Origin of the sequence: Nocardia bhagyanarayanae (assembly GCF_006716565.1) — a bacterium.
In the GTDB taxonomy this organism is placed as follows: Bacteria; Actinomycetota; Actinomycetes; order Mycobacteriales; family Mycobacteriaceae; genus Nocardia; species Nocardia bhagyanarayanae.
The window spans coordinates 1-230,686 of sequence record NZ_VFPG01000001.1 but is presented as its reverse complement, the minus strand read 5'-3'; the positions used below and the strand labels follow the sequence as shown (position 1 = coordinate 230,686).

At 69.0% G+C, this 230,686-nt stretch carries 195 protein-coding genes, 3 tRNA genes and 3 rRNA genes (1 of these 201 cut by a window edge); 122 read left to right on the top strand and 79 right to left on the bottom strand.

Annotated features, from left to right (window positions below; translation table 11 throughout):
• Positions 1 to 415, bottom strand: partial view of a TetR/AcrR family transcriptional regulator gene (locus tag FB390_RS00980; protein WP_185756905.1) — the 5' portion only. 332 nt of this gene lie to the left of the window's left edge; only the first 415 of its 747 coding nucleotides appear in the window; the start codon lies at positions 413 to 415; its stop codon lies beyond the left edge, outside the window.
• Positions 416 to 553: 138 nt separating this feature from the next.
• Here FB390_RS00980 and FB390_RS00975 point away from each other — a divergent pair, with 138 nt between their 5' ends.
• Together FB390_RS00975 and FB390_RS00970 are read left to right on the top strand one after the other, a co-directional pair.
• Positions 554 to 2,047 (top strand): MFS transporter, encoded by a 1,494-nt coding sequence (locus tag FB390_RS00975; RefSeq protein ID WP_246123798.1) that lies wholly within the window; start codon positions 554 to 556, stop codon positions 2,045 to 2,047.
• A 351-nt stretch (positions 2,048 to 2,398) separates the two neighbouring features.
• Entirely contained in the window at positions 2,399 to 3,616 is a 1,218-nt protein-coding gene (locus FB390_RS00970) for an NADP-dependent isocitrate dehydrogenase (protein ID WP_141807251.1), read from the top strand.
• A gap of 135 nt (positions 3,617 to 3,751) precedes the next feature.
• On the opposite strand, the gene FB390_RS00965 is transcribed toward FB390_RS00970, so the two are convergent.
• Positions 3,752 to 4,639, bottom strand: a complete 888-nt coding sequence (locus FB390_RS00965; protein ID WP_141807250.1) for an NAD(P)-dependent oxidoreductase — start codon at positions 4,637 to 4,639, stop codon at positions 3,752 to 3,754.
• A gap of 120 nt (positions 4,640 to 4,759) precedes the next feature.
• Here FB390_RS00965 and FB390_RS00960 point away from each other — a divergent pair, with 120 nt between their 5' ends.
• The 8 genes from FB390_RS00960 (at position 4,760) to FB390_RS00925 (ending at position 13,176) form a co-directional block, all read left to right on the top strand.
• Positions 4,760 to 5,758: a helix-turn-helix domain-containing protein gene (locus FB390_RS00960; protein ID WP_141807249.1), complete on the top strand. Its 999-nt coding sequence runs from the start codon at positions 4,760 to 4,762 to the stop codon at positions 5,756 to 5,758.
• 103 nt (positions 5,759 to 5,861) lie between these two features.
• Positions 5,862 to 7,076, top strand: a complete 1,215-nt coding sequence (locus tag FB390_RS00955) for an MFS transporter (protein ID WP_425465835.1) — start codon at positions 5,862 to 5,864, stop codon at positions 7,074 to 7,076.
• A gap of 77 nt (positions 7,077 to 7,153) precedes the next feature.
• A complete protein-coding gene (locus FB390_RS00950; RefSeq protein WP_141807248.1) occupies positions 7,154 to 7,789 on the top strand; it encodes a TetR/AcrR family transcriptional regulator in 636 nt (211 codons plus the stop codon).
• A 496-nt stretch (positions 7,790 to 8,285) separates the two neighbouring features.
• Positions 8,286 to 9,554 carry a lipid-transfer protein gene (locus FB390_RS00945; RefSeq protein ID WP_141807247.1) on the top strand — a complete coding sequence of 423 codons (1,269 nt, stop codon included), beginning with the start codon at positions 8,286 to 8,288 and terminating at the stop codon, positions 9,552 to 9,554.
• A gap of 28 nt (positions 9,555 to 9,582) precedes the next feature.
• Positions 9,583 to 10,017 (top strand): type II toxin-antitoxin system Rv0910 family toxin, encoded by a 435-nt coding sequence (locus tag FB390_RS00940; protein ID WP_141807246.1) that lies wholly within the window; start codon positions 9,583 to 9,585, stop codon positions 10,015 to 10,017.
• Positions 10,018 to 10,026: 9 nt separating this feature from the next.
• The gene (locus tag FB390_RS00935) at positions 10,027 to 10,905 is read left to right on the top strand and encodes a MaoC/PaaZ C-terminal domain-containing protein (RefSeq protein ID WP_141807245.1); all 879 of its coding nucleotides are present in this window, start codon (positions 10,027 to 10,029) and stop codon (positions 10,903 to 10,905) included.
• A 101-nt stretch (positions 10,906 to 11,006) separates the two neighbouring features.
• Positions 11,007 to 11,888 carry an SDR family oxidoreductase gene (locus FB390_RS00930; RefSeq protein ID WP_185756904.1) on the top strand — a complete coding sequence of 294 codons (882 nt, stop codon included), beginning with the start codon at positions 11,007 to 11,009 and terminating at the stop codon, positions 11,886 to 11,888.
• A 28-nt stretch (positions 11,889 to 11,916) separates the two neighbouring features.
• Positions 11,917 to 13,176 carry an acyl-CoA dehydrogenase family protein gene (locus tag FB390_RS00925; RefSeq protein WP_141807244.1) on the top strand — a complete coding sequence of 420 codons (1,260 nt, stop codon included), beginning with the start codon at positions 11,917 to 11,919 and terminating at the stop codon, positions 13,174 to 13,176.
• A 59-nt stretch (positions 13,177 to 13,235) separates the two neighbouring features.
• On the opposite strand, the gene FB390_RS00920 is transcribed toward FB390_RS00925, so the two are convergent.
• The gene (locus FB390_RS00920; RefSeq protein ID WP_141807243.1) at positions 13,236 to 14,132 is read right to left on the bottom strand and encodes an alpha/beta fold hydrolase; all 897 of its coding nucleotides are present in this window, start codon (positions 14,130 to 14,132) and stop codon (positions 13,236 to 13,238) included.
• Between the two features lie 69 nt (positions 14,133 to 14,201).
• Between FB390_RS00920 and FB390_RS00915 the strand changes: the two genes are divergently transcribed.
• Genes FB390_RS00915 through FB390_RS00905 form a run of 3 tightly spaced genes read left to right on the top strand, consistent with a single transcriptional unit; the run spans position 14,202 to position 15,954 of the window.
• Positions 14,202 to 14,981: an exodeoxyribonuclease III gene (locus FB390_RS00915; protein WP_141807242.1), complete on the top strand. Its 780-nt coding sequence runs from the start codon at positions 14,202 to 14,204 to the stop codon at positions 14,979 to 14,981.
• The gene (locus FB390_RS00910; RefSeq protein WP_141807241.1) at positions 14,978 to 15,463 is read left to right on the top strand and encodes a guanyl-specific ribonuclease; all 486 of its coding nucleotides are present in this window, start codon (positions 14,978 to 14,980) and stop codon (positions 15,461 to 15,463) included. The genes FB390_RS00915 and FB390_RS00910 overlap by 4 nt, the downstream gene beginning before the upstream one ends.
• Positions 15,463 to 15,954, top strand: a complete 492-nt coding sequence (locus FB390_RS00905) for a barstar family protein (protein ID WP_141807240.1) — start codon at positions 15,463 to 15,465, stop codon at positions 15,952 to 15,954. Before FB390_RS00910 ends, FB390_RS00905 begins: the two co-directional genes overlap by 1 nt.
• Before the next feature lie 44 nt (positions 15,955 to 15,998).
• On the opposite strand, the gene FB390_RS00900 is transcribed toward FB390_RS00905, so the two are convergent.
• Positions 15,999 to 16,634, bottom strand: a complete 636-nt coding sequence (locus FB390_RS00900; protein WP_141807239.1) for a TetR/AcrR family transcriptional regulator — start codon at positions 16,632 to 16,634, stop codon at positions 15,999 to 16,001.
• 124 nt (positions 16,635 to 16,758) lie between these two features.
• Here FB390_RS00900 and FB390_RS00895 point away from each other — a divergent pair, with 124 nt between their 5' ends.
• The 4 genes from FB390_RS00895 to FB390_RS34570 all read left to right on the top strand — a co-directional run bounded on the left by FB390_RS00895 (position 16,759) and on the right by FB390_RS34570 (position 20,183).
• Positions 16,759 to 17,763: an oxygenase MpaB family protein gene (locus FB390_RS00895; protein ID WP_141807238.1), complete on the top strand. Its 1,005-nt coding sequence runs from the start codon at positions 16,759 to 16,761 to the stop codon at positions 17,761 to 17,763.
• Positions 17,726 to 18,757 (top strand): tryptophan--tRNA ligase, encoded by a 1,032-nt coding sequence (gene trpS / locus FB390_RS00890; protein WP_141807237.1) that lies wholly within the window; start codon positions 17,726 to 17,728, stop codon positions 18,755 to 18,757. The genes FB390_RS00895 and trpS overlap by 38 nt, the downstream gene beginning before the upstream one ends.
• 113 nt (positions 18,758 to 18,870) lie before the next feature.
• A complete protein-coding gene (gene yhjD / locus FB390_RS00885) occupies positions 18,871 to 19,893 on the top strand; it encodes an inner membrane protein YhjD (RefSeq protein ID WP_185756903.1) in 1,023 nt (340 codons plus the stop codon).
• Positions 19,894 to 20,057: 164 nt separating this feature from the next.
• A complete protein-coding gene (locus FB390_RS34570) occupies positions 20,058 to 20,183 on the top strand; it encodes a hypothetical protein (RefSeq protein WP_281292294.1) in 126 nt (41 codons plus the stop codon).
• Positions 20,184 to 20,420: 237 nt separating this feature from the next.
• On the opposite strand, the gene FB390_RS00880 is transcribed toward FB390_RS34570, so the two are convergent.
• The gene (locus FB390_RS00880) at positions 20,421 to 21,716 is read right to left on the bottom strand and encodes a D-alanyl-D-alanine carboxypeptidase family protein (RefSeq protein ID WP_141807236.1); all 1,296 of its coding nucleotides are present in this window, start codon (positions 21,714 to 21,716) and stop codon (positions 20,421 to 20,423) included.
• Positions 21,717 to 21,917: 201 nt separating this feature from the next.
• Between FB390_RS00880 and FB390_RS00875 the strand changes: the two genes are divergently transcribed.
• A complete protein-coding gene (locus tag FB390_RS00875; protein ID WP_281292293.1) occupies positions 21,918 to 23,447 on the top strand; it encodes an MFS transporter in 1,530 nt (509 codons plus the stop codon).
• Positions 23,437 to 24,048: a TetR family transcriptional regulator gene (locus FB390_RS00870; protein ID WP_141807235.1), complete on the top strand. Its 612-nt coding sequence runs from the start codon at positions 23,437 to 23,439 to the stop codon at positions 24,046 to 24,048. The genes FB390_RS00875 and FB390_RS00870 overlap by 11 nt, the downstream gene beginning before the upstream one ends.
• Positions 24,049 to 24,053: 5 nt before the next feature.
• Here the strand turns inward: FB390_RS00870 and FB390_RS00865 are convergent, their stop codons facing one another.
• On the bottom strand, positions 24,054 to 24,965 hold the full coding sequence (locus FB390_RS00865; protein WP_141807234.1) for a phenylalanine 4-monooxygenase: 912 nt from the start codon (positions 24,963 to 24,965) through the stop codon (positions 24,054 to 24,056).
• Between the two features lie 127 nt (positions 24,966 to 25,092).
• Complete coding sequence (locus tag FB390_RS00860; RefSeq protein WP_141807233.1) at positions 25,093 to 25,710, bottom strand: DUF4396 domain-containing protein; 618 nt, start codon at positions 25,708 to 25,710, stop codon at positions 25,093 to 25,095.
• Positions 25,711 to 25,830: 120 nt separating this feature from the next.
• Here FB390_RS00860 and FB390_RS00855 point away from each other — a divergent pair, with 120 nt between their 5' ends.
• Complete coding sequence (locus FB390_RS00855; RefSeq protein ID WP_141807232.1) at positions 25,831 to 26,037, top strand: type II toxin-antitoxin system VapB family antitoxin; 207 nt, start codon at positions 25,831 to 25,833, stop codon at positions 26,035 to 26,037.
• A gap of 73 nt (positions 26,038 to 26,110) precedes the next feature.
• Here the strand turns inward: FB390_RS00855 and FB390_RS00850 are convergent, their stop codons facing one another.
• Positions 26,111 to 27,634 carry an alpha/beta hydrolase gene (locus FB390_RS00850; protein WP_246123797.1) on the bottom strand — a complete coding sequence of 508 codons (1,524 nt, stop codon included), beginning with the start codon at positions 27,632 to 27,634 and terminating at the stop codon, positions 26,111 to 26,113.
• A gap of 76 nt (positions 27,635 to 27,710) precedes the next feature.
• Complete coding sequence (locus FB390_RS00845) at positions 27,711 to 29,255, bottom strand: alpha/beta hydrolase (RefSeq protein WP_141807231.1); 1,545 nt, start codon at positions 29,253 to 29,255, stop codon at positions 27,711 to 27,713.
• Positions 29,256 to 29,364: 109 nt separating this feature from the next.
• Between FB390_RS00845 and FB390_RS00840 the strand changes: the two genes are divergently transcribed.
• On the top strand, positions 29,365 to 30,048 hold the full coding sequence (locus FB390_RS00840) for a JAB domain-containing protein (protein ID WP_141807230.1): 684 nt from the start codon (positions 29,365 to 29,367) through the stop codon (positions 30,046 to 30,048).
• A gap of 120 nt (positions 30,049 to 30,168) precedes the next feature.
• Here the strand turns inward: FB390_RS00840 and FB390_RS00835 are convergent, their stop codons facing one another.
• Genes FB390_RS00835 through sdhC form a run of 4 tightly spaced genes read right to left on the bottom strand, consistent with a single transcriptional unit; the run spans position 30,169 to position 33,560 of the window.
• Positions 30,169 to 30,942, bottom strand: a complete 774-nt coding sequence (locus FB390_RS00835; RefSeq protein ID WP_067787816.1) for a succinate dehydrogenase iron-sulfur subunit — start codon at positions 30,940 to 30,942, stop codon at positions 30,169 to 30,171.
• Positions 30,942 to 32,711, bottom strand: a complete 1,770-nt coding sequence (gene sdhA / locus FB390_RS00830; protein WP_141807229.1) for a succinate dehydrogenase flavoprotein subunit — start codon at positions 32,709 to 32,711, stop codon at positions 30,942 to 30,944. Before sdhA ends, FB390_RS00835 begins: the two co-directional genes overlap by 1 nt.
• Before the next feature lie 13 nt (positions 32,712 to 32,724).
• Positions 32,725 to 33,156 (bottom strand): succinate dehydrogenase hydrophobic membrane anchor subunit, encoded by a 432-nt coding sequence (locus tag FB390_RS00825; protein ID WP_141807228.1) that lies wholly within the window; start codon positions 33,154 to 33,156, stop codon positions 32,725 to 32,727.
• A gap of 5 nt (positions 33,157 to 33,161) precedes the next feature.
• Positions 33,162 to 33,560 carry a succinate dehydrogenase, cytochrome b556 subunit gene (gene sdhC, locus FB390_RS00820; protein ID WP_141807227.1) on the bottom strand — a complete coding sequence of 133 codons (399 nt, stop codon included), beginning with the start codon at positions 33,558 to 33,560 and terminating at the stop codon, positions 33,162 to 33,164.
• Positions 33,561 to 33,874: 314 nt separating this feature from the next.
• On the opposite strand from sdhC, the gene FB390_RS00815 reads away from it, so the two are divergent.
• The 4 genes from FB390_RS00815 (at position 33,875) to FB390_RS00800 (ending at position 37,611) form a co-directional block, all read left to right on the top strand.
• Entirely contained in the window at positions 33,875 to 34,276 is a 402-nt protein-coding gene (locus FB390_RS00815; protein WP_141807226.1) for a cytidine deaminase, read from the top strand.
• Between the two features lie 99 nt (positions 34,277 to 34,375).
• Entirely contained in the window at positions 34,376 to 35,665 is a 1,290-nt protein-coding gene (locus FB390_RS00810; RefSeq protein ID WP_246123796.1) for a thymidine phosphorylase, read from the top strand.
• 132 nt (positions 35,666 to 35,797) lie between these two features.
• Positions 35,798 to 36,895: an adenosine deaminase gene (locus tag FB390_RS00805; RefSeq protein WP_141807224.1), complete on the top strand. Its 1,098-nt coding sequence runs from the start codon at positions 35,798 to 35,800 to the stop codon at positions 36,893 to 36,895.
• 59 nt (positions 36,896 to 36,954) lie between these two features.
• Complete coding sequence (locus FB390_RS00800; protein ID WP_141807223.1) at positions 36,955 to 37,611, top strand: hypothetical protein; 657 nt, start codon at positions 36,955 to 36,957, stop codon at positions 37,609 to 37,611.
• Positions 37,612 to 37,648: 37 nt separating this feature from the next.
• Here FB390_RS00800 and FB390_RS00795 read toward each other — a convergent pair whose 3' ends face one another.
• Genes FB390_RS00795 through FB390_RS00775 form a run of 5 tightly spaced genes read right to left on the bottom strand, consistent with a single transcriptional unit; the run spans position 37,649 to position 41,074 of the window.
• On the bottom strand, positions 37,649 to 38,893 hold the full coding sequence (locus tag FB390_RS00795) for a primosomal protein (protein WP_141807222.1): 1,245 nt from the start codon (positions 38,891 to 38,893) through the stop codon (positions 37,649 to 37,651).
• 26 nt (positions 38,894 to 38,919) lie between these two features.
• Positions 38,920 to 39,267 carry a YbaB/EbfC family nucleoid-associated protein gene (locus FB390_RS00790; protein ID WP_141807221.1) on the bottom strand — a complete coding sequence of 116 codons (348 nt, stop codon included), beginning with the start codon at positions 39,265 to 39,267 and terminating at the stop codon, positions 38,920 to 38,922.
• A gap of 22 nt (positions 39,268 to 39,289) precedes the next feature.
• Positions 39,290 to 39,640: a hypothetical protein gene (locus FB390_RS00785; protein WP_067787800.1), complete on the bottom strand. Its 351-nt coding sequence runs from the start codon at positions 39,638 to 39,640 to the stop codon at positions 39,290 to 39,292.
• Positions 39,637 to 40,752, bottom strand: a complete 1,116-nt coding sequence (locus FB390_RS00780) for a C40 family peptidase (RefSeq protein ID WP_141807220.1) — start codon at positions 40,750 to 40,752, stop codon at positions 39,637 to 39,639. The genes FB390_RS00785 and FB390_RS00780 overlap by 4 nt, the downstream gene beginning before the upstream one ends.
• Before the next feature lie 4 nt (positions 40,753 to 40,756).
• A complete protein-coding gene (locus FB390_RS00775; protein WP_067787796.1) occupies positions 40,757 to 41,074 on the bottom strand; it encodes a hypothetical protein in 318 nt (105 codons plus the stop codon).
• Between the two features lie 146 nt (positions 41,075 to 41,220).
• Here FB390_RS00775 and upp point away from each other — a divergent pair, with 146 nt between their 5' ends.
• Complete coding sequence (upp, locus tag FB390_RS00770) at positions 41,221 to 41,844, top strand: uracil phosphoribosyltransferase (RefSeq protein WP_141807219.1); 624 nt, start codon at positions 41,221 to 41,223, stop codon at positions 41,842 to 41,844.
• Positions 41,845 to 42,046: 202 nt separating this feature from the next.
• Here upp and FB390_RS00765 read toward each other — a convergent pair whose 3' ends face one another.
• Both FB390_RS00765 and FB390_RS00760 read right to left on the bottom strand, forming a co-directional pair.
• Positions 42,047 to 43,540, bottom strand: coding sequence for a phospho-sugar mutase (locus FB390_RS00765; protein WP_141807218.1), 1,494 nt, complete (start codon positions 43,538 to 43,540; stop codon positions 42,047 to 42,049).
• Positions 43,541 to 44,320 carry a purine-nucleoside phosphorylase gene (locus tag FB390_RS00760; RefSeq protein ID WP_141807217.1) on the bottom strand — a complete coding sequence of 260 codons (780 nt, stop codon included), beginning with the start codon at positions 44,318 to 44,320 and terminating at the stop codon, positions 43,541 to 43,543. It lies immediately after the preceding gene.
• Positions 44,321 to 44,628: 308 nt separating this feature from the next.
• Between FB390_RS00760 and FB390_RS00755 the strand changes: the two genes are divergently transcribed.
• The 3 genes from FB390_RS00755 to FB390_RS00745 all read left to right on the top strand — a co-directional run bounded on the left by FB390_RS00755 (position 44,629) and on the right by FB390_RS00745 (position 47,992).
• On the top strand, positions 44,629 to 45,333 hold the full coding sequence (locus tag FB390_RS00755; protein ID WP_141807216.1) for an enoyl-CoA hydratase-related protein: 705 nt from the start codon (positions 44,629 to 44,631) through the stop codon (positions 45,331 to 45,333).
• A 119-nt stretch (positions 45,334 to 45,452) separates the two neighbouring features.
• Positions 45,453 to 46,655, top strand: coding sequence for a M20 family metallopeptidase (locus tag FB390_RS00750; protein WP_141807215.1), 1,203 nt, complete (start codon positions 45,453 to 45,455; stop codon positions 46,653 to 46,655).
• Between the two features lie 128 nt (positions 46,656 to 46,783).
• Complete coding sequence (locus FB390_RS00745) at positions 46,784 to 47,992, top strand: M20 family metallopeptidase (protein ID WP_141811464.1); 1,209 nt, start codon at positions 46,784 to 46,786, stop codon at positions 47,990 to 47,992.
• Between the two features lie 66 nt (positions 47,993 to 48,058).
• Here the strand turns inward: FB390_RS00745 and FB390_RS00740 are convergent, their stop codons facing one another.
• The gene (locus FB390_RS00740; protein ID WP_067843310.1) at positions 48,059 to 48,538 is read right to left on the bottom strand and encodes a gamma-glutamylcyclotransferase family protein; all 480 of its coding nucleotides are present in this window, start codon (positions 48,536 to 48,538) and stop codon (positions 48,059 to 48,061) included.
• Between the two features lie 162 nt (positions 48,539 to 48,700).
• On the opposite strand from FB390_RS00740, the gene FB390_RS00735 reads away from it, so the two are divergent.
• The 4 genes from FB390_RS00735 (at position 48,701) to FB390_RS00720 (ending at position 53,877) form a co-directional block, all read left to right on the top strand.
• Positions 48,701 to 50,110: an NAD(P)H-quinone dehydrogenase gene (locus FB390_RS00735; protein WP_141807214.1), complete on the top strand. Its 1,410-nt coding sequence runs from the start codon at positions 48,701 to 48,703 to the stop codon at positions 50,108 to 50,110.
• Positions 50,111 to 50,424: 314 nt separating this feature from the next.
• Positions 50,425 to 51,459, top strand: a complete 1,035-nt coding sequence (locus tag FB390_RS00730; RefSeq protein ID WP_246123795.1) for a hypothetical protein — start codon at positions 50,425 to 50,427, stop codon at positions 51,457 to 51,459.
• 72 nt (positions 51,460 to 51,531) lie between these two features.
• Positions 51,532 to 52,599 (top strand): DUF8176 domain-containing protein, encoded by a 1,068-nt coding sequence (locus FB390_RS00725; protein ID WP_246123794.1) that lies wholly within the window; start codon positions 51,532 to 51,534, stop codon positions 52,597 to 52,599.
• Between the two features lie 99 nt (positions 52,600 to 52,698).
• Positions 52,699 to 53,877, top strand: a complete 1,179-nt coding sequence (locus FB390_RS00720) for an aminotransferase-like domain-containing protein (protein ID WP_141807212.1) — start codon at positions 52,699 to 52,701, stop codon at positions 53,875 to 53,877.
• 7 nt (positions 53,878 to 53,884) lie between these two features.
• On the opposite strand, the gene glpK is transcribed toward FB390_RS00720, so the two are convergent.
• Positions 53,885 to 55,384 carry a glycerol kinase GlpK gene (glpK, locus tag FB390_RS00715; RefSeq protein WP_141807211.1) on the bottom strand — a complete coding sequence of 500 codons (1,500 nt, stop codon included), beginning with the start codon at positions 55,382 to 55,384 and terminating at the stop codon, positions 53,885 to 53,887.
• Positions 55,385 to 55,675: 291 nt separating this feature from the next.
• On the opposite strand from glpK, the gene FB390_RS00710 reads away from it, so the two are divergent.
• The gene (locus FB390_RS00710; RefSeq protein ID WP_141807210.1) at positions 55,676 to 57,409 is read left to right on the top strand and encodes a glycerol-3-phosphate dehydrogenase/oxidase; all 1,734 of its coding nucleotides are present in this window, start codon (positions 55,676 to 55,678) and stop codon (positions 57,407 to 57,409) included.
• Between the two features lie 28 nt (positions 57,410 to 57,437).
• Here the strand turns inward: FB390_RS00710 and FB390_RS00705 are convergent, their stop codons facing one another.
• The 6 genes from FB390_RS00705 to FB390_RS00685 all read right to left on the bottom strand — a co-directional run bounded on the left by FB390_RS00705 (position 57,438) and on the right by FB390_RS00685 (position 62,254).
• A complete protein-coding gene (locus tag FB390_RS00705) occupies positions 57,438 to 58,061 on the bottom strand; it encodes a TetR/AcrR family transcriptional regulator (protein ID WP_425465834.1) in 624 nt (207 codons plus the stop codon).
• Positions 58,058 to 59,419: a hydroxysqualene dehydroxylase HpnE gene (hpnE, locus tag FB390_RS00700; RefSeq protein WP_141807209.1), complete on the bottom strand. Its 1,362-nt coding sequence runs from the start codon at positions 59,417 to 59,419 to the stop codon at positions 58,058 to 58,060. The genes FB390_RS00705 and hpnE overlap by 4 nt, the downstream gene beginning before the upstream one ends.
• A gap of 67 nt (positions 59,420 to 59,486) precedes the next feature.
• Positions 59,487 to 60,320 (bottom strand): MBL fold metallo-hydrolase, encoded by an 834-nt coding sequence (locus tag FB390_RS00695; protein ID WP_141807208.1) that lies wholly within the window; start codon positions 60,318 to 60,320, stop codon positions 59,487 to 59,489.
• Positions 60,320 to 60,883, bottom strand: coding sequence for a TetR/AcrR family transcriptional regulator (locus FB390_RS00690; protein ID WP_141807207.1), 564 nt, complete (start codon positions 60,881 to 60,883; stop codon positions 60,320 to 60,322). Before FB390_RS00690 ends, FB390_RS00695 begins: the two co-directional genes overlap by 1 nt.
• 45 nt (positions 60,884 to 60,928) lie before the next feature.
• Positions 60,929 to 61,102 (bottom strand): hypothetical protein, encoded by a 174-nt coding sequence (locus tag FB390_RS33340; protein ID WP_185756902.1) that lies wholly within the window; start codon positions 61,100 to 61,102, stop codon positions 60,929 to 60,931.
• 672 nt (positions 61,103 to 61,774) lie between these two features.
• Entirely contained in the window at positions 61,775 to 62,254 is a 480-nt protein-coding gene (locus FB390_RS00685) for a DUF6194 family protein (protein WP_141807206.1), read from the bottom strand.
• 63 nt (positions 62,255 to 62,317) lie between these two features.
• Here FB390_RS00685 and FB390_RS00680 point away from each other — a divergent pair, with 63 nt between their 5' ends.
• Positions 62,318 to 63,031 carry a MerR family transcriptional regulator gene (locus FB390_RS00680; protein WP_141807205.1) on the top strand — a complete coding sequence of 238 codons (714 nt, stop codon included), beginning with the start codon at positions 62,318 to 62,320 and terminating at the stop codon, positions 63,029 to 63,031.
• 67 nt (positions 63,032 to 63,098) lie between these two features.
• Here FB390_RS00680 and FB390_RS00675 read toward each other — a convergent pair whose 3' ends face one another.
• Together FB390_RS00675 and FB390_RS00670 are read right to left on the bottom strand one after the other, a co-directional pair.
• The gene (locus FB390_RS00675) at positions 63,099 to 63,938 is read right to left on the bottom strand and encodes an SDR family oxidoreductase (RefSeq protein ID WP_141807204.1); all 840 of its coding nucleotides are present in this window, start codon (positions 63,936 to 63,938) and stop codon (positions 63,099 to 63,101) included.
• Positions 63,935 to 64,882 (bottom strand): patatin-like phospholipase family protein, encoded by a 948-nt coding sequence (locus FB390_RS00670; protein ID WP_141807203.1) that lies wholly within the window; start codon positions 64,880 to 64,882, stop codon positions 63,935 to 63,937. The genes FB390_RS00675 and FB390_RS00670 overlap by 4 nt, the downstream gene beginning before the upstream one ends.
• 68 nt (positions 64,883 to 64,950) lie before the next feature.
• On the opposite strand from FB390_RS00670, the gene FB390_RS00665 reads away from it, so the two are divergent.
• Complete coding sequence (locus FB390_RS00665) at positions 64,951 to 65,568, top strand: TetR/AcrR family transcriptional regulator (RefSeq protein WP_141807202.1); 618 nt, start codon at positions 64,951 to 64,953, stop codon at positions 65,566 to 65,568.
• A gap of 9 nt (positions 65,569 to 65,577) precedes the next feature.
• Here the strand turns inward: FB390_RS00665 and FB390_RS00660 are convergent, their stop codons facing one another.
• The gene (locus FB390_RS00660) at positions 65,578 to 66,123 is read right to left on the bottom strand and encodes a histidine phosphatase family protein (RefSeq protein WP_141807201.1); all 546 of its coding nucleotides are present in this window, start codon (positions 66,121 to 66,123) and stop codon (positions 65,578 to 65,580) included.
• Positions 66,124 to 66,340: 217 nt separating this feature from the next.
• Here FB390_RS00660 and FB390_RS00655 point away from each other — a divergent pair, with 217 nt between their 5' ends.
• The 3 genes from FB390_RS00655 (at position 66,341) to FB390_RS00645 (ending at position 74,224) form a co-directional block, all read left to right on the top strand.
• Positions 66,341 to 71,284: an Lhr family ATP-dependent helicase gene (locus FB390_RS00655; protein WP_141807200.1), complete on the top strand. Its 4,944-nt coding sequence runs from the start codon at positions 66,341 to 66,343 to the stop codon at positions 71,282 to 71,284.
• A 15-nt stretch (positions 71,285 to 71,299) separates the two neighbouring features.
• Positions 71,300 to 72,079 (top strand): DNA-formamidopyrimidine glycosylase family protein, encoded by a 780-nt coding sequence (locus FB390_RS00650; protein WP_141807199.1) that lies wholly within the window; start codon positions 71,300 to 71,302, stop codon positions 72,077 to 72,079.
• A gap of 189 nt (positions 72,080 to 72,268) precedes the next feature.
• Positions 72,269 to 74,224, top strand: a complete 1,956-nt coding sequence (locus tag FB390_RS00645; protein WP_141807198.1) for a GMC family oxidoreductase N-terminal domain-containing protein — start codon at positions 72,269 to 72,271, stop codon at positions 74,222 to 74,224.
• Positions 74,225 to 74,241: 17 nt separating this feature from the next.
• On the opposite strand, the gene FB390_RS00640 is transcribed toward FB390_RS00645, so the two are convergent.
• From FB390_RS00640 to FB390_RS00630, 3 genes are read right to left on the bottom strand one after another with little or no spacing between them, the layout of a single operon-like run.
• Positions 74,242 to 74,616, bottom strand: a complete 375-nt coding sequence (locus FB390_RS00640; RefSeq protein ID WP_067787745.1) for a DUF742 domain-containing protein — start codon at positions 74,614 to 74,616, stop codon at positions 74,242 to 74,244.
• Positions 74,613 to 75,038, bottom strand: coding sequence for a roadblock/LC7 domain-containing protein (locus tag FB390_RS00635; RefSeq protein ID WP_141807197.1), 426 nt, complete (start codon positions 75,036 to 75,038; stop codon positions 74,613 to 74,615). The genes FB390_RS00640 and FB390_RS00635 overlap by 4 nt, the downstream gene beginning before the upstream one ends.
• Positions 75,016 to 77,352 carry a sensor histidine kinase gene (locus FB390_RS00630; protein WP_141807196.1) on the bottom strand — a complete coding sequence of 779 codons (2,337 nt, stop codon included), beginning with the start codon at positions 77,350 to 77,352 and terminating at the stop codon, positions 75,016 to 75,018. The genes FB390_RS00635 and FB390_RS00630 overlap by 23 nt, the downstream gene beginning before the upstream one ends.
• Before the next feature lie 750 nt (positions 77,353 to 78,102).
• Here FB390_RS00630 and FB390_RS00625 point away from each other — a divergent pair.
• Positions 78,103 to 81,576, top strand: a complete 3,474-nt coding sequence (locus FB390_RS00625) for an indolepyruvate ferredoxin oxidoreductase family protein (protein ID WP_141807195.1) — start codon at positions 78,103 to 78,105, stop codon at positions 81,574 to 81,576.
• Positions 81,577 to 81,693: 117 nt separating this feature from the next.
• On the opposite strand, the gene FB390_RS00620 is transcribed toward FB390_RS00625, so the two are convergent.
• From FB390_RS00620 to amaB, 4 genes are all read right to left on the bottom strand, one after another.
• A complete protein-coding gene (locus FB390_RS00620) occupies positions 81,694 to 82,185 on the bottom strand; it encodes a hypothetical protein (protein ID WP_141807194.1) in 492 nt (163 codons plus the stop codon).
• Between the two features lie 74 nt (positions 82,186 to 82,259).
• Positions 82,260 to 83,255 carry an AurF N-oxygenase family protein gene (locus FB390_RS00615; RefSeq protein ID WP_141807193.1) on the bottom strand — a complete coding sequence of 332 codons (996 nt, stop codon included), beginning with the start codon at positions 83,253 to 83,255 and terminating at the stop codon, positions 82,260 to 82,262.
• A gap of 118 nt (positions 83,256 to 83,373) precedes the next feature.
• A tRNA-Met gene (locus FB390_RS00610) sits at positions 83,374 to 83,447 on the bottom strand.
• Between the two features lie 63 nt (positions 83,448 to 83,510).
• Complete coding sequence (gene amaB / locus FB390_RS00605) at positions 83,511 to 85,040, bottom strand: L-piperidine-6-carboxylate dehydrogenase (RefSeq protein WP_141807192.1); 1,530 nt, start codon at positions 85,038 to 85,040, stop codon at positions 83,511 to 83,513.
• Positions 85,041 to 85,161: 121 nt separating this feature from the next.
• On the opposite strand from amaB, the gene FB390_RS00600 reads away from it, so the two are divergent.
• The 4 genes from FB390_RS00600 to FB390_RS00585 all read left to right on the top strand — a co-directional run bounded on the left by FB390_RS00600 (position 85,162) and on the right by FB390_RS00585 (position 89,001).
• The gene (locus tag FB390_RS00600) at positions 85,162 to 85,614 is read left to right on the top strand and encodes an Lrp/AsnC family transcriptional regulator (RefSeq protein WP_040686931.1); all 453 of its coding nucleotides are present in this window, start codon (positions 85,162 to 85,164) and stop codon (positions 85,612 to 85,614) included.
• Positions 85,615 to 85,678: 64 nt separating this feature from the next.
• The gene (gene lat, locus FB390_RS00595; protein ID WP_141807191.1) at positions 85,679 to 87,028 is read left to right on the top strand and encodes an L-lysine 6-transaminase; all 1,350 of its coding nucleotides are present in this window, start codon (positions 85,679 to 85,681) and stop codon (positions 87,026 to 87,028) included.
• A 151-nt stretch (positions 87,029 to 87,179) separates the two neighbouring features.
• Positions 87,180 to 88,337, top strand: a complete 1,158-nt coding sequence (locus tag FB390_RS00590) for a YVTN family beta-propeller repeat protein (protein ID WP_141811461.1) — start codon at positions 87,180 to 87,182, stop codon at positions 88,335 to 88,337.
• A gap of 79 nt (positions 88,338 to 88,416) precedes the next feature.
• Entirely contained in the window at positions 88,417 to 89,001 is a 585-nt protein-coding gene (locus FB390_RS00585) for an MFS transporter (RefSeq protein ID WP_185756900.1), read from the top strand.
• A 12-nt stretch (positions 89,002 to 89,013) separates the two neighbouring features.
• Here the strand turns inward: FB390_RS00585 and FB390_RS00580 are convergent, their stop codons facing one another.
• Complete coding sequence (locus FB390_RS00580) at positions 89,014 to 89,361, bottom strand: hypothetical protein (protein WP_141807190.1); 348 nt, start codon at positions 89,359 to 89,361, stop codon at positions 89,014 to 89,016.
• Positions 89,361 to 89,729, bottom strand: a complete 369-nt coding sequence (locus tag FB390_RS00575; RefSeq protein ID WP_141807189.1) for a DUF1707 SHOCT-like domain-containing protein — start codon at positions 89,727 to 89,729, stop codon at positions 89,361 to 89,363. Before FB390_RS00575 ends, FB390_RS00580 begins: the two co-directional genes overlap by 1 nt.
• A 216-nt stretch (positions 89,730 to 89,945) precedes the next feature.
• Between FB390_RS00575 and FB390_RS00570 the strand changes: the two genes are divergently transcribed.
• Positions 89,946 to 91,859, top strand: a complete 1,914-nt coding sequence (locus FB390_RS00570; RefSeq protein ID WP_141807188.1) for a serine/threonine-protein kinase — start codon at positions 89,946 to 89,948, stop codon at positions 91,857 to 91,859.
• Between the two features lie 229 nt (positions 91,860 to 92,088).
• On the opposite strand, the gene FB390_RS00565 is transcribed toward FB390_RS00570, so the two are convergent.
• From FB390_RS00565 to FB390_RS00555, 3 genes are all read right to left on the bottom strand, one after another.
• Positions 92,089 to 93,012 (bottom strand): patatin-like phospholipase family protein, encoded by a 924-nt coding sequence (locus tag FB390_RS00565; RefSeq protein WP_246123793.1) that lies wholly within the window; start codon positions 93,010 to 93,012, stop codon positions 92,089 to 92,091.
• A gap of 94 nt (positions 93,013 to 93,106) precedes the next feature.
• A complete protein-coding gene (locus FB390_RS00560; RefSeq protein WP_141807187.1) occupies positions 93,107 to 94,912 on the bottom strand; it encodes an acetyl/propionyl/methylcrotonyl-CoA carboxylase subunit alpha in 1,806 nt (601 codons plus the stop codon).
• 292 nt (positions 94,913 to 95,204) lie between these two features.
• Positions 95,205 to 96,119, bottom strand: coding sequence for a sulfurtransferase (locus FB390_RS00555; protein ID WP_141807186.1), 915 nt, complete (start codon positions 96,117 to 96,119; stop codon positions 95,205 to 95,207).
• Between the two features lie 166 nt (positions 96,120 to 96,285).
• On the opposite strand from FB390_RS00555, the gene FB390_RS00550 reads away from it, so the two are divergent.
• Positions 96,286 to 97,077: a helix-turn-helix transcriptional regulator gene (locus FB390_RS00550; protein WP_141807185.1), complete on the top strand. Its 792-nt coding sequence runs from the start codon at positions 96,286 to 96,288 to the stop codon at positions 97,075 to 97,077.
• Here FB390_RS00550 and FB390_RS00545 read toward each other — a convergent pair.
• The 3 genes from FB390_RS00545 to FB390_RS00535 form a co-directional block, all read right to left on the bottom strand.
• Positions 97,003 to 97,641 (bottom strand): nucleoside triphosphate pyrophosphatase, encoded by a 639-nt coding sequence (locus FB390_RS00545; protein ID WP_141807184.1) that lies wholly within the window; start codon positions 97,639 to 97,641, stop codon positions 97,003 to 97,005. The genes FB390_RS00550 and FB390_RS00545 overlap by 75 nt on opposite strands.
• Positions 97,638 to 97,967, bottom strand: a complete 330-nt coding sequence (locus tag FB390_RS00540) for an acyl-CoA carboxylase subunit epsilon (protein ID WP_246123792.1) — start codon at positions 97,965 to 97,967, stop codon at positions 97,638 to 97,640. Before FB390_RS00540 ends, FB390_RS00545 begins: the two co-directional genes overlap by 4 nt.
• A gap of 134 nt (positions 97,968 to 98,101) precedes the next feature.
• The gene (locus FB390_RS00535) at positions 98,102 to 99,742 is read right to left on the bottom strand and encodes an acyl-CoA carboxylase subunit beta (protein WP_141807182.1); all 1,641 of its coding nucleotides are present in this window, start codon (positions 99,740 to 99,742) and stop codon (positions 98,102 to 98,104) included.
• Positions 99,743 to 99,922: 180 nt separating this feature from the next.
• Here FB390_RS00535 and FB390_RS34030 point away from each other — a divergent pair, with 180 nt between their 5' ends.
• Positions 99,923 to 100,108 (top strand): hypothetical protein, encoded by a 186-nt coding sequence (locus FB390_RS34030; RefSeq protein WP_246123791.1) that lies wholly within the window; start codon positions 99,923 to 99,925, stop codon positions 100,106 to 100,108.
• Between the two features lie 52 nt (positions 100,109 to 100,160).
• Positions 100,161 to 100,982 carry a biotin--[acetyl-CoA-carboxylase] ligase gene (locus tag FB390_RS00530; protein WP_246123790.1) on the top strand — a complete coding sequence of 274 codons (822 nt, stop codon included), beginning with the start codon at positions 100,161 to 100,163 and terminating at the stop codon, positions 100,980 to 100,982.
• 23 nt (positions 100,983 to 101,005) lie between these two features.
• Here FB390_RS00530 and FB390_RS00525 read toward each other — a convergent pair whose 3' ends face one another.
• Complete coding sequence (locus tag FB390_RS00525; RefSeq protein ID WP_141807180.1) at positions 101,006 to 101,959, bottom strand: acyl-ACP desaturase; 954 nt, start codon at positions 101,957 to 101,959, stop codon at positions 101,006 to 101,008.
• A gap of 27 nt (positions 101,960 to 101,986) precedes the next feature.
• Positions 101,987 to 102,130 (bottom strand): hypothetical protein, encoded by a 144-nt coding sequence (locus FB390_RS33335; RefSeq protein ID WP_185756899.1) that lies wholly within the window; start codon positions 102,128 to 102,130, stop codon positions 101,987 to 101,989.
• A 31-nt stretch (positions 102,131 to 102,161) separates the two neighbouring features.
• Here FB390_RS33335 and FB390_RS00520 point away from each other — a divergent pair, with 31 nt between their 5' ends.
• From FB390_RS00520 to FB390_RS00510, 3 genes are read left to right on the top strand one after another with little or no spacing between them, the layout of a single operon-like run.
• Positions 102,162 to 102,701: a PH domain-containing protein gene (locus FB390_RS00520; protein ID WP_141807179.1), complete on the top strand. Its 540-nt coding sequence runs from the start codon at positions 102,162 to 102,164 to the stop codon at positions 102,699 to 102,701.
• 37 nt (positions 102,702 to 102,738) lie between these two features.
• Positions 102,739 to 103,416 carry a response regulator transcription factor gene (locus tag FB390_RS00515; protein WP_067787709.1) on the top strand — a complete coding sequence of 226 codons (678 nt, stop codon included), beginning with the start codon at positions 102,739 to 102,741 and terminating at the stop codon, positions 103,414 to 103,416.
• Between the two features lies 1 nt (position 103,417).
• The gene (locus FB390_RS00510; protein WP_141807178.1) at positions 103,418 to 104,725 is read left to right on the top strand and encodes an ATP-binding protein; all 1,308 of its coding nucleotides are present in this window, start codon (positions 103,418 to 103,420) and stop codon (positions 104,723 to 104,725) included.
• Positions 104,726 to 104,745: 20 nt separating this feature from the next.
• On the opposite strand, the gene FB390_RS00505 is transcribed toward FB390_RS00510, so the two are convergent.
• Complete coding sequence (locus tag FB390_RS00505) at positions 104,746 to 105,288, bottom strand: GtrA family protein (RefSeq protein ID WP_141807177.1); 543 nt, start codon at positions 105,286 to 105,288, stop codon at positions 104,746 to 104,748.
• Positions 105,289 to 105,327: 39 nt separating this feature from the next.
• On the opposite strand from FB390_RS00505, the gene FB390_RS00500 reads away from it, so the two are divergent.
• From FB390_RS00500 to FB390_RS00475, 6 genes are all read left to right on the top strand, one after another.
• Positions 105,328 to 106,548: a 5-(carboxyamino)imidazole ribonucleotide synthase gene (locus FB390_RS00500; protein ID WP_141807176.1), complete on the top strand. Its 1,221-nt coding sequence runs from the start codon at positions 105,328 to 105,330 to the stop codon at positions 106,546 to 106,548.
• Positions 106,541 to 107,041: a 5-(carboxyamino)imidazole ribonucleotide mutase gene (gene purE, locus FB390_RS00495; protein ID WP_141807175.1), complete on the top strand. Its 501-nt coding sequence runs from the start codon at positions 106,541 to 106,543 to the stop codon at positions 107,039 to 107,041. Before FB390_RS00500 ends, purE begins: the two co-directional genes overlap by 8 nt.
• A 65-nt stretch (positions 107,042 to 107,106) precedes the next feature.
• Positions 107,107 to 107,796: a TetR family transcriptional regulator gene (locus tag FB390_RS00490; protein WP_141807174.1), complete on the top strand. Its 690-nt coding sequence runs from the start codon at positions 107,107 to 107,109 to the stop codon at positions 107,794 to 107,796.
• Positions 107,797 to 107,954: 158 nt separating this feature from the next.
• Positions 107,955 to 109,115, top strand: a complete 1,161-nt coding sequence (locus FB390_RS00485) for an acyl-CoA dehydrogenase (protein ID WP_067787697.1) — start codon at positions 107,955 to 107,957, stop codon at positions 109,113 to 109,115.
• Positions 109,116 to 109,508: 393 nt separating this feature from the next.
• Positions 109,509 to 110,264 (top strand): DUF6875 domain-containing protein, encoded by a 756-nt coding sequence (locus tag FB390_RS00480; RefSeq protein WP_185756898.1) that lies wholly within the window; start codon positions 109,509 to 109,511, stop codon positions 110,262 to 110,264.
• Between the two features lie 22 nt (positions 110,265 to 110,286).
• A complete protein-coding gene (locus FB390_RS00475) occupies positions 110,287 to 124,689 on the top strand; it encodes a non-ribosomal peptide synthetase (RefSeq protein WP_141807173.1) in 14,403 nt (4,800 codons plus the stop codon).
• Positions 124,690 to 125,070: 381 nt separating this feature from the next.
• Here FB390_RS00475 and FB390_RS00470 read toward each other — a convergent pair whose 3' ends face one another.
• Positions 125,071 to 125,355, bottom strand: a complete 285-nt coding sequence (locus tag FB390_RS00470) for a GNAT family N-acetyltransferase (protein WP_141807172.1) — start codon at positions 125,353 to 125,355, stop codon at positions 125,071 to 125,073.
• A gap of 85 nt (positions 125,356 to 125,440) precedes the next feature.
• Complete coding sequence (locus FB390_RS00465) at positions 125,441 to 126,799, bottom strand: FAD-binding oxidoreductase (protein WP_141807171.1); 1,359 nt, start codon at positions 126,797 to 126,799, stop codon at positions 125,441 to 125,443.
• Positions 126,800 to 127,025: 226 nt separating this feature from the next.
• Between FB390_RS00465 and FB390_RS00460 the strand changes: the two genes are divergently transcribed.
• Together FB390_RS00460 and FB390_RS00455 are read left to right on the top strand one after the other, a co-directional pair.
• Positions 127,026 to 127,337: a hypothetical protein gene (locus FB390_RS00460; RefSeq protein ID WP_141807170.1), complete on the top strand. Its 312-nt coding sequence runs from the start codon at positions 127,026 to 127,028 to the stop codon at positions 127,335 to 127,337.
• A 69-nt stretch (positions 127,338 to 127,406) separates the two neighbouring features.
• On the top strand, positions 127,407 to 127,895 hold the full coding sequence (locus FB390_RS00455; RefSeq protein WP_425465833.1) for a GtrA family protein: 489 nt from the start codon (positions 127,407 to 127,409) through the stop codon (positions 127,893 to 127,895).
• A gap of 72 nt (positions 127,896 to 127,967) precedes the next feature.
• Here the strand turns inward: FB390_RS00455 and FB390_RS00450 are convergent, their stop codons facing one another.
• From FB390_RS00450 to FB390_RS00440, 3 genes are read right to left on the bottom strand one after another with little or no spacing between them, the layout of a single operon-like run.
• Positions 127,968 to 128,606 carry a Type 1 glutamine amidotransferase-like domain-containing protein gene (locus FB390_RS00450; RefSeq protein WP_141807168.1) on the bottom strand — a complete coding sequence of 213 codons (639 nt, stop codon included), beginning with the start codon at positions 128,604 to 128,606 and terminating at the stop codon, positions 127,968 to 127,970.
• Positions 128,607 to 128,610: 4 nt separating this feature from the next.
• Positions 128,611 to 129,450: a maleylpyruvate isomerase family mycothiol-dependent enzyme gene (locus tag FB390_RS00445; protein WP_141807167.1), complete on the bottom strand. Its 840-nt coding sequence runs from the start codon at positions 129,448 to 129,450 to the stop codon at positions 128,611 to 128,613.
• Complete coding sequence (locus tag FB390_RS00440; RefSeq protein WP_141807166.1) at positions 129,447 to 129,920, bottom strand: HIT family protein; 474 nt, start codon at positions 129,918 to 129,920, stop codon at positions 129,447 to 129,449. The genes FB390_RS00445 and FB390_RS00440 overlap by 4 nt, the downstream gene beginning before the upstream one ends.
• 406 nt (positions 129,921 to 130,326) lie before the next feature.
• On the opposite strand from FB390_RS00440, the gene FB390_RS00435 reads away from it, so the two are divergent.
• The 5 genes from FB390_RS00435 to FB390_RS00415 all read left to right on the top strand — a co-directional run bounded on the left by FB390_RS00435 (position 130,327) and on the right by FB390_RS00415 (position 135,732).
• The gene (locus FB390_RS00435; protein ID WP_141807165.1) at positions 130,327 to 131,442 is read left to right on the top strand and encodes a Re/Si-specific NAD(P)(+) transhydrogenase subunit alpha; all 1,116 of its coding nucleotides are present in this window, start codon (positions 130,327 to 130,329) and stop codon (positions 131,440 to 131,442) included.
• Complete coding sequence (locus FB390_RS00430) at positions 131,442 to 131,762, top strand: NAD(P) transhydrogenase subunit alpha part 2 (RefSeq protein ID WP_141807164.1); 321 nt, start codon at positions 131,442 to 131,444, stop codon at positions 131,760 to 131,762. The genes FB390_RS00435 and FB390_RS00430 overlap by 1 nt, the downstream gene beginning before the upstream one ends.
• A 4-nt stretch (positions 131,763 to 131,766) precedes the next feature.
• Positions 131,767 to 133,185 carry an NAD(P)(+) transhydrogenase (Re/Si-specific) subunit beta gene (locus FB390_RS00425; RefSeq protein ID WP_141807163.1) on the top strand — a complete coding sequence of 473 codons (1,419 nt, stop codon included), beginning with the start codon at positions 131,767 to 131,769 and terminating at the stop codon, positions 133,183 to 133,185.
• Positions 133,186 to 133,284: 99 nt separating this feature from the next.
• Positions 133,285 to 134,424 carry a DUF5925 domain-containing protein gene (locus FB390_RS00420; RefSeq protein ID WP_141807162.1) on the top strand — a complete coding sequence of 380 codons (1,140 nt, stop codon included), beginning with the start codon at positions 133,285 to 133,287 and terminating at the stop codon, positions 134,422 to 134,424.
• 54 nt (positions 134,425 to 134,478) lie between these two features.
• Positions 134,479 to 135,732, top strand: a complete 1,254-nt coding sequence (locus FB390_RS00415; protein WP_246123789.1) for an MFS transporter — start codon at positions 134,479 to 134,481, stop codon at positions 135,730 to 135,732.
• 155 nt (positions 135,733 to 135,887) lie between these two features.
• Here the strand turns inward: FB390_RS00415 and FB390_RS33330 are convergent, their stop codons facing one another.
• Positions 135,888 to 136,091 (bottom strand): hypothetical protein, encoded by a 204-nt coding sequence (locus FB390_RS33330; protein ID WP_185756897.1) that lies wholly within the window; start codon positions 136,089 to 136,091, stop codon positions 135,888 to 135,890.
• Between the two features lie 361 nt (positions 136,092 to 136,452).
• On the opposite strand from FB390_RS33330, the gene FB390_RS00405 reads away from it, so the two are divergent.
• Complete coding sequence (locus tag FB390_RS00405) at positions 136,453 to 137,445, top strand: AraC family transcriptional regulator (RefSeq protein ID WP_141807160.1); 993 nt, start codon at positions 136,453 to 136,455, stop codon at positions 137,443 to 137,445.
• A 26-nt stretch (positions 137,446 to 137,471) separates the two neighbouring features.
• The gene (locus FB390_RS00400; RefSeq protein ID WP_185757188.1) at positions 137,472 to 137,864 is read left to right on the top strand and encodes an acyl-CoA thioesterase; all 393 of its coding nucleotides are present in this window, start codon (positions 137,472 to 137,474) and stop codon (positions 137,862 to 137,864) included.
• Positions 137,865 to 137,890: 26 nt separating this feature from the next.
• Here the strand turns inward: FB390_RS00400 and FB390_RS00395 are convergent, their stop codons facing one another.
• Both FB390_RS00395 and FB390_RS00390 read right to left on the bottom strand, forming a co-directional pair.
• Positions 137,891 to 138,694 (bottom strand): SDR family oxidoreductase, encoded by an 804-nt coding sequence (locus tag FB390_RS00395; protein ID WP_141807158.1) that lies wholly within the window; start codon positions 138,692 to 138,694, stop codon positions 137,891 to 137,893.
• A gap of 26 nt (positions 138,695 to 138,720) precedes the next feature.
• Positions 138,721 to 139,215: an Lrp/AsnC family transcriptional regulator gene (locus tag FB390_RS00390; RefSeq protein ID WP_068067381.1), complete on the bottom strand. Its 495-nt coding sequence runs from the start codon at positions 139,213 to 139,215 to the stop codon at positions 138,721 to 138,723.
• Positions 139,216 to 139,358: 143 nt separating this feature from the next.
• Here FB390_RS00390 and pdhA point away from each other — a divergent pair, with 143 nt between their 5' ends.
• Genes pdhA through FB390_RS00375 form a run of 3 tightly spaced genes read left to right on the top strand, consistent with a single transcriptional unit; the run spans position 139,359 to position 142,837 of the window.
• Entirely contained in the window at positions 139,359 to 140,471 is a 1,113-nt protein-coding gene (gene pdhA, locus FB390_RS00385) for a pyruvate dehydrogenase (acetyl-transferring) E1 component subunit alpha (RefSeq protein WP_141807157.1), read from the top strand.
• Positions 140,468 to 141,442 (top strand): alpha-ketoacid dehydrogenase subunit beta, encoded by a 975-nt coding sequence (locus FB390_RS00380; protein WP_141807156.1) that lies wholly within the window; start codon positions 140,468 to 140,470, stop codon positions 141,440 to 141,442. Before pdhA ends, FB390_RS00380 begins: the two co-directional genes overlap by 4 nt.
• Positions 141,443 to 141,469: 27 nt before the next feature.
• Complete coding sequence (locus FB390_RS00375; protein WP_141807155.1) at positions 141,470 to 142,837, top strand: dihydrolipoamide acetyltransferase family protein; 1,368 nt, start codon at positions 141,470 to 141,472, stop codon at positions 142,835 to 142,837.
• A gap of 196 nt (positions 142,838 to 143,033) precedes the next feature.
• Here the strand turns inward: FB390_RS00375 and FB390_RS00370 are convergent, their stop codons facing one another.
• Positions 143,034 to 144,404, bottom strand: coding sequence for a benzoate/H(+) symporter BenE family transporter (locus tag FB390_RS00370; RefSeq protein ID WP_246123788.1), 1,371 nt, complete (start codon positions 144,402 to 144,404; stop codon positions 143,034 to 143,036).
• A gap of 163 nt (positions 144,405 to 144,567) precedes the next feature.
• On the opposite strand from FB390_RS00370, the gene FB390_RS00365 reads away from it, so the two are divergent.
• Positions 144,568 to 145,377, top strand: a complete 810-nt coding sequence (locus tag FB390_RS00365) for a sulfurtransferase (protein ID WP_221639378.1) — start codon at positions 144,568 to 144,570, stop codon at positions 145,375 to 145,377.
• 41 nt (positions 145,378 to 145,418) lie between these two features.
• Here the strand turns inward: FB390_RS00365 and FB390_RS00360 are convergent, their stop codons facing one another.
• Entirely contained in the window at positions 145,419 to 146,126 is a 708-nt protein-coding gene (locus tag FB390_RS00360) for an HNH endonuclease family protein (RefSeq protein ID WP_246123787.1), read from the bottom strand.
• A gap of 71 nt (positions 146,127 to 146,197) precedes the next feature.
• Entirely contained in the window at positions 146,198 to 146,560 is a 363-nt protein-coding gene (locus tag FB390_RS00355; RefSeq protein WP_141807152.1) for a hypothetical protein, read from the bottom strand.
• Positions 146,561 to 146,854: 294 nt separating this feature from the next.
• On the opposite strand from FB390_RS00355, the gene FB390_RS00350 reads away from it, so the two are divergent.
• On the top strand, positions 146,855 to 149,653 hold the full coding sequence (locus FB390_RS00350) for a DEAD/DEAH box helicase (RefSeq protein WP_141807151.1): 2,799 nt from the start codon (positions 146,855 to 146,857) through the stop codon (positions 149,651 to 149,653).
• Positions 149,650 to 150,417, top strand: a complete 768-nt coding sequence (locus FB390_RS00345) for an SWIM zinc finger family protein (RefSeq protein WP_141807150.1) — start codon at positions 149,650 to 149,652, stop codon at positions 150,415 to 150,417. The genes FB390_RS00350 and FB390_RS00345 overlap by 4 nt, the downstream gene beginning before the upstream one ends.
• A gap of 498 nt (positions 150,418 to 150,915) precedes the next feature.
• Here FB390_RS00345 and FB390_RS00340 read toward each other — a convergent pair whose 3' ends face one another.
• Complete coding sequence (locus FB390_RS00340; protein WP_141807149.1) at positions 150,916 to 151,398, bottom strand: LIC_13387 family protein; 483 nt, start codon at positions 151,396 to 151,398, stop codon at positions 150,916 to 150,918.
• A gap of 62 nt (positions 151,399 to 151,460) precedes the next feature.
• Between FB390_RS00340 and FB390_RS00335 the strand changes: the two genes are divergently transcribed.
• Together FB390_RS00335 and FB390_RS00330 are read left to right on the top strand one after the other, a co-directional pair.
• Positions 151,461 to 151,988, top strand: a complete 528-nt coding sequence (locus FB390_RS00335) for a TetR/AcrR family transcriptional regulator (RefSeq protein WP_185756896.1) — start codon at positions 151,461 to 151,463, stop codon at positions 151,986 to 151,988.
• Positions 151,985 to 152,782 (top strand): helical backbone metal receptor, encoded by a 798-nt coding sequence (locus tag FB390_RS00330; protein WP_246123786.1) that lies wholly within the window; start codon positions 151,985 to 151,987, stop codon positions 152,780 to 152,782. Before FB390_RS00335 ends, FB390_RS00330 begins: the two co-directional genes overlap by 4 nt.
• A gap of 71 nt (positions 152,783 to 152,853) precedes the next feature.
• On the opposite strand, the gene FB390_RS00325 is transcribed toward FB390_RS00330, so the two are convergent.
• The 3 genes from FB390_RS00325 to icmF all read right to left on the bottom strand — a co-directional run bounded on the left by FB390_RS00325 (position 152,854) and on the right by icmF (position 158,908).
• Positions 152,854 to 154,374 (bottom strand): flavin-containing monooxygenase, encoded by a 1,521-nt coding sequence (locus tag FB390_RS00325; protein ID WP_141807147.1) that lies wholly within the window; start codon positions 154,372 to 154,374, stop codon positions 152,854 to 152,856.
• A gap of 148 nt (positions 154,375 to 154,522) precedes the next feature.
• The gene (locus tag FB390_RS00320; protein WP_141807146.1) at positions 154,523 to 155,602 is read right to left on the bottom strand and encodes an amidohydrolase family protein; all 1,080 of its coding nucleotides are present in this window, start codon (positions 155,600 to 155,602) and stop codon (positions 154,523 to 154,525) included.
• An 87-nt stretch (positions 155,603 to 155,689) separates the two neighbouring features.
• Entirely contained in the window at positions 155,690 to 158,908 is a 3,219-nt protein-coding gene (gene icmF, locus FB390_RS00315) for a fused isobutyryl-CoA mutase/GTPase IcmF (protein ID WP_141807145.1), read from the bottom strand.
• A 373-nt stretch (positions 158,909 to 159,281) separates the two neighbouring features.
• Here icmF and FB390_RS33325 point away from each other — a divergent pair, with 373 nt between their 5' ends.
• The 7 genes from FB390_RS33325 to FB390_RS00285 all read left to right on the top strand — a co-directional run bounded on the left by FB390_RS33325 (position 159,282) and on the right by FB390_RS00285 (position 166,035).
• A complete protein-coding gene (locus FB390_RS33325; RefSeq protein ID WP_185756895.1) occupies positions 159,282 to 159,452 on the top strand; it encodes a hypothetical protein in 171 nt (56 codons plus the stop codon).
• Positions 159,453 to 159,483: 31 nt separating this feature from the next.
• The gene (locus FB390_RS00310) at positions 159,484 to 160,440 is read left to right on the top strand and encodes a DUF2157 domain-containing protein (protein WP_141807144.1); all 957 of its coding nucleotides are present in this window, start codon (positions 159,484 to 159,486) and stop codon (positions 160,438 to 160,440) included.
• 175 nt (positions 160,441 to 160,615) lie between these two features.
• Positions 160,616 to 162,115 carry a CoA-acylating methylmalonate-semialdehyde dehydrogenase gene (locus FB390_RS00305; protein WP_141807143.1) on the top strand — a complete coding sequence of 500 codons (1,500 nt, stop codon included), beginning with the start codon at positions 160,616 to 160,618 and terminating at the stop codon, positions 162,113 to 162,115.
• 5 nt (positions 162,116 to 162,120) lie between these two features.
• Entirely contained in the window at positions 162,121 to 163,260 is a 1,140-nt protein-coding gene (locus FB390_RS00300) for an acyl-CoA dehydrogenase family protein (RefSeq protein ID WP_141807142.1), read from the top strand.
• The gene (locus tag FB390_RS00295) at positions 163,257 to 164,318 is read left to right on the top strand and encodes an enoyl-CoA hydratase/isomerase family protein (protein ID WP_141807141.1); all 1,062 of its coding nucleotides are present in this window, start codon (positions 163,257 to 163,259) and stop codon (positions 164,316 to 164,318) included. The genes FB390_RS00300 and FB390_RS00295 overlap by 4 nt, the downstream gene beginning before the upstream one ends.
• Positions 164,319 to 164,341: 23 nt before the next feature.
• A complete protein-coding gene (gene mmsB, locus FB390_RS00290; protein WP_141811458.1) occupies positions 164,342 to 165,262 on the top strand; it encodes a 3-hydroxyisobutyrate dehydrogenase in 921 nt (306 codons plus the stop codon).
• Positions 165,259 to 166,035, top strand: coding sequence for an enoyl-CoA hydratase (locus tag FB390_RS00285; RefSeq protein ID WP_141807140.1), 777 nt, complete (start codon positions 165,259 to 165,261; stop codon positions 166,033 to 166,035). Before mmsB ends, FB390_RS00285 begins: the two co-directional genes overlap by 4 nt.
• A gap of 180 nt (positions 166,036 to 166,215) precedes the next feature.
• Here FB390_RS00285 and FB390_RS00280 read toward each other — a convergent pair whose 3' ends face one another.
• The 3 genes from FB390_RS00280 to FB390_RS00270 form a co-directional block, all read right to left on the bottom strand.
• On the bottom strand, positions 166,216 to 167,040 hold the full coding sequence (locus FB390_RS00280) for a DUF6159 family protein (protein WP_141807139.1): 825 nt from the start codon (positions 167,038 to 167,040) through the stop codon (positions 166,216 to 166,218).
• Between the two features lie 73 nt (positions 167,041 to 167,113).
• A complete protein-coding gene (locus FB390_RS00275) occupies positions 167,114 to 168,172 on the bottom strand; it encodes an Hsp70 family protein (protein WP_141807138.1) in 1,059 nt (352 codons plus the stop codon).
• Between the two features lie 129 nt (positions 168,173 to 168,301).
• Entirely contained in the window at positions 168,302 to 168,850 is a 549-nt protein-coding gene (locus tag FB390_RS00270; protein WP_141807137.1) for a MarR family winged helix-turn-helix transcriptional regulator, read from the bottom strand.
• 144 nt (positions 168,851 to 168,994) lie between these two features.
• On the opposite strand from FB390_RS00270, the gene FB390_RS00265 reads away from it, so the two are divergent.
• Positions 168,995 to 169,069: transfer RNA gene (locus tag FB390_RS00265), tRNA-Cys, on the top strand.
• 94 nt (positions 169,070 to 169,163) lie between these two features.
• Here FB390_RS00265 and FB390_RS00260 read toward each other — a convergent pair.
• The 6 genes from FB390_RS00260 to FB390_RS00235 form a co-directional block, all read right to left on the bottom strand.
• Complete coding sequence (locus tag FB390_RS00260; protein WP_246123785.1) at positions 169,164 to 170,357, bottom strand: metallophosphoesterase family protein; 1,194 nt, start codon at positions 170,355 to 170,357, stop codon at positions 169,164 to 169,166.
• Positions 170,358 to 170,592: 235 nt separating this feature from the next.
• Positions 170,593 to 171,723: a DUF7373 family lipoprotein gene (locus FB390_RS00255; protein ID WP_141807135.1), complete on the bottom strand. Its 1,131-nt coding sequence runs from the start codon at positions 171,721 to 171,723 to the stop codon at positions 170,593 to 170,595.
• A 74-nt stretch (positions 171,724 to 171,797) separates the two neighbouring features.
• Entirely contained in the window at positions 171,798 to 176,024 is a 4,227-nt protein-coding gene (locus tag FB390_RS00250; protein WP_141807134.1) for an SMI1/KNR4 family protein, read from the bottom strand.
• 534 nt (positions 176,025 to 176,558) lie between these two features.
• Positions 176,559 to 176,631, bottom strand: a tRNA-Arg gene (locus tag FB390_RS00245).
• Positions 176,632 to 176,752: 121 nt separating this feature from the next.
• Entirely contained in the window at positions 176,753 to 177,457 is a 705-nt protein-coding gene (locus FB390_RS00240) for a DUF305 domain-containing protein (protein WP_141807133.1), read from the bottom strand.
• Positions 177,458 to 178,390, bottom strand: a complete 933-nt coding sequence (locus FB390_RS00235) for a thioredoxin-like domain-containing protein (RefSeq protein WP_141807132.1) — start codon at positions 178,388 to 178,390, stop codon at positions 177,458 to 177,460.
• A 111-nt stretch (positions 178,391 to 178,501) separates the two neighbouring features.
• Between FB390_RS00235 and argS the strand changes: the two genes are divergently transcribed.
• The 30 genes from argS to FB390_RS00085 all read left to right on the top strand — a co-directional run bounded on the left by argS (position 178,502) and on the right by FB390_RS00085 (position 211,389).
• On the top strand, positions 178,502 to 180,160 hold the full coding sequence (gene argS, locus FB390_RS00230) for an arginine--tRNA ligase (protein WP_141807131.1): 1,659 nt from the start codon (positions 178,502 to 178,504) through the stop codon (positions 180,158 to 180,160).
• A gap of 67 nt (positions 180,161 to 180,227) precedes the next feature.
• The gene (gene lysA, locus FB390_RS00225) at positions 180,228 to 181,649 is read left to right on the top strand and encodes a diaminopimelate decarboxylase (RefSeq protein WP_141807130.1); all 1,422 of its coding nucleotides are present in this window, start codon (positions 180,228 to 180,230) and stop codon (positions 181,647 to 181,649) included.
• A complete protein-coding gene (locus FB390_RS00220; RefSeq protein WP_097247159.1) occupies positions 181,646 to 183,001 on the top strand; it encodes a homoserine dehydrogenase in 1,356 nt (451 codons plus the stop codon). The genes lysA and FB390_RS00220 overlap by 4 nt, the downstream gene beginning before the upstream one ends.
• Positions 182,998 to 184,092, top strand: coding sequence for a threonine synthase (gene thrC, locus FB390_RS00215; RefSeq protein WP_141807129.1), 1,095 nt, complete (start codon positions 182,998 to 183,000; stop codon positions 184,090 to 184,092). Before FB390_RS00220 ends, thrC begins: the two co-directional genes overlap by 4 nt.
• 25 nt (positions 184,093 to 184,117) lie before the next feature.
• On the top strand, positions 184,118 to 185,074 hold the full coding sequence (gene thrB / locus FB390_RS00210) for a homoserine kinase (RefSeq protein ID WP_141811457.1): 957 nt from the start codon (positions 184,118 to 184,120) through the stop codon (positions 185,072 to 185,074).
• 308 nt (positions 185,075 to 185,382) lie between these two features.
• Entirely contained in the window at positions 185,383 to 187,404 is a 2,022-nt protein-coding gene (gene rho, locus FB390_RS00205) for a transcription termination factor Rho (protein ID WP_425465832.1), read from the top strand.
• Positions 187,405 to 188,077: 673 nt separating this feature from the next.
• Positions 188,078 to 188,308: a 50S ribosomal protein L31 gene (rpmE, locus tag FB390_RS00200; RefSeq protein ID WP_039796334.1), complete on the top strand. Its 231-nt coding sequence runs from the start codon at positions 188,078 to 188,080 to the stop codon at positions 188,306 to 188,308.
• Positions 188,309 to 188,440: 132 nt separating this feature from the next.
• Positions 188,441 to 189,511: a peptide chain release factor 1 gene (gene prfA / locus FB390_RS00195; RefSeq protein WP_141807127.1), complete on the top strand. Its 1,071-nt coding sequence runs from the start codon at positions 188,441 to 188,443 to the stop codon at positions 189,509 to 189,511.
• A 79-nt stretch (positions 189,512 to 189,590) separates the two neighbouring features.
• The gene (gene prmC / locus FB390_RS00190; protein WP_185756894.1) at positions 189,591 to 190,463 is read left to right on the top strand and encodes a peptide chain release factor N(5)-glutamine methyltransferase; all 873 of its coding nucleotides are present in this window, start codon (positions 189,591 to 189,593) and stop codon (positions 190,461 to 190,463) included.
• Between the two features lie 34 nt (positions 190,464 to 190,497).
• Positions 190,498 to 191,163 (top strand): L-threonylcarbamoyladenylate synthase, encoded by a 666-nt coding sequence (locus tag FB390_RS00185; RefSeq protein WP_141807125.1) that lies wholly within the window; start codon positions 190,498 to 190,500, stop codon positions 191,161 to 191,163.
• A 16-nt stretch (positions 191,164 to 191,179) separates the two neighbouring features.
• Positions 191,180 to 192,337: a glycosyltransferase family 4 protein gene (locus FB390_RS00180; protein WP_067787593.1), complete on the top strand. Its 1,158-nt coding sequence runs from the start codon at positions 191,180 to 191,182 to the stop codon at positions 192,335 to 192,337.
• An 11-nt stretch (positions 192,338 to 192,348) separates the two neighbouring features.
• Positions 192,349 to 192,807 (top strand): Cg1360 family ATP-synthase-associated protein, encoded by a 459-nt coding sequence (locus FB390_RS00175; protein WP_141807124.1) that lies wholly within the window; start codon positions 192,349 to 192,351, stop codon positions 192,805 to 192,807.
• A gap of 265 nt (positions 192,808 to 193,072) precedes the next feature.
• Entirely contained in the window at positions 193,073 to 193,903 is an 831-nt protein-coding gene (gene atpB, locus FB390_RS00170; RefSeq protein WP_141811456.1) for a F0F1 ATP synthase subunit A, read from the top strand.
• A gap of 75 nt (positions 193,904 to 193,978) precedes the next feature.
• Positions 193,979 to 194,224, top strand: a complete 246-nt coding sequence (locus tag FB390_RS00165; protein ID WP_011207590.1) for an ATP synthase F0 subunit C — start codon at positions 193,979 to 193,981, stop codon at positions 194,222 to 194,224.
• 5 nt (positions 194,225 to 194,229) lie between these two features.
• Entirely contained in the window at positions 194,230 to 194,790 is a 561-nt protein-coding gene (locus FB390_RS00160) for a F0F1 ATP synthase subunit B (protein WP_141807123.1), read from the top strand.
• A 19-nt stretch (positions 194,791 to 194,809) separates the two neighbouring features.
• Positions 194,810 to 195,619, top strand: coding sequence for a F0F1 ATP synthase subunit delta (locus FB390_RS00155; RefSeq protein WP_141807122.1), 810 nt, complete (start codon positions 194,810 to 194,812; stop codon positions 195,617 to 195,619).
• 73 nt (positions 195,620 to 195,692) lie between these two features.
• Positions 195,693 to 197,330: a F0F1 ATP synthase subunit alpha gene (gene atpA, locus FB390_RS00150; RefSeq protein ID WP_067787584.1), complete on the top strand. Its 1,638-nt coding sequence runs from the start codon at positions 195,693 to 195,695 to the stop codon at positions 197,328 to 197,330.
• A gap of 51 nt (positions 197,331 to 197,381) precedes the next feature.
• A complete protein-coding gene (locus FB390_RS00145; protein ID WP_067787583.1) occupies positions 197,382 to 198,353 on the top strand; it encodes a F0F1 ATP synthase subunit gamma in 972 nt (323 codons plus the stop codon).
• A 25-nt stretch (positions 198,354 to 198,378) separates the two neighbouring features.
• The gene (gene atpD, locus FB390_RS00140; RefSeq protein WP_141807121.1) at positions 198,379 to 199,827 is read left to right on the top strand and encodes a F0F1 ATP synthase subunit beta; all 1,449 of its coding nucleotides are present in this window, start codon (positions 198,379 to 198,381) and stop codon (positions 199,825 to 199,827) included.
• A 6-nt stretch (positions 199,828 to 199,833) separates the two neighbouring features.
• Positions 199,834 to 200,211: a F0F1 ATP synthase subunit epsilon gene (locus tag FB390_RS00135; protein WP_067787579.1), complete on the top strand. Its 378-nt coding sequence runs from the start codon at positions 199,834 to 199,836 to the stop codon at positions 200,209 to 200,211.
• A gap of 186 nt (positions 200,212 to 200,397) precedes the next feature.
• Positions 200,398 to 200,820, top strand: coding sequence for a DUF2550 domain-containing protein (locus FB390_RS00130; RefSeq protein WP_067787578.1), 423 nt, complete (start codon positions 200,398 to 200,400; stop codon positions 200,818 to 200,820).
• Positions 200,821 to 200,915: 95 nt separating this feature from the next.
• Positions 200,916 to 201,497 carry a cob(I)yrinic acid a,c-diamide adenosyltransferase gene (locus FB390_RS00125; RefSeq protein ID WP_141807120.1) on the top strand — a complete coding sequence of 194 codons (582 nt, stop codon included), beginning with the start codon at positions 200,916 to 200,918 and terminating at the stop codon, positions 201,495 to 201,497.
• Positions 201,498 to 201,581: 84 nt separating this feature from the next.
• Complete coding sequence (murA, locus tag FB390_RS00120) at positions 201,582 to 202,862, top strand: UDP-N-acetylglucosamine 1-carboxyvinyltransferase (RefSeq protein WP_141807119.1); 1,281 nt, start codon at positions 201,582 to 201,584, stop codon at positions 202,860 to 202,862.
• Positions 202,863 to 203,362: 500 nt separating this feature from the next.
• Positions 203,363 to 204,881, top strand: a 16S ribosomal RNA gene (locus FB390_RS00115).
• A gap of 325 nt (positions 204,882 to 205,206) precedes the next feature.
• A 23S ribosomal RNA gene (locus tag FB390_RS00110) occupies positions 205,207 to 208,341 on the top strand.
• Between the two features lie 162 nt (positions 208,342 to 208,503).
• Positions 208,504 to 208,620: ribosomal RNA gene (gene rrf / locus FB390_RS00105) — 5S ribosomal RNA — on the top strand.
• The 16S, 23S and 5S rRNA genes sit together here, the layout of an rRNA operon.
• Before the next feature lie 197 nt (positions 208,621 to 208,817).
• Complete coding sequence (locus FB390_RS00100) at positions 208,818 to 209,471, top strand: hypothetical protein (RefSeq protein WP_141807118.1); 654 nt, start codon at positions 208,818 to 208,820, stop codon at positions 209,469 to 209,471.
• Positions 209,472 to 209,525: 54 nt separating this feature from the next.
• Positions 209,526 to 210,218 carry an endonuclease NucS gene (nucS, locus tag FB390_RS00095; protein WP_141807117.1) on the top strand — a complete coding sequence of 231 codons (693 nt, stop codon included), beginning with the start codon at positions 209,526 to 209,528 and terminating at the stop codon, positions 210,216 to 210,218.
• Between the two features lie 17 nt (positions 210,219 to 210,235).
• Entirely contained in the window at positions 210,236 to 210,949 is a 714-nt protein-coding gene (locus FB390_RS00090) for an endonuclease/exonuclease/phosphatase family protein (RefSeq protein WP_141807116.1), read from the top strand.
• Positions 210,950 to 211,092: 143 nt separating this feature from the next.
• Entirely contained in the window at positions 211,093 to 211,389 is a 297-nt protein-coding gene (locus FB390_RS00085) for an ATP/GTP-binding protein (protein WP_141807115.1), read from the top strand.
• Between the two features lie 96 nt (positions 211,390 to 211,485).
• On the opposite strand, the gene FB390_RS00080 is transcribed toward FB390_RS00085, so the two are convergent.
• Both FB390_RS00080 and mce read right to left on the bottom strand, forming a co-directional pair.
• A complete protein-coding gene (locus tag FB390_RS00080; RefSeq protein WP_141807114.1) occupies positions 211,486 to 212,490 on the bottom strand; it encodes a coiled-coil domain-containing protein in 1,005 nt (334 codons plus the stop codon).
• A gap of 86 nt (positions 212,491 to 212,576) precedes the next feature.
• Entirely contained in the window at positions 212,577 to 213,050 is a 474-nt protein-coding gene (gene mce, locus FB390_RS00075) for a methylmalonyl-CoA epimerase (protein WP_185756893.1), read from the bottom strand.
• A gap of 126 nt (positions 213,051 to 213,176) precedes the next feature.
• Between mce and FB390_RS00070 the strand changes: the two genes are divergently transcribed.
• The 3 genes from FB390_RS00070 (at position 213,177) to FB390_RS00060 (ending at position 215,873) form a co-directional block, all read left to right on the top strand.
• Complete coding sequence (locus FB390_RS00070; RefSeq protein WP_141807113.1) at positions 213,177 to 214,355, top strand: acetyl-CoA C-acetyltransferase; 1,179 nt, start codon at positions 213,177 to 213,179, stop codon at positions 214,353 to 214,355.
• A gap of 248 nt (positions 214,356 to 214,603) precedes the next feature.
• A complete protein-coding gene (locus FB390_RS00065) occupies positions 214,604 to 214,972 on the top strand; it encodes a DUF3817 domain-containing protein (RefSeq protein WP_425465831.1) in 369 nt (122 codons plus the stop codon).
• A 61-nt stretch (positions 214,973 to 215,033) separates the two neighbouring features.
• Positions 215,034 to 215,873 carry a tetratricopeptide repeat protein gene (locus tag FB390_RS00060; RefSeq protein WP_141811454.1) on the top strand — a complete coding sequence of 280 codons (840 nt, stop codon included), beginning with the start codon at positions 215,034 to 215,036 and terminating at the stop codon, positions 215,871 to 215,873.
• A gap of 130 nt (positions 215,874 to 216,003) precedes the next feature.
• On the opposite strand, the gene glgB is transcribed toward FB390_RS00060, so the two are convergent.
• Genes glgB through FB390_RS00040 form a run of 4 tightly spaced genes read right to left on the bottom strand, consistent with a single transcriptional unit; the run spans position 216,004 to position 221,510 of the window.
• Positions 216,004 to 218,181 (bottom strand): 1,4-alpha-glucan branching protein GlgB, encoded by a 2,178-nt coding sequence (gene glgB / locus FB390_RS00055; protein WP_141807111.1) that lies wholly within the window; start codon positions 218,179 to 218,181, stop codon positions 216,004 to 216,006.
• Entirely contained in the window at positions 218,178 to 220,181 is a 2,004-nt protein-coding gene (locus FB390_RS00050) for an alpha-1,4-glucan--maltose-1-phosphate maltosyltransferase (RefSeq protein ID WP_141807110.1), read from the bottom strand. The genes glgB and FB390_RS00050 overlap by 4 nt, the downstream gene beginning before the upstream one ends.
• Before the next feature lie 39 nt (positions 220,182 to 220,220).
• Positions 220,221 to 220,862, bottom strand: coding sequence for a LysE family translocator (locus tag FB390_RS00045; protein ID WP_141807109.1), 642 nt, complete (start codon positions 220,860 to 220,862; stop codon positions 220,221 to 220,223).
• Positions 220,863 to 220,910: 48 nt separating this feature from the next.
• Positions 220,911 to 221,510, bottom strand: coding sequence for a TetR/AcrR family transcriptional regulator (locus FB390_RS00040; protein WP_141807108.1), 600 nt, complete (start codon positions 221,508 to 221,510; stop codon positions 220,911 to 220,913).
• Positions 221,511 to 221,589: 79 nt separating this feature from the next.
• On the opposite strand from FB390_RS00040, the gene FB390_RS00035 reads away from it, so the two are divergent.
• The 7 genes from FB390_RS00035 (at position 221,590) to FB390_RS00005 (ending at position 230,408) form a co-directional block, all read left to right on the top strand.
• Complete coding sequence (locus FB390_RS00035) at positions 221,590 to 222,042, top strand: VOC family protein (RefSeq protein WP_141807107.1); 453 nt, start codon at positions 221,590 to 221,592, stop codon at positions 222,040 to 222,042.
• Between the two features lie 560 nt (positions 222,043 to 222,602).
• Positions 222,603 to 225,212 (top strand): alpha-glucan family phosphorylase, encoded by a 2,610-nt coding sequence (glgP, locus tag FB390_RS00030; RefSeq protein ID WP_141807106.1) that lies wholly within the window; start codon positions 222,603 to 222,605, stop codon positions 225,210 to 225,212.
• A gap of 147 nt (positions 225,213 to 225,359) precedes the next feature.
• The gene (locus FB390_RS00025; protein ID WP_141807105.1) at positions 225,360 to 226,721 is read left to right on the top strand and encodes an NCS2 family permease; all 1,362 of its coding nucleotides are present in this window, start codon (positions 225,360 to 225,362) and stop codon (positions 226,719 to 226,721) included.
• Between the two features lie 120 nt (positions 226,722 to 226,841).
• Positions 226,842 to 227,384, top strand: a complete 543-nt coding sequence (locus FB390_RS00020; RefSeq protein WP_141807104.1) for a DoxX family protein — start codon at positions 226,842 to 226,844, stop codon at positions 227,382 to 227,384.
• Positions 227,385 to 227,507: 123 nt separating this feature from the next.
• Positions 227,508 to 227,903 (top strand): RidA family protein, encoded by a 396-nt coding sequence (locus FB390_RS00015; protein WP_141807103.1) that lies wholly within the window; start codon positions 227,508 to 227,510, stop codon positions 227,901 to 227,903.
• 172 nt (positions 227,904 to 228,075) lie between these two features.
• Positions 228,076 to 228,714, top strand: a complete 639-nt coding sequence (locus FB390_RS00010; protein WP_221639376.1) for a formylglycine-generating enzyme family protein — start codon at positions 228,076 to 228,078, stop codon at positions 228,712 to 228,714.
• Between the two features lie 44 nt (positions 228,715 to 228,758).
• Positions 228,759 to 230,408: a serine/threonine-protein kinase gene (locus tag FB390_RS00005; protein WP_141807102.1), complete on the top strand. Its 1,650-nt coding sequence runs from the start codon at positions 228,759 to 228,761 to the stop codon at positions 230,406 to 230,408.
• Positions 230,409 to 230,686 lie beyond the last annotated feature (278 nt).

Here is a 230,686-nt window from a genome sequence, read left to right as displayed (position 1 = left end):
CCGAGTTCTCGGACGCCGCGTCGTCGATCACCTGGAGATAGGCGTTGCACAGCGCGTGCAGCTGGTTGCCGTTCGGCGGCTGTTCTCGCAACTTGTCGGCAACCATCTGACCGAAGTCGAGGATGGGCGCGAGGACGATGTCCTCCTTGGTTTCGAAATACCGGTTGACGGTGCGCGGCGAGACGTCGGCCGCGTTCGCGATCTGCTCGACCGTGGTCGCGTCGAAGCCTTGGGCGTCGCACAGTTCGAGCGCGACGTTCATGATGCGCAATCTCGTCTGCTGCTTCTTGCGCTCGCGCAGCCCGAGGGGCGCGGTGTTCTCGCGGTCCGCGTGCCCGCCGGGCTCGGGCGGGATGTCCTGCCTGGTAGCCGCGGCTTCCTGCGTCGTGTCCGCCGACGTCGATGAGTCGAGCATCTCCCCACTGTAACTCAGACGGTCGGTCATCTGTCATGATCCGGCAAATGTCTGATTGCGACATTTTTCTATTGACGCCAAATGTCTGTCAGTGACAGGATTGGCCGCACGCGCACTTCCGAACGACGAGGAGACAAGGTGAGCGAGATATCGACAGCGGTGCACGCGCCGGGCGACCGGCGCGACTCGGCCCGCTGGCTGGCGCTCGGCGTAATCGGCCTGGCCCAGCTGATGGTGGTCCTCGACGCGACCATCGTGACCATCGCGCTGCCGTTCGCGCAGCGTGACCTCGGCATCAGCGAGGGCGACAAGCAGTGGGCCCTCACGGCGTACACGCTGATCTTCGGCGGCCTGCTGCTGCTCGGCGGCCGCCTTGCCGACTACCTCGGCCGCCGCAGGATCTTCCTGGTCGGCCTCGTCGGCTTCGCGGCCGCTTCGGCGCTCGCGGGTCTGGCGCAGAACGGCGCCCAGCTCTTCGCGGGCCGCGGCTTGCAAGGCGCCTTCGCAGCGCTGCTCGCACCCGCCGCGCTCGCACTGGTCTCGGTGACGTTCACCGAGGCGAAGGAGCGGGCCCGCGCCTTCGCGGTGTTCGCGGGCATCTCCGCGGGCGGCGCCGCCATCGGCCTGATCGCGGGCGGCGCGCTCACCGAATACGCGTCCTGGCGGTGGACCCTGCTGGTCAACACCCCCATCGCGATTCTCGCGTTCGTCGGCGCGCTCGCGTTCGTCATCAAGGACGTGCCCGCGCCGCGTACCGGCGGCTACGACGTGCCCGGCGCCGTCACGGTGACGGCGGGCTTGATCGCCATCGTGTACGGCTTCAGCCGCGCCGCCGATCACGGCTGGACCTCGGGCGGCACCCTCGCGCTGCTCGTCGCCGGGCTCGCGCTGCTCGTCGCGTTCGTCGCCATCGAGCGTCGTTCGGCGAATCCGCTGTTGCCCCTGCGCATCCCGGGGGAGAGCAACCGTGGCGGCGCGCTGCTCGCCGCACTGCTGATCCCCATCGCGATGTTCGCGATGTTCCTGTTCCTGAGCTTCTACTTCCAGGTCACGCTCGGCTACTCGCCGCTGAAGGCGGGCGTCGCGTTCCTGCCGTTCCCCGTGGGCATCGCGGTGTCGGCGGGCATCACCAGCGCGCTGCTGCCCAAGCTCGGACCGCGTCCGCTGATGATCGCGGGCGCCGCGCTCGGCGTGGTCGGGTTGCTCTGGCTCGCGCAGCTGAGCTACGGCGACAGCTATGCCGCCGGTGTGCTGCCCGCCCAGCTGCTGATCGCGCTCGGCATGGGACCGCTGTTCGTCGGCATGCAGGCGGTGGCGCTGCACCGGGTGGACGAGGCCGACGCCGGTGTCGCCAGCGCGTTGCTCAACGCCGCCCAGCAGGTCGGCGGCGCGGTCGGCACCGCGCTGCTCACCACCATCTCGGTGCAGGCGGCCAAGGACTACCTCGCCGACAATCCGACGGTCGACGATCTGGCCGCTCGCGCCGCCATCTACAGCTACGACGTCGCGTTCTACGTCGGCGCGGGCTTCTTCCTCGCCGCGATCCCGGTGATCGCGCTGATGATCAAGGCCAAGCCGACGGACTTCGCCGAGGACGCGGAGGAGAGCCTTCGCGTCCCGCTCGCGGTCTGAGCAACACCGGATACGGCCCGCGCATCGAAGGTGCGCGGGCCGTATCGCGCGTCCGGTCGCCGTTCGGTTCCCGCGCAGGTCGGAGCGCTCGACTTGCCCGGGATGACATGATGGAGAAAGTGGTTGGGATCACTCGTGGGGCTACTCGTGGGTAACCGTCTTGGAGTCCGCACAGTGGGCCCTCCCCGCGCGGTGAGATCGTCGGCAGCAGTACGCTTGTCTTGCTTGCACCACACGTCCCGCAAACAACGCGGTACATATACGTTGTCTGTTGAACAGCTGGGGTCCGCTCACAAGCGTGTTCGCCTGGCCGTGCAATAAGGGCACCATCCTAGGAGGACACGAAGATCCATGTCCAAGATCAAGGTTGAAGGCACCGTCGTCGAACTCGACGGTGATGAGATGACCCGGATCATCTGGCAGTTCATCAAGGACAAGCTGATCCACCCGTACCTCGACGTGAACCTCGAGTACTACGACCTCGGCATCGAGTATCGGGACAAGACGGACGACCAGGTCACCATCGACGCGGCCAACGCCATCAAGCAGCACGGCGTCGGCGTGAAGTGTGCCACGATCACCCCGGACGAGGCCCGCGTCGAGGAGTTCGGCCTCAAGAAGATGTGGCGCTCGCCCAACGGCACCATCCGCAACATCCTCGGCGGCACCATCTTCCGCGCGCCGATCATCATCTCCAACGTTCCGCGACTGGTTCCCGGCTGGACCAAGCCGATCATCATCGGCCGCCACGCCTTCGGCGACCAGTACCGCGCCACCGACTTCAAGGTCTTCCAGTCGGGAACCGTCACCCTGACCTTCACCCCCGAGGACGGCAGCGAGCCGATCGTGCACGAGGTCGTGAAGATGCCGGACGAGGGCGGCGTCATCATGGGCATGTACAACTTCAAGAAGTCCATCGAGGACTTCGCGCGCGCGTCGTTCAACTACGGCCTGCAGCAGAACTACCCCGTCTACATGTCGACGAAGAACACCATCCTGAAGGCCTACGACGGCATGTTCAAGGACACCTTCCAGGAGATCTTCGACACCGAGTTCAAGAGCCAGTTCGACGCGGCGGGCCTGACCTACGAGCACCGCCTCATCGACGACATGGTCGCCTCCTCCATGAAGTGGGAGGGCGGCTACGTCTGGGCCTGCAAGAACTACGACGGCGACGTGCAGTCCGACACCGTGGCCCAGGGCTTCGGTTCGCTCGGCCTGATGACCTCCGTGCTGCTGACCCCGGACGGCAAGACCTGCGAGGCCGAGGCCGCGCACGGCACCGTCACCCGGCACTACCGCCAGCACCAGCAGGGCAAGCCGACCTCGACCAACCCGATCGCGTCGATCTTCGCCTGGACCCGTGGCCTCGAGCACCGCGGCAAGCTGGACAACACCCCCGAGGTGATCGGCTTCGCGCAGACACTCGAGGACGTCGTCATCAAGACCGTCGAGGGCGGCCAGATGACCAAGGACCTCGCGCTGCTCGTCGGCGGCGACCAGGGTTACCTGACCACCGAGGAGTTCCTCGGCGCGCTCGACGCGAACCTGGCTCGCGCCTTGCGCTGAGTCGGCACCGGGGGCCGGACGCGATCCGTCCGACCCCGACCGGCGCTGGGATCTCCCAGCGCCGGGGTTGAGCCGGGCACCCGCCCACCTCGCGGTGGAACGGGTGCCCGACGTGTATTCGCGGTTGCGCGGCCGTCAGCCTGCGGATGGCACCGGTGCGTCGAGCAGTCCGGCGAACGCCCTGGTGAAACTGGCGGTGCCGTGCCCACGTTCGACCTCGGCGTCGAACAGGCGCTGTAGCGGATCGAGCAGATCCGTTGCCACGCCTTGGTTTCGGCTGGTCGTGCGGATGTCGGCGAGACCCGCCGCGTTGACCGCGAGATCGGAGAAGTTCACCGGGAACTCCCGCGAGTCGATCTCGGCGGCCAGCGTGGGCAGCATGTCGAGCAGCGCGCGCAGCCAGGGCACCAGGAACGTGTCGGTGAAATCGACCGCGGAGACCCGCTCGGTGTGCACCATCGCCGTCGCCTGGAAGAAGCCGCCGAACAGCCCGTACATCCCGCCGAGCACCGCCATGTCGTGCAGCGCCGCGAGACCCGCGTCCGCGCCGACGTACTTCGTCGCGCCCAATTCCGCTATCACCTCCGCGAATTCGGCCTGCGCGCCGGACTCGCCGCTGTAGACGAGCAGCGTCTCGGGCGTGCCCACCGTCTGCGGAACGCCGAAGATGCCGCCGTCCAGGAAGCGCGCACCGTGCTCCGCGAATCGTTCGGCCAGCTCGCGGGCGGTGTCGGGGCGGCCGGTGGCCACGTTGAGCACCGTCCGCCCGCGCAGCGCCGCGCCGAGCGGGACGAGCTGGTCCCCGGCGGCCGCCGTGTCGGCGAGCACGGTGACGATCAGCTCGCCAGCCGCGACCGCCTCGGCGACGTCGTCCGTGCGCCGTGCGCCGAGCTCGTCGAGGTGAATCGCCTTGCCCGGCGTGCGATTCCACACGGTGGTCGGGTGACCGTTGCGCACGAAGACCTCGGCGATCGCCGCGCCCATCCGCCCGAGACCCAGCACGGTGACCGATGTCTTGCTCATGATTCCTCCGTCGTGTCGTTCTGTCGGGTGGGCGCCCGTCGACCAGTCTTCGCGACATGACCGCCGAGGTGTGAGTGGCAGGACTGACGCTTAGCGAACTATTACTGCCATACTGGGGGCATGACCGGTCGAACCGTCGCCATGGCCATCGCGCCCGGCGCGCTGCACCCTTGGGATCTCTACGAATTGGGCGTCGTCGCCTCGATTTTCGGCACGCCGCAGCCGGATCTGGCCGACGCCTGGTACGAGCTGAAGGTGTGCGCGGTAGCGCCGGACCAGCAGACCCAGCCGATCGGCTTCGGCGCGTTCCTGCGCGCCGAGCACGGTCTCGACGACCTGCTCACCGCCGACACCGTGATCGTGCCCTCGGTGGCGCACGAATGCGTGACCGCCGAACGCGAACTGCCACCCGAGCTGCTGAACGCACTGGCCGCCGCGCATCGCCGCGGCGCGCGCATGGTCGCCCTCTGCGACGGCACTTTCGCGCTGGCGGCGGCGGGTCTGCTGGACGGCAGGCGGGTCACCGCGCACTGGGCGCACGCCGAGATGCTGGCGAAGCGCTTCCCGAACATCGAGGTCGACGACTCGGTGCTCTACGTCGACGACGGCGACGTGCTCACCAGCGCGGGCATGACCGCGGCGCTGGACCTGTGCCTGCACCTGGTCCGCCGCGACATGGGGGCCGAGGTGGCCAACCAGCTCGCGCGCCGCATGGTGATCCCGCCGCACCGGTCCGGAGGCCAGGCGCAGTACGTCGACCGGAACGTGCCCGCGCGGCCCTCGGACGACCTAGGCGTTGTGCTGCAATGGGCCGTCGAGCACCTCGATGAGCCGCTGACCGTCGACACCCTGGCGGCCAAGGCCAATATGAGCCCGCGCACCTTCCACCGTCGCCTGCACCGCTCCACCGGAGCCACACCGATGCAGTGGTTGCTCAACCAGCGCCTCGCGCATGCCCAGTCGCTGCTGGAGACAACCGACTTCAATATCGAGCGGATCAGCCGCATGTCCGGACTGGGGACCGCGACGAATTTGCGCCGCCATTTCGCGTCCGTGGTCGGGGTCACGCCCGCCGAGTACCGGCGGACCTTCGCGCGCCGAGAGCCGATCGGGTCCTGATTGTCGGAATGCCCTGTGAACTGGACGAATGCCGCGCCAAGTGGTGGTCGAACTCACGTCGGCTCGGGGAGCGATCCGACGTGCGCGCCGGTTACATGAAGGCGTGACGAGTCAGGTAGCCACCCATCTGCCCGCTCCGCCCGACAAGGCGCGGACCGATTGGCATGTCCCCGCGATGCTGGCGCTGGCGCTCGGCGGCTTCGGCATCGGCACGACCGAGTTCGTCACCATGGGCTTGCTGCCGGACATCGCGCAGGCCATGAACGTCTCGGAGCCGACAGCGGGACACGCCGTGTCCGCGTACGCGCTCGGCGTCGTGATCGGCGCGCCGGTGCTCGCCGCGCTCTGCGCGCGGGTTCCGCGCAAGCGCCTGCTCATCGCGTTGATGATCGCGTTCACCGTGGGCAACGCGGCGACTGTCGTGGCGCCGAGCTTCGAGAGCCTGGTCGTGGCGCGCTTCGTCTCCGGTCTGCCGCACGGGGCGTACTTCGGGGTCGCCTCGCTGGTCGCGGCCACGCTCGCGCCCGCCGGGCAGCGAGCCAAAGCGGTTGCCGCCGTTATGCTGGGCCTGAGCGCCGCCAATGTCGTCGGCGTTCCCGCCGCCACCTGGCTCGGCCAGCATCTCGGGTGGCGGGACGCTTTCGTGGTGGTCGCGCTGATCGGCATCGCGACGGTCGCGGCGCTCGCCCGTTTCGTGCCGGAGCTCACCGGCGTGAAGACCACCGATCCGAGGACCGAGCTCGGCGCGCTACGTCGCTCGCAGGTGCTGCTGACCTTGGCGGTCGGGGCCGTCGGCTTCGGCGGCATGTTCGCCGTCTACGCCTACATCACCACCACTCTCACCGACGTGGCAGGCATGTCGCTGGGCTTCGTGCCGCTGGTGCTGATGCTGTTCGGGCTCGGCATGGTGGCGGGCAACATCGTCGGTGGCGTGCTCGCCGATCGCGGCGTGGACCGCGCCGTCTTCGTCGCCATGATCGCCATGGCCGTCGTGCTCGCGGGTTTCGTCGCCGCGGCGCACAATCCGTTCACCGCCGCCGCGGGCGCCTTCCTGGTCGGCGCGACCGGCGCGGCGCTCGCGCCCGGCCTCCAGACCCGGCTGATGGATGTCGCCGCCGACGCCCAGACCCTCGCCGCCGCGCTCAATCACGCGGCGCTGAACATCGCCAATGCCGCGGGCGCGTGGCTCGGCGGTCTGGTCATCGCCGCGGGTCTGGGATACACCGCGCCCGCCGTGGTGGGCGCGGGGCTGGCGGTGGCCGGTGTGCTGCTGTTTACGGTCACCGCCGGGCTTGCCCGGCGGGCCGGACAGCGCTGAGCATCGCCCGGGGCTGCGGGCGCGTGGCTCGACAGCCCAGAACATACAGATCTGTATGTAAGTGTAGAATCGTCGGAATGACCAGGACCGCCGCCGACAAGCCGCAGCGCCGCACCCAGGAGCAGCGCAGTAGCGAGATGCGTGTGCGGCTGCTCGACGCCACCATCGACTGCCTGGTCGAATACGGCTACGCGGGGACGACGACGCCGCGGGTCGCCGAGCGCGCGGGCGTCACGCGCGGGGCGCAGGTGCATCACTTCGGGTCGAAGAACGATCTCGTCGTCGCCGCGATCAGTCACCTGGCCCAGCGCCGGGCGGAGACCGCGATGCGGGAAATGGCCAAGGTCGAGAGCGGTGCCGACCCGGTCGCCGCGGCCTTGGACTTCCTGTGGGACCTGCACCAGGGTCCGCTGTTCATCGCGACCGTAGAGCTGTGGGTCGCCGGCCGGACCGACCCGGTGCTCGCCTCGGCCATGGAGAAGGTCGAGCCGTTCGTCAACAACGCGGTGCTCATGGCGGTGGCCCGTTTCGTCCCGGACGAGATGCGCCGCAAGGACGCTCGCGACTTCGTCTACACCGCCATGGACGCCCTGCGCGGCATCCTCATCTCGAACTTCATCGAGCCCGACACCGACCGCGCCCGCCGACGCTGGGCCCGCGCGTCCGCGAATCTTCGCGCGGCCGCGTCCGCGAGCCTCGTGCCGCGGCGTTGATGACAGCGAAACCCGGGGCCGCTGAACTGGCGGTCGACACCGTCACGGCGGTCGGCCGCGCGAATCCCGCCGCCGTGAGCGGGCCGACGACCGACGCGTCGCAGCCGCGGAGGTGAATCCCGCTGCTCGGGGTCTGATGACGCTGGATCGTGTCCGCGCCGATCGCATTGGCACGACATCGCGCTGAGGCCGAGTAGCTGGCGTCACCGCGCCGATGTCGACCTCCGGCGTGAGCGGCCCCGGGTCGCGGTTCCGATGTCGGCTATCGCGCTGTCGGCACCCGCGTTCTCTCCTCTCCGCGCTGCTGCCGTATGTCTCTCGTGGCCGCCTGTGTATCAGCGGTGGGTGGTTCAAATACACAACTAGTTGTATGTCTGTCAATGCCTGTCTGACCTGCTGATAAAGCTGAACTGATCCGAAGTAGGCACCAACCCTTGCGTCCTTACATACAGCTTTGTATGTTTGTTTCAGCTCGATCCGTTCGGATCGGACGCTGATGTCCGCCGCCCGCACCGCCGGTGCACACCGCGGCGCGGGCAGGCACGAAGTGAGGAGTTCGATGGCGAACAGGGTTTACGTCGTCGGCGTCGGCATGACGAAGTTCGAGAAGCCGGGCCGTCGCAAGAACGAGGACGGCACCGACTGGGACTACCCGGACATGGCGCGGGAATCGGGCACCAAGGCGCTCGCCGACGCGGGCATCGATTACCGCGAGGTGCAGCAGGCCTACGTCGGTTACGTCTACGGCGAATCCACCTCCGGCCAGCGCGCCGTCTACGAGCTGGGCATGACCGGCATTCCGGTGGTCAACGTCAACAACAACTGCTCGACCGGATCCACCGCCCTCTACCTCGCGGCGCAGGCCATCCGCGGCGGCCTCGCAGACTGCACGCTGGCGCTGGGCTTCGAGAAGATGCAGCCGGGCTCGCTGGGTTCCACTTGGGACGATCGCGAGCAGCCGATGGCCAAGCACATCATGGCGCTCGCCGAGATCTCCGAAGTGCTCTTCCCGGTCGCGCCGTGGATGTTCGGCGCAGCGGGCCGTGAGCACATGAAGGAGTACGGCACGACCGCCGAGCACTTCGCCAAGATCGGCTACAAGAACCACAAGCACTCGGTGAACAACCCGTACTCCCAGTTCCAAGACGAGTACACCCTCGACGACATCCTCGGCGCGCGGATGATCTACGACCCGCTCACCAAGTTGCAGTGCTCGCCGACCTCCGACGGTTCCGGCGCGGTCATCCTGGCGAGCGAGGACTTCGTGAACTCGCACGACCTCGCCGGGCAGGCCGTCGAGATCGTCGGCCAGGCGATGACCACCGATTTCGGCTCCACGTTCGACGGCACCGCGAAGAACCTGATCGGCTACGACATGAATGTGCAAGCCGCACAGCAGGTTTACCGGCAGGCGAACCTCGGCCCCGAGGACTTCCAGGTCATCGAGTTGCACGACTGCTTCTCCGCCAACGAGCTGCTGCTCTACGAGGCGCTCGGCCTGTGCGGCCCCGGCGAGGCGGGCAAGCTCATCGACGAGAACCAGACCACCTACGGCGGCAAGTGGGTCGTCAATCCCTCCGGCGGCTTGATCTCCAAGGGTCATCCGCTGGGCGCCACCGGTCTCGCGCAGTGCTCCGAACTCACCTGGCAGCTGCGCGGCGCGGCCGACAAGCGTCAGGTCGAGGGCGTCACCGCCGCACTCCAGCACAACATCGGCCTCGGCGGCGCCGCGGTCGTTACCGCCTATCAGCGCGCCGATCGCTGATCCGGAAACCACCCCGACAGGAGAGATCATGGGACACATCGAAGCGACCAAGGACGTCAACGCCACCCCGGAAGCACTGTGGGCGGTCGTCTCCGACCCGCAGACCTGGGACAAGTGGTTCACCATCCACGAGCGTTTCATGGAGGAGCCGCCCACCGTCTTGGCCGAGGGGTCCAAGCTGGTGGCCAAGATCGTCATGCTCGGCATGGCGAACAAGCTGGAGTGGACCATCAAGGCGGTCGACGCGCCGAACAAGCTGACCCTCGGCGGCACCGGAATGGCCGGTGTCAAAACCGAATTCACCTTCGACATCCAGCCCAAGGGCGCGGGCAGCACCATCGTGGTGTCCGGCGACTTCGAAGGCGCGCTGATCAAGGGCGCGCTCGGCAAGGCGGTGGAGAAGGACGGCATCAAGCAGCTGGACAAGTCGCTCGAGCAGCTCGACGCGCTGGCCTCGGCGTAGGGCGTCGCGATGACAGCGGAAACCACCGCCGCCCGCGTCGTCGAGTTCGACGACGCGGGCCTGGAAACCTGGTGTGACGAGGAACGTTTCGAGGTGACCTCGGAGCGGATCGCCGAATACGCCGCGGCGACCAACGATCCCATCGCGGCGCACCGTGCGGGCGAGGTGGCCTCGCCGGTGTTCGGCATCGTCCCCGTCTTCGAGGCCATGATGATGCCGGTGATCGACGTGGCGCCGATGGACATCTTCGGCCGAGTCGTGCACGGCGAGCAAGACTTTCACTTCCACCGTGCCATCCGGCCCGGCGATAGGCTGGTCACCCGCGCCAAAGCCGTTGGCTACGCGAGCAAGTCCAACGGCAGCACGATCACCATCCTCATCGAATGCCGCGACGAGGACGGGGAACTGGTCAACGAGCAGTACCTGACCGCGTTCTTCCGCAACATCGACGCGGGCAAGACCGTCGGCCAGGCCGCGCCGCCGCACAAGTTCGACGAGTCGCTGCGCGGAACCGAGCCGTTCGCCGTCGTGCCGCAGCACGTCGACGACGACCAAACCTTCCGCTACGCACCGGCTTCCGGCGATCCGGTGCCGCTGCACCTGGACGCGCAGGTCGCCAAGGACGCCGGGCTGCCCGGCATCATCGCGCACGGCCTGTGCACCATGGCCTTCGCGTCGTGGGCGGTGCTCACCGAGGCGGCGGGCTCGGACGTGCATCGGCTGCGCCGCTTCGCGGTGCGCTTCGCCAAGATGGTCTTCCCCGGCGACGACCTGGAGACCCGGATCTGGAAGGTGGGCGCCGCCGACGGCGTGACCACCTACGCCTTCGAGACGGTGCGCGGCACGGACGTCGTGCTCAGCGACGGCCTCGCCGAGATCGCCGACTGACCCGATCGGCCCGCGGCGCGATCAGCCGCGGGCCGTTCCGGCACCCCCATTCATCACACCCTCGTCCGATCGGGCGGGAGCACCACACAGGAGACGCACACATGGGCGCATTGGAAGGAAAGGTCGCCGTCATCACCGGCGCCGGCCGGGGGATCGGCCGCGAGCACGCGCTGTTGTTCGCGAGCGAGGGCGCGCGCGTCGTCGTCAACGACCTCGGCGGCAGCAACGCGGGCGAGGGCACCGATTCCGGCCCGGCCCAGCAGGTGGTCGAGGAGATCGTCGCGGCGGGCGGCAAGGCCGTCGCCAACACGGACAACATCGCCTCCTGGGACGGCGCGCGCAATCTCGTCCAGCAGGCGGTCTCGGAGCTGGGCGGCCTCGACATCGTGGTCAACAACGCGGGCATCCTGCGCGACGCGTTCATCGCGGGCATGGACGAAGCCCAGTGGGACGCCGTGATCGCGGTGCATCTGAAGGGCCACGCCGCGGTGCTGCACCACGCGGCCGCGTACTGGAAAGAGCAGAGCAAGGCGGGCAACCAGCCCAACGCGGCGGTGATCAACACCGCGTCCGCCTCGGGCACCACCATCCCGAACGCCGGTCAGGCCAACTACGGCGCGGCCAAGGCGGGCATCGCCGCGCTGACCCTGGTCGCCGCCGACGAACTCGCCCGCTACGGCGTGCGGGTGAACGCGATCGCACCCATCGCGCGCACGCGGCTCACCCTCGCGACGCCCGGCATGGGCGAGATGATGGCGGCCGAGGCGGAGGCGGCCGAGGAAGCGGGCGGATTCGATGCCTTCAGCCCCGCCAACATCTCCCCGTTGGTCGCATACTTGGCTTCGGACAAGTGCCCGATCACCGGCAAGGTGTTCGCGGTGCAGGGCGGCGCCATCTCCGAGTTGGCCGGCTGGCACGACGTCAAGACGATCGAGACCGAGGGCCCCTGGCTGATCGACGACATCGCCGCCCGGCTGCCCTGAGGTTGGGCCGCCAGAAAGGAGAACGACGATGTTCGAATGGTCCGAGACCGATCTGATGATCCGCGACGCGGTGCGCACCTTCATCGACAAGGAGATCCGTCCGAACCTGGACGCGCTCGACACCGGCGAGATGCTGCCGTATCCGATCATCCGAAAGCTGTTCAGCGAGTTCGGGATCGACGCGATGGGCGGCGACGCGGTCGAGAAGATGCTCGCCAAACAGCGGGCCAAGGAAGCCGCGGTCGCGGCGGGGGAGCCCGCGCCGGAGAAGAAGAAGTCCTCCGGCGGTAGCCCGTTCAGTGGCCAGGAGTCGCTGATGGCGGTGCTGATCGGCGAATTGTCCGGTGTCTGTATGGGTTTGGTGACCGCGATGGGCGTCAGCATCGGGCTCGGCGCGACCACCATCATGTCGCGCGGCACGCTGGCGCAGAAGGAGCGGTGGCTCGCCGACATCGTGACGATGAAGAAGGTCGCGTCCTGGGCGATCACCGAACCCGACTCGGGCTCGGACGCATTCGGCGGGATGAAGACCTACGTCAAGCGCGACGGCGAGGACTACATCCTCAACGGCCAGAAGACTTTCATCACGAACGGTCCCTTCGCCGACGTGATGATCGTCTACGCCAAGCTCGACGAGGGTGATTCCGCGGACAGGCGCGAGCGCAAGGTGCTGACCTTCGTCCTCGACAAGGGCATGGAGGGACTCACCCAGGGCAAGCCGTTCAAGAAGATGGGCCTGCACGCCTCGCCCACCGGCGAGCTGTTCTTCGACAACGTCCGCCTCGGCCGGGACCGGCTGCTCGGCGAGACCGAGGAGCACAAGGGCGGCGACGGCCGTGAGTCCGCGCGCTCCAGCTTCACCGCCGAGCGCATCGGGGTGGCGTTCATGGCGCTGGGCATCATCAACGAATGCCACCGGCTCTGCGTCGAGTACGCCAAGAGCCGCAAACTGTGGGGCCAGGAGATCGGGCGCTTCCAGCTGGTTCAGCTCAAGCTGGCCAAGATGGAGATCGCCAGGATCAACGTGCAGAACATGGTGTTCAACGCGCTCGAACGGGGTCGCGCGGGCAAACCGCCGACCCTCGCCGAAGCCTCCGCGATGAAGCTCTACTGCTCCGAAGCCGCCACCGACGTGGCCATGGAAGCCGTCCAGCTCTTCGGCGGCAACGGCTACATGACCGAATACCGCGTCGAACAACTCGCCCGCGACGCCAAGTCCTTGATGATCTACGCGGGCAGCAACGAAATCCAGGTAACCCACATCGCCAAGGCCCTCCTCGGCCGCTGACCGCCCCACGCCCCACACAGCACTCCTGTGTGGGGCGTGCGTCGCCTACCTCGCCTCGGTCAGACCGCGCGGAGGTGGGTGCGGCTGGCGTAGACGTGTTCGGCGATGAGGGTGGCTATGCGGTCGGGGGCTTCCAGCATGGGGACGTGGCCGACGCCGTTGACGAGGATGCGGTCGGCGGAGTCGGGGAGTTCCTTGAGATAGCGGCGGGCGTAGACGCGGTTCGGGATGATGCGGTCGTACTCGGCGAGCAGCAGGCGGACCGGTGTGGGCAGGTCGGACAGGTCGGCGAGGGCCGGCGCGCGCAGGCCGCCCACGATCATCGGCAGCATCGCCGAGCAGTTCAGCGCGGCACGCAACACGTTGGCGATCTCGCGGCGCGGCACCGCCGAGGCCTGCTTGCTGAGCAGGAACAGCGCGAACCGCTGGGGGATGAAGTTGTCGGTGGCGAAGTCGCCGAGCCGCCTGCCGATGCGGACGAGCGGAACCAGCGAGAGGAACTTCAGGCCCACCCGGAACTGGGTGATCGACGGGACGTTCCAACCACCGGCGGGCGCGATGAGCGTCAGCGTGCGGGCCCGGCCGCGGCGGGCGAGTTCGACGCCCACCCAGGCGCCGAGCGAGTTGCCCGCGATATGGCAGGTCCGCCAACCCAATTCGTCGAGCTGGGCCTCGATCCCGTCGGCAAGCGTGGACACGTCGGTGTGCCAGCCCTCCGAGGCTGGCCCACCCCAGTGCCCGGGAAGCGCGGGCGCGTACACCTCGCAGGCCGAGGACAACCGGTCCGCGGTGCGTTCCCAGCAGTGCGGCGAGAGCATGAACCCGTGCAACAGCAGCAGCGGATCGCCGGAACCCAGGTGCAAGGCCTTGATCGCTCCGGGTTTGTCGGCCGTGCGTGCGGTTCGCGCTCGGGCGGAACGCGGGGCGGCCGTGGACTTGGTGGTGTCGGACGTCATCGTCAGCACCCCTTCCTGGACAGCGGTGTCCGGGGGCGATATCTCTGACCAGCATTGTACGGTCGTCGGGTGCCCTACATCATCTCTACGATCAACGTAAACGGCGTCCGAGCGGCCACGGGTAAGGGCATGCTCGAGTGGCTCGCCGCCACCGAGGCCGACATCGTCTGCCTGCAGGAGACCCGCGCCACCGACGAGCAGACCCGCGCCGCACTCGCCCCCGCGCTGGCCGACGGATGGTGGCTGGCGCACGCCGAGCCGGGTGCCAAGGGCAGGGCCGGTGTCGGCATCCTCTCCAGGCGCGCGCCGAAGGCCGTGCGCATCGGATTCGGCAGCGCCGAGTTCGACGCCTCAGGGCGCTACCTCGAGGCCGACTTCGACGAGGTGACGGTCGCCAGCGTCTACGTGCACTCCGGCGACGCGGGCACCCCGCGCCAGGACGAGAAGTACCGGTTCATGGCCGAGTTCGGCGCCTACCTGAAGACCAGGGCCGGCGAATTCGTGGTCAGCGGCGACTGGAACATCGCGCACACCGAACGCGACCTGAAGAACTGGAAGGGCAATCTGAAGTCGGCCGGGTTCCTGCCCGAGGAACGCGCCTGGATCGATGAGCTGGTCGCCGCGGGCTACGTCGACGTGGTGCGTCAGCTGCATCCGGGCGTGGACGGTCCGTACAGCTGGTGGTCCTACCGTGGCCGCGCCTTCGACAACGATTCCGGCTGGCGGATCGACTACCAGCTGGCTCACGGCGAGTTGCCCGGCCGGGCCAAGCAGGCCGTCGTGGAGCGGGCCGCAACCTACGATCAGCGCTGGTCCGACCACGCGCCGGTGACGGTGCAGTACCGATGAACAGCAAGGTGATTCGGGCGCTCGCGGCGCTGGGCGCGGTGGCGGTGGTGTTGCTGATCGCGATGCTGTCGCTGCGCGGCGGCTCCGACACCGACCGCACCGCGTCGGCCACCGCGACGACCCGTGCGACCACCACCGCCACGAACAGCCCCGCCACCCCGCCCGTCGCGGCGACCAACCCGGCGCCCAGCCGGGCACAGGGCGTCCCGGACCGCGCGTACGTGACGCTGGCCGAGATCGACGCGGGCCGCTGGCCGGATTCGGCGAACGCGCCGGGCACCAAGGGCGGCGAGCGCTGGATGAATCGCGAGGGCACGCTGCCGCGCACCGACGCGGCGGGCAGGTCGATCACGTATCGGGAGTGGGACGTCAACCCCAAGCAGCGCAATCGCTCCCGCGACGCCGAACGCATCGTGACCGGCAGCGACGGCACAGCCTGGTACACCGGCGACCACTACGAGACGTTCACGAGGATGCGCTGATGACCCGCCCGGTTCCGCTCTCGCGATTCCTCGCCCGCACGTCCGACCGCGCGCCCTCCTCCCTCGGCGGACCGTCAGCGCCGGTGCTCGGCGCGCTGCCCGTCGACGCGCCGGAGCTCAGCGAGGTGCGTTACCGCGCCCCCGCGGGCTACCTGGTGCGCGAGCTGCGCGGCCCCAAGATGCGCGGCACGGCGGGTGTGTTCGACGAGTGGGCCGCGGCGTTCCAGTTCCCGTACTACTTCGGCGCGAACAAGGACGCCTTCGACGAATGCCTGCGCGACCTGGACGATTTCATCGGTAAGGCGAGCGGCTACGTGGTGGTCGTGCGGGACGCGGCCGCACTGCTCGCCGATCAACCCGACGAGCTGGACTGGTTCGAAGAGGCGATGCGCGACTGCGCGGACTACTGGGCGCGGCGCGATGTCGCCTTCCGCGTGGTCTACCAGGGCGCTCCACCCTCGGGCGAGTTCGTCCCGCTGTCCTTGGCTTGATCGGAAAGACCTCGTCCTCGCGGACGAGGTGAGTTTCCGGTCGGTCAGCCGAGGCGGCGTGCCAAATCCTCGCCGAGCAGGACGAACACATCCGTGGTGTGCTCGATGAGCTCTTCTTTGCTGAGCGGCAGATCGCCTTGCAGCCACGTGGTCAGCGTCTGCACGAGACCGCCGACCAGGTAGGTCGCGCGGAAGAAGATGGCCGGGTCCGGTTGCGGCTCGGTGATGCCGTAGAAGTCGATGCCCTCCGCCGCGACCATGCGCGCGAATACCCGGATCGTCTCGGTGGTGCGGGCCCGCAGCTCCGGCGTCGCCATGCCCGCGATCAGCGCGACCTTCGCCTTGCGCGGATCGTCGGTGAGCATGTGGATGCCCGCCGCGATGGCCGAATGCGCCTTGGCGCGCGGGTCGTCCGGCGCCTCGCGCAGGCCGCCCAGGATGGCGACGGCCAGTTCCTCGGCGATCCGATCGGTCAACGCGGTCAGCACGGCGTCGCGGCTGTCGAAGTTCTCGTAGTAGTAGCGCTCGTTGAGCCCGGCCTGCGCGCACAGGCCGGAGACGGTCAGCTTGGCGATGCCCTGGGTGCCGACGATCTCGAGCGCCGCGTCCAGCAGGGCCGTGCGGCGCTGTGCCCTGCGCTGGTCGGCGGAGATGCCGCCGTAGGTCCGCTGCGCTGTCACAGCACGATTCTGGCACGACAACGATTCTGGTAGGGGGTATTGCCAGAAGGGGGGATCTGGTGGATTCTATTGCCAGATGCAGTCGGTCCCGGCACAGGCCGGGTCTTTCGCCGAGGAGACAACGATGTCCGCACGCTCGTCCACGCCGGGATACTTCGCCGACAACTCCATGGCGCGGCGCGTCATGAGCAAGCGCGCGGTCGGCCTCACCTACGGTCAGCGCGCGCTGGTGATCGGCGCCGTGCACCCTCGGCTCTACGTCGGGACCGCCGAGAACACCGAGCACCGCAGCACGCCCTACACCCGGCTGGCGCTCACCGGGAAGCTGTTCGAGGCCGTCTTCCTCGGCACCAAGGAGGAGGCGGATCGGGCGCTGGCTTTCACCACGAAGAAACACGCCAAGGTCGTCGGCGAGCTGCCGGAGGACGCCGGGCCGCACCATCCGGCGGGCGCCCCGTACTCGGCCCTCGATCCGCACCTGATGTTCATGACCATGGCGTTCACCTTCGATTCCGCCGAGGTGATGTACGACCTGCTGGTCCGCAAGCTGACCGACGGCGAGCGGGAGGGGCTGTACCAGGACTACGTGCGCTGGGCCGAACTGTTCGGCATGCCGCGCTCGGCCGCGCCCGCCGACTACCCGGCATTCCGCGACTACTTCGACGGCTACCTCGCCTCCGAGGAGCTGTTCCTCACCGAGGAGGCCCGGTTGGTCGGCTCCTACCTGGCCGGTCAGCGCGTGCCGTATCCGCAGCGCGCGCCGTTGCACCAGGTCACATCCGCGTTCTTCCTCCTGGTGCAGGGCAGTCTGCCGCCGCGTGTTCGGGCGATGTACGGCATGCGCTGGGGGATGGCCGACGAACTCGCCTTCCGCGCGCTGGCACGCGGCGTTCGCACGGCGCATTTCGCGCCGCCACTGGCCCCGAGGCTGCTGCGCGGCACGCTCGCCGGTCCGAGCGGACCGGTCTACCGGCTGGTCTCCGAGCGGGAGCGCGCACTGGCGCGGACCGGGCGGCCGAGCATGCCCGGCGTCGACCCGCGCAACTGGGCGGCCCGAAATTCCACTGGACCCGCATGGGAAGATCGGAGGCATGTCGAGTCCCGCATCAGCCCCGGCCGCCGAGCGTAAACAGCGTGTGCTGTCCGGGATCCAGCCGACCAGCTCCTCGTTCCACCTGGGCAACTACCTTGGGGCGCTGCAGTACTGGGTGACCTTGCAGGACGACTACGACGCGCTGTACTTCATCCCGGACATGCACGCCATCACCGTCGCGCACGACCCGAAGCAGTTGCGGGCGCGGACCCGGGCCGCCGCCGCGCAGCTGCTGGCGATCGGTATCGACCCCAAGAGGTCGACGCTGTTCGTGCAGAGCCAGGTGCCCGAGCACGCCGAGCTGGCCTGGGTCCTGAGCTGCATCACCGGTTTCGGTGAGGCGAGCAGGATGACGCAGTTCAAGGACAAGTCGGTCCGCCAGGGCGCGGAGAACGCGACCGTCGGCCTGTTCACCTACCCGGTGCTGATGGCCGCCGACATCCTGCTCTACCGCCCGCACCAGGTGCCGGTCGGCGAGGATCAGCGCCAGCACCTAGAGCTGACCCGAAACCTGGCGCAGCGCTTCAACACCCGCTACAAGAAGACCTTCGTGGTGCCGGAGGCGCACATCGTCAAGGGCACCGCCAAGATCTACGACCTGCAGGACCCGACCGCCAAGATGAGCAAGTCGGCCGCCACCGACGCGGGCCTGATCAACCTGCTCGACGATCCGAAGATCACCGCGAAGAAGGTCCGTTCGGCGGTCACCGACACCGAGCGCGAGATCCGTTACGACACGGAGGCGAAGCCGGGTGTCAGCAATCTCCTGGTGATCCTCAGCTCGCTGACCGGAACGCCGATCGTGACGCTGGAGAAGGATTTCGAGGGCAAGGGCTACGGCGACCTGAAATCCGACGTCGCCGACGCGCTGGTGGAATTTGTCACGCCCTTGCGCGCCAAAGTGGAAGAGTATCTGGCGGATCAAGGCGAACTCGACCGTATCCTCGCCGCCGGCGCGGAGCAGGCGCGTGAGATCGCAGGCAACACTCTCGCACAGGTCTACGACCGGGTGGGTTTCCTGGCCCGCTAGCCCGGGTACGACGCTTGCGAGGGCGTACCTCCGCCTTCGCTCCGGCCGTGCGCGGGGAGTCGATGGGCCGCGCACGGGCCGGGTTCGTCAGGAGGCGTCGAAGGGGCGAGCAGGTGCAGGCGATCGACAACATCAAGGCCGGGATCGAACGCCGCGTGCAGGCGCGGCCCTGGCTGGACCATCTGATCCGGGCCGGTGGCCGCTACCAGCGCCAACGCGGCGACTACTACGCGGCCGGGATCACGTATTTCACTGTGCTGTCGCTGTTTCCGTTGCTGATGGTGGCGTTCGCGGTCGCGGGCTTCGTGCTCGCGGGCAATCAGGAGCTGTTCCAGGAGCTTCAGGACAAGATCGTCGAAACCATTCCCGGCGAGCTGGGCACCCAGCTCAACGCTCTCATCGACCAGGCGGTCCGATCTCGCGGCACGGTCGGCGTCCTCGGGCTGCTCGCCGGCCTCTACGCAGGGCTCGGCTGGATGGCGAACCTGCGCGCCGCGCTCACCGAGCAGTGGGAACAGAAGCACGAGGAAGGCAACTGGATTCGCACCAAGATCTCCGATCTCGGCGCGCTGATCGGCCTCGGCCTGGCTTTCGTGGCGTCGCTCGGTCTTTCGGCGCTGGCCTCGAGCGATCTCGGCGCTCAGCTGCTCGAACGCTACGGCCTCGCCGACCTGCCCGGCGCCCGCGTGCTGTTGACGCTGCTGTCGATCCTGTTCGCGCTGCTGGCGAGCTGGGCGGTGTTCGCATGGATCATCGCCAGGTTGCCTCGCGAGCCCGTCACGGTCGCCAGCGCCGCGAAAGCCGCGCTGATCGCCGCGATCGCCTTCGAGATCTTCAAGATCGTCGCCTCGATCTACCTGCAGATCGTGCTGCGCAGTCCGGCCGGGGCGGCCTTCGGTTCGATCATCGGTCTGATGGTGTTCAGCTACATCACCTACCGCATCATCCTGTTCGCGACCGCGTGGGCCGCGACCGCCTCGGAGAACGAGCCCGAGGCCGAGGTCGCCGCGCCCGCACCGGCCGTCATCCAGCCGCGCGTGATCGACAATGGCCGACCGCTCGGCAGCGGCGCGGCATACTTCGGCGCGGGCGCGCTGGCCGCCCTCGGGCTGGCCACCCTGCGCAGGCGGCGCTGAACTCCGCGCGGGAGCGTTGGCTGCTGGCGGGCTGGTTGCGCTGCGCAGGTGGTGCTGAATTCGGCGCGGGAGCGTTGGCTGCTGGCGGGCTGGTTGCGCTGCGCAGGTGGTGCTGAATTCGGCGCGGGAGCGTTGGCTGCTGGCGGGCTGGCTGCGCTGCGCAGGTGGTGCTGAATTCGGCGTGGGCGCGCTGGCCGCTGGCGGGCTGGCTGCGCTGCGCAGGTGGTGCTGAATTCGGCGTGGGCGCGCTGGCCGCTGGCGGGCTGGCTGCGCTGCGCAGGCGGTGCTGAATTCGGCGTGGGCGCGCTGGCTGCTGGCGGGCTGGCTACCCTGCGCAGGCGGCGCTGAACTCCGCGCGGGCGCCCTGGCTGCTCGCTGGCTGGTTAGCCTGCGCAGGGCGGCAGTGAACTCGGCGCGCTGATACGCGGCGGCTGGGCCGCCCTCGCGCAGGCGGCGCTGAAGCCGGTGCCCTATACCCGGAGCGCAGAACCTCGCTCACCGTACTCGGGCCGGAGAACCGCATCCGCTCAGCGCCGTTGGCGGCTGACGCGCCGCGCCTTGAGCAGCAGGAACAGGATCAGCACGATGCCGCCGACCATCAGCAGCGTGCGGACGCTCGCGTGGTCGCGCTCGTGCGGCGGGCTGGCGAGCACGTCGCCGCCCTCCGGTCCCGGCGGAGCCGCAAGGGCCGCAGTCGATTTCGCGTCCGTCGCGTTGTGGTTCGGCAGCATGCCCACCTGGGTGCCCGCGGGCAGCGCGAAACCGTAGTCGAGCAGCCGGGCCGCCTGCTCCCACGGCCGCAGCGGGCGCACCTCGGCTTGCAACAGAGTCACGGCCAGCCTGCGCCCGTCGCGCTGCGCGGCCGCGACGAAGGTCTGCCGCGCGTCGTCGGTGAAGCCGGTCTTGCCGCCGAGCGCGCCCTCGTAGTTGAACAGCAGGTGATTGTCGTTGCCGACGGCGAACCCCGGGTGGTCAATGTCGTCCGGGATCTTCGGATTCTTGGGGTAACCGGGGAAATCGATCTGCTCGGTGCGGATGAACTCGGCGAACAGCGGGATCGTCATCGCCTCGCGGAACAGCAGCGACAGGTCGTAGGCCGACGTGCTCATGCCGGGACCGTCCAGCCCGGACGGCGTCGCCGCGCGAGTATCGAAGGCGTACAACGACTTCGCCAGCTCGTTCATCTTCGCCACGGCGGCGTCGTCACCGCCGAGCTGGGCCGCGATCGCGTGCGCGGCGTCGTTGCCCGAGGCCATGATCAGCGCCTGCATGAGCTGGCGGTTGGTGTAGCGACCGCCGGGGCCGATGCCGACGCGGGTGCCGTCGACGTCCGCGTCCGCCTGCGTTCCGGTGACCACCGTGTCCAGTTGCAGCGTGCGCAGCGCGACGGTGGCGAGCAGCACCTTGATCGTGCTGGCGGGCCGGTAGCGCCCGTGCGGGTCCTTGGCCGCGAGCACCTCGCCGGTGTCCAGATCCGACACCATCCACGCGGTCGCGGAGATGTCCTTCGGCGGTGGCGGCGCACCCTTCGGCAGCACAACGCCGCACTCGCCCATCCTCGTCCCGCCCACCGGAGGCACGGGAACCGCCAGCGGGCCGGGCGTCGGCTGGCCCGGCGCGGGCACCTCGGACGCGTCGATCGGCGCGGGCGGCTTGGTCTTCTGCGGGCAGTTGTCCGTGTTCGGGGTGGTGAACGGCGCTGTCGTGGTGGTCGTCGGCGCCGCGAAAGCCGGTGCGGCGAAAGCGCCGCCGAGAAGGGTGGCGGCGGCGAGCGCACCGGCGAGACAGCGCGCGGCGCGGTGGCGGGGGTGCGGGATTCTCATCGGGAGCGAGCCTAACGGGCGCCGCCGGACGAAGTCCGTCAATAGACCGCGCATGGCCGGAGCGAATGCGGAGGTACGCCTAACGGGCGCAGTCGGACGAAGTCCGTCAATAGACCGCGCGTGGTCGACCGTCGGTATTGACAGCCTTCATAAAATGATAGCTACTATCAAAAGGTAGTAACTTCCATTTCTGGAGGAATCGTGAACGCGGATACCCGACGGTGGCTCGCGCTCGGCGCGCTGGCCCTCGCCATGCTGACCATCGGCCTCGATATGACCGTCCTGACCGTCGCGCTGCCCACCCTTGCCGTCGACCTGAACGCGAATACCAGTGCGCTGCAATGGTTCAGCTCGGCCTACACGCTGGCGCTCGCGGCGTTCATGCTCCCCGCGGGAGCGCTCGGTGACCGCTACGGGCGCAAGAAGATCCTGCTCGCGGCGCTGGTCTTGTTCGGTCTCGCCTCGCTCGCCTGCGCCTTCGCGGAGACCTCGGGGCAGCTGATCGCGGCGCGGGTGGTGCTCGGCATCGCCGCGGCGGCCATGACGCCGCTGTCCATGGCGGTGCTTCCGGTGCTGTTCCCCGAGCAGCGGGAACGGGCCCGCGCCATGTCGATCTGGGTCACCGCGACCTCGCTCGGTCTGCCGCTGGGTCCGGTGCTCGGCGGCTGGCTGGTCGACAATTTCTGGTGGGGTTCGGTCTTTCTGATCAACGTGCCGATGGTGCTGATCGCCGCGGCGGCGGTGACGGCGCTGGTGCCGGAATCGCGTAATCCGGAACGGCGTCCGATCGATCTTGCCGGGGTCGTGCTGTCGATGCTCGGGATGCTCGGTGTCACCTATGGTTTCATTCGCTTCGGCGAAGAGAGCTGGGGCGACGCGGTGGCCTGGGTCCTGCTCGCCTGCGGCGCGACCGCGACAGCGGCGTTCCTGCTGTGGCAGCGGCGCCACCGGCACGCGCTGATCGACCTGGAATTGTTCCGCGCCAAGGGTTTCCGCTGGGGCTCGGCGTTCGCCGTGCTGATCACCTTCGCGATGTTCGGCATGTTCTTCACCGTGCCGCAGTACTACCAGGAGGTGCTCGGCGCCGACGCGCTCGGCAGCGGACTGCGGCTGCTTCCGATGATCGGCGGCGTGGTGGTCGGCGCGCGGCTGGGGGACCGGTTGCTGCCCAAAGCCGGTGCGCGGACGGCGGTCACGGCGGGACTGGTGCTGCTCGGCATCGGCCTGGGCTGGGGCGCGCTGACCGACGTGGCCAGCGCCTACTGGTTCACCGCGTGTTGGATCACGCTGGTCGGCATCGGCATGGGCATGAGCATGCCGGTCGCGATGTCGGTCGCCATCGACGATCTGGACGTCGCGCGCGGCGGCGTCGGGTCCGCGCTGATGCAGGCGCTGCGGCAGGCGGCGGGCACCATCGGCGTCGCGTTGCTCGGCACCGTGCTCGTCACCCGGTACCGCGCCGAACTCGGTGCGCTGAACGTCGCGCCCTACGACGACGGTGTGAGCGGCGGGGCGGCCGCGGCGAAGGCGAGCGGGAGCGCGGACGCGCTGGCGCAGGTCCAGTCGGCTTTCGTCGGCGGGATGAGCCTGATGCTGTGGGTCTGCGCCGCCCTCTGCGCGGTGTCGGTGCCGCTGGCGCTGTGGGTGCTGCCGCGCCGCGCGCCGGAGCCGGTCGACGCACCTGCCGCCGCGACGGCGCTCGATGAGTCAGAATCGACGCATGTCGGTTGAGTCAACGGGTGAGGGTGTCGCGGCGCCGGGATTGCGTGAGCGGAAGAAGGAGCGGACCCGCCGGACGATTCGCACCGAGGCGTTCCGGCTGTTCCGCGAGCAGGGCTACGGGGAGACCACGATCGAGCAGATCGCCGCGGCGGCCGACGTCTCGCCGAGCACCTTCTTCCGCTACTTCCCGACCAAGGAGCAGTTGGTCATCGCCGACGACCTGGATCCGGTGCTGATCGAGGAGATCCGTCGCCAGCCGCGCGGGCTTTCCCCGATTCTGGCCTTCCGCCAAGCGATGGACACCGCGTTCGCCACCTTGACGCCCGAGGAACTGGCCTTCGAGCAGGAGCGCCAAGCCCTGCTCTACCACGTGCCGGAACTGCGCGCGGCCATCGGTATCGAGCTCGAGCGCGGCATCGATATGATCGCCGAGCTGTTCGCCGAATACCTCGGCCGCCCCGCGGACGACTTCGAGGTCCGCGTGGCGGCCGGTGCGGTCGCCGGAGCGGGCCTCGCCATCTCGCTGCGCGCGCCGGTGAACGCGGACAACCTCGGGCGCGCGATGGACTTCCTCGACGCCGGTCTGCCGCTGAACCCTTCCGTCGGCTGACCGCGTCAGCTCGCCTCGGCCACCGACGGTCGCTTCTGATCGCGCAAGGCGCGCAGGGGAGTGTCGTCGTCCATCTCGGCGAAGAAGCCGCCGATCACGTCCTCGATCTCCGAAACCGACTCGGCGCAGTAGAGAATCGGCTGGTAGTGGGTGATGTCGTAGACGGCGGTTCCCATGGCGACCACGTCGAGCGGCCGCAGCTCGGCCCGCCGGAACTCGTCCAGCTCGCCGTAGGAGGACAGCAGGCCCGCGCCGTAGCAGCGGATTTCGCCGTGCTCGCGGACGACACCGAACTCCATCGAGAACCAGAACACATCGGCGAGGAATTTCAGGGCCGTCTCGGTGGTCAGCCTGGCGACCGCCGCGCCGACGGTTTCGTAGATCGCGGCGAAGCGGGGGCTGGCGATCTGGTTGGCGTGCCCGATGATCTCGTGGATCGCGTCCGGCTCGGGCGTGTAGAGCGGGGCGGAGTGATGCCGGATGTACTGCGTCGAGTGGAACACCCGGTCCGCGAAGGAGCCGAAGAACTCGCGCAGCGGCACCAGTCCGGCGGCGGGGACGTAGCGGAAGCCGGTGAGCGGGGCGAGCGCCGCCGTCACCTCGTCGAGTTGCGGGATGTGGTCGTCGGGTAGATCCAGCCGAGCCGCGGCGGCCAGGACCTCCGCGCACGCGTAGGTGCGGTGTTTGCGGGCCAGTTCGGCGGAGACGATCCGCCAGACCTGTTGTTCTTCCTCGGTGTAGTCGATCTCGGGTACGGGTTCGCCCGGCGTGTAGGCCAGCGCGAGAGCGGCGATGGCATTGCGGCGCGCTCGGTACTCGGGGTCGTGCACGCCCGGGTGCTCATCGCTCAAATGCACCGTCACGTCGCCGTCGCCACTGCGGGTGACCGGCGAGTACAGCTGAGCCTCGGTGAACATACCTCGATGCAAGCACCGCCTGACCGTTCCGACAACGAAAGCCCGGCCAGCTGTACACACTGCCTAGCTGGCCGGGCCGTTTCCGTCGATTACCGGTCTGGTGCATGGAAACGGTGACAGTGGCGATTCAGTGACCGCCGTGATAAGCGTGCACCACCGCGTGGCCCTTGCCGCGGCCGATCAGCCACTTGTTCACCGGTGTGGTGACCACGAAGGCGACGGCGAAGGCGAAGGAGAGCGAACCCCAGAACAGGACGTCGGTGAGTCCGGCGTGCATGGCGCCCGGCACCGCGAGCAGCACCGCGTTGTCGGTGATCTCCATGACGGTGATCGAGAGGGTGTCGGCGGCGAAGGCGACGGACAAGGCGGCGCCGAACGCGACGCCCGCCTTCATCACGCCGCGGATGGTCAGCGCGTAGCCGAAGACGAAGGCGAGCGCGATGGCGAGCACCATCGTCGGCAACGTGCTCCAGCCCAGCGCGGTGCCGATGACCAGGCCGAGCACCTCGCCGATGGCGCAGCCGGTGAGGCAGTGCAGCGTCGCGGTCGCGGCCATTTTCCAGGTGGCCGCCGGATGATGCCCGGCGTGTGCGGAGTGGTCCGGCGCGGCGGTGTGGGCTTGGTGCGCGGCGTGCGGGTTCTCGTGCCGACCGGCCGTGTGGCCTTCGTGCGCGGTCGGTTCGGAATGCCCTGCGTGCCCGGCGTGCGCGTGATGTGCCCCGTGGGTTCCGTGACCGTGTTCCATGGCACGAACTATACCCCCGTACGGTACCTAGTCAAGCCCGGTATCGCGGCGCGTGTACGCGATTTGCCGGACATGAGCGGGGGTGATGGCGCAAGATGGCGAAAGTACGAAGGAGGACGCATGCACACCGTGCGGATCGATCTCGACCAGAAGCTGTTGGCCGCCGCCGCCGCGATCATGGGGACGTCCAACAGCAACGCCACCGTCAACGAGGCGTTGCGCCGAATCGTGGTGCACGAGCGGCAACTCCATCACCTCGAGAAACTGGCCTCGGGCGTGCTCTGCGCGCTACCCGCGCCGGAGGCCGTCACCGTGGTCGAAGGTTAGACGGGCGCGGCCGGAAAAGTCCGGCGACTGTCCCACGCATGGCCGGACAGAAGGCGCAGGCCCCACCCGCCGCCTATCGCTGTTGTGCGCAGCGGGTGTCCGGTGGTGGAACGAGTTCGATCAGGTATTTCATGACCGGCTCGTCCACGCAGGGCACGCCCTTGAACGCGACGCCATGCTGCGTGGCCGCGTAGGTGATCAGTCGTGCGTCGAGGGCCTCGGCCAGCCGCACGCCGCGCTCGTACGGCGTCGCAGGATCGCCGGTGGCCGCCACGACGACCACTGTCGGCAGGCCCGTGATCACCGGCGGATGCGGCTGCCAATTCGGCGGCACCGGCCAGAACGCACAGACGCCCAAGGGCGACTCGGTGATGGGCAGTCCGCTGTCGAAAATGGGCGCGACCTCGCGGATTCGGCGTTCCTGCTGGGTTACTTGTGCCCGGTCGGTCACTCTGACCTCCTCGAGGCACTTCACCGCCAAGTGCACGCCCAGCCCGACCGAATCGGAATGGCCGGTGGTGATCGCCTGGAGCGCGTCGCCACGGCCCCGGCTCAGCTCGGCGAGGGCTGCGGTGAGGTCCGGCCAGAGTTTCGGACTGTACATCGAGGCGACCACCCCGTCGACCGCGTCGAAGAAGTCCACTCCGCGCTGATCCGTGGTGGCCGCGGGGTGGCGGATCAGCGGCAGAGTCAGCTTCCGGTAGACCTCGGTGGCCTGCCGTGGGTCGGTGCCGAGCGGACAGTCGGGTGCCGTCGCGCAGTCCGCCGCGTAGGCCTCGAAGGCCCGCTGGAACGCGGCGGCGTCGGCCACCGGATCACTCATGTCGGCCGCCGGATCGAGGGGACCGTCCAGCACCATCGCCCGGACCCGGTCCGGGAACATCTCGGCGAAGGTGGAACCGAGGCGGGTGCCGTAGGAACCACCGAAGTACGTCAGTTTCTGCTCGCCGAGCACCGTCCTGATCACATCGAGATCCCTTGCCACATCGACGGTCCCGACATGGGAAAGCAGCTTCGGGCCCGAACCCTCCGCGCACGAGACGGCGAAGTCTTCCACCTCCTCTTCCAGTTGGTCGACCTCGCCGCGGGTATGGCCGACCCCGAGGAGCAACTGCTCCGTCCGCGTCTCCTCCGCGGACGGGCAGCGCACCAGCGGCGTCGAGGCGCCGAGGCCGCGCACATCCATGCCGATCACGTCGAAGCGTTCGGCCAGCGGCGTTTTCGCCAGCATCTTCGGCATGTCCAGGCCGGGTCCGCCCGGGCCGCCCGGGTTGGTGAGTATCGCGGCGACGCGTTCGCCGCGCGCCCGCAGCCGGGAGATGGCGATACGGGCGGTCTCGCCCATGGGATCGGCGTAGTCCAGCGGAACCATCACCCGCGCGCATTCGATGCCCTCGGCGGAAAGCCCCGCGCCGCCGGGATAGTTCTCGCAGGACTCCCAGGTGAGGGTCTGGCGGAGGAAAGGTTCCAGGGTCGGAGCCGGTGCGGCGAGCGGTTCGTCGTCCGCGCACGCCGCCGTGGTGAGCAGCAGCGCCGCCAGCGCCGCGCGCGGAAACCACGACCGCGCCGCTCTCTGAATTGTCCTGCGCCTTCGCACTATTCGCCTTCCCCCGGATACCGGTTCGCCGAACAGTGTGCCCGAACCGGCGGTTGTCGCGCCTGCTGGGACCCGCTCAGGCCGACCGGCAGACCAGTCCTTCGGGCGGTGGGGTGAGATCGACCAGGTAGCGCAACACCGGCTCGTCGACGCAGGCCACACCCTGGTTGACGGCGCCGTGCTGCACGCCCTCGTAGGTGATCAGGGACGCGCCGAGCGCGCGAGCCAGGTTCTTCCCGCCCTCGTGCGGGGTGGCCGGATCACCGGTGACGGAGACGACCACGACCTTCGGCAGGTTCGGTACCGAGGGGACGTGCGGCTGGGCATTCGTCGGCACCGGCCAGAACGCGCAGACGCCGAGCGGGGCTTGGCCGGTGGCGCGTCCGTCGTCGAATATCGGTGCGGCGGCGCGGGTTCGGCGGTCCAGTGCGGCGGCCTCGGTGCGATCGGTCAGGCGCTTCTCCTCGAGGCAGAACACCGCCTGCTGCAAATCCCGCTCGACGATGCTCGGGCTCGCCATGACGTCCGCGAACGCCAGCAGGGCGTCACCGCGGCCGCCGGCCAGCTCTTGCAGACCCGTGGTGATCCCGGGCCAGCCCGCCGGGTTGTACAGCGAATTGGCCACCGCGCTGAGCGCGTCGCGGTAGCCGAGGCCGCGCGGGTCGGCGGTGGCAGCCGGTCGGTCGATCAGCGGGAGGACGAGGGCGTGGAAGGCCGCGGTGGCGCGGGCCGGGTCGGTGCCGAGCGGGCAGTCCGGCGCCTTCGCGCAGTCGGCGGCGTAGGCGTCGAAGGCCTGCTGGAAGCCGCGCGAGAAGACCACCGTGTCGACCATGTCGGTGGCGGGGTCGACGCCGCCGTCCAAGACCATGGCGCGGACGCGCTCGGGGAACATCTCGGCGAAGGTGGAGCCGAGGCGGGTGCCGTAGGAGCCGCCGTAGTAGGTCAGCTTCTCGTCGCCGAGCGCCGATCTGATCACGTCGAAATCCCGTGCCACGTCGCGGGTTCCGACGTTGGCCAGCACGTCGGTTCCCGTGCGCCGCACGCATTTCTCGACGTAGTCGCGGTGTTCGCGCTCGGTCTGCGCGATGCCCTCGGCCGAATAGTCGACGTCGAGTTCGTTGCGCTCCGCTCGGTACTCCTCCGGCGTCAGGCAGACCACCTTCGGAGTGGAGGCGCCGAGGCCGCGCACGTCGATGCCGATCACGTCGAAGCGTTGCGCCACGTCGCTTTTCGCGAACATCAGCGGCATCACCAGTCCGGGTGAACCGGGGCCGCCCGGGTTGGTGAGCAGGGAGGCGACCCGCTCGCCGCGGGCAGGCAGGCGGGAGATGGCGATCGAGGCCGTGGCGCCGCTCGGCTCGGCGTAGTCGAGCGGGACGGTCACCCGTGCGCACTCGAGGCCGCCCGCGGTCAGCTCGGCGCCGAGCGGGAAGTCCGCGCAGGAACCCCATTCGACGCGCTGGTCGTAGTACCTGCCGAGGTCCGGGCTCGCCGCGGTGCCGGAGCCGCCGCAGGCCGCGAGCGTCAGCAGCGCGGTCGCGCTCAGTGCGCGCACGGCCCGCGCCGCGCCTTTGCGGCCGTGGGCCGCCGAATTCTTGGAGTTCTCGCGCCAACCGGACATTCGCCCCCCTCGGTTCGTTCCCTCATTCTGCCCGATCCGCGCGCCCACCCGACCTGTCGGTGGCCGCTGGCACAATCCGAACTCTCCAACGCATTCGAGGGGGACTGTGATGTCGGTACCGATCGCCAACCTGCCCTTCGGCCAACGCCCGCGCGAGCGACTGCTCGCGCTCGGCCCGCACGCGCTCAGCGACAGCGAGTTGCTCGCCCTGCTGCTCGGTCAGGGTCGCCGGGGCGAGAGCGCGCTGGAATTGGCCGCCGAGCTCCTTGCCGAATACGGCGGCATCCCGGGTCTGGCCGCGGCCCGGCCCGAGGAACTGTTCCGCAGAGCGGGGGTCGGGGTGGCCAAGGCCGCCGCGATCATCGCCGCCTTCCAGCTCGGCAGCAGGGCGCGCGCCGAACCCGAGGCCGCGCCACAGTTGGAGAGCGCCTTCGACGTCGTCCGCATCGCCCGCCCGCTGTTCGACGGTGTCCGCGTGGAACGGGTCCTCGTGCTGGTCTGCGACACCCAGAACCGCTTGCGGCAGAAGGTGTTCGTCGCCGAAGGCGCGGTCGATCGGGTCGCCGTCCCGATCCGCGAGATCCTCAACACCGTGCTGCGCCACGACGGCCGCGCCTTCGCCCTCGTCCACAACCACCCCTCCGGCACCGCCACCCCCAGCCTCGACGACCGCCGTACCACCACCGCCCTCATCGAAGCCGCCCGCACCGTAGGCCTCCGCTTCCTCGACCACGTGGTCCTCGCGGGCGAACATTGGTCCTGCGCGACCCCACTGCCCCTCGGCCGCGAATGAGCGACAGGCCCGAGCGGCTGTCACTCGCCGAGGCGGACTCTGCGCCGCCAGGAACGGCGAAGGCCGCCACCATCTTTGGGATGGTGGCGGCCTTTGTCGTTCGGCCGGGGGATCCGGAGGTCAGCGGGTGAAGAGGAGGGCTCGCTTGACTTCCTGGATGGCCTTGGTGACCTCGATGCCGCGGGGGCAGGCGTCGGTGCAGTTGAAGGTGGTGCGGCAGCGCCACACGCCTTCGACGTCGTTGAGGATGTCGAGGCGTTCGCGGGCGCCTTCGTCACGGCTGTCGAAGATGAAGCGGTGGGCGTTCACGATCGCGGCCGGGCCGAAGTAGCTGCCGTCGCTCCAGTACACGGGGCAGGAGGTGGTGCAGCAGGCGCACAGGATGCACTTGGTGGTGTCGTCGAACCGGGCGCGGTCGGCCTGGCTCTGGATGCGCTCGCGGGTGGGCTCGTTACCCGTGGTGATCAGGTAGGGCTTCACCGCGCGGAACGCGTCGAAGAACGGCTCCATGTCGACGACGAGGTCCTTCTCCACGGGCAGGCCGCGGATCGGCTCGACGGTGACGGTGAGCGACTTGCCGCCCTTGGGCAGCATGTCCTTCATCAGCACCTTGCAGGCGAGCCGGTTCACGCCGTTGATCCGCATCGCGTCCGAACCGCAGACGCCGTGCGCGCACGAGCGGCGGAAGGTGAGCGTGCCGTCCAGGTAGGACTTGATGTAGATGAGCACGTTCAGGAAGCGGTCGGTCGGCAGGACCGGCACCTGGAAGGACTCCCAGTGCGCGCCCTTGTCGTCCTCCGGGTTGAACCTGGCCACCTTGACGGTGATCATCACCGAGCCGTCGGGGACCGGAGCGGGCTTCTGCGAAGAGGGGGCTTCGGCAACAGCAGTCATCAGTACTTACGCTCCATCGGCTCGTAACGGGTCTGCACCACCGGCTTGAAGTCGAGGCGGATGTCGGAGATGAGCTCGGGGCTCTCCTTGTAGGCCATCGTGTGCCGCATGAAGTTCACGTCGTCGCGGTCCGGGTAGTCCTCGCGTGCGTGGCCGCCGCGCGATTCCTTCCTGTTCAGCGCGCCGACGACGGTGACCTCGGCCAGCTCGAGCAGAAAGCCGAGCTCGACGGCCTCCAGCAGGTCGCTGTTGTACCGCTTGCCCTTGTCCTGCACGGAGATCCGCGCGTACCGCTCCTTGAGCGCGTGGATGTCGGTGAGGGCCTGCTTGAGGGTGTCCTCGGTGCGGAACACGGCGGCGTTCATGTCCATCGTGTACTGCAGCTCGGTGCGGATGTCGGCGACCCGCTCGTCACCGTGCTCCGACAGCAGCATGGCCAGCCAGTCGGTGACCATCTGCGCCGGCTTCTCCGGCATGTCGACGAACTCCGTGCGCTGGGCGTACTCCGCGGCGGCGATGCCCGCGCGGCGGCCGAACACGTTGATGTCGAGCAGCGAGTTGGTGCCGAGGCGGTTGGAGCCGTGCACCGAGACGCACGCGCACTCGCCCGCCGCGTAGAGGCCCGGCACGATGTCGGTGTTGTTGCGCAGCACCTCGCCGCGGATCCGGGTCGGGATACCGCCCATCACGTAGTGACAGGTCGGCATGACCGGCACCGGCTCCTTCACCGGGTCCACACCCAGGTAGGTGCGGGAGAACTCGGTGATGTCGGGCAGCTTCTCCTCGAGCACGTCCTCGCCGAGGTGGGTCACGTCGATGAGCACGTAGTCCTTGTTCGGACCCGCGCCGCGGCCTTCGAGCACCTCGAGCACCATCGAGCGGGCGACGATGTCGCGCGGCGCGAGGTCCTTGATGGTGGGGGCGTAGCGCTCCATGAACCGCTCGCCGGAGGCATTGCGCAGGATGCCGCCCTCGCCGCGGACCGCTTCCGAGATCAGGATGCCGAGACCGGCCAGGCCTGTCGGGTGGAACTGGTGGAACTCCATGTCCTCCAGCGGCAGGCCCTTGCGGAACACGATCGCCATGCCGTCGCCGGTCAGCGTGTGCGCGTTCGAGGTGGTCTTGTACATCCGGCCCGAGCCGCCGGTGGCGAACACGATCGACTTGGCGTGGAAGACGTGCAGCTCGCCGGTGGCCAGCTCGTAGGCGACCACACCGGTGGCGACCGGACCGCGGTCGGTCTCGGTGAGCACCAGGTCGAGCACGTAGAACTCGTTGAAGAACTCCACGTCGTGCTTGACGCAGTTCTGGTACAGCGTCTGCAGGATCATGTGGCCGGTGCGGTCGGCGGCGTAGCACGCGCGGCGGACCGGGGCCTTGCCGTGATCGCGGGTGTGGCCGCCGAAGCGGCGCTGGTCGATCTTGCCCTCGGGGGTCCGGTTGAACGGCAGACCCATCTTCTCGAGGTCCATCACCGCGTCGATGGCCTCCTTGGCCATGATCTCCGCGGCGTCCTGGTCGACCAGGTAGTCACCACCCTTGACGGTGTCGAAGGTGTGCCACTCCCAGTTGTCCTCTTCGACGTTGGCCAGCGCGGCGCACATGCCGCCCTGGGCCGCGCCGGTGTGGCTACGGGTCGGGTACAGCTTGGTCAGCACGGCGGTGCGGACCCGGGGACCGGCCTCGATCGCCGCGCGCATGCCCGCGCCACCGGCACCGACGATGACGACGTCGTAGCGGTGTTCCTGAATCGGTCGCGATTCACTCATCGAGGGCCTGTTCCTAACTGATGTTGGGGTCGAAGGTGAAGATGACGTAGGTACCGACGCCCGTGACCAGGATCATCGAGATCACCAGCAGGGTCTTGAGCCAGAACCGCGTCGAATCCTTGCGGGAGTAGTCGTCGATCACGGTGCGCAGACCGTTGCCGCCGTGCAGCTGGGCCAGCCACAGCATGGTGAGGTCCCAGATCTGCCAGAACGGGGAGGCCCAGCGGCCCGCGACGAAGGCGAAGTTCAGTCGCTGCACGCCGCCGTCGATCATCAGCATGATGAACATGTGGCCCAGCACCAGGACCATCAGCAGCAGGCCGGAGAAGCGCATGAACAGCCACGCGTACTTCTCGAAGTTGTTGCTGGAGCGGGCGCGCGGCGAGCGGGGCAGATCCAGGCTGGCCGGGCGGTCGTAAGACTTACCGAGAACAGGTGCGCTCATGGCTATCAGTGCTCCGTCAACAGGTAGAAGAACTGGCGGCCGACACCGGCGGCCGAGACCAGGATCCAGATCGCGAGCACGATCCAGAGCATCTGGCGCTGGTAGCGCGGGCCCTGGGACCAGAAGTCGACGAGGATCACGCGGACGCCGTTGAGCGCGTGGAACAGCACGCAGACCACGAGGCCCATCTCCATCAGCGCGACGAGCGGGGTCTTGTAGGTCTCGATCGCCCCGTCGTAGGTCTCCGGGCTGACGCGGACCAGGGCGGTATCCAAGACGTGCACGAAGAGGAAGAAGAAGATGGTGACACCGGTGATCCGGTGCAGCGCCCAGGACCACATTCCGGGGTCGCCTCGGTACAGCGTCTTCCGCTTCGGCTGGGCCGGAGCTTCGATCGTGGTCATAGAGTGCGGTGCCTCCAACGTCGTTGATGGACCCGGTCTCAGGTCCCGGGCCGGCCGCGTGAAGGGGGCGAATACCCAGGTTGCTGCGCTGTGCTCCAAGTGTGCTGGAGCACGGTGCTCCGTGTGCGCGAGGCCCGCCGGGAACCTGAACCGATCTGTTGTGGACTCTAATCCTCTCGGTTTCGCGGAACTAATTCGGCGTGCCGTGCGTTGCGCGACATTCCGCTGGGTTAGGTTTACCTTTGTCGATGCGTAATGGGGTGCGCGCGGGCTCTCGCGCGGGCTCGTCGCGGTGGTTCGGCGGGAGGTTCGCGATGCCGGAAATCGAGTGGAATGTTTTGCGCGACAATGCTATTCGAGTTATGCGCAACGCCTATGCGCCCTACTCCCGTTTCCCGGTCGGCGCCGCGGCTCTCACTTCGGACGGTCGAATTGTGAGCGGTTGCAATGTGGAAAATGTCTCATATGGATTGGGCCTCTGCGCCGAATGCGTACTCGTCGGTAACTTATTCGCGGGCGGCGGCGGGCGTCTCGCGGCGGTCTCGGTCTGCGATTCCCGCGGCGAAATCCTGATGCCGTGCGGTCGCTGCCGCCAACTCCTCTACGAACACGGCGGCCGCGATCTCCTGGTGGACCACCGCACGGGCCCCGTCCGGCTGAGCACCCTGCTGCCCGACGCCTTCGGCCCCGACGACCTGAATGCCGGGCAGCAGTAGCGACAGCTCGTCAGCAGTCGGCTTCGGACGATGCGGCGAGGCTATCGGAGGCCACCGACAGGAACCAGGCGCGGTGGAGTGTCGTGCCAGACTGGCCGGGTGACGGGTGTGGACGCGGTTTCGATCATCACGACCAAGCGGGATGGCGGGGAGCTCTCGGACGCGCAGATCGCCTGGGTGATCGACGGATTCACCAGGGGCGCGGTGGCCGACGAACAGATGTCGGCGCTGGCCATGGCCATTGTCTGGCGCGGGATGACGCGCAGGGAGACGGCTCGCTGGACGGCCGCGATGATCGCCTCCGGGCGGCGGATGGACTTCACGGACCTGCCGCGGCCCACGGTGGACAAGCACTCCACGGGCGGGGTCGGCGACAAGATCACGCTGCCGCTCGCGCCGCTGGTCGCCGCGTGCGGCGCGGCCGTGCCCCAACTGTCCGGACGTGGGCTGGGACACACCGGCGGCACCCTGGACAAGCTCGAGTCGATCCCCGGCTGGCGGGCCGACGTCGACGTCCCGCGCATGCGCGAGATCCTGGCCGACCCGTCGATCGGCGCGGTCGTCTGCGCGGCGGGGGCCGACCTCGCGCCCGCCGACAAGCGCCTCTACGCCCTGCGTGACGTCACGGGCACGGTCGAGTCGATCCCGCTGATCGCCAGCTCCATCATGAGCAAGAAGATCGCCGAGGGCACCGGCGCGCTGGTGCTCGACGTGAAGGTCGGGGCGGGCGCGTTCATGAAGGACCACGGCGCGGCCCGCGAACTGGCCACGACCATGGTCGAGCTCGGCACGGACGCCGGGGTGCGCACGGTCGCGTTGCTCACCGCGATGGACACCCCGCTGGGGCGAACCGCGGGCAACGCGCTCGAGGTGGCCGAATCGGTCGAGGTGCTGGCCGGTGGCGGGCCCGCCGACGTCGTCGAGCTCACCCTCGCGCTGGCGCGCGAGATGGTGGCGCTGGCGGGCTTGGACATCGATCCGGCCGACGCGCTCGCCGACGGACGGGCGATGGATCACTGGCGCGCGATGGTGCGAGCCCAGGGCGGCGACCCGGACGCGCCCCTCCCGCGTGCGAGGCACACCGAGACCATCCGTGCCGAGCGCGACGGCGTACTGACCCGCCTGGACGCCATGGGCGTCGGCGTCGCCGCGTGGCGCCTCGGCGCGGGCCGCGCCCGTCAGGGCGACCCGGTGCAGTTCGGCGCGGGCATCGAGATGCACGCCAAGCCCGGCGATCCGGTCGTCGCGGGACAACCGCTGCTCACCCTGCACACCGACACGCCGGACGCGATCCCGGGAGCCGTTGCCGCACTGGCGGATTCGATGACGATCGGCGTCATCGCACCGACCGGCGACGCCTCGCTGATCTTGGAACGAATCGGTTCCTGAGCGCCGAAACCGGCCGTACCCGGCATCGCTACGGAGACGCGCTGTGAACCGCCCCGTGGCCCGCCGGCAACGAGATGGTTGCCACGGCGGAACTTCGCTGCCGATTCCGCGCGCCGCGGCTAACGTGTGGTCATGACAGGACCGATGCCGCTCACCCTCGCCTCGATCCGCCAAGCTCCCAAGGCGCTGCTGCACGATCACCTCGACGGTGGTCTGCGGCCCGCGACGGTACTGGAGCTCGCCGCCGATTGCGGTTACGAAGACCTACCCGCCACCGACGAGGCCACCCTGGCGGCCTGGTTCCGCGACGCCGCAGACAGCGGTTCGCTGGAGCGCTATCTGGAGACGTTCGCGCACACCGTCGCGGTCATGCAGACACCGGAGGGCCTGCGCCGGGTGGCCCGCGAGTGCGCCGAGGACCTGGCCGCCGACGGCGTGGTGTACGCGGAAGTGCGTTTCGCGCCCGAACAGCACCTGGAGCGCGGCCTGAGCATGGACGAGGTGGTCGAGCACACCTTGGCGGGCTTCCGTGAGGGCGAGGCGGCCGCCGCGGAGGCGGGCCACTCCATCGTGGTCACCTGCCTGCTCACGGCCATGCGGCACGCGGCGCGTTCGCGGGAGATCGCCGAGCTCACGGTGCGCTGGCGCGACCGCGGGGTCGGCGGCTTCGACATCGCGGGCGCGGAGGCGGGCTTCCCGCCCAGCAGGCACCTCGACGCGTTCGAGTACATGCGGGCGAACAGCGCGCACTTCACCATCCACGCGGGCGAGGCGTTCGGCCTGCCGTCGATCCACGAGGCGCTGGCGTTCTGCGGCGCGGACCGGCTCGGGCACGGCGTGCGCATCACCGACGACATCCATGTGCCGGGCGCGCTGGAGGACGCCGAACTGGGTCTGGTCGCGAACTACGTGCGGGACATGCGGATTCCGCTCGAGCTGTGTCCGTCGTCGAATGTGCAGACCGGCGCGGTGCCCGCCCTGGAGAAGCATCCGTTCGATCTGCTCGCCCGGTTGCGTTTCCGCGTCACGGTGAACACCGACAACCGCCTGATGAGCGACACCACGATGAGCGCGGAGATGCTGAAGCTGGTGGAGACCTTCGGCTACGGCTGGAGCGATCTGGAGCGGTTCACCATCAACGCGATGAAGTCGGCCTTCATCCCGTTCCCGGAGCGGCTGCGCATCATCGACGACATCATCAAGCCGGGCTACGCGGTGCTGCTCGGCTGACCGGGCGAGCCCGGACATCCGGCGCGCGTGGCACCCCGGGCGGTCTATCGTGGGATGTTGTGACGAGTGTGCAGATTCCCGGTCGATTCAACGGCCCGCCGGATTCGGGTAACGGCGGTTACGTCTGCGGACGTCTCGCCGAACACCGTGACGAGGGCACCGTCACCGTCATGCTGCGCAATCCGGCACCGCTGGATACGCCGTTGCGGCTGGAGGACGGCAAGTTGTTCGACGGCGAGCGCCTGATCGCCGAATCGCGGGCCGGGGCGTTCGAACGGGACGTCCCGGATCCGGTCTCGCGCGACGTGGCGGAGAAGGCCGCGGGCGCGTACGAGACCAACGAGATGTTCGCGTACTGCTTCGTCTGCGGAAACGCGCGCGAGGACGGCCTGCGTCTCACACCGGGGCCGGTGCGCGCCGACGTGGTCGCGACCCCGTGGACGCCCGACGAATCGCTGCCGATCGGCGGCGCGCTGCTGTGGGCGGCGCTGGATTGCCCCGGCGGCTGGTCGGTGCCGAACATGCTGGACCGGCCCGCGCTGCTCGGCTCGATGACGGCCACGGTGCTCGACCTGCCCGAGGCGGGCGAGCCGTGCGTGGTGGTCGGAGAAAACCACGGCGAGCAGGGCCGCAAGATCTTCACCGCCGCCGCGGTCTACGGCGCGGACGAGCGGCTGCTCGGTCACTCCGAGCACATCTGGATCAGACTGAAATGAGTAGGGGCCGAACGAATTCGGCCCCGATCTCAGCGGACTACTGCGGCGTGAGCCGAGCCTCGAACCCGTGCTCGAGCTCGCGCCAGCTCTGCGCCTCCGCGGCGAACGGCGGGTTCGGCGCCATCCGCGTCGGGTCCGGGTTCAGCAGGTACGACACGTACCAGCCCAGGGGAGTGGACTGGGCCAACGCCTGCTCGACGGCGTCGTCCTCGGCGTAGTCGGCGGCATCGGTGAACAATTCGACGGCCAGGTCGAGCTGTTCGATGTCGACCGCCTCCGGACCCTCGGCCAAGTCGTCGGCCAGGCCGGGCAGCACGTAGACGTTCTCGTCGGTCACCTCGACCTCGAGCGAGCCGTCCACGGCGGCGGTCTGCACCTCGCCGTAGGTGCTCACCTTCGCCAGATCGTGGTCGTGCTCGTCGGCGAGGTAGCGCGCGAGGGCGCGCTCGGAGGTGAACACCGTGATCGAGCCGTTCTTGCCGAGGAAGATCGGTTCGTCGTCGAGGTAGCAGCGCAGCGTGAAGTAGGTGCCGTCCGCGGTGACGATCTTGACCGGGTCGATGCCGACCTCGTGCCAGAACGAGTCGTCTTCCTCCTCGTCCTCGTCGTCCAGGTCGACGGCCTCGAATTCCTCGTCCTCGTCGCTGTCGGCCGCGTCGTCGGCGTCGACCACGTTCTCCTCGGCCGCGAGCAACTCGGCCTCGGCGACCGCGACGGCCTCGGCGTCCACGTCCGGGGTGGCGACCACCGAGTCGATGGCGTCGAGCACCGAGTCCCAGTCCTTGGCGATGGCCGCGCCGATCTGGTCCCAGAGTTCCTCGCCGTCGCGACCGACGAACGCGCTCACCCCGCCCGGCAGCGCGCCGAGCACGGGGTGCGAGCCGAAGAACTTGGTGACCGTCTCCAGCTCGCAGACCTCGCCGATGTTGCGGACCATGCCGAGGGTGTCCTCCAGCTCGGCGATGCTGTCCACGTCGGGATCACCTGCCGCCAGCTCCGGCACCGCGACCAGGTCGAACGTGAAATTCTCCTCCGGCTCCAGTTCCACCGCCGAGAGCCCGGCGACGACCTTCCACGCGGGATGGTCGACCAGATCGTTGTCGGAGCTGGTCCGGATGAACGCGGCCAGTTCGGCGACGGTGTCGAAACCATAGAGGGAATCCTCATGTCCGAGGAATGCCATCCACTCGTCGTCACCGTCGCGCCAGCGCGGTGCCCACAGGGTGACGAGATCGCCGTCGGTCAGGCCGAGCTCGATCGGGACGATGTCTCCAGAAGCCATGTCCGGAAGCCTATCGACCTTCCGGCTCAGGCACTATCCGGCCCGCCCCCAATTGTGCCCGCCGCGCCGTTGGGCGCCGGGGCGAACGACTCGTTCAGTGTCGCAACGACCTTCGAGCGCTGCGCCCCCGCGTCCTCGGAGGCCTGCCTACAGGCCCAGACGATCAGCTGGGAGACGTCGGCGGGCGCCATCGAGGTGACCGCCTCCGACAGCTTCAGCCCGACCAGCGCGCCCTCGCTGTTCACCTCGACGGTGACCGCGCCGTCCTCGGTGGTGAACTGGCCGCGCACCTGCTTCAGGCCGTACAGGGCGGCCTCGAGCGCTTCCAGTTTCTGGGTCGCGCTCGCGACGAGCGCGTCCATCTCGGCACTCATGCCAATTCCTCGCTTCGCTCACTCATACCGGCCGCATCCAGCTCGTCGGTCCCGTGTCGGCGTCGTCGATGCGGTCGAGTTCGTCGACCGCCTGCTGCCGGGTGGGCAGTCCGAGCCGGTCCAGGATGTCGGCGGGCATGCCCGACTCGGCGAGGACCTCGCGGCGCTTGGCGCGTGCGGCGATGGCCGAGCGCTGGGTCAGGCGCAGAATCTCGTTGGCGAGAGCCTGTGCGCCGTAACGGTATTCACTGCGCTCGAACTTGATCTCGACCGGCATGCCCTGGTCGGTCGCGCGCACCGCGATGGTGCCGGACCGGTTCTGGCTGACGGCCAGGGTGACGTTCGGGATCTGCTGGGCCTGCTGCTCGGTCATGCTGTCGGCCTGTAGAAGCCGTAGAACTCCATACCCATGTTCTCCGTTCGGATGGAACTGACCGAGACCGGGTCACCGGCCTCGACGAGCTGCCCGTTGCCGACGACCATGGCGACGTGGCCGTCCCATACGGCCAGGTCACCCGGCATCAGATCGCCGGGCGACACCTGCGGGTGTCCGATGTGCTGTTCCTGGGCCAGGCGCGGCAGTTCGACGCCCGCCTCGCTGTAGGCGTACTTGGTGAGGCCGCTGCAATCGATGCCGGAGCCCGGGGTGTTGCCGCCCCAGACGTACGGGGTGCCGACCGCGCTCAGCGCCGACTGGACGGCGGTCGCGGCCTTCTCGTTCGGCGCCTCGACGACGCTGCCGTCGGGCAGGGTGATCTTGACGCCGTCCTTGGTGCTCGGCGCGGCGGTGGTGTTGCCGGGCTGCTGGGACGAGCTCGAGTTGTTGTTCGTGCCGGGACTCGTCTTGGCGACGTTCTGCGCCGAACTGCTCGCCAAGCTCGTTGCCAGCGAGCCGGCTTGGCCGACCACGCCCATCAGGCCCTGGATGCCGGTGCTCGCCGTGCTGGTGATCGCGCCCGGCAGCGACGCGAGCGAGGGGCTGGACGGCGCCGGGGTCAGCTGGGTCATGGTCGCGGTGTGCGTGTCGAGCTCGTTGCGCACCCGGCCGACCACGCCGAGTCCCTGGTTCAGGTGATCGATGGCGGTGCCGACCAGCGCCGCGAAACCCGGCGGCGTCGTGATCGTCGGGCCGAGCGCCGTCGCGGTGTTCACGAAGGACTGCACGATGCCGTTGAGATCCTTTTGCCCGGTCTCCACCTCTGTGGCGGCCTGGTCGACGACGGTCGCCATCTCGTTGCCGCGATCGGAGATGTTCGCGGCGGAGGTCTGCACGCGCAGCGCCTTCGCGGTCGCGGCGTCGGCGGCGACGCCGTCCCACGCGGTGTTCATCTGATTGATGCTGTTGCGGCCCAACTGATGCAGCTGATCCAGCGCCGTCGAGGTGGAGATCAACGAGTCGGCCGGGCCGCCGCTGGGCAACACGCCGGTGCCGAAGCTGCCGAGCAGATCGAGCAACGGCTTGACCAGGAGGTTGACGTCGATCACCGGCTCATCCGTCCAGGTCGGCGGACTTCAGCGCGGCCGCGTTGTTCAGGTCGGTCTCGGTGAGCACGGTCGCCGCTCCGGCCGCCGCGCCGCCCATGCTGGAGAGGACGGCCGACAGTTGCGCGATCGACGCGACGTGTCCGGCGTGCGCCGCGGAATACGCGGCCATGAAATCCCCGCCGATGAGCCCCATGATCGGTCCGAGCAACGCGGGCGAGGCGCCCGCGGCCCCCGCTGCGACACCGGCCATTTCACCGGCCATCACCTCGGCGGTGGCGCCGTAGGCGGCGATGCCCTCGGTGTCCGCCGACATCTTTGCCATAGTGCTTCCCCCATCTGTTCGTTCCCAGGCAGAGTACGTCATCCAACTGGTTCGACGCGCCGCCTTGCCATTCGGTTCCATCGCCTCCGAAAAAAATTCACGAGGACGTTCGACACCGAACTCGCCTCGAACCTTATCGTTCCCTCATGCGTACGCACACCGTGGACCACCCACTCGCCGCCACCCTGCTGACGACGATGCGCGACGCGCGCACGCCGAACGCGGTCTTCCGCAACGCGCTGCGCGATCTGACCGGCATCCTGGTCTACGAGGCGCTGCGTGAAGCCCCCGTGACCAGGTACGAAATCGAAACGCCCGTCGCCTTCGCCGAGGGCGTGCGGCTGGCTCATCCGCCGCTGCTGGTCCCGGTGCTGCGCGCCGGGCTCGGCATGGTCGACGCGGCGGCCGAGCTGATCCCCAACGCCCAAGTCGGTTTCGTCGGCATCGCCCGCGACGAGGCCACCCACCAGCCGGTGCCGTACATGGAATCGCTGCCCGCCGACCTGTCCGGCATCCCGGTGTACGTCCTCGACCCGATGGTGGCGACCGGCGGCTCCATGCGCCACACCCTCGAATTGCTTGCCGCGCGCGGCGCGACCGACATCACCGCGATCTGCGTGGTCGCCGCGCCGGAAGGCATTGCGCTGCTGGAGAAGTCGGATCTGCCGGTGCGGTTGGTGACCGCGACCGTCGACTCGGGCCTGAACTCCGACGCCTACATCGTGCCCGGCCTCGGCGACGCGGGCGATCGCCAGTTCGGACCGCGCTGACGCGCTCGGCGCGGCCGGGCGAACAACTCCCGGATGTGAGCACTGCGCGCCCCCGCGACGAAATCCGGCACGGCGCGCACGCCGGCTGACCGACCGAATGTGACCTCGACCCTGTCCGGCGCGGCCGCGGTGACCTTCCGTCAGGGTGCACCGGGAGGTGTCGATCAGCCAGCGCGGGTGGCGGAACTCGTAGTCGGGATGGCTACAGCGCGCGACAGAACTCGGCGAGTGCGGCAAGCCGTTCGGCGGCACGGCTTCTCGCTTCCGCGAGACCGGCGCGGTCGGCCACCGGCTCGACGACCTCCAGGTAGCACTTGAGTTTCGGCTCGGTGCCCGAGGGCCGGATCACCACACGGGAGCCCGCGCCCTCGAAGATCAGCGCGTCGGTGCGCATCCGGCCGCGCGCCTGGAGCAGATCCGCGTATTTCATCGGCTCGCCCGCGATCTCGTGGGGCGGGTCGGTGCGCAGCCGCTCGACCACCGCCGCGGCGGCCTCGGCGTCGGCCAGCCGCAATGCGACCTGATCGCCCGCGTGCAGGCCGAATTCGACCGCGTACCCGTCGAGTTCGTCGAGCAGTGTGCGCCGCTCGGCCTTCAGCCGTGCCACCAGGTCGGCGGTGAGGACGGCCGCCGAGATGCCGTCCTTGTCGCGCACTGCCGCCGGGTCGACACAGTGACCGATGGCCTCCTCGTAGGCGTACACCAATCCGTCGCCCGCCCTGGTGAGCCATTTGAAGCCGGTCAGCGTCTCGGCGTACCGGGCGCCGCGGGCCGCGGCCAGCTTGGACAGCAGCCGCGACGACACGATCGTGGTGGCGACCAGCGCGTCCGGCGGCGCGGTGCGCAGCACGCAAGCGCCGAGCAGCACGCCGGTTTCGTCGCCGCGCAGCATCCGCCACCCGTCCGGGCCCGGCACGCCGACCGCGCACCGATCGGCGTCGGGATCCAGCGCGATGGCCACGTCGGCGTCCACCCGCTCGGCCAGCGCGAGCAGCAGATCGGCGGCTCCCGGCTCCTCGGGATTGGGGAAGGCGACGGTGGGGAAGTCGGGATCGGGCGCGAATTGCTCGGCCACCACGTGCACGTCGGTGAAGCCCGCCGCGGCCAGCGCTCGCACGGCGAGATCGCCGCCGACTCCGTGCAGCGGCGTCAGCGCGATCCGGATGTCGGCGCGCGCGCCCGGCCCGCCGACGAGTTCCGGTAGCCGGGCCACCCGCGCGAGATAGCGGTGCACGACCGCGTCGTCGGATTCGGCGACCGGTGTACGCGGGATCGATTCGCCGACCGCCTCGATGCAGCGCTCGATCTCGGTGTCGGCGGGCGCGATCAACTGCGAGCCGCCGTCGAGATAGAGCTTGTAGCCGTTGTCCGCCGGCGGGTTGTGCGACGCGGTGATCTGCACGCCCGCCACCGCGCCGAGCTCGCGCACCGCGTACGCCACCACCGGCGTCGGCACCGCGCCGGGCAGCAGTGTGACCGGAAAGCCCGCCGCGGCGAAGATTTCCGCGACCGCGGCGGCGAATTCGGGCGAACCGTGCCTCGCGTCGCGGCCCACCACGACGTGACCGCCGCCGAGGCATCGGCCGCGCAGCCAGTCGACCACGCCCGCCGTCGCCCTGCTCACGGTCGTCACGTTCATGCCGTCCGGGCCCTCGCGCAGCGGCCCGCGCAGACCGGCGGTCCCGAAGCGCAGCATCTAGAGCCGCTCCAGCACGCCGCGCAGCAGTTTGCCGAGTCTCGGCGCGGCCGCGTTGCCCTCGGCGAGCACCTCGGCGTGCGACAGGTGCTCGCCCGTCACGCCCGCGGCCAGGTTGGTCACCAGCGAGATGCCGAGCAGCCGGGCGCCGAGCGCGCGGGCGGCGATGGCCTCCAGCACCGTCGACATGCCGACCAAGTCGGCGCCGATGGTGCGCAGCATGCGGATCTCGGCGGGCGTCTCGTACTGCGGTCCGGTCAGGCCCGCGTACACGCCCTCGCTCAGGCTCGGGTCGATTTCCCTTGCCAGCGCCCGCAATTCGGGGTCCCACGCGTCGACCAGATCGACGAAGGTGGCACCCGCCAGCGGGGTTCGGGCGGTGAGATTGAGGTGGTCGCTGATCAGGACCGGCTCGCCGACCTGCAGACCGGGCCGGACGCCGCCCGCCGCGTTGGTCAGCACCACGATCTCCGCGCCCGCCGCCACCGCGGCCGACACCGGGTGCACCACGTCCGCGGGTTGATAGCCCTCGTAGAGATGCTGGCGGCCCATCAGCAGCAGCACCGGCGTCTCACCGACGGGCACCGAATGCACCACGCCGACATGGCCCTGCGCGGTCGGTTCGCCGAAGCCGGGCAGTTCCGGCATCGACACCGACGCCGACGGCGCGCCGATCTCCGCGGCCGCCTGTTGCCACCCCGAACCCAGCACCACGGCCACCCGGTGGCGCTCGACTCCCGTACGTTCCGCGATCGCCTCGGCGGCCTGTTCGGCAAGCATGGGCTCAGTGTATTTGGCGCGCTGGCGCGCGCGTGTTCGCGGCAGTGTTTGTGGCGCGCTGGCGCGCGCGTGTTCGCGGCCTTCATGTCTCGCTTCCCAGCGGTCGAGACTCGCGACTTCGTCGCATGCGCTTCGACCGCTGGGAAGCGAGACGGCCGCGAACGGTCGCTCGTCGAGCTCGCTCCGGGGGTGGTCGGGAGGGTGTGGATGGTGCGTTCGTAATCGTGGTTCGGCGATTGCGGCAGGTTCCGCGAGCGGTGGGCTACCCGCCAGTAGGCAACGTACTTCGATGGCGATACGCTGCACGCATGCCGTATCTGGAGCGTCAGGGAGATGTGTTCGTGCTGTACCTCGGGAACGAGGGCCAGACCGACAGCGAGAACCGCTTCCATCCGGACTGGATCGATGAACTGCACGGGCTGTTCGACAAGGTCGAGGGCTCGGAGGGTCCCGCGGCGCTGGTGACGACGGCGACCGGCAAGTTCTTCAGCAACGGCCTGGACACCGACTGGCTGTTCGGCAACCTCGGCGAGATGTACGGCTACCTGGACAAGGTGCACTCGCTCTACACCCGTCTGCTGGCCTTCCCGATGCCGACGGTCGCCGCCATCAACGGGCACGCGTTCGGCGCGGGCGCGATGCTGGCCACCTCGCACGACTTCCGCGTCATGCGTGCCGATCGTGGCTTCTGGAGCCTGCCCGAGGTGCACCTCGGTATGCCCTTCACCGTCGGCATGAACGCCCTGCTCACCAACCGCCTGAGCAACCAGGTCTGCGTGCAGGCCATGACCACCGGCCACCGCTACCCGGCCGATCAGGCCATCGCGGCGGGCATCGTGGACCAGGCCGCCGAAGCCGACGCGTTGCTGGAGACCGCCGTCGCGTACGCCGCGACACTGGCGGGCAACCGCAAGCCGAATCTGCCGATCATCAAGCGCGCTCTGCACGCCGAGGCGCTGGCCGGGCTCGAGGTGCGGACCAGCCCCGAGAACTTGTCGTTCGCCGTCGGCTAACCCCTGGCCGGGCCCTGATGTGAGCAGGTCGACGGGCACGGAGCGCGCCCGATTCGCGCCACAGTGCCAGACTGTGTCCCATGCCACCACCGCGCAGCGGGCCTGAGGAAACGAGCAGCATGTCGCGCGCTGTCCGCACCGACGGCGCCGCGGCACGCTCCGACGCCGCCATCGCCGCCGCGGCCACCCGGCTGATCGATCTCTCGCACGCCATCCACGCCGAGCCGGAGCTGGCCTTCGAGGAGACGCGCAGCGTCGCCAAGACCCTCGCGCCGCTCGCCGAGCGCGGTTTCGAGATCCACATCGGCGTCGCCGACCTGCCGACGGCGTTTCGCGCCAGCTACGGAAGCGGCGAGCTGACGGTCGGCATCTGCGCCGAATACGACGCGCTGCCCGAGATCGGCCACGCCTGCGGGCACAACATCATCGCCGCGTCGGCCGTCGGCGCGGCGCTCGGCCTCGCCGAGGTGGCCGACGAACTCGGGATCACGGTCGTGGTGCTCGGGACGCCCGCCGAGGAGAGCGGCGGCGGCAAGGTGCTGATGCTGGAGCGCGGCGTCTTCGACGACGTCGCGATGGCGATGATGGTGCATCCCGGCCCGTACGACATCGTCGGCGCGCGCTCGCTCGCACTCGCCGACCTCGGCGTGGTCTTCCACGGGTGCGAAGCGCACGCCAGCGCGGCGCCCGAGCGCGGCCGCAACGCGGGGGACGCGGTCACCGTCGCGCAGGTTGCTCTTGGTTTGCTGAGACAGCATCTCCTACCCGGTCAGCAACTACACGGTATAGTCAGCGACGGTGGCGTAGCCCCGAACATCGTGCCCGGACGTGCGGAACTGCTGTACTACCTACGCGCAGTCGACTCCGCATCCCTCGACGATCTGATGCGACGAGCGTCGGCTTGTTTCGAGGCGGGCGCCCTAGCGACCGGCTGCACCCACGAAATCCGGACGCTCGCGCCTACATATACCGAGCTGACGCCCGATCCGGCACTACTGTGTGCCTATCGTGAGCAGATCGCCGACCTGGGACGGGTGCCGATCGCACCGGAGCTCGAGGCGCAGCGACCGCTCGGCAGCACCGATATGGGCAATGTCACCAACGTCATCCCGGGCATCCATCCGGTTATCGGCATCGATGCCGGTGGGGCGGTGACACATCAGCCGGGTTTCGCCGCGGCGAGTGTCAACGCCTCGGCGGATCGCGCGGTAACCGATGGCGCGGTCGCGCTGGCGCGTACCGCAATCGCCGTCGCCCGCGATGAAGAACACAGAGACAGGTTGTTGCAACGACTCGTTCAACGACAGGAGGACATTCGGTGAGCACTACAGGCCGACCGGCGGCGCGAGCGACGGGCCAGGAGGCGGCGCGCGCTACCACGGAGGGCCCCGCGAGTGCCGCATTGTCGAACACCTCGGCGCGAGCCACCGGCCCGATGGGCGCGGCGTGCCTGACCCCGGAGGCGCCGGGCGGCGTCGCGACGGACACCGTCGGGACCGCCCGGGATGCGGTCGAATCGTGGCTGGCCGAGCACGCTGTCGACCTCGTGCAGTGGCGCAGGCACATCCACGCGAACCCGGAGCTCTCGCGCACCGAGTTCGGCACGACCGAGTTCGTCGCGGCCTGGCTGACCAAGGCGGGTCTCTCCCCGCAGAAGATGCCCGGCGGCACCGGCCTGATCTGTGACATCGGCCCCGAGGGACCGCGCATCGGCCTGCGCGCCGATATGGACGCGCTCCCGCTGCAGGAGTTCACCGGCCTCAGTTTCGCCTCGACCGTGCCCGGCGTCTCGCACGCCTGCGGCCACGACGCGCACACCACCATCCTGCTCGGCACCGCGCTCGCGCTCGCGGAGATCCCGGACTTGCCGGTCGGCGTGCGGCTGGTCTTCCAGCCCGCCGAGGAAGTCATGCCGGGCGGCGCGATCGACCTGGTCGCCGCGGGTGTGATGGAGGGCGTCGAGCGGATCTTCGCGCTGCACTGCGATCCGCGTCTGGAGGTCGGCCGGGTCGGCATCCGGGTCGGCGCGATCACCTCGGCCGCCGACACCATCGAGCTGGTGCTCGACTCGCCGGGCGGCCACACCTCGCGTCCCCACCTGACCAGCGACCTCGTCTACGCCATCGGCACCGTGATCACCGGCTTGCCCGGCCTGCTCAGCCGCCGCATCGATCCGCGGACCAGCACCGTGATGGTGTGGGGCGCGGTGTCGGCGGGGAAGGCGCCGAACGCCATACCGCAGACGGGCATGCTCACCGGCACCGTCCGGACCGGCGATCACGCGACCTGGTCGCTGCTCGAGCCGATGGTGCACGAGATCGTCGACGGGCTGCTCGCGCCGACCGGCGTGCGGTACCAGCTCAACTACCGCCGCGGCGTGCCGCCGGTGGTCAACGACGAGCACTCGACCAGGATCTTCGAGGACGCCATCCGCGCACTGGGCCCCGACGCGCTGGCCGACACCATCCAGTCCGGCGGCGGCGAGGACTTCTCCTGGTACCTGGAGGAGGTGCCGGGCGCGATGGCGCGACTCGGCGTCTGGTCCGGGCACGGCGAGCAGCTGGATCTGCACCAGCCGACCTTCGACATCGACGAGCGCGCGCTCGCGGTGGGCGTGCGGGTGCTGTCGAACATCGTGTTGCAGACGCCGCCCCGCTGAGGCGTCCGAACGAGCGAAACGAACGAACCCCGCCGCCCGGATGCTCCGGCGGCGGGGTTCGGCGTCTCAGCTCGAATAGTTGCCCGGTCCCACGTTGCGGCTGTTCCGCGTCCGTAGCGCGTGCACGTAATCCTCTGGCGCGCCCGCCTTTTCGGCCGCGTCGGCCATCACGCCCAGATAGCGCGCCGACGGTAGGCCGCCCTCGTAGGCATCCAGCACGTACAGCCAGGCCAGCCGCGGCTCGGTCCCGCTGCCCGGGCTCGGGGTGACGCGCAGCCGGATCTTCTTGTGGATGCCGAAGTCCGAGCCCTCCCAGCGGTCCAGCAGCTGCTCGTCCTCGGGGGAGACGTCGTAGAGCACGACGAACACCCGGGAACCCGGTTCCTCGACGACCGTCGCCAGCGGCCCTTCCCACCCGATGTCGTCGCCGGCGAAGGTCAGCCGCCAGCCCTCCAACCAGCCGGTTCCGGACATGGGGGAGTGCGGACAGCGCTCGAGCATCTGGGTCGAGTCCATGTTGGACCCGTAGGCGGCGTAGATCGGCACCTGCAAAGGGTAGCCAATGATGACACCGGATCGCCGCTATCCCGCCCACATGACGTCGTGTTCCCGGCGCAACGGCCAGGTGTGGCGAGCCCGACAGCGCCCCGACCACTAACGTTAGCCAGGTACCGGAGATCCCGGTCGACAGCTCGAGCGGAGGTATCCATGACCCGCATTGCGATCATCGGTGGCGGACCGGCCGGCTATGAGGCGGCCTTGGTCGCGGCCCAGCACGGCGCGGACGTGACACTGATCGACCGCGACGGCATCGGTGGCGCGTGTGTGTTGTGGGACTGTGTCCCGTCCAAGACCTTCATCGCCTCCACCGGTGTGCGCACCGATCTGCGCCGGGCCAGGGATCTCGGAATCACGCTCGACCCGAGCCAGGCGGGCGTGCGGCTGCCCGAGGTGAACTCGCGCGTCAAGGCGCTGGCGCTGGCCCAGTCCTCCGACATCCGCTCCAAGTTGCAGTCCGCGGGCGTGACCGTCCTCTCCGGCTCCGCCCGGCTGGCCGAGAACGGCGGCGGGCGGGCGCCGCATCGCGTGTTCGTCGGTCTCGACGGCGGTCGCGAGCGCGAGCGGCTGATCGAGGCCGAGGTGGTGCTGATCGCGACCGGCGCGAGCCCGCGCGTGCTGCCGGGCGCCGAACCTGACGGCGAGCGCATCCTGAACTGGCGTCAGCTGTACGACCTGCGCGAGCTGCCGGAGACGTTGGTGGTGGTCGGTTCCGGCGTGACCGGCGCCGAATTCGTCTCCGCCTACACGGAATTGGGCGTCCGGGTGAAGCTGGTGTCCAGCCGCGACCGGGTGCTGCCGCACGAGGACGCCGACGCCGCCCTCGTGCTCGAGGAAGCGCTGGCCGAGCGCGGCGTCGAGCTGGTGAAGCACGCCAGGGCCGACGCCGTCGAGCGCACCGCGGAGGGCATCGTGGTCAAGCTCTCCGACGGCCGCACCGTGGCGGGCACGCACGCGCTGATGACCGTGGGTTCCACGCCCAATACCAACGATCTGGGCCTGGAAGAGGCCGGGGTCGATCTCGATCGCGGCGGCTACCTGCGGGTCGATCGCGTCTCGCGCACCTCGGTGTCCGGCATCTACGCCGCGGGCGACTGCACCGGCTTGCTGCCGCTCGCCTCGGTGGCGGCCATGCAGGGGCGCATCGCGATGTATCACGCGCTGGGTGAGGGCGTCAGCCCGATTCGGCTCAAGACCGTCGCCTCGGCCGTGTTCACCAGGCCGGAGATCGCGACGGTCGGCGTCAGCCAGAACGCGATCGACAACGGCGAGGTACCCGCGCGGACTGTGATGCTGCCGCTGAACACCAACCCGCGGGCCAAGATGTCGAGCCTGCGCCGCGGCTTCGTCAAGATCTTCTGCCGCCCGGCCACTGGCGTGGTGATCGGCGGCGTCGTTGTCGCGCCGATCGCCTCCGAGCTGATCCTGCCGATCGCGCTCGCGGTGCAGAACAACCTGACGGTCAACGATCTGGCCCAGACCTTCTCGGTGTACCCGTCGCTCACCGGCTCGGTCACCGAGGCCGCCCGCCTGCTCATGCGCCACGACGACCTGGATTGACGCACAGCGCCGCGGTTCTCGCGGCGCCGCCGGTCGTCGCGTCGAGTGACGTTGTCGGCTCGGGTATTTCACTGCGTTGCCTGCACGCCGCACATGTGGTTGACTGCCCGCAGAGATGCGATCGGCGGGCGGTCGCGTGGTTCTGGTGTGGGGGGAAGGTCCTTTCCGAAACCGAACAGCGAACGGCCCTCGGGTCGTTCGGCGATCGCGGTGCGTCTCACCAGGGACAAACTGAGTGCGACCGATTCGGCCGCACCCGGGAAAGGGATTGGCGAAAAGTGAAACATCGTAAGCCGAGTCGGGCGCAGCGAGCGATGGCGAGCACCTCATTGCCACTGGCCACCGCGGCCGCAGTGGCTACATTGTTCGCGGCGCCGGCGGGGGCAGTTCCGAACGATCCGAGCACGCCGACCACGCCGGCACCGGTCCAGCCGGGCACCGAGACGCCGGAGGCGCAGAACACGCCGGAGACCACCAAGCCGGATCCGGGCAACTCGCAGCAGTCGGACCCGAACAAGCCGGAGAGCGCGCCGACGCCGAGCCAGCCGGGTGTCAACACCCCGGATCCGAACCAGGTGATGCCGGATCCGAAGAAGGACCCGAAACTAACCGTGCCGAGCCAGCCGGGCGTCACCAGCCCGCGCGTCGCGCCGCTGCCAGTGCCGGGGCAGACGGAGCCCGCGCAGCCGGTCGTGGTTCCTGGTACCGAGGCCGAAGACCCGAAGCCGGGTCAGCCGGGCGAAACCCGTCCGGGCGGCGAGAGCGGCGCTCAGCCGGGCGGCGACGCCGACGCGCGTGCCGCGCAGCCGGATCGGCCGGGTTCCTCCGCGCCGTCGCAGTCGGAGACGCTGGTGCAGGAACCGCGCTGGGAGGCGCCGCGTCTGCAGGCCGCGCCCGCCGCCCCGGTCGTCGAAATGAGCGGTCCGCACCAGGAATTCGGCGCGAACATCGACGGCGGCGCCGTGCTGCCCGGTTATGTGGCCAACACCCACCACTTCAGCAACGAGGCCGGTTACGTCGGCACGATCGGGTACAACACCCCGACCGGTAAGGGCGAGGCCGGTGTGTCGGTCGAGTTCGTCGACGTCAACACGATCAAGGTCACCAGCTACACCGGTGGCGAGGGTCTGGCCCCCAACACCAACTCGTTCGTGCTCGACACCACCCAGGTGAACCTGGCCAAGGCGTCGGTCGAGCAGTGGATCGCCGCTCAGCCGGGTGGTGCCGCCGCGCTGGAAGCCGCCGCGCAGGTTAAACTTCCGCCGATTGTCCCGCCGGGCGACTTGGCTCCGCAGACGGTCGACGTGGCTGGCGTGACCACGCAGTGGGGTGGCTCGTTCCAGTACTGACACGAGCTGTTCAGCGGGTGGGGCGGTCGTTCTCGACCGCCCCACACGTGTGTTCTGGGGAAAGGATTGGGTGTGGGCTCCGAAGGTGACGCGAAGGACAACGAAGCCGACAAGCCCGGGTCGCAGTTCGGTCCGCCGCTGAACGATTTCGGCCCGCCGACAGGGGATTTCGGCCCGTCGGTCGGCGGCGGCGATTTCGGTCCGCCGCTGAACGAGTTCGGTGGTCCCCAGTTGGGGGAGGTCGGCCCGCAGTGGCCCGAACCCCCGGGCGACCATCCGGATGTCGGCTGGCGCCCCGCCGCGGAGGCGCCGCCCGTGCCGCCGACGCCGCCGCAGTACCGCGCTCCCGATACGACGGTCTTCCCGGACAACCCGCCCGCACCGCAGGCCCGTCCGGCGCCCGCCCCCGACGTCGAGCGGGACGTGTCCGCCGACGCGACCGTGCGGCATACCGCGGCGCCGGCCGGCGGCACGCCGGAACGCTGGTGGAACAGCCCGAGCGAATCCGGCGAGGTGCCCAAGCCGCCGCCAACCACCGACCCAGGCCTGTCCTGGGCCGACGATCCCATCGCCAAGCGGCTCGCGCCCGGTGCGCCCGTCGCGGCCACCGGCGGCTCCGGCGGCGGCAACAAACGCTGGGTCGTGCTCGGCGTGGCGGCCGCGGTCGCCGTGCTGATCGGTCTGGTCGTGACCATCGTCGCGGTCAACGGCGGCGGCGACGAAGGCACGACGGCCGCACCGCCTTCCGATTCGAGTGTCGGGCGGGGCTGCGTGCCGAGCAAGGACGACAGGGTGACCGTCGGGAACGGCGCGGGTGGATTCGACTCGGGCCCCGACGCGATCCTCGGCTTCCAGCACGGGTTCTACGTCGAGCGCAGCGGCGAGAAGGCGCGCAGGTATGTGGCGCCGGATTCCGTCAACGTCTCACCGGCCGAGACCATCCAGGCGGCCATCAACGATCAGATCCCGGTCGGCACCACCCACTGCTTGCGCATCGCTCAGGTGACCGCGGACACCTTCGAGGTCGACCTGACCGAGTACCGGCCCGGCAGCTCGCCCATCGTCTACCCCCAGGTGGTGCAGACCGTCAGCCGGGACGGCAAGACGCTGATCCTGAGCATGCGGGCGCGCTCGTGGTGAACCAGCGCGTCTCATGATATGAGATTGGAATTTCATATTCTGGTAGCGGTGTGACACAGTGGGATGACGCGTACCGTGGCGTTCCCCTGGGAGGTTTCCATGTCGCCGACTGTTCCACCGCTGGCAGCCAAGCTCGGCGGACTGAAGAGCTCGGCGATTCGTGACCTGCTCAAGCTCACCGCGCGGGCCGAGGTGATCAGCCTCGCGGGTGGCTTGCCGGACGCCGAGCTGATGCCGCGTGAGCGCATCGCGGCCGCGGCCGAGGCGGCGCTGAATGGACCCGGCTGCCTGCAATACACCGAATCGCCCGGTTGGGCGCCGTTGCGCGACGTGCTCGCCGAGCGCGAGTCCGCCCGGCTCGGGCGTCGCGTGCCGATCGACGAGGTGTTCGTGACGCACGGCTCGCAGCAGGCGCTGTCGCTGCTCGCCGAGGTCCTGCTCGACCCGGGTGCGCTGGTTGTCGTCGAGGACCCGGCGTACGTCGGCGCGCTCCAGGTGTTCCGCGCGGCCGGAGCGCGCATCGTCGCCGTGCCGCTGGACGGCGAGGGCATGCGCGTCGACGTGCTGCGCGACCTGCTCGCGCGCGGCGAGCGGCCCGCGGTGGTGCACACGGTCAGCAACTTCCACAATCCGGGCGGGGTGACCATGAGTACCGCGCGCCGCCGTGAACTCGCGGAACTTGCTGCGGCGCAAGGCTTCTGGGTGATCGAGGACGACCCGTACGGCGAGCTCTGGTTCGACCGGCCCGCCCCGGAACCGGTCGCGACGTACTCGCCCAACGTGATTCGGCTCTCCAGCGCATCCAAGATCCTGTCCCCGAGCCTGCGGGTCGGCTGGATGGTCGCGCCCGACGCGGTGTGCCGGGCGGTGGAATTGCTGAAACAGGGCGCGGACCTGTGCGGTTCGGCGCTCACCCAGCAGATCGCGGCCGACCTGCTCGCGGACCGGGACTGGCTCACCACGCACGTGGACCACGTCCGCGGCGTCTACGGCGAGCGGGCCAAGGCGCTGGTGCACGCGGTGCGCACCGGTTTCGGCGACCGCGTCGTCTGCACCGACGCCGCGGGCGGCATGTTCGTCTGGGCCGATTTCACCGACGGCACCGACACCCGGCAATTGCTGCCGCGCGCGCTGGAGGCGGGCGTCGCTTATGTGCCGGGCGCCGCGTTCGCGGTCGAGAACGGCTACCGCAATTCGATGCGCATGTGCTTCACCACGTCCGAAGCGGCGGTGCTCGAGGAGGCCGTCGCCCGGCTGGCCGCGGCGCACGCCGGATGACGCGCGCTCAGTCGACCCAGTCGTAGGTCCGCTCGACAGCCTTGTTCCACGCCGCGATGTGCTTTTCGCGGTCTTCGGCGCTCATGCTCGGCTGCCAGGTGGTGTCGGCGGCCCAGTTGGCGCGGATGTCGTCGGTGCCGGACCAGTAGCCGACGGCCAGCCCCGCGGCGTAAGCGGCGCCGAGCGCGGTGGTCTCGGTGACGACCGGCCGGACCACCGGCACCTCCAGGATGTCGGACTGGAATTGCATGAGCAGATCGTTGGCGGTCATGCCGCCGTCGACCTTCAGCGTGGTCAGTTCCAGGTCCAGCTTCTGTGATTCGGCGTCGGCGCGCATCGCCTCGACCACCTCGTAGGTCTGGAACGCGGTGGATTCCAAGACGGCCCGCGCCAAATGGGCCTTGTTGACGAAGCGGGTCAGCCCCGCGATGACGCCGCGCGCGTCGGGCCGCCAGCGCGGGGCGAACAGCCCGGAGAACGCGGGCACGATGTAGGCGCCGCCGTTGTCCTCGACGCCGGCCGCCAGCCGCTCGATCTCCTCGGCGGAATCGATGATGCCGAGGTTGTCGCGGAACCACTGCACCAGCGAACCGGTCACCGCGATGGAGCCTTCCAGCGCGTACACCGCGGGTTGGTCACCGAGCCGGTAGCAGACCGTGGTGAGCAGCCCGTGCTTGCTCCACACGGGGGTGGTCCCGGTGTTGAGGAGCATGAAATTGCCTGTGCCGTAGGTGTTCTTGGCCTCGCCGGGAACAAGGCAGGCTTGACCGAAGGTGGCCGCCTGCTGGTCGCCGAGGATGCCCGCGACCGGAACCCCTCGCAGCGGACCGGAGGAGATCTCGCCGTACACCTCCGACGAGCTGCGGATCTCGGGCAGCATCGCCTCCGGCACGCGGAAGTCCGCGCAGATCTCCGAATCCCATTGCAGCGTCTTCAGATCCATGAGCATGGTGCGCGAGGCGTTGGTGACGTCGGTGACGTGCAGTCCGGTCAGATTCCACAGCACCCAGCTGTCGATGGTGCCGAAGCACAGCTCGCCCGCCTCGGCGCGCTCCTGTGCGCCCGGCACGTTGTCCAGCATCCAGCGCAGCTTGGGTCCCGCGAAGTAGGTGGACAGCGGCAGGCCGGTGCGGTCCTGGTAGCGGGTCGGCCCCGCGTCCCCGCCGAGTTCGGCGACCAGTCGATCGGTGCGCGTGTCCTGCCAGACGATGGCGTTGTGAATCGGCTTGCCGGTGGCGCGTTCCCAGACCACGGTGGTCTCGCGCTGGTTGGTGATGCCGACGGCGGCGATGTCGCCGGGGCCGAGCCCGTTCTGCTCCAGCACCTCGCCGAGCACGAGTTCCGTGTTGCGCCAAATGGTTTCGGGATCGTGCTCGACCCATCCCGGCCTGGGGAAGATCTGCTCGTGTTCGCGCTGGGCCACCCCGACGACGCGGCCACGCCGGTCGAAGACGATGCACCTGCTCGATGTCGTGCCCTGATCGATGGCGGCCACATAGCGACGCATTGCAGCAGGCTACTAAACGTCCCTCGCGCTCGGTATCACATCGCGACATGCCCGCCCGCCGACTAGGCGTACCTCCGCCTGCGCTCCGGCCGTGCGCGGCTGTGGGCGCACTTCGTCCGGCTGCGCCCGTTATGCTGACTGGTTACCGGCGAGTAGTTCTAAAAGACACACGGACCACGTGCCGACCGGCGCCGGTGCGGCGATTCGCATAGCCTGTACGAGAACAGCTCGATCTGTGCCCGTGAAGACCCGCGACGTCCGACGCAGGCGCGTCGGCTGGAGGAGTCGAGCATGACCATGAAACCGGAATCGCAGTTCCTCGGTCCAGAGCAGCGCCGTGCGGCCTGGGAGCGGTTGGGCAAGGAACATTTCGACGTGGTGGTCATCGGCGGCGGGGTGGTCGGCGCCGGTATCGCGCTCGACGCGGCGACCCGCGGTCTCTCGGTCGCGCTGGTCGAGGCGCGTGATCTGGCCTCCGGCACGTCGAGCCGGTCGTCGAAGATGTTCCACGGCGGGCTGCGGTATCTGGAGCAGCTGGAGTTCGGACTGGTGCGCGAGGCGCTGAAGGAGCGGGAACTGGCGCTGGCCACGCTGTCGCCGCACCTGGTGAAGCCGCTGCGCTTTCTGTACCCGCTGACCCACCGCGGCTGGGAACGGCCGTACGTGGCGGCGGGTCTGGTGCTCTACGACACCATGGGTGGCGCGAAATCCGTTCCCGGACAGCGGCATCTGTCACGGGCGGGTGCGCTGCGGTTGGCGCCCGGGCTGCGGCGCGATTCGCTGATCGGCGGCGTCAGCTATTACGACACGGTCGTCGACGACGCCCGCCACACCATGACGGTCGCGCGCACGGCCGCGCACTACGGCGCGGTGATCCGCACCTCCACGCAGGTCGTCGGGTTCCTCCGGGAGTCGGATCGGATCGTCGGCGTGCGGATCCGGGACAGCGAGGACGGGCGTTCCGGCGAGGCGCGGGGGCACGTGGTGATCAACGCGACCGGCGTGTGGACCGACGAAGTCCAAGCCCTCTCGCACAATCGCGGCCGGTTCCATGTGCGCGCTTCCAAGGGCGTACACGTCGTGGTGCCGCGCGACCGCATCGTCAGCGATGCCGCGATCATCCTGCGCACGGCCACCTCGGTGTTGTTCGTCATCCCGTGGGGCGCGTTCTGGATCATCGGCACCACCGACACCGACTGGAATCTGGACCTGGCGCACCCGGCCGCCACCAAGGCGGACATCGACTACCTGCTCGACCGGGTGAACCAGGTGCTCGTCATCCCGCTGACCAGCGACGACATCACCGGCGTCTACGCGGGACTGCGGCCGCTGCTCGCGGGCGAAAGCGATTCCACCTCCAAGCTCTCGCGGGAGCACGCGGTGGCCCGGATCGCGCCGGGGCTGGTCGCGATCGCGGGCGGCAAGTACACCACCTACCGCGTGATGGCCTACGACGCGGTGGACGAAGCGGCGCAGGACATTCCGGCCAGGGTCTCGCCGTCGATCACGGAGAAGGTGCCGCTGCTCGGCGCGGATGGCTACTTCGCGCTGGTCAATCAGACCGTGCAGCTGGCCGAGGCATACGGCATCCACCCGTACCGGGTCAAGCATCTGCTCGATCGCTACGGGTCGCTGATCGACGAGGTGATGGCGCTGGCCGAGGGCAAGCCGGAGCTGTTGCAGCCGATCACCGAGGCGCCTTCGTATCTCCAGGTGGAGGCCGTGTACGCGGCGGCGGCCGAGGGCGCGCTGCACCTGGACGACATTCTGGCCCGCCGCACCAGGATCTCCATCGAGTACTCGCACCGCGGCGCGCACTGCGCCGAACAGGTGGCGCGGCTGGTCGCGCCGGTACTCGGCTGGGACGAGGCGGAGATCGACCGTGAGATCCGCACCTATCAGGCGCGGGTCCAGGCCGAGATCCGGTCGCAGACCCAGCCCGACGACGCCTCGGCCGACGCGCTGCGAATCGCCGCCCCGGAACCGCGTCCGCAGATCCTGGAGCCGGTGCCCTCCGACAGCTGAGCCCCGGTCGTGTGGCCCCGAGGAAGGTTCAGGCGCCGTCGAGCGCTCCCGTCTCGACGCCGACGGCCCAGTCCACGAGTGAGCGCAAGTAGCGCAGTACGACTTCGTCCGGATACGCGGCGGGGTCGGTCAGGTGCAGCCGAGCCAGTTCCTCGACGGCGGCCAGCATGATCCGTTCCGTCGCGCCGTTCGGATCGATGGTGACCCCGGCGTACCGGGAGAGGTGTCGCGCGCCGATCGCCCGCGCGTAGGCGCGACCCGTCTCCAGCCGTTCGCGCAGCTCGGGCGGGCCGCCTTCGGGCGGGCTGAGCATGATCCGCCAGCTGGTCGGCGCGGCGTGCAGGTAGGCGAGCACGCCGCGGCCGACCTGGTCGACGTCGTCGCCGGTGCCGATCCAGTCCACGCTGCGCACGCCGGCCAGCGCGATCGCGGTCTCCCGGTCGAGCAGCGCCGACATCAGCCCGGGTAGATCGGTGAACTGTTGATAGACCAGCGCCCGCGCGACGTCGGCGGTGCGGGCGACACGCTCGATGCCGACCGCGCCGAACCCCTCGGCGACGGCGATGTCGCGGGCGACGTCCAGCAGTTGGTTGCGGCGATCGGCGGCGGACATGCGCCGCTTGGGGGCGCGGGAGGCTCGCTCCGTGGTCACGGCACAGACGGTAGCGCAAGCAAGAGATCAACTGCCTTCGCCGCACTCTGCACAGCGCTCTCCATCGTCGCCGACCAGTCGGTGGCGGTCCAGTCGCCCGCGAGCACCAGCGTGGGGATCGAGGTGCGTTGGGCCGGTCGCAGTGCGTGCGTGCCGAGCACCTGCGAGAACGTCGCCCTCGGCATGCGCACCACGTGGGCCTGCACGACGCGGGCCGCGGCGGCCGCCGGGTAGTAGCGGCGCAGCAGGTCGAGCTGTTCGGCGACGATCGCGTCGTTGGACTTGTGGATCTGCTCGTAGGCGCCGCTGGTGGTCAGGCAGTACAGCCAGGCCTTGTCGGTGTTCCGACCGGTCATCAGCTGGCGGTCGAAGACCTCGTCGATGACGCCGGTGCCGCCGATCAGCGCCTCGAACTCGGCCGCGGTGCCCAGCGGGCGGTCCAGGTACAGGTTGGTGCTGACGATCGGCGTGTAGCCGAGTTTGTCCGCCGCCGCGTAGATTTCGGCGTGCTCGGGCAGGTCGTCGAGCAGGCCGCCGATCGCGGAGTTGGGCACGGCGCAGACCACCGCGTCGGCGGGCAGCACCGAGCCGTCGGCCAGCGCGACGCCGGTCACCTTGCCGTCGGCGATCTGGATGCGCCGGGCGATGGCCCGGTATCCGACCTCGACCCCGTGCCGCTCGAAAACGCGCTGCGCCCCGGTGACGAACAGCGTGTCGAGGTCGGTCGTCGGGTAGCCGATGGTGACCGGCCGCCGGTGCCGGACGCCCAGCCGGATGCCGGTCGCCATGACATCGGCGAACACCTTGGCCGACTCGCGCTGCACGGGCTCGGCGGCGATGCCGAGCGCGAGCCAATCCCACAGCGCCTCACGAGCTTTGGCGGGCATGCCGACCCGCTGGAACCACTGCTCGGTGGTGAGGTCGGCGAGATCGGCGGGCTGGCGCAGACATTGCCACCCGAGCCGCATCGTGGCGCGGGCCGCGCGCAGCCGGTCCGGCACGCTCGCGTCGGGATGCGCGCCGAGGAAGGTGCGCAGCGCGCCGAATCCCTTGGTGGACATGCTCGTCGAGCGCCCGTCCGGCCACCGGAGGGTGGCGCGGTGCGGGAAGGCGACGTGTTCGCGGGTGCCGACGCTGGTGAGGTAGCGGAACAGGTGCTCGTAGCCGCTGGCGATGACGTGCTGACCGTTGTCGGGCGGATCGTCTACGGCGTCGACTCGCATGGCGTGGGTGCGTCCGCCGAGCCGTCCGCGGCGCTCCAGGAGCGTGACTTGTTTACCCGCTTCGGCGAGCCAGACCGCGGACGCGAGCCCCGCCAGTCCGCCGCCGATGACCACATACCGCCGGGGATCGTCCATGGCCGTACCCTTCCCGTTTAACTTGCAATTTGTAAGTTAACCGGGAAGGGTTGAGCGGTCAAGAGTTTCAGGCGGGCACGGTTTGGCAGGCGCGCAGCTCGGCGGCGTTGTGCGCGGAGAAGATTCGCACCTGGTCGCCGTGGTCGCGGAGCAGATCGCGCAGGCGCTGCTGGTTTTCGCGCCGTGGGCCGCCGAGCGTCTCGACGCTGCGCTCGAAAAGCGTCACGCCGAGTGGCTGGTGCGGATGCGCCAGATCCAGTTGGCCCGGATGGAAATACGCGTCGCCCGCGGCGAGCAGCCAGCCGTCGCCGGTGTCGACGGCGACGCCCGCGTGGCCGCGGGTGTGTCCGGCCAGCGGCACGAGCAGCAGGCTCGGCGGCAGCCCGGCCAGTTCGCGCACGGCCTCGAAGCCGAACCACGGCTCGCCGAGATCGGCATAGGACTGCCACTTCGGGCCGTGCTCGAATTGCGCCGCGCGGTAACGGAATCGCTCCTGGGCGGTGTGCGCGCCCTGGAAGGCGCGCAGCTCTTCGTCGTAGACGTGCACGGTGGCGTGCGGGAAGTCGGCGAGGCCGCCCGCGTGGTCCAGATCGAGGTGGGTGAGCACGATGTCGCGCACGTCCTCGCGGCGGAAACCCAGCGCCTCGACCTGCCGCACCGCGGTGCGCTCGATGTCGAACACCGGCCGGGTGAGCGTGATGAAGCGGCGGCCGAGCCATTCGTCGGGGCGGCGCACGCTCTGCTCGCCCATTCCGGTCTCGATCAGGACGAGCCGGTCGTCGAGTTCGAGAAGCAGGCAGTGGCAGACCATTTCGGCGCGGCGCAGCAGGCCGGGCGCGCCGTCGAGCAGGGTGCCGCCGAAGGGACGCATGGTGCCGCAGTCGAGGTGGTGGACGCGCATCAGGGCAGCTCCCTTTCGAGGGTGGTGCGGAGGTGGTCGGCGACGGTGCGCAGCGGGGCGATGTCGCGCTGGGTCTTGGCGAGCAGTAGCCCGCCCTCGAGCATGCTCAGCGCGACGACCGAGAGGTTGGCCGCGCGCTCGGCGTCGACGCCCTTGTCCAGCAGGAAGTCGTGGATCGCCACGCGCCAGGAGTCGAACCCGGCGACGCAGGCCTGCCGGATCAATTCGCTCTCGGCGGCGGCGTCCAAGGCGACCGTCGCCAGCGGGCAGCCGCGCTCGAAATCGGAGTCCTCCAGGTTTTGCGCCAAGGCGGCGAAGACCGCGTCGGTGTCGCCGTCGGCGAGGATCGCGCGCAGCGTGTCGCTCAGTCGCGCGCTGGATTGGGTCAGCGCCTCGGCCGCGAGTTGCTCTTTGCCGCCGGGGAAATGGAAGTACAGCGAGCCCTTCGGGGCGCCGCCCGCGCTGACCAGCTGGTTCAGGCCCGTGGCGTGATAGCCCTTGGTGTGGAAGAGATCGGCGGCGGCGTCGAGGAAGCGCTGCCGCGAGTCGGTTCGTGGAGGCACCCGGCCAAGGTACCTCGAGCTATGACGACCGGTCTAGTTATTGCGTCAGTGCGGCTGGGTGACGCTCGAGCGAGGTGCGTCCGCCGTGCCCGCTGGCTGCGGTGGATTCAGCAGCAGATAGCCGAAGACGGCCGTCGCCGCCAGCGCGATCAGCGCCGCGACGTATTGGGCGGCAATCGCGCGGATCGGCGCCGCGCGCCGCACCGATCGGGTCGTCATCGTTCCTGCTCCTGTCGAGTGAGTAGCGGTCGGCCGCAAGGCTTGTCGTCGGCCAGGGCGGAACTGTTAGCAACTGAGTGGCAACTAACAGTCGACGGCCGCCGCACCCCACCGGACCCGGCGCCGCGCCCTTCCTGAATGACTGCCATGTGAACGGGAACGGAGTTCGAAACGCACGCGTCCATCACGTGAACCTTCGGATCGCATCGGCGTGCGTGCCCCTGAAATTTCGCCTTCGAACCGTGGTCTGTGGAACTGACGACCGGTGCCTACGGTTCCCCTCGAACACCCGGGTCACGTTCTGCACCGGGTGGCCGTGCACGTCCAGGAGAGCTCGAAATGGCCCTGCTCCAAAACGATCCCCTCGTCCACATCGCCCTGACCGCCATGATCGCTGCCATCCTCGCCGTCGGCCTGCACCAAGGCCGCGAAGTGACCACTCCGAGCTACGGAAATCGGCGGGAGTCATATGGTGGCTACTTGATCTTGGGCAACCGCCCTTTGACTACCGTCGAATCCATTTCTCTATCGACGGTAGTCAAAGGGTGGTTCAGGGGTTGACAGGCCGCACGGTGGTCGCGGGGGCTCACCGCAAGGACCGCACGGAACCGAGCCCGGGAACGCGGTGGTAAAGGCCGTGCCGAAGCGCGGTCGTGGCGTTCGGCAGGCCGATCACCCCGTCGGCTGATCGTTCCCGGCGTGGCGGTCGAAGCGGGAGCGGGCGAGGTTGTGGGCGGCTCGGAGCAGTTCGAGGACAGTAGTTTCCGTGCGGGGACCCGGGCTCACCACGGCCAGCCAGCCCTGTTTCCCGTAGACCGGATGCGCGATGAGGGTGTCCGTTGCGCTCGGGTCGGTGTCGTCCGGGGCGGGGTCGCGGGGTGTGCGGCCGAGGTGGTCGGTGAAGGCTTCCTTTCCGGCGAAGAAGTTCACGCGGAAGGTGTCGGGGCGGTTCAAGCGCGAAGTCTGGTCGTCGGGGTAGTCCTTGGTCACGATGGTGGCGAAGGGCTGGGTGCGGGGGACGACGCCGTCGGGGGCGTAGTAGAAGAAGGTGTCGCCCCAGCTGATCTCGGGTGACCCGTCGCCGGGGCGTGGCTCGAGTGTCAGGACTCCGTCGAGTCCTCGGACGAAATCGATGATCTCCTTCATCTCCATGTGTTCTAGCGTTTCATTCATGTGCTTGTGGAGACTTCACGTGGAAAACGCCCAGGAAGTGGGATGACAAGTCGCAAATCGCCTGGTCTGCGCACGATCGACGTCGCCCGGCGTGCGGGTTGCTCCGTGCAGCAAGTGCGCAACCTCGAGCGCGACGGTGTGCTGTCGCCCGCGCTGCGCACGGCCGCAGGCTATCGGACCTACACCGAAGCGCACGTGCGTGCCGCCCAGGCTTATCGCGCGTTCGCGGCGGGAGCCGGGCCTATCGAGGCCAAGCGGATCATGCGCGCCGCGCACCGGTACCCGGATTCGGATCTGCTCGCTCTCCTGGACGCCGCGCATGCCCGCCTCGCCACCGAACGCCGAGACCTGGACTCGGCGAAGCGGGCGGCCGCCGCGATCACCGTCGAGCCGGTGGACGATGTGCGGCCGAGCGACTCGATGACCGTCGCGGAACTAGCGGGCGCACTGGGCGTGCGGACCTCGACCCTCAGGCACTGGGAAGCCGAAGGGCTCCTCCTCCCACGGCGCGACACCCCGAGGGGTGCACGCGAGTACACGCCGAGCGACGTCCGAGACGCCCGGATCGTCCATCAGCTGCGGATGGCCGGTTACCGCATCGACCCCCTGCGCGCCTTGATGCCAGAACTGCGCCGCGCGAACCGAGGAAACGACATCTCGTCCGCGCTGGCCGCCCGCGACGCGAGCATCGATGCCCGCTCGCGCGCTTTGCTCGACGGCGCTGCCGCCCTCGGCGCACTGCTCGCGTCGAAGTGATTGCCCACCAACGAGGTACGAGAACCCGCGCCGATGCCCAGCGGCTCCAGGCGCGGAGCCGAGCGCCTCACTTCGTGATCGAGCGAACCTGTTCTTCGTACTTCGCCCGCACAGCGGCGTCGGCGGGATGCAGCGCGCGATTGCCGTCGAACAGTTTTCGGACCAACTGCACCGCGCGTTCCGGCGCGGCGGCCAGTGCGATATCGATGGGCGCGAGGTAATTCGGCACGGCCACTTCGGCTTTGCGGGTCTGCACGGTCCCCACGATCGCCGCGGCCACGTCTTCCGGGTCCACCGTCGGCATCCCGCGCCCCAGGGTCAGCCCCGAGGACAACCGGGTCCGCACCGCCGAGGGCATCACACAGCTGACGCTGACGCCGCGCTCTACGAACTCCAAACGCGTTGCGGCGGAAAGTCCTACGGCGGCGAACTTGCTCGCGTTGTAGACGGCGAGGCCGGGAATCGGGATCTTGCCCGCCAGCGAGGCGACGTTCACCACGTGGCCGCGCCCGCGCTCGACCATCCCGGGCACCACCGCCCGCATGCCGTGGATGAGGCCCCAGACGTTGATGTCGAAGGTGGCGTGGCCGACCGCGTCCGGCTCGTCGAGGAACGCGCCCGCCGGCATCACGCCCGCGTTGTTGACCAGGATGTCGACGCGGCCGAGCTCGGCGACGACCTTGTCCCACTGGTCGCGGGCGCGCACGTCCAGCTCGAAGGCTCGGGCGCCGATGGCCGCGGCGGCCGCCTCGCCCGCGGCGATGTCGACGTCGGCGATGGCGACGTGGGCTCCGGCGTCGGCGAAGAGCCGGGCGGTGGACTCGCCGATACCGCGGCCGCCGCCGGTGATCAGCACCCGGGCGTCCCGTAACTCGATGGCGGGATAACCGTGACCGAGAATTCTCACGCGAAGACTCCTTGTTCGAGGGTGCGGCGGGTGCTGCGCAGGCTGTGGCGGAAGGTGTCGAGACGGCGACGGCCGTCCATGAAGTTGGGGCCCATCACCGCGAGGTCCTCGGCGGTCGCGCCGAGCATCAGCACGCGGGTGCCCGCGGCGCGCAGTTGGGCGATCTCCGCGGCGAGCTGGGCGCTCATCCGATCGCGGAGCTGACGCTCGAGCAGGTGACCGGGGCCGGTGGCGGGCACCCGTGACGCGGAGGCCATCGGCGCGAGCACCACGACCTCGTCCAACCCCTGCCCGGCGAGCAGATCCACGGACGCGGTGGACCCGGCGCCGCCGTCGACGAATCGGCGTCCGGCGATCGGGACCGGCGGGAACCAGCCGGGGATCGCCCAGGACGCGCGCAGCGCCTCGCCGAGGGTGGCGGCGGGCGCGTCCGGCGCGCCGAACGGAACCCGTTGCGCGGTCGCGTGATCCATGCTGACCAGCCAGGTCGCCGGATGCGGCACCCAGGTGCGACCAGGGTTCAGCCGCTCGGCGAGCCGCTGCAACCACCCGGCGTCGCCGCCGCCGATCGGCAGCAGGCCGCTGCCCGCGGTGAGCAGTCGCTGCGCGGACCCCGCGCCGCGCAGCGTCAGCCTCGGTGCGCCGAGTCCCAGGCGGGGCAGCGGCGGAAAGCGGCCCGGCTCCTCGCGCATGTGCGCGAGCAGCGCCGGGTGGGTGCTCCGGCCTTCCTGCATGGCGACCAGTTCGTCGACGCCGATGCCGCTGCCGAGCATGGTCACCATCTCCGCACCCGCCGAGGTGCCGATCAGGACGTCGGCCTCGCGCGGATCCCAGTCGAGCACGTCGCGCACCGCGGCGAGCGCGGCGACGATCCATGCCGCGCCGACCGTGCCGCCGCAACCGATGGCCAGGCCACGTCGCTGTGACCCGTTCTTGTTACTCATGGTTCCGCACACTATCAGAATTCAAATTCTATCGGTATCCGAAATCTGAGAGTACGTAGAATCGCGGCATGGCACGACTGACCAGGTCCGAGAGTCAGGCCCGCACCAGGGCCGATCTGATCGCGACCGCGCGCGATCTCTTCCTGACCGACGGTTATGCGAAGACCTCCATGGAGCGCGTCGCGGAGGAGGCCGGGTACTCCAAGGGCGCGGTGTACTCCAACTTCCGCACCAAGAAGGAGCTGTGCCTCGAGGTGCTCGAGGACATCCACGCCACCAAGTTCGGCGAGGTCTCGGAACTGGTGGCCGCGGACGAGAGCCTGGAAGAGCGGCTGGCGCGACTCCAGGATTGGGCCGAGCGCACCCTCGGCGACGTCGGCTGGACGATGCTCGAGTTCGAATTCGCCACGCTCTCGCGCGACGATGCCGAGCTGCGGGCCGCGCTGGTGTCCAACCTCGGCGCGGTGCGCGGCGCGGTCGCCGCGCAGCTGCAGACACTGGCCGACAGCCTGCGCCTGGTGTTGCCGATGCCCGCGGAGGACGCGGCGTCCACGGTGCTGAGTCTCGGTCTCGGCCTCGGCATTCAGCGCGCCATCGACCCGTCCCTGTCGGCGCGGCTGATCACCGACGCCGTGCGGCTTCTGCTGAGCGTCGCGGAGCGGTCGACGCCGCTCGCCGCGGAATGAACGACGGGCTCACGGCGGGAAGTGCAGCGTCCACTCGCCGCGGTAGTGCAGCCGGGTGACGCTGCCGGGCGGAATATCGATCCGCCAGAACGATTTCGGCGGGGCGTCCAGCGTCACCAGCAGCGCCGCGCGGATCACCGCGGGATGGGTCACCGCGATGGTGGACTTGCCCTCGGAGGCGATCTCGGCCATCCAATACCTGGTCCGCTCGATCACGTCCAGCACCGACTCCCCGCCGTGCCCGCGGAACTGCGGGTTGGTCAGCCACGCGTAGAGCTCGTCCTGCGGCACCGACATGAGTTCACCGCCGCGCCACGCGCCCGCGTCGAGGTCGCGTAGCCGGGCGTCCTCCTCGCCGGGCAGACCCATCAGGGCCGCCGTCTCGACGGTGCGGCGTTCCGGTCCGGTCAGCACACGCGCGGCGGTGAGCGGGGCGCAGGCGGCGATGGCGCGGCGGCCCGCCTCGGTCAGGGATTCGTCGACTGGAAAACGTGCCTTTCGCATCGCCTCGGTCATGCCATGGCTGACCAGGTCGAGTCTGAGCACCTTTTGCACGGATCGAAGCGTACGACCCGGCGACGGCGGACGGACCCTTATCCGGCCTGTCGGTCGGTTCGAGCGCGACAGCCGGGTAACGCGACGTTCGCCTGACGGGCGTGCGCGGGTGTGCTCGGTCGGTCCGGTACAGGTCTCGGCGGCAGGGATGCGATCGAGCGGCCGGTTGCCGCCGCGCGGTCGGCTGCCTGTCGGTGCTGGGGTGCACACTGATCCCATGGCCACGTTCTCCACCGCCATGTTCTCCCGCGCGACCCAGGAATGGTTCGACGGCGCCTTCCCCGCGCCGACCTCGGCCCAGCTCGGCGCGTGGCAGGCCATCGCGGCCGGGGAACACACCCTGGTCGTCGCGCCGACCGGCTCCGGCAAGACACTCTCGGCGTTCCTGTGGGCGATCGATGAACTCGCCGCCCGTGAGCGACAGGACGGCACGGCGGCCAAGCGGCGGACGCGCCGCGCGAGCGAAGACGGCGAGGTCGAGCACGCGGGGACCACCGTGCTGTACGTGTCCCCGCTCAAGGCGCTCGCGGTGGACGTGGAGCGAAACCTGCGCGCGCCGCTGGTCGGCGTCACGCAGACCGCCAAACGGCTCGGCCTCGACCCGCCCGACATCACCGTCGGCGTCCGCTCGGGCGATACCACCGCCGCCGACCGTCGCGCCATGCAGCGGACTCCGCCCGACATCCTGATCACCACGCCCGAGTCGCTGTTCCTCATGCTGACCTCCGCGGCGCGCGAGACCCTGCGCACCGTGCGGACGGTGATCGTCGACGAAGTGCACGCCATCGCCGGTTCCAAGCGCGGTTCGCACCTGGCGCTCTCGCTCGCCAGGTTGGATCTGCTCACCGAGCGGCCCGCCCAGCGCATCGGACTCTCCGCCACCGTGCGGCCGCCGGAGGAGGTCGGCCGTTTCCTGGTGGGCAACGCGCCCATCACCATCGTCTCGCCGCCCGCGCCCAAGACCTTCGACCTGTCGGTGCGGGTGCCGGTGCCGGACATGACCGAGCCGGGGGAGTCCGATCAGCCGGGTTCGATCTGGCCGCACGTCGACGAGGCCATCGTGGACCTGGTGCTGGACCACAACTCCTCGATCGTCTTCGCGAATTCGCGCAGGCTCGCCGAGCGCCTCACGGCCCGGCTGAACGAGGCGTACTCCGCGCGGCTCGGCGATCCGATCGACATCGCGCACGCGCCGCCCGCGCAGCTCGGCGCGTCCACCGAGGTGATCCACGGCGCCGACCAACTGCTGGCCCGCGCGCACCACGGGTCGGTCAGCAAGGAGCAGCGCGCGCTGATCGAAGACGACCTCAAAAGCGGGCGGCTGCGCTGCGTGGTCGCGACGAGCAGTCTCGAACTGGGCATCGATATGGGCGCGGTCGACCTCGTCGTGCAGGTCGAAGCCCCGCCCTCGGTGGCGAGCGGACTGCAACGCATCGGCAGGGCGGGGCACCAGGTCGGCGAGATCTCCCGCGGCGTGCTGTTTCCCAAGCACCGCACCGACGTCATCCACTGCGCCGTCGCCGCGCAGCGGATGGTCACGGGTCAGATCGAGGCCTTGCAGATCCCGGCCCACCCGCTCGACATTCTCGCCCAGCAGACCGTCGCGGCCTGCGCGCTCGAGCCGATCGACGTGGACGCCTGGTTCGAGACGGTGCGTGGGACAGGCAGCTACGCCGGGCTGCCGCGTTCGGCCTACGAGTCGGTGCTCGACCTGCTCTCCGGCCGCTATCCCTCCGACGAATTCGCCGAACTGCGCCCACGGCTGGTGTGGGATCGCGACGCGGGCACCCTCACCGGCCGCCCCGGCGCGCAGCGACTGGCGGTGACCTCCGGCGGCGCGATTCCGGACCGCGGCATGTTCGCGGTGTACATGGTGGGCGAACGGAATTCGCGGGTCGGTGAACTCGACGAGGAGATGGTCTACGAATCCCGCGTCGGCGACGTATTCGCCCTCGGCGCGACCAGTTGGCGCATCGAGGAGATCACCTTCGACCGGGTCCTCGTGACGCCGGCCTTCGGGCAGCCTGGCCGACTTCCGTTCTGGCACGGAGATGGGTTGGGCAGACCCGCCGAATTGGGCGCGGCGCTGGGCGAATTCATCCGCAAAGCGGGCCGGGAGTCCGCCGAGGCGCTGGCGAGGTCGGTCGAGCCGTCGGTCGCGGGCGACGGGGCGCCGTCCGGGTCGAGGAAGGCCGCCGCCCGGAGTGCCAAAGGCGATTCGGCGGAGACCGATGGTTTCGGCCGCATCGTCCGAGCCGCCGGACTCGACGACAACGCCACCTCGAATCTGGTCACCCTGCTGGAGGATCAACGCAGCGCGACCGGTCAGCTGCCCACCGACCGGACGCTGATCGTCGAGCGGTTCCGCGACGAACTCGGCGACTGGCGGCTGGTCCTGCACTCGCCGTACGGTCTGCCGATCCACGCGCCGTGGGCGCTCGCCGTCGGTTCCCGGCTGCGCGAACGGTTCGGCGTGGACGCCGCGCCGAACGCCTCCGACGACGGGATCGTGGTGCGGTTGCCCGACACCACCGACGATCCGCCCGGCGCGGAGTTGTTCGTCTTCGACCAGGACGAGATCGACGACATCGTCACCGAACAGGTCGGCGGGTCGGCCCTTTTCGCGTCCCGGTTCCGCGAATGCGCGGCGCGCGCCCTGCTGCTGCCGCGGCGCGATCCGGGCAAGCGCGCACCGCTGTGGCAGCAGCGGCAGCGCTCGGCGCAGCTGTTGGACGTGGCACGCAAGTTCCCGGACTTCCCGATCCTGTTGGAAACCGTGCGCGAATGTCTCCGGGACGTGTACGACCTGCCGAACCTGCGGGATCTGCTCGGCCGGGTCGCGCGCAGACAGGTGCGGCTCGTCGAGGTGGAGACCGCGACGCCCTCGCCGTTCGCCGGCGCGCTGCTGTTCGACTACATCGGCCAGTTCATGTACGAGGGCGACAGCCCGCTCGCCGAGCGGAGGGCCGCCGCGCTCTCGCTGGATTCCGGATTGCTCGCCGAGCTGCTGGGCCGTGTCGAGCTGCGCGAACTGCTCGATCCGGTGGTGCTCGAACAGACCGAGCGCGAACTGCAACGACTCACTCCCGAACGTCGCGCGCGTGATGCGGAGGGGCTGGCCGACCTGCTGCGGCTGCTCGGGCCGCTGACTCCCGAAGAAGCGGCGTTGCGCTGCGTCGGCGCACCGCTTGCGCGTGGTGCCGATGATGCGCCGGCGTCCGGCGCTGGGGATGCCCCGGTGCGCGGTGACGGTGACGCGCTGGCACGTGGCGCCGACGGTGCGCTGATACGCGGTGTCGAGGATGCGACGCCCGGAGGTGCCGAGGACGCGTTGCCGAGCGGCGAGGACGAGATGGCGGCGAATTTCGGCGCCGTCGACGAACCACCGGGCGACCCGCGGCCGTGGTTCGCCGAACTCGCCAAAGCTCGGCGCGCACTGGAGGTCTCGTTCGTGGGCCGGACCTGGTGGGTGGCCGTCGAGGACGCCTCCCGTCTGCGCGACGCACTCGGGGTCCCGCTGCCGATCGGCACGCCCGCCGCGTTCATCGAGCCGGTCGCCGATCCGCTCGGCGACCTGGTCGGCCGCTACGCGCGCACGCACGGACCGTTCACCACCGAGGCCGTCGCGGCGCGCTTCGGTATCGGCCCTGCGGTCGCCGCCACCGCGCTGCATCGCCTGGTGGCCGAAAAGCGAGCGGTGGAGGGCGAATTCACGCCGGGCGCGAGCGGTTCCGAGTGGTGCGACACCCAGGTGCTGCGGCGGCTGCGGCGGCGGTCGCTCGCCGCGGCGCGGCACGAGGTCGAGCCGGTCTCGACCGCGGCGTTCGGACGTTTCCTCCCGTCCTGGCAGCACGTCGAGACCGGCGAGCTGCGCGGCGTCGACGGCGTCGCGGCCGTGGTGGAACAGCTTGCCGGCGTGCCCATTCCGGCCTCGGCGTGGGAATCGCTGATCCTGCCCGCCCGCGTCCGCGACTATTCGCCCGCGATGCTGGACGAGCTGATGGCCGCCGGCGAGGTGGTGTGGTCCGGGCACGGCGCCATCACGGCCAAGGACGGATGGATCGCCCTGCACCTGGCCGACCAGGCGCCGTTCACACTCGCGCCGCCGGACGAGATCGACCTGTCCGAGGTGCACCTGCGGCTGCTCGACGCGCTCGGTGCGACATTGGCGCCGCGGACCCCGCTCGCCTCGGATTCGCCGGGCCGCGGCGACAACGTCGTTGTCCTACACGGCGGCGGCGCCTACTTCTTCCGCCAGCTCTCCGACTCCACCGGCCTGCTCGACGACACGGCGGTGGCCGCCGCGCTGTGGGAGCTGGTGTGGGCGGGTGTGGTCTCCGGCGACACCTTCGCGCCGGTGCGCGCCCTGCTCGCGGGCACCTCGCGCACCACGACAGCGCACCGGACCCCGCGCCGCGCGCCACGCGGCCGCGCCTACCTGCCGAGGCCGACCATGCCGACCCGGTCCGGCCCGCCCGCCGTCGCTGGACGCTGGTCGCTGCTGCCGGAACGCGTCGCCGACAACACGATTCGCGCCCACGCCACCGCGGACACCCTCCTGGAGCGCTATGGCGTACTGACCAGGGGCTCGGTGCAGAACGAGGGCGTGACGGGCGGTTTCGCGCTGATGTACCGCGTGCTGACCGAATTCGAGGACCGTGGCCGCTGCCGCCGCGGCTACTTCGTCGACTCGCTCGGCGGCGCGCAGTTCTCCACGACCGACGTGGTGGATCGGTTGCGCTCCTTCGACACCGAACGCGGCCGGTCCGGCGACCCGGCGAAACAGGGCAAGGCGCTGGCGCTGGCCGCCTGCGACCCGGCCAATCCGTATGGCGCGGCCCTCGGCTGGCCCAAGGGCGACGGCGACAGCGGCCACCGCCCTGGCCGCAAGGCGGGCGCGCTGGTCGTACTGGTGGACGGCGAGCTCGTGCTCTACTTGGAGCGCGGCGGCAAGACGCTGCTCACCTTCACCGAGGACCCGAACGCCCGCCAGTCCGCCGCGGCCGAACTCGCCGAGCTGGTCCGGCGCCGTTGGGTCGACTCGCTGGTGATCGATCGGGTGGACGGAGAATCGGTGCACGGCAACACCTTCGCGGGTTTCCTCGCCGAGGCGGGTTTCTCCGCGACGCCGCGCGGCCTGCGGCTGCGCAGGCAACCATGACAGCGGAGGCGGTGCATGCCCGAGGGTGACAAGGTCTTTCTGACCGCGAACCGCCTGCGGCTCGCGCTCGTGGGAAAGACGCTGGTGCGCAGCGATTTCCGGGTGCCGAGATATGCGACGGTGGATCTCGTCGGCGAGCTGGTGGAAGAGGTCGGCAGCTACGGCAAGCACCTGTTCATCCGCACCACCAACGCGAGCATCCACACCCATCTGAAGATGGAAGGGGTGTGGCGCACCTATTGCGCCGGCGAGCGCTGGACCCGGCCGCGAGTGACCGCGCGGGTGGTGCTGAGCACCGACGACACCGAGGCCGTCGGCTTCTCGCTCGGCACCGTCGAGGTGCTGCGCCGGGCCGACGAGCACACCGCGACCGATCACCTCGGCCCGGATCTGCTCGGCCCGAATTGGGATGCGGCCGAGGCGGTTCGGCGCTTGGCGCGACATCCCGCGCAGCCGGTCGGCCTCGCCCTGCTCGACCAGCGCAACCTGGCGGGCATCGGCAACATCTACCGCAGCGAGGTCTGTTTTCTGCGCAGAGTGCACCCGGCGACGCCGGTCGGTGAAGTGCCGGATCTGCTCGCCTTGGTCAACGAGGCGCACCGTGTCCTCACCCAGGCGGCGCACCGTCCGCCGTGGCGGGCACTGGTCTACGGCCGCCAGCGCCAGCCTTGCCAGCGATGCGGCACTCGCATCGAGGTGCGACCGCTCGGCGAGACGAATCCGCCATCGGATCGCATCACGCAGCGCGAACGCGGCATCTACTATTGCCCTCGCTGCCAACCCGAACCGGCCTGAACCCGCGCCGCGGACCGCGCTCATCAAGTTGTCCGGCATTCGCTGACAGAGCTGGCAGGCGTCAGTGCGAACGGGTCGCAAACCGGTCTTTACGCCGGTAATTCTCCAGAGTAGGGTTCGAGCACGTCAACTTATGTGAGCCGTAATTCCAATTGCGCTGCCACACTTTTCGGTCTCGGGGAGAACACCATGGAACTCACGGCAGGGCAGCGGGCGGCGCTGGAGCTGATCTGCGACACCTTCGCGCCCGGCGACGGCCTCGCGCTGCCGTCCGCCGCCGAACTCGGCGTCGCCGACGTGGTGCTCCGGCTGCTCGACCGCAATCCGCGCGAGGCCGAACGCAAGCAGCTGGCGACACTGCTCGGCCTGTGGGATTCCCCGGTCTTCGGTCTGCTCGCGGGCATGGGTCCGCGACGCTTCTCCGCACGCTCGCAGGCCGATCGCGAACGGCTGCTGCTCGAGCTCGGCGAATCGCGGCTGGGGGCCAAGCGCGCGATCTTCCAGGCGCTCAAGCAGGCCGCGCTGCTCGCGTACTACACGACGCCGGGACCCGACGGCAGCAATCCGCTGTGGAAGGAGATGGGCTACCCCGCTCCGCCGGGTCCGTTGCCCGGCGCGCCGAAGCCCGCCTTGCGGCCGGTGCGGGCCGGCGCGGACGAGACGCTCGACTGCGACGTGGTCGTGGTCGGTTCCGGCGCGGGCGGCGGCGCGGCGGCCGCCGTGCTCGCCGAGGCGGGTCTCGACGTGATCGTCCTGGAGCGCGGCGAATACTACGACGACGCCGATTTCGGAGCGGGCGAGCTGGACGCGCTGCTGCGGCTGTACGCGCCGGGGCCGTCGGCCACCGCGGAGGGTCAGCTCACGCTGGTGGCGGGCACCTGCCTCGGCGGCGGCACGGTGGTCAACTGGAGCACCTCGCTGCGCACCCCCGACGATGTGCGCGCGGAATGGGCGAGCCTGGGCGCCGGCCAGTTCGCCGAGGACGAGTACGGCGCGGCGCTGGACGCCGTCGAGCGGCGGCTCGGCGTCACCTACGACCGCTCGCCCGGCTCCGCGCGCGACGGCGTGCTGGAGCGTGGGCTCGCCGCGCTGGGCTGGGATGTCGCCCCGCTGCCGCGCAACGTCACCGACGCGTGCGACGCGGGCGTGGAGTGCGGACGCTGCGGCTACGGCTGCCGGCTCGGCGCCAAGCAGACGGTCACCAAGACCTGGCTCGCCGACGCGGCCGAACGTGGCGCCCGGCTCGTGGTCGGCGCCGACGTCCGGCGCGTCGAAGTGAAGGGCGGCCGGGCCGAAGGCGTTCGAGCGGTGACCGCCGAGGGCGCGGAATTCACGGTCCGCGCCCGAGCCGTGGTGGTCGCGGCGGGCGCCGTCCAGACGCCCGCGCTGCTGCGCCGCTCCGGGTTGCGCAACAAGAACATCGGCGATTACCTGCGCCTGCATCCGGCCTCGGCGGTATTCGGCGTCTTCGACGAGGAGATCCGGCCGTGGGAGGGCGGGCTGCAGACCAGGATCTCGCGCAAGCACAGCGATCTGGACCAGCACGGCTACGGCGTGATCTACGAGACCGGCCCGCTGCATCCCGGTCTGCTCGTCGGCTTCATGAACTGGCGCGGCGCGGCCGAGCACCGCGCGGCCATGCTCGATCTGGCCCGCACGGCGGCCGTCGGCGTGATCACCCGCGACCGCGACCACGGGCGCGTCACGGTGGACCGGTCCGGCGAACCGGTCGTGCGCTACAAGCTCTCCGAGCGCGACCGCGCCCACCTGCACACCGGAATCGCGGGCGCGGCGAGCATTCTCGAAGCCGCGGGCGCGAAGCGCGTCTTCTCCGGGCATCAGGCCGGAGCGGCCTACGAGCCGGGCATCAGCGGATCGCACACGGAATTCGTCGCGGCCTGCCTCGCCGCCGGGTACGGTCCCGGCCGCTGCGGGATGGGGGCGCTGCACATCATGGGCTCGGCGCGGATGGGCGGCTCGCGGGCCATGTCGGCGGTGGATCCGGACGGCGCGACCTGGGAGGTGCCCAATATCGTCGTCGCGGACGCGTCCTGCTTCCCGACTGCGTCGGGGGTGAATCCCATGGTTTCGATCGAGGCGATCGCCTACATGAACGCCAAACGCCTTGTCGCTCGGCTGGGTTGAGGAGTCGCGCTCGACGGTCAGAGCGCCTTGATCCCCTTGAGCACCGCGCGCAACACATCCATGTCCCGCGGCCCCGCCTCCGGCGTCGGTTCGGGATCGCGGAAGTCGAGCAAGCCGTCGTCGATGAGGTCGCCGACCAGGATCTTGGTCGAGGTCAGCGGCAAGTTCAGCTGTGCGGCCAGCTCGGCGATGGACTGCGGTTCGCGGGCCAGCCGCACGATCTCGGCGTACTCGGGTTCGTTGCGGCGCAGCGTCCGCGATCCGGCGCGCACCACGAGCGTGAGCATGTTCAGCTCGGGGCGGCCGCCACCGGAGCGCCCGCCCGTGACCGCGTAGAGGCGGACGAGGGGGCCCGCCTCCTCGTCGAACCAGGACTCCCGCCGGTCGTTCATGGCCGTCGCGAACCGACCCCGTCGAGCTGTTGCGGGCGCGGGTCGACGGATAGGTGCGCGCCGACGCGCTGCACGGTCTGGTTCATCTCGTAGGCGACCATGCCCATGTTGGCGTTCTCGGCGGTGAGGACAGCGAGGCACGCGTTGTCGCCCGCCGCCGTGATGAACAGCACCGCGCGATCGAGCTCCACCACCGTCTGACAGACCCCGCCCGCGTCGAAATGGCTGCCCGCGCTGCGCGCCACGCCGTGCAGGGTGGAGGCCATCGCGCAGAAGCGTTCCGCGTCCGAGCGATTCATCGCCGTGCTGTGGCCGAGGAGCAGTCCGTCGGTAGACAGCACGACGGCGTACCGAACGTCGAGCAGCCGTTCGACGAGATCGTCGAGCAACCAGTCGAGACTACGTGGCTTGGAGGTCGTCACCGGCACCTTCCTGCGGGTCGGAGGTCGTTGCTGTCGGGTTGTCGACGCGGTTCAGGCGACCCTGCCGGGTGCCGTTCTCGATGGCCGACATGAGGGTGCGGGCTTCCTCTGCGGTCCGCGGCCGTGCGCCGGTGGCGCCGTTCGGCCCGGCGACCGGCCCGGCGGACGTCTCGCGGCGGCGCTTGGGCAGCGCCGGTCGATCGCCGGAACCGGTGTCGACGACCGCACTGGGCGTGGGGCTCGGCGCGGCGAGAGCGGGGACCGGGGCGAATCCGTTGAACGTCCCGTTGCTCGCCAGCGCGTGCGTTTCGCGGGCGGCTTGCTCGCGCGGGGCCTCCTGACCGGTGGCGATCAGCGTGGTCGGCACCAGCACGATGGCCTTCACGCCGCCGTAGTCGGATTCGGTCAGCCGGACCGAGATGCCATGCCGCGCGGCCAATTTCCCGACCACGAACAGGCCGAGGCGGGCGTCGCTGGAGAGGGCGGCGACGCTGAAGTCCGGCGGCGAGGCCAGCACGGAATTGCGTTCGGCCAGCTCGGTTTCCGGCATGCCGAGCCCCTGATCGGTGATCTCGATGGCGACGCCCTTGCCAACCAGCGTGCCCGTCACCTCGACCCGCGATTCCGGCGGGGAGAAGGCGGTCGCGTTGTCGGTCAGCTCGGCGATGAGGTGGATGACGTCGGCCACCGAGGCGCCGGAAATCCGCACCTCGGGCAGCTTGCCGATCTGAATCCTGGTGTAGTCCAAGCTTTCCGCGACCGCGCTGCGCACCACTTCGATCAGTGGCACCGGGTTGCGCCAGCGGCGCCCTGGCTGTTCGCCGCCGAGGATGACGAGGTTCTCGGCGTTGCGCCTTGCCCTGGTGGCCAGGTGGTCGAGCTGGAAGAGCAGGTCGAGGCGGGCGGGGTTCTCCTCCTCGCGTTCGGCCTTGTCCAGCAGCGCCAGCTGACGGTGCACCATCACCTGGCTGCGGTGCGCGATGTTGAGGAAGACCGCGGCGACGCCCGCCCGGGTCTTCGATTCGGCGACCGCGGCCGACACCGCCGCGACGTGCGCGCGGTTGAACGCGTCGGCCACCTGACCGATCTCGTCGCCGCCGTAGTCCAGGCGCGCGACCTCCTGCGGGTCGACCTGGTCGCCCTCGCCGAGCCTGCGGATGGTCTCCGGCAGGCGCTCGTCCGCGAGTTCCAAGGTGTCGCGGCGCAATCGGCGCATGCGGCCGATGAAGCGGTTGGCCAGCAGCAGCGCGGCGAGGAAGGCCAGCAGCGTCACCGCCAGCACGGCGAGACCGCCGTAGAAGGAGTTACGGGCGATCTCGTCGCCGGTGGTCTCGGCGGTGCGGTGGGCGTCGCGGCTCTGGTCCTCCCACAGCTTCAGCAGCTGCGAGCGCACGGCGGTGGCGGACTGCTGCCATTCGCCGATGCCGAGCGGCAGCGGCGGCGGGGTGTCGGCCGTGCGGGTGGTTCGGGAGGTGGACTGCCTGCCGGAAGTATCGGCGGTGGAACCGCTGGCGCCCTCGGAATCGCCGGTGTGGACGCCGCGATGGATGATCGCGTCCTCCATCGCGGTCAGCTGCCGCCAGGTGGGGCTGCCCGTGATCTCTTGCAGCTGCGCTTGGCGCTTGCCGCTGAGCACCATGGTCGCGTAGGAGACCTCACCACGGCCGTCGCCGACGTAGTTGCCGAACTCGGTGAGCTGTTCGGGGGTGAGCTGCTCGGAGATGAGCGCGGCCGAGCCGATCGCGCTCGCCCGCGATACCGCTTCGGCCGCGCGCAGCGCGTGCACCCCCTTGTAGAGCTCGACGGCGATATCGGCGTCCGGCGCCACCTCGGCCGCCAGCAGCGAGGCGAGCACGATGGTGTCGATGATCTGGTTGAAGGCGAGGAATACCTGCGCCGAAGGCACGGCGTGCGCGTCGATGCCGCCGCGCAGCGTGGGCAGCTGCTGGTAGAGCACGTCGTAGCTGTCGATATCGCTCGCAAGGTCGGGACGCAGTTCGGAGGCGGTCTCACCCAGGGCTTCCAGCGCGGCCAGCGCCTCGTCGGAATTCTTGCGGGCGGCGGGCAGGGTGTTGGTCGCGTCGTCGTCGCCCGCCAAGTGCAGCAGCGAGGCGCGACGTTCCTCCTGGAACGCCTCGATCATCAGGATGGCCGGGGTGGTGACGGAACTGGCCAGCTCGGCCCAAGACGCCGCGTCGCGACCGGCTTTCACCAGATACCCGGTGGCGCCGACGCCGAGCGCGAGCAGCGCGACGCTGGGGATGAGGACGATCGCCAGCAGTCTGGTTCGGACGCCGAGGGGGCGGGACCACATACCGGTCGGTAATACGCGGTGGATTCTGCTGCTTATCACCGATGATCTTGCCTACCTCTGGGCATCGCTGCCGCCGTGCGGAACCGGCCAGCGCCGGGTTCTGGGAACCGGCACTGGCCGAGTGTCCCGAGTAACCCTAGTCACTGAAAGAACGGCGACGCAATAACTTTCGTCGAGCAGAGAGAAGGGTAATGGGGAGTGGCGGTATTCGGGTAACGAAACGATATATTCGGAAGTGCTACCAATGTAAACGCGGTGGTCACAAGGCATTTCGTTTCGAATTCAGGTGAACGCGGCCAGGGCGCGAAGTCGTGTTCTCGGCCCCTTCCGAGAGGATGCGAGTTGCGGAATGCGGCGGCGCGCGACTGCTGAATCTCCCAGTCTCGCGGCGCGGCGCTGTCGATCTCCGGACCGCCGCGTTCGGGCTCGAAGTCGGAACGTCGCGGGGCGGGTGATCACCGGCCGCGCCGAGGCGGGGTGGCGGCAAGGAGGAACGCGGCGAGAGTGGCGGCAACGGCAAGACGCGCGGGCCGCCCCAGGCACACCGGCGTCGAGCAGCGAACGTGGTGACGGTCACATCGATCTCGCATCGTGCATAGCCTCTGCCCAGGTTTGCTCGACTGTTTTGAGCAGAATGCTCAATTGAAACTCCATCTATTGTTCATTCCGCGCTTTCAAGACAGGATGTCGGCACCAAGTGCTCAACGATGCGAAGCGCCCCGACCGGGCGCCGAGCGGATGGGTGGACCGATGACCGAGCTCGCCGACCGCGATCTGATCACCGCGCCATACGACCTCGCCGACCGCTACCGGGTCGGCTCCGGCACCGTCGTGCTGACCGGTGTGCAGGCGATCGCGCGTCAACTGGTGGAACAACACGTGCGCGATCTGCGGGCGGGCCTGCGGATCGGCACCTTCGTCTCCGGCTACCAGGGCAGCCCGCTCGGCGGCGTGGACAAGATGCTCAACGGAATGCCCACCGTGCTCGCCGAACACGACATTTCCTTCGTCCCCGGCCTGAACGAGGAACTCGCCGCGACCTCGGTGTGGGGGAGCCAGGCGCAATTGCCCGCTGGCAACGCGACGCACGACGGCGTCGTCGGGGTCTGGTACGGAAAGGGTCCGGGCCTCGATCGCGCGACCGACGCGCTGCGGCACGCGAATATGTACGGCGCGAACGCGCGCGGCGGGGTGCTGCTTCTGGTCGGCGACGATCCGGCGTCGAAATCCTCGACCGTGCCCGCGGTGAGCGAACGGTCGCTGGCGGCGATGAACATCCCCGTGCTCTTTCCGCGCAACGCGCGCGAGATCATCACCATGGGGCTGCACGGCGTCGCGCTGTCGCGGGCGTCCGGGTGCCTGGTGGCGCTGAAGATCGTCGCCGACGTGGCCGACGGGGCCTGGACGGTGGACGGCTCGGTCGGCGACATCGCCATCACCGTGCCCGAGATCGAATGGGAGGGAAGGCCTTTCACCTATCTCCAGCGCCCGATGGCCGCGCCGACCGACAGCGTCATCGCCGAGGCCGACCTGTACGGACCGCGCTGGGAACTGGTGAAGGCCTACAGCACCGTCAACGAGCTGGACGTCATCGAGGTGAACCCGGCGCATGCCAGGATCGGCATCGCCGCCACCGGAACCACTTTCGACGCGATGCGCCAAGCCCTGGTCGACCTCGGCGTGGACGATGCCGACCTGTCCCGAGCCGGAGTGCGTCTGCTGCGCATCGGTATGCCGTATCCCATTGCACCCGAACGTGTCCGCCAGTTCGCCGACGGACTCGAGCGGATCGTGGTCGTCGAGGACAAGACCGCGTTCGTCGAGACGCAAATTCGCGACATCCTCTACGGCCGTCCGGATGCCCCCGAGATCGTCGGCAAGGCGGATGCCGAAGGGCGGGTGTTGTTCAGCCCCAACGGCGAACTCACCTCCGGCCGCATCGCAGGCCCGCTGCGCCGGGTACTCGCCGGTTATCTCGAGATGAAAAGGCCGTTGCCGCAGCCGTTGTCGCTATCGGTGCTGTCCGCCAAACGCGCACCGTACTTTTGCAGCGGCTGCCCGCACAACCGCTCCACCGCGGTGCCGGAGGGCTCGCTGGCCGGTGGCGGGATCGGCTGTCACACCATGGTGACCATGTCCGGTCGCGCCGACAGCGCCGTCACCGGCTTGACCCAGATGGGTGGCGAAGGAGCGCAGTGGATCGGGCAGGCGCCATTCACCGACGTGGGCCATCTGTTCCAGAACATCGGCGACGGAACCTATTTCCACTCCGGGCAGCTGGCGGTGCAGGCCTGCGTCGCGGCGGGGGTGAACATCACCTTCAAGCTGCTGCACAACGACGTCGTCGCGATGACAGGGGCGCAGGACGCGGAGGGCTCCATCGGCGTACCGAAGCTCACCCACAAGCTCAGCGTCGAGGGCGTCCGCAAGATCATCGTCTGCGCCGACGAGCCCAAGCGCTACCGCAAGCGCGATCTCGCGCCGGGCACGCTGCTGTGGCACCGCGACCGGCTCGACGAGGCCCAGCGCATGCTGCGCGAGATTCCCGGCGTCACCGTGCTGGTCTACGACCAGCACTGCGCGGCCGACGCGCGCCGCAAGCGCAAGCGCGGCGCGCTGCCGGTCCGGCGGACCAGGGTGGTCATCAACGAGGCGGTGTGCGAGGGCTGCGGCGATTGCGGCGTCAAGAGCAACTGTCTTTCGGTGCAGCCGGTCGACACCGAGTTCGGCCGCAAGACGCGCATCGATCAGACCTCCTGCAACACCGACTACAGCTGCCTGGACGGCGACTGCCCGTCCTTCGTCACGGTGGAGCTGCCCGACCCGGCGAAACGTAAGCGGCGCAAGGAGGTTCGCCGTCCGCAGCCGCCGCGCCTGCCGGAGCTCGCGCTCGCGGCGCCGACCGGCACGCAGAACGTCTTCCTCGCGGGGATCGGCGGCACCGGCATCGTGACCGTGAACCAGGTGCTGGCGACGGCGGCGTTGCGGGCGGGCTACGACGTGGCGAGTCTCGACCAGATCGGCCTGAGCCAGAAGGCGGGCCCGGTCGTGTCGCACCTGCGGTTCGCGTCGGACGCCCTGGAGCCCGCCAACCGGCTCGCCCCCGGCTCCGCGGACTGCGTCATCGCGTTCGATCTGCTCGCCGCGACCGATGACAAGAACCTGGCCTACGGTTCGCCGGCGGCGACCATCGCGGTGGCCTCGACGAGCAAGACCCCGACCGGCGACATGGTCTACGACAAGTCCGTCGCCTACCCGGACGAGTCGTCGCTGCTGGCCCGGCTGGCCAGGGCGGCGAAGGTGGTCGGCTCGTTCGACGCGCTCGCCGCCGCCGAAGTCCTTTTCGGCAATACCGCGGCCGCCAACTTCCTGCTGGTCGGCGCGGCGTACCAGAGCGGGGGACTGCGGCTGCCCGCGTCGGCGATCGAGGAGGCCATCGAGATCAACGGTGTCGCCGTCGCCGCCAATATCGCGGCCTTCCGCTGGGGCAGGATCGCGATCGCGCGGCCCGCGGAGTTCGCGGCCGCCACCGCGCGCAGCAAGCCCGAGCCGGCGCGGGCGGCAGTGCCCGCGGATCTGTTCGACGGGTTCACCGCGACCGGCGAGACGCGGCGGCTGGTGGAGCTGCGCGCGGCCGAGCTGATCGGCTTCCAGAGCGTCGCGGTGGCGCGCGACTACGTGCGCACCGTGCGGCACATCTGGGACACCGAGCGGCGGGTCACCGACCGCACCGAATTCAGCGAGCAGGTGGCGCGCGGGCTGTACAAGCTGACCGCCTACAAGGACGAGTACGAGGTGGCGCGGCGACTGACCGATCCGGCGTTCCTCGCCGAGGTGGCCGACCAGGTCCCCGAGGGCGCGAACCTCACCTACCGCCTGCACCCGCCCGTCCTGCGGGCGCTGGGCCGGGAGAAGAAGATCGGCATGGGCCCGCGCAGTCACCTCGCCCTGCGTCTGCTCGCCAAGGGAAAGCGCCTGCGCGGCACCGCCTTCGACCCCTTCGGCTACGCCCACGTCCGCCGCGTCGAACGCGAACTTCGCGCCCACTACGTGCGCATGGTGACCGCGCTCGCCAACAGCCTGGACGCCGACGGCTACGACCGAGCCGTCCAGGCCGCCGCCCTCCCCGACGTCGTCCGCGGCTACGAGAACATCAAACTCGCCAATATCGCCCAGTACGCCGAGCGGTTGCGCGAACTCGGCATCGAGCCGCCACGATTCTGAGGCTCGGTCGCGCCTGCCTGCGCCCGGTTCGACCGCGCCAGGCAGGCGCTTCCGCGAGTGGTCCCCGTGCCGACCTCGACAGTGCGGCTCCGGTTCTCGCGCTTCAGCGGGCGTCAGTCAGTCTTCCGATTCCCATTCTTCGATGTCCCGATCCCACTCGGCGTCCTCGGCCTCTTCGATCGCCCGGTCTATCTGGTCCGTTTCGGCGTCGTCCCACAATTCCCAGACGGTGATGAACTCCTTGCCGCCGCGGTCCCGGACCGCTCGGATCACGACCTCCCACGTCGACAGGGGTTCGAGATCGACGTCTTCATCCGGCATCACCACCGGTGGATCGGTGTCGTCCCACTTCGTGGACCAACCCCACGATCCCCCGTAGCGGACCATCACCTCGCCGAAGTACGCGCACACACTTTCGTAGAAGGGCCGTGCTTCGGCCGAGGTCAGCTCGGCGGGGTCGGAGAACCGCCGCAGAAGCTCGGCCTCGAGCCGTTCCAGCGACGCACCGGTGAAATCCAACCGCAATTCCGACGGCAGCTCGGCCACCAGCCGATCGGCCAGCCGCGCCGAGTCGCGGGGCCAATCCGAGGTGTGGTAGATAGCGCTCACGACGAAATACTATCGGCCACAGCACATGTCGACCCCGAGAGGCATCTTGCCGAGTCGGGCGAGGAACGGATTCCTCAGCGTTCGGGTTCGCTGCGGTAGCGGCTGGCGCGGCCGTCGATTCCGCAGAGTTTCCACGCGAGCTTGGCCACCGGGTTCATCAGGCCGGAGTCCGTGGCGAGGGCGCGGACGTCGGCGAAGATGCCGCGCAGGGTCGCCTGGGATTCCTCGCTGCGCCAGTACAAGTCGTCGATCACCGACTTCGGGATGTCGAACTCGCGGCGGAACTCGACCGGCGGCGTCATGATCATCTCGCACATCACGCGCATCACGATCGGCGTCAGAAGCGAGAGCGCCGTCTTGCGGACCGGGTCCAGGCGCGGCGCGTTCTTGCGCAGGTACTCGTGCGCGAACGAGATGTGGCGCGCCTCCTCGGCGACGTGGATCTGCATCACCCTGGCGACCATGGGATGCATTTGCGCGCTGGAGCGCAGGATCGCCTTCTGCAGGTGGTCGATCGGCTCTTCTCCGCCGAGGACCATGGTGAAGAACAGCGCCGGGAAGTACGTCACGGCCGGCCAGATCGCCAGTGTGAGTTTGCGATCGATCGACCCCATGCCGACGACATCCATGCCGATCCGGTCGATCATCTCCTGAAACATCAGGGTGTGATTGCACTCTTCGGCGGCTTCGTGCGTGATGTAGCGGAACTCCGGATCGCCGTTGTCCAGCCCGGCCGCGTACTGCATGATCCCGCGAATCAGCAACTGCTCGAAGTGCAGTCCGACCTTCGCGATCCCGGCCTGCCGCCACATTCCGATGGCGATCTGCCGCTCCTCCGGCTGCGCCTTGTACCAGGGGTGCCGCCCGAGCGGATCGGCCTCGGGCAGGATCCACCGCCGGTCGGTCGGATCGACGGCGAATTCCGGTGAATCCCACTCGATGTCGACGTACGGATCGAAGTGCCGCTCCACCGACCCTTCGGACAGCGTCGTCAACTTCGCCGTGTACTCGGCGTCTTCGATATCGCGAACACGCTCGAGCAGGTCAGCGGCAGAGTGGGCGAGCCCCATTGCCGGCCCCCTTTCGTCGGATGCCATAACTACTGTTACCAACGGTAACACTTAGGACGGAGGGGCCGCCAGACGCAAAAAAGCGGCCCGGAACTTGATGTTCCGGGCCGCTTCCTAGTAGCGGGGACAGGATTTGAACCTGCGACCTCTGGGTTATGAGCCCAGCGAGCTACCGAGCTGCTCCACCCCGCGTCGGTGTTCTCAACCTTACACACGGGCGGGGCGTGGCGCCTAATCGCCTGGTCGGAGGCGGTTTCAGCCGAACTGGATGCCCTGGGCGAGTGGTAGTTCGGTGGAGTAGTTGACGGTGTTGGTGGCGCGGCGCATGTAGGCCTTCCACGAGTCGGATCCGGATTCGCGGCCGCCGCCGGTGTGCTTCTCGCCGCCGAACGCCCCGCCGATCTCGGCGCCGGAGGTGCCGATGTTGACGTTGGCGATGCCGCAGTCGGAGCCGTCGGCGGCGAGGAAGCGTTCGGCCTCGCGCTGGTCGCCGGTGAAGATCGCGGACGAAAGTCCTTGCGGCACCGCGTTGTGCAGCGCGACAGCGTGGTCGAAGTCGTGGTAGGTCAGCACGTACAGGATCGGCGCGAAAGTCTCCTCGCGCACGACGGCGGTCTGGGCGGGCATCCGCACGATGGCCGGGCGCACGTAGTGGGCGTGCTCGCTGAACCCGGGCACCGGTTCGCCGCCGCAGATCAGCTCGCCGCCGTCGGCGAGGGCGCGCTCGATCGCCGCCCGCATGCTGGTGTGCGCGGATTCGTTGATCAGCGGGCCGACCAGCACACCCGCGTCGAGCGGATTGCCAACGCGCAGTTGTTGATACGCCTTCGCGACCCGATCGAGCAGCGGCCCGACCACGTCGGCGTGCACGATCAGCCGCCGCAGCGTGGTGCAGCGCTGCCCCGCGGTGCCCGCGGCGGCGAACACGATCGCGCGGGCGGCCAGCTCCAGATCGGCCGACGGCGTGACGACGGCGCCGTTGTTCCCGCCGAGCTCCAGCAGGCAGCGGCCGAAACGCGCGGCCACCCGCGGCGCGACGATGCGACCCATCCGCACCGAACCGGTGGCGCTCAGCAGCGCGACCCGCTCGTCGTCCACCAGCCGGGCGCCGACAGCGGATCCGCCCTGAATTAGTTGGTGCACTTCGGGATCCGCGCCGACGTCGGCGGCCGCGCGGCGGAGCAGCGTGTGGCAGGCGAGCGCGGTGAGCGGGGTGGTCTCGGACGGCTTCCACACCACCGTGTCGCCGCACACCAGCGCGATCGCGGTATTCCAGGCCCAGACCGCGACGGGAAAGTTGAACGCCGAAACAACCCCGACGACGCCGAGCGGATGCCAGGTCTCCATCAGCCGGTGCCCGGGCCGTTCGGAGGGCATGGTCCGCCCGTACAGCTGGCGGGAGAGCCCGATGGCGAACTCGCAGATGTCGATCATCTCCTGCACCTCGCCGACGGCCTCGGGGCCGATCTTGCCCGCCTCCAGGGTGACCAGCTGAGCCAGCTCGGTCTTGTGCGCGGTGAGCAGCTCGGCGAGCCTGCGCACCACCGCCGCCCTGACGGGCGCGGGCACCGTGCGCCAAGCGCCGAACGCCGCGGCGGCACGTCCGATGGCCGCGTCGACGGACTCGGGCGAGTCGGCGGGCAGGGTGGCGAGCACACCGCCCGTGATGGGGGTGCGGGCGGTCAGCTCGCCGTCCTCGGGCGGCTCGGCGCCGAGGCCACGCAGCAGGGTTGCCGCGCGGTCGGCGAGATCGCGGGTCAGCTGGTCGGTAAGGGTGTTCGTCATCGATTGCTCCGCTTCGGCTTTGGTTTCCGCTGTGGGCGTGCACCCGGTGCTACCAGGTTGCCGGAAGTGAACGAGTGGAAGTTTTCGACACGAGCAGCGCTCACTGGGTTAGCCTCCACTGATGGCGGATACACCGGCAAGACCCGTACTCGATGACATCGATCGCCTGCTGATTCGTGAACTGATGGCCGATGGTCGCGCCACCCTGTCGAACCTGGCCGAGAAGGCGAGCCTATCGGTCTCCGCGGTGCAATCTCGGGTGCGCAGGCTGGAAGCGCGCGGCGTGATCCGCGGCTACACCGCGCATGTCGATCCGGAAGCACTTGGACAGCTGCTCTCGGCATTCGTCGCGATCACTCCTCTCGACCCGTCGCAGCCGGATGACGCCCCCGCTGTGCTGCAACATATCCCGGGTATCGAGGCATGCCACTCGGTGGCGGGTGACGAGAGCTACGTGTTGCTGGTACGGGTCGCGTCGCCGAGGCATCTGGAGCAACTGCTCCAGGAGATCAGGGCGACCGCCAACGTCCGGACACGCAGCACCATCATCCTGCAGACATTCTATGACAGGTAGCCGTAGAGCGTAATAACTACGCAATGTTGTAGAGATTCCGTAAATCTTTTCGTACCCTACAGGTGTGACCATCGAACTGGAGCGCACCCGATCGGGTGGTGACACGGCACCGGTCACCCCCGCGACCCGGGTACACGAGATCCTCTCGGCACATATCCTCGCCGACGGATTCGAAATGGTGCTGGACCTGACGAACTCCCGCGGCTGCCGCCTCGTCGACGAACGCGACGGCAGCACCTACCTCGACATGTTCGGCTTCTTCGCGTCCAACGCGCTGGGCATGAACCATCCCGCGCTGGCCGACGACCCGGACTTCCGTGCGGAACTGGCGACGGCCGCGCTGAACAAGCCCTCCAACTCCGACATGTACACCGTGGAGATGGCGCGGTTCGTCGCGACGTTCGCCCGCGTGCTCGGCGATCCGCGGCTACCGCACCTGTTCTTCATCGATGGCGGCGGCCTGGCCGTGGAGAACGCGCTCAAGGTCGCGTTCGACTGGAAGAGCCGCCACAACGAATCCCACGGCAGGTCACCGGATCTCGGCACCAAGGTGTTGCATCTGACCGGCGCCTTCCACGGCCGCACCGGCTACACCATGTCGCTGACCAACACCGATCCGGTCAAGACCGCGCGCTTCCCGAAGTTCGACTGGCCGCGCATCGAGACGCCGTACCTGGCCCCGGGGCGCGACATCGAGGCCGCCGAGGCGCGGGCGCTGGAGCAAGCACGTCGTGCGTTCGCTGAAAACCCGCACGACATAGCGTGTTTCATCGCCGAGCCGATCCTCGGCGAGGGCGGCGACCGGCACCTGCGCCCGGAATTCCTGCTCGCCGTGCAGCAGCTCTGCCACGAGAACGACGCGCTTTTCATCCTCGACGAGGTGCAGACCGGCGTCGGCATGACCGGAACCACTTGGGCCTACCAGCAATTCGGCCTCGCGCCCGACGTGGTCGCGTTCGGCAAACGGACCCAGGTGTGCGGCGTGATGGCGGGCGGCCGGGTCGACGAGATCTCCGACCACGTCTTCGCGGTGAGCTCCCGGCTCAATTCGACCTGGGGCGGCAACCTCACCGACATGGTGCGGGCCCGTCGCATCCTCGAGGTGATCGAGCGCGACGGACTCATCGAGGCGTCCCGGCCGCTCGGCGAGCACCTGCTGCGCAGGCTGGAGGGGCTCGCGGCGGATCATCCGCGGGTCACCGAGCCGCGCGGACGCGGCCTGATGTGCGCGATCACCCTGGCGACGGCGGAACTGCGCGACGCGGTGCTGACCGCGCTGCGCGAGCGCGAGAACGTGCTGATCCTCGGCACCGGCGAACGCGGGATCCGGTTCCGGCCGCCGCTGACGGTCACCGCGGCGCAGCTGGACGCCGCCGTCGACGCATTGGAAAGGGTGCTCGGTTCGGTCGAGTGATGCGATGCGTGCCCGGGTCGGCGTGGATAGCCGTGAAATGGCTGTTCGGCCCGTAGGCTTCGCTCACATGTCGTCTCACTCCTCACAGGCACGGTGCAGGCGCGTGAACCGATGCGGCTCACCTCGCGGGATATTCGCGTCCTTGGCCGCCGTGGCGGCGGTGACCAGCTGCACTACCACCAGTGAGGCAGGCACCGTCGCCGCGGAGTCCACGACCTCGGCGGTCGCGGCGCCGACCTCGGCGCCGCCGCCCCCGCAGATCGCCAACCTGTTGCCGGGCATGCCGCCGCCGCTCTCGCCGACCGACGTGTACGCGGCCAACCGGGAGCTGAGCCCGTCGGTGGCCGATCACCGGCCGCTGGTGTACGTCCCCAACAGCCAGTCGCACACCGTCACGGTGATCGACCAGAACACCTTCCAGGTGATCGACACCTTCGCGGCGGGCGGCGAGGAGCCACAGCACGTGGTGCCGTCCTACGACATGCAGACGCTCTACGTCACCAACGACCTGCCGATCGGGGGCGGCAGCCTGCGGCCGATCGACCCGCGCACCGGTCTGCCCGGCGAGCCGTTCCCGGTCCGCGATCCCTACAACATGTACTACACGCCCGACGGCAAGTTCGCGCTCGTCGTCGCCGAGGCGGACAAGTCGCTGGACTTCTACGACCCGAAGACCTGGCAGAAAGTGCACGCGCTTCCGGTGCCCGACTGCGCGGGCGTCGACCACATGGACTTCACGGCCGACGGGCGCTTCGCCCTCGCCAGCTGCGAATTCATCGGCCGCATGCAGGTTTTCGACGTCGCGGAGCGCAAGCTGATCAAGACGATCGATCTCGCGGGCGGTCGCTCGGGCAAGCCGCAGGACGTGAAACTCTCGCCGGACGGGCTCACCTTCTACGTCGCCGACATGGCGGCGGGCGGCCTCTACGTCTTCGACGCGCTCACCTTCGAGAGCAAGGGCTTCGTGCCCACCGGAGACGGCGCGCACGGTCTCTACGTCACCCGCGATTCCAAGCAGATGATCATCACCAACCGGCACGAGGGCAGCATCTCGGTCTGGGACTTCGCGGCGAACGGCTTGGTACACAAGTGGTTCGTGCCCGGCGGCGGCAGCCCCGACATGGGCAACATCTCCGTCGACGGCCGGATCTTCTGGGCCTCCGGACGCCACCACGGCGAGGTCTACGCGATCGACATCGTCGAGTGGAAGCTGCTGGCCCGCATCCCGGTGGGGCGCGGACCACACGGGCTCACGGTCTGGCCGCAGCCGGGGCGGTACTCGACGGGGCACACGGGCGTCATGCGTTAACCGATCCATCCCGGTTTCGGGAGCCGTCGCCTGCGTATTCGGGCTTCCCGCAACCACCTCGGTCGCCGACCCAGCGGACGTGCCGGTGCTGTCGCGGGAACTCGCCACCATGCGAAAACCGTCGCTGTGGGTCGTCTACGCGATCACCATTCTGACCACCGCTGCGTACATGGTCTCGTTCAATTACCTCGCGGCCATGCTCGCCGACAGCACCGGGGTCGCCGAGGCCTGGATCCCGGCTGTCCTCGCGCTCTTCGGGATCGGCGCGTTTCTCGGCCTGTTCATCGGCGGCCGGATCTCCGATCGGCGCCCGCACTTCGCGCTGGGCGCCGGCGCGATCGGTGTCGCCATCCTGTCGGTCGCCATGGTCGCCGTGATCGAGCGGCTCTGGGCGGCGCCGCCCGCGGTATTCCTGATCGGTATCGCGGCGTTCGTGCTCAACCCGGCCCTCTACGGCCGAGTGTTCGCCATCGCGGCCGACGCGCCCACCATCGCGGGCGCCACCACCGTGTCCGCCTTCCAACTGGGCATCAGCATCACCCCGGTGCTCGCGGCCGCGACACTGACCAATGGCGCCCCGCTCACCTCGGTGTACTGGATCGGCGCCGCGCTCGCCGCGGCCGCCGTCCCGCTCATCCTGCTCGACCGGGCGCGACGGGATTGATCGGCGCGGCGGTCAGCTGGTCGCGGCCAAGCGCAGGCCCAAGCCGCCTTCGACGAATCGGCCGACTGCCGTGCGTCCGGCATCCAGGGCGGGTTCGTAGCCTGCCCTGGACCAACCGGTGAGTTCGGCGGTGCCGTCGGCGGCCGGGGTGACGACGATCTCGGCGACCATCTCCGCCGTGGTGGGCTCGCAGACGGCCCAGGAGTAATGGGTTTCCTTGTCCCACTGAGCGGTTCGCTGGGCGACGTAGTCGGGATCGGTGATGCCGCCCGCGGCGAGCGCCGGGCGGTCGTCGATCCGTTCGTCGGCGCGCAGTGCGCGCAGGTACCAGCTACCGGCGTTGATCTCGATGGGTTCCATCAGTGCTTTCCGTGTCGTGTGCCGAAGAAGAGGGCGGCGGCCAGTGGGATCGCGAGGAACCACAGCCAGCTGCCGGTGACGAAGAACAGGATGACCGCCACGATCGGGATCGCGGCCATCGCCCGGGCCGACCATTCGTCGAGCGGCCGGGGCTTGCGTCCGGCGGGAGCGGCGACGGCCGCGGGCTCCGGCGGCAGGTCCGTGAAGACACGGTCGACGTCGGCGCGGGTCACCGCCGCGGTGATCACGGCGCTGCGCTCGTCGAACTCCGCGACGCTGAGACGACCCGCGGCGAAGTTGTCGGACAGCCGCCGCATCGCGTGCTCCCGCTCCGCGGTGCCGATCCGGATGTCGGGCAGCTCGTCCATGGGGAAAGGCTAGCGCGCGCGACCCGGCTCGGCCGCGAGGCGGGGACCGCGGGGAGTCGGCCAGCTCACACTGTCCGAGATGGTCGGCGCGGGTACGCTCCCTGTAAGGCTGTGCCCGCGGCAGGGATGTCGTGAGCTGGACTTTCGGTAGTGTGCCCCGGCATTCGGGAGTCCGCGTCGGCGCGGCGGATGTCGATGGTGACTGGGAGGTTCGCGATGGCAGCGGCGCGATTCGGTCGCTATCGGCTGGAACGGCTCCTCGGCAAGGGCGGGATGGGGCAGGTCTGGCTGGCCTACGACACCACCGACCGCAGGCGCGTCGCGCTGAAGCTGCTGCCCGCCGAGCTCGCGGCCGACGCGGTGTACCGGACGCGTTTCGAGCGCGAGGCCCAGGTCGCCGCCGCGCTGCGCGACCCGCACATCGTGCCGATCCACCGGCACGGCGCCGTCGACGGGCGGCTGTTCATCGAGATGGCTTTCGTGGAAGGCACCGACCTCGGCGCGCGGCTGACCGAGAGCGGTCCGCTCCAGCCGCGCGTGGCGCTCGACATCCTCGGGCAGGTCGCGACCGCGCTGGACGCGGCGCACCGTGCCGGGCTGGTCCACCGCGATGTCAAGCCCTCCAACATCCTCGTCGCACCCGACGGCTTCACCTACCTGATCGACTTCGGCATCGCGCGCGGCGCGGGCCAGACCTCGGTCACCACAACGGGTCTGGCGATCGGCACCTGGGCCTACATGGCGCCCGAACGCTTCAGCGGTCACGCCGACGCGCGCGCCGACGTCTACTCGCTGGCCTGCGTCCTCTACGAATCCCTCACCGGCCGCCGCCCTTACGGCGACACCGACCCGGCCCAGCAGATGCGCGGGCACCTCATGACCGATCCGCCGTGCGCGTCGTCGGTGAATCCAGGAGTTCCGGCCGCGCTCGACGCGATCATCGCGCGCGGGATGGCGAAGGAGCCGGGGGACCGGTACGCCAGCGCGGGGGAGTTCGTTCGTGCGGCGCGCGAGGTCGTTTCGGCTGAGGAGCCGCGTTCGCCGCACCCGGCTCGGGTACTTCAGCAGCCGGGGTTGCCGCCGACGCGCGTGGAGACGATCGGTGCCGCGGTTCCGGCGAGCGGAGGTTCTGCGGCGGCCGCTGCCGATGCGCAGCACGCGGCAGCCGGTGGTCGGAAGCCGACGAAAGTCATGCCCGTGCCGGGGCCTACGCCGACGCTCGTGCAGACCAGAGTCGCGCCGCAGGGCCTCGGGCCGGTGGGCGTCGCATCCCAGAACTCGCCGAGCGCCGGGGGCCGTGCCGCGTCGGGTGTAGCGCCGCAGAACTCACCAGGCGCCTCGGCATGGGGACGTGCCCCGTCCGGTACTGCCCCGCTGGGCTATGCGCCACCGATCCCGGCGCCGGGTGTGCCCGTTTCTCACCCCTACGGCAAGCGGTGGTACCTCCGGCGCAAGCCGGTCCCGATTGTTCGGCGGCCCCGATCGCTCGGACCGGTGTGGCCGTCGCGCGGGCCCGCGTACGTGGCGCCGCCCCGGCAGCCGGTCCCACGGCGCAGGCGGGGCGGGGTGCTGCGGAAGACGATCGGGGCGTTGGTCGTGATCTTCTTGGCGCCCTTCGTCTTCGCCGCGGGCTGCCTGGCGTTGATCGCCGCGGTCAGCGGGAACGAGACCACGACCGCGCCGCCGCCGACCGCGATGGTCGAGGAGCATCCGGAGCCCGCGCCGAACCAGCCGGACGGCCCCGCTCCCGCGTACAGCGCGGTCCGGGACGGCAAGTTCGAGTTCGCGGTGACTGATGTGAAGTCGGGAGTCGCCCGCGTCGGTCTCCAATCGGCGCAGGGCGCGTTCCTGATCGTCACACTCGCCGTCCGCAACATCTCCGACGAGACGAAATGGTTCCTGCCCTTCGGCCAGAAGCTCTTCGACGCCCAGGGCAACGCCATCGACCACGACACGACCGCCACCGCCTGGCAGGCCATGCAGTCCCGCCTCGGCCACTCCTTCGAACTGCGCCCCGGCGCCTCGGCCACCACCGTGCTGGTCTTCGACGTGCCGCCCGGCAGCACCCCGGCCCATCTCGAGCTCCACGACTTCGTCCTCTCTGACGGCGTCACCGTCGCCCTCGACTGAGTCGCGGCACCGACCTCGCGGGCACTCGATTCGCCGATCGGGAATCGATTCCGGTTCGCCAACCGGATAACAGTCCGTTTCCTGCCGATCGGTCCGTAGTCCACATCGTGACGCGCCGCGAAAGGCCCGAGATCGCCCATGCGGCCACGCCGCGGAAGGCCGAGGGGCGGACCGATCACCAGGTTCACTCAGCGCAGCGCGGTGGAGGGACCGCGTCGGACAGTCTCGATCAGGCGGCGTCGACGCGGACGAGGGCCGAGTAGACCGCCTGACGGCCGAGTTCCAGCGCCCGGGTGAGCAGTTCGGTGTCGCGGGCGGTGCCTTCGACCGTTGGGGCGTCGGCGGGCGGGTGGATTTGCAGGACGGCGTCGCCCAGGGAGGTTAGGAGGGTGTTCTCCGCCTCTTCCTGTTGCGGGCGGCGCAGCCAGGCCCGGTAGGCGCCGGGGGCGCGCAGGCGGAGGTAGTTGCCGCCGACCATCTGTTGCAGGCGGGAGGCGGGCGGGCGGGACTCGTCGGCGCGGCGGGTGCGCAGCACCAGGCAGTGGGTCGCGCCGCCGCGCACCGCGCTGTGGATGGGGATCGGTTCGGCGATGCCGCCGTCGAGGTAGGGGACGCCGTCCAAGGTGACGGGCGGACCGGCCAGGATCGGCAGGTTCGCGCTGGCCCGCAGCGCCCGCATGAGGGTGCGCTTGTCGTAGATGTGCGGGCGCAGATCGATGGCGTTGCCGGTGCGGATGTCGGTGCCGATGGGGTGGAAGGTCGTGGGATTGTTCAGGATCGCCGGGAAATCCATGGGCTCCAGGCCGTCGTAGACCCGGTGTACCAGGTACCGCACGTCGAAGGCGGCGCCGCCGCGAAACAGCCGACTCGGATCGATCACCCGCCGCATGATCTCCGGATCGGACCAGGACCGCATACCCGGCACGGCCCGCCCGCACAGCAGCCACGCGCCGTTGATCGCGCCCGCCGAGGTGCCGTAGACCGCGTCGAACACCCCGGAGAGACCGAGTTCCTCGAGCGCCTGCACCATGCCGCTGGAGTAGACGCCGCGGCTGCCGCCACCCTCGATGACGAGCGCGAGACGATGCCCGTCCGCGCGGGAACCGGTGGCGCTGCGGCCGCGGATGATCTCGGCCACGGTAGAGCTGGTCACCGGAACACGATACGACAAGAGCGGGCGCGGACTCCGTTGTCCATCGCCCGCTCTCGTGCGGTGTCGGTCGGCCCGAAGGGCGCGGCCTACGTTTTTACTTGATCTCGGCCAGCACCGTGCCCTGGGTGATCGCGGCACCCGCCTCGACGGCGAGACCGGTCACGACGCCCGCCTTGTGCGCGTTGACGGGGTTCTCCATCTTCATGGCCTCGAGCACCACGATGAGGTCGCCCGCTTCCACGGTCTGGCCTTCTTCGACGGCGACCTTGACCACGGTGCCCTGCATCGGCGCGGTGACCGCGTCACCGGAGGCCGCGCCGCCGCCCGCACCGCCACGCTTGCGCGGCTTGGGCTTCTTGCGGATCACACCGGCGCCGTTGCTCGCGGCACCCGCGGCGCCCGCGCCCACGGTGAAGTTGCCGGGCAGCGAGACCTCGACGCGGCGGCCGCCGACCTCGACGACGACCTTCTGCCGGGGCAGGTCCTCGTCCTCGTCGACCGGGGCACCGCTACCGGTGTAGGGCTCGATGTTGTTGGTCCACTCGGTTTCGATCCACTTGGTGTAGACGTCGAACTTCTCGCCGTCACCGATGAACGCCGGATCCTCGACGATGGCGCGGTGGAACGGGATGACGGTGGCCAGGCCCTCGACCTCGAACTCGGCCAGCGCGCGCCGGGCGCGCTCCAGCGCCTGGGTGCGGTTCTCGCCGGTGACGATCAGCTTGGCCAGCATCGAGTCGAACTGTCCGCCGATCACGCTGCCCGCGACCACACCGGAGTCCACGCGCACGCCGGGGCCCGACGGCTCGCGGTAGACCTCGACCGGGCCGGGGGCGGGCAGGAAGCCGCGGCCCGCGTCCTCGCCGTTGATGCGGAACTCGAAGGAGTGGCCGCGCGGGGTCGGGTCTTCCTTGATGTCCAGCTCCTCGCCGTTGGCGATGCGGAACTGCTGGCGCACCAGGTCGATACCCGCGGTCTCCTCGGTGACCGGGTGCTCCACCTGCAGACGGGTGTTCACCTCGAGGAACGACACGGTCTCGCCCTGCACCAGGTACTCGACGGTGCCCGCGCCGTAGTAGTGGGCCTCGCGGCAGATCCGCTTGGCGGACTCGTGGATCTCGGCGCGCACCTTGTCGGACAGGAACGGCGCAGGCGCCTCCTCGACGAGCTTCTGGAACCGGCGCTGCAGCGAGCAGTCGCGGGTGCCCGCGACCACGACGTTGCCGTGCTTGTCGGCGATGACCTGCGCCTCGACGTGGCGGGCCTTGTCGAGGTACTGCTCGACGAAGCACTCGCCGCGACCGAATGCCGCGACCGCCTCGCGGGTGGCCGACTCGAACAGCTCGGGGATCTCCTCGATGGTGTGCGCGACCTTCATGCCGCGACCGCCACCGCCGAACGCGGCCTTGATCGCCACCGGCACGCCGTACTTCTTGGCGAACTCGACGACCTCGTCGGCGTTCTTGACCGGGTCCTTGGTGCCCGCGGCCATCGGCGCGTTCGCGCGCTCGGCGATGTGGCGAGCGGTCACCTTGTCGCCCAGATCGCGGATGGACTGCGGCGAGGGGCCGATCCAGATCAGGCCCGCGTCGATCACGGCTTGGGCGAAGTCGGCGTTCTCCGACAGGAAGCCATAGCCCGGGTGGATCGCGTCCGCGCCGGCCTTGGCGGCGGCGTCGAGGATCTTGTCGAACACGAGGTACGACTCGGCCGAGGTCTGGCCGCCCAGCGCGAACGCCTCGTCGGCGAGCTTCACGAAGGGCGCGTCGGCGTCGGGCTCGGCGTACACCGCGACACTGGCGATGCCGGCGTCCTTGGCCGCCCGAATCACGCGCACGGCGATCTCGCCTCGATTAGCTACGAGTACCTTCGTGATCCGCGCGCTGGCATGGCTGGGCACTGAGCCTCCTGGTTGCATTCTTCTGGTCGCTTCGCGGGTGGGACCGCGCAGGCTCCGTTCCCGGTGGGGTCGGAACACCGCGCAGGCTCCGCGCCCTGTCGACAATTTCGTCTGGGGCGAGTGTAGGCAGTCTGCCAACAGACGCCGAACTCGGATAGCCCTACTGAACAGTAGGTCGCGCATCACACATTCGCAGCCGGTGTGATCGAAGCCCTGCTCGGCGTACCGAACGCTGTCGCACGCGGTCCGCCCGCAGCTCCGCGCGTAGCCGCGGCGAAGGTCGAGATACGCCTTACTTTCCGCGACCGCGCCGGGTCGTTCCCGACGGAACCTCGCCCGGTTCAGCCCCCTTGGCGATCGGCATCCGCACGGAATTGCCCCATTCGGTCCACGAGCCGTCGTAATTACGGACCGTTTCGTAGCCGAGCAGATAGGTCAGCACGAACCAGGTGTGGCTCGAGCGCTCGCCGACGCGGCTGTAGACGACCAGGTCGTCGGCGCCGTCGAGGGGCGCGTAGATGGTGTCCAGCTCGGCCCGCGAGCGGAAACGCCCGTCCGAGCCGAGCGAGGTGTCCCACGGGATGTTCAGCGCGGTGGGAATGTGGCCGCCGCGCAGCGCCGCGTCCTCGGGGTTGTCCGGCTTGGGGGTGAGCTCGCCGGAGTACTCCTCGGGCGAGCGCACGTCGAGCAGCGGTTTTCCCAGGTGGGCGAGCACGTCCTCGCGGAAGGCGCGCGCGGTCGTGTCGTCGCGGCGCACCGTCGGGTAGTCGCTGGCCGCGAGATTCGGGGTGTCGAAGGTGGTGTCGCGTTCCTCGGAGATCCACGCCTCGCGCCCGCCGTCGAGCAGCCGCACGTCCTCGTGCCCGAAGAGCGTGAACAGCCACAACGTATGCGCCGCCTGCGCGTTGCCGCGATCCCCGTAGATGACCACCGTGTCGTCGCGTGAGATGCCTTTGGCCCGCATCAGTTCGGTGAAACGGGCGCCGTCGATATAGTCACGCGTGACCGGATCGTTCAGATCACCGCGCCAATCGATCTTGACGGCTCCCGGTACGTGTCCGATGTCGTAGAGCAAGATGTCCTCGTTGGACTCGACGATCCTGAGTCCCGGCGCGCCTATGTTTGCCGACAGCCACTCTGTGGTTACTAGTCGGTGAGGATGTGCGTACGTTCCGAATGAGGGATGTGAGTCCGGGGCGACGGGCACGATATGGGTCCTTCACACGAGGTAGACGGTGGTTACGGCGGTTCGGGTCTCACAGCGATGTTAAATGTGAGGCAATTGTGAAACTCGTTTCAGATCACGAATCGGCTGATTGGGCGAATAAATCGCACCCTCATCCGATAAAGTCTCCCGGGAGGAGGGGTGAGCTATGTCCGATTCTTGGCCGCGGCGGCGACTGCTCGCGATCCTACGTGGCGCAAGCGAGCCTCTCGACGCCCAGGAGCTGGCCAGGATCACCGGACAGCACGTCACGACGGTGCGATTTCATCTCGACGTGCTCACCAAGGAATCCCTGGTTCGGCAATTCCAGCAGCCGCCGCGCGGCCGCGGCCGTCCGCGCATCGGCTACAGCGCGGTGCAGCGCTCGGTGGGCTATCAGGAATTGGCGCAGGTGCTCGCCGACCAGCTCGGTCCCGATCCGCGCCGCCGCTCGGAGGCCGCCGTCGCGGCCGGACGCGCCTGGGGCGCCAAGCTCGACGCCGGTGATCACGCGGTCGAGTCGCTGGAGGACGCCAGAGAAGTCACGATGACGCTGCTCTCGGAGCTCGGATTCGCGCCGGAGCGCGATACCGCCGCCGAGGACTCCGGCCAAGCGGTGATCCGGATGACCGCCTGCCCGCTGCGGGAACTGGCCCGCACGCACTCCGAGGTGGTGTGCGGTGTGCATCTGGGTTTGATCAGAGAAGTGCTGGACCGCAACGGCGCGCGCGGCGAGGTGAACGTCCGGCTGCAACCGTTCGTGGAACCCGAGCTGTGCGTGACCCGGCTCGAATACCTGGCCCGCCGGAATCAGGAGACTCGCGAGGCGGCCTCGGTGCCGATCGGCGCCGAGACCGGCAGCGCGGAAGCGCCCCTCACGCCGCCGCTACTGGGTCGTGTGGCGCCACAACTGCGCAACGGCGACCCCAACGTCGCCAAGCAGTCGGCGCAGCAGTGGTAGGCCGATACCGATGACGCTCGACGGATCGCCCTCGATCCGGTCGACGAACCAGCCGCCGAGCCCGTCCAATGTGAACGCGCCCGCCACCTGGAGCGGCTCGCCCGTGGCGATGTAGGCGTCCAGCTCGTCCGGTTCCGGCTTGGCGAAATGCACCGTGGTGGAACTGCAGTCCACGGATTCGGCGACGATCTCGCCGTCGACCAGCCGCAGCACGCAATGCCCGGTGATCAGATCGGCGCTGCGCCCGGCCATCTCGGCCCAGCGGGCCCGCGCCACCTCGGGGGTGTGCGGCTTGCCCTGGAGAACGCCGTCCACCAGCAGCATGGAATCGCAACCGACAACGACGCAGTCGGCGGCGTATTCGGGGACGACGCTGGCGACCGCGACCGCCTTGGCCCTGGCCAGCTCGACGACCACCGCCTGCGGGGTGGTCTCGGCGGGCAGGGCCGCGGCGACCGCGTCCTCGTCCACATCGGAGACGCGCACCACCGGGTCGATGCCCGCCGAGCGCAGCACCTCCCTGCGGGCCGGTGACGCGGACGCGAGAACCAGCGTCGTCGTCACCGAAGGTGGGACAGGTGCGGGAAGGCGTACGGCGAGAACGGTGACGTGCCGCGGTGCATCGCGGTCGGACGCCCCCACATGTCGGCGGGGCCGGTGCCGGCCGGTGCGCTCGCCGCGTTCGCGGCGGCGGTCAGCACACACACCAAGGCGGCGACCTCCTCGTCGGAGGGTGAGCCCTTGACGATTCGAATGAACGGCTGCTCGCCCGCGTCGGCGGTCGGGGTGGCCGCGTCCGCGGTGACCGCCTCGATCTCGTCCGCGATCGGGTCGACTGCGAGATCCAATTCGGCGGCGGTCAACACGTCTTCTTCTGCCACGGTCGTCACAGTGCCAGATCCTTCCTCTAGCTCCATCGGGCGTTATAGCTATACCCGAAATGGGATGACGCGGTAATCATCCTCGGATTCACTCACTGCGTCTCTGCAACCAGTGTGCGCGGGTTACCGGGGTTATCGCTGACTCAGAGCGGGATGTTGCCGTGTTTTTTGGGCGGAAGGGTCACCATCTTGCGCTCCAGCAGTCGCAACGCGGACACGATCTGGCCGCGAGTGTGCGACGGCGGAATGACCGCGTCGACGTAACCGCGCTCGGCGGCGACGTACGGGTTCACGAGAGTGTCCTCGTACTCGTTCTGCAGCTCGAGCCGCAGCGCATCGACGTCGTTGCCGTCCTTGGCGGCCTGCTGCAGCTGCTTGCGGTAGACGAATCCGACGGCGCCGGAAGCGCCCATCACGGCGATCTGAGCGGTCGGCCACGCCAGGTTCACATCGGCGCCCATGTGCTTGGAACCCATGACGTCGTAGGCGCCGCCGTATGCCTTGCGGGTGATGATGGTGATTTTGCCCACAGTGGCCTCACCGTAGGCGTAGAGCAGCTTCGCGCCGCGCCGGATGATGCCGTTGTACTCCTGGCCGGTGCCGGGCAGGAAGCCGGGAACGTCGACCAGGGTGATGATCGGGATGTTGAACGCGTCGCAGGTGCGCACGAAGCGCGCGGCCTTCTCCGAGGCGTCGATGTCGAGGCAGCCGGCGAACTGGGTGGGCTGGTTGGCCACGATGCCGACGCTTCGGCCGTCGATGCGGCCGAAGCCGACGATGATGTTCATCGCGCGCTCGGCCTGCACCTCGAGGAACTCGTCGTCGTCGAGCAGGCGACGGATCACCTCGTGCATGTCGTACGGCTGGTTCGGCGAGTCCGGGATGATCGAGTCCAGCTCGAGGTCTTCCTCGGTGAGGGAGTCCTCGATGGCGCCGTCGATCGGGTCGGTGGGCGCGAAGCGCGGCGCCTCGGCGCGGTTGTTGCTCGGCAGGTAGCTGAGCAGGTCCTTGACGTAGTCGAGCGCGTCCTGCTCGCCGGAGGCGACGTAGTGCGCGACGCCGGACTTGACCATGTGGGTGTGCGCGCCGCCGAGGTCCTCCATGGTGACGTCCTCGCCGGTGACCGTCTTGATGACGTCCGGACCGGTGACGAACATCTGGCTGGTCTGGTCGACCATCACCACGAAGTCGGTGAGCGCGGGCGAGTAGACGTGTCCGCCCGCGGCCGGGCCCATGATCAGCGAGATCTGCGGGATCACGCCGGAGGCCTGGATGTTGCGGTGGAAGATCTCGCCGTAGAGGCCGAGGGAGACGACGCCCTCCTGGATGCGCGCGCCCGCGCCCTCGTTGATGCCGATCAGCGGGCGGCCGGTCTTGAGCGCCAGGTCCATCACCTTGACGATCTTCTCGCCGTACACCTCGCCGAGGCTGCCGCCGAAGACGGTGACGTCCTGGCTGAAGATGCAGACGTCGCGGCCGTCGATGGTGCCGTAACCGGTCACCACGCCGTCGCCGAGCGGGCGGTTGTTCTCCAGCCCGAAGTTGACGCTGCGGTGCCGGGCGAGCGCGTCGAGTTCCACGAAAGAGCCCTCGTCCAGCAGCGCGAGGATGCGTTCCCGGGCGGTCATCTTGCCCTTGGCGTGCACCTTGTCGACCGCGGCCTCACCCATCGGGTGCTTGGCCTCTTCCAGCCGATTCCGCAGGTCGGCCAGCTTCCCGGCGGTGGTGTGGATATCGGGTTCGCCCGCCGAACCGGATGCGGACTGCTGCTGGACACTCGTCATGGCTCGGAGTGTAACCAGTAGCAGTCGGTCTTTCTAACCCACGGTGGGCTACCCGCGAGTAGAAAAGCCCAGGTCGGCAGGGCTCGGAGGGGGTTCCGAGCGAAAAATCGGTTTCGGGTGAACGGTGGGGCCGGATACCCTGCGGGAGTCCATTTTTCGGCTCATGGGGAGGAGCCAGACATGTGGGAGTGGGGTAGATCCGTCGCCGAATACGCCGCGGCGGCGGCGTCGACGAGTTGGCGAGTACGCGAGGCCGAACCGACCATCTTCGATCCAGAATTCGAGGAAGAGGAGTCGACCTCCGACAGCACCGCGCGCGGGGAGCGAGAGCCGGGCATCATGGCCGGCTACGACCTCGCGGGCTGAGCCCGATCGCTCCCGTCCCGAGTCCGGGACGGGAGCGAGTAGCCTGCGGTTCGTGCAGACGCCACCGCCCGATTCCGCGCACCGCCCGCCTTTGGATGCCGAACTGTTGCGGCGCGGCCTCGCCGAGAGCGACTACGCGGACTTCTTCGCGCGGGTGGAGGTGGTGGAATCCACCGGTTCCACCAATGCCGATCTGATCGCCACGGCCGCGACCTCCGAGGATCACCGCGTGCTGATCGCCGAGACCCAGGAGGCGGGCCGCGGCAGGCACGCGCGTACCTGGGTCAGCCCGCCGCGGGCGCAGATCGCGATGTCGATACTGGTGCGGCTGCCCGGCATCGAGCCCGCGGTGCTCGGCTGGCTGCCGCTGCTGACCGGTATCGCCGTGGTGGACGCACTGCGCACTACGGCGGGTGTGGACGCGATGTTGAAGTGGCCCAACGATGTTCTGATCGGCGGCCGCAAGGTCGCGGGCATTCTGGCCGAGGTGGCGGCGAGCGGCGACGTTCCCGCGGTGGTGATCGGCGTCGGCGTGAACGTCGGCCTCACCGAGGCGGAATTGCCGGTGCCGCATGCCACTTCGCTCGCGCTGGCGGGCGCGGCGCAGACCGACCGCACCCGCGTAGCGCGATCGCTGCTGACGGAGTTCGCGCGCCGCTTCACCGCCTGGCGCGACGCGGCCTGGGCGACCGGCGATCTGGCCGCCGCCTACCGCGAGCGCTGCGCCACGCTCGGCATGGACGTGCGCGCCGAACTGCCCGGCGGGCAGGTTCTCACCGGCGTCGCGACGGGCATCGACCAGACCGGACGTCTGCTGATCGGAGACGACGCGGTGTCGGCGGGCGACGTCACCCATTTGCGCGCCGACTACTGAACCGCGCTGCGGGAACTGGGAACTCACGCAGGTTGCAAGTCCCCTTTCGCCGCCTCCCTGGCGAGCATGCGGTCCCGCTGCTCCTCGAACTTCAGCACGTCGCGGGCGAGCTTCTCCATGAACTCACCGAGCCGTTCCCGTGCCTGCTCGCCGCGCGGCCCGAAATCGTTGCGCTCGAAGACGTTCCACTTCTTCAGCACCGGCGAGACCACCTCGTCGAGATGCTGGCGCAGGTCGTAGATGCCGTGCTTGGCCATGAGCACGCTGTTGCGGCGCCAGTTCGGCATCCCGGCGCCCGGCATGACGAAACTGGTGAGCACCCTGGTCAGTGCCATGATCGCCTGGTCGGGAACCAGATCGAGGGCCGCGCCGCACATGTTGCGGTAGAAGATCATGTGCAGGTTCTCGTCGGCGGCCACCCGCTGCAACATGCGGTCGGCGATCGGGTCTTCGCAGACCTTGCCGGTATTGCGGTGGCTGACCCGGGTGGCCAGCTCCTGGAAGGTCACGTAGGCGACGTTGACCAGGAATCCGTCCCAATCCGGCGGCGCGTCGACGCCCTGGGTCATGTGGATCATCCTGGCCTGTTCCAGCGCGACCGGATCCACGCCGCGGGTGACGACCAGGTAGTCGCGCATGACGATGCCGTGCCGGTTCTCCTCGGCCGTCCAGCGGCCGACCCAGCTGCCCCACGCGCCGTCCTGGGAGAAGTTCTCCGCGATCAAGCGGTGGTAGGAGGGCAGGTTGTCCTCGGTGAGCAGGTTGGTGATCATCGCGGCCTTGGCCACGTCGCTCAATCGGGACTGCTCGGGTTCCCAGTCGACCCCGCCCATCGCCGCGAAGTTGCGCCCTTCGTCCCACGGCACGTAGTCGTGCGGATGCCAGTCCTTGGCCATCGACAGGTGCCGGTTCAGGTTCTGCTCGGCCACCGGTTCGAGTTCGGTCAGGATTTCGAGTTGGGTCAGATCCTTGGTCACACACGCCTCCACAGTCGTCAGTGCACGTCATGCCGAGCGGTTGTCGTCTGAATCGGGGCCGAGCTTTCGAGCAAGGGCGGAAACCGGGTCGTGCGCAATGCGAAACAGCCAGTGCAGCGATCCCCCCGCAAGCAGACGATTGTGCAGCACGCCGGAGCCGGTGTCAGGCATTCTGGCATCTTGCCGGGGTAGTGTTCCGAGCATGGGTTATCCGGAGGATGTGCTCGCCCCCGACGAGCAGCTGATACTCCATCGCCATCCGCATTGGAAGATGCTCTTCTGGCCCATCGTGACGCTCATCGGGGCCACGGCGCTGGCCGGTTTCGCCGGGGGACTGGCGTACCGCAACACCGTCGGCACCGCCACGACCGTCGTGCTCGCCCTGATCTTCGCCATTTGGTTCGCGATCGTCCTATGGCGTTGTGTCGCACCGATTCTCAGCTGGCGGACGACCCACTTCATCATCACCGACCGGCGCGTCCTCGTGCGCCAGGGCGTGCTCACCCACACCGGCATCGACATTCCGATGAGCCGCATCTCGAGCGTTCAGTTCCGGCACGGGCTGTTCGACCGGATGCTCGGCACCGGCACCCTGATCATCGGCTCGTCCTCGGAGGAGCCGCTCGAATACGACGACATCCCCAGCGTGCAGGATGTGCACGCGCTGCTCTACCACCAGGTGTTCGAAGTAGACAGGTCGAGCCACCAGCACGGGTTCGGCCCGGCGGGCGGTTATCGGTGAGTCGGGCGTTCGCGCCCGCGATCCGTAATCTGTTTCCATGACCGCCGTACTCCTGGCCGAAGACGACGAGGCCATCGCCGCCCCGCTGTCGCGCGCGTTGGGGCGCGAGGGTTATCACGTCACCGTGGAGAGCTTCGGCCCCGCCGTGCTGCGCCGCGCGCTCGAGGGCAATCACGACCTGCTGATCCTCGATCTCGGCCTGCCCGGCATGGACGGGCTGGAGGTGTGCAGGCAGGTGCGCGCCCGCGGCGCCGACCTTGCCGTGCTGATGCTCACCGCGCGCACCGACGAGGTCGATTTCGTGGTGGGGCTCGACGCGGGCGCCGACGATTACGTGGGCAAGCCGTTCCGGCTCGCGGAACTGCTCGCCCGGGTCCGAGCGCTGTTGCGCCGCAGTGGAATCGGCGACGAGGCGGTCGAGGTCGGCGGCATCCGGCTGGAGCCCGCCGCGCGCCGGGTGCTCGTCAACGGCGTCGAGGTCGGTCTGGCGAACAAGGAGTACGAGCTGCTCAAGGTACTCATCGACCGCGCGGGTCAGGTGGTGCCGCGCGAGACGATCCTGCGCGAGGTCTGGGGCGACGCCGAATTGCGCGGCTCCAAGACGCTCGACATGCACATGTCCTGGCTGCGCCGCAAGATCGGCGACGAGGGGCCGATGGCCGAGCGGCGCATCGTCACGGTGCGCGGCGTCGGCTTCCGGCTGAACACCGACTGACGTGCGACGCCGGATCCTGCGGTCGATGCTGACCGTGCTGACACTCACCACGGTCGTGCTCGGTGTGCCGCTGACCTACACGGCCTGGCTGTGGGTCGAGGACATCACCCGAAACGACTTGCAGAGCAGGCTGGACCGGATCGCCGCCGAGGTCATCGCCCAGGAGGAGGCCGACGGCCTGGTGCGCGGCGGTCTGGATGTGCGCGTGGTGCGGCCGCTGGTGCCGGAGAACGGCAAGCTCACGATCGTCTACCCGAGCCCGCAGGACAACGCCTCCCGCCTCGACATCGGCGCGGACTCGGTGCCCGACCCACTGGTGGAATCGCTGTCCATGGGCACGTCGGGATCGCTGCGGCTGGAGGTGCCCGCCGCGCCGATGCACGCGCGGCAGCGGCAGGCGGTCGCGGTGGTGGCGCTGGCCGTGCTCGCCTCGCTCGGCGCGGCGGTGACGGTCGCGGTGGTGACCGCGCGCCGGGTCGCCGATCCGCTGCGCGACGTCGCGGCGCGCGCGGCGCGGCTGGCGATGGGCGACTTCCGCGCCGACCCGCGCCGCCACGGCATCTCCGAACTGGACCGCGTCTCCGATGTGCTCGATTCGGCCACCGTCGAGATCGCGGGCCGTCTGCAACGCGAGCACGCGCTGGTCGCCGACGTCTCCCATCAGCTGCGCAGCCGCCTGACCGCGGTGCGGCTGCGCTTGGACGAACTCTCCGCGCACGCCGATCCCGAGGTGGTGCACGAGGCCGAGGAGGCGATGGCCCAGGTCGACCGGCTCACCGACGCCATCGACGAACTGGTCCGCGCGTCCCGCGACGAGGACGCGGCCGACCGCGATCCGATCCCGGTGATGGACGAGCTGTGCGGCATGGTCGCCGAGTGGAAGCACCCGTTCGCCGAGGCGGGGCGTGAGCTGGTGCTGACCGGCGACGAATCGCTGCGCGCGCCGATCACCGCGTCGCGTCTGCGGGAGGCGGTGACGGTGCTCATCGACAACGCGTTGATGCACGGCGGCGGCACCTGCACGGTGTCGGTGCGCACGGTCCGTCCCGGCAATGCCCGCGAGCCGCTGGTGTGCGTGGAGGTGGCCGACGAAGGCGAGGGCGTGCGCGACGAGCTGGCGCCGCACATCTTCGATCGTGGCTTCTCCGCGGGCGGGTCGACGGGCGTCGGCCTGGCGTTGGCGCGCGCGTTGATCGAGGCGGACGGTGGCCGTCTGGAGCTGCAGCGGCGCAGGCCCGCGCTGTTCGCGGTGTTCCTCGGGTCGTGGACGCCGACGCGGGCGACGGGCGCGGTGCCCGAGCCGCGCTGAGATTGTGCGGTGACAGCCGGTCAGGCCTGCCCGAGCTGTTCCTCTTCGATGAGCTCCTCGAGCTCCGCCTCCAGCTCGGTCATCTCGTCCGGGAAGACCCAGCGCCGCATCGCCCAGAACCGGAAGGCCATCTGGAGGAGGTTGCCGATGATGAAGGCGCTGACGAAGTCGGCGATGTTCTCGACGGTGAAGCTGACGTTCGGCTGCCGCAGGTCGAAGACATAGCTGGAGATCCACAGCGGGATGTTGCTCAGCGCCACGCCGACGCCGCTGACCCCGAAGAACAGCAGCGCCTCGTGGTGGCGCTCCCGGCCGCCGCGGTTCTTGAACGACCACTCGCGGTTCAGGATGTAGGAGGCGATCACGGCGATGACGCCGGAGATGATCTTCGCGGTGACCGGCTTCTCGGTCAGCACGGTCAGCTTGAGGAAGTAGAAGATCCCGCTGTCGATCACGAAGGTCGTCGCGCCGACGATGGCGAACTTGATCAGCTCGTGGTGGCGGTAGGCGATCTCCCGCAGGGGCCGGGGGAGGACGCTGACCACGTCGTCGACGAAAGACACGAGAGCCGAGTGTACCGGTAGCGGTCATTGCGGCCGGACATGACAAGATTGCACGACGTGAGTACCCGTTCCTTCGATGAAGCCGCGATGCCCACCGTCACCATGATCGGTGGCGGTCAGCTCGCGCGAATGACCCATCAGGCCGCGATCGCCCTCGGCCAGCGGCTCCGGGTGCTCGCCGAGAACCCGGAGGACCCGGCCGCGCAGGTCAGTCCCGACGTGGTGCTCGGCAGTCACACCGATCTGGCCGCGTTGCGCAAGGCAGCCGTCGGTTCGCACGCGCTGACCTTCGACCACGAGCACGTGCCGACCGAGCATCTCGAGGCGCTGGTCGCGGAGGGCGTCAACGTGGCGCCGCCGCCGCAGGCCCTGGTCTACGCGCAGGACAAGCTGGCCATGCGCACCAAGCTCGCCGAGCTCGGCGTCCCGGTGCCCGCGTTCACTCCGGTCGCCGAGCCCGCCGACGCCGTGCGCTTCGGTGACGAGCACGGCTGGCCGTTCGTGCTCAAGGCGGTGCGCGGCGGTTACGACGGTCGGGGTGTCTGGATGCCCGCCGACGCCGCCGAGGCCGAGTGGATCGTCACCGATCAGCTCGCACACGGCGTGCGGCTGCTCGCCGAGGCGAAGGTCGATCTGAAGCGCGAACTCTCGGCGATGGTGGCCCGTTCGCCGTTCGGGCAGGCCGCGACCTGGCCGGTGGTGGAGACCGTGCAGCGCAAGGGACAGTGCGCGGTGGTGATCGCGCCCGCGCCGGATCTGGCCGACGAGCAAGCGGCGGAGGCCGAGACCCTGGCGCTGAATCTGGCCGCCCAGCTCGGCGTGGTCGGCGCGATGGCCGTCGAGCTCTTCGAGACCCACGACGGAGCGCTGCTGGTGAACGAGCTGGCGATGCGCCCGCACAACTCCGGCCACTGGGGCATGGACGGTGCGCGCACCGGGCAGTTCGAGCAGCACCTGCGTGCCGTGCTGGACTACCCGCTCGGCGACACCAGCCCGTTGGCTCCGGTCACCGTGATGGCCAACATCCTCGGCGCCGAGCAGGCGCCCGAGATGTCGATGGACGAGCGGCTGCACCACCTGTTCGCCAGAATGCCCGAGGCGAAGGTGCACCTGTACGGCAAGGGCGAACGCCCCGATCGCAAGATCGGGCACATCAACGTCCTCGGCGACGACGTGGCCGAGGTGCGCGAGAAGGCAGAGCGGGCGGCGCACTGGATGTCGCACGCGGTGTGGACCGACGGATGGGATCCCCATGAGTAATCCTCGTGTTGGCCTGATCATGGGCAGCGACTCCGACTGGCCGACCATGGAGGCGGCCGCCGAGGCGCTCGCCGAGTTCGGCGTGCCGTTCGAGGTGGGCGTCGTCTCCGCGCACCGCACGCCGCAGCGCATGCTCGACTACGCGCGCGAGGCGGCCGACCGCGGCGTCCAGGTGATCATCGCCGGCGCGGGCGGCGCGGCCCACCTCCCGGGCATGGTCGCCTCCGCGACCCCGCTTCCGGTGATCGGCGTGCCGGTCCCGCTGAAGTACCTCGACGGCATGGATTCGCTGCTCTCGATCGTGCAGATGCCCGCGGGCGTCCCGGTCGCCACCGTCTCCATCGGTGGCGCGCGCAACGCGGGCCTGCTCGCGGTCCGCATCCTGGCCGCCGCCGACCCGGCCCTGCGCACCCGCATGACCCAGTTCCAGGCCGATCTGGAAAAACTCGTCCTCGAAAAGGACGAGGCCCTCCGCACCAAACTCCTCGGCTGACGTGCCCCGGTACCACCCGGCGCGCGGTTGCCCGTCGTACCGCGTGGGTCGCTACGGTGGCTGCCGTGGCATCTGAGGAGAGCGCGCGGGCACGGGCCGGGGAGGATCCGGCTCGGTTCCGGTTGACCGTGGTGGATCAGGCGCTGCGGTTGTTCGCGGACAAGGGGTACGAGGCGACGACGGTCGACGAGATCGCGGAGGCGGCGGGAATCTCCCGGCGGACGTTCTTCCGGCAGTTCCGTTCGAAGGAGGACGTGATCTTCGCCGACCACGAGTCGCAGCTCGCGCAGGCGGCGGCCTACCTCGCAGGCGCGCAGGACGAGGATCCGTGGGAGGCCGTGTGCGCCGCTGTGGTGCAGGTCTTCGAGCGGTTCACGCAGTGGCGGGAGATCGCGGCGCGGCGCTACCAGGTGGTGCGCCGGGTGCCCGCGCTGCGCGAGCGCGAGATCGTCACCGTGTTCCGCTACGAGCGCCTGTTCACCGACTATCTGCGCGAGCGCATGCCCGACGCGCCCGATCTGGCCAGGGTGCAGTTCACCGCGGCGGTCACCGCGACGCACAACTACCTCCTGCGCCGGATGGTGCGCGGCGAGTCGGACGCGGGCGCCGCGGATCTGCGGGTCGAGCTGGCGGCCATTCCGCGCGGTCGCGAGCGGGCCCACCACGCGGAGGAGATGGTGGTCGCGGTGTTTCCGAGGGACATGCCGTCGCGTCAGGTCGCCGATCTGCTGACCCGCAAGCTCGGTAGTCTGTGACCTCGACCACATACCCCTTCGCTGACACTCAGTGCCAAAAGATCACCCCATGTGGCGCGGAATTCTGTGCGTATACTGGCGCATGAAGTGGCACTGAGTGCCGAGATGAACGCCGACCGCCGACCGCGGTTCGAGCCCACCACCCAGGAGCGTGTCCCATGGCGGGAAACCCCGATTTCGACCTGTTCAAGCTCGAGGACTTCCACGACGAACTGCGGGCGGCCATCCGCGGTCTTGCGGAGAAGGAAATCGCGCCGTACGCCAAGGACGTCGACGGTAACTCCCGCTTCCCGGAGGAGGCGCTCACCGCGCTGAACGCCGCGGGCTTCAACGCCGTGCACGTGCCCGAGGCCTACGGCGGCCAGGGCGCCGACTCGGTCGCCACCTGCATCGTGATCGAAGAGGTCGCCCGCGTCTGTGGCTCCTCCTCGCTCATCCCCGCGGTCAACAAGCTCGGCACCATGGGCCTGATCCTGAACGGCTCCGAGGAGCTGAAGCAGAAGGTGCTCGCCGACATCGTCAACGGCGAGATGGCCTCCTACGCGCTGTCCGAGCGCGAGGCGGGCTCGGACGCCGCCTCCATGCGGACCCGCGCCAAGCAGGACGGCGACGACTGGATCATCAACGGCTCCAAGTGCTGGATCACCAACGGCGGCAAGTCCTCCTGGTACACCGTGATGGCCGTGACCGACGCCGACAAGGGCGCCAACGGCATCTCCGCGTTCATGGTGCACAAGGACGACGAGGGCTTCGTCGTCGGTCCGCTCGAGCACAAGCTCGGCATCAAGGGCTCGCCGACCGCCGAGCTGTACTTCGAGAACTGCCGCGTCCCGGGCGACCGCATCATCGGCGCGCCGGGCACCGGTTTCAAGACCGCGCTGCAGACCCTCGACCACACCCGCCCGACCATCGGCGCGCAGGCCGTCGGCCTGGCCCAGGGCGCGCTGGACGCGGCGATCGCCTACACCAAGGACCGCAAGCAGTTCGGCACAGCCATCGCCGACTTCCAGAACACCCAGTTCATGCTGGCCGACATGGCGATGAAGATCGAGGCCGCCCGCCTCATGGTCTACACCTCGGCCGCCCGCGCCGAGCGCGGCGAGAAGAACCTCGGCTTCATCTCCGCCGCCGCCAAGTGCTTCGCCTCGGACGTGGCCATGGAGGTCACCACCAACGCCGTCCAGCTCTTCGGCGGCGCCGGTTACACGACCGACTTCCCGGTCGAGCGGATGATGCGCGACGCCAAGATCACCCAGATCTACGAGGGCACCAACCAGATCCAGCGTGTGGTGATGTCCAGGGCGTTGCTGCGCGGCTGACGCCTGCACTTCGCCGTACTGGAGGCGGCCGGGTTGTTACCCGGCCGTCTCCTTTTTTTGTAGCACCAAGTGTCCGGTGAAATACGTCCGAGTCCGATCGGTTGTTCCATCGTGTCCGCGGAGTAGCTCGTTTCGAGACCTGCCGGCCCATAAACATTGATAGCTGGATTATTTCGGAAGCCGGTCGGGGCTTTTGGAGGCTGACGTCGATCCTCGCTGATAGGAGGCGCCTGAACAGGCGCTTCATCGACACTTCGGCAGGAGCTGACGCGTGTTACGCCATATCGCACATATTCTGGAGACGCATTCGACAAGAAATTCGGGTGATCGACTACTCGCTTGTCCAGGGGGTTCGCCAACCGCACTCGACCTCGTTGTGTCGCGAGGTGAGTGATGGGCGAGATCGTCATCGGACCGCAGTCGGGGATGAATTGGTTCCCCCTGTCCGAAACAGACATTCCGTGTCCGCGCACCAAGTCCACCGTCGACTCGGTGCGGACCTGGGCCGAGAGTTATTTGACCGATCACGTACCGGAGCTCGGCCGTGAGGGGCCGGTTTGCCCGTACGTCCGACCGTCGCTGCGCCGCGATCTGATGTGGGTCGGCCGGGTGCCAGGCGTCCGTCCGTGGCCGTCGTATGTGCGACTGGTCATCGAGGACGCGCTCGAGCTGTTCGGGCGGCTGGCTCCGACGGAGGGCGGCGGCTCGGCGCTGCGCGCCATCGTCACCGCGCTTCCGGACCTTCGGGATTTCTCGCTGATCGACCGCCTGCACGACGAACTCAAGTCGAGATTCGTCGAGCGCGGCTTCATGCTCGGGCAGTTCTATCCCGGGTGCAAGGAGCCGGGGTTGTGGAACAAGGACTTCCACCCGCTCGACACGCCGATCCCGATGCTCGTCGTGCGCAGCATGATGGCCACCGACTTCCCGTTCCTGCTGGGGCGGCCGGAATGGATGGCCGCCTATGTCAAGAAGTTCGCGCCCACGCTGCCCGCCCACGTGCGGCACGTGATGGTCAGCCGGTTGACCGCGAGCTCCGATACCGACGTGCCCGCCTACGAGTTCCAAGACGAACCGGAGACGAACGGCGCGCCATCGACCAGAAAGAACGCCACGCCGATTTCCGCAACGACGCGTAGAGCCGGCTGACTCGAACTCGAGGGGATCGACTATGACGCACGGACTTTCGGCCGCGCGGGGCATCGACGTGAGCGAGAACGACGGCTTCCCGCTCTCGCCCGCGCAACTCGGCATGTGGTACGCACAGCAGCTGGATCCTTCGGTGCCACTCAACGAAGCCCAGTACATCGAGATGCGCGGGCCGCTGGACATCGACACGCTGATCGAGGTCTCGCATCGGGTCGCCTACGAGTACGAGACGGCGTTGCTGCGGTTCGGGGTGCGGGACGGGCAGCCGTATCAGGTCGTGGATCCGAGCCTGCACACGAATCTGAGCTACCTGGACCTCAGTGATGCCCCCGACCCGGACGCCGAGGCCATGCGCTGGATGCACGCGGACGTGGCCGCCCCGGTGGACCTGCTCAACGAGCGCCCAGGGGTGTCGGTGCTGATCCGGGTCGCCCCCGATCGAGTGCTGTGGTACTCGCGGGCGCACCACATCGCGCTGGACGGTTTCGCGTCCGCGACGGGGCTGTATCGCGTCGCCGAGCTGTACAACGCGGCGTTGGCGGGCGAGGAGCCGCCCGCCTGCAAGGCGTCCGGGCTGCGCGAGATCTACGACGACGAGGTGCGTTACCGGCAGTCGAGCCGATTCACCGCCGACGCGGAGTACTGGTCGCAGCGCATGGCGGACATGCCGGAGCGGTGCAGTCTGGTGCCCGGTGCCGCGCCCGCGCACGCGCTCGGACGTCAGCACCGGCACCGGCTGTCCGACGAGACGAAGGCACGGCTCGACGCCGCCGCGTCGCGTTACGGCGTCGGCACGCCGGGTATCGCGATGGCGGCGCTCGCCGTCTATTACGCGCAGGCGACCGGGACGCGCGATGTAGTGCTCAGCCTGCCGGTCTCCGGACGCACCACCGCGATGTTGCGCCGCTCCGGCGGCATGCTGGCCAATATCGTTCCGCTGCGGGTCACCGTGGGTGAGCGCAGCACCATGGCCGAGATCGTGGACGCGATCCGGATCGAGGTCTCCGGCGCGCTGCGCCACCAGCGGTTTCGACACGAGGAGATCCGGCGGGGCGCGGACGGCGCCGCGGCGGTCGCGGGCGGTCGCGGGATCGTCGGCCCGGTGGTCAACATCATGCTGTTCCCCGCCGAGGTCCACTTCACGGGCATCGAGACCGATCTGCACGTGATCACGTCGGGTCCGATCGAGGATCTGTTCGTCAACATCTACCAGCATGGTGCGCAGGCGCCGGTATACCTGGACTTCACCGCCAATCCCGATCTCTACGACGACGAATCCCTCGCCCGCCACCACCTGCGGTTTCTGAAGCTGTTCGAAGCGCTGCTGGACGCCGACCCCGACACGCCGGTTCGCGAGGTCGAGTACTTCCTCGACGACGAACTGGCCCTGCGCGAAGGAGCGCACGGCCCGACGCCACCCGCGCCCAGACTGCTGCCGGATGTGCTCGACGAGGGACTGCGCGCGGCGGGCGCGGACACCGTGGCCGTGGTGGACGGCGAGCGCACCCTCACCTACGGCGAACTCGACAGTGCCGCAGGTGCGTTGGCCCGGCGACTGGTCCGGCTCGGCGCGGCGCCCGACGATTCGGTGCTGGTCGCGCTGCCGCGCTCGATGGAGTCGGTGCTCGCGTTCTGGGGTGTGGTGCGTTCCGGCGCGGCCTACGTGCCGCTCGGCACCGGTAACCCGGCCGAGCGGGTCGCCAAGATGGCGGCGGAATGTGGTGCCCGCCTGGGTATTACCACCCGCGAACAGGCGTCCGGGCTGCCCGATACGGTGCAGTGGGTCGAGATCGACTCGGACACAGTGATTCCCGACCCGATAGCCGCGCGTGGCGGGGTGGAAGCCGCTGCGAGTGAGAGCGGCTCGACGGAAGTCGACTCGCGGGGCGGTCTGCGTCTCGAGCACGCCGCGTACGTCGTCTTCACCTCCGGGTCGACCGGTGTGCCGAAGGGCGTGGTGGTCTCGCACTCTGGGATCGCGGGGCTGGCAGCCGCGGTGCGCGAGGCCTATCGGCCCCAGGTCGGTTCGCGCGTACTGCATTGCCTGAACCCGAGTTTCGACGCGTCCCTGCTGGAATTGCTCGTCGCCTTCGGCAGTGGCGCGACGCTGGTGATCGGCCGAGGTGAGACCATGGCGGGCGCCGAGATCACCGCCGCGGTCGCGGAATCCGCGATCACCCATCTCTGCTCCACTCCCGCCGTGCTCGCCACGCTGCCGGACGACGCACTGGACGGCGTGCTCGCGGTGACCACCGGTGGCGAGATCTGCCCGCCGGAGCTGGTGGCGCGCTTCGGTTCCGGCCGCAGGCTGGTGAACTCCTACGGCCCGTCCGAGACCACCGTCGCGGCCACCTTCACCGATGCCATGGATCTCGAGCGCCCCTCCGGCATCGGACAGCCGGTGCCGGGAGCGCGCCTGCTGGTCCTCGATCAGCGGCTGGCGCCCGTGCCGATCGGCACACCCGGTGAGCTCTACATCGCCGGCCCCGGCGTGGCCCGCGGTTACGCGGGACGCCCCGGCTTGACGGCGGAACGCCTGGTCGCCGACCCGTTCGGACCGGCGGGCAGCCGGATGTACCGCACCGGCGACCTGGTCTATTGGCGATCGGACGAAACGGCAGGAGCCGACGGTGTCGTGCTGGAGTACCTGGGACGCAGCGATTTCCAGGTGAAGCTGCGCGGCATGCGGGTGGAACCCGGCGAGGTCGACGCGGTGCTCGATTCGCACCCGGAGGTGGAGATCGCGGTCACGGTCGTTCGGACCGGTGCCTCGGGACGCGCCATGCTCGCGTCCTATGTGGTTCCGGTGCACCACGATTCGCAGTCCGTCGATCTGAATGTGCCGAGCCTGCGGGAATTCTGCATGCGCAGACTGCCGGGTCACATGGTGCCCGGCGCCATCACCGTGCTGGACGCGCTGCCGATCACCGGCAACGGCAAGGTCGACCGGGGCGCGCTGCCGGAGCCGACGGCCGACGAGGCGCCGCGGGCCGCCGCGTCGGAGGTCGAGGGCGTCCTGTGCCAACTGTTCGCCGAGGTGCTCGGCGTGCCGTCGGTCGGCGCGGACATGTCGTTGTTCGCGCTCGGCGGCGACTCGATCCTCTCCATCCAGCTGGTCGCCCGCGGCCGGGCGGCCGATCTGGTTTTCTCCGCGCGCGACGTGTTCGAGCACCCGACGCCCGCGGCGCTGGCGGCGGTGGTCACCGCGCCCGGCGAGCGGCATGCGCTGGCCGAATTGCCCGGCGGCGGCGTGGGTTTCCTGCCACGGACACCGATCGTGGACTGGCTGCTCGAGCAGCCGGGGTGGCAGCGGTTCGGTCAATCCATGGTGCTCGCCCTGCCCGCCGGGCTGAGCGAGTCCGAACTGGTGCGCACCCTCGGCGCGGTGCTGGACCGGCACGACATGTTGCGCGCCAGGGTGGTTCGCGGCGGCTTGGAGGTCGCGGCGCCGGGGACGATCGCGGCCGAGACGCTGCTAGAGCGCAGGCGGGTTGCCGAAATCGACGGGGCGGATATCGAATCCGTCGTCGCGGCGGCCACTGCGCGACTCGCGCCGGATGCCGGGATCATGGTCGCGGCGACCTGGCTCGATGCCGGTACGGAGGCGGCGGGCAGGCTCGTCCTCGTCGTCCACCACCTGGCCGTCGACGCGGTGTCCTGGCGCATCCTGATCGCCGATCTGATCTCCGCGTGGGCGCAGGCGCACGCCGACGAGACGCCTGAACTGCCGTCCGTCGGCACCTCCATGCGCACCTGGGCGCACGCACTCGTCGAGGCGGCGACGACCGAGTCGTGGACCGCCGAGGCCGACCACTGGGCCGCCGTGCTCGCCACTCCCGATCCGCCGCTGGGCCGCCGTGCGCTGGATCCGGCCGTCGACACCGGCGACACCATCGAGCGCCTCGAACTGAACCTGCCCGCGGCGACCACCGTGACGCTGCTCGACCGGCTGCCCGCGACCTACCGCTGCGGTATGGAGGAGGCGCTGCTGACCGCGCTGGCCTCGGCGCTGGCGGAACACCGTGCGGAACCCGGTCCCGCGCTGGTCATGCTGGAGCGGCACGGCCGCGAGGAGGCCGTCGTCCCCGGCGCCGATCTCTCCCGCACCGTCGGCTGGTTCACCAGCCAGTTCCCCGTCCGGCTGGATATCGGCGACGCCGGTCCGCTGGACGCGCTCGCCACCGTGAAGGAACAGCTGCGCGCCGTCCCGCGCGGCGGGATCGGCTTCGGCCTGCTGCGGCATTCGAACCCCGAGACCGCCGCCGTCCTCGGCGCGGCCCCGCACCCGCAGTTCGGATTCAACTACCTCGGCCAGGTGACCGAGGGCGACACCGAAGCGAATGCGGTGCCGTGGCTGCCGGTCTCGCTCGCGGCGAGCCTGGGCGGTGGCGCCGAGCTGCCCGCCTCTGCGGTCCTCGCAGTGGACGCGGTGGTTGTCGAACGCCCGAAAGGCTCAGTGCTGCAAGCGGTGTGGCGGTACGCCTCGAACGTCGTCGACCGCGCGGACATGGAAGCCCTTGCCGACAAGTGGATTTCCGCTCTGGAGGAACTGGCGCGTCAACTGTCGGAGCCCGATGCGGGCAGGTTGACGCCCTCGGATCTGTCGCTGGTCTCGGTCGGCCAGCGACAGCTGGACGCCTGGGCCGCCAGGTATCCCGCCATGACGGACGTCTGGCCGCTGGCCCCGCTCCAGCACGGTCTGCTCTTCCACGCGCAACTCGCCGCGGGCCGCACCGACGAGTACGCGGTGCAGGCGGTCTTCGAATTCGACGGAGCGGTGGACATCGAGCGACTGTCGGCCGCCGCCACCGCGACCGTGCGCGAACACGAGGCGCTGCGCACCGCGTTCGTCGCGGGCGCCGACGAGCCGGTGCAGATCGTGCTCGCCGACGTCGAGGTTCCCTGGCGCACAGTGGATGTCGAACCCGAGGAGTTCGACGCGTTCGCGGCCCGCGAGCTGGCCGCGCCGTTCGACCCCGCGCACCCGCCGCTGGTCAGGTTCGTGTGCGCGCGGTGCGGCGCGGACGACATCCGGCTGCTCGTCACCAACCACCACCTGGTCCTCGACGGCTGGTCCATGCCGCTGCTGCTCGCCGAACTGCTCGCGCGGTACCAAAGCGGCGGGGCGGGAACCGGTTTCCCGCAGCCGGTCTCCTACCGCGACTACCTGGAATGGCTCACCCGCCGGGATCGCGCCGCGGCGACGGCCGCGTGGACGGACGCGCTCTCCGGACTGCCCGGCCCGACGCTGGTCACCGCGGGCCGCGCCCCGCAGCGAACCGGCTCCGGAAAACTGGATCTGGAACTGGCGCTCACACCGGAGAGCGGTCTCGCTCTCCAGCGCATGGCGGCCGACCAGGGCGTCACGCTCAACACGGTGGTGCAGTGCGCGTGGGGCATGCTGCTCGCCGAGCTAACCGGCGAGACCGACATCGTCTTCGGCGCAACGGTTTCCGGCCGACCCGCCGACCTCCCGGGCGCGGAGCGAATCGTCGGCATGCTGGTCAACACCCTTCCGGTGCGCATCGCCCTCGATCCCGCCGAGCCGGTCGGTGACCTGTTGCGCCGGGTCCAGCGCGAACAGGGCGCCTTGCTCGACCACCACACCGCGGGACTCACCGAGATCCAGTCTGCCGCCGGGCTCGGCGTGCTCTTCGACACCGCCATCGTCTACGAGTCCTATCCGGTGGACGCGGCGGCCCTGCGCAGCGCCGCCGAGCACGCGGCGCTGCGGGTGCGGGATTTCCGCGGCCGCGACGGCACCCACTACCCGCTGTCGCTGGCCGCGCACGCCCGCGACACGCTGCGGCTGATCCTCAGCTGCGCCACCGGGTTCTTCGATACCGCCGAGGCGCACGCGATCGGTGACCGCCTGGTGCGGATGCTCGACCGCATGGCCGCCGAACCGGCGGGCAAAGCCGTCGGCGTGTGCGGCGTGGCACGCGCCGACGTGCTGCGCTCCCGCCCGCAGCCGACGCGGCTGCTGCCCGATCTGCTGCGTTCCGGCGTGCGTCCCGGCCGGATCGCGGTCCAGGACGACACGCGAGCCCTCGACTACACGGAACTCGATGCCCGCTCGAATCGCCTGGCCCGCAAGCTCATCGCGGCCGGCGCGGGGCCGGAGACAAGGGCCCTGCTCGCGCTGCCGCGGTCCGTCGACTGGTTCGTCGCGGTCTGGGCGATCGCGAAGTCCGGCGCCGCGTTCGTCCCCGTCGATATCGACCATCCCGAGGACCGCCTTGCGACCCTCGCCGCCGACAGCGCCGCACCCCTTGGCATCACCACTGCGGAACACCGAGATCGACTGCCGGGCACGGTCTCTTGGCTGCTGCTCGACGATCCGGTGCTGTGGGCCGAGCTGCCGGACCATTCCGACGCGGCGATCACCGATGCCGACCGGCTGCGCCCGTTGCGCGCGGAACACCCCGCCTATCTGATCTACACCTCGGGATCCACCGGAACACCCAAGGGCGTCGTGGTGACCCACGCCGGACTCGGCGGGCTCGCGGTCGGCACGGCGGCGCGCATGCGGGCCAGGCCGGGCGATCGCGTCCTGCTCAGCATGAACCCCAATTTCGACGCCGCGACGCTGGTGTGGCTGTCCACCTTCTACACCGGCGCCACGCTGGTCGCCGCACCCGCGGCGGCGATCGCGGGCGACGAACTGACCACCGTGATCGTGGCGAACCAGGTGACCCACGTCATCGCGCCGCCCGCGGTGCTGGCCACGCTCTCGACCGAGTCGTGGAACGGTGTGCGCACGGTGGTCACCGGTGGCGAGGTCTGTCCGCCCGAGCTCACCGCTCGGATCGGCGCCGGTCGGTCGATGATGAACTCCTACGGACCGGCCGAGGCGACCGTCGCCGCGACCTTCAGCGCGCCGCTCGTCCCCGGCGAGACCGCCGAGCTCGGCGCGCCGATGCCGGGATTCGGTCTGGTCGTGCTCGACCGCTGGTTGCGGCCCGCGCCGGTCGGGACGATCGGTGAGCTGTACCTGATGGGGCCCGGTCTGGCGCGCGGCTACCACGGCCGCACGGGGCTGACGGCCGCGCGGTTCGTGCCCAACCCGTTCGGCGCTCCCGGCGACCGGATGTACCGCACCGGCGACCTGGTGCGGCGCGTCTCGCACAGCGGCCTGGAATACGTGGGCCGCAACGACTCCCAGGTGAAGCTGCACGGCATCCGGGTCGAGCCCGGTGAGGTCGACGCGGTGCTGCGCGACCTGCCGGGAGTGGGGCTCGCGGTCACCGTGCCGCGGCGCGGGCCCACCGGCGACCTGGCGCTCGCGGCTTACGTGGCTCCGACGGCGGGCGCCGAACTCGACGGCGCGCGCCTGCGCGACCATTTGGTGCGCCGCCTGCCCCGACACCTGGTGCCCGCGGCGGTGACCGTGCTCGACGTCCTTCCGGTGACCGGCAACGGCAAGGTCGACGTGCGCGCGCTGCCCGAACCGGAATGCGTCGCGGTGGAATACGTGGCCCCGATCGGCGTCGAGCGCGTGATCGCCGAGGTTTTCGGCGCGGTACTCGATCGGCCCGGCGTCGGCGCGTACGACGACTTCTTCGCGCTCGGCGGCGATTCGCTGTCCGCCACTAGGGTGACCGCCCGGCTGGGCGCCGCACTCGATATCGAGGTGCCGGTCCGTTTGTTGTTCGAGGCGCCGACGGTGCGCGCGCTGGCGGCGCGGTTGCCCGCGGCGGGCGACGGCGCGCGGCCCAGCATCGGGCCCCGGTCCGGTCCGCGGCCCGAGCACATCCCGCTCGCGCCCGCGCAGCAGCGGATGTGGTTCGTCAACCAGTACGACCCGGAATCCGGAGCGTACAACATCCCCGCGGTGCTCCGCCTGCGCGGCGAGCTGGACGTGGCCGCACTGCGCGCGGCGCTGTCCGATGTGCTGGCCAGGCACGAGGCGCTGCGCACCGTGTACCCGGCGCGGGACGGCGTCGGCTACCAGGTCGTGCTGCCACCGGACGCGGTGGAACTCGACCCGGAGCCGGTCGCGATCGCGGCGGACGAGCTCCCGGCAGCGGTTCTCGACTGTGTCACAACCGGTTTCGACGTGGCTGCCGCGGTGCCGTTGCGGCTGCGCCTGTACCGCGTCGCCGATGACGAGCACGTGCTCGTCGTGGTGGTGCACCACATCAGCGCGGACGGGTTCTCCATGGGGCCGCTCGCCAGGGACGTGCTCGCGGCCTATGCGGCGCGCTCCAACGGCGCCGTCCCTGGCTGGACCGAATTGCCGGTGCAGTACGCGGATTACACGCTCTGGCAACGGGAGCGGCTGGGTTCGGCCGACGACCCGGAGTCCCTGCTCGCCGCTCAGCTCGACTACTGGACCACCACACTGAAGGGCCTGCCCGACCGACTCGAGCTGCCCGCCGATCGGCCGCGCCCGGCCATCCCGTCGCTGCGCGCGGGCACCGTACTGCGCACCGTCGAGCCCGAATTGGCCGCCGCGCTGGACGAACTCGGCCGGACCAACCACAGTTCGCTGTTCATGGTGCTGCACGCCGCGCTGGCGGCGCTGTTCGCCAGGCTCAGCGGCGCACCGGACATCGCGATCGGCACACCGGTCGCGGGTCGCGGCGCGGCCGAATTGGACGATGTGGTCGGCATGTTCGTCAACACCGTCGTGCTACGTACCGAGATCGACTCGGCCGCGCCCTTCGCCGACCTGCTCGCCGAGACGCGACGCACCGATCTGGACGCCTTCGCGCACGCCGACATCCCGTTCGAGAGCCTCGTCGACGTGCTCGATCCGGCCCGCTCGGCGGCACGACACCCGCTGGTCCAGGTCATGCTGGTGTTCCAGAATCTCGCACCGGTCGAGCTCACTCTTTCCCATCTGCACGTGGCCCCGGTGGAGCTGGAACAGCAGAGCCAGCGTTTCGACCTGAGCGTCACGGTGGCGCCCGACGAGACCTCGGGCCTTACGATCCGCTTCGGTTACGCCACCGATCTGTTCGACCGCGACACCGTCGAGCGGTTCGCGGACCGCTGGCTGCGCTTGCTGCGCGCGGTCGCCGCGGCACCCGAAGCGCCCGTGGGCGATGTCGACCTGCTCGACGCGGACGAGTCCGCGGGCCTGGTCGTCCCCGCCCGGCCGTCGGTGGCGGAACCCACCGTGTTGCCGAAGCTGCTCGCGGCGGCGGTGGCGGCGAATCCGGACGGTGTCGCGGTGATCGATGGCGTCACCCGGCTCACCTACCGCGAGCTCGACGAGCACGCCAACCGGTTGGCGCGGGTGCTCATCGGCGCCGGCGCAGGCCCGGAAGGGCTGGTAGCGATCGCCATCCGGCGCTCGCTGCCCGCGGTGCTCGCCGTGTGGGCGGTGGCCAAGACCGGCGCCGCGTTCGTGCCGATCGACCCCGCCTATCCGGCCGAGCGGATCACGCAGATCCTGGACGACTCCGGGGCCCGGCTCGGGGTGACGGTCTGCGCCGTCGCGCCCACGCTGCCGGGTGCGGGATTCGACGATTCCGAAGACTCCGGCGAGTCGCCGGTGCACTGGCTCGCGCTGGACGACCCGGCCACCACCGATCTGGTCGACTCGGCCACCGGAAGGCCGATCGACGACACCGAACGCACGGCGCCGCTGCGCTGGGCGAATCCGGCCTACGTCATCTTCACCTCGGGTTCCACCGGACGACCGAAGGGCGTCGTGGTCACGCACGAGGGCCTGGCGAATCTCGCCGTCGCCCAACGTGATCGGATGCGCATCACGGCGGACTCGCGCGTGCTCGCCGTGGCGTCCCCGAGCTTCGATGCCGCGGTGCTCGAGCTACTGATGGCCGTCGGCGCGGGCGCCACGCTCGTGATCGCCGGTCCCACCGCCTTCGGCGGGCCGGAGCTCGGCGAACTCCTTGTCCGGGAATGTGTTTCGCACATCGCGCTGTCGCCGTCGGCACTGGGCTCGGTGGATGTCGCGGTACTCGGCCAGGAACCCGCGCTGCGCGGCATCATCACCGGCGGCGAGCCGTGTCCGCCGGATCTGGTCGAGCAGTGGGCCGCGCCGGATCGCTTGTACTTCAACGACTACGGTCCCACCGAGAGCACTATCTGGGCGACGGGAAGCGATGCCCTGCGGCCCGGTGACGCGATCACCATCGGCGGCCCGATCCCGGGTCTGGCGGTCCGCGTGCTCGACGAGCGGCTGCATCCGGTGCCGGACGGCGTCGTCGGCGAACTGTATCTGTCCGGCAATGCCCTCGCGCGCGGTTACCACGGACGAGCCCCACTGACCGCCGCACGCTTCGTCGCCGATCCCTTCGGCGCGCCCGGCGAACGTATGTACCGCACCGGTGATCTGGTGCGCCGACGCGACGGCGCCCTGGAGTACCTCGGCCGCGGCGACCTCCAGGTGAAACTGCGCGGACTGCGCATCGAACTCGGCGAGATCGAGTCCGCACTGGTGCGCGACCCCGCCGTGCACCAGGCGGCGGTGACGGTCTACACCGATCCGTCCGTCGGCGAGTTGCTGGTCGGCTACGTCGTGCCGCACCTGGCCGGGTCGCACGAGGATGCGGCACCCGAGACCGAGGCAGCGGCGCTCGAAGCCGAGGCAGCGGATGCCACCGCGCATCAGCCGGAAGCGATCGACGCTGAGCCGCCTGCGAACGCACTCGATACCGATGGCCGCGAGATCGACGCGGTCGACGCCGGATCGCGGGATGCGGCGGCAGTTTATTCCGCGGCGCGCCGGACATGGACAATCGACGCCGAGGCGCATGCGGACGCCGAGTCCGCCAGGCGCGCGACGCTCGACCTCGACGTGCTGAAAGCGTCTCTCGGCCAGCGCCTTCCGTCCTACATGGTGCCCTCCGCGCTCGTCGTGCTCGACGCCCTGCCGCGCACCGCGAACGGCAAGCTCGATCGGCAAGCCCTCCCGGCCCCCGATATCCGTGCGGGCCGCTTCCGCGAGCCGACGACGCCCACCGAGCGCATCGTCGCCGAAACCTTCGGTGAGCTGCTCGGCGTGCCGCGGGTGGGTCTCGACGACGACTTCTTCGCGCTCGGCGGCAATTCGCTGATCGCGACACGCATCGCCGCCCGCCTCGGCGCGGCGCTGGACCGTCGCGTTCCGGTGCGGATGGTGTTCGACGCTCCGACCGTCGCCCAACTGGCCGAAGCGGTGCGCACCTCGGCGGCGCCGCCCGGGCCGCGTCCCGGACCGCGCCGCCGGCCGACGTACGTCCCGCTTTCGGCGGCGCAGCGAAGGATGTGGTTCCTCAACCGCTACGACCCGTCCTCGTCCGCGCAGAACGTGCCCCTCGCGTTGGAGGTGGAGGGCCAATTGGACCTCGCGGTCGTGCAGGCGGCGCTGATGGACGTCATCGCCCGCCACGAGGCGCTGCGCACCGTGTACCCGGTGAACGCCGAGGGCGAGCCGTACCAGGACGTGCGCGGTGTGGCGGAAGCCTTTGTGCCGGTTGTGGTCTCGGATGTCGATGCCGACTCCGTTCCGCGCCTGGTCGCCACGGCCTGCGCGCGGGGTTTCGATCTCACCACCGAGCTGTCACTGCGCGTGCAGCTGCTCCGGATCGAACGGCGGCGCTCTGTCCTGGTGGTGCTCATGCACCACATCGCCGCCGACGGCTCGTCGCTGGCGCCTTTGGCCCGCGACGTGCTGGTGGCCTACTCGGCTCGCAGCGCGGGCGACGCCCCGCAATGGCAGCCGCTGCCACTGCAATACGCCGACTACGCCCTGTGGCAGCACGAGCTGCTCGGCGCCGACGACGATCCGGACAGTCTGGCGCACCGGCAGCTGGAGTACTGGCGTGGCGCACTGGACGGACTGCCCGACGTGACGTCGCTGCCGAGCGACCATCCGCGGCCGACCATGTCCACCCATCGCGCGGGCATGATCGAGTTCCGCATCGATGTCGCAGCGCAGCAACGCATTCGGCAGATAGCCCGGTGGCACGGCGTGAGTATCTTCATGGTGGCGCACGCGGCCCTCGCCGTGCTGCTCGGCCGCATCTCCGGGCAGCAGGATGTCGCGATCGGCACGGTCATCGCCGGGCGCGGTGACGGAGAACTCGACGAGCTGGTCGGCATGTTCGTCAACACCCTGGTGTTGCGCAGCCAGGTGCGTCCCGAGGACACCTTCGAACAGCTCTTGGCCGCGACGAAAGACAGCGATCTGGACGCGTTCGGCAATGCCGATATGCCGTTCGAGCGGTTGGTCGAGGTGGTCGCGCCCGCTCGCTCCACCTCCCACCATCCGCTGTTCCAGGTGCTGCTGACCTTCCAGAACTTCGAGTTCAACCCCGGCGTGGTGCCCGAGCTCGGGGTCCGCGCGATCGAGATGCCCGCGGTCGGTGCGAAATTCGATCTGGAATGGATGCTCGACGAACAGTTCGACGAAGAAGGAGCGCCTGCCGGCATCGACGGCAGTCTCACTTTCGCCCTCGACCTGTTCGAACCGTCCACCGCGCGGACCCTCACGGATCGGTACGTCGAGTTGCTCGACGCCCTCACCACCAACCCGGAGCTGGTTCTCGGCGATATCGATGTCACCGCGCCGCCCGGCACGGTCGTCTACGATCCACCGCCGAGCCTGGCCCAGCGGCGCACCGATCTGCCCTACCGGCCACCGGTCACCCGGACCGAGCATGTGGTGGTGAGCGCCTTCGAGAAGGTGCTCGGCGCGGAACGAGTCGGGTTGGACGACAACTTCTTCGAGCTCGGCGGCACCTCCATGGTCGCGATCCGCCTGGTCGACGAACTGCGCGAACGGCTCGACTACGCCATGCCGGTGCAGTGGATGTTCGGCGATCCCACGCCGGGAGCGCTGGCCCAGCGCATCGTGCAGCAGCCGGAGGCGGGAACCGACAGTACCGATCCCGCGCTGCGGCCGCTGCTGCCGTTGCGTCCGTCGGGCAGCGGACCCGCGCTGTTCTGCGTGCATCCGGCGATCGGATTGGCCTGGGGCTACGCGGGTTTGGTGCGTCATCTGTATCCCGGCCATCCGGTGTACGGGCTGCAATCACCGGGCGTCGCCGCCATCCAGCCGGACAGGCCGTTGATCGAACGCGCGGTGCGCTACGCCGACGAGATTCAGGCCGCCCAGCCGGACGGTCCCTACCGCGTGCTCGGCTATTCGGCGGGCGGACCGCTGGCCCACGCGGTCGCCGTGGAACTCCAGCGACGCGGGGCGACCGTGTCGGCGCTCGTCATCATCGACGGCCGCGCCGACGTCGAACCCGAGAGCGCGACGGAGATGCCGCCGCCGGAGGTCCTGCTCGCCGAGTTCGGCGGCATCGACCCGAACCTGCTCACCGGAGACCAGCCGCTGGCCGAGCGCGCCGCCGAACTCCTGCGCGCCAGGGGCGTGGGCGACGTTGCCGATGCCTTGGGCGCGGTGGCAGATCGTGACTCGGGTGAGTCGGCCGGTGGTGCCTCGGGTACGGAGGCGGGCGGTGCCTCGGGTGCGAGGGCGGGTGGTGCGTTGGGCGCGGCGGCTGATGGTGGCTCGGGCGAGTCGACCGATGGTGGCTCGCGAGAGTCGACCGATGGCGCCTCGCGCGAGTCGGGTGGTGCCTTGGGCGCCATGGCTGATGGTGGGCCGGGCGAGTCGACCGATGGTGGCTCGCGAGAGCCGACCGATGGCGCCTCGCGCGAGTCGAGTGGTGCCTTGGGCGCGGTAGCTGATGGTGATTCGGGTGAGTCGGCCGATGGTGACTCGAGTGAGTCGGCTGCTGGTGCCTTGGGCGCGGCGGCGGGCGGTGCCAGGGGTCCGGAGGCGGGTGGTGCCTCGGGCGAGTCGGCCGATGGTGACTCGAGTGAGTCGGCTGGTGGTGCCTCGGGTACGCAGGCTGCTGGTGCCGCGGGCGCGGCGGCGGGCGGTGCCAGGGGTACAGAGGCGGGTGGTGCCTCGGACGAGCCGGCCTGTGGTGACTCGGGTGAGTCGGCGGGTGGTGCCTCGGGTGCGGGGGCTGGTGGTGCCTTGGGCGCAGGGGCTGGTGCCTTGGGCGCGGTGGCAGATCGTGGCTCGGGCGGGTCGGCCGATGGTGACTCGAGTGAGTCGGCCGGTGGTGCACCGGTCGAGCCGGCCGGTGGCGCCCTGGGCGTGGGTGCCGAGGGCGCCTTGGGCGGCGTTGCCGATGGTGTCTTGGGCGCGCTGGCCGGTGGTGCCTTCGGCGCGCTGGACGCCGCGGCCTTGGAACGCCTGTACCTCGACTACCAGCAGTTGGTCCGGCAGGCGGCCGCGTACCGGCCCGGCGTGTTCGATGGCGATCTGCTGTTCTTCAGCAGCACCAGCGGCAGGCCCGGCTACGCACCGAACGTGGACACCTGGCGGCCTTACGTCAGCGGCGCGATCGTCGACCACCAGACCGGTCACGAACACAACCACCTGACCAGGCCCGAAGCCCTCGCGGTGATCGGCCCGATCCTGGCCGAGTACCTGCGCGAGCACGGCTGACCTCCATCGAAACCGCCGTGCGCGGTCGATCAATGAACCGCGCACGGCTTGATGGGCGCGGCCGTGCGAAGTCCGCTGGCAGCCCGCGCATGGCCGAGGTGGAGGCGGGTGCGCCGGGGTGGCGCCCGGCCGGGATCTCCGTCGACAGTCCGCGCTCGGCCGGAGGGAAGGCGGAGATGCACCTGATGAGCCCAGCCGGGCGACGTCCGCCCGCAGCCCGCGCACGCCTGGAGTGGAGGCGGAGAGGCTTGATCGCGCGGCCGAGCGAAGTGCGCCGTCAGCCGAGCGCGGCGGGTGCGGAGGCGGAGGTGCGCCAGAACGACGCAGTCGGAGAAAGTCCGCCCTCAGCTCACGGATGGCCTCATGGGAGGCGGAGGGCGCTCAGGCGACCAGGTCCGCGTACTCCCGGTGGTCGGCGATGTACTTCTCGACGTACCAGCAGGTCGGCACCACGGAGAAGCCCGCGTCCCTGGAGTCCTGCAGCGCGTACTCGACCACCTTGGCCGCGATGCCCTGCCCGCGGAACTCCGGGAAGGTCATGGTGTGGTGGAAGTCGCGGACCTTGGTGTCCTCGCGCTCGGCGTAGTCGGCGTACCCGGCCAGGGTGTCGTCGACGTAGATCTCGAATCGGGTGTCGGCGGCGTTGTGCTCGAGCCTGGTGGTCATGGTGGTGCCAACTCCTTCGTGCCCGGGAATGTTCCGGCTGGTCGGGTGTGCCGAGTGTATAAGCCGCTCGCCGCGTGGCTCGAGGTCAGAGGATCGCGCCCGGGTTGAGGATGCCGTGCGGGTCGAGCGCGTCCTTGATGCGCCGGGTCAACGCCATCACGTCGGGGCCGAGTTGGTCGGGCAGCCAGTCCTTCTTGAGCCTGCCGACGCCGTGTTCCCCGGTGATGGTGCCGCCGAGGGTGATGGCCAGGTCCATGATCTCGCCGAAGGCGCGGTGCGCGCGGGCGGTGTTGCCGGCGTCGGCGGGGTCGTGCACGATCAGCGGGTGGGTGTTGCCGTCGCCCGCGTGCGCGATCACCGAGACGGTCACGTCGTTGCGTTCGGCGATGGCGGCGATGCCGGTGACCAGATCGCCGAGGCGCGGCAGCGGCACCCCGACGTCCTCGAGCAGCAGCGGCCCGAGCCGTTCCACGGCGGGGATCGCGAAACGCCGCGCCGCGGTGAACGCCTCGCCCTCCTCGGGGTCCTCGGTGTGGAAAACCTCGGTGGCCCCGGCCTTTTCACAGGCCTCGACCATGATCTCGGCCTCGCGCGCGGCGAATTCCCCCGGCGCGTCGGACCGCGCGACCAGCAGCGCGGCGGCGGAGCGGTCCAGACCCATCCGCATCTCGTCCTCGACGGCGTTGATCGCGATGGAATCCATGAACTCGAGCATGGAAGGCCGCAGCGTGCCGGTGATGCCGAGGATGGCCGCGGTGGCGGCGGTGAGCGAGGCGAAGCTGGCGACCACGGTGCTCTGCACCGGCTGCGCGGGCAGCAGTCGCAGGGTCAGTTCGGTGATCACGCCGAGTGTGCCCTCGCTGCCGACGAACAGCTTGGTCAGCGAGAGCCCGGCGGAATCCTTCAGGCGCGGCCCGCCCAGCCGCACCGGGGTTCCGTCGGCGAGCACCACTTCCATGCCGAGCACGTAGTCGGTGGTGACCCCGTACTTCACGCAGCACAGCCCGCCCGCGTTGGTCGCCGCGTTGCCACCGATCGAGCAGATCTCGAACGACGAGGGATCCGGCGGATACCACAGTCCGTGCTCGGCGACCGTCCGCTTGACCTCCGCGTTCAGCAGACCGGGCTGCACGATCGCGGTCCGGGTGACCGGGTCGACGGTGATCGCCCGCATCCGCTCGGTGCTCAGCACGATCCCGCCGTCCACCGCCGTGGCGCCGCCCGAGAGCCCGGATCCCGCGCCGCGGGGAACCACCGGCACTCGGTGCTCGTGCGCCCACCGCAGTGTCGCCGCGACATCCGCGGTGCAGGTGGCGCGGACGACCGCCGCGGGCGTCCCGGCACCGGGATCGCGCGCCCAGTCCTGCCGGTAGCCGATCAGCAAATCGGGGTCGGTGAGCACCGCGCCCTCGGGCAGTGCGGCGACGAGTTCATGCAGGTCCACGGTTGTTCACAGTAGTGCGGTGCGGGCGTGGAATCGGTCGAAAGCGGGTGAGCGCCGCGGGCGGCCGATTTTTCCGGGCTGGTAATTCCGGGCGGGCCGGGCAAGAATGCCGGGTGCAGGGGCTCGCCGTGCGTGGATCGGCCCGTCGTCGTGACGGTGGACGCGCCCGGCCGACGGATCGTTCGACCATTCCGGGGACCTGCCACATATTCGGAGGGTTGACGGCATGCGGGTCGAATCACCGGACTACCGCGAGCTCATCGGCGCGCTGTTCGCCGACGAGTTCGCCGACGGCGCCGTCGATCTGGAGGCGCTGCGCAGCATCCACGCGGGCGAGTTCGGTACCTGGCTCAGCGCACTCGACCGCTCGGGCCTCTTCGATAAGGAAGCCTTGACGACGGTCGCCGACCAATGGCGCCGCGACCCCATGCTTCTCTTGGACGCACTCCTCGCCGACGCCGACGACGTCACCCGCCGCCGCTGGCTGATGGCCTGGTCGAGCCTGGACCGCCCGGAACCCTTGGGCCAGATCGGCTGAGCAGGGCGCCTCGGCGGACGTTTGCCAACAGCTCACCTGACGGTCACCTGCCGCTGCCATGCTGGCCGCGTGTCCGATCTGGCCGTCGCCGCCGACTCCCTCGCCGACCGGTTCACCCGCTGGTGTGAGCTCGTCGTCGCGCGGCTGCCCTTGGGATTGGACCGGATCGTCCCGCCGACCTTCCTCGGCTTCGCGCTGATCAACAGCTTCACCTTCGGCGTCGACCTGGTGCTGCTCACCATCTTTCACGGCTGGTGGAACTGGCCGGTGCCGGTCTCGATCACGCTGGGCTACATCTGCGCGTTCGGACTCGCCTTCGTTCTCAACCGCACCTTCAACTTCCACTCGCACGCGCCCGTCGGCAGGCAGGCCGCGGTGTACGTCGTGGTCGTCGTGATCAACTACCTGGCCTTCATCCTCGGCGTCGGCGGCGGACTCACCGCGCTCGGCCTCGAATACCACCTGGCCCGGCTGCTCGCGGGCGCCTGCGAAGCCCTTTATATGTACAGCGCCATGCGCTGGATCGTCTTCCGCAAGCGCGCCGGCGACGCGGTCTGACCTGGTGGACCCGACATCAGCGGGCCATCGGCGGCGCGTCGATGTCCTTCTCGGACAACGGAAGCGCCAATATCAACGCAGAACTTCCAGTCGGTCGCCGTCGACAACGACCACCTCGTCGTCGGTGAGCGCCCAGTGCGCGACCCCGGCAGCGCGGTACTCGTCCGCGAGCCGGTTGCCGAACCCCTCCGGGTCGGTGGGGGAGTCGATGTGCGGAACGATCCGGCGGTCGACCAAACCGAGCCCGTCCCAACGCGGTTCGACTCCGCACGTCGGTTCCACCTCGGCGGGATCGTCCACCGACTCCAGTCCGTGCAGGTCCGGCGTCAGCAGGCAAGCGCCCGCGCTGTACCCCGCGTAGACGAGCGCGTCGGCCTCGAGCAACCGCGCGAGTGCGAGATCCGCTCCGCTGCGGGCGAATTGGGCACGCAGCACGAAGGTGTTGCCGCCACGTACCCAGATCAACGGGAACTCGGCGAGCCGATGCTCCAATTCCTTTGCGAGCCCGACGTAATCGCGCAGATCCAGCACCTCCGGCGTGTACCCGAGCTTGCGCAACGGCACCAGATCGCTGGTCACCGCCGACGCCCACATGTCCGGCCAGGCGTCGCACGCATTGGGAATCACGGCGACCCGTCCCGGCGCACCGACCAGCGCGGCGAGCCGCTCGTGATGCTTGCCGAATCGGTAGCTGGCGAGGAAGAGTCGCACCGGCTCAGAGGGTGAACGCGAGGTGGCGGACCAAACGGACGCCCAGCTCTTCGTTGCCCGCAATGGCGATCTCGTCGAGATGCTCGGCCGCACTGCGCCGACCACCGCCCAGCCGCACGAAAAGTCCCGAGTCCATGGTGATCTCGACATCGGCGGGACCGTCGAACGAGTCGACGAAGGCGGCCCGCTCGTCCACCGCGATGTGCAGGGTGCGCGATAGCGCGCCGGTCAGCGCGAAGGTGATCCGCGATCCGGCGGGCGCCTTGCCGAGCTTGGCGACGACCCGCGGCAGCGATCCGGCGAACTCGGCGAACGCCAGCTCGCCGCGCCTACCGCCCTCGTCGACCCGCACGTCCAGCGCGTCGGCGATGTCGAGTTCGTGCATCCAGCAGTCGAACAGCCGCACCCGCATGAACCGGCCGTAGGGGACCTGGCCGACCGGCGAGACCGTCGGTGTGGTCCATGCGGCATCGTCCATCTCGGCCAACGCCTTGTGCCGCCGGTCCATCACCTCGCGGAAGAGCTCGAGCAGACGCGCGCCGGGCATCGGACGCAGACGGTCGACCCAGATCTCGTTGAGCACCGCGGTCTCGTTGCGGACGTACGGCAGCGAACGGACGTCGGTCTTCTCGCGCATCGGATCGTGCGGCGGCGGCTTCTCGCCGAGCAGCCACGATTCGGTGCCGACCACGTGGGCGACGATGTCGAACACGGTCCAGCCGGGCAGCTTCGACGGTGTGCGCCACTGGTTTTCGTCCAGGTCGGCGACCAGCGCGGCGATGGCTTCCCACTGCTCGGTCAGCAGCGCGGTCAGCTCGGCGCGGTCCAACGTCTGGTCGATCATGCCTGCGTTCCTTCCTCGGTGCCGACGTCCTCGGCGTCGTCCTGCCGGGCCGGCGTCGCGAGGCCCGCCCGGATGGCGGCGGCGGTGCCCTCCGGATCGTTCGGTCTGCGCAGCAAGAAGCCCTTGGCGAAGCTGAGCTTGTCGCCGTGCCTGCGCGGGACGACGTGCAGGTGGACGTGCGCGACGGTTTGGAACGCCGCCTTGCCGTCGTTCATCACCAGGTTCGCGCCGTCGGCGAGGAGACTGCTGCGCCGCATGGCCAGCGCGATCCGGTGCCCGGCGCGGAAGAGCTCCGCGCCGAGATCGGCGTCGAGATCCTCCAGCTCCGCCGCGTGCCGCTTCGGCACGACAAGCGTGTGGCCGCGCGCGATGGGGCGGATATCGAGGAACGCGCACAGCAGTTCGTCCTCGTAGACCTTGGTAGCCGGAGCTTCGCCCGCCACGATGCGGCAGAAGACGCAGTCGTTCACACCGCGACCATACGGCGTACGAGTGGCGCGGAACACCCCGAATCCCCCTCCGAACATGACCCCCGTCACTCTCCGGCGCGGTCTCGAGCGCCTGACCAGTTCGCTGACGTGTGGGTAAGTAAGGGACCTGGAGGTTCGATCTTGTGGCCCTCACCTGCGCGGACGACCATCGAAGTCGAGCTTTTCGCGTCGGCGCAGGAAGAACGGAGGCCACGACACGCCGCGCGGCTGCGGTGCGAATCCGGCATATGGGCGGAATCCGGCCACGTCCTGTGACGGGCATCTCAGCTACGCTCACGGCGAGCCGGGTACAGTTGCGAGGATTTTTGGCGAACTTACTCGTTGGTAACTTCGTCCGGACATCGGTCGGTGGCCAAACGGCCAGCACGAGAAGGAAGTCTGACAAGTGGAGACAACGCAAAACGTTGGCGACTCGTCGCCGCGCGGAGCGCGTGTCGGAGTCGTTCGCGAGTCCAACGCGGGCGAGCGGCGTGTCGCATTGGTGCCCAAGATCATTCCGGCGCTGCTGAAGCAGGGCGTCGAGGTGGTCGTGGAAGCCGGCGCCGGACTGGGTGCGCTCATTCCCGACGAGGCCTACGTGGAGGCCGGTGCGACCATCGGCGATCCGTGGTCGGCCGAGGTGGTCGTGAAGGTGGCCCCGCCCAGCGATGCCGAGGTGGCCAAGCTGTCCGACGGGCAGACGCTGATCGGATTCCTGGCCCCGCGCAATGCCGAGAACCAGATCGCGGCGCTGAAGTCGGCCGGTGTGCAGGCCTTCGCGGTCGAAGCGATCCCGCGCATCTCGCGCGCGCAGGTGATGGACGCGTTGTCCTCGCAGGCGAATGTCGCCGGATACAAGGCGGTACTGCTCGCGGCTTCGGAGTCGACCCGCTTCTTCCCGATGCTGACCACCGCGGCGGGCACGGTGAAGCCCGCGACCGTGCTGGTGCTCGGCGTGGGTGTCGCGGGGCTTCAGGCTCTCGCGACGGCCAAGCGTCTCGGCGGCCGCACCACCGGTTACGACGTGCGTCCCGAGGTCGCCGATCAGGTGCGTTCGGTCGGTGCCCAGTGGCTCGACCTGGGCATCGATGCCGCGGGCGAGGGCGGCTACGCGCGTGAGCTGACCGAGGAAGAGAAGGCCAAGCAGCAGCAGGCGCTCGAGGACGCGATCAAGGGCTTCGACGTGGTGATCACCACCGCGTTGGTGCCGGGTCGTCCCGCGCCGCGGCTGGTGACCGCCGCCGCGGTGGAGGGTATGAAGCCGGGCAGCGTGATCGTGGACCTGGCCGGTGAGACCGGCGGTAACTGCGAGCTGACCGAGCCGGGTGAGACCGTTGTCAAGCACGGCGTCACCATCGCTTCGCCGCTGAACCTGCCCGCCACCATGCCGGAGCACGCCAGCGAGCTGTACTCCAAGAACATCGCGGCCCTGCTGGAACTGATGCTCGTCGACGGCAAGGTCGCCCCCGACTTCGAGGATCAGGTTCTCGCGGACTCCTGCGTCACTCGTGAGGTGAACTGATGTATACCGAACTGCTGGCGAACATCGCGATCCTGGTGCTGTCCGGGTTCGTCGGTTTCGCCGTCATCTCCAAGGTCCCCAACACCCTGCACACCCCGCTCATGTCGGGCACCAACGCCATTCACGGCATCGTCGTGCTCGGCGCGCTGGTGACGCTGGGCCGGGTGGAGAACCCCTCGATCGGCATCCAGATCATTCTGTTCGTCGCCGTGGTCTTCGGAACCCTGAACGTGATCGGTGGTTTCGTGGTCACCGACCGGATGCTGGGCATGTTCAAGGCCAAGAAGCCGGTCGCCGCGGCGGAGAAGGCGGGCGAGTAACGCTATGGACAACTTGGTCAACATTCTCTACATCGTCGCGTTCTCGCTGTTCATCTACGGTCTGATGGGCCTGACGGGGCCGAAGACCGCGGTGCGCGGCAACTGGATCGCCGCGGTCGGCATGGGCATCGCCGTGGTCGCGACGTTGATCGCGGTGCGCGACACCTCCAACTGGATCCTGATCGTGGCCGGTCTGGTGCTCGGTGTGGTGCTGGGTGTGCCGCCGGCGAAGTACACCAAGATGACCGCGATGCCGCAGCTGGTGGCCGCGTTCAACGGTGTCGGTGGTGGCACGGTCGCGCTCATCGCGTGGGCCGAATTCCTCGACACCACGGGCTTTTCGAACTTCAAGCACGGTGAAGAGCCGACCGTGCACATCATCGTCGGTTCGCTGTTCGCCGCGATCATCGGTTCGGTCTCGTTCTGGGGCTCGCTGATCGCCTTCGGCAAGCTGCAGGAGATCCTGCCCGGCAAGCCGATCGGTGTCGGCAAGCTCCAGCAGCCGCTGAACCTGCTGCTGCTGGTGGTCGCGATCGCCGCGGCCGTGGTGATCGGCCTCGGCGCGGCCGACGGCGGCGCGCCGTGGTGGTGGATGGTGCTGCTGCTCCTAGCCGCCGGTGTGCTCGGTTTGATGGTCGTGCTGCCGATCGGTGGCGCGGACATGCCCGTGGTCATCTCGCTGCTCAACGCGTTGACCGGTCTGTCCGCCGCGGCGGCGGGTCTGGCGTTGAACAACACCGCGATGATCGTGGCGGGCATGATCGTCGGCGCGTCCGGCACCATCCTGACCAACCTGATGGCCAAGGCCATGAACCGGTCCATTCCGGCCATCGTCGCCGGTGGCTTCGGTGGCGGCGGCACCGCGCCCGGCGCGGGTGGCGGCGAGCAGAAGCAGGCCAAGGCCACCTCGGCCGCGGACGCCGCGATCCAGATGGCCTACGCCAACCAGGTCATCGTGGTCCCCGGTTACGGTATGGCCGTCGCGCAGGCTCAGCACGCGGTCAAGGAGATGGCCGAGCTGCTCGAAAAGCGGGGTGTGGAGGTCAAGTACGCCATCCACCCGGTCGCCGGTCGCATGCCAGGACACATGAACGTGCTGCTGGCCGAGGCCGAGGTCTCCTACGACGCGATGAAGGAAATGGACGACATCAACGGCGAGTTCGGCCGCACCGATGTCGCCCTGGTCATCGGCGCCAACGACGTCACCAACCCGGCCGCCCGCGAGGACTCCTCCAGCCCGATCTACGGCATGCCGGTGCTCAACGTCGACCAGGCCAAGAGCGTCATCGTGCTCAAGCGCTCGATGAACTCCGGCTTCGCGGGCATCGACAACCCGCTGTTCTACGCCGACACCACCTCCATGCTGTTCGGCGACGCCAAGAAGTCCGTCGGTGCCGTCACCGAAGAACTGAAGGCGCTGTAAGGCACCAGGTATGCGGCCCCCCGTTCCCATGGAGCGGGGGGCCGCTCCGTTTCCGCCGCTCGTTAATTCGGTGGACGCCGCCGGTCCGACACACCGATCATGGTCGGAATGTTGGAACGCAAGGAACCACTTCGGTTGGTCGGGCCCGAGCCGGGGCCGGCCGATCCGGCCGAGAGCCTGCGGTGGTCCGTCGCACTGGATTCGTACTACTCGCCGCGCGATGTGCTCGACGTGCTCGCGCTGACCCCCTTCGTCCAAGGCGAACAGGGTCGCTATCGCAAGAAGCAGCTCGAACGCGTGCGCGCCGACGCGCCGCTGCGCCCCGCGGGTTCCCGGATCGCCCGCGCCATCGAGGAGGACAACAGCCGCTCGATCCTGGTGGTCGGCGACGGCTGGACGCTGCGCGCGGACCGCTGGGCCGATCGTTCCGCCGTCGTCGAGGTCACCGCCGTCACCGATGAGCTGGCCAACGACATTCTGGCCGAAGCGATCCGGGACGCCGAGGAGCCGTCCGAGGTGGTGGACGGCATCGAGATGGGGTTCTGGTACCTGCACACCCAGCAGGGACCGCGGCGACGGCAGCACGACATCGAGACACCGGTCTGGTCCGACATTCGCCGCAACTATCCGGACTCGGCCGCGGCCGCACTGGATCGGCTGATGGCGCTGTCGCCCAACGACATTCGCGGTCGACTGCTGTTGCTGCACGGGCCGCCGGGTACCGGAAAGACCACGGCGCTGCGCGCGCTGGCCAGGGCGTGGCAGCCGTGGTGCCAGGTCGACTGCGTGCTGGACCCGGACATGCTGTTCAGTCAGCCCGGCTACCTGATGTCGGCGGCCACCGAGGTCGACGACGAGCGCCGCCGCTGGCGCCTGCTGGTGCTGGAGGACTGCGACGAGCTCATCCGTGCCGAAGCGAAAGCATCGGCGGGCCAGGGACTTTCGCGGCTCCTGAACCTGACCGACGGGATGCTCGGCCAAGGCCGCGACGTGCTCGTCGCCATCACAACCAACGAGGACCTGTCCCGCCTGCATCCCGCCGTCACCCGCCCCGGCCGCTGCCTGGCTCAACTCGAGATCGGCCGCCTCTCCGCGACCGAAGCGAGGCGCTGGCTCGGTGACCATCCCGCCCAGATCCCCGACGACGGCCTTTCCCTCGCGGAACTCATTGCCCTCCAAGGCGGCGCGCCCAGTCTCGATACCACCGTCCCCGAATCGGAGTCGGGGATGTACCTGTAGGCGCGTCGGTCGACAGCGGTGTGCGCTCGACCACAGCCCGGTACCGTCGAACTGGTGCCAGCCAAATCGGTCGATGGTCGAACACGCACGGCGCGCGGCGCGGTGTTCACGGTATTCGGTGTGAACGGTGTGCTGCTGGCGATGTGGGTCGTGCACATCCCGGTCATCACCGATCGAACGGGCGTCTCGCACTCGACGCTTGGCATGTTCATCCTGCTCATGGCGGGCGCGGGCATTGTCGGCATGCGCATCGCGGGCCCGCTCGCGGACCGGTTCGGCAGCAAGAGGCTGGTGGGCGCGGCCGCGCTCGTCGCGTCGACAGCCGTGCTCGGTCCCGGCTTCGCGACCAGCCCGGCGTGGCTTGGTGCGGCGCTGGCCTGCTTCGGATTCGGCAACGGCGCGCTGGACGTCTCGATGAACGCCCAAGCGGTGCAGGTCGAGCGGGCCTACGGGCGCCCGATCATGTCGGCGTTCCACGCCCTGTTCTCCGGCGGCGGACTGCTGGGTTCCCTGCTCGGCGCCGCCGCATTGCGCGCGGGCTGGGACGTGCGCGTCACCCTCGTGCTGGCCTCGGCGAGTTGTGTGGCGCTGATCGTCGCGAGCGTGCCGCGTCTGCTGGCCGATTCCGCCACGCCCCAGCGGTCCGAACCGCCCGGCTCGGAAGTCATCGGCCCCGCGCACACCGAGGACGCGGCGGACGTGCCGGAACCCGGGCACGGACGGAAGGTGCTGGCACTGGCCGCCATCGCGTTCGCCGTGTTGCTCGCGGAAGGCGTCGCCGCCGACTGGAGCACCCTGCAGATGCGCGGCCACCTAGGCGTGGACGAAGCCACCGCCGCGCTGGCGTTCGGCGCGTTCTCCGTGACCATGACCGCGGGTCGCTTCGCCGCGGATCGCGTCAGCGGCGCGTTCGGCCGGGTCGCCGTCGTCCGCTACGGAACGCTGCTCGCCGCCCTCGGCCTCGGCACCATCATGCTGTCCGCCTGGACGCCGCTGACCCTCGTCGGCTGGGCGCTCTGCGGCCTCGGCCTGTCCGGCAGCGTTCCGCAGATCTTCACCGCCGCGGGCAATCTCGGTACCAGCACAGCCGCCACCGATATGGCCAGGGTCTTCGGCCTCGGCTACTTCGGTCTGCTCGCGGGACCCGCGGTCATCGGCTGGCTCACCGAACTCATACCGCTCACCGCCGCCATGTTCGTCCCCCTCGTCGCGATGCTCTTGTGCTGCTGGAAGGCGGGGGTCGTCGCCCCGGCCCAGCCAGTGGTCGAGGTAGACCGCGACAGCAGGGCCGCGGACGACGCGCACTGATCCGCCAACCGTGGGCCGTTCGCCGCCGCGACTCGGCCCTCAGCACCCACCCGCGGGGCCGGTTCGGGACATCGTCGGCCCGGGCTGGTCCGGTCGCGTGGGGCGCGCCGTTGAGCCCCACGCCCGCGGGTGGTCACATTTCGCTTCTGACAATTTCAACAGGCAGGCACCGGAACTTCTTCCATCGACCACCCCCCGGCCGCCGCCGTCTCCCCGACGTACTCACCGAAGTCCTTGGCCTCGCGCCCGAGCGCCCGCCGCACGCCATCCGTCGTGGCGGAGTTCCGTCCGTCGAGAAGCGCGCCGAACAGGTAGTCGAGCAGGCTGATCTCGTCCGCCGGAACCCGATATTCCGTCAATCCCGCAACGAATTCCGTGCGGGTGATGGGGACGAACCGGATGTCGCGGCCGCTGTCCTTCGCGATCTCGGCGGTCGCCTCGGCGAAGGACAGCGCCCGCGGCCCGGTGAGTTCGTAGACCTCGCCTCCGGCTCGCCGCGCCCCGACAGCAGCACCAGCTTGCCCACGCCGGCCGTCTTCGCGGCCGCGGCGAACGCCCGGATGACGTCCGGCGCCCCCGGCGCGGCGAGATCGGGCTGGTAGGCCAGGTAGACGGCGTCCACATCGGCGAGCGCCGGTCCCCAGGTGGCGCGGTCGGTCCAGTCGAACGGAACATAGTTCAGCCGCTCCCGACCATGCGCGTGCGTCTACTGTTGGAGACGTGGATGCGCTCGCCAGTCTGCTCGAAGGCCCACGCGCGAGGGGCGCGTTCCTGATGTGTTCGCTGCTGGATCCGCCGTGGTCGTTGCGCATCCAGGACGAGGCGCCGCTCACCGTGCTCTCGATGATCCGCGGCACCGCCTGGATCGTTCCGGACGACGCAACGAATTCGCCTCGGGGAAGCAAGGTTTCGGCCAAGAGCGAGCCGCGCCAATTGCACGCGGGCGACGTCGCCATCTTCCGCGGCCCACATCCCTACACCGTCGCCGACGATCCCGCGACGCCCCCGCAGATCATCATCCATCCGGGCCAGGTCACGAAGACGCCCGACGGTGAGATCCTCTGCGAGACGCTGAGTCTCGGCGTTCGCCAGTGGGGCACCGACCCGGAGGGCGCGACCATGATGGTCACCGGCACCTACGAGTCCGCGGGCGCGGCGAGCCAGCGGCTGCTGCGCGCCTTGCCGCCGATCGCGGTGCTGTCGCACGGCGATCTCGACAGCCGCCTGCTCGACATCCTCGCCGACGAGGCGACCAAGGATCAGCCCGCCCAGGGCGCGGTGCTGGACCGCCTTCTCGATCTGGTGCTGATCGCCGCGCTGCGCGCCTGGTTCGCCCGCGACGACGCGCCCGCCTGGTACCACGCCTACAGCGATCCGCTGGTCGGCAAGGCCTTACGCCTGCTCCAGCACAATCCCGCGCACGGCTGGACCGTCGCGAGCCTCGCCGACGCGGTCGGCGTTTCGCGCGCCGCGCTGGCCCGGCGGTTCACCGACCTGGTCGGCGAGCCGCCGATGGCCTTCCTCACCGAATGGCGCCTCGCGCTGGCCGCCGATCTGCTCCAGGAGTCGGACGCCACCATCGAGGCGATCGCGCGCCAGGTCGGCTATGGTTCGGCCTTCGCGCTCAGCGCCGCCTTCAAACGCCACTTCGGGGTGAGTCCGCGCGACCACCGGCAGGGCGCTGCCCACGCTGAGCTATCGTCGGCCGGGTGACGCAGCAGTATCCCGTGCTCTGGCCGATGCCGACCCGGTGGGCGGACAACGACCACTACGGCCACGTGAACAACGTGACGTACTACTCGTACTTCGACACCGCGGTGAACGCCTGGTTGATGCACGCGACGGGCACCGACATCAGGGAGCTGCCCGCGCTCGGCGTGGTCGCGCAGACCTCCTGCCAGTACCTCGGCTCGATCAGCTTCCCGGACCAGCTGCAGGTCGGCCTGCGGATATCCCGGCTCGGCCGCTCGAGCATCACCTACGACCTGGCGATCTTCCGCGACGCCGACGGCTCGCTCGAGCTCGCGGCCACGGGCGTCTTCGTGCACGTCTACGTGGACTCCGAGACGCGCAAGCCGGTCGAGATCCCGGAGGTCGTCCGCGCCGCGGCGGCCGAACTCGTCACCGACTGACGGTTCCCCTGGCCAGCGGCCCTCGGCTACCCGCGCAGCGCGCTCTGGAACCGGCGCATGCCCGCCAGCCAGCGGTCGTAGTCGGCGCCCTTGCGGCGGTACATCTCCAGCACCTCCGGGTGGGGGAGGATCAGGAACTGCTCGGCCTCGACGCCCGCCAAGACCACATCGGCGACCTCCTCGGGAGAGAGCACGGCGCCCGCCGACGTGACCGCCTTGATCGCCATCGCGGCGGCCGCCTCGTCGCCGGGGATCAGATCGCCGTGCAGCAGCTTGGTGTCGACGCCCATCGGGCACACGCAGCTGACCCGGATCCCGCTGTCCCCGTAGGTGACCGAGAGCCACTCGGCGAAACCGACCGCGGCGTGTTTGGTGACCGAGTACGGCGCCGAGCCGATCTGGGTCAGCAGCCCCGCCGCCGATGCGGTGACGACGAAGTATCCCTCGCCGCGCGCCGACCAACCCGGGACGAGCAGCCGAGCGGCGCGCACGTGCGCGAGCACGTTCACCTCCAGCGCGGCCGACCACTGTTCGTCGGTGCTCTCCAGTCCGGGACCGCCGCCGATTCCCGCGTTGGCGAAATAGAAGTCCACCGGACCGAATTCGGTCTCGGCGCGATCGATCAGCGATTGCACGACCTTCTCGTCGGCGACATCGCCGCCCATCGATACCGCCTGCGCGCCAATGGATTCCGCCACCGCGGCGGCCGACTCCCCGTTCAGGTCGGCGACAACGACCCGCGCGCCGCGCTCGGCCAGCCGTCGCGCCAGCGCCGCACCGATACCCGCTCCCGCCCCCGTGACGATCGCGACCTTGCCCGAAATCTCCATACCCGCACAGTAACGGGCACGGGGATTCAACTCGACCCGGCCAGCCGATCCAGCAACGGCGCGGTCCGCGGCCCCACCAGCTCCCGCATCACCAGCGCCATGTTGGTCCGCTCCACCCCGGGAATCTTCAGAATCTGTCCGGCGATTCGATACAGGTCGTCGGCGTCCTGGGCGACGACGCGGACGGTGAGATCGGTGAGTCCGGTCATGCCGCACACCTCGGTGACCTCCGGCACCTCGGCGAGTTCGTCCACCACCGAGTCCAATTGGTGCTGATCGACGACCACCGCGACGAACGCGGCGAGCGGATAGCCCAGCGCTCTCGGCTCCACCCGCCGTTCGAAGCTGCCGAGCACGCCGCTGGCCTCCCAGCGAGACAGCCGCGCCTGCACGGTATTGCGGGACAGCCCGAGCCGGTTCGCCAGTTCCACGCCGGTCGCCCTCGGGTTGGCGACCAACTCCAGCAACAAGCGAGCGTCGGTGGCGTCCAACGTGGCGTCGACGGGTTCCTTACTGGACATACAACGCAGTATGACACCACCGGGACCCACCGATTTGAGCATTCTGCCCATTGGTGTAGCGGTCACTTGCGCAGTCCGCCTTCTCGTGGATGCTGTGAGGTAGGACACATCGTGCTCGGCGCAGGATGAGGAGGCGAGCGGTCATGGCGGAGAAGCCCACGTACCCGGTGCAGTTGATCCAGCCCGACGGCCGCCGCGTTCTCGATCGTCAGCACGCGGCGCTCGTCGCCGACGTCGGCCCGGCTGAGCTGCGCGGGCTGTACGAGGACATGGTCGTGAGTCGCCGCATCGACGTCGAGGCGACCGCGTTGCAGCGCCAGGGCCAGTTGGGACTGTGGCCGCCGTTGCTCGGCCAAGAGGCCGCCCAGGTCGGTTCGGCGCGCGCGCTGCGCCCCGACGACTACGTGTTCTGCAGCTACCGCGAAGCGGCCGTCGCCTACTGCCGCGGCGTCTCGCCGACCGAGCTCACCCGGCTGTGGCGCGGCGCGGCGCACTCCTGCTGGGACCCCGGCGCGGTCAACATGACCAACCCGAACATCGTGGTCGGCTCACAGGGCCTGCACGCCACCGGATACGCCTACGCCGCGAACCTGGACGGCGCCGAGATCGCGACCATCGCCTACTTCGGCGACGGCGCGACCAGTCAGGGCGACATCGCCGAGGCGTTCGGCTTCGCCGCGAGCTGGAGCGCGCCGGTGGTGTTCTTCTGCCAGAACAACCACTGGGCGATCAGCGCCCCCGTGCGGATCCAGAGCGCGACGCCGATCGCCCGCCGCGCCTACGGCTACGGCATGCCCGGCGTGCAGGTCGACGGCAATGACGTGCTCGCCGTGCTCGCGGTGACCAGGCAGGCCGTGGCGCGGGCGCGTTCGGGCGGCGGGCCGTCCTTCATCGAGGCGCTCACCTATCGGATGGGTCCGCACACCACCGCCGACGACCCCACCCGGTACCGCGCCGCGGCCGAGACCGAGGAGTGGAAGCGCCGCGATCCGATCGACCGGGTGCGCAGGCTGCTGGAGCGGGAGGGGCAGTTCGACGAGGACTGGGCGCGGCAGGTCGCCGCCCACGCCGACGACGTCGCGCGACAGCTGCGCACCGCGACCATCGAGATGCCGGACCCGGCGCCGATGGAGCTGTTCGACCACGTCTACGCGACACCACACTCGCTGCTCGACGAACAGCGGCGGGAGTACGCGGAGTACCTGACCGGCGATCCCGGTGCGTCCTCCGCGCGAACGGAAGGAGTCCGCCCATGATCACCACCTTCGCCAACGCGGTGAACACCGGGCTGCGCCGGGCGCTGGAGGACGATCCCAAGGTCGTGCTCATGGGCGAGGACATCGGCAAGCTCGGCGGCGTCTTCCGGGTGACCGACACGCTCCAGAAGGACTTCGGGAACAACCGGGTGATCGACACCCCGCTGGCCGAGTCCGGCATCGTCGGAACGGCTTTCGGCATGGCGCTGCGCGGGTACCGCCCGGTCTGCGAGATCCAGTTCGACGGGTTCGTCTATCCGGCGTTCGATCAGATCGTCTCCCAGGTGGCCAAGATCCACTACCGGACCAAGGGAAAGGTTGTCGCGCCCATCACGATTCGCATCCCGTTCGGCGGCGGCATCGGTTCGGTGGAGCACCACTCGGAATCGCCGGAGGCTTACTTCGCGCACACCGCGGGGCTGCGGGTGGTGACGCCGAGCAATCCGTCCGACGCCTATCACCTTGTGCGCCAAGCGATCGCGCTGGACGATCCGGTCATCTTCTTCGAGCCGAAGCGGCGCTACTGGGACAAGGCCGACGTCGACTTCGACGCTCCGCCGGAGCTGCCGATGGACCGGGCCAGGGTCTGCCGCACCGGTGCGGACGCCACTCTCGTCGCCTACGGCGGCACCGTCGCCACCGCGCTCACGGCCGCGAAAATCGCCGCCGAGGAAGGGCATTCGCTCGAGGTCATCGATCTGCGCAGCCTCGCCCCGATCGATTTCGACACCGTCGAGGAATCGGTCGACAAGACCGGCAGGCTGGTCATCGTGCACGAGGCTCCCGTCTTCGGTGGGCTCGGCGCCGAGATCGCGGCGCGGATCACCGAACGCTGCTTCTATCAACTGGAGTCGCCGGTTCTCCGCGTCGGCGGGTTCGACATCCCCTACCCCCCGGCTAAGCTCGAGAAGCACCACCTGCCCGACGCCGACCGCATCCTCGCCGCGGTCGACCGTTCGCTCGCCGCCTGACCGCCGACCCGATCCGAGAGGCGCACCGTGGAAGACGACGGCCACGTTCTGGAATTCCGGCTCCCGGATCTCGGGGAGGGACTCGCCGAGGCCGAAGTGGTGACCTGGTCGGTGGCCGTCGGCGACAGCGTCGAGTTGAATCAGACGATCGCGGAGGTCGAGACCGCCAAGGCCGTGGTGGCGCTGCCCTCGCCGTTCGCGGGACGGGTCGAGGAGTTGCTCGCCGAGCCGGGGGAGACGGTCGCGGTGGGCGCGCCGCTGATCCGGGTGCGGGTCGAGTCGTCGCCTTCCACCGCTCGGGAGTCCGCCACGACCGGAGCGCCGGTCCCGTCGTCCACCGGAGCCGACGCGGGCGCGGCCGTTCCGCCACCGGACACCGCCGACGGCAACGGCCGCACGTCGGTGCTCGTCGGTTACGGACCGGAAGGCGAAGTCGAGTCGCGGCGGCGCAGGCCCGCACCGGAGGGACGCGCCGCGGCCACGCCCGCCGCGCGCAAACTGGCCAAGGAACTCGGCATCGACCTGTGGTTCGTCGCCGGCTCCGGACCGAACGGAGCGGTGACGGTCGACGACGTCCGCGGCGCCGTGCCCGTCTCGCAGCCCCGAACCGCCACGCCCACAACCGACATAGCGACCGCGAACCGCCCCGCGCAGACGGTCACCGAGCCGAACGCCGGCGTGATCCGTCCCGCGGTGCGCGAGGAGCGGGCGCCGATCACCGGTATCCGCAAGCGGACCGCGGCGGCCATGGTGGCGAGCGCGCGGACGATTCCGCAGGCCAGCGCCTTCGTCACGATCGACTGCACCGCGTCGATGGAACTGCTCGACCACCTGCGCACCACCAAATCCTTCGCGGGACTGACGCTCACGCCGCTGGCGCTGGTCGCCAAGGCGACGCTGGCCGCCATCGCGGAATTCCCGGGCGTCAACGCCTATTGGGACGAGGCGAATCAGCAGATCGTCACCAAGCACTACGTGAATCTGGGCATCGCGGTGGCCACTGATCGCGGCCTGCTCGTGCCCAATCTCAAAGAGGCGCAATCGCTGAGCCTGCGCGATCTGTGCCGCGAGATCGGCTGGCTGGCCGAGACCGCGCGCTCCGGCTCGGCGACCCCGGCCGACCTGCGCGGCGGCACCTTCACCATCACGAACGTCGGCGTCTTCGGCGTCGACACCGGGGTGCCGCTGGTCAATCCCGGCGAGGCCGCGATCCTGTGCCTCGGTTCGATTCGCAAGCGGCCCTGGGTCTTCCGCGACGAGCTCGCCGTCCGCTGGGTGACCACGCTCGGCGTCAGCTTCGACCACCGCATGATCGACGGCGAACTGGCCGCGCGCTTCCTCGCGACCACCGCTGGACTCCTGGAAGACCCGCTCACCCTGCTCAGCCGGATTTAGTTACCGGGCGCGGTGCTGGATGACGCCTGCGGCGCGGTGCCTGGTGTGACCTGTGCCCGGCGGTGGCTGTCCCCGTGCGGCGCTCCGCCGGGCCGTCGCTTGCGGCGCACAGACGGGTGCCGCGTGCACAGAGGCCGACGCGAGCGGGGAGGCAGACGCCGCCTGCGGGGGTAGTGCTGGACACCGTCTGCTGTGCTCATCTGTATGTCACGTGCGCCGTGGTGCTGGGTGTCGGCTGCGGTGTGGTACTGGATGTCGGCTGCGGCGTGGAGCTGGATGTCGGCTGCGGTCCGAAGTCGGCCGCCACCCGTGGCCGAGAGTCCGACTCCGCCTGCGGCTCTGGGGCTGACGAAGCCCGCGGTGTTCGGCTGGAGGTCGCCTCCGGCGCGGCTCGCGTGTCCAGCACCCGACGCACGACCAACCCCGCGAGCAGCGCCCAGAACGCGGCCCCGATGCCGAGAAATCCCACGCCGGACGCGGCGATCACGAAGGTGATCACCCCCGCCTCGCGGTGCTGTTCGGAGCGCAGGGCACCCGCCAGCGCCGCCGCGAGCGTCGCCAGCAGCGCGAGTCCGGCCACCGTTTCCAGCGTCCCCTCCGGCGCGGCGGCCACCAGGGTGACCAGCGCCGCCGAGCCGAGCGCCAGTAGCAGGTAGGCGACTCCCGCGGTACAGGCCGCGATCCACCGGCGCTTCGGGTCCGGGTGCGCGGCGGGCGCGGCGGACAGGGCGGCGCTGATCGCGGCCAGATTGATGGCGTGACCGCCCGCGGGTGCGCCCAGTATGGTGCCGATACCGGTGACGGCCATCGCCGCGCGCCACGGCACCTGGTAGTCGAACGAGCGCATCACCGCGGTGCCCGGAATGTTCTGCGAGGCCATGGTGACGATGTAGAGCGGAATGGCGATGCCGATCATGGCTTGCCAATTCCACTGCGGCAGGGCGAGTTCCACTGTCGGCGCCATGGCGGCGAGATCGAGTTCGCGATGCTCGACCACGATGCTCACCCCGGCGCCGACGGCGGCGACGACGAACGCGGCGATCACCGCCCAGCGCTTGGCGAAACGCTGGAGCGCCAGCCACACCGCGATCACCGGAACCACCACCGCCGGGCTGGTCGCCACCGCCTCGACCGGCGCGAGGCACATCGGCAACAGCACGCCCGCCAGCATGGCCTGCGCGATCTCGACCGGAATCGCGGCGACCAGATTTCCCAGCCGCTGCCACAACCCGGTGATCACGATCAGCACTCCGGTGAGCGCGAACGCCCCGAGCGCGGCCTGCCAGCCGCCCGCGATCGTGCCGGCGCCCGCGAGCAGCGCGGCGCCGGGCGTCGACCAGGCCAGCGTGATCGGCATCCGGTAGCGGTAGCTGAGCAGGATGATCCCGATGCCCTGGGTGACGCACAGCGCGAGAAGTCCGGACGCGGCTTGGGCCGCGGTGGCGCCGACCGCCGTCAACCCGCTCAGCACCACCGCGAACGAACTGGTGAACCCGACGAGCGCGGTCACCGCGCCCGCCCCGAGTGGCTGTGCGAGCCCGGCGGGCCTGGAAATCGTCGTGGGCATTGTTCGGATGATGCCGCTGGTCAGCCGGAGTGTCACCGGCCAGTGCCGGGAAACTGGACCGACTTCGCCGCGGCCAACCACGGACTTCGTCCGGCGATGTCGATTATGGTGAGACGGTCGGCGCGCGAGAGAAACTGGACGAGGAGCTGGGTTGAGCGCGGTACTGATCTCTGCGGGGGAACTTCGCAAAGCCCTGGCGGACAAGCGGGTTCGCTTGCTCGATGTGCGATGGGCGCTCGGCGACCCGGACGGGCCGCAGCACTATCTGGAGGGGCACATCCCCGGCGCCGTCTTCGTCGATATGGAGACCGAGCTGGCCGCACCGCCCTCACCCGCCCGCGGACGGCATCCGCTTCCCGATATCGCGCAGCTGGAGAAGTGCGCGCGTAGCTGGGGCATCCGCACCGGCGATGCGGTGGTCGTCTACGACGCGACCGGCGGCATGGCCGCGGCGCGCGCCTGGTGGCTGCTGCGCTGGGCGGGCATCGCCGACGTGCGCATTCTCGACGGCGGCCTGCCCGCCTGGACGAACGCGGGCGGCGAGCTCGCCGCGGGCGCCGAACCCGATCCGGAACCGGGCGACGTCGAACTGCGGCCCGGCCAGCTGCCGGTGGTCGACGCCGACGCCGTCGCCAAGTGGAAGGGCGTGCTGCTCGACGCTCGCGCGGGCGAGCGGTATCGCGGCGAGGTCGAGCCGGTCGACCCCAAAGCCGGGCACATCCCCGGCGCGGTGAGCGCGCCGACCGCCGAGAACCTCGACGCGGACGGACGTTTCCGCGCCGCGGCCGAATTGCGAGAGCGCTTCGCCGGTTTCGGCTCCGGCCCGGTCGCGGTGTACTGCGGTTCCGGCGTCACCGCCGCCCACCAGGTCGCCGCGCTCGCGGTCGCGGGCGTCGAGGCCGCGCTGTACCCGGGCTCCTGGTCGCAGTGGTCGAACGATCCGAAGCGACCGGTCGCCACGGGAGCACAGTAGGTCCCCGGCGACCACCGGGATTCGGCGCTCGCCGTCGCGGGTCAAGGACACGTCCGGGCGACGTCGTGCAGCGTGGCGTTGTCGGCGGCGGTCAGCGGCAGGTCGTAGCGCACCGCGACGGTGAGGTAGCGGCCCGCGTAGAAACAGTGGTTCGCGCGCGACGGCGGCAGCCATTCCGCGGGCGTGCTGTCGCCTTTGGCCTGGTTGACGCCCGCCGAGGTGACCAGGAGATTCGTCTCGACGTCGTTGGCGAACCGGACGCGCTGCTGCGGCGGCCAAGCGAACGCGCCCATGTCCCAGGCGGCCGCGAGCGGGTAGACGTGGTCGATCTGCACGGCGCGGGCGTCGGCCTTGCGGAACGTGCTCCGTTCACCGGTGTACGGGTCGTCGAGCGTGCCCGACACGACGACGCAGTCGCGGGTGCCCGGACGGAAGCGCACGTCGGTGAGCTGGGCGGCGAGCACGTTGTTGCGGGTGTCGCAGCCGTCGTGCCCGCCGGGCCCGTCGTAGTCGTCCGTCCAGGACGGCCCGAAGACGCAGCCCTGGCCGTTCCCGCAGTCGCGCTCGTAGCCGCCGGGCCGCGGCCGCTCGGCGACGACCCGCACCTCGGCGAGCAACTGTTCGAGTTGGGCCCGGCTGGGGCTACCCGGCGCGGGGTCGACCGGTCCGGCGGACCACCCGACGCAGCCGGCCAGCAGCAGCGCCGCGAGGAGCGGCGCGAGCAAACGACCAAGGATGTCCGCACGCACGGTGCCATTTGTACTCGCGGGCACCGACATTCGAAGGTTTCGGCGGGACGCCGATCAGTTGCCGGCGTTGCTCACAACCAGGCGCGCGCGAGCAGGTCGTCGTCGGCGACCTGGCTGGCCCGCGGCGGATAACGGGTCGCCGCGATGGACTCGGTGTGCGCGCCGTCGTGCCCGATCAACCACGAGCCGCCGCGCTCCTCGCACTCGGCGATCTTGGCGAAGGTGGTGAGCAGGAACGTGATCGCCTCACGTGGGTCCGGGGTGTTCGCGAGGTGCTGCGATTCCCCCGGACGTGACAGGTCCAGCCACACGCCGCACTCGCCGTCGAGACGCATCCCGACGATCTTGGCGGTGTTGACGAAGGTGTACTTGCGCCGTTCCCAATGCGTAGTAGGCGTGAAGCTCTGCTCGAGTACCTGGAGCAGAATCGTCATGCTGCTGCCCTCCGCTCGTTGACGCCCAGCTGTGGTTATCAGTCGTGACCAGCGAATATCTCAGTATGTGCCGAAAGCGGCGCCAACGGTAGCAGCACATCCCCGGTGCAGCTCGGGGACGCGTCGACGACTGCCCGATACCACTCGGCCTGGGCTGTCTCCGCTGGTGGCGGCGTGCTCTCGGTACCGTCCATAGTGCCCCTGAACCGCGAATTTCGCATGCACGACCGGCGCCGACGGAACACCGCGCGCACCGCACGGCGAAGTGTCGGACCCACCTGATTGGATGGGCGGATGCTGCACGGACTGTGGTCGCCTGGCGCCGGTCTGCTGCTGTGGACCGACGACGGGGTGCCGGACGCGCTGCCCGACCCGCTGGGCGCCGTCCTGCGCGCGTCACGGTTCCGGCACCGGGCCGAGGTGCTCGTGCCCGCGGGCGGTGCGGCCGAGCTCGCTACGGTGCGCGCGCACGCGCTAGCGCCCGAGGCCGCCGCCGCGGCGTTGCGCCAGCCGCTGCCCGCTTCGGCCGTCGCGGGTGATCTGCGCTTTCTCGCCCATGTCGCGCACGGTGTCGAACGCTGGGTCAGGGCCGGGCGGGTCGTCCCGGAACTGCGCAGGGACGACGGCCAATGGTGGGTGCGCTGGCGGCTGGTCGGCGGCGCGGCCCAGCGCGCCTGGCTGGCCGAGCTCACGGTGGCCGCACCGGCCGCACTGCATGCGGCCGGACGCCCCGCCGCCGTGCTGGAAGACCTCGTCGGCGAACTGACCGACCCGATCGCCAGGCGGCTGCTGGGCGGTCCGCCGCCGTCGCACCCGCTGCTCGCCGCACTGGTCGGCGACAGCCCGCTCGACAGCGGCAGTCATCAGCTCGCCGAGGTGCTGGAGCGCTGGCGGGCCAGTCTCACCGTGGACGAGCCGGAACTTGTGCTTCGCCTGCTGGAGCCGGACGGCGAACTGGGCGTCGCCGACGAGTCGGTAGCGCTGTGGCGGCTCGAGGTCTGCCTGCGCACCGAGGGGGAGGCGCCGTCGCCGATCCCGCTGCACGGCGACCCGAGCCTGGTGCGCACCGCGATCGACAAGCTGGGGGAGGCGCAGCGCGCGTACCCACGCCTGCGCGATCTGCCGACCGATCCGCGCACCATGGATCTGCTGCTGCCCACCGAGGTGGTCGCCGATCTCGTCGCGCACGGCGCGCACGCGTTGCAGGCGGCGGGCGTCCGGTTGCTGCTGCCGCGCGCGTGGAGCATCTCCGCGCCGTCCATGCGCTTGCGCGTGGAGAGCGGGGTCCCGGCGGCGGAGAGCACCGTCGGTATGCGCGGATTGGTCCGTTACCGTTGGGAATTGGCGCTCGGCGACACCGTGCTGACCAGGGCCGAGATGGAGCGCCTCGTGCGCGCCAAATCCGATCTCGTCCAGTTGCGCGGCGAGTGGGTGCAGGCCGATCACAAGGCGCTCGCCGCCGCGGCCCGCTATGTCGCCGCGCACAGCGACGATTCGCCGATCACCTTCGCCGACATGATCGGCGAACTGGCGAGCGGGCGCGTCGAGCAGGTGCCGATCACCGAGGTCACCGCCACCGGATGGGCGGCCGACCTGTTCGATCGGCAGCACGACGCGGAGCCGGTGCCCGCACCGAGCGGTCTCAAGGCGCAGCTGCGTCCCTACCAGCTGCGCGGGCTGTCCTGGCTGGTCACCATGAGCCGAATGGGTTGCGGCGCGATTCTCGCCGACGACATGGGCCTCGGCAAGACGATCCAGGTGCTCGCCCTGCTCGTGCACGAGCGGGAACAGTCCGGTGGTCCGGGTCCCACGCTGCTGGTGTGCCCGATGTCGGTGGTCGGTAACTGGCAGCGCGAGGCCGAGCGGTTCGCACCCGACCTGCGCGTACTGGTCCACCACGGCGCGGACAGACGGGACGGCGCGGACCTGGACGCGGCGATCGCCGAAGCGGACCTGGTGCTCACCACCTACTCGCTGCTCGCCAGGGATGTCGAGGCGCTTGGCAGACAGGACTGGGAGCGCGTCGTGCTCGACGAGGCACAGCACATCAAGAACGCCGCGACGCGCCAGGCCCGCGCTGCCCGCTCGCTGAAGGCGCGACATCGCTTGGCCCTTACCGGAACTCCCGTCGAGAACCGGCTCGAGGAACTGCGTTCCCTGCTGGATTTCGCGATGCCGAAACTCCTCGGCAGCCCGCAGACCTTCCGCGCGCGGTTCGCGGTGCCGATCGAGCGGGAGAACGATCAGAACGCGATCTCGCGGCTGCGCTTCGTCACCCAGCCGTTCGTGCTGCGCCGGGTGAAGACCGATCCGTCCGTCATCAGCGACCTGCCGGAGAAGCTGGAGATGACGGTGCGCGCCAACCTGACCGTCGAACAGGCCGCGCTGTACCAGGCGGTGGTCGACGACATGATGGACAAGATAAAGAACGCGAAAGGCATGGCGCGCAAGGGCGCTGTGCTCGGCGCGCTGACCCGCCTCAAGCAGGTGTGCAACCACCCCGCGCACTTCCTCGGCGACGGCTCCGGCGTCCTGGCCCGCGGCAAGCACCGTTCCGGCAAGCTGGCCTTGGTGGAGGACGTGGTGGACGCGGTGCTCGCCGACGGCGAGAAGGCGTTGCTGTTCACCCAGTTCCGCGAGTTCGGTGAGCTCGTCGCGCCGTACCTCGCCGAGCGCTTCGGCGCCCCGATCCCGTTCCTGCACGGCGGCGTGCCCAAACGTCGCCGCGACGCCATGGTGACCGGCTTCCAGGCCGAGGACGGTCCGCCGCTGATGTTGTTGTCGCTCAAGGCCGGTGGCACCGGATTGAACCTGACGGCCGCCAATCACGTGGTGCACCTGGACCGTTGGTGGAACCCGGCGGTGGAGAACCAGGCGACCGACCGCGCCTTCCGCATCGGCCAGCGACGCGCGGTACAGGTGCGCAAGCTCGTCTGCGTCGACACCATCGAGGAGCGGATCGACGAGATGATCAACGGCAAACGCAGGCTCGCCGACCTGGCCGTCGGCGCGGGGGAGAACTGGATCACCGAGCTGAGCACCGACGAACTGCGCGACCTGTTCACCCTGGGCGCCGAGGCGGTGGGCGAATGACGCCGTTCGAGGACTACAGCAAGTACGGCAAGCGGCTGCCGGTCGAGGGCGGGGTGACCGCGCGGAGCAGGCGCGGCGGATTCGGGCGCACCTGGTGGGGCCGGGCGCTGATCGACGCGGTCGAGGCGATGGCCCAGCCCGGCAGGCTGGCCCGCGGGCGCAGTTACGCGCGCTCGGGGCAGGTGGTGAGTTACCGGATCGAGCCGGGCGCGGTGGTCGCGGAGGTGCAGGGCAGCCAGCCGCGCCCGTTCACCGCGGTGTTCCGCGTCCGCGCGCTGCGCGAGGACGAACTCGAGCTGCTGATCGAGACGATCCGCAGCTCACCGGGCATGCTGGCCGAGATCGTGTCGGGCGCGCTGCCCACCGGGCTCGGCCCGCTGCTGCTGCCGACGACGGCGGCCGAGCTGGACTTCGACTGCACCTGTCCGGACCCCGGCTGGCCGTGCAAACACGTCGCGGCCGTCTGCTACCTGCTCGCCGAACGCCTCGACGAGCGGCCCCGCGAGATCCTCACGCTGCGCGGACTCGACCTCGACACCCTGATTCGCGGTATCGAGCGCGATCCGCGACCGGTCGCGACTGCGGATCTGTACGGCGACGAGGTGCGGCTTCCCGACCTGCCGAAGGTCGAATTCCGTTCCGCGATGGACGATCTCGACCCGGTTCTGCTGCGCAAGGCGCTGCGGATGAGCGCGGAGGACGAGGCGAGCGCCGCCGCCGGGCTGCGCGAACTCGGCGCGTTGTACGCGCTGCTGCGGGGCTGAGATCGCACTGCCGCGGAGGCCAGTGCCCCGTCCACAAAGGTTGGACACACAATCCGGCCAAAGGTCACCGTCAGTCGGCCCACCGCGATGAAGGTCACCTTCGGTCGGTTCACCGGGCACGCAGGCCGGGTGAATGACGGTCACGGTTGCGGGCGCCGAATGCTGCCGCGATCGTTCGCGCCGACAAGAGTCAGCACCCGGCATCGAGGGCCGACCCCCGCGTCTCCGGACTTCGTCGGGCGGATCCCGTCCGGTGCGCTGGGCGCCGGTCTCTCGGTACCGGGTGCCACTTCCAAGTCTGCTCTCGCGGGGTCGGCGAGGTAACGCCCGATCGCTGTCCGCCCACTGCCCATGTGCCGAACCTGCGCCGCCTGGGGTCCGCGCTGCACCTCGACTCGGTGAAGGCCTCCGACCTGCATGAACGACGGACATCTGCCGGAGCCGATGCACGCAGGCGTGCTGACCCGCGAGGGCTGTGCCCCGTTCGCTGGGGCGGTGCTAGTTCACCGACTTGCGCGGCCCGCCCACCAGCACGGCCGCGTAGCAGAGCGCGGAAAGCCCGGCAAACGCGACAACGGTCTCGGGGAAGTACAAGCAGGAGATCCAGAAGGTGCCGCCCGCCACGGCCGCGCAGATCGCACCGAACAGCGACCAACGGGTGAGCAGCCCCGGCGCCGCCCGCACCGCCGTGGCCGCGAGCAGCGGAAAGAGCATGCCGAACAGGCCAAGGGCCACGCTGTAGCCGGTGTTCAGCCCGAATACCGTCACTTCCCGCCCGCCCTCGAACAGCGCGGTCGTCGTGTTCCTGGACAGCTCGTTGATCACTTCCTCGCCAGCGACATCGGCGCCGTTGAAGATGTGCAGCGCGAGCAGATGGCCGACGCCGATCAGGCCGAGGAACACGCCGCCCGCGTAGTGGGTCAGCACAGGCCATCGGGGAGTGGTGGCGCTGGGCTGAGCGGTGGACGTCATCGCGGTCATCGCGACCTCCGAGGGTTGACATTCCCAAAACAGAACAAAATTTATGTTATAGAGTGGGCGATGTGGCGGGCAAGACCTCATGGCTGGCATCCGGGCTGTCGATCCTCGGCGCGGCCGGACCGACGGCGCTGACCATCGACAAGCTGGTCGCGTCGACCGGGCTCAGCACCGGGTCCTTCTATCACCACTTCGCGGGCATGTCCGGATACAAGAAGGCGCTGCTCGCGCACTTCGAGGAGGTGCAGACGCTGCGCTACATCCGCGAGGTGCAGTCCGCGGAGGATCTGGACCCGCGCGCCAAGCTGGATCTGCTGATCGACCTGGTGCTCGCCGACGGCGCGCCCGCTCGCCTGGAGGTCGCCGTCCGGGCCTGGGCGCTGGACGATCCGATCGCGGCCGCGGCCAAGCAGCGCGTCGACGCGGCGCGGCTGGCGTTCCTGCGCGAACTGCTCGGCGAGATCGGCTATCCGAAGCCCGCCGCCGAGCAGACCGCGCAGATCCTCTACCTGCTGGTGCTCGGCGCGGGCAACACGCTGCCCGAGGTGCCGCCCGAGCGGCTGCGCGTCCTGTGCGACCGGATTTTGTCGTGAACGCCGTTCCGCCTCAGCGCATCTCGTCGACCGACGACCTGGGCGGCGAGGTCCCGATCGTTCGCCCGGTCCGGCGGGTCGTGTCCCTGGTGCCGTCGATCACCGAGTCGCTCGCGGTCACCTGCCCGGAACTGCTCGTCGCGGCGACGCAGTGGTGCACCCACCCGGCCGACCTCTCCGTCGAACGGGTACGCGGTACCAAGAACCCGAACATCCGCCGGATCGTCGAGCTCGCTCCCGATCTGGTGCTGTGCAACCAGGAGGAGAATCGCCGCAGGGACGTGGAGCGCCTACGCGAGGCCGGTATCCCGGTGTGGGTCACCAAGATCGAAACCTTGGACGATGCCTTCCCCTCGCTCACCAGGCTTTTCGTCGAGGCGCTCGGAGTCTCCGCGCCGTCGTGGTTGGCCGAAGCCGAAAAGGTATGGTCCACACCGACTTCGGGCCCCGTTCGGGCGGCGGTGATCCCGATCTGGCGCAAGCCCTGGATGGTCGTCGGACGCGACACCTTCACCGGTGACCTGGCGCGCCGCCTCGGGCTGCGACTCGTCCACGCGGACCGCCCGGAGCGCTACCCGCGCGTCGCGGAGGACGAACTCACCCGCGGCGTCGAACTCGCGATCCTGCCCGACGAGCCGTACGTCTTCACCGAAACCGATGGGCCCGAAGCGTTTCCGGGCATACCGGTAGCGCTGGTCGAGGGTCGCGGTCTCACCTGGTACGGCCCCTCGCTCGTCACCGCCCGCGACACCTTGACCAGGCAGATCGCCGCCGCGACCACCGACCACCGTTGAGGCGTACCTCCGCGTTCGCTCCGGCCATGCGCGTTGTGCGTACCTCCGCCTTCGCTCCGGCCGTTCGCGGGCTACCGGCGGACTGCGTCCGGCTGCGCCGACCAAGACGCTGAGGTGAACCGGTAGTCGTTCAGATCGAAGTGCCCGCTGCGCCAAGCCGCCTCCACCGTGGTGGACGGCCGCAGCGGCACATCACCGTGCTTGTCGAAGTAGTAGCTGTTGGCCACCGAACACGACTCCTGCCAGAACACCTGCCCGCCGCGCCGGGACAGCATCTCCCGGAAGAAGCGATCGTTGGCTTCCTCGGTGACCTCGACCAGGGTCGAGCCGGTCGCGCGGGCGTGCCGCAGGCAGCGCAGGATGTGGCGGACCTGGTTCTCGATCAGCGCGAAATACGACGAACCGTTGTAGCCGTACGGCCCGATCACCGAGAAGAAGTTCGGGAAGCCGGGGACGCTGACGCCCTCGTAGGCCTGGAGCCGGTGCTCGTCCCACCACTTCTCCAGGTCCCGGCCGCCGACGCCGCGCAGATCGTAGGTCGGCATGTTGCCCGACTCCATCACCTTGAACCCGGTGGCCAGGATCAGCACGTCGGCCCGATGCTCGGTCGCGTCGGTTCGCACGCCGGTCGCGGTGATCTCCCGGATCGGATCGGTCTCCAGCAGCACGTTGTCGCGATTGAACGCGGCCAGATAGTCGTTGGAGAAGCTGGGGCGCTTGCACCCGAGCGCGTAACGCGGCGTGAGCTTTTCGCGGATCACCGGGTCGTGGACCTGGCGGCGCAGGTGGGCGAGCCCGGCGCGCTCGGCCATCGCCGCGGTCGGCAGCGAACGGTAGTAGTGCGCGGCGATGGGGAAGGTCAGCTCGACATAGGTCTGGCTGATCATCCTGGTCAGCGACCGTCCGCCGGGCAGCCGCAGGGCCAGCCGCAGCGGCGCGGGCAGCGGCAGGTCCGGCCGCGGCAGGCACCAGATCGGCGTGCGCTGGAAGACGACGAGGTGCGACACCTCGGGTGCGATCTCCGGGATGACCTGCACCGCGGACGCGCCCGTGCCGATGATCGCGACCCGCTTGCCGCGCAGGTCCTGCCCGTGGTCCCAGCGCGAGGTGTGCATCGTGACGCCGCGGAAGTCGCCGACGCCCGGGATCTCCGGCATCTTCGGCCGGGTCAGCACACCGGTCGCGCTGATCACGTAGCGTGCCCGCAATTCTTCGCCGAAGTCGGCGCGCAGCCGCCAGAGGTGCCGCTCTTCGTCGAATTCCGCGTCGGTGATCGTGGTGCCGAAGCGAATGCGCGGGCGCAATCCGTACTTGTCGACGCACGATTCGGCGTAGGCCTTGAGCTCGCGACCCGGCGCGTAGACCCGGGTCCAGTCCGCCCGCTGATCGAACGAGAACTGATAGCTGAACGACGGGATGTCCACGGCGACACCGGGATAGGTATTCCAGTGCCAGGTGCCGCCGACTCCGTCCGCGTCGTCGACGATGAGGAAGTCCTCGAATCCGGCCTCGCGCAACTTGATCGCCGCGCCGATGCCGGAGAACCCGGCTCCGACGATGATCACTTCGTGGTCGATGGTCGTCTCGTTCATCGCACCGCTCGCTCCATGAGTCCGGCCGCCGTCGTACGAACTCATGTGATGTCGGGCGACATCATTGTCCGCACCTGCCATCCCATTAGGCGCGCGCGCCCGCGGCCTTGTCAACGGGCCGCAGTGCTTCGCCACGGGGCCCGCGGTGTTACTCGGGAGCCTCCACGCGGTAGACGCGTTCCGCGGTGTCGCGGAAGATCTGGGCCAGGTCGGCGGGGCCGCCGCCGTGGCCGGTCACGATCTCGGCGATGGCCCGCGCGCTGTGGTCGATGCTGGTGATGGGCTTGTCCACCGGGAAGTTCGAGCCCCACAGCAGGCGGTCGGCCCCGAAGACGTCCATCGCGTGCGTGACCAGCGGACCGATTCGCTCGACCAGCGTCGGCACCGGAGTCGCGCTGCCGCGCGGCGGCACCGGATGGCCGAGGATGGGCATCATCAACCCGCTGACCTTCGCGACCACGTTCGGCTTGGCGCCCAGCGCGCTCAGGTCGTCGCGCCAGGCCAGCAGCAGCTTCCTGCGCTCGCCCGGGTTGGCGCCGGTGCGCTTGCCGACCTTGCCGAACAGCCCCGCGGGCGTGCCGAGGTGGTTCAGCACGATGGTGACCTCGGGATAGCGCTCGGCCAGCGCGGTCACTTCGGGCAGCTGGTGCGAGTACACCCACGCCTCGAAGGACAGTCCGCGCTCGGCGAGCTCGGCGAACCCGTCCAGGAAGCGGCTCGTGGTGAGCGCGCCCGCGTTGCCGGTGAAGGAGCGGACGGCGGTGTCGGGGTGATGCGCGACCATCGTGCGGATGCCGCGGAACAGCGGCGACGCCGTCTGGTGCGCGTCGAGCAGGGCCGCGAAGCCGTCGGCGGCCGGGTCGGCCGATCCGATGACGGCGCCGAGGCGCGGGGTGTCGACCCCGAACGGCAGGCTGGCGACCCAGCGGGTCTCGTCGGCCTTGGCGGTCGTACCCGTGCCCGTCCATTCGACCTCGATGTGCACGATCGACTCGACCGGGACGCCCGCGGTGTCGGTGCGGTAGTCGGCGGGCAGGTACGGATGCACGTAAGGCGTTGGGTCGCCGACGAATTCGCGGTCGCGACGCGGGGCCAACCGGGTGGCGAGATCGATCGGCACCGGCAGGTACTTGAACAGCCGGGCGAGATTGCTGAAATCGCGCGGCGTGGTCAGCGGATCCCACTGGTGGATGTGCGCGTCGATCACGCGTAGACCGGCGAGGTCCATCGTGTCCCTCCTGTCGTGGCGGATTTCCCGGCCCGGCGATTGTCACACGACCGATGGCCCGCGCGGGCCAATGACGGATCCCGCGCCTCAGACGTTGCGGCGGTACTGCCCGCCGACGGTGAAGAAGGCTTCGGTGATCTGCTCCAGCGTGCATACCCGCGCGGCGTCCATCAGCACCTCGAAGATGTTCTCGTCGGTGCGGGCCACCGCGTCGAGGCGGGCCAGCGCCGCGTGCGCCGCGTCGCGGTGGCGCTGCTGGAACTCGCGCACCCGGTCGAGCTGGGACTTCTTCTCCGCTTCGGTGGCGCGCGCCAGTTCCATCACCCGGTGCTGTTCGCCGTTGGGATTGCGGAATGTGTTGACCCCTATGATCGGCAGCGAGCCGTCGTGCTTACGCCGCTCGTAGAGCATGGATTCGTCCTGGATCTTGCCGCGCTGGTAGCCGGTCTCCATGGCGCCGAGCACGCCGCCGCGCTCGCTGATCCGCTCGAACTCGGTGAGCACCGCCTCCTCGACCAGATCCGTGAGCTCGTCGACGATGAAGCTGCCCTGCATCGGGTTCTCGTTCATCGCCAGACCCCACTCACGGTTGATGATCAGCTGGATGGCCAGCGCGCGGCGCACCGATTCCTCGGTCGGGGTGGTCACCGCCTCGTCGTAGGCGTTGGTGTGCAGGCTGTTGCAGTTGTCGTAGACGGCGATCAGCGCCTGCAACGTGGTCCGGATGTCGTTGAAGTTCATCTCCTGCGCGTGCAGCGAACGGCCCGAGGTCTGGATGTGGTACTTCAGCTTCTGCGAGCGCTCGTTGGCGCCGTAGCGGTCGCGCATCGCGATCGCCCAGATGCGCCGCGCGACCCGGCCGATCACCGAGTACTCCGGGTCCATGCCGTTGGAGAAGAAGAACGACAGGTTGGGCGCGAAGTCGTCGATGTCCATGCCGCGCGCGAGATAGGCCTCCACGTAGGTGAATCCGTTGGCGAGGGTGAAGGCCAGCTGACTGATCGGGTTCGCGCCCGCCTCGGCGATGTGGTAGCCCGAGATGGACACCGAATAGAAGTTGCGAACCTTGTTGCGCACGAACCATTCCTGGATGTCGGCCATCATCCGCAGGCTGAACTCGGTGGAGAAGATGCAGGTGTTCTGGCCTTGGTCCTCCTTGAGGATGTCGGCCTGCACGGTCCCGCGCACGGTGGCCAGCGTGCGCGCCCGGATGTCGGCGGCTTCGTCCGCCGTCGGCGCGCGACCCTCGCTCGCCGAGAAGCGTTCCAGCGCTTGGTCGATAGCGGTGTTGAGGAAGTAGGCGAGGATGGTCGGGGCCGGGCCGTTGATGGTCATGGAGACCGAGGTGGTCGGCGCGGTGAGGTCGAAGCCGTCGTAGAGCGCCTTCATGTCGTCGAGCGAGGCGATGGAGACGCCGGACGTGCCGACCTTGCCGTAGATGTCGGGGCGTTCGTCGGGATCGCGGCCGTAGAGCGTCACCGAGTCGAAGGCCGTCGAAAGACGCTTCGCGTCGGAGTGTTCGGAGAGCACCTTGAACCGCCGGTTGGTGCGGAACGGATCACCCTCGCCCGCGAACATCCGCGCCGGATCCTCGTTGTCCCGCTTGAACGCGAACACGCCCGCCGTGAACGGGAAGCGGCCCGGCAGATTCTCCGCCCGCAGGAACCGCAACAGCTCACCGTGATCGGTGAAGCGGGGCAGCGCGACGCGCGCGATGCTACTGCCCGACAACGATTCTCGCCGCAACGGCGTGTGCAGCTCCCGGTCGCGCACCCGCACCACTTGCTCCGCGCCGCGGTAACTCTCGGCGACCGAGGGCCATTCGGCCAGCAGCGCGGCGTCCCGGTCGCTCAGTTCCCGGCGGGCGGTGTCGAGCAGGTCGGCGACCGCAGTGTCCTCGGGCAGTTCGGCCAGCACCTGCTCGAGCCGCTGGACGCGCTGCGCCGCCGCGGCCTGCCGAGCCGTCTCGGCGTGGTATCCGCGCACCGCCTCGGCGATCTCGGCCAGATACCGCACCCTGGCGGGCGGGATGAGCTGGGCGAAGCGGGTGGAGACCTTGGTGTCCACCTGCGGCAGCGTGCCGGGCTCGAGCCGCAGGCCGTGCTCGCTCAGCAGGCCGGTCAGGTGCTGGTAGAGCGCGGTGACCCCGTCGTCGTTGAAGGTCGCGGCACTGGTGCCGAAGACGGGCATGTCCTCCGGGCGCGCGCCGAATGCCTCACGGTTGCGCAGCAATTGGCGCGAGACGTCGCGCACCGCGTCGGCAGCGCCCCGGCGCTCGAATTTGTTGATCGCCACCACATCGGCGTAGTCGAGCATGTCGATCTTCTCGAGCTGGGAGGCGGCGCCGAACTCGGGCGTCATGACGTACATCGACACGTCGACGTGGTCGACGATGGCGGTATCGCCCTGTCCGATGCCCGGCGTCTCCAGGACGACCAGGTCGTATCCGGCCGCCTTGCACGCGGCGATGATGGTGTCGATGTTTTGCGGCAGCTCGTGATTGCCGCGGGTGGCCAGCGAGCGGAAGAACATGTGCGCGCCGTCGAGCGCGTTCATCCTGATGCGGTCGCCGAGCAGTGCGCCGCCCCCGCGGCGGCGGGTGGGGTCGACGGCGAGGATCGCGACGCGCGGCTTGTCCTGCTGGTCCGAGCGCAGCCGACGCACCAATTCGTCTGTGAGAGAGGACTTTCCCGATCCGCCGGTGCCGGTGATGCCGAGCACCGGCACGGCGCGCGCGTCGGCCGCGGCGAGCAGCGCCTCGCGGGCGGCGGAGGGCAGCGTGTCCTGCTGGAGGCAGGTGATGGCGCGCGCCAGCGCGGACCGCTCGCCGGCGAGCACCGCCTCGGTCGCCGGAAAATCCTGGGCGAGATCGACATCGCAGGTGCGCACCAATTCGTTGATCATGCCCGGCAAACCGAGCCGCTGGCCGTCCTCGGGGGAGAAGATCCGCACGCCCGAGGCGGCAAGGCGCTCGATCTCCTCGGCCACGATCACCCCGCCGCCACCGCCGAAGACTCGGATGTGACCGGCCCCGGCCTCTTTCAGCGCGGCCGCGAGGTATTCGAAGTACTCGATGTGGCCGCCCTGATAGGAGCTGACCGCGACGCCCTGCACGTCCTCCTCGATCGCGGCGGCGACCACTTCGTGCACCGCGCGGTTGTGGCCGAGGTGGATCACCTCCGCGCCCTGGGACTGGAGAATGCGGCGCATGATGTTGATCGCGGCGTCGTGCCCGTCGAACAGGGCGGCCGACGTCACGAAACGCACGGGATGGGTGGGCGTGTGGAGCGCGCTGCTGTCGGCCACGGGAGTCCTCCGGCGATTCCTGCTGACGCCCGATACTAGGACGTCAAAGTAATTCTACGGTGACAGCGATCACACCGCCAGGAATCGCGGCTGTCCGGCCGTGCGCCGATTTCCAGGTAGCGAGGTTCCGATCAGCCTGACCGCAACCGGCGACTTCGGCCGCCGCTCGAGTTGCGATGGAAGGGCCGCACCGAATGGCGTGGTCGACGACGGGACGCCACCTTCGCCGTGCTCGTTCCGGGTCCGGCGATGCGCCGCTCATTCCGCCGCCGACCTCGCGCGCGAGGCCGCCCTCTGTTCGACCGATGCAACCGGCATCCGTGTCGGTGTGGGCCGCCACGGAATCCTCGAAACGGTCTGGAGGTCAACGACTATGAGATCGCACCCGACCCTGATCGCGCGGGCCGCCGCCTGCCTGCGCCCGGGCGCCCCCGACACCCCGACCGCCCGGCCGGGTGAGGAGCGGCTGGCACCCGAACTCAGAGTCGGCCCGGTCCCGCTGTTGACGATGGAATGGCTCGGCGCCGGCGGCGGACTGGGCTGACCGCCATCCCGCCCTCGGACATACTGGTCCGATGGCGTACGAGCAACGGGTGGGGGCCGCCCTGCGGCGGCTGGTCGACGGCGGCGTGTTGAGCGCGGAGCAGCGCGACGCCGTGTTGGCGGCGGTCGCCGCCGAGGAGGCCGCGGCCCGGCCCTCGGGCGGCAAGCTGCTCGCCGAGGTGGCGGCGTACGCCGGGGCGGGCCTGCTGCTCGGCGGGGTCATGCTGTTCCTGGGTGCGGCCTGGGACGATCTGGCGCGGACCGGGCGGGTCGCCGTTCTCGCCGCTGTGGCGGTCGGGCTCGTGTTCGGCGGCGTGGTCTTGGCCGGGCGCGCCGCGCTGTTCCACGCGCCGGCGCCGTCCCCGCGCGTCCGGCTCGCCGCCGTCCTGTTCGCGCTGGCCGCGGCCGCCGTCGCCGGGGCGGTCGGATCGGGCATCGAGGACACGGGATCCGACGAAGCGTGGGTGGTCGCGGTAGGCGCGGGACTGGTCGTCGCGGTGGCCGGTTATCTGGCGCTGCCCTCGGTCGTCGGCATGCTCGCCTGCGCGGCGTTCAGTGGTCCGTTCGTCGCCGGTGTGCTCGGCGAAGTGATCGACCTCGACGACTTCTGGGTCGGCTTCGGCGTTTTCGTCCTCGGGTCGGCCTGGCTCCTGCTGGCCGCGAGGGGTGCTCTCGTCGAGGCATGGGCCGGATACCTGCTCGGGATCGCCCTCGCCCTGCTCGGTGCGCACCTCGTCGACTTCGGACGCGAACTCTGGTCGGCCGGGCTGACCGCGCTCGTCGCTGTCCTGTGCTTCGCGCTGTATCCGACGCGGCGGTCCCCGATGTTGATAATCGGCGGCGCGGGGGCGGTCACGCTGGCGATCGTCGACGCGGTGCCGGAGCTGTCGGACGGGCTCGGCGCGGCCGGGTTCGTACTGATCATCGGCGCGGTGCTGGTGGCGGCCGGTGCCATCGCCCTGACGCGTTCGCCGCGTGGGTCCGATTGACTCGCGGCGGTTCTCCCCACGCCGTCGGACGCGGAACGCGCTCGGCCACGTAGGCGTACTCGGCGAGGTGGGATGAATCACATTCGCGAACCGCCGGTTATTTACTTGGACATCCAACTATAGGATGACCGCAGATCGCGCCTCCGCGCGTCGACGACGACAGACAAGGACTGGCATGGTTCGCGAACTCACTCACTTCATCGGCGGGCAGCACGTCCCGGGCGCCTCCGGCAATTTCGGCGACGTCTTCGACCCGAACATCGGTCAGGTGCAGGCGCGGGTGCCGCTGGCGAGCAAGTCCGAGGTCGAGGCGGCCATCGCGAACGCGGCGGCGGCCCAGCCGGAGTGGGCGGCGTTCAATCCGCAGAAGCGGGCCAGGGTGCTGATGAGGTTCCTGACCCTGGTGCAGGACGAGATGGACAGCCTGGCCGCGCTGCTCTCCGCCGAGCACGGCAAGACCATCGCCGACGCCAAGGGTGACATCCAGCGCGGACTCGAGGTCATCGAGTTCGCCACCGGCATTCCGCACCTGCTCAAGGGCGAATACACCGAGAGCGCGGGCACCGGCATCGACGTGTACTCGATGCGCCAGCCGCTCGGCGTCGTCGCGGGCATCACCCCGTTCAACTTCCCGGCCATGATCCCGCTGTGGAAGGCGGGCCCGGCCCTGGCGTGCGGCAACGCGTTCGTGCTCAAGCCGTCCGAGCGCGATCCCTCGGTGCCGCTGCGGCTGGCCGAGTTGTTCCTGGAGGCGGGTCTGCCCGCGGGCGTGTTCAACGTCGTCAACGGCGACAAGGAGGCCGTCGACACCCTGCTGCACGATCCGCGCATCAAGGCCGTCGGCTTCGTCGGCTCCACCCCGATCGCGCAGTACATCTACGAGACCGCGACCGCGAACGGCAAGCGCGCCCAGTGCTTCGGCGGCGCCAAGAACCACGCCATCGTGATGCCCGACGCCGATCTCGACGACGTCGCCGACCAGCTGATCGGCGCGGGCTACGGTTCGGCGGGCGAGCGCTGCATGGCCATCTCGGTGGCCGTGCCGGTCGGCGAGGAGACCGCGAACCGCCTGGTGGCCAAGCTGACCGAGCGCGTGCACAAGCTCAACATCGGCCGCTCGGACGATCCGGGCGCCGACTTCGGCCCGCTGGTCGGCAAGGACGGCGTGGACCGGGTGAACAACTACGTCCAGATCGGCATCGATGAGGGGGCCGAGCTGGTCGTGGACGGTCGCGGCCTGACCGTCGAGGGCGGCGAGGACGGCTACTTCGTCGGCGCGACCCTGTTCGACAAGGTCACCGCCGACATGCGGATCTACAAAGAGGAGATCTTCGGCCCGGTACTCACCGTGGTCCGCGCCAAGGACTACGAGGAGGGGCTGCGCCTGGCCAACGAGCACGAGTACGGCAACGGCGTGGCCATCTTCACCCGCGACGGCGACACCGCCCGCGATTTCGCATCCCGGGTCGAGGTCGGCATGGTCGGCATCAACGTGCCGATCCCGGTGCCGATCGCGTACTACACCTTCGGCGGCTGGAAGCGTTCCGGCTTCGGTGACCTGAACCAGCACGGCCCGGACTCGATCCGCTTCTACACCAAGACCAAGACGGTGACCCAGCGCTGGCCCTCCGGTCTGAAGGAGTCCAACGCGTTCGTCATCCCGACGATGGACTGAGCCGGATGTTCACCTTGAACGAGGACGAGCGCGCGATCGGTGAGACCGCGCGCCAGTTCGCCGACGAGTTCCTCGCGCCCAACGCGCTGGAATGGGACGAGCAGAAACACTTTCCGGTGGACGTGCTGCGCAAGGCGGGCCCGCTCGGGCTCGGCGGCATCTACGTCCGCGAGGACGTGGGCGGCTCGGGGCTGCGCAGGCTCGACGCTGTGCGGATCTTCGAGCAGCTGGCCACCGGATGCCCGGCGGTGGCGGCCTATATCTCCATCCACAACATGGCCGCCTGGATGATCGATGCCTACGGCACCGAGGAGCAGCGCCGGCGCTGGCTGCCGGGACTGACCTCGATGGAGTTGCTCGGCAGCTACGCGCTGACCGAACCGGGCGTCGGCTCCGACGCGGCGGCATTGAGCACCAAGGCCGTTCGCGACGGCGACGACTACATCCTCAACGGCGCGAAGCAGTTCATTTCCGGCGCGGGCGCCAACGACGTCTACGTGCTGATGGTGCGCACGGGTGACGAAGGCGCGCGCGGCATTTCGGCGCTGATCGTTCCCGCCGACACCCCGGGCCTCTCGGTCGGGCCGAACGAGCGGAAGATGGGCTGGAACGCCCAGCCGACCCGCCAGGTCGTCCTGGAGGACGTCCGCGTCCCGGTCGCCAACCGGCTCGGCGCGGAGGGCGACGGCTTCCGCATCGCGATGAACGGGCTCAACGGTGGCCGGCTGAACATCGCGGCCTGCTCGGTCGGCGGTGCGCAGGCGGCGCTGGACAAGGCGGTGCCGTATCTCGCCGACCGCCAGGCCTTCGGCAAGCCGCTGAACAAGAACCAGGCGCTGCAATTCGAACTGGCCGATATGCGCACCGGATTGGAGGCCGCGCGGACGCTGCTGTGGCGCGCGGCCGCCGCCCTCGACGCGGACGCGCCCGACAAGGTCGAACTGTGCGCGATGGCCAAGCGATTCGCCACCGACGTCGGCTTCGAGGTGGCCAACAAGGCCCTCCAATTGCACGGCGGCTACGGCTATCTGCACGAATACGGTTTGGAGAAGATCGTCCGGGATCTGCGCGTGCACCAGATCCTCGAGGGCACCAACGAAATCATGCGGGTGGTCGTAGCCCGCTCGGTCATAGGAGCAGCATGAGTGACGTACTCATCGAGAAGCGCGACGGCCTGGGGCTGATCACGCTGAACCGGCCCAAGGCCATCAACGCGCTGAATCACCCGATGGCGCTTGCCATCACGGATGCCCTGCGAGCGTGGGCCGAGGACGACGAGGTCCGCACCGTCGTGGTGACCGGCGCGGGTGAGCGCGGGCTGTGCGCGGGCGGCGACATCGTCGCGATCCATGCCGATGCGAAAACCGGTGCGGCGGGCGCTGATTCGCCGACCGGCGTGTTCTGGCGCGACGAGTACATCCTCAACGCGCTGATCGGTCGCTACTCGAAGCCCTACGTGGTGGTGATGGACGGTATCGTGATGGGCGGCGGGGTAGGCCTTTCCGGTCACGGCAGCCACCGCATCGTCACCGAGCGGTCCAAGGTCGGCATGCCCGAGGTCGGCATCGGCTTCGTCCCCGATGTCGGTGGCACCTACCTGCTCGCGCGCACACCGGGCGAGATCGGCACGCACGTCGCGCTGACCACCGCGCGGATGAGCGCGGGTGACGCCATCGCGGCCGGATTCGCCGACTACTACGTGCCTTCCGACGACATCCCGGCGCTGCTCGACGCGCTGCGCACCGCGACCGCCGACGCCGCCATCGCCGAGTTCGCCAAGCCCGCACCGGAATCCGAACTCCTGGGGCAGCGGGACTGGATCGACGCCTGCTACAGCGCGGACACCGTCGAGGAGATCGTGGCGCGGCTGCAAGCTCACGACGCGCCGGAGGCGAGCAAGGCGGCTTCCGACCTGCTCGCCAAATCGCCTGTCGCGCTGAAGGTCACGCTGCGCTCGTTGCGCGCGGCGCGCGAGCTGCCGAGCCTGGAGGCGGTGCTGAACGAGGAGTACCGCGTCTCCATCGCCTCGCTCGGGTCGCACGACCTGGTCGAGGGCATTCGCGCGCAGGTCGTCGACAAGGACCGCAACCCGCAGTGGCGACCGGCGACCCTCGCCGAGGTCACCGACGCGCAGGTGGCGGCGTACTTCGCCGAATTGGGCGACAAGGAACTGGGTTTGGCGACAGCGGAGGCGGAGCAGTGAACACAGCATCGCACAGCGATTCGATGAGGGGCGGTGGCCGGGCGACGGGTGGGCAGATCGGTTTCCTCGGCCTCGGCCACATGGGCGCGCCCATGGCGGCCAATCTGGTCCGCGCGGGTTACGACGTGCTCGCGTTCGACCCGGTGCCGGCGGCGCAGGAGCAGGCACGCAAGGACGGCGCGACCGTCGTCGAGACGGCCGTCGCGGCCGCGACGGACCGCGACGTGGTGATCACCATGCTGCCCAACGGCAAGCTGGTGCTCGACGTCTACGCCGACCTGCTGCCCGCCGCGAACCCGGGCACCCTGTTCATCGACTGCTCCACCATCGACGTGGCCGATGCCAAGGAGGCCGCGGCGCGGACCGTCGCGGCCGGGCACCGCGCGCTCGACGCACCCGTCTCCGGCGGTGTCGCGGGCGCGGCGGCGGGCACCCTGACCTTCATGGTCGGCGGCGCGGCGGCCGATTTCGCCGACGCGCTCCCGGTGCTGGAGGTGATGGGCGGCAAGGTGGTGCACTGCGGCGACGCGGGCGTCGGCCAGGCCGCCAAGATCTGCAACAACATGCTGCTCGGTATCTCGATGATCGGCCTGTCCGAGGCGCTGGTGCTCGGCGAGAAACTGGGCCTGAGTCACCAGTCGTTCTTCGACGTGGTCTCCACCGCCTCGGGCCAGAGCTGGGCGCTGACCAGCTACTGCCCGGTGCCCGGCCCGGTCCCGACCAGCCCGGCGAACAACGACTACCAGCCGGGATTCGCCACCGCGCTGATGACGAAGGACCTCGGCCTCGCCGCGAACGCCTTGCGCGCCAACGGCATCGACGGGCAGCTCGGCGCGCTCGCCGCGGAGATCTACACCCGGTTCAACCAGACGGACGCGGGCAAGGACTTCTCGGCTATCGTCACCGATATCCGTAACCGATCCGAGCAAGAGGTGACCGAGTGAGCGACTTCGAGACGATTCTGCTGGAGCGCAAGGGCCGGGTCGGCTGGATCACGCTGAACCGTCCGAAGGCGCTCAACGCGCTGAACGCGCAGGTCCTCGATGACGTGATCGCCGCGCTGGACGAGCTCGAGCACGACGACGAGATCGGCGCCGTGGTCATCACCGGCTCGGAGCGGGCCTTCGCGGCGGGCGCCGACATCAAGGAGATGCAGCCCAAGTCGTACATGGACATGTTCATGGACGATTTCTTCGCCCGGTGGGACCGGCTGGCGAACTTCCGCAAGCCCACCATCGCGGCGGTCGCCGGTTACGCGCTCGGCGGCGGCTGTGAGCTGGCGATGATCTGCGACATCTTGATCGCCGCCGATACAGCCAAGTTCGGGCAGCCGGAGATCAAGCTCGGCGTCATCCCCGGCATCGGCGGCTCGCAGCGCCTGACCAGGGCGATCGGCAAGGCCAAGGCCATGGATCTGGTGCTGACCGGCCGCAACATGGACGTCGAGGAGGCCGAGCGCGCCGGACTCGTCTCGCGCATCGTGCCCGCCGCCGAGCTGCTCGACACCGCGCTCGAGGTGGCCGAGACCATCGCGGGCATGTCGCTGCCGGTCGCCATGATCGCGAAGGAGTCGGTGAACCGCTCCTTCGAGACCACCCTCGCCGAGGGTTTGCGTTTCGAGCGCCGCGTGTTCCACTCGCTGTTCGCGATCGAGGACCAGAAGGAAGGCATGACCGCCTTCGTCGAGAAGCGTCCGGCGAAGTTCAACAACCGCTGAGTCAGTGCACGGCTCGCGCGTCCGCCTTCCGTGGCGTCGCGCGAGCCGTTGCTGTTTCCCGGGCCACGCGCCACCGGTCGGCTCGCCCCGCACCGGTCCCGTCGACGGGTTCGACTCTGTGGGCGCACGGTTCGGCCTGGAACTCCGAGCCGGAATGGCTTCGAGTTCGTCCGACTCCGCTCAGGGCTGGAACGAGCGGGTCAGATCCGCGGCGAACGCGGGCGGCGTGCGTCCGTCGACCGAGTAGCGGTAGAGCGCGGTCTGATACACCGCCGTCGCGGCCGAGAAGAAGATCAGTCCGGTGGTGAAGACGGACAGTCCGAGCCAGCTGCCGATCGCTGTGCCGTATGGCAGGCCGATCCCCGCCTGCGCCTGCGCGCCCAACGCCGCACCGACCGACACGCTCAGCAGGATGCCGACGAGCACTAGCACGTAGCCGACGACGCCGAGACGTGCACTGCTCGCCACGTCGGGGCCCCACCCACGCTCCAGTGCCACCCGCGAATCACGCAGGGCATCAAGAGGTTTGCGGTGCTCCAGGACGATCTTCGGCAGCGTCAGATTCGCCACGTCCGCCCACGCCGTCCGGGTGCGGCCGCGCATCGCGCGCATGTCGCGGAAGTCGTGCTCGACCAGCCGCAGCACGGGTAGCACGGTCGCCGCGGCGAGCGCCCACAACAGGAGCGCGGCCCACCGTGCCCGCGCCGCCCGCCTGCCCTCGGCCGCGCTGGGGTACCCGCCGCGCATCACGATGTCGGTCTGTGCGATGAGCGCGGCATTGCCGAACGTGGTGACGATCATCGTCAGCAGATAGGCGACGCCCACCAGCAGTAACGGCGTCGCCGAGGTTCCGTCGGCGACGTCCGCGCCGACCAACAGCATCGGCGCGCCCATCACGACCGCCCCGATGACAGCCGACCGCGCCGGAAACGCGCGAAGGGCACGATGCGACATCAGGACCCCGAATCCGGTCGTGAGCATGGTTCTTGCGGCGGCGAATGCCATGTGTACACCCCCGTAGTCGTGCGCTTGTGGTTCTCGCGCCATGCTAGCCAACGGGATGTGGCGGGCTCCGGCCTCAGTTGCCAGACAGCTCCGGGGTGGTGCGCAGTTCGATCTGCGTCGGCGCGGTTCCGCCGTGCGGTGGTCGCGCCGAATTCCGTTCCACCGCGAGCAGACCGGCGATCGTCGCACCGAGCGTCGCGGTGACCGCCACGGCCGCGATGACCTTCCGACGGTCGACGCCCGCGGTAGCGGGCCGGTACAGCGTCGCGCCCGCTCGCAGCCGCGTCATCCGCACGTCGCCGGACGGGCGTTCGGCGGCGAGCAGCAACGCGCCGCGGGCCGAGACGTACTCCGGCTCCGGGTCGTAGACCACCGGCAGATCGACGAGTCCGGCCAGTTCGGCGCGCACGCTCGGGCTGCGGGTGCAGCCGCCGAGTAGCACCAGCGCCTCCGGGCGCACCCCGCCCTCCTCGATGAGCTGGCGGACGAAGGACGCCGAATGGTGGATGCCGGCCGCGCACAGTTCGGCCAGGTCGCTGCGGGTCACCACGGCGCGGCCGCCGGAGCCGACATCGGTCGCGGTGACCACCCGCGCGCTGCTGAGCGCCTCGCGATGGCGCCGGCTGGTCAGCCGGTCGGTGAGCACCCCGCCGCGGGCCAGTTGCCAGCGCAGCAGCGCGTCGTAGCCGTCGCCGCCGAGCACCGTGCTGCGTTTGCTGGAAAGGATGGTGTCGGTGCGGCAGTCGGCGTGCGTGACCGTCAGCCCGGAGCTGCCGAGGTCGTAGAGAATCACCGTGCCCGACTCCGGCAGCCTTCCGGTGAAGCGCAGGTACCGCAGCTGGGCGAGCGGCTCGTCGACGATGGTGAGTCGGGTGCGACCCGCCGCGGCACGGATGGAGTCGGCGTGCAGCGGGCAGCGGCAGGTGACCGCGGTCCCGGTGATCAGCTCGTCCCGAAGCTGGGCTGAACGGGACATTCGGCGGATCGCCTCGAACACGGCCTCCTCGACGCCACCGCCCGCGCGGCGAGGTACATGGCAACGATCGATCGGCGGCAGGTGCGGCTGATCGGAATGAGTCAACATCGCCCGCGCGCCACCAGCGCCCGCCGATACCCCCAAGACCAGCACCATGGATTACATGGTGGACCTTTTCCCGTCCGCTGCCAAGGCAACACAGCCGCCGATTCGCTAGTTGGATGCCGGAACGTTACGAGGCGGTCGCTCGCGTGGTGTACGAGACCGACAGGTACGTACCGAAGTTCAGCGATCGCGGGTGTTCCAGCGCGCGGGCGCGCCCCCGGTGTCGAAGTCGCCCGCGGCATGCCGGAATTCCGCGAGCAGCTGCAACAGCGTGTGCAGTCGCTGCGGGGGCAGGCCGGGCTGGGCGAACACCTTCGTGTTCAGCTCCTTGGTCGCCTCGGCGACCAATTCCCTTCCGGCGTCGGTGATCTCGATCAGGGTGGCGCGGCGATCGCTGGGGTGCGGCACCCGTTCCACGAGTCGGGCCGCCTCCAGGCGATCGACGGTGTTGGTGACGCTGGTCGGGTGCACTTGCAGGCGGGCGCTGGCCTTCGCCATCGGCAGCGCGCCGGTCTTGCTGAAGCTGAGCAGCATCAACAGCTCGTACCGGGAGAAGGTCAGACCGGTCGGTTTCAGTGCCTCGTCCACCCGGGCCATCACGATCTGCTGGGCGCGGACCAGCGACGTCACCGCCGCCATGCCGTCGGCGACATCGCCCCAGCCGTGGCCGACCCACTGGCGGTGGGCCTCCTCGATCGGGTCGACTGGGAGCGGGCGTGGCCGAGACATGTCCTCGATCATTCCATGCCGAGCGGCCGTTTCCGTGTCGTGCGCCGACGTTCTATCACCCGCGCCGGGGTCGGGCGCGCTTTCGAATCAGCTCGAGCCCAAGTCTGGTCGCTCGGTGCCCGGCCCGGCATTCTCGAAGGCGAGGCGGGCGTGGCTGAGTGGTTGAGGCAACGGTCTGCAAAGCCGTTTACGCGGGTTCAATTCCCGCCGCTCGCTCCAAGCAAGGGGTGCGCCGGTCGTCGACGCCCCGGTTCGGTGTTACGCCACCGCCGGACCGGGGCGTCGACGTTCGCCGTCCGCGGTGCCGGTAGCTTCAGCTGAGGCCGGAAAAGTCGCGCAGGACAACGTGATTGCGATCGGCGAACGTACCGAAGGTGTAGTCGGGCAAGAGGCCGAAGTATTCGCCGCGGGTGGTGCTGCTCCAGCGCCGGGCGCTCTCGGCGCGCGTCTTGTAGAAGTTCACCATGTAGCCGCCCTCGTACACGCGGAGCAGGCTGTAGCCGCCCGGATACTCCTTCACCGCGGCCACCTCGAGGAATTCCACCGCGATGTTCGCGTCCGGGCGGGTTCGCCGGTTGCGGTGGGTGTGGCCGCTGTGGTGCAGGAAGACGCCGGGCGCGCGCTCGTAGTCGTGCTGGAGCTCCGCGCTGTCCGGACCGTTGAGGACGAAGCCGGGCCCCGCGGTGTTGGTCAGCCCGGACTCGCGGGTCACCGGGTGGTGGCCGAAGACCAGGGTCGGGCGGTCCGGATCGGCGCGCAGCACCTCGGCAAGGCGATCGAACTGCGGTCGATCGATGCGGCCGCCCGAGCCGTCGAGTTCGCTGGTGTCCACGCCGAGCAGGCGCAGCCCGCCGACCTCGTGCTCGACCAGTTGCTGCGGAGGCAGGAAGTTGTCGCCCCAGCAGTCGCGGTGTTCGCCCAGATGCGTGCAGCCCTGGTAGCCGACGTGCGGGCGGTCGTGATTGCCCCTCGTCACCAGGTAGTCGGTGCCGAGCGCACCCCAGGTGTCCAGCCGGGCGCGGACGCCGCGCGATTCCTCCGGCGTCGCCTCGCTGGTCAGGTCACCCGCGACGACCAGCCGGTCCACTTCCCTGGCCCGCAGGTCGTCCAGCAGCGCGTCCAGCATGACTTCCGGGTAGGGCGGCAGCCCGGCGAGCTGGCGGAACCCGGGCGGGAACCCGCCGACCACCAGACCGCTCACCGTCTCGCCGTAGTGCACGTCGTTGGCCAGCGCGATGGTGCGCAACAGGCGGCCCGGCGGTGGCAGCAGGGTGGTGAATTCGCCCGTGGTTTCCGGTGTTCCGGGCGTGAGTGTCGTCAGCGAGAGAGCGGGCGTCGCCCGCGCACCCTGCGACCATGCTTCGAAACGGTAGCGTCGCCCCGGCTCCAAACCGCCGATCTCCGCGTAGTGGAACGGGGTTCGCTCGGGATCGGCGAAGACCGGCACCGGGCCCCGCACGGAATCCGCTGCGCCCAAGCGCACTTCGGCGTCGGATGGAACGGGCACCAGTCTTCCCGACTCGTCCGCCGCCACGGTCGTCCAAGTCAGCACAACCGATTGATCGGTAACCGTGACCACTTCCAAATCCGTCGCCACCGGTGAGACGGACTGCGCCGTTACGCGACTCGCGGGCAGCGCGGAAAGCAGTGCCGCGGAGGCCATCGCGCCGAGCAATGTCCGGCGCGACGGTCCGCAACAGCTCATGAAGGCGAGGGTACGGGAAAGGCCCGTGCGACTCGATCTACTTCGCGGCGTGCAGCACTCGGTACTGCTCTTCGAGCAGGCGGTGCGCGTCGTCCTGTGTCTTCGCCCAGATCTCGCCTACGTACCGACCCGCGGCGACGACGCAGAACCACGAATTCGCACCGCCTTCCGGATCCGAAACGCAGGACGAGGACGGGACCCCGGGTGCGGTCGGCGCGGGCTGGTGCTCGCGCTGCATCTCCGCCAAACCCGCGCGCAGGCGCTGCGCACCCGAGTGGTCGTCGGTGCGGTAGACCGTAGTGCCTTTGTTGGCCATAGCGTTCACTCCGACCTGGCGGAACAGGGACGCCGCGCGCGGTTGGTCCTGCGCGAAGAGCACCGCGCCACGTTGGCGATACGCGCCCTGTTGCGCGTCGCCGTCGCCGATGGTGAGGGCGAAGACGCCATCCGGATCGTAGGGGAGGTCGGGATAGTCGGCCAGTCGCGTCGGAATGAAGCCGTCGAGCAGCGGGCCCTGCAGCTCGATGGCGCGCAGCGTGGATTGCTGCACCTCATCTAGTGTTCCGGCCCGCACCGACGTGTAGATCACGTACTCGCGGAAGGGGGTGAAGGACATTCCCTCCGAGCGTCCCCGTTCTTCCTTGTGGCTGAACCTCGACTCCGGGGCGCCGGGAAGTGGCGCGGGCGTGCGCGCCACCGACTCGAGCAGACCCGGAGAGTGCACCGCGGCGGCCGCCAGATCGGCGGCCGCCCGCCGTGCCGTCGCGTCGTCCGGGAAACGCATCACGCCGTGCGTCAGGTCCTTTCGGCGTTCCCGATCGCCGTTCGTGCGGTGCGCTATGAAACCGGTCAGCAACCCGTTGCGCTCGGCCGCTTCCTTGATGGCGTCGTTGTGCCCCGCCATCACCAGCAGCAGCGCCGGCGTCAACACCCCCGCCCGCCCGTACACCGTGACGTCCGGATCGATATCCGTCGGCAGCGCGAGCACCTCCGCCATCCGCGTGCCCTCCGCCAAGGCTCCCTGCCGATGCCGCTGATCCGGCGAGAGGGTGCTCGTCGGCGCCGCGGAGCTGGTCGTAGTCGCCGACGTCGGAACATCCTCGGGATAACAAGAACTCAGGGCGATCATCGCGGCCACCACGGCCCCCACCCGCAACACGGAACGCACAGGCCCATCCTGCCAAAGGCCGACTGCGGTGCGCGCGGGGGACGGCCGCGCCGAGCTGCTCGGCCGACCGTGCCTCAGCCGTCGGTCTCCTCGTATCCGCTCTTCTGTTTGGCGGCAATCGTTTTCGCGGCCTTGGCGGCCGCCTTGGCCGGGTCGCCGTAGCGCTTGGTGTTGACCGTGCCCACACTGCCTTCTCTACCGTGCCGTGTGGCGACGGTGTCGAGGCCGGGATCGGTGACGATCTCCCAGAACTTGGTGCCGTTGGGCCCGGCGGCCTCGAAGTACCGGCGGGTGAGTCCCGGGCCGCGCCGCTGGCCGCCGAAGAGCATCGTGGTTTCGGGCGCGGCCTGTTCGAGGTGGTCGGCGAAGAGGCTCAGGAACGAGGTCGCGAGGATCCAGGACAGCGACTTCTCCCACCACGAGTAGGCCGGATGCGCGTCCAAGTGCGTGAAGACCCGGTCGTCGGAACTCGGTGACACATCGGAGAACATGGTGTCGACCGACCCGTCGCGGCCGACCACCAGCGCGCTCGAGGTCGACAGCACGGGATCCCACTCGAGTCGCTCGTCACGGTCCAGCGCGGCCGTGTACTTCGCCCCGAGTTTGCGCATGCGTCCCCGTTCCCGCCGTACCTCGGCGGGGCCCAGAAGTCGCAGCCCGGTCTCGCCGATCCGCCACTCGGCGTAGCCGATGCGCTGCCAGAGCGCGCGCAGACTCGCGGGCAGCGGTGCCGTGAGTTCGGCTTCGAGGGCGTCGATGTCCTCGGCTGGGGCGGGCGGGCCGACTTCCGCCATGAACCCGTGGAGACCGGGCGAATGTGCGGTGAATCCCTGTGCCGCCAGGTATTCGGCGATCTCGCCGAGGGCGGCGACATGCCATGCCGCGTCGCGATCGTCGTCGCGGATGCGAGCGCGAACCCATTCGGCGACGGTCAGTTCCTCGCGTACTCGATAGCCGGCCCAGGTCACCCACTCCAAGGTGGACAGCGCCGCACCGTCGCGATACAACTCCAGCTCGCGGCGTTCGTGAGCCGAGGCGAGTTCCGGGTCCACCGCGAACCGTCGCCGGTCGAAGGCGACCAGGTGCTCGCTGTCGGCGTCGGGCCGGTAGAAGGTGCGCATGATCGCCGCACGGCCGGGCAGATACCACGGATCGGATTCGGCGTATTTCGCCGCCGCGCAGGTGGATTTCATCCGGAAGAAGGCGTTTTCGGCGGCGGCCGGGTCGGGAAAGGTGAGGCCGACCGTGTCGAAGCGGCCGTTGTTGATCCCCCACCGATAGACGAGCCGGTCGAGATAACGCACCAGTTCGACGAATTCGTTGCCCGACGCCGTCCACAGCAACGCGCGCTCGGACTGTTCGCGCGCGTCACCCAGGAATTCCCGCATACCGTGATAGCCGATCCGGCTCGTCTGGAAGGGGGTCTTGTTCGCTATGCCGAATCCGTCGAAGGCGTAGATCTCGCCGTCCGAGTCGAGGAACCACACTTCGCCCGTGCCTCGGTCGGTGAGCAGGCGACGCCGCACGGTGGTGCCCGCCAAGGTGCCGAGGTCGTCGTCACCGATCCGGGTGAGTGGCCGCCCCGCCGCACGTGCTCGCTCGCCCTTGTCGAGCAGGGCGCGCCGTGCCGAATCAGCCTCTCCGGACAGCACCTCGGTAAGTCGGGCGCGCATGTCCTCCGAGGTGAGTGGATCGATCCAGTCCCGTCCGCGAGACAGGCTGTCGGGCTCGACTGCATCGGCCGCCATGGATTCCCAACTGGCGTAGGCGGTTCGGACCAGGTCGTACTCGTCGGCTTCCAACGCGGCCACGATGCCGACGACCAGCGCGTACTTGAACACCCGCTGATCGGTCTCGTCCGGCGGCGCGGCCCAGCCGCTGATCTCACGCAGCAGTTCGACAATGGGCCATCGCTGCTTGACGTGATCGGTGACGGCATTGGCGTAGTGCGCGGCGGCACGATAGTCGTGCCGCTCGCGCAACCGCCCCATGATCTCCCGGTGCGCCTCCGCCGAAAAGATCTCGCCGAGTGCGTTTCCCATGCGCCAGACGCTGCGCCGTTCGGTGAACAGCCGCTCGATCAACGCGGTGCGCGCGGCTTCGGAGTTCAGGTTCCGTACCGCGGAATACAGGTTGGCGACCACGTCCTCGAGCTGATCGTCCACCGTCTGCCCGTGGCTGAGTACCGCGCTGTGCGCCGGGTCGGAGTCGGCGTAGCGGCGTCCGTAGTCGTCCAGCGCCGCGATGAGGAAGTCCTGCGCGCCGGAGTGCTGGAAGCGATACAGCTGGTGGCCCGCGGCATTTCGAGCGCTTATCCCGGGATGGGACAAGATGGTGTCGATCATGGCGGCGGCGGCCCGCGCGGCCTGCTCGGGCGACAACCGCGGCAGCACAGACTGTTTCGCGTTCGAATTGAACAGCTGTTCCCACAGCGCTTCGACCGTGCTGGCCGGTGCGGGTTGGGCCGCCAGCCGCAGCAGTTCGTCGAACACCGGCGGATGATGCGCCACCGGGGCGAGTGCGTGGCAGACAGCCTTCTTCAGTTCGTCGTTGGACATCTCGGCGACGATGTCGGAGGCATCCGGCTCCGGTGTGTGCTCGAGCAGCCGGAGGAGCACCGGAACGAAGGCGCTGTCCGGGGAGTCCACCCGCAACCCCTTGACCACGCGGGTGCGTACCTCGGCGGGCAGGTGCTCGATACCGGTGGCGGCCAGCGCGGCCCGATCGGGGTGCGCACTGCCGATCATGGCGTCGAGGGCCCATTCGACGACTTCGGCGTGCGTTTCATCGATGTCCGCGCGCAGCAGAACACGTTGTGCGACAAGCTCGCTCAGCCCGGCGCCATCGATCTCGGCCAGGGTGGCGGCGTAGTCGTCCGCGCGCAGTCGCACCAGGTAGGAAGACGACATCTCGGCATCGGCCCAGCGGAGGTCGAGCTCCGCGCGGGTCAGCACCGGTTCGGTCTCGCACAGCTTGTGGGCTCGCCGCAGGGCGATCAGGCACGCCCTGCTGTACGGGTCTTTGCCGAGCAGTTCGCCGGCGGCCGCGGCGAGCGCCGCCCCGTCGCGCACCAGCGGCGTCACCACGGACAGCGCCCACACGCGGATCGTCCATGCGTCGGCGGATGCGGATAGCAGACGCACGAGAGTATCCGCGGCCGGGCTGTGCTCTCGTCCAGCCCGCCGATCCGCTTCGGCGCGCAGCAGTTCCGTTCCCGTCGTGACAGGCATTCGATCGAGGGCGGCGCCCACCTGTTCAGCGGTCAGCGTCCCGTCGTCCAAGCCGTGGTTCACCCAGCTCGCCCGGGCCAGCGGCAGATGCTCCGGTGCCATCGCCATGGCCGTGAGCGCGGCCCGCGTTCGCGCCTCGTCATCGGGAGCGACGAACTGCTGGAGCAGCGAACGGCGGACGCGGAACTCCGGCACGGACGCCACGTCGCCGTCGATCGCCAGCGTGCCGAAGGACGCGACGAAGGCGTCCAATAGCTCAGGACGCTCGCCGGCACGGCCGATCTCGGCGAGTACGCGTTCGCGGTCGTCGTCCTGTGCGAGCAGGCCGGTGTGCAGCAGCCAGTAGATGGCCAGATGCGGATCTCGATGCAGCAGTGGCAATTCCACCTCGAGCACCTGCTGAGCGTCGGTAGCCCTCCAATGGTGCGTGAAGTGCCCGGCGGCACTGGAGGCCAGGTCCTCCGCGGACTGCATGGGCTTTCCGTCGCGCAGCAACGGCTGCGCCAGCAGCCACACCAGCCACTGGTAGCGCTCGGCCAGCTCGGCGCTGGTCGGACCGGGCCCGGCGTCCGCGGCGAACGACGCCGGACGGAAGGAGTCGCGAATATCGAATCTCGACCGCTCGTCCTCGTCGTTCGCCTCGGCCCGCTCGAGCTCGTCCCGGTAGGCCAGCCAGTCGTCGAAAGAGCCGAACCACAGCTCGATTTCCCGGGTTTCGTGACTCTGCCACCACACCCGGCCGCCGCCGCGCAGATCCAGCAGCGTGTAGTCGTCCCCTTCGTCATCGATGACGACGAATCCACTCAGCGATTTGTCGATCGCTCCGAAGTACGGGTAGTTGATCGCCAAATGGGCGTCCACGAGCGGGCCGCGATCGCCCGCCCAATACTCGAGCAGCCGAGCATCGATGGCGTCGGCCACGCGAGCGGGTACGGGCACGCCGAAGTAGCGGCTGGCGGACAGGTGCAAGTCCATGAGTTCTCTCTGGTATCGAAATGCGCTGTGCCGGTATAAAAGACGGTCGCGCTCCGCGGCGGCTCGCCAGCTGTCGGCACTTGGCGCGACACCCACCGTGCCGACGAACGATCGTCTGCTCCGGGACGGTACTGCACGGCTCGGACAAGAACCCCCACATCGATTCCGCTCCCCGATACCCCGCACCGGCCGAGGCGAGGACGGCCCATGGCGCAAACCAATGTCCACCTCGACAAGGCGCCGGGCCGTCGTTGCCCACCGGCCCGACTTCCGATCAGGTTTCGGGCGTGCCCGACCGACTCCGCTCGCACTTCGCCTTGGGCAAGCGCACGATGCCGTTCGCAAGGTCCACCCCAAGCGGATCACCGGCGCTGTCGAGCCGTTCACCACGCAACTGCCCAGACCGGCTGGCCTCACCGGCGGCGCATCTCCATTTCGGCCAGTACGACGCCAGCGGACCTACGACAGCGATCACACGCTCACGCAACACCCCCACCAAACCCAGCCCACACGATGGGGGTCCGGGAGCGAAGCCCTCCGGGCGGGGCGTGGGGGTCGCACCCCACAAAACACGACGAAACGAGCAATGGCCCACGCCCTCCGTGGGCATGGGCCAAGCAGCGAGTGAAGTGCCCTCGGCAGGATTCGAACCTGCGGCCTTCTGCTCCGGAGGCAGACGCTCTATCCCCTGAGCTACGAGGGCGGGATAGATCTCGGTCGGGCCGGGCGGTCCGATCGGGCGGGGCAAGCGTATCGCATCGTGCGCTGGACGCCAAAAAGGGCGTCGGGCCGGGCGCTTTCGAACGGTCCGGCCCGACGCCGGGTCAGTTGAGGGGGAGGGGGGTGCCGCCGCGAGCGGTCAGCATGGTGGTGAGCAGGCGGGATTCGGCCTGCTGGGTTTCGACCATGCTGGCGGCGAGAGTGCGCACGGCGGTCGTCGCGGCATGCTGGGCCGCGTACTCCATCATCGGCATGCCGCCCTGGTGGTGGCGCAGCATGAGCCGCAGGAACATGGCGTCGGCCTCGGGCGCGGGCGCTTGGCGCAGCGCGGCGAGTTCCTCCTGGGTCGCCATGCCGGGCATGCTCGCCATCGACCCGGACATCTGGTGCCCGCCGCCGTGCCCGTGCCCGGAGTCGGGTTCGCTCATCCAGCCCATGAAACCGTCGGCGCCCTGGGCGGGCTTGTTCCACAGCTGCAACCAACCCTGCATCCGGCCGACCTGGTTCTGCTGGGTGGTCATGATGTCGTAGGCCAGCCTGCGCACGTCGTTGTCGGTCGAGCGCAGCAGAGCGATGCCCGCCATCTCCACGGCCTGCGCGTGGTGCGCGGACATGTCCTGGGCGAAGCCGATGTCGACCGCGTTGGGGTCGGGTTCACCGGAGCCGCCGTCCAGTGGAAGACGCACGAGCGTCCCGATGGCGAACCCGAGCAGGATGGCGCCGATCGCACCGAGGATCAGCAGCGCCACCCCTTGCCTGCGTACTTGCGCCTTGAAGCCGGTCTCCGCGCCGTCGGCCTCGTCCGGCATCTACGAACCCGCTGTCGGTGCGGCCGGTGCGCTGGGCAGACCGGCCGTGCCGGGGAGCCCGGGTGCGCCGGGCAGGCCGGGAACGCCGGGAAGGCTCGGCACACCCGGAATACCGGGCGGCAGTCCACCACCGAGCTCGGACGGATCGGTCGGAATCCCCGCGCCGTCCATCGGCACCGCGTCCGGACCGGGCGGCGTGGGATCGAACGGTTCCGGATTCTCCCGGTCGAAGTACGGGTTGGAGCAGGCCGCGCCGACCTCGGGGTAGGTGTACTGGTTCTGCCGCAGCGCGGTGATGAACTGGTTGATCCGCTTGTCCTGCGGGTCGTCCAGCTTCAGCTGGTGCCCCCACGACTGCAGCGAGATCGCGCTGTCCTGGCCGGGGAAGGGCGACATCAAGGTGTACTGCTTGCCTTCGACCTTCTTCTTCAGCGTGTCGATGCCCGCGGAGTCCACCTTGTCGGGGTTGTAGGTGATCCAGACCGCGCCGTGCTCGAGCGAGTGCACCGCGTTCTCGGTGCGGATCGGTTTCGCGTAGGCGACGCCGGTGCAGTCGGCCCACGCCTGGTCGTGCGGACCACCGAACGGCGGCGTCTGGTCGTAGGCCACCCGCTGAGTCGGGTCGACGTGCTTGCCCGCACCCTGCGCGTAGTCCTTCTTCACCACGCCCGCGATCTGATCCGAGGGATCCTTCTTCTGCGCGCTGGGCGTGTACTTGTCCAGTTCGGCCTGTTCGCGGTATTTGGGGACCAGGTTGTAGGCGAGCGCACCGATCAATGCGATGATTACTGCGGCCGCGCCGATGGCCAACCACGGGACCTGGCGCTTCTTCGGAAGTGGGCCCTTGCCGCCGCCCCCCTTGCGGGAAGGCGACACCTTCCCCGCGGCTCGTACGGCCTTGGCCGACTTCGAGGCGCTGTTGCTACTCGGCATTGCTCGTTGCTCTCTCGATGTGATGAACCGCTGTCGCAGTTCGTTGCGGACGGATCCGGGGCAGTGCCCGCCCGACGGCGTACGCCTGCCCAGACCATAGGATAGAGACTCGTGACTCCAGCTGACCTTGCAGATCTCCTTCGCTCCACCGCGGCGAAGGTGCTTGTCGAACGTGGACTGGACCCTGCGGTCCTGCCCGACGAGGTCAATGTGGAGCGCCCCCGTAATCCGGAACACGGTGACTATGCCACGAATGTGGCCATGCAGGTGGCCAAGAAGGCCGGAACGAATCCCCGCGAGTTGGCCACCTGGCTGGCCGACGCGCTGAGCGCCACCGAGGGTGTTTCCTCGGCGGAGGTCGCGGGCCCCGGCTTCCTGAACATCCGCCTCGCCGCCGCCGCGCAGGGCGCGATCGTGCGGAAGGTGCTCACGGCGGGCGTGACCTACGGCACCGCCGACACGCTCGCGGGCACCCGGATCAACCTGGAGTTCGTCTCGGCGAACCCGACCGGCCCGATCCACCTCGGCGGCACCCGCTGGGCCTCGGTCGGCGACGCGCTCGGCCGCATCCTGGCCGCGCAGGGCGCCGACGTCACCCGCGAGTACTACTTCAACGACCACGGCGCGCAGATCGACCGGTTCGCCAACTCCCTGGTCGCCGCCGCCACCGGCGCGCCGACCCCCGAGGACGGGTACGCGGGCGCCTACATCGGCGAGATCGCCGAGCGGATCGTCGCCGAGAACCCGGGCGTCGTCGACCTGCCCGAGGACGAGCGTCACGAGGTGTTCCGCCGCGAGGGCGTCGAGCTGATGTTCGCCCACATCAAGCAGACCCTGCACGAGTTCGGCACCGACTTCGACGTCTACTTCAACGAGAGCTCGCTGTTCGCCTCCGGCGCGGTGGACAAGGCCGTCGAGGAGCTGAAGTCCTCCGGCAAGCTGTACGAGAAGGACGGCGCCTGGTGGATCGCCAGCTCCGAGTACGGCGACGACAAGGACCGCGTGGTCATCAAGAGCGACGGCAAGTCCGCCTACATCGCCGGTGACATCGCCTACTTCCACGACAAGCGCGCCCGCGGCTTCGACCTGTGCATCTACATGCTCGGCGCCGACCACCACGGTTACATCGGCCGCCTCAAGGCCGCCGCCGCGGCGTTCGGCGACGACCCGGACACCGTCGAGGTGCTGATCGGCCAGATGGTGAATCTGGTGAAAGACGGTGCGGCCGTTCGGATGAGCAAGCGCGCGGGCACCGTGGTCACGCTCGACGACCTGGTCGAGGCGATCGGCGTCGACGCCGCGCGCTACTCGCTGGTGCGGTCCTCGGTGAACTCCAGCATCGATATCGACCTGGATCTGTGGACCAAGCAGGACAGCGTGAACCCGATCTACTACGTGCAGTACGCGCACGCCCGCTCCTGCCGCATCATCGACAACTCCGCCGCGTTCGATTTCGCCTCCGTCGCACCGGATTTCGCCTTGATGACCTCCGACCGTGAGGGCGAGCTGATCCGTACCCTCGGCGAGTACCCCCGGGTGGTCGCGACGGCGGCGGAGAACCGGGAGCCGCACCGGGTAGTCCGCTACCTGGAGGAGCTCGCGGGCGCCTACCACCCGTTCCAGTCCGACGACGACATGCGGGTACTGCCCAAGGGCGACGAGCCGGTCACGCCGCTCAAGTCCGCCCGCCTCGAGCTGGTGAAGGCCACCCGCCAGGTGCTTGCCAACGGTCTCGGCCTGCTCGGCGTCAGCGCACCGGAGCGTATGTAGTGCGCGGGCGACTCGTGAATTCGTATCTGTCCACGTGCTCGGCGCGTGCGGTAAGGAAGGAACAACTATGAGCGCGCACCCCGCCGGGCCACGGCACGCGGAGATTCCGCATGCCCCGAATCTGCCGGAACGCCCCACCGACCCGAAGCAGATGATCGATCTGCCCGCGAACGTCTGGCCGCGCAACGCCTCTCGCGACGCCGACGGTGTGGTGCGGCTGGCCGGTGTGCCGGTGCACGACCTCGCCGCGCAGTTCGGCACCCCGCTGTTCGTGGTGGACGAGGACGACTTCCGTTCCCGCTGCCGCGACATGGTGCAGGCCTTCGGTCCCAATGCCAGGGTGCACTACGCGTCCAAGGCTTTCCTCTGCGGCGAGATCGCCCGCTGGATCCGCGACGAGGGTCTCTCGCTGGACGTCTGCTCCGGCGGCGAGCTCGCCATCGCGCTGCACGCCGGCTTCCCCGCCGAGCGAATCGCGTTGCACGGCAACAACAAATCCGTCACCGAGCTGGAGGCCGCGGTGCAGGCCGGTGTCGGCCACGTGGTCGTCGACTCGCTGATCGAGATCGACCGGCTCGAGGCCGTCGCCGGGCGCGCCGGTGTAGTGCAGGACGTGTTGGTCCGCGTCACCGTCGGCGTGGAAGCCCATACCCACGAATACATTTCGACCGCGCACGAGGACCAGAAGTTCGGCTTCTCGATCGCGGGCGGCGACGCCATGGAAGCGCTCGCCCGGGTCTTCGAGGCCGGCAACCTGCGGCTCGTCGGCCTGCACTCGCACATCGGCTCGCAGATCTTCGAGATCGACGGTTTCGAGATCGCCGCACGCCGCATGCTCGGCCTGCTGCGCGAGGCCATCGACAAGTTCGGCGTGGAGCGCACCGCCCAGATCTCGACGCTGGATCTCGGTGGCGGACTGGGTATTTCGTACTTGCCGAACGACGACCCGCCGCCGCTCGGCGAGTTCGCGGCGAACCTGCGCCGCCTGGTCGCCGAGGAGGCGGCCCGCGCGGGTCTGCCCGAGCCGACCATCGCGGTCGAGCCCGGTCGCGCCATCGCCGGACCCGGCACCGTCACCCTCTACGAGGTCGGCACCACCAAGGACGTCTCGCTGGACGCCGGCCTGCGCCGCCGCTACGTGAGCGTCGACGGCGGCATGAGCGACAACATCCGTCCCGCGCTCTATCAGGCCGACTACGATTGCCGCTTGGTCTCGCGCTCCTCGGACGCGCAGCCGGTTGTCGCGCGCGTCGTCGGAAAGCATTGCGAGAGTGGCGATATCGTCATCCGCGACACCTGGATGCCAGCCGACGTCGGCCCCGGCGATCTGGTGGCGGTGGCCGCGACCGGAGCGTATTGCTATTCGATGTCCAGTCGATACAACCAGTTGACCCGTCCGGCGGTCGTCGCCGTCCGCGACGGTCAGCCGCGACTGGTGCTGCGCCGGGAAACGGTGGCGGATCTGTTGAGTCTGGAGGTTGAGGCATGACCGAAGTGGCCAAGAACGGTACCTGGGGGACCGATCGCCCGATCGGCGTCGCGGTACTCGGCATGGGCAATGTCGGCACCGAGGTCGTGCGGATTCTGCGCGAGCACGCCGACGACCTGCGCTCGCGTGTCGGCGCACCCGTCGTGCTGCGCGGCGTCGCGGTGCGCAGCCTGGACAAGGATCGCGGTCTGCCCGCCGAACTGCTGACCACCGACGCGGACGCGCTGGTCGACCGCCCGGACGTCGACTTGGTCGTCGAGGTCATCGGCGGCATCGATCCCGCGCGCCGCCTGATCCTGGCCGCACTGAACGCGGGCAAATCCGTGGTGACGGCCAACAAGGCGCTGCTGGCCGACTACACCGGCGAACTCGCCGCGGCCGCCGAGCGCAACCGCGCCGACCTGTACTTCGAGGCCGCCGTCGCGGGCGCCATCCCGGTGGTGCGCCCGCTGATCCAGTCGCTGTCCGGCGACCGGGTGAACCGCGTGGTCGGCATCGTGAACGGCACCACGAACTTCATCCTCTCGGCCATGGACGAGACCGGCGCGGACTACTCCGCGACCCTCGCCGAGGCCACCCGCCTCGGCTACGCGGAGGCCGACCCGACCGCCGATGTCGAGGGCTACGACGCGGCGGCCAAGGCCGCGATCCTGGCGTCGCTGGCCTTCCACACCCGCGTGACCGCGGCCGATGTGTACCGCGAGGGCATCTCCAAGATCACCGCGGAGGACCTGGAGACCGCGTCCGCGGTGAACTGCACGGTCAAGCTGCTGGCGATCTGCGAGCGCGTCGACGCGGGGCCCGGCGAGCCGAGCCTGGCCGAGGGCGGCAAGGAGCGCGTCTCGGTGCGGGTCTACCCGGCGCTGATCCCGCGCAAGCACCCGCTGGCGGCGGTCAGCGGCGCGTTCAACGCCGTGGTCGTCGAGGCGGAGAACGCGGGCAGGCTGATGTTCTACGGGCAGGGCGCGGGCGGTGCTCCGACCGCCTCCGCGGTGCTCGGCGACCTGGTGATGGCCGCACGCAACAAGTTCTTCGGTGGCCGTGCGCCGGGCGAATCGGTTTATGCTGAGCTACCGATCGCGCCGATCGGCGATACGCCCACCCGCTACCACGTGAACCTGCAGGTCGAAGACGTCCCAGGCGTCCTGGCCAAGGTTGCGGGCGAATTCGCCAAGCACGGGGTGAGCATTTCGACCGTCCGTCAGGAAGGGCACGGCGAGGGTGCGCGCCTGGTCGTGGTGACCCACCACGCGGTGGAGTCGGCGCTCGCGGACACCGTGTCGGCCTTGGCGGAGATGGCGTCCGTCACATCAGTGACCAGCGTTTTGAGATTGGAAGGCACCGAGGAATGAGTACGACAGGCGTCGCCCCGCAGGCAGGAGTGCACTCCCGCTGGCCGGGTCTGATCGCGGCCTACCGTGATCGGCTCGCGGGTGCGGCCGACTGGGAGCCGGTCACGCTGTTCGAGGGCGGCACCCCGCTGGTGCCCGCGCCGTACCTGTCCGAGCTGACCGGCTGCGAGGTGTACCTCAAGGTCGAGGGCGCCAACCCGACCGGCTCGTTCAAGGACCGTGGCATGACCATGGCCATGACCGACGCCAAGTATCGCGGCCAGAAGGCGGTGCTCTGCGCGTCCACCGGCAACACCTCGGCGTCGGCCGCGGCATACGCCACCAGGGCGGGCATGAGCTGCGCGGTGCTGATCCCCCAGGGCAAGATCGCGATGGGCAAGCTGGCCCAGGCCGTCATGCTCGGCGCGCAGATCATCCAGGTCGAGGGCAACTTCGACGACTGCCTCGAGCTGGCACGCAAGGTCACCGCCGACTTCCCGGCCGTCGGCCTGGTGAACTCGGTGAACCCGGCGCGCATCGAAGGCCAGAAGACCGCCTCGTTCGAGATCTGCGACGTGCTCGGCAAGGCGCCGGACGTGCACGCGCTCCCGGTGGGCAACGCGGGCAACATCACCGCGTACTGGCGCGGTTACCGCGAGTACTACGCCGATGGCATCACCAACGGCCTGCCCCGCATGCTCGGCGTGCAGGCCGCCGGTGCGGCCCCGCTGGTCAACGGCGCTCCGGTGAAGGACCCGGAGACCATCGCCACCGCCATCCGGATCGGCGCCCCCGCCTCCTGGAACGGCGCGGTGGAGGCCAAGGAGCAGTCCGGCGGCGCGTTCCGCGCGGCAACCGACGAGGAGATCCTCGCGGCGTACCGCCTGGTAGCGGCCAAGGAAGGCGTCTTCGTCGAGCCCGCGTCCGCGGCCAGCGTCGCGGGCGTGCTCGCGGCCCGCGAGGAAGGCTGGCTGGACGCAGGCCTGACGGTGGTCTGCACCGTCACCGGCAACGGTCTCAAGGACCCCGACACCGCGCTGCTCGGCATGCCGCAGGTGCAGCCGATCGCGGTCGACCCCGTCGCGGTCGCCGCCCGACTCGAGCTGGCCTGAGTTGAGTTCACGCGAAAGCCAGTTGATGTCGCGGACCCTGCCCGCCGGACTCTCCGTGACGGCGCGGGTGCCCGCGTCGAGCGCCAACCTCGGGCCCGGATTCGACTCGCTCGGTATGGCTTTGGGCATCTACGACGAGATCGAGGTGCGCACCACCGATTCCGGTTTGACGATCCGGGTCGAGGGCGAGGGCGCCGACGACGTCCCGTGGGGCCCTTCGCATCTCGTCGTGCGTGCCATCGAGCGCGGCCTGGAGTCCGTCGGTGTGTGGGCCGACGGCCTCGATGTGGTGTGCCGCAACGTGATTCCGCACTCGCGCGGTCTCGGCTCCTCGGCCTCCGCGGTGGTCGGCGGCCTGGCCGCGGGCTGCGCGCTCGCCGCGAAGCTGGATCCCGAGCTCGCCGTCGACACCGCGCGATTGGTGCAGCTGGCCTCGGAATTCGAAGGCCACCCGGACAACGCGGCGGCCAGCGTGCTCGGCGGGATCGTGGTGTCCTGGACCGAGACCGCCGCCGACGCGACCGAGGCGAGCGCGGACATCCCCGAACACGGCCGGGTCTACCGTGCCGTCCGGCTCGATCCGCACCCGTCGCTGCGCCCGGTGGTGTTGATTCCCGAGGTCCGCTCGTCCACCGCGCACACCAGGGGCCTGCTTCCGGAGACGGTGCCGCACGGCGACGCCGCCTTCAACGTCAGCAGGGCCGCGCTGGCCGTCGTCGCGCTGACCCAGCGCCCTGACCTGCTCATGCCCGCTACGGCCGACCGGCTGCATCAGGGCCAGCGTGCTCCCGCGCTACCGCTCACCACGGCGTGGATCGAGCGGTTGCGCGCGGCAGGCATTCCGGCGACCGTCTCGGGCGCGGGTCCGACCGTGCTGGCCCTCGGTACCAGCGAATTCCCAGCGGAACTCCGCGAACTCGCGGCCGCCGACGGCCTCCGGGTGGTCGAGCCAGGACTCGCCGAGGGCGTCCAGGTCGACTGACGGCGCGTCTGTCTTGCCGAGGTTCACAGTTGCCAGCTATCCTGGGCAAGTCCGTACATCGTGCGCATCAGACGCCGGTGCTTCATCAGGGCAATCGCTCCAGCAGGCTCCAGGCTCGAGCCTCCAGGCCATGGGGGTACTGCGTAGCTGCGCAACTGGAATGATCTCTCCCACCTTTCACAACCGGTGGCGAAGCCTCCGGTCCGGCGGGGCAGGCGATACGGCAATACCGAGTCCGGCAGAGTGCCCGGACTGCGGGACGAACCCTCGAAACAGCACACGGCGGTCGAGGGAAGGAAAGGATTTCCGTGACAGATACGGACCTGCTCGCGACACCCGGGGTGGAATCCAACCCAAGTTCCTCGGGCGGCCGCGAAAGTGAATCCGGACAGATTTCGAAGATGAGCGAACAAACCGACGTCGCACGATCGGGGCTGACTGGAATGTTGTTGCCGCAGTTGCGCGCGCTGGCGGGGGAGCTCGGTATCCGAGGCACCTCCGGTATGCGCAAGGGTGATCTGATCGCCGCCATCAAGGAGAACCAGGCCGGTAAGCCCGCCAAGTCGGAGAAGCCCGCGCGCGGCGAGAAGGCCGAGCAGGCGGCCCTCGACGTGACGCCCGCGCCGGCGAAGGAGAAGGCCCCGGCCAAGGAGGCCAAGGCGAAGGAAGCCGCGCCCGCCGAGAAGGCCGCCGCGCCCGCGCCCGAGGCTCCCGCCGATCCCGCTCCTTCGAAGTCCGCGCAGACCGAGGCGCCGCAGACCGATTCCGCCCCCGCCGCCGAGACCAGCGAAGAGTCCGGCCGCGAAGGTGGTCAGCGCGGCCGTGGCCGGCAGCGTCGCGGCCGTGACCAGGCGCGTTCCGGCGGCGGCGAGACCGCCGAGGCGCGTGGTGACGAGCAGAAGCCGGAAGCCGAGCAGGGCGAACGGCGCCGCGAGCGTGGCCAGGGCGAGCGTGGCCAAGGCGAGCGTGGCCAAGGTGAGCGCGGTCAGGGTGAGCGCGGTCAGAACGGTGAGCAGCGTGCCCAGGGCGGTCGCGGCGACGGTGGTCGTGGCGAGGGCGGTCGCGGTGGCGACGACGAGGAAGGCGGCCGCGGTCGCCGTGGTCGCCGGTTCCGTGAGCGTCGTCGTGGGCGCGACCGCGAGACCGGCGGCGGTGAGAGCCGCGAGCTCGAGATCCGCGAGGACGACGTCCTACAGCCGGTCGCGGGCATCCTCGACGTGCTGGACAACTACGCGTTCGTCCGCACCTCGGGTTACCTGGCCGGACCGAACGACGTCTACGTCTCGATGAACCTGGTCCGCAAGAACGGCCTGCGCCGCGGCGACGCGATCACCGGCGCCGTGCGGGCTCCGCGCGACGGCGAGCAGGCCAACCAGCGGCAGAAGTTCGATCCGCTGGTGCGGCTGGACACCGTCAACGGCGGCGATGTCGAGGCGGCCAAGCGGCGCCCCGAGTTCAGCAAGCTGACCCCGCTGTACCCGAACCAGCGCCTACGCCTGGAGACTCAGCCCAACAAGCTGACGACCCGCGTGATCGACCTGATCATGCCGATCGGCAAGGGCCAGCGCGCGCTGATCGTGTCCCCGCCGAAGGCCGGTAAGACCACGATCATGCAGGACATCGCGAACGCGATCGCGACCAACAACCCCGAGTGCTACCTGATGGTTGTCCTGGTCGACGAGCGTCCCGAAGAGGTCACCGACATGCAGCGTTCGGTGAAGGGCGAGGTCATCGCCTCGACTTTCGACCGTCCGCCGAGCGATCACACCTCGGTCGCCGAGCTGGCCATCGAGCGCGCCAAGCGACTCGTCGAAATGGGCAAAGACGTTGTGGTGCTGCTGGACTCGATCACCCGATTGGGCCGCGCGTACAACAACTCCTCGCCCGCCTCGGGCCGCATCCTCTCCGGTGGTGTCGACTCGACCGCGCTGTACCCGCCCAAGCGGTTCCTCGGCGCGGCGCGCAACATCGAGAACGGCGGCTCGCTGACGATCATCGCCACCGCCATGGTGGAGACCGGCTCGACCGGTGACACGGTGATCTTCGAGGAGTTCAAGGGCACCGGTAACGCCGAGCTCAAGCTGGACCGCAAGATCGCGGAACGGCGCGTGTTCCCGGCGGTGGACGTCAACCCGTCCGGTACCCGCAAGGACGAGCTACTGCTGAGCCCAGACGAAGCGGCGGTGCTGCACAAGCTGCGCCGCGTGCTTTCCGGCCTGGACTCGCACCAGGCGATCGACCTGCTGATCGACCGCCTGAAGAAGTCCAAGAACAACCTCGAGTTCCTGATGCAGGTCAGCAAGACCGCGCCGGGCGCGCTCGACGAGTAACGGTACGAGTTGCCATGCCACCGAAGGGGCTTCGCTATCGCGGAGCCCCTTCGGCGTGTACGGGCGGAAGAAGATCAGGCCGATGGCGGCCGCGCCGGTGATCATGCAGGCGAGCAGCATCGTCGTCGCGGACACCGACACGTCGTCGTCGTCCGCCTCGGTGGAGCGCTCGTAGTGCGCGGCCGTGTCGGCGGTCGTGTAGGCCGCGGACGGTGTGGTCTCGGGGATCGCAAACCAGCCCACCGCGACAGTGAGAATCAACAGGACGAACACCGCGAGGGCGATTCGGCTGTTCATAGCGTTCTCCTTTCTGTCTCGGCACGCCGATGCGCAGGGGGAACTCGGCACCTACGAACTCTATGAACAGTGCTGTTCGCCTTCCCGAGTAGCGGACTACTCGACTCCAGGGTTCCGTAGGGGTGGAGAAACCGCGTGCCCTCACTTTCTGGGGTGCTGTGTTTGCGGGGGGTCGCCTTAGATACACGAAGCAGGGAACAAAATGGTTGCCCGGTGTGTTTTGAGTGCGTAGTAGCGGTTCTGGCATACTGGACCGCTGTGCGTCTGCGTCCCGCAGACAATCCCGCCGACCTCTGCGACGCAGAGTTTGGAACCAGCGGTTCCGGTTCACGCCCGCCGTGGCGACCCGGCGACCACTATCGAGAGGACACCATCCATGAAGGCAGGAATCCACCCGACGTATGTCGACACCACGGTGGTCTGTGGTTGCGGCAACACCTTCCAGACTCGCAGCACCAAGGAGTCGGGACACATCACCGTCGAGGTCTGCTCGCAGTGCCACCCGTTCTACACCGGCAAGCAGAAGATCCTGGACACCGGTGGCCGCGTGGCCCGCTTCGAGGCTCGCTACGGCAAGCGCGCGGGCAAGAAGGCCGACGCCAAGTAGCTTCCTCGCCGACGCCCGGTTCTGCACTGCAGGCCGGGCGTCGGCGCATTTGTTGGCCCGGTGCGGCGGTACGCGCCGGATGACGAGAAATGCCGACCCGGCGCAGGCCGGGAACCGAGAGAAGGAAGCATCATGACGCAGCCGTCCGCGATCGACGACATCCTGGCCGAGCACGCGGGACTGGAAACGCAGCTGGCCGATCCGGCGCTGCACAACGATCCGGGCGCCGCGCGCCGCGTCGGCAAGCGGTTCGCCGAGCTCGCCCCGATCATGGCCACCTACAACAAGCTGAAGAGCGCGCAGGACGATCTGGCCGCCGCGCAGGAACTGGCCGACGACGATCCGGCCTTCGCCGCCGAGATCCCGGATCTGCGGCGTCAGGTGGAGGAGCTGGAGCAGGCGCTCGCCGACCTGCTCGCCCCGCGCGACCCGCACGACGGCGACGACGTGGTGCTCGAGGTGAAGTCCGGCGAGGGCGGCGAGGAGTCGGCGCTGTTCGCCGCCGATCTCGCCCGCATGTACATCCGCTACGCCGAGCGGCACGGCTGGAAGGTGGAAGTACTCGGCGCCACCATCTCCGACCTCGGCGGATACAAGGACGCGACGCTGTCCATCAAGAGCCGTGACGCGGTGCGCGACGGCGTGTGGTCGCGATTCAAGTTCGAGGGCGGCGTGCACCGCGTGCAGCGCGTTCCGGTGACCGAATCGCAGGGCCGCATCCACACCTCGGCCGCGGGCGTGCTCATCTACCCCGAACCCGACGAGGTCGAGGAGGTGCAGATCGACGAATCCGATCTGCGCGTCGACGTCTACCGCTCGTCCGGCAAGGGTGGCCAGGGCGTCAACACCACCGACTCCGCCGTCCGCATCACCCACCTGCCCTCCGGCATCGTCGTGACCTGCCAGAACGAACGCTCGCAGTTGCAGAACAAGGCCCGCGCCATGCAGGTCCTCGCGGCGCGCTTGCAAGCGCTGGCCGAGGAGCAGGCCGAGCAGGAGGCCGCGGCCGGTCGCGCCAGCCAGATCCGCACGGTGGACCGTTCGGAGCGCATCCGGACCTACAACTTCCCGGAGAACCGGATCACCGATCACCGCATCGGCTTCAAGGCCCACAATCTCGACTCCGTGCTGGACGGCGACCTCGACGCGCTCCTCGACGCACTCGGCAAGGCCGACCGCGAGGCCCGCATGGCGGCCGAATAGCCGAGGTCCGCATGGATGCGCGCGGCCTCGATTCCGGGAATGAACAATGGGCGCGACGGAAATCGGCGAGAGTGGGGTGGTGGGTCGAGTGTCTCTGCGTTCGGTGATCAACGAAGCCGTCGAGCGATTGCAGGCCGCGGGCGTGCCGAGTCCGCGTGCGGACGCCGAGCAGCTGGCCGCGCATCTGCTCGGGGTCGAGCGGACTCGATTGGCCTTGGTTCCGCTGGTCGATCCCGTGCTCGTCGAGGACTACCGCGCCCTGGTGGACCGGCGTGCCCAGCGCATTCCGTTGCAGCACCTGACCGGCGTCGCCGCGATGGGACAGATCGATCTCGCGGTCGGGCCGGGCGTTTTCGTGCCGCGACCGGAGACGGAATTGCTCTTCGCTTGGGCGCTTGCCTATCTGGAGACGCTGCCGCACGATCACCAGCCGATCGTCGTCGATTTCTGCACCGGTTCGGGCGCGCTCGCGCTCGCTGTCGCGCACGCGCGGCCCGACGCCCAGGTGCACGCCATCGAGATCGACCCGGCCGCCCTGCGATGGGCCCGCCGCAACGCCGACGACCGCATCGCCGACGGCGACACCCCGATCACCCTGTACGCCGACGACGTCACCGATCCGAACCTGCTCACCGAGCTGAACGGGAAGGTCGACCTGCTGCTGTCCAACCCGCCCTACATCCCCGAGGGCGCGGTGCTCGACCCCGAGGTCGCCGACCACGATCCGCACTTGGCGCTGTTCGGCGGGCCGGACGGATTGGACGTCATCCGGAAGATGGCGCCCAACATCGCCCGCCTGCTGCGTCCGGGCGGCGCGACCGCCATCGAGCACGACGACAGCAACGGCTCCGCCCTTGCCGCTCTCCTCACCGAGACCGGAGATTTCGCCGACGTCGTCGAACACCCGGACCTCGCAGGCAAACCCCGTTTCGTAGTCGCCACCCGCACCTGACGCCCCACCAGCACCATGTGCCAGGATGGGGGCCGTGAGTACCGTCTACGACTGCGCGGATCCCGATTCGCGCGCCGCCGGACTGTCCGCAGCGACCAGCGCCCTGAAGTCCGGGCGACTGGTGGTGATGCCCACAGACACGTTGTACGGCTTGGCGGCCGACGCCTTCGATTCCACCGCGGTGAGCGAGCTGCTCGCGGCCAAGCGCCGCGGCAGGGACATGCCGGTGCCGGTGCTGGTCGGTTCGTGGCACACGATCGACGGACTGGTCTTCTCGGTGCGCCCGCAGGCGCGCGAGCTGATCCGCGCGTTCTGGCCGGGTGGTCTGAGTCTTGTTGTGCAGCAAGCGCCTTCGTTGGCGTGGGATCTCGGTGACACGCGCGGCACGGTGATGCTGCGGATGCCGCTGCACCCGGTGGCGCTGGATCTGCTGCGCGAGGTGGGCCCGCTGGCGGTGTCCAGCGCCAACGTCTCCGGCCAGCCGCCGGCCAAGACCGCCGCGGAGGCCCGCGAACAGCTCGGCAGCCTGGTCGGCGTGTACCTCGACGGCGGTCCCGCCGCGCACGCGGTCGCCTCCACCATCGTGGATCTCACCGCGGACCAGCCGCGCGTGCTGCGCGAGGGCGCGGTGCCGGTGGCCGAGATCGCCGAGGTGCTCGGCATGTCGCCGGACGAACTGACCATCACCCCCGCGCGGTGAGCGGGAGAAAGGTCGCATGATTTCCGGCTCCGGTTCGGTCGTTCCGCTGCGCGAGCTCCTGCTCGTCCTGTTGATCTCGGCCACCGTGACCTTCCTCGCCACCGGCGGCATCCGGCTGCTCGCGATCTCGTTCGGCGCGGTCGCGGTGCCGCGCGAGCGTGACGTGCACGTCAAGCCGATCCCGCGGATGGGCGGCGTCGGCATGTACATCGGCGTGGTCGCCGCGGTGCTCTTCGCGCACCAGTTGCCCGCGCTGCGCCGCGGTTTCGATTACGCGGTCGACATTCCCGCGGTGCTGGTCGCGGCGACCATCATCGTGCTCGTCGGCATCGTCGACGACCGCTGGGGGCTGGACGCGCTCACCAAATTCGCGGGCCAGGTGACCGCGGGCGGCGTGATGGCCGTGATGGGACTGAGCTGGTACGTCATCTACGACCCGTTCAACAATTCCACCGTGGTGCTGGACGCGCTGCAGGGCGGTCTGGTGACCGTGGCGGTCACGGTGACGCTGATCAACGCGATGAACTTCGTCGACGGCCTGGACGGTCTGGCGGCCGGACTCGGCTTCATCTGCGCGGCGGCCGTTTTCGTGTTCTCCGTGGGGTTGCTCTACGAGCAGGGCGGGGACGTGAACACCTATCCGCCCGCGCTGCTCGCCGCCGCGCTCGCCGGCGCCTGCGCGGGATTTCTGCCGCACAATTTCCAGCCCGCCCGGATATTCATGGGCGACTCGGGTTCGATGCTGATCGGCTTGATGCTGGCCTCGGTGTCGACCGGCGCCTCGGGTCGAATTCCGCTGCAAGGCTATGGTCCGCGCGACATCGTCGGTCTGCTTTCGCCGCTGCTGTTGGTCGGCGCCGTGATGTTCATTCCGGTGCTCGATCTGCTGCTGGCGATCGTGCGCAGGGTGCGCGCCGGTGTGAGTTTCTCCACGCCGGACAAAATGCACTTGCATCACCGTTTGCTGCAGATCGGCCATTCCCATCGACGCGTCGTGCTGCTGATCTATTTGTGGGTCGGCGTACTCGCATTCGGCGCCGTCGGGACCTCGTTGATGGACCGTCGAATCGTGGTGCTGCTGATGGCGGGGGGACTGGTCTTCGCCCTCGTCGTGACCGCCGTTCCGGGGCTGCGGCGCGGGGAGGCGGCGGCCGAGCAGCAGGCGTCTGAGTAAAGTCGGTAGCCGTGAGCTTCACTCCGAACCCGATTCCCGGTCCCGACGCGCCGCTGAAGTCGGCGCTGCGCTACGGCCTGATCGGGCTGGCGGTCCTGGTGGTCCTGAGCGCCGCGATCGCGACCGCCGTCGCCGGGCTGCCCGGCCTGTGGGGCGCGCTGCTCGGCGCGGCCATCGGCGGCGTCTTCATCCTCACCACGGCCGCGGTCGTGCTCTTCGGCGCGAAGCTGCCGCCGAGCACCGCGGGCCTGGTCATGCTGGCCAGCTGGGTCGGCAAGGTGCTGCTGGTGCTCATCGCGGTCGCGGTGCTCAACCAGTTCGATTTCTACAACCGGGTGGCGCTGTTCCTGACCGTCATCGGCGCCCTGGTCATCGTGCTCGGCGCGGAGACGTACGGCGTTCTGCGACAGAAGGTTCCGTATGTCTCGACCACCGCCGGGGACTCCGAACCCGCTTCCGGACAGGAATGACTTCACCCCCCTACACAGCGTCGTAGATAACTTGGTAAAGTGTTGGTAAGCAAGTGACCAAGCGAGGGGGGATCTCCACGATCCCTCCGAGTACCGCTATGCTTACTGCCGTGCCGGGCTCCGAGGGTTCCGGTTCTGCATGTCGACGATGTCGCCGACACACGTACAGACGCCGCCCGAGCGGGATTGCCGCGCAGCTGCTGACGAATTTCGAGCCGACCTGAGTCGACCAAATTGATCGTCAATGTCCGATCGAACCGCGGGAATGACCGTACCCGCGGCCCGAACACGGGAGAGAACGCTGAGCGTCACCACTTTGGCGGCGGGTGAGTTCCACGCGCCGTCGCTAACCGACTTCTTCCCTCCAGCTTTGCTGTTCGAGGGAACGCCGTTCGAACTCGATCGTTTGATGCTGGTCCGGCTGATCATGACCGCCGTGCTCGTCGCCGTCATGCTGCTGGCCTTCCGGAGTCCCCGAATCATTCCGCGCGGCCTACAGAATGTCGCCGAAATCGGACTGGTCTTCGTCAAGGAGCAGATTGCGGAAGAGGTGCTCGGTAAGGAAACCGGCCGCAAGTTCTTCCCGCTGATCGCGACGATCTTCTTCACGGTCCTCTTTCTGAACTTCTCCGGCATCGTCCCGGGCTTGAACATCTCCTCGAACGCCCGAATCGGTATGCCGATCGTGCTCGCGGCGGTCGCCTACATCGCGTTCAACTACGTGGGCATCAAGAAGTTCGGCTTCTTCACCTACATGCGCAGCAGCATCGTGGTGCCGAACGTGCCGCCCGCCCTGCACGTCCTGCTGATTCCGATCGAGTTCGTCTCGACCTTCATTCTGCGCCCGTTCACGCTGACCGTCCGACTCATGGCGAACATGCTGGCCGGCCACATCATGCTGGTGCTGTTCTTCAGCGCGACCTGGTTCTTCCTGTTCGACGCGGCCGCGTGGATGAAGGTGTTCTCGCCGTTCTCGCTGCTCGCGGGACTCGGGTTCACCCTGTTCGAGATGCTGGTCATCTTCCTGCAGGCCTACGTGTTCGCGCTGCTGACCGCCGTGTACATCGGCCTCGCCGAGCACGCCGATTCTCACTGACCGCACTACCAATCACCGGAGACCTGCTACACCGCGCCGCCCGGCGGGTGAGCAACAGAAAGGGAAAGAAGACTCATGAGCCTCTCGTACCTGGCCCAGGAAGCTGCCAACGAGTCGACGCTGAAGGGCCTCGGCGCCGTCGGCTACGGCCTGGCCGCCATCGGCCCGGGCATCGGCGTCGGCATCGTCGTCGGTAAGGCGATCGAGGGTATCGCCCGTCAGCCCGAGCTGCAGGGCACGATCCGTACCAACATGTTCCTCGGTATCGCGTTCACCGAGGCGCTGGCCCTGATCGGCCTCGTCGCCGGCTTCATCTTCTGATTCCGATGTACGAGTTCGCAGTACTCGCAGCGGAGGGCGGAGAGGATGTGAATCCTCTCGTCCCCGAAACGTACGACATCGTCTGGTCGGTGGTCTGCGTCGCGATCATCGCGGTGCTGTTCTACAAGTACGTCATCCCGCGCCTGATCAAGGTGCTGGACGAGCGTGCCGACAAGATCGAAGGCGGTATCGCCAAGGCCGAGGCCGCGCAGGAAGAAGCCCAGCAGACGCTGCAGCAGTACCAGCAGCAGCTGGCGGACGCCCGCCTCGAGGCCGCGCGCATCCGTGAGGACGCGCGCACCCAGGGCCAGCAGATCCTTGCGCAGATGCGCTCGGAGGCCCAGGCCGAAAGCGACCGCATCGTGGCCGCGGGCCACGCCCAGCTGGAAGCCCAGCGCCAGCAGATCCTCACCGAACTGCGCTCCGAAGTCGGTCGCACGGCCGTCGACCTGGCCGAGAAGATCATCGGTCAGTCGGTTTCGGACGAAGCCAAGCAGGCGGCCTCGATCGAGAAGTTCCTCAGTGAGCTCGACGAGACCGACGCCGGCATCGGGGTCGGAAGGTAACGACGCGAAAGTGAGAAGCATGTACGCAGCGAGCCGCGAGGCCAGCTCCCGGTCCCGGGAGGCGCTTCGGGCCGCTCTGACCGGAAGCGACAGTGTTGCCGCCACGACGGGCTCGGAACTGTTCGCCGCTGTCGCCGTGCTGGACGACCAGCGTTCGCTGCGTGTTGCGCTCGCGGACGTGTCGGTGCCCGGTTCGGTGCGCGCCGAGCTGAGCGAGCGGGTCTTCGGCGGCAAGGTCAGCCCCGCCACCCTGGCGGTGCTGACCACCGCGGTGGCCCAGGACTGGTCGCGCACCTCCGACCTGGTCGACACGCTGGTGCTGCTCGGCCAGGAGGCCCTGCTGGAGTCGGCCGCGGACAGCGGCAGGCTCGAGGCGGTCGAGGACGAGCTGTTCCGGCTCGGCCGGATCATCGCCGACAACCCCGAGCTGGAGCAGGCGCTGTCCGATCGCGGGAAGCCGGGTTCGGCCAAGCGCGAGCTGATCGCCGGGCTGCTGTCCGGCAAGGCCGAGACCATCACCGTGACCCTCGCGGAGCAGGCGGTGGCCCGGCAGCGGACCGGCCTCGGCCCGGCCTTCGACGAGTTGTCCGACCTGGCCGCCGCCCGGCGTGACCAGATCGTCGCGCACGTGCGTGCCGCGATCGCCCTGACGCCGCAGCAGCGGGAGCGGCTCGCCGCCTCCCTGCAGCGCATCTACGGCAAGCCGATCACGGTGCACATCGAGGTCGATCCGAGCCTGCTGAGCGGGCTGGTCGTGCGCGTCGGCGACGACGTGATCGACGGCAGCGCCACCGGCCGACTGGAGCGGCTGCGCCGCGAGCTGGCGTAGTCCGGCTCTGCCGGCCCCGGCACCGGCGCCAACCACCGACATTCGAGACCCTTACAGCGAGAGCAGGAAGAACATGGCGGAGCTGACGATCTCCTCCGACGAGATCCGTAGCGCGATCGAGAGCTACACCCAGAGCTACACCCCCCAGACGTCCATCGAAGAAGTCGGTGTCGTCACCGACACCAGCGACGGCATCGCGCACGTCAGCGGCCTGCCCTCGGCTATGGCCAACGAGCTGCTCGAGTTCCCGGGCGGCGTGCTCGGCGTGGCGCTGAACCTCGAGGACCGCGAGATCGGTGCGGTCATCCTCGGCGAGTTCGCCGAGATCGAAGAGGGTCAGCAGGTCCGCCGCACCGGTGACGTGCTCTCGGTGCCGGTCGGCGACAAGTTCCTCGGCCGCGTGGTGAACCCGCTCGGCCAGCCGATCGACGGCCTCGGCGAGATCGAGTCCGAAGAGCGCCGCGTGCTGGAGCTGCAGGCCGCGACCGTGCTGGAGCGCCAGCCGGTCGAGGAGCCGATGGCCACCGGCATCACCGCCATCGACGCGCTGACCGCGATCGGCCGCGGCCAGCGTCAGCTGATCATCGGCGACCGCAAGACCGGCAAGACCGCCGTCTGCATCGACGCGATCCTGAATCAGAAGGCCAACTGGGAGTCCGGCGACCCCACCAAGCAGATGCGCTGCATCTACGTCGCCATCGGCCAGAAGGGTTCCACCATCGCGGGCGTGAAGGCCGCGCTGGAGGAGCACGGCGCGATGGAGTACACCACCATCGTCGCGGCCCCGGCCTCCGACTCCGCCGGCTTCAAGTGGCTGGCCCCCTACACCGGCTCGGCCATCGGCCAGCACTGGATGTACCAGGGCAAGCACGTCCTGATCGTGTTCGACGACCTGACCAAGCAGGCCGAGGCCTACCGCGCCATCTCGCTGCTGCTGCGTCGCCCGCCGGGCCGCGAGGCGTACCCGGGTGACGTCTTCTACCTGCACTCGCGTCTGCTCGAGCGCTGCGCCAAGCTCTCCGACGAGATGGGCGCCGGCTCGATGACCGGTCTGCCGATCATCGAGACCAAGGCCAACGACGTCTCGGCGTTCATTCCGACCAACGTCATCTCCATCACCGACGGCCAGGTCTTCCTCGAGTCCGACCTGTTCAACAAGGGTGTCCGCCCGGCGATCAACGTCGGTACCTCGGTCTCCCGCGTCGGTGGCGCCGCCCAGACCAAGGGCATGAAGAAGGTCGCCGGTTCGCTGCGTCTGGAAATGGCGCAGTACCGCGAGCTGGAGGCGTTCTCCGCCTTCGCGTCCGACCTCGACGCCGCCTCGCTGGCGCAGCTCGAGCGTGGCGCCCGCTGGGTGGAGCTGCTCAAGCAGGACCAGTACTCCCCGGTCGCGGTCGAGGACCAGATCGTCTCGATCTACCTGGTCGACGCCGGCTACTACGACTCGGTTCCGGTCGCCGACATCCGCCGCTTCAACGCGGAGCTGCTGGAGGACCTGCACCGCAGCGCGGCCGACGCGTTCAAGTCGATCGAGGGCGGCAAGGTCCTCGACGCCGAGAACGGCGACGCCATCAAGGCGGCCACCGACAAGTTCAAGCAGGGCTTCCTCGCCTCCGACGGCAGCCGTGTGGTGAACGAGGCGGAGGCCGGCGAGCTCGACCACGAAGAGGTCGAGTCGCTGTCGGTCACCCGCAAGCACGTCGAGAAGTAATCGGGCGAGCAATGCGCTATTGGAATCTGGCGAATGAAGGGAGTGTGAACCGTGGCAAGCTTGCGTGAATTGCGCTCCCGCATTCGTGGTGTGAATTCGATCAAGAAGATCACCAAGGCCCAAGAGCTGATCGCGACCTCGCGAATCTCCAAGGCCCAGGCCCGGGTGGCGGCCGCCAAGCCGTACGCGGAAGAGATCACCAAGGTTCTCGCCGAGCTCGCGAGCGCGTCGAAGAACCTGGCGCACCCGCTGCTGACCGAGCGCGCCAACCCGCGTCGCGCCGCCGTCCTGGTGATCACCAGTGACAGTGGCATGTGCGGTGGTTACAACTCCAACGTGCTCAAGCGCGCCGAAGAGCTGATGACCACCCTGCGCGGCGAGGGCAAGGAGCCGGTGCTGTACGTGATGGGCAACAAGGGCCTCACGTACTACACCTTCCGCAACCGCCCGCTGGTCTCGGCGTGGACCGGTTTCTCGCAGCAGCCGAAGTACACCGACGCCTCGGCGGCCTGTGGCCACCTGGTGGACGCCTTCATGGCGGGCTCCGACGGTCAGGTGCCGCATCCGCACGGCACCGGCGACATCGAGGGCGTCGACGAGCTGCACATCGTGTACACGCGGTTCGTGTCGATGTTGACGCAGACCCCGGAGGTGCGCCGCCTGGCGCCGATCCAGGTCAGCTTCGTCGACGAGAACTTCGACATGGGCGCGGACTCGTTCTCCGATTCGCCCACCGCCGAACCGCAGGCGCAGTACGAATTCGAGCCCGACGCCGATGTACTGCTGGCGGCGCTGCTGCCGAAGTACGTGAACACGCGTATCTACGCGTCGTTGCTCGAGGCAGCGGCATCCGAGTCCGCGGCTCGGCGCACCGCAATGAAGGCGGCCACCGACAACGCCAACGAACTCGCGAGTGTTCTTCAGCGCGAGGCGAACTCGGTGCGTCAGGCCCAGATCACGCAGGAAATCAGCGAAATCGTCGGCGGCGTGAACGCGCTGGCGTCGAGCTCGGACCGCGACTAGAAGCGCAGGAAGAGAACCAATCCAAATGACCGCAGCTGTCACTCAAGACAACACGAGCCGGACCGGCGCCGCCGCAGGCCGCGTCGTCCGGGTCATCGGCCCCGTCGTGGACGTCGAGTTCCCGCGTGGCGCCATCCCCGAGCTGTTCAACGCTCTGAACGCCGACATCGCGCTGGCGTCGGTGGCCAAGACCCTGACCCTCGAGGTCGCTCAGCACCTCGGCGACAACATCGTGCGCACCATCTCGATGCAGCCGACCGACGGCCTGGTCCGCGGCGCGACCGTCACCGACACCGGCAAGCCGATCTCGGTGCCCGTCGGTGACGTCGTCAAGGGCCACGTCTTCAACGCCCTCGGCGACTGCCTCGACGCGCCGGGTACCGGCCGCGACGGCGAGCAGTGGGGCATCCACCGCAAGCCGCCGAGCTTCGACCAGCTCGAGGGCAAGACCGAGATCCTCGAGACCGGCATCAAGGTCATCGACCTGCTGACCCCCTACGTGAAGGGCGGCAAGATCGGTCTGTTCGGTGGCGCCGGTGTCGGCAAGACCGTTCTGATCCAGGAGATGATCACCCGTATCGCGCGGGAGTTCTCCGGCACCTCCGTGTTCGCGGGCGTCGGTGAGCGCACCCGCGAGGGCACCGACCTCCGCCTGGAGATGGAAGAGATGGGCGTCCTCCAGGACACCGCCCTCGTCTTCGGCCAGATGGACGAGCCGCCGGGCACCCGTATGCGCGTCGCCCTCTCGGCCCTCACCATGGCCGAGTACTTCCGCGACGTGCAGCACCAGGACGTGCTGCTGTTCATCGACAACATCTTCCGGTTCACCCAGGCCGGTTCCGAGGTGTCGACCCTGCTCGGCCGTATGCCCTCCGCCGTCGGTTACCAGCCCACGCTGGCCGACGAGATGGGTGAGCTGCAGGAGCGCATCACCTCGACCCGTGGTCGGTCCATCACCTCGCTGCAGGCCATCTACGTGCCCGCCGACGACTACACCGACCCGGCCCCGGCGACCACCTTCGCCCACCTCGACGCGACGACCGAGCTCTCCCGCCCGATCTCGCAGAAGGGCATCTACCCGGCCGTCGACCCGCTGACCTCGACCTCCCGCATCTTGGAGGCCTCGATCGTCGGCGATCGGCACTTCGCCGTTGCCAACGAGGTGAAGCGGATCCTGCAGAAGTACAAGGAGCTGCAGGACATCATCGCCATCCTCGGTATGGACGAGCTCTCCGAAGAGGACAAGGTCCTCGTCGGTCGCGCCCGTCGTCTGGAGAAGTTCCTCGGCCAGAACTTCATCGTGGCCGAGAAGTTCACCGGCCAGGTGGGTTCGGTCGTGCCGCTGGAGCAGACCATCGACGACTTCGACCGTGTCTGCAAGGGCGAGTTCGACCACTACCCGGAGCAGGCGTTCAACTCCTGCGGTGGTCTCGACGACGTCGAGGCGGCCGCGAAGAAGATCGCCGGAAAGTAGTCACCGATGGCGGAAATGTCAGTGGATCTCGTCGCGGTCGAGCGACTGCTCTGGTCCGGCCAGGCGTCCTTCGTCAGCGCGCAGACCACCGAGGGCCAGATCGGCATCATGCCGGGCCACGAGCCGCTCCTCGGCCAGCTGGTCGAGGGCGGCACGGTGAACATCGTCTCCACCGATGGCGAGCGGATCGTGGCGGCCGTGCACGGCGGTTTCTTCTCGGTCACCGCCAACACGGTGCGGGTCCTGGCCGAGTCCGCGGAGTTCGCCGGTGAGGTGGACGTCGAGGCGGCACGCAAGGTGCTGGCCGACACGTCCGCCACCGAGGAACAACAGCGGGCGGCACAGGCCCGGGTGCGCGCGGTCGAGCAGGTCGCGAGCGCCTGAAGACCCTGACGGGTCGTGAACATCCCCATTGTCGGCGGCGAAGGTATCTTCGCCGCCGACAATGGTATTCAGCCCCAGTTGCTCACCCGTTTGTAGACTCGTGTTTGAATGTCGCAACGGATGGGTATCCGCCGCGGTTCGTGACGCGGATGCCGAGCGAAAGGACGGACAGCATTGCAAACCGGGATGGTTGTCTTGATCATTCTGGTGCTGCTGCTGGTCGCATTGGCGTTGATCTCCGTCTACCGACTGATCATGCTGCGCCGCGGCGGGACCGCCGCGATCCTGCGTGTGCTGCCCGCGAACGGCGGCCAGGGCTGGCGGCACGGTCTCATTCGCTATGACGAGGACCGCCTCGTCTTCTTCAAGCTCACCAGTCTCAAGATCGGTCCGGACGCCACCATTCGGCGCCGCGGCATCGAGGTCGGCGACCGGCGCGGTCCGCGCGGCGACGAGTACGACATCATGACCGACGAGATCATCGTCACCGAGGTGGCCGACACCGAGGGCAACTACGAGCTCGCGCTGGATCGCGGCGCCCGCGCGGCCTTCCTGTCCTGGGTGGAATCGCGGCCGTCGGACCGCACCCGCCGCATGCCCGGTCTGTAGCGAGCGGAGAACGCCATGAGTGAGCGCCGGCTAGTGAATCATCGACACAGCGTGCCCACGCGCGCGACGTGGCCGAGCGTCGGCGAGGGCGCGTCATGAGTGTGCACCTGACCCGGATCTACACCAGAACCGGTGACGACGGAACCACCGGACTCAGCGACTTCTCCCGGGTGTCCAAGACCGATCCCCGTCTCGTCGCGTACGCGGACTGCGACGAAGCCAACGCGGCAATCGGGGTCGCGATCGCGCTCGGCGCACCGGACGAGCACCTGCTGACGGTGCTCCGCCAGGTGCAGAACGACCTGTTCGACGCGGGCGCGGATCTCTCCACCCCCGTGGTCGAGGACCCCAAGTACCCGCCGCTGCGCATCACGCAGGACTACATCGACCGGCTCGAAGGTTGGTGTGACGAGTTCAATGCCGAACTGGCGCCACTGAATTCGTTCATTCTGCCGGGCGGCACCCCGCTGGCCGCGCTGCTGCACACCGCGCGCACCGTTGTCCGCCGCGCCGAGCGCGCCGCATGGGCCGCGGTCGAGGCCCACTCCGAGGACACCAGCGTTCTCCCTGCCAAGTACCTCAATCGGCTCTCCGACTTGCTCTTCATCCTGAGCCGGTACACGAATCCCGCGGGCGACATTCTGTGGCAGCCCGGTGGCGGCAAGAAAGAATCGTGATGCCGACCGTTCGGATCGTGTCGAAGCACACCGGGATCGCGTACACGCGCGTGCGCGCCGCCGACGGTGGATAAGCTACCCAGTGTGAGCGAACGGTTTCTGGTCACCGGGGGCAATCGGCTCGTCGGCGAGGTCGCGGTAGGAGGCGCTAAAAACAGCGTCCTCAAGCTGATGGCCGCTGCCTTGCTTGCCGAGGGCACGTCGACGATCACGAACTGCCCCGACATTCTCGATGTGCCGCTGATGGCCGAGGTGCTGCGCGGGCTCGGCTGCGAGGTCGTCATCTCGGACGACGCGCCCGGCGACCGTTCCGTGGTCACCATCACGACGCCCGCCGAACCGAAGTACCACGCGGACTTCCCCGCCGTGACGCAGTTCCGCGCCTCGGTGTGCGTGCTCGGCCCGCTCATGGCGCGGTGCAAGCGCGCGGTGGTCGCGCTGCCGGGCGGCGACGCGATCGGTTCCCGTCCGCTCGACATGCACCAGGCGGGCCTGCGCTTGCTCGGCGCGACCAGCGAGATCGAGCACGGCTGCGTCGTCGCGCGCGCCGACGAACTCCAGGGCGCCCGGATCCGCCTGGACTTCCCCTCTGTCGGCGCGACCGAGAACATCCTCATGGCCGCGGTGCTCGCCGAGGGCGAGACGGTCATCGACAACGCGGCGCGCGAGCCCGACATCGTCGACCTGTGCAACATGCTGGTGCAGATGGGCGCCCGGATCAGCGGCGCGGGCACCTCGGTGCTCACCATCCAGGGCGTGAAGCGACTGCGTCCGACCGATCACCGCGTGATCGGCGACCGCATCGTCGCCGCGACGTGGGGGATCGCCGCGTCCATGACCATGGGCGACGTGCGCGTCACCGGCGTGAACCCGAAGCACCTCTCGCTCGTGCTGGACAAGCTGCGTTCGGCCGGCGCGCGAATCTCCTTCGACCTGGACGGCTTCCGTGTGGTGCAGCCGGAGCGCCCACGCGCGGTGAACTTCTCGACCCTGCCGTTCCCCGGTTTCCCGACCGACTTGCAGCCGATGGCCATCGGCCTCGCGGCGATCGCGGACGGCACCTCGATGATCACCGAGAACATCTTCGAGGCCCGGTTCCGCTTCGTGGAGGAGATGATCCGGCTGGGCGCCGACGCGCGCACCGACGGTCACCACGCGGTGGTGCGCGGAATTCCGCGGCTGTCCAGTGCGCCGGTGTGGTCCTCGGACATCCGGGCCGGCGCGGGTCTGGTGCTCGCGGGTCTGGTCGCCGACGGCACCACCGAAGTGCACGACGTCTTCCACATCGACCGCGGTTACCCGAATTTCGTCGAGCAGCTGCAGGCATTGGGCGGTCTGGTGGAGCGGGTCGGGGCACCTGATTGATCTTGTCCGCGGGCCGGAAACGATCTCGTCCGTAATGGATGTTGATCTAGAGTCGCCGAAAACCGGTATTGACCAGGCGATTTGACATCGCGCAAGCGGCCACGTAACTTTATTCAAGTCAGAGCGACACGGACACCGACCCGAGGCCGAGCGGAAACGCTGAGCCAGGGAAACGAGGTAGGACGAGGAGCGCCTGGCGGTCACACTAGCTCGATTGGGACCCCGATTTGGTTTCGGGTTACTGGCCGCGCTAAGCTGTAAAAGTTGCCTCACCGATTGATCGGGGGAATCCCCGGGAGATGGTGTGTGCGTGTGTTCTTTGAGAACTCAATAGTGTGTCGATGAATGTCAGTGCCAAATATTTTTGGTTTCGACGCTCACCCCCCGTGTGGGTGTCGGACATTTTTGAAGTCAGCTAATTTCCGGCTGGCGATTGTTTTGCTAGGTTTTCGGACTCTAGTTAGATATTTCTGATTCACCTTCGGGTGTTTCGAGAGTCTTCAACGGAGAGTTTGATCCTGGCTCAGGACGAACGCTGGCGGCGTGCTTAACACATGCAAGTCGAGCGGTAAGGCCCTTCGGGGTACACGAGCGGCGAACGGGTGAGTAACACGTGGGTGATCTGCCTCGCACTTCGGGATAAGCCTGGGAAACTGGGTCTAATACCGGATATGACCAGGGACTGCATGGTTTTTGGTGGAAAGATTTATCGGTGCGAGATGGGCCCGCGGCCTATCAGCTTGTTGGTGGGGTAATGGCCTACCAAGGCGACGACGGGTAGCCGGCCTGAGAGGGCGACCGGCCACACTGGGACTGAGACACGGCCCAGACTCCTACGGGAGGCAGCAGTGGGGAATATTGCACAATGGGCGAAAGCCTGATGCAGCGACGCCGCGTGAGGGATGACGGCCTTCGGGTTGTAAACCTCTTTCGACAGGGACGAAGCGCAAGTGACGGTACCTGTAGAAGAAGCACCGGCCAACTACGTGCCAGCAGCCGCGGTAATACGTAGGGTGCGAGCGTTGTCCGGAATTACTGGGCGTAAAGAGCTTGTAGGCGGTTTGTCGCGTCGTCTGTGAAAACTCACAGCTCAACTGTGAGCTTGCAGGCGATACGGGCAGACTTGAGTACTGCAGGGGAGACTGGAATTCCTGGTGTAGCGGTGAAATGCGCAGATATCAGGAGGAACACCGGTGGCGAAGGCGGGTCTCTGGGCAGTAACTGACGCTGAGAAGCGAAAGCGTGGGTAGCGAACAGGATTAGATACCCTGGTAGTCCACGCCGTAAACGGTGGGCGCTAGGTGTGGGTTTCCTTCCACGGGATCCGTGCCGTAGCTAACGCATTAAGCGCCCCGCCTGGGGAGTACGGCCGCAAGGCTAAAACTCAAAGGAATTGACGGGGGCCCGCACAAGCGGCGGAGCATGTGGATTAATTCGATGCAACGCGAAGAACCTTACCTGGGTTTGACATACACCGGAAACCTGCAGAGATGTAGGCCCCCTTGTGGTCGGTGTACAGGTGGTGCATGGCTGTCGTCAGCTCGTGTCGTGAGATGTTGGGTTAAGTCCCGCAACGAGCGCAACCCTTGTCCTGTGTTGCCAGCACGTAATGGTGGGGACTCGCAGGAGACTGCCGGGGTCAACTCGGAGGAAGGTGGGGACGACGTCAAGTCATCATGCCCCTTATGTCCAGGGCTTCACACATGCTACAATGGCCGGTACAGAGGGCTGCGATACCGTGAGGTGGAGCGAATCCCTTAAAGCCGGTCTCAGTTCGGATCGGGGTCTGCAACTCGACCCCGTGAAGTTGGAGTCGCTAGTAATCGCAGATCAGCAACGCTGCGGTGAATACGTTCCCGGGCCTTGTACACACCGCCCGTCACGTCATGAAAGTCGGTAACACCCGAAGCCGGTGGCCTAACCCCTTGTGGGAGGGAGCCGTCGAAGGTGGGATCGGCGATTGGGACGAAGTCGTAACAAGGTAGCCGTACCGGAAGGTGCGGCTGGATCACCTCCTTTCTAAGGAGCATTCTCCAGGCATGCCCACACAGGTGGGAGATTGTTCTGGCAGAGGCTGTTTGAGCTCTCGTATGAAGAGCCGCAGTTGCTCATGGGTGGAACGCTGACATGTGCTGGCAACAGCTCGCGGTCACGATGGCTGCGGGTGCCAGATGTAGTCGACACACTGTTGGGTCCTGAAAGAACAGACGTTCTTTCCAGGCAAAAGATACGATCCGCTCGGATCTTCGTGAGTACCGCAGGGCTTGCTCTGGCTGGCTTCGAGATTGAGATTCTGAGTGGGTGTGTTGTTTGAGAACTGCACAGTGGACGCGAGCATCTTTGTTTGTAAGTGTTTAAGAGCGTTCGGTGGATGCCTTGGCACCAGGAGCCGATGAAGGACGTAGGAGGCTGCGATAAGCCTCGGGGAGCTGTCAACCGAGCTGAGATCCGAGGATTTCCGAATGGGGAAACCCAGCACGAGTGATGTCGTGTTACCCGCATCTGAATATATAGGGTGTGTGGAGGGAACGTGGGGAAGTGAAACATCTCAGTACCCACAGGAAGAGAAAACAATAGTGATTCCGTGAGTAGTGGCGAGCGAAAGCGGATGAGGCTAAACCGTGTAGATGTGATAGACGGCAGTCGTTGTCTATGCGGGGTTGTGGGGCTCATTTTCTTGTCACTGCCGTGGCGAGCAACAGTCAGAAAAGTGTGTGTTAGCTGAATTGGTCTGGGACGGCCAACCGTAGACGGTGAGAGTCCGGTAAGCGAAAACTCATGCTCTGTTGTAGTGAGTACCCGAGTAGCAGCGGGCCCGTGAAATCTGCTGTGAATCTGCCGGGACCACCCGGTAAGCCTGAATACTCCCTGGTGACCGATAGCGGACTAGTACCGTGAGGGAAAGGTGAAAAGTACCCCGGGAGGGGAGTGAAATAGTACCTGAAACCGTGCGCTTACAATCCGTCAGGGCCTGCGAACACTTTAGTGTGTTGTGGGTGATGGCGTGCCTTTTGAAGAATGAGCCTGCGAGTTAGTGGCATGTGGCGAGGTTAACCCGTGTGGGGTAGCCGTAGCGAAAGCGAGTCCGAATAGGGCGTTTCCAGTCGCATGTTCTAGACCCGAAGCGGAGTGATCTACCCATGGCCAGGGTGAAGCGACGGTAAGACGTCGTGGAGGCCCGAACCCACTTAGGTTGAAAACTGAGGGGATGAGCTGTGGGTAGGGGTGAAAGGCCAATCAAACTCCGTGATAGCTGGTTCTCCCCGAAATGCATTTAGGTGCAGCGTCACGTGTTTCACGCCGGAGGTAGAGCTACTGGATGGCCTAGGGGGCCCACAAGCTTACCGAAGTCAGCCAAACTCCGAATGCCGGTGTGTGAGAGCGTGGCAGTGAGACTGCGGGGGATAAGCTTCGTAGTCGAGAGGGAAACAGCCCAGATCGCCGGCTAAGGCCCCTAAGCGTGTACTAAGTGGAAAAGGATGTGGGGTCGCGAAGACAACCAGGAGGTTGGCTTAGAAGCAGCCACCCTTGAAAGAGTGCGTAATAGCTCACTGGTCAAGTGATCCTGCGCCGACAATGTAGCGGGGCTCAAGTACACCGCCGAAGCCGCGGCATTCGAGCATTACACCGATGTGTGTCTACGGGCATGCATCCAGTGGCTCGGATGGGTAGGGGAGCGTCGTGTGTCCAGGGAAGCGGCGGAGTGATCCAGCCGTGGAGGGCACGCGAGTGAGAATGCAGGCATGAGTAGCGAAAGACGAGTGAGAAACTCGTCCGCCGAATGACCAAGGGTTCCTGGGCCAGGTTAATCCGCCCAGGGTGAGTCGGGACCTAAGGCGAGGCCGACAGGCGTAGTCGATGGACAACGGGTTGATATTCCCGTACCCGTGTATCCGCGCCCAATGGCGAGGCAGTTGTGCTAACCATCCAAAACCGGATCGATTCCCTTCGGGGAACGTGATGGGGCTGCATGGGACCCTGGCTGTAGTAGTCAAGCGATGGGGTGACGCAGGAAGGTAGCTGGGCCAGTCAGTGGTTGTACTGGTGTAAGCCTGTAGGGCGTTGTGTAGGCAAATCCGCACAACATGTGCCTGAGAGGTGATGCGTAGCCGATTGAGGCGAATTCAGTGATCCTATGCTGCCGAGAAAAGCCTCTAGTGAGTTGGTACACGGCCCGTACCCCAAACCGACACAGGTGGTCAGGTAGAGAATACTAAGGCGATCGAGAGAACTGTGGTTAAGGAACTCGGCAAAATGCCCCCGTAACTTCGGGAGAAGGGGGACCTCGTCTGGTGAACACCCTTGCGGTGGGAGCTGGGTGGGGTCGCAGAGACCAGAGAGAAGCGACTGTTTACTAAAAACACAGGTCCGTGCGAAGTCGTAAGACGATGTATACGGACTGACGCCTGCCCGGTGCCGGAAGGTTAAGAGGACCGGTTAGCCACTTTGGTGGCGAAGCTGAGAATTTAAGCCCCGGTAAACGGCGGTGGTAACTATAACCATCCTAAGGTAGCGAAATTCCTTGTCGGGTAAGTTCCGACCTGCACGAATGGCGTAACGACTTCTCTGCTGTCTCAACCACAGACTCGGCGAAATTGCATTACGAGTAAAGATGCTCGTTACGCGCGGCAGGACGAAAAGACCCCGGGACCTTCACTATAGCTTGGTATTGGTGTTCGGTACGGTTTGTGTAGGATAGGTGGGAGACTGTGATATCGGCACGCCAGTGTCGGTGGAGTCGTCGTTGAAATACCACTCTGATCGTATTGGACCTCTAACCTCGGACCATGATCTGGTTCAGGGACAGTGCCTGGTGGGTAGTTTAACTGGGGCGGTTGCCTCCTAAAATGTAACGGAGGCGCCCAAAGGTTCCCTCAGCCTGGTTGGCAATCAGGTGTCGAGTGCAAGTGCACAAGGGAGCTTGACTGTGAGACAGACATGTCGAGCAGGGACGAAAGTCGGGACTAGTGATCCGGCACCGGCAAGTGGAAGCGGTGTCGCTCAACGGATAAAAGGTACCCCGGGGATAACAGGCTGATCTTCCCCAAGAGTCCATATCGACGGGATGGTTTGGCACCTCGATGTCGGCTCGTCGCATCCTGGGGCTGGAGTAGGTCCCAAGGGTTGGGCTGTTCGCCCATTAAAGCGGCACGCGAGCTGGGTTTAGAACGTCGTGAGACAGTTCGGTCTCTATCCGCCGCGCGCGTCAGAAACTTGAGGAAGGCTGTCCCTAGTACGAGAGGACCGGGACGGACGAACCTCTGGTGTGCCAGTTGTCCTGCCAAGGGCACCGCTGGTTAGCTACGTTCGGAAGGGATAACCGCTGAAAGCATCTAAGCGGGAAGCCTGTTCCAAGATGAGGTTTCTCACCCCCTCGAGGGGGTAAGGCCCCCCACAGACCATGGGGTTGATAGGCCAGAACTGGAAGCCGGGTAACCGGTGGAGGTGACTGGTACTAATCGGCCGAGGACTTACCAACGAAGAAGCTACGCGTCCACTGTGCGGTATCTGAAACAACACACAGACACCGAGTGATCGAATGAAACCCCTTTGGGTTTTCATTCGGCGGGGAGTTCGAGGGCACCACCCTCGAAAGGATTCTCCCGGCACACGATATGGTGTGTGGATAGTTTCATAGAGTTACGGCGGCTATAGCGGTGGGGAAACGCCCGGTCCCATTCCGAACCCGGAAGCTAAGGCCACCTGCGCCGATGGTACTGCACTCGACAGGGTGTGGGAGAGTAGGACACCGCCGGAACATCATTGCGAAAGGCCCCCAGCATCAGCTGGGGGCCTTTTTGCGTTTCAGGGAGTTCTGGTGCACGGCGCTATGGCGCACCGGGGATTGGATGGATCCTGCGGCGGCCCGGCGATCTGGCGAGAAGTTCTTCGGCACATGTGATTTCGGACCGGTACACTCCTGCCGGGAGAGCGGAATTCGACAGCGGGGGAATCGTGAGCGACCACGGGGGCTATTCACCGAACCACCATCCGCACGGCGCGGGCTACCCGGCGCCGCCTCAGCCCGGACGTCGGCAGCGCAAGCGCAAGTCGCCCGCATTCGTAGCTCTGGCCACGGTGGGGATAACGGTGTTCCTGGGCGGTATCGCCGGAACGTTGTTGCTGTTCAGCCATGGCTGGATCAAAAGTGTCACCGATCCACTCGTGCTCCCCGCGGTCGGCCAGTGCACGGACGCCTCCGGGCTCGTGCTCCAGGGGCCGCTCGAGGTCGTGGACTGCGGGGAACCGACGGCGACCACGAAGGTCGTGATTTCCGAGACCAGCGATGAGGCCGATTGCGCGGCCGGGCAGATACGGATTCTCACCTTCGGTTATCGCGACGGGGATCACGTGACGGCACATTCGTGCGGAGCGCCGAACTTGACCATCGGCAATTGCTATACGAAGACGGGGATGACGTTCGTTTACGACCCCTACTGTCTTTCCAGTTCCGTCCGGTTGGCCCGACAGGTTCCGGGCACCGTCGATGTCGAGAAGTGCAAGTCAGCAGCGCCAGACGAACCCGCGAGCCGACCCCGGTGGGGATCCTCCTATGACTACGCCGACGCGGCCAACGGTGTCGTGAACTGCTTTCTGCCGGTTGGCTGAACAGGGTCGGGGGTTGGACACCGGTGCGGCACGGTGGTCGCCTACAGTGCATGGGTGCGCCTCGTGATTGCTCGTTGCCAGGTCGACTACGTCGGTCGTTTGACCGCTCACCTTCCGATGGCCCGCAGGCTGCTGTTGATCAAGGCCGACGGGTCGGTGCTCGTGCATTCGGACGGTGGCTCGTACAAGCCGCTGAACTGGATGAGCCCGCCGTGCTGGCTGGAGGAGCGGGATGCGGCCGCCGCGGAACTGCCCGAGGGCGCGAAGGCGCTGTGGGTGGTGACGAACAAGGCGGGGGAGGAACTGCGCATCACCATCGAGGACGTGGAGCACGACTCCTCGCACGAGCTCGGCGTCGACCCCGGATTGGTGAAAGACGGTGTGGAGGCCCATCTTCAGGAGCTTCTGGCCGAGCACGTGCAGACGTTCGGCCCCGGCTACACCCTTGTTCGACGCGAGTACATGACCGCCATCGGCCCGGTGGACCTGCTCTGCCGCGATGCCGACGGCGCCACCGTCGCGGTGGAGATCAAGCGGCGCGGTGAGATCGACGGCGTGGAACAGCTGACCCGCTATCTCGAACTGCTGAACCGAGATCCGCTGCTGGCGCCCGTGTCCGGTGTGTTCGCCGCCCAGCAGATCAAACCGCAGGCGCGTACGCTGGCCGAGGACCGCGGCATCCGTTGCCTCACACTCGATTACGACGCCCTGCGTGGCACGGAGAGCAACGAGTTCCGCCTCTTCTGACTCCCGGATACCGATACATGATCACCGTCGCCACCTGGAACGTGCTGCACCGCGTGCACGCCGAGAACTGGTACGAGGACGTCGCGACCAAGTGGCCGGTCGAGGACGAGCGGATCGACGCCATCGCCGCCCGGGTGGCGAAGCGCTCGGAACAGATCATCGCGCTGCAGGAGGTCAGCGGCGATCAGCTGGCCGCCCTTCGTGACGCGCTGCCCGATCGCACGATCCACACGCTGCGCTATCCCCGGGTGCCGCGGCCGAAGCGCATTCCGACCTCGCTGCGGGACCGTGACGAGTACCTGGTGCTCGTGGTCGACGATCCCGGGCACACGGTGTTGGCGGCGGCGTTCGGGGACGATCCGGGCAAGGGGGCGTTGGTTGTCGCGACGTCTGGTCTGACTGTTGTCGCCACGCATGTCAGCGGGGACGACCGGCGCGGGCGGCAGCTGGCGACGCTAGCCGGCTGGGCGCTGTCCGATCCGTCGCGTCCCGCGGTGCTGCTCGGCGACTTCAACGCCGATCGGGCGGTCGTGGCCGAAGGGCTCGGCGCGGGTTTCACCGTGGCCGAGTTGCCCGCGGGCTCGCTGCCGACCCGGCCGCGGACCTCCGGAAGCAAGTCTCAGTTCATCGACCACGTTGTCACGCACGGCGCTGACGCGGTCGAGGCCGCGGTGGAGAGCGCCGACGGACTGTCGGACCACAATCCGGTCCGCGCGGCCATCGCTGTGTGAGGTGAGCGCTCACCGAGCGGCCGGCTGTCGCGCCTTCGCTCGGCCGCCGTCCCGGCAACTCCGACACCAGCGCTGTCAGCGGTGGGCGCCCGCGCGGCGTACGGACGAACCCCGCCCACCTGCCGCCCATTACGCTTGTCGGCATGCCCCGTCGGAAACCGCGCGCCCGCAATCACGGGTCCGACAGCGCGCCGCTCGGCGACGTGTTCGGCCGTACCGAACGCGGTCCGGACGACGACGACGTCTACGTCGTCCGCACCATCCCCGGGACCCGCGCCACGAAGACCTATCGGTGCCCCGGATGCGACCACGAGATTCCGCCGGGTGTGGCCCATATCGTCGCCTGGGCGGCGGACGGCGGCGAGGACGATCGCAGGCACTGGCACCGTGGCTGCTGGAACGGCCGCCGGACCCGCCGAATCACCCGCCGCTGGTCCTGAGTCACCCTGCGAACCCAACTAAGAAGGCCGCCCCCCTGACGGGAGCGGCCTTCGGGTGAATTCTGGTGATCTACTGCGTCGTCGCCTCAGCCGACGTCAGTTCGCGATGTCGGCGTTCTCGCGCTCGTCGGCGTCGAAGTCCTCGTCCTCGTTGGTGACCTCGGGGATCGCCTTGGGCGGACGGGAACCGGTGACCGACTTGGCGTTGCCGCCGATCGACTTGCGCTGCTCCGGAACACCGTCCAGCAGTTCGCTTTCCCGGTTGACGGCCGCGAGCATCGCGGGCACCGAGTCGAGCTGGCCGCGGATGCCGAGCAGCTGGGCGAGCACCCGGCCGCGCAGCACGCGCATCTCCTCGGCCAGTTCCTTGGCGTGCGCGATCTTGCGCTCGGAGGTCTGGGTGGCGGAGGTGATGAGACGGTTGGCCTCGTCGGTCGCGTCCTTGATCCGCTGCGCGGCCTCGGCGCGGCTGGTGGCCTCCAGCTCCTCCATGGCGCGGGTGAGCTTGGTGCGGCGCTCGGCCATGGTGACTTCGAAATCCTGCTGGGTCGCCTTGCGCTTGGCTTCGGCTTCCTTGGCGAGGCGCTCGGCCTCGGCTTGAGCGGCTTCGATGATCTTCGCCGACTCGGTGCGTGCGTTCGCCAGGGTCTGCTCGAACTCGATGTCGAGCGCCTCGCGCTTCTCCTTGGTCTCCGCGAGCAGCGACTCGTATTTGCCGCGCATCTCGGTCGCCTGCTGCTCCGCGATCGACACCATTTCCGCGGCCTCGGCCTGGGCCAGGGCCCGGACCTCGGAGGCCTCGTCGGAGGCCAGCCGCAGCATGCGGGAGATGCGGTCGGACATGCCTTCGGCAGTGGTCGGCGGCACCGAGAGTCGGTCGACCTCCTTGCGGAGCTCGTCGATCTCGTCCCGCGCGTCCTCCAACTGGCTCGCGAGGTTGCGTGCTTGCGCCGCAGCGGCATCGCGATCGGTGGCGGTGACCCTCAGCTCGGCATCGAAGCGGTCGAAGTAATTACGCACCTCGTCTTGCGCATAACCCTTGCGCACAACGGTGAAGGGCAGTGCAACGAAGCGATTGCGATCGGACTCGGGTGACGACATGGCACACAAACTACAGCCTATGGAGGGCCGATGGTGACTCGACCGCGAATGTGATCTGGACGAGTTTTTCGGCCCCGATCTTGATACTAGTGCGTAACATTCGGGTTCGGCTCGACCAACTCGATCAGCACACCGCCAGCATCCTTCGGGTGGATGAAATTGATGCGGGAATCGGCGGTTCCGTGCCGCGGGGCCTCGTACAGCAAACGCAGTCCGCGATCGCGCAGATGAGCGGAGACTGCCTCGATGTCGGTGACGCGGTAGGCGAGCTGCTGAAGACCCGGTCCGCTGCGATCGATGAACTTCGCGATCGTCGACTCCGCGTTGAGGGGAGCCAGCAACTGCAGAGCAGTCGCGCCGTCCGGTGCGCCGGGCAGCGACAGCATGGCCTCGTGCACGCCTTGGCTCTCGTTGACCTCGCGGTGGGTCTCGATCATGCCGAGATTCTCGGCGTACCAGGTGATTGCGGTGTCCAGGTCCGGGACCGCGATGCCGACGTGGTCGACCGCGATCACGTAGTCGCCCGGAATGAGTTCGGATGTCTGGTTTGCGTTGCTCACCACTCGACGGTAGCGCCAACCTGGGTGAAGTCGCCGAGGGCGCACAGGCTACCGTTGAGTACATTGACGCCGCGCCGTCGCTCGTGCGATGGCGCGCGGGTTCCACCAACGAATGCGAGGCTCGTCGTGACCACAACCGTCATCGTGTCCGGTGCGCGCACCCCGGTCGGCAGGCTGCTCGGCGGCCTGAAGGACTTCAGCGGTTCCGATCTCGGCGGTTTCGCGATCAAGGCCGCGCTGGAGAAGGGCGGTGTCGCGCCCGAGCAGGTCGACTACGTGATCATGGGCCAGGTGCTCACCGCGGGCGCGGGCCAGATCCCGGCCAGGCAGGCGGCGGTGGCCGCGGGCATCCCGATGGACGTGCCCGCCCTGACCCTGAACAAGGTCTGCCTGTCCGGCATCAACGCCATCGCGCTCGCCGACCAGCTGATCCGCGCGGGCGAGTACGAGATCGTCGTCGCGGGCGGCCAGGAGTCCATGAGCCAGGCGCCGCACCTGCTCGAAAAGAGCCGGGAGGGCTTCAAATACGGCGACGTGACGATGCGCGACCACATGGCCTACGACGGTCTGCACGACATCTTCACCGACCAGGCCATGGGCGCGCTCACCGAGCAGCGCAACGACCGCGATCCGATCAGCCGCGCGGATCAGGACGCGTTCGCGGCGGCCTCGCACCAGCGCGCGGCGGCGGCGTGGAAGAACGGCGTCTTCGACGACGAGGTCGTCCCGGTCGAGGTGCCGCAGCGCAAGGGTGATCCGGTGCTGGTGAGCAAGGACGAGGGCGTCCGGGCCGACACCACCGCGGAATCGCTCGGCAAGCTGCGCCCGGCCTTCCGCAAGGACGGCACCATCACCGCGGGCACCGCCTCGCAGATCTCCGACGGCGCGGCCGCGGTGGTCGTGATGAGCAAGGAGAAGGCGCAGCAGCTCGGCCTGAGCTGGATCGCCGAGATCGGCGCCGCGGGCGTGGTCGCCGGACCGGACTCCACGCTGCAGGACCAGCCGGCCGACGCCATCGCCAAGGCATGTGCGCGCGAGGGCATCTCGCCCACCGACCTGGACGTGGTCGAGATCAACGAGGCCTTCGCCGCCGTCGGTATCGCCTCGGCGCGCAAGCTGGGCATCGACACCGAGAAGGTGAACGTCAACGGCGGCGCGATCGCCATCGGCCACCCGCTCGGCATGTCCGGTGCCCGCATCGTGCTGCACCTGGCCCTGGAGCTGAAGCGCCGCGGCGGCGGCGTCGGCGCGGCCGCGCTGTGCGGCGGCGGCGGTCAGGGTGACGCGCTGATCATCAAGGTCTAGTCGACCAGCCGGTCCGCAGACCCCGGCGGCCGGAGCGAAGGTACGCCTTCGGGTGGCGCAGCCGGACGGAGTCTGTCGGCGGCCCGCGCATGCGGACCGAGGCGGAGTTCCGCCTAGTTGGGTGAGCGTCGCGTTCGGCGCGCGACGCGACGCTCGCTCGGTGTGTCCCACGTGGGCACGCCGGGGCGTCTACCGATGTGACGGGTTCAACTACGACCCGTCGTAGTGCATACGGCACAATGGTGCGCATGGGTTTCTTCGATCTGCGCAGCGTCGCCGGTAGATTCCGATTCTTCGCGGTGCTCGAGGCACTGTCCTGGCTGGGGCTGCTGGTGGGAATGGCGTTCAAGTACATTCCCGACCCGGGCAACGAGATCGGCGTGAAGATCTTCGGCCCGGTGCACGGCACCATTTTCATCCTGTTCGTGCTGACCGCGCTGCTCGCGGCGCGCGAACTCGGCTGGAACTGGAAGACCACCGTGCTCGCGCTGCTGTCCAGCATTCCGCCGTTCTTCACGGTGGTCTTCGAGGTCTGGGCGGTGCGCACCGGCAAGCTGAACGGATCGGGCAACGCCGACGCGACCCCCGCCGCGGAAGCCGTTCGCGCCGCGTCGTGACAAACTGGAAACCGTGACTCGACCTGCCGCACGCCGTCCCTCGCCCGCCGTCGCCGCTGCCATGTCCGGAGCGGTGGATCTGTCCAGCCTGAAGCAGCCGCCCGCCGGTGCGACCGGTGGCGACTACGCGGTCGGCGAAGCGGACTTCGAGACCAAGGTTCTGCGCCGGTCGATGCAGGTTCCGGTGGTCGTCGCGCTGTACTCGCAGCGCAGCCCCGGCAGCGTCGAGTTGGTCAGGACGCTGGAGCGGCTGGTCGCGGCCGACGGCGGCACCTGGGAGCTGGCCACCGTCGAGGCCGAGGCCAACATGCGCATCGCGCAGGCGCTGCGGGTGCAGGGCATCCCCACGGTGATCGCCATCGCCGCCGGGCAGCCGCTTGCCGATTTCGAGGGCGCGCAGCCCGAGCCGCAGGTGCGGCAGTGGCTCGACGCGGTGGTCGACGCGGTCGCGGGCAAGCTCGAGGGCGGCGCGGGCCAGCCGCAGGCCGCGGAGGACCCGCGCTTCACCGCCGCCGAGGACGCGCTCGAGCGCGGTGACCTGGCCGGCGCCGAGGCCGCCTACGAGGCGATCCTGGCCGCCGAGCCGAACAACGAGGAAGCCAAGGGCGCGCTGCGGCAGCTGCGCTTCCTGGCGAGGGCTCAGCAGATACCGGATTCGGCGCTCGCGGCCGCAGACCAGGACCCCGCGAATGTCGACGCCGCCATCGACGCCGCCGATCTGGAGCTGCTCAACCAGCAGCCGGAAGCGGCGTTCGACCGGCTGATCGCCGTCGTCAAGCGCACCGCGGGCGACGACCGCACCAAGGCCCGGACCCGGCTGCTCGAACTGTTCGAGCTGTTCGACCAGGCCGAGCCTTTCGTGGTCGCCGCGCGCAGGAAGCTCGCCGCCGCGCTGTACTGATCGGCGACACCGCCCACCGGACCCGCCGACCTGAGGTCCACGGACACCAGACGCCCGGAGCGATCGCGCTCCGGGCGTCTTCGCGTCGCGACCCGGCTGATCGAAGGTACGAGTCCGCGCGGTCAGCCGATCAGGTGGACGGCCCCGCCAACCACACCGCACTGTTCGGCGCCAACGCGACGCTCGCCGAGAACGGTCGCCCGTGCCAGGGAATCTCCTCGGTCTTCACAGCGCCGAAGTTGCCGACGCCGGAGCCGCCGTACTCCGCCGCGTCGGTGTTGAGGATCTCGCTCCACTCGCCTGGGACGGGCAGCCCGACGCGATACTCACCGTGCACCGAGCCCGAGAAGTTGTACACGCACGCGACGACCGATCCGTCCGCGCCATAGCGCAGGAAAGCCAGCACGTTGTGCTCACGGTCGTCGGCCTCCAGCCAGGAGTAGCCGCCGGGCGTGGTGTCCTGGCTCCAGAACGCCGGGTGGGCGCGGTAGGCGGAGTTGAGGTCGCGGACCGCGGCGGCGATGCCGGAATGCAGGGGATTGTCCAGTTCGTCCCAGTCCAGGCCGCGGTCGTGCGACCACTCGCGGAACTGGCCGAAGTCCTGCCCCATGAACAACAGTTGCTTTCCGGGATGGCCCCACATGTAGGCGAGCAGCGCACGCACGCCCGCGGCCTTGGCGAAATCGTCGCCGGGCATCCGCGTCCACAGCGTGCCCTTGCCGTGCACGACCTCGTCGTGACTGATCGGCAGCACGTAGTTCTCGCTCCACGCGTACATCAGCGAGAAGGTGATCTCGTTGTGGTGCCAGGAGCGGTGGATCGGGTCCCTGCGCAGGAAACCGAGGGTGTCGTGCATCCAGCCCATGTTCCACTTCATGGTGAAGCCGAGGCCGCCGACGTCGGTGCCGCGGGTGACGCCGGGCCAGGTGGTCGACTCCTCCGCGACGGTGATGACGCCGGGGTGGTGGCGGTGCACGGTGTCGTTGAGGTCTTGCAGGAAGTCCACGGCCTCCAGGTTCTCCCGGCCGCCGTGCACGTTCGGCTCCCAATCCCCTTCGCGGCGTGAGTAGTCCAGGTAGAGCATGGAGGCGACGGCGTCGACGCGCAGGCCGTCGATGTGGAACTCCTCGATCCAGTAGCGCGCGTTGGCGACGAGGAAGTTGCGCACCTCGTGCCTGCCGAAGTCGAAAATGTAGGTGCCCCAGTCGAGTTGCTCGCCGCGGCGGGGATCGGCGTGCTCGTAGAGCGGGGTGCCGTCGAAGCGGGCCAGCGCCCATTCGTCGCGCGGGAAGTGGGCGGGCACCCAGTCGAGCAGCACACCGATGCCCGCGCCGTGCAGGTGGTCGACGAAGGCGCGGAAGTCGTCGGGGGAGCCGAAGCGCGACGTCGGGGCGTAATAGGAGGTGACCTGATAGCCCCACGAGCCGCCGAACGGATGCTCGGCGATGGGCAGCAGTTCGATATGGGTGAAGCCCGCCGCACGCACGTATTCGGCCAGCTCCTCGGCCAATTCGCGATAACCGAGGCCGGGCCGCCACGACCCGAGGTGCACTTCGTAGACGCTCATCGGCGCGCGGTTGGGGTCGGTCGCGGCGCGGCGTTCGAGCCAGTCCGCGTCGCCCCAGGTGTAGCGGCTCTCGGTGACGACCGAGGCCGTCGCGGGTGGGTGTTCGGTGGCGAAGGCCAGCGGGTCGGCGTGGTCCACGGTGCGTCCGTCGGCGCCGTGTACCCGGTACTTGTACTTCGTGCCGACGCCGACGTCCGGGACGAAGACCTCCCAGACCCCTGACGAGCCGAGCGCCCGCATCGGCGCGGTGTTGCCGCTCCATCCGTCGAAATCGCCGACCACGGTGACGCCGCGGGCATTCGGCGCCCATACCGCGAACGAGGTGCCCGCGACCGGGCCGTCCAACGTGGTGTAGCCGCGTGGGTGGGCACCGAGCACGTCCCAGAGCCGCTCGTGCCGGCCCTCGCCGATCAGGTGAAGGTCGAGTTCGCCGACGGTGGGCAGGAAGCGGTAACCGTCGGCGGCGACCACCGTTTGTCCGTCCGGGTAGGTCGTGATCACGCGGTAGTCCATCAGCTCCGGGTAGGGCAGTACCGCCGCGAAGATCCCGTACCCCAACGGTTTCAGCGAATGGTCGATGCCGCCGACACGCACCGCGACGGTATCGGCGTGCGGCCGCAACACCCGCACGACCGTCCCGTCCGGGTGCGGGTGGGCGCCGAGGACGGTGTGCGGGTCGTGATGGGTGCCCGCCGCGAGCAGCATCAGATCGCGGCGGTTGATGGTGGCCGAGCGGGTCATCGGAACGACCGCCGGTACGCCAGTTCCTGTCGCGCGGGCGCGGGCACCGGCGGCAGCGCGATGATGTGCGCGACCGCCTTGGCGGGGTCGAGGCGCACGTAATTCCTCTGCGCCCAGTGGTATTCCTCGCCGCTCACCTCGTCGACGACCACGGGATGATCGTGCCATTCGCGACCGATGGCGGGCAGATCGAGCGAGATGAAACCCTGTTCGGCGCCATAGGGATTGAGGTTCACCACCGTCAGCACCGCGTCGCCGCTGAGCGGATCGAACTTCGAGTAGGCGAGCAGGGCGTCGTTGTCCACGTAGTGGAAGTGCAAGCAGCGCAGCTGTTGCAAGGCTGGGTGGGCGCGGCGGATCTCGTTTAGCCTGGTCAGCCAGGGTTCCAGCGATTCGCCGCGGGCCAGCGCCTCGGCGAACGGGCGCGGGCGCAGCTCGTATTTCTCCGAGTCCAGGTACTCCTCGCTGCCCGGACGCACCGCCTGGTGCTCGAACAGTTCGAAACCCGAATACACGCCCCAGGTCGGTGACAGGGTGGCGGCGAGGACGGCGCGGATGGCGAACATGCCCGGCCCGCCGTGCTGGAGGCTCTCGTGCAGGATGTCGGGGGTGTTCACGAACAGATTCGGGCGGGCCTCGTCGGCCTTGGCGGCCAGTTCGTTGCCGAACTCGGTGAGCTCCCACTTCGCCACCCGCCACGTGAAATACGTGTAGGACTGGCTGAATCCGCGCCGCGCCAGGCCGTAGAGGCGGGCCGGTCGGGTGAACGCCTCGGACAGGAAGATCACGTCCGGATCGGTGCGCCGCACGGTGGTGATCAACCATTCCCAGAAGTCGGCGGGCTTGGTGTGCGGGTTGTCGACGCGGAAGATCTTGACGCCCAGCCCGATCCAGTGCCGCACCACGCGCAGCACTTCCGCGTAGAGGCCGTCGGCGTCGTTGTCGAAGTTGACCGGATAGATGTCCTGGTACTTCTTCGGCGGATTCTCGGCGAACGCGATGGTGCCGTCGGGCAGCGTGGTGAACCACTCAGGGTGCGCGGCGACCCACGGGTGGTCCGGCGCGCATTGCAGCGCCAGGTCGAGTGCGACTTCCAGGCCGAGTTGTCCGGCGGCCGCGACGAACTCGGCGAAATCGGCCTCGGTACCGAGCGCGGGATGCACGGCGTCGTGCCCGCCGTCCTTCGAGCCGATCGCCCACGGGGAGCCGACGTCGCCGGGTTCGGCGGACAGGGAGTTGTTGCGGCCCTTGCGGTTCACCTCGCCGATCGGATGGATCGGCGGCAGGTACACGACGTCGAAGCCCATGCCCGCGATGCGGGAGAGCTCCTTGGTCGCGGTGGCGAAGGTGCCGTGCACTGGCTTGCCGTCGGCGTCCCAGCCGCCGGTGGAGCGCGGGAAGAACTCGTACCACGAGCCGTACAGCGCGCGATGCCGTTCGACCTGCACGGTGTGCTGCGGGCCCCTGGTCACCAGTTCGCGCAGCGGGGTGTCGCGCAAAATCCCGGCGATCTCCTCGCTGAACGCGGGGGCGACGCGAGCGGGCAGCTGCTCGTCGCTGCGCAATGCCGCCGCCACCGACCGCAGCTTCTCGAACTTGGCCTTCGGCAGCGCCTGCGCCGCCCGATCGAACAGCCGGGCGCCGATCTCCAGGTCGTTGGCCAAGTCGACGGCGCTCTGCCCGACGGAGAGCTTGGCTTCCACGGCGTTCCGCCAGGTCGCGATGGGGTCGCTCCAGCCCTCCACGCGGAAGGTCCACGCACCGGGCGAGTTCGGTACGAAGGTGGCGTTGAAGACGTCGGGCTCGTAGTCCGGGGTCATCCGTATCCGGGTGGCCCGCGACGCTCCGGGAGCGCGCACCGTGAGCGTGGCGGCGACCGCGTCGTGTCCCTCCCGCCACACCACGGCGCGCACCGGGAACACCTCGCCCACCACAGCCTTGGCCGGGCGGCCGCCGGGGATGGACGGGGCGGTGTCATCGATGGCGATGCGGCCGGTCACGTGGACCAACCTACCCGGTGCCGTGCCGATGATGCGGATTCAGCGGGCATCGGCGGCCAGGCCGAGGCCGAGCGCCACCAGCGCGGCGCCCAGCGCGCGCTCCACCCGCTGCCTGATGCGCGCGCGGCGCAGCAGGCCGCCCGCACGGTCCGCGGCGAGCACGACGCCGACGCACCAGGCGGTGTCGATCACCAGTTGGATCGCGGCGAGGATCAGCACCGTCGGCAGCACCGGTCCGCTGGTCGGCAGGAACTGCGGCAGGATCGTCAGGCCGAACACCGCGGCCTTGGGGTTGGCGGCGATCGAGAGCAACGCGGCGCGGAAGGCCGCGGCGGGCGTGCGTCCCGCGGGCAGCCGCGCCGTCATGGTCGAGCCGAACGTGTCGTCGCGGCCCGCGCCGCGCCAGGCCTGCACGCCGAGCCAGATCAGCACCGCCGCGCCGAGCGCGTGCACCGCGGTGTTCAGCACGGCGTTCGCGACCAGCAGGACGGACAGACCGGCGCCGCCCGCCAGCGTCCAGCCGAACACGCCTATCTCGTTACCGGCCACCGCGGCGAGTCCGGCGCGGCGGCCGTCACGCACCGACCGTTGCAGGAACAGGGCCGTCGCCGGACCGGGCAGCGCGGCGAGCGCCAGGCAGGCGAGGAGGAATTCGGGGAGCACGTCGACCCAGTGCGGCATCAGCCGATGGTGGCACGGCGGGAGCGGTCCGGCCAGTGGATTCGGTTTTCACTGCGCCCGCTCGTCACGCAGACCCTCGAGCAGTGCGCGCAAGGCGGTCGTGGTCTGGTCGAGCGCGTCGGGCTCGGACGCGGTGGCGAGCCAGAGCGCGGCCTCGTTCATCGCGCCGGAGAGCAGGTGGGTGAGCGGGGCGATCGGCTGTGGTGCGAGCACGCCCGTGTCGACCAGGAGTCGCAAAGCCTCGCCGAGGTGCCGGGCGGAGTTGGCCTCGTCCAGCGCCCGCCATTCGTGCCAGCCGAGCACCGCGGGGCCGTCGATCAGCATGATGCGCTGGATCTCGGGATCGGTGCAGGTGGCGAGGAAGGCGTCGCATCCGGAGACCAGCTGGGTCCAGGCGTCCGAGGCGGGGTCGGCGGCCGCGGCGACCCGTTCGCCGACCTCCTGCTGCACCTGCTCCAGGACCGCGCGGAACAGCTCGGTCTTGCTGGCGAAGTTGTGGTAGAGCGCGCCCTTGGTGACACCCGTCGCCGCGACGATCTCCGAGAGGCCCACGGCGCCATAGCCTTTCGCGGCGAACAGGCGCCTGCTCTCGCGCAGCAGCGCGCGGCGGGTCTCTTCGCGCTGCTTGGCGCGCAGGGTGCTCGGCATCGGAAACCTCTCCGTTGACATTCCGTCGGTATGCGAATTACCTTACTTCACATACCATCGGTATGTGAAAGGCTCGGACATGAGACTCGGCAGCTTCTACCCCGTCATCGGCACCACCCGGCTCGCGGAATCGCGCGACTTCTACACCGAGTGGCTCGGCTTCGAGATCACCTTCGAGGCGGACTGGTACGTCAGCCTGCGCCGCCGCGGCGGCGCCGACGAGCCCGAGTACGAGCTCGCGCTGCTCGACCACACGCACCCGACTGTCCCGGAGGCCTACCGCAAGCCGGTGCAGGGACTGCTGCTGAACTTCGAGGTCGACGACGTCGACGCGGAATGGGAGCGCTTGGTCGTGCGCGGCGGACTGCGTGCCGAGCTCGAGATCAAGAGCGAGGACTTCGGCCAACGCCACTTCATCGTCGCCGACCCGAGCGGCGTGCTGATCGACATGATCACGGAGATCCCGCCGAGCGCGGAGTACGCCGCTCAGTTCAGCGCCGAGTACGCCACCGAGAAGTTCGCCGACCGGTGAGCCACGGCCCCGGGGCGACCGAGGGCCGAGTGCCGAGGCGGCCGCGGGGCCCCAGCATCGAGGAAATCGCTGGCCTGAGCGTCGAAGTGCCCAGCGTCGGGGGTCCAGCGCCGAGGGGTCCAGGGGCCGAGCATCGAGGCGACCATGGGGTCGAGTGTCGAGGCGGCCGACGGGCCCGGCGCCGAGGCTGAGTGCCAAGGTGACCGAAGGGCCCAGCATCGGGGTGACCGAGGGGTTGAGGTTCGGGGGTTGAAGGCCCGGTGCGAGGGGATCGAGGGCCCGCGCGTCGAGATGGCCGAGGGCCTGAATGTCGGGCGGCCGAAAGATCCGGTACCGAGGGGATCGAGGGGCCGAGCGCGGGGGCGACCGAATTGCCCAGCGTCGGGGCGACCGGGGATCGAGCGCGGTGACCGAGGGGCCAGTGTCGCGGGTGGCCGGCGGCTGAATGCCGGGATGGCCCACGGGCCGAGCGCCGGGGTGACCTAGGTCGGACATCGATGCGGGCAGGGGGTTGAGCGTCGGGGCGGCCGAGGAGCGGGGCGTTCGGTAGGGTTCCCGGAGTGAAGGCATTGCGTCGATTCACCGTCCGTGCCCATCTGCCCGAGCGTCTCGCGGCGCTGGGCGAACTCTCCACGAATCTGCGCTGGTCGTGGCATTGGCCGACGCAGGATCTCTTCGAGAAACTCGACCCCGAACTGTGGCGCGAGGTCGGGCGCGATCCCGTGCGCATGCTCGGGGAGGTGCCCGCCGCCCGGCTCGACGAACTGGCCGCCGACGCGGACTACACGAGCCGGGTCGACGCGGCCGCCGCGGACCTGCGCGACTACCTCGACCGCCCCGGCTGGTTCCAGCACCAGAACGACGAGGACGGCGTGCGCGGCATCGCCTACTTCTCGATGGAGTTCGGCGTCACAGAGGTGCTGCCCAACTATTCCGGCGGTCTCGGCATCCTGGCCGGCGATCATCTCAAGGCGGCCTCGGATCTCGGGCTGCCGCTGATCGGCGTCGGCCTGCTGTATCGCTCGGGGTACTTCCGGCAGTCGCTGTCCTCGGACGGCTGGCAGATCGAGCACTACCCGAGGCTCGACCCGCAGGGCCTGCCGCTGCGCCTGCTCACCAGCGACCGCGGCGCGAGCGACGGCTCGCGCGACCACGAATCCGGCTCGCCGGTGCTCATCCACGTGGCGATGCCCGACGGCAAGGTGCTGCGGGCGCGGGTGTGGATCGCACAGGTCGGGCGGATTCCATTGCTGCTGCTGGATTCCGACATCGCCGAGAACGATCCCGAACTGCGCGCCGTCACCGACCGGCTGTACGGCGGCGACCAGGACCACCGCATCAAGCAGGAGATCCTCGCCGGCATCGGCGGCGTGCGCGCGGTGCGCGCCTACACTCGCGCCGCGGGCCTGCCGGACCCCGACGTGTTCCACATGAACGAGGGCCACGCGGGCTTCCTCGGCGTCGAACGGATCCGCGAATACGTCGCGGGCGGACTGGATTTCGACACCGCGCTGGCCGCGGTGCGAGCCGGGACGGTCTTCACCACCCACACCCCGGTGCCCGCCGGCATCGACCGCTTCCCGATGCCGCTGGTGCGCCGCTACTTCGGCGGCGGGCACGGTGAAACCGAATCCGCCATGCTGCCCGGACTTTCCGTGGACCGCATTCTGGCGCTGGGACGCGAGGCCGATCCGTCGGTGTTCAACATGGCGCACATGGGTCTGCGGCTGGCTCAGCGCGCCAACGGCGTGTCCCAGCTGCACGGCGAGGTCAGCCGGGGCATGTTCGCGCCGCTCTGGCCGGGCTTCGATCCGGCGGAGGTGCCGATCGGCTCGATCACCAATGGCGTGCACGCGCCGACCTGGGCCGCGCGCGAGTGGATCGACAAGGCGCGCGAGCACATCGGCGCGGAACTGGTCCAGGAGGCGCGCGGCTGGGAACGGCTGCGCGATGTGGATCTGGGCGAACTGTGGTCCACCCGTAATACGTTGCGCGCCACGCTGGTCGACGAGGTGCGCCGCAGGCTGCGCGCCTCCTGGCTGGAGCGCGGCGCCGCCCCGGCGGAACTGGGCTGGATCGACCAGGTCTTCGATCCCAACGTGCTGACCGTCGGCTTCGCGCGCCGCGTCCCGACCTACAAGCGCCTCACCCTGATGCTGCGCGATCCGGAACGGTTGCGCGCCCTGCTGCTGCATCCCGAGCGGCCGATGCAGTTGGTCGTCGCCGGCAAGAGCCACCCCGCCGACGACGGGGGCAAGTCGCTGATCCAGCAGGTCGTCCGGTTCGCCGACGATCCCGAGCTGCGCCATCGCATCGTCTTCCTGCCCGACTACGACATGTCGATGGCCCGGTACCTGTACTGGGGCTGCGACGTGTGGCTGAACAATCCGCTGCGCCCGTTGGAGGCGTGCGGCACCTCGGGCATGAAGTCCGCGCTCAACGGCGGGCTCAATCTCTCCATCCGGGACGGCTGGTGGGACGAGATGTACGACGGCGAGAACGGCTGGGCGATTCCCACCGCCGACGGCGTCTCGGACGAACACCGCCGCGACGATCTGGAGGCCGCCGCCCTCTACGACCTGTTCGAACGCGCCGTCGCACCGCGGTTCTACGACCGCGACGGCGCGGACATGCCGGTGCGCTGGGTCGAGATGGTGCGGCACACCTTGCAGACGCTCGGCCCGAAGGTGCTGGCCTCCCGCATGGTTCGGGACTACGCCATGGAGTACTACGCACCCGCCGCGAGCGCACTGCGGCGTGCGGCGGCCGACGAGTTCGCGGGCGCGCGTGCGACCGCGGAGTATCGCGGACGCGTCGCGGCGGCCTGGCCGTCGGTGAAGGTGATCCAGGTGGACAGCGCCGGGCTGCCGGACACACCGATCATCGGCGCGCCGCTGTCGCTCACGGCGCGTGTCGAGCTGGGCGGGCTGAGCCTGTCGGATGTGGTGGTGCAGGCCGTGATCGGTCGCGTCTCGCCCACCGACGAGCTCTCCGATGTCACCACCATGCCGATGACGCACGTCGGATCCGATTCCGGCGTGGAGTTCTTCCGGGTGGAGACACCGCTGCCGGTCTCCGGCGCAGTCGGATACACGGTCCGCGTGCTCCCGCACAACGACCTGCTCGCCTCGGACGCCGAACTCGGCTTGGTGGTCGCGCCGAGCGCCTGACCGCCTCCGGAGCGGGCCGCGAAAGCACGCGTGACCAGTGTCACGTGTGTCCTCGAGCGGTGGGGCCCGAACCGGCTCCGATGTTCAGTGAATTGTCGGCTAACGTCCTCGGCATCCCCTTGCTCGACCGCCAGGACTGGAGAACCCATGGCAACCGACCTGCTGACCCGAACCCGGGGTCGCCTCGACACCTACTTCGGCGTCGGCCAGAACGGCTCGACGATGCGCCGCGAGGTGATGGCGGGCACGGTGACGTTCCTGGCCATGTCGTACATCCTCGCGGTCAACCCCGCGATCCTGGGTGACGAAGGCGCGCTGGGCGACAAGGGAATTCCGATGCAGGCGGTGTTCACCGCCACCGCCGTCGCCGCGCTGTTCGGCACCCTGGTGATGGGACTGTGGGCGCGCTACCCGATCGCGCTCGCCCCGGGCATGGGGCTCAACGCGTTCTTCGCGTTCTCGGTGGTGCTCGGCATGGGCATTCCGTGGCAGGTCGCGCTGTCGGGAACCTTCCTGTCGGGCGTCATCTTCTTCGTGTTGGCCGTCACCAAGGTCCGCGAGAAGATCCTCAATGCCATTCCGCTGCAACTGAAGCTGGCGGTGGGCGCGGGCATCGGCATGTTCGTCGCGTTTCTCGGCCTGAAGAACGCGGGCATCGTCACCGCGAGCGAGGCGACCTTCGTCAAGCTCGGCGATTTCACCGCGGGGACCACGCTGCTCGCGCTGTTCGGCCTGCTGGTGACCGTGGTTTTCCTGGTCAAGGGCTGGCACGGCGCGGTGCTCTACGGCATCGTGCTCACCGCGGCGCTCGGCATCGTCACCGGGCTGGTGGAACTGCCGGACGGCATCGCTGCCCTGCCGCGCGGGCTCGACGAAACCTTCGGGCAGGCCATCATCCACCTGCCCGACGCGTTCACCGCGCAGATGGCCGTCGTCGTGCTGACCATGTTGTTCGTCGACTTCTTCGACGCCTCCGGCACGCTCATCGGCGTGGCCAATCAGGCCAGGCTGCTGGACATGGACGGCAAGCTGCCGCGCGCCGCGAGCGCGTTCGCCGCCGACTCGGTCGGCACCATGGCGGGCGCCGTCATCGGCACCTCGACCACCACCGCGTACGTGGAATCGACGGCGGGCGTCTCGGCGGGCGGCCGGACCGGATTGACCGCGGTGACGACCGCGGGCTGGTTCCTGCTGGCGATGTTCTGCTATCCGATCTTCGCGGTGGTCGCGGGTTCACCCGAGGTGACCGCGCCTGCGCTCATTGTGGTCGGCATTCTGATGGCGCGCTCGCTCGGCGAGATCGATTGGAATCGGCTCGAGTACTCGGTGCCCGCGTTCATCACCGTCATCGTGATGCCGCTGACCCATTCGATCGCGAACGGCCTGGCCATGGGCATGATCTTCTACCCCGTGGTGATGGTGGCGCGCGGCCGGTTCAAGGAGATCCATCCCACCATGTGGGCGCTGCTGGTCATCTTCGCCGGATATTTCTTCTTCTTGGCCGAGTAGCCGGAATAGATCCCCGGAACCGGAAGTTGGCACAAACTGTGTGACAATCGGACCACGGTCCGATTAGTTGCCGAAACTGACGATCGTGTCCACACCACGTTGCAGGGATGAGGAACCAGCATGACCACGAAGTCCACGGCATTGCCCGATATCAAGACCACCAGCTCGCTCGACGGCGTCTCGAGCGACATCGGCCTGCTGATTGCGCGGGTCGTCTTCGGCGGCTTGCTCGCCGCGCACGGCGCGCAGAAACTGTTCGGCTGGTTCTCCGGCTACGGACTGGAGGCCACCCAGGCGAGTTTCGAGCAGATGGGCTACAACCCGGGCGCACTGTTCGGCACGCTGGCCGGTCTGACCGAGCTCGTCGGCGGTCTGATGCTGGTCGCCGGTGTGCTCACCCCGCTGGCGGCGGCCATCGTGCTCGGCACCATGCTCAACGCGATCAACGCCACCTGGGGCCCCGGCCTGTTCGGCCAGGGCGGCTGGGAGATGCCGCTGCTCTTCGGCGCCGTGGCCGCCACGCTGGCCTTCACCGGGTCCGGCAAGTTCTCGGTGGACGCCGGACGGCCGTGGGAGCGTAACGGTTTCGTTTGGGGCGCGGGCGCGGTGGTGCTGGCCGTGGTCACCGGCATCTTCACGCTGATCCTCAAGTGGGTGCTCTGAACAAGGGCCTGAAGTAGGCGGCGCGGCGATCGGGATCGCCGCGCCGCTTTTGTTTTGTCACACCTGGCCTTGCTGCGTCGTCGTCTGGGTGCGGCCCGATCAGAGATTGAAGGAGACAGTCCGATGACCATCGAGATCAGCAATCCCGCCGAACTGCACGACCCCACCGGGTTCGGCTACAGCCACGTCGCGCGGGTGTCCGGGGAACTGGTGCTCATCGCCGGGCAGTACGACTCGGACGCCGAAGGCCACACCACCACCGAGGATTTCGCGGGTCAAGTGGACCGGGCCTTCGCCAACCTCGGCATCGCCCTGCGCTCCGCGGGGCTGGACTACGCCGACGTCGCGCAGCTGCGCACGTTCATCGTCGAGCACGATCTCGACAAGCTCGCGGTCCTCGGCAAGAAGATCGCCGAGATCTGGGGTGAGCGGCCGCCGACGCAGACGTTGCTCGGTGTCGCGGCATTGGCGTTGCCGGGGATGCTTTTCGAGGTCGACGCGGTGGCGGTGCGAGGCTGACTTTCCGGTGCCGGGCGGGTGCTGTGCGCATCCGCCCGGCTCGGTCTGCCGCGCCATCGCATCGGCCGTGCGCGAGGCCGACGGCGAATCGAGCGGGTTCGCTCTGGTTCCCGGCGGCCTTCGGTTCGGCCGTCACCATTACGATCGCCGGATCATGAGTGCGGAAATCGAGCTGGTCGGCATCCCGGCGGGGCGGGTGACGCTGTCGGATCGGCGCACCGAGCGTAGTTGGGCGGTGGATCTCGCGCCCTATCGAATCGGCGAAGTCGGGGTGACGCAGGAGCAGTACCTGTCGGTCACGGGGCTGCGGCCGAGTTCGGCAGAGGGGGATCGCCTTCCGGTGGAGAGCGTTTCGTGGTTCGACGCGATCGGTTTCTGCAACGCGCTGTCGGAACGTTCGGGGCTCGCGCCCGCCTATCGGGTGGACGGGACGGCTGTGGAATGGGATGTGACGGCGGACGGTTATCGTTTGCCGACCGAGGCGGAATGGGAATATGCCTGCCGCGCGGGCACTTCCGGTCCGCGTTACGGTGAGCTCGACGAGATCGCTTGGTATCGCGAGAATTCGGGCGGGCGCGCGCACGAGGTCGGTGGGAAAGCGCCCAATGCCTGGGGTTTGTACGACACGCTCGGTAATACCTGGGACTGGTGCTGGGATGTGTACGACGCCGAGGTGTACGGGGAGTATCGGGTGTTGCGCGGGGGCGGGTGGTCGGACCAGCACTGGAGCTGCCGTGCGTCGGTGCGGCGGCGGAGCTATCCGACGTTTCGGATCGATGACGTCGGCTTCCGGGTCGCTCGATCGGGGTAGCATCGGCACGCTTGCCGGTGGATGGACGAAGGAGGGGGCGCGGCGTGCTGCAGGAGGGGGAGGTCTTCGCGGGTTACGTCATCGAGCGACAGCTCGGTCGCGGTGGCATGGGCTCGGTGTATCTGGCCAGGCATCCACGGCTGCCGCGGCGGACCGCGCTGAAGCTGCTCAATCGAGAGATGTTCGCCGACAACGAGATTCGCGCACGCTTCGAACGTGAGGCCGATCTCGTCGCGCAATTGGACCACCCCAACATCGTCACCGTCTACGACCGCGGGATCGAGAACTCGCAACTGTGGATCTCGATGCAGTACGTCGACGGCTCCGACGCCGCCGAAGCCGACCCGAACTCGCTCGCGCCCGAACGCGCCGTACGGATCGTCGCCGAGACCGCCAAGGCGCTGGACTACGCGCACGGCATGGGCATCCTGCACCGCGACGTCAAACCCGCCAATATCCTGCTCGCCCGCGCGGGAGTCGACCAGGAGCGGGTCTTCCTCACCGACTTCGGCATCGCGCGCCTGCGCGACGACGCCGGTCACCTCACCCAGACCGGCACCTTCACCGCCACCCTGACCTACGCCTCTCCGGAACAGCTCACCGGCGCGCCGCTCGACGGCCGCACCGACCAGTATTCGCTGGCTTGCACGCTGTATTGGCTGCTAGCCGGTGTGGTTCCGTTCGATTCCACCAATCCCGCGGTCGTCATCCAAGGGCATTTGCAGCAGCCGCCGCCTCCGTTGAGCAGTCTTCGGCACGGTCTGCCCGCCGCGTTGGACGGTGTGCTCGCGCGGGCGTTGTCGAAGCGGGCCGAGCAAAGATTCGGTAGCTGTGGGGAATTCGCCGAAGCGGCGCGGCAGGCGCTTGCGGGCGTGGCGACCGGTGGCGCGGCGGTGACACCGCCCCAGCCGTACTTCGCGGCTGGTCAGGCACCGATGGGGCACGGGCCGGTTGCTCCGGCGCCGAACCGGGTACCGATGGGGAACGCGCCGGTTGCTCCGGCGCCGAGCTGGGCGCCGATGGGACACGGACACGTGCTTCCGGCACGGATGGCGCCGGGGCCGGGCGGCGGCATGATGCCGATCGGCGCTCTGCCGCAACGACGCTCGCCCTTCGTACTGCTCGCCGTCTTGGCCGCCGTCGCGGTGCTCGCCGTCGGCGGTGTCGCCACAGCGGTGGCGCTCAACAGCTCGAAGGACCCCGCCGACGTCGACCTCGTCCATCAAGAGTTTCCCGGCATGGTGCCCGCCGACCGATTCGATCCAGGCTTCCGAAATGCGAAGTGCGACAAGCGCACCACCCGGAGTACCGAGAGTTCGAACATGCAGCAGCGCCCAGACTTCGGTAGTTGGACCGAAGCCTGGTTCTGCTACAGCGGCGACGGTGTCGGTCCGAACAGCCTCAACCCGCCCTACTACGAGTTCTACCGGTACCGGTCCGCCGCCGATGTCCGTGCGGTCGTCGCCGCACTCCCCAGCAACAAGCGCTCCGAGGACGCGCACGGATCGAAGACGTACACCAACTACACCCTCGACCGCCAGGATGCGGGCTTCACCTACACCCGCATCGTCACCGTCTTCACCGGCGACACCGACCGCGAAACCCTCCTCATGTACACCCACAGCATGGAAGGCTCCCTCCACCTCGACCTGGAGGGCGTGCGGAAATGGTGGCGCGAAGCGCCGCTCTCGTGAGAACGACCGGTGGCGGACCCACAAGGCGCCGATCGCTGTACCCAAAAGAAAGTCGGAGAATGACCTACGGCGATGATCTCTACTCCCAGGACCGCGACCGACGTGGCGGGCTCCGGTGAAGCGGCTGAGATTCGCTATCGACCGGCTGGCCAGTGACCAGTACCGGCCCAATAGTGGTGACATTCAAGCGGACCCCCTGCCGCCGACTCCAATGGTGTATCAGCGGCCGTGGACGCATGAGAACGATGTGACGATCAAGTTGCGCCGGTGTCGGGAAC

Bases quoted from the DNA above. Each gene is read 5' to 3' on its own strand.
- FB390_RS00970 (WP_141807251.1), top strand. From the start codon at position 2,399: ATGTCCAAGATCAAGGTTGAAGGCACCGTCGTCGAACTCGACGGTGAT.
- FB390_RS00965 (WP_141807250.1), bottom strand. From the start codon at position 4,639: ATGAGCAAGACATCGGTCACCGTGCTGGGTCTCGGGCGGATGGGCGCG.
- FB390_RS00960 (WP_141807249.1), top strand. From the start codon at position 4,760: ATGACCGGTCGAACCGTCGCCATGGCCATCGCGCCCGGCGCGCTGCAC.
- FB390_RS00950 (WP_141807248.1), top strand. From the start codon at position 7,154: ATGACCAGGACCGCCGCCGACAAGCCGCAGCGCCGCACCCAGGAGCAG.
- FB390_RS00945 (WP_141807247.1), top strand. From the start codon at position 8,286: ATGTCCGCCGCCCGCACCGCCGGTGCACACCGCGGCGCGGGCAGGCAC.
- FB390_RS00940 (WP_141807246.1), top strand. From the start codon at position 9,583: ATGGGACACATCGAAGCGACCAAGGACGTCAACGCCACCCCGGAAGCA.
- FB390_RS00935 (WP_141807245.1), top strand. From the start codon at position 10,027: ATGACAGCGGAAACCACCGCCGCCCGCGTCGTCGAGTTCGACGACGCG.
- FB390_RS00930 (WP_185756904.1), top strand. From the start codon at position 11,007: ATGGGCGCATTGGAAGGAAAGGTCGCCGTCATCACCGGCGCCGGCCGG.
- FB390_RS00925 (WP_141807244.1), top strand. From the start codon at position 11,917: ATGTTCGAATGGTCCGAGACCGATCTGATGATCCGCGACGCGGTGCGC.
- FB390_RS00920 (WP_141807243.1), bottom strand. From the start codon at position 14,132: ATGACGTCCGACACCACCAAGTCCACGGCCGCCCCGCGTTCCGCCCGA.
- FB390_RS00910 (WP_141807241.1), top strand. From the start codon at position 14,978: ATGAACAGCAAGGTGATTCGGGCGCTCGCGGCGCTGGGCGCGGTGGCG.
- FB390_RS00905 (WP_141807240.1), top strand. From the start codon at position 15,463: ATGACCCGCCCGGTTCCGCTCTCGCGATTCCTCGCCCGCACGTCCGAC.
- FB390_RS00895 (WP_141807238.1), top strand. From the start codon at position 16,759: ATGTCCGCACGCTCGTCCACGCCGGGATACTTCGCCGACAACTCCATG.
- trpS (WP_141807237.1), top strand. From the start codon at position 17,726: ATGTCGAGTCCCGCATCAGCCCCGGCCGCCGAGCGTAAACAGCGTGTG.
- FB390_RS00880 (WP_141807236.1), bottom strand. From the start codon at position 21,716: ATGAGAATCCCGCACCCCCGCCACCGCGCCGCGCGCTGTCTCGCCGGT.
- FB390_RS00870 (WP_141807235.1), top strand. From the start codon at position 23,437: ATGTCGGTTGAGTCAACGGGTGAGGGTGTCGCGGCGCCGGGATTGCGT.
- FB390_RS00865 (WP_141807234.1), bottom strand. From the start codon at position 24,965: ATGTTCACCGAGGCTCAGCTGTACTCGCCGGTCACCCGCAGTGGCGAC.
- FB390_RS00860 (WP_141807233.1), bottom strand. From the start codon at position 25,710: ATGGAACACGGTCACGGAACCCACGGGGCACATCACGCGCACGCCGGG.
- FB390_RS00855 (WP_141807232.1), top strand. From the start codon at position 25,831: ATGCACACCGTGCGGATCGATCTCGACCAGAAGCTGTTGGCCGCCGCC.
- FB390_RS00845 (WP_141807231.1), bottom strand. From the start codon at position 29,255: ATGTCCGGTTGGCGCGAGAACTCCAAGAATTCGGCGGCCCACGGCCGC.
- FB390_RS00840 (WP_141807230.1), top strand. From the start codon at position 29,365: ATGTCGGTACCGATCGCCAACCTGCCCTTCGGCCAACGCCCGCGCGAG.
- FB390_RS00835 (WP_067787816.1), bottom strand. From the start codon at position 30,942: ATGACTGCTGTTGCCGAAGCCCCCTCTTCGCAGAAGCCCGCTCCGGTC.
- sdhA (WP_141807229.1), bottom strand. From the start codon at position 32,711: ATGAGTGAATCGCGACCGATTCAGGAACACCGCTACGACGTCGTCATC.
- FB390_RS00825 (WP_141807228.1), bottom strand. From the start codon at position 33,156: ATGAGCGCACCTGTTCTCGGTAAGTCTTACGACCGCCCGGCCAGCCTG.
- sdhC (WP_141807227.1), bottom strand. From the start codon at position 33,560: ATGACCACGATCGAAGCTCCGGCCCAGCCGAAGCGGAAGACGCTGTAC.
- FB390_RS00815 (WP_141807226.1), top strand. From the start codon at position 33,875: ATGCCGGAAATCGAGTGGAATGTTTTGCGCGACAATGCTATTCGAGTT.
- FB390_RS00805 (WP_141807224.1), top strand. From the start codon at position 35,798: ATGACAGGACCGATGCCGCTCACCCTCGCCTCGATCCGCCAAGCTCCC.
- FB390_RS00795 (WP_141807222.1), bottom strand. From the start codon at position 38,893: ATGGCTTCTGGAGACATCGTCCCGATCGAGCTCGGCCTGACCGACGGC.
- FB390_RS00790 (WP_141807221.1), bottom strand. From the start codon at position 39,267: ATGAGTGCCGAGATGGACGCGCTCGTCGCGAGCGCGACCCAGAAACTG.
- FB390_RS00785 (WP_067787800.1), bottom strand. From the start codon at position 39,640: ATGACCGAGCAGCAGGCCCAGCAGATCCCGAACGTCACCCTGGCCGTC.
- FB390_RS00775 (WP_067787796.1), bottom strand. From the start codon at position 41,074: ATGGCAAAGATGTCGGCGGACACCGAGGGCATCGCCGCCTACGGCGCC.
- upp (WP_141807219.1), top strand. From the start codon at position 41,221: ATGCGTACGCACACCGTGGACCACCCACTCGCCGCCACCCTGCTGACG.
- FB390_RS00765 (WP_141807218.1), bottom strand. From the start codon at position 43,540: ATGCTGCGCTTCGGGACCGCCGGTCTGCGCGGGCCGCTGCGCGAGGGC.
- FB390_RS00760 (WP_141807217.1), bottom strand. From the start codon at position 44,320: ATGCTTGCCGAACAGGCCGCCGAGGCGATCGCGGAACGTACGGGAGTC.
- FB390_RS00755 (WP_141807216.1), top strand. From the start codon at position 44,629: ATGCCGTATCTGGAGCGTCAGGGAGATGTGTTCGTGCTGTACCTCGGG.
- FB390_RS00750 (WP_141807215.1), top strand. From the start codon at position 45,453: ATGTCGCGCGCTGTCCGCACCGACGGCGCCGCGGCACGCTCCGACGCC.
- FB390_RS00735 (WP_141807214.1), top strand. From the start codon at position 48,701: ATGACCCGCATTGCGATCATCGGTGGCGGACCGGCCGGCTATGAGGCG.
- FB390_RS00730 (WP_246123795.1), top strand. From the start codon at position 50,425: ATGGCGAGCACCTCATTGCCACTGGCCACCGCGGCCGCAGTGGCTACA.
- FB390_RS00720 (WP_141807212.1), top strand. From the start codon at position 52,699: ATGTCGCCGACTGTTCCACCGCTGGCAGCCAAGCTCGGCGGACTGAAG.
- glpK (WP_141807211.1), bottom strand. From the start codon at position 55,384: ATGCGTCGCTATGTGGCCGCCATCGATCAGGGCACGACATCGAGCAGG.
- FB390_RS00710 (WP_141807210.1), top strand. From the start codon at position 55,676: ATGACCATGAAACCGGAATCGCAGTTCCTCGGTCCAGAGCAGCGCCGT.
- hpnE (WP_141807209.1), bottom strand. From the start codon at position 59,419: ATGGACGATCCCCGGCGGTATGTGGTCATCGGCGGCGGACTGGCGGGG.
- FB390_RS00695 (WP_141807208.1), bottom strand. From the start codon at position 60,320: ATGCGCGTCCACCACCTCGACTGCGGCACCATGCGTCCCTTCGGCGGC.
- FB390_RS33340 (WP_185756902.1), bottom strand. From the start codon at position 61,102: ATGACGACCCGATCGGTGCGGCGCGCGGCGCCGATCCGCGCGATTGCC.
- FB390_RS00685 (WP_141807206.1), bottom strand. From the start codon at position 62,254: ATGGAGATGAAGGAGATCATCGATTTCGTCCGAGGACTCGACGGAGTC.
- FB390_RS00680 (WP_141807205.1), top strand. From the start codon at position 62,318: ATGACAAGTCGCAAATCGCCTGGTCTGCGCACGATCGACGTCGCCCGG.
- FB390_RS00670 (WP_141807203.1), bottom strand. From the start codon at position 64,882: ATGAGTAACAAGAACGGGTCACAGCGACGTGGCCTGGCCATCGGTTGC.
- FB390_RS00665 (WP_141807202.1), top strand. From the start codon at position 64,951: ATGGCACGACTGACCAGGTCCGAGAGTCAGGCCCGCACCAGGGCCGAT.
- FB390_RS00655 (WP_141807200.1), top strand. From the start codon at position 66,341: ATGGCCACGTTCTCCACCGCCATGTTCTCCCGCGCGACCCAGGAATGG.
- FB390_RS00650 (WP_141807199.1), top strand. From the start codon at position 71,300: ATGCCCGAGGGTGACAAGGTCTTTCTGACCGCGAACCGCCTGCGGCTC.
- FB390_RS00645 (WP_141807198.1), top strand. From the start codon at position 72,269: ATGGAACTCACGGCAGGGCAGCGGGCGGCGCTGGAGCTGATCTGCGAC.
- FB390_RS00640 (WP_067787745.1), bottom strand. From the start codon at position 74,616: ATGAACGACCGGCGGGAGTCCTGGTTCGACGAGGAGGCGGGCCCCCTC.
- FB390_RS00630 (WP_141807196.1), bottom strand. From the start codon at position 77,352: ATGTGGTCCCGCCCCCTCGGCGTCCGAACCAGACTGCTGGCGATCGTC.
- FB390_RS00625 (WP_141807195.1), top strand. From the start codon at position 78,103: ATGACCGAGCTCGCCGACCGCGATCTGATCACCGCGCCATACGACCTC.
- FB390_RS00615 (WP_141807193.1), bottom strand. From the start codon at position 83,255: ATGGGGCTCGCCCACTCTGCCGCTGACCTGCTCGAGCGTGTTCGCGAT.
- amaB (WP_141807192.1), bottom strand. From the start codon at position 85,040: ATGACGAACACCCTTACCGACCAGCTGACCCGCGATCTCGCCGACCGC.
- FB390_RS00600 (WP_040686931.1), top strand. From the start codon at position 85,162: ATGGCGGATACACCGGCAAGACCCGTACTCGATGACATCGATCGCCTG.
- FB390_RS00580 (WP_141807190.1), bottom strand. From the start codon at position 89,361: ATGGAACCCATCGAGATCAACGCCGGTAGCTGGTACCTGCGCGCACTG.
- FB390_RS00575 (WP_141807189.1), bottom strand. From the start codon at position 89,729: ATGGACGAGCTGCCCGACATCCGGATCGGCACCGCGGAGCGGGAGCAC.
- FB390_RS00570 (WP_141807188.1), top strand. From the start codon at position 89,946: ATGGCAGCGGCGCGATTCGGTCGCTATCGGCTGGAACGGCTCCTCGGC.
- FB390_RS00550 (WP_141807185.1), top strand. From the start codon at position 96,286: ATGTCCGATTCTTGGCCGCGGCGGCGACTGCTCGCGATCCTACGTGGC.
- FB390_RS00535 (WP_141807182.1), bottom strand. From the start codon at position 99,742: ATGACGAGTGTCCAGCAGCAGTCCGCATCCGGTTCGGCGGGCGAACCC.
- FB390_RS34030 (WP_246123791.1), top strand. From the start codon at position 99,923: ATGTGGGAGTGGGGTAGATCCGTCGCCGAATACGCCGCGGCGGCGGCG.
- FB390_RS33335 (WP_185756899.1), bottom strand. From the start codon at position 102,130: ATGCCTGACACCGGCTCCGGCGTGCTGCACAATCGTCTGCTTGCGGGG.
- FB390_RS00520 (WP_141807179.1), top strand. From the start codon at position 102,162: ATGGGTTATCCGGAGGATGTGCTCGCCCCCGACGAGCAGCTGATACTC.
- FB390_RS00515 (WP_067787709.1), top strand. From the start codon at position 102,739: ATGACCGCCGTACTCCTGGCCGAAGACGACGAGGCCATCGCCGCCCCG.
- FB390_RS00500 (WP_141807176.1), top strand. From the start codon at position 105,328: ATGACAAGATTGCACGACGTGAGTACCCGTTCCTTCGATGAAGCCGCG.
- purE (WP_141807175.1), top strand. From the start codon at position 106,541: ATGAGTAATCCTCGTGTTGGCCTGATCATGGGCAGCGACTCCGACTGG.
- FB390_RS00485 (WP_067787697.1), top strand. From the start codon at position 107,955: ATGGCGGGAAACCCCGATTTCGACCTGTTCAAGCTCGAGGACTTCCAC.
- FB390_RS00480 (WP_185756898.1), top strand. From the start codon at position 109,509: ATGGGCGAGATCGTCATCGGACCGCAGTCGGGGATGAATTGGTTCCCC.
- FB390_RS00475 (WP_141807173.1), top strand. From the start codon at position 110,287: ATGACGCACGGACTTTCGGCCGCGCGGGGCATCGACGTGAGCGAGAAC.
- FB390_RS00470 (WP_141807172.1), bottom strand. From the start codon at position 125,355: ATGACCACCAGGCTCGAGCACAACGCCGCCGACACCCGATTCGAGATC.
- FB390_RS00460 (WP_141807170.1), top strand. From the start codon at position 127,026: ATGCGGGTCGAATCACCGGACTACCGCGAGCTCATCGGCGCGCTGTTC.
- FB390_RS00445 (WP_141807167.1), bottom strand. From the start codon at position 129,450: ATGATCGACCAGACGTTGGACCGCGCCGAGCTGACCGCGCTGCTGACC.
- FB390_RS00430 (WP_141807164.1), top strand. From the start codon at position 131,442: ATGTATACCGAACTGCTGGCGAACATCGCGATCCTGGTGCTGTCCGGG.
- FB390_RS00425 (WP_141807163.1), top strand. From the start codon at position 131,767: ATGGACAACTTGGTCAACATTCTCTACATCGTCGCGTTCTCGCTGTTC.
- FB390_RS00420 (WP_141807162.1), top strand. From the start codon at position 133,285: ATGGTCGGAATGTTGGAACGCAAGGAACCACTTCGGTTGGTCGGGCCC.
- FB390_RS00400 (WP_185757188.1), top strand. From the start codon at position 137,472: ATGCCGACCCGGTGGGCGGACAACGACCACTACGGCCACGTGAACAAC.
- FB390_RS00395 (WP_141807158.1), bottom strand. From the start codon at position 138,694: ATGGAGATTTCGGGCAAGGTCGCGATCGTCACGGGGGCGGGAGCGGGT.
- FB390_RS00390 (WP_068067381.1), bottom strand. From the start codon at position 139,215: ATGTCCAGTAAGGAACCCGTCGACGCCACGTTGGACGCCACCGACGCT.
- pdhA (WP_141807157.1), top strand. From the start codon at position 139,359: ATGGCGGAGAAGCCCACGTACCCGGTGCAGTTGATCCAGCCCGACGGC.
- FB390_RS00380 (WP_141807156.1), top strand. From the start codon at position 140,468: ATGATCACCACCTTCGCCAACGCGGTGAACACCGGGCTGCGCCGGGCG.
- FB390_RS00370 (WP_246123788.1), bottom strand. From the start codon at position 144,404: ATGCCCACGACGATTTCCAGGCCCGCCGGGCTCGCACAGCCACTCGGG.
- FB390_RS00355 (WP_141807152.1), bottom strand. From the start codon at position 146,560: ATGACGATTCTGCTCCAGGTACTCGAGCAGAGCTTCACGCCTACTACG.
- FB390_RS00350 (WP_141807151.1), top strand. From the start codon at position 146,855: ATGCTGCACGGACTGTGGTCGCCTGGCGCCGGTCTGCTGCTGTGGACC.
- FB390_RS00345 (WP_141807150.1), top strand. From the start codon at position 149,650: ATGACGCCGTTCGAGGACTACAGCAAGTACGGCAAGCGGCTGCCGGTC.
- FB390_RS00340 (WP_141807149.1), bottom strand. From the start codon at position 151,398: ATGACCGCGATGACGTCCACCGCTCAGCCCAGCGCCACCACTCCCCGA.
- FB390_RS00325 (WP_141807147.1), bottom strand. From the start codon at position 154,374: ATGAACGAGACGACCATCGACCACGAAGTGATCATCGTCGGAGCCGGG.
- FB390_RS00320 (WP_141807146.1), bottom strand. From the start codon at position 155,602: ATGGACCTCGCCGGTCTACGCGTGATCGACGCGCACATCCACCAGTGG.
- FB390_RS33325 (WP_185756895.1), top strand. From the start codon at position 159,282: ATGAGATCGCACCCGACCCTGATCGCGCGGGCCGCCGCCTGCCTGCGC.
- FB390_RS00310 (WP_141807144.1), top strand. From the start codon at position 159,484: ATGGCGTACGAGCAACGGGTGGGGGCCGCCCTGCGGCGGCTGGTCGAC.
- FB390_RS00305 (WP_141807143.1), top strand. From the start codon at position 160,616: ATGGTTCGCGAACTCACTCACTTCATCGGCGGGCAGCACGTCCCGGGC.
- FB390_RS00300 (WP_141807142.1), top strand. From the start codon at position 162,121: ATGTTCACCTTGAACGAGGACGAGCGCGCGATCGGTGAGACCGCGCGC.
- FB390_RS00295 (WP_141807141.1), top strand. From the start codon at position 163,257: ATGAGTGACGTACTCATCGAGAAGCGCGACGGCCTGGGGCTGATCACG.
- mmsB (WP_141811458.1), top strand. From the start codon at position 164,342: ATGAGGGGCGGTGGCCGGGCGACGGGTGGGCAGATCGGTTTCCTCGGC.
- FB390_RS00280 (WP_141807139.1), bottom strand. From the start codon at position 167,040: ATGGCATTCGCCGCCGCAAGAACCATGCTCACGACCGGATTCGGGGTC.
- FB390_RS00275 (WP_141807138.1), bottom strand. From the start codon at position 168,172: ATGGTGCTGGTCTTGGGGGTATCGGCGGGCGCTGGTGGCGCGCGGGCG.
- FB390_RS00270 (WP_141807137.1), bottom strand. From the start codon at position 168,850: ATGTCTCGGCCACGCCCGCTCCCAGTCGACCCGATCGAGGAGGCCCAC.
- FB390_RS00240 (WP_141807133.1), bottom strand. From the start codon at position 177,457: ATGCCGGACGAGGCCGACGGCGCGGAGACCGGCTTCAAGGCGCAAGTA.
- FB390_RS00235 (WP_141807132.1), bottom strand. From the start codon at position 178,390: ATGCCGAGTAGCAACAGCGCCTCGAAGTCGGCCAAGGCCGTACGAGCC.
- lysA (WP_141807130.1), top strand. From the start codon at position 180,228: ATGAGCGCGCACCCCGCCGGGCCACGGCACGCGGAGATTCCGCATGCC.
- FB390_RS00220 (WP_097247159.1), top strand. From the start codon at position 181,646: ATGACCGAAGTGGCCAAGAACGGTACCTGGGGGACCGATCGCCCGATC.
- thrC (WP_141807129.1), top strand. From the start codon at position 182,998: ATGAGTACGACAGGCGTCGCCCCGCAGGCAGGAGTGCACTCCCGCTGG.
- thrB (WP_141811457.1), top strand. From the start codon at position 184,118: ATGTCGCGGACCCTGCCCGCCGGACTCTCCGTGACGGCGCGGGTGCCC.
- rpmE (WP_039796334.1), top strand. From the start codon at position 188,078: ATGAAGGCAGGAATCCACCCGACGTATGTCGACACCACGGTGGTCTGT.
- prfA (WP_141807127.1), top strand. From the start codon at position 188,441: ATGACGCAGCCGTCCGCGATCGACGACATCCTGGCCGAGCACGCGGGA.
- FB390_RS00180 (WP_067787593.1), top strand. From the start codon at position 191,180: ATGATTTCCGGCTCCGGTTCGGTCGTTCCGCTGCGCGAGCTCCTGCTC.
- atpB (WP_141811456.1), top strand. From the start codon at position 193,073: ATGACCGTACCCGCGGCCCGAACACGGGAGAGAACGCTGAGCGTCACC.
- FB390_RS00165 (WP_011207590.1), top strand. From the start codon at position 193,979: ATGAGCCTCTCGTACCTGGCCCAGGAAGCTGCCAACGAGTCGACGCTG.
- FB390_RS00160 (WP_141807123.1), top strand. From the start codon at position 194,230: ATGTACGAGTTCGCAGTACTCGCAGCGGAGGGCGGAGAGGATGTGAAT.
- FB390_RS00155 (WP_141807122.1), top strand. From the start codon at position 194,810: ATGTACGCAGCGAGCCGCGAGGCCAGCTCCCGGTCCCGGGAGGCGCTT.
- atpA (WP_067787584.1), top strand. From the start codon at position 195,693: ATGGCGGAGCTGACGATCTCCTCCGACGAGATCCGTAGCGCGATCGAG.
- atpD (WP_141807121.1), top strand. From the start codon at position 198,379: ATGACCGCAGCTGTCACTCAAGACAACACGAGCCGGACCGGCGCCGCC.
- FB390_RS00135 (WP_067787579.1), top strand. From the start codon at position 199,834: ATGGCGGAAATGTCAGTGGATCTCGTCGCGGTCGAGCGACTGCTCTGG.
- FB390_RS00130 (WP_067787578.1), top strand. From the start codon at position 200,398: ATGGTTGTCTTGATCATTCTGGTGCTGCTGCTGGTCGCATTGGCGTTG.
- FB390_RS00125 (WP_141807120.1), top strand. From the start codon at position 200,916: ATGAGTGTGCACCTGACCCGGATCTACACCAGAACCGGTGACGACGGA.
- FB390_RS00090 (WP_141807116.1), top strand. From the start codon at position 210,236: ATGATCACCGTCGCCACCTGGAACGTGCTGCACCGCGTGCACGCCGAG.
- FB390_RS00085 (WP_141807115.1), top strand. From the start codon at position 211,093: ATGCCCCGTCGGAAACCGCGCGCCCGCAATCACGGGTCCGACAGCGCG.
- FB390_RS00080 (WP_141807114.1), bottom strand. From the start codon at position 212,490: ATGTCGTCACCCGAGTCCGATCGCAATCGCTTCGTTGCACTGCCCTTC.
- FB390_RS00065 (WP_425465831.1), top strand. From the start codon at position 214,604: ATGGGTTTCTTCGATCTGCGCAGCGTCGCCGGTAGATTCCGATTCTTC.
- FB390_RS00060 (WP_141811454.1), top strand. From the start codon at position 215,034: ATGTCCGGAGCGGTGGATCTGTCCAGCCTGAAGCAGCCGCCCGCCGGT.
- glgB (WP_141807111.1), bottom strand. From the start codon at position 218,181: ATGACCCGCTCGGCCACCATCAACCGCCGCGATCTGATGCTGCTCGCG.
- FB390_RS00045 (WP_141807109.1), bottom strand. From the start codon at position 220,862: ATGCCGCACTGGGTCGACGTGCTCCCCGAATTCCTCCTCGCCTGCCTG.
- FB390_RS00040 (WP_141807108.1), bottom strand. From the start codon at position 221,510: ATGCCGAGCACCCTGCGCGCCAAGCAGCGCGAAGAGACCCGCCGCGCG.
- FB390_RS00035 (WP_141807107.1), top strand. From the start codon at position 221,590: ATGAGACTCGGCAGCTTCTACCCCGTCATCGGCACCACCCGGCTCGCG.
- FB390_RS00025 (WP_141807105.1), top strand. From the start codon at position 225,360: ATGGCAACCGACCTGCTGACCCGAACCCGGGGTCGCCTCGACACCTAC.
- FB390_RS00020 (WP_141807104.1), top strand. From the start codon at position 226,842: ATGACCACGAAGTCCACGGCATTGCCCGATATCAAGACCACCAGCTCG.
- FB390_RS00015 (WP_141807103.1), top strand. From the start codon at position 227,508: ATGACCATCGAGATCAGCAATCCCGCCGAACTGCACGACCCCACCGGG.